The sequence below is a fragment of the Acetobacter estunensis genome, from assembly GCF_019083805.1.
Taxonomy (GTDB): Bacteria; Pseudomonadota; Alphaproteobacteria; order Acetobacterales; family Acetobacteraceae; genus Acetobacter; species Acetobacter estunensis_A.
Genome location: NZ_JAHRDV010000001.1, coordinates 1 through 226188, shown reverse-complemented (window position 1 = coordinate 226188; position 226188 = coordinate 1). Strand labels below are relative to the sequence as shown.

Annotated in this window: 232 protein-coding genes, 5 tRNA genes and 3 pseudogenes (1 of these 240 only partly in view); 104 read left to right on the top strand and 136 right to left on the bottom strand. The window is 58.9% G+C overall.

The features are described from left to right. The 4 genes from KUA11_RS01205 to KUA11_RS01190 form a co-directional block, all read left to right on the top strand. Positions 1-2534, top strand: the 3' portion of a protein-coding gene (locus KUA11_RS01205) for an efflux RND transporter permease subunit (protein ID WP_217408840.1). Its footprint begins 625 nt before the window's first position; only the last 2534 of its 3159 coding nucleotides appear in the window; its start codon lies beyond the left edge, outside the window; the stop codon is at positions 2532-2534. Next, the gene (locus tag KUA11_RS01200; RefSeq protein ID WP_254454599.1) at positions 2534-4045 is read left to right on the top strand and encodes an efflux transporter outer membrane subunit; all 1512 of its coding nucleotides are present in this window, start codon (positions 2534-2536) and stop codon (positions 4043-4045) included. Before KUA11_RS01205 ends, KUA11_RS01200 begins: the two co-directional genes overlap by 1 nt. 72 nt (positions 4046-4117) lie before the next feature. Next, positions 4118-4191, top strand: a tRNA-Gly gene (locus tag KUA11_RS01195). 133 nt (positions 4192-4324) lie between these two features. Beyond that, positions 4325-4744 (top strand): alcohol dehydrogenase, encoded by a 420-nt coding sequence (locus tag KUA11_RS01190; protein ID WP_217408839.1) that lies wholly within the window; start codon positions 4325-4327, stop codon positions 4742-4744. 75 nt (positions 4745-4819) lie between these two features. On the opposite strand, the gene KUA11_RS01185 is transcribed toward KUA11_RS01190, so the two are convergent. Next, a complete protein-coding gene (locus tag KUA11_RS01185) occupies positions 4820-5035 on the bottom strand; it encodes a DUF1653 domain-containing protein (RefSeq protein ID WP_254454598.1) in 216 nt (71 codons plus the stop codon). Between the two features lie 145 nt (positions 5036-5180). On the opposite strand from KUA11_RS01185, the gene KUA11_RS01180 reads away from it, so the two are divergent. Then, positions 5181-5756, top strand: coding sequence for a hypothetical protein (locus KUA11_RS01180; RefSeq protein ID WP_408744132.1), 576 nt, complete (start codon positions 5181-5183; stop codon positions 5754-5756). A 16-nt stretch (positions 5757-5772) separates the two neighbouring features. Here KUA11_RS01180 and KUA11_RS01175 read toward each other — a convergent pair whose 3' ends face one another. The 4 genes from KUA11_RS01175 to KUA11_RS01160 are packed head-to-tail and all read right to left on the bottom strand — an operon-like array spanning position 5773 to position 8797. Then, the gene (locus KUA11_RS01175; protein ID WP_254454596.1) at positions 5773-6732 is read right to left on the bottom strand and encodes an alpha/beta hydrolase; all 960 of its coding nucleotides are present in this window, start codon (positions 6730-6732) and stop codon (positions 5773-5775) included. A 32-nt stretch (positions 6733-6764) separates the two neighbouring features. Further along, entirely contained in the window at positions 6765-8027 is a 1263-nt protein-coding gene (gene murA / locus KUA11_RS01170; RefSeq protein WP_217408836.1) for a UDP-N-acetylglucosamine 1-carboxyvinyltransferase, read from the bottom strand. A gap of 3 nt (positions 8028-8030) precedes the next feature. Further along, positions 8031-8585, bottom strand: a complete 555-nt coding sequence (gene dcd / locus KUA11_RS01165) for a dCTP deaminase (RefSeq protein WP_217408835.1) — start codon at positions 8583-8585, stop codon at positions 8031-8033. Then, positions 8585-8797 (bottom strand): hypothetical protein, encoded by a 213-nt coding sequence (locus tag KUA11_RS01160; protein ID WP_166313391.1) that lies wholly within the window; start codon positions 8795-8797, stop codon positions 8585-8587. The genes dcd and KUA11_RS01160 overlap by 1 nt, the downstream gene beginning before the upstream one ends. A gap of 211 nt (positions 8798-9008) precedes the next feature. Between KUA11_RS01160 and KUA11_RS01155 the strand changes: the two genes are divergently transcribed. From KUA11_RS01155 to KUA11_RS01145, 3 genes are all read left to right on the top strand, one after another. Further along, entirely contained in the window at positions 9009-9209 is a 201-nt protein-coding gene (locus tag KUA11_RS01155) for an entericidin A/B family lipoprotein (RefSeq protein ID WP_254454595.1), read from the top strand. A gap of 50 nt (positions 9210-9259) precedes the next feature. Next, complete coding sequence (locus KUA11_RS01150; protein WP_217408834.1) at positions 9260-9652, top strand: hypothetical protein; 393 nt, start codon at positions 9260-9262, stop codon at positions 9650-9652. A 289-nt stretch (positions 9653-9941) separates the two neighbouring features. Beyond that, positions 9942-12542 carry a cation:proton antiporter gene (locus KUA11_RS01145; RefSeq protein WP_217408833.1) on the top strand — a complete coding sequence of 867 codons (2601 nt, stop codon included), beginning with the start codon at positions 9942-9944 and terminating at the stop codon, positions 12540-12542. Positions 12543-12886: 344 nt separating this feature from the next. On the opposite strand, the gene KUA11_RS01140 is transcribed toward KUA11_RS01145, so the two are convergent. After that, positions 12887-14542: a purine-cytosine permease family protein gene (locus KUA11_RS01140; protein ID WP_254454594.1), complete on the bottom strand. Its 1656-nt coding sequence runs from the start codon at positions 14540-14542 to the stop codon at positions 12887-12889. 195 nt (positions 14543-14737) lie between these two features. Here KUA11_RS01140 and KUA11_RS01135 point away from each other — a divergent pair, with 195 nt between their 5' ends. The 11 genes from KUA11_RS01135 (at position 14738) to KUA11_RS01080 (ending at position 23803) form a co-directional block, all read left to right on the top strand. Continuing rightward, the gene (locus tag KUA11_RS01135; RefSeq protein WP_217408832.1) at positions 14738-15658 is read left to right on the top strand and encodes a LysR family transcriptional regulator; all 921 of its coding nucleotides are present in this window, start codon (positions 14738-14740) and stop codon (positions 15656-15658) included. Positions 15659-15790: 132 nt separating this feature from the next. Further along, a complete protein-coding gene (gene speB / locus KUA11_RS01130; protein ID WP_217408831.1) occupies positions 15791-16858 on the top strand; it encodes an agmatinase in 1068 nt (355 codons plus the stop codon). A 72-nt stretch (positions 16859-16930) separates the two neighbouring features. Further along, positions 16931-17755 carry an urease accessory protein UreD gene (locus KUA11_RS01125; RefSeq protein WP_368040901.1) on the top strand — a complete coding sequence of 275 codons (825 nt, stop codon included), beginning with the start codon at positions 16931-16933 and terminating at the stop codon, positions 17753-17755. Positions 17756-17800: 45 nt separating this feature from the next. Continuing rightward, positions 17801-18103 carry an urease subunit gamma gene (locus tag KUA11_RS01120; RefSeq protein WP_166313397.1) on the top strand — a complete coding sequence of 101 codons (303 nt, stop codon included), beginning with the start codon at positions 17801-17803 and terminating at the stop codon, positions 18101-18103. After that, on the top strand, positions 18087-18431 hold the full coding sequence (locus tag KUA11_RS01115) for an urease subunit beta (protein WP_217408830.1): 345 nt from the start codon (positions 18087-18089) through the stop codon (positions 18429-18431). The genes KUA11_RS01120 and KUA11_RS01115 overlap by 17 nt, the downstream gene beginning before the upstream one ends. Continuing rightward, positions 18428-20134, top strand: a complete 1707-nt coding sequence (gene ureC / locus KUA11_RS01110) for an urease subunit alpha (RefSeq protein ID WP_217408829.1) — start codon at positions 18428-18430, stop codon at positions 20132-20134. The genes KUA11_RS01115 and ureC overlap by 4 nt, the downstream gene beginning before the upstream one ends. After that, on the top strand, positions 20134-20646 hold the full coding sequence (locus KUA11_RS01105) for an urease accessory protein UreE (RefSeq protein WP_217408828.1): 513 nt from the start codon (positions 20134-20136) through the stop codon (positions 20644-20646). The genes ureC and KUA11_RS01105 overlap by 1 nt, the downstream gene beginning before the upstream one ends. Beyond that, positions 20639-21334 carry an urease accessory protein UreF gene (locus KUA11_RS01100; protein WP_217408889.1) on the top strand — a complete coding sequence of 232 codons (696 nt, stop codon included), beginning with the start codon at positions 20639-20641 and terminating at the stop codon, positions 21332-21334. Before KUA11_RS01105 ends, KUA11_RS01100 begins: the two co-directional genes overlap by 8 nt. Continuing rightward, positions 21331-21945 (top strand): urease accessory protein UreG, encoded by a 615-nt coding sequence (ureG, locus tag KUA11_RS01095; RefSeq protein WP_217408827.1) that lies wholly within the window; start codon positions 21331-21333, stop codon positions 21943-21945. The genes KUA11_RS01100 and ureG overlap by 4 nt, the downstream gene beginning before the upstream one ends. A 147-nt stretch (positions 21946-22092) precedes the next feature. Beyond that, positions 22093-23295, top strand: coding sequence for a porin (locus tag KUA11_RS01085; protein ID WP_254454593.1), 1203 nt, complete (start codon positions 22093-22095; stop codon positions 23293-23295). Positions 23296-23362: 67 nt separating this feature from the next. Next, positions 23363-23803: a hypothetical protein gene (locus KUA11_RS01080; RefSeq protein WP_254454592.1), complete on the top strand. Its 441-nt coding sequence runs from the start codon at positions 23363-23365 to the stop codon at positions 23801-23803. On the opposite strand, the gene KUA11_RS01075 is transcribed toward KUA11_RS01080, so the two are convergent. Further along, positions 23804-24688 (bottom strand): response regulator transcription factor, encoded by an 885-nt coding sequence (locus KUA11_RS01075; protein ID WP_217408826.1) that lies wholly within the window; start codon positions 24686-24688, stop codon positions 23804-23806. After that, entirely contained in the window at positions 24685-27999 is a 3315-nt protein-coding gene (locus KUA11_RS01070) for a hybrid sensor histidine kinase/response regulator (protein WP_217408886.1), read from the bottom strand. The genes KUA11_RS01075 and KUA11_RS01070 overlap by 4 nt, the downstream gene beginning before the upstream one ends. 138 nt (positions 28000-28137) lie before the next feature. Here KUA11_RS01070 and urtA point away from each other — a divergent pair, with 138 nt between their 5' ends. The 5 genes from urtA to urtE are packed head-to-tail and all read left to right on the top strand — an operon-like array spanning position 28138 to position 33682. After that, positions 28138-29478 (top strand): urea ABC transporter substrate-binding protein, encoded by a 1341-nt coding sequence (urtA, locus tag KUA11_RS01065; RefSeq protein WP_217408825.1) that lies wholly within the window; start codon positions 28138-28140, stop codon positions 29476-29478. 22 nt (positions 29479-29500) lie between these two features. Beyond that, positions 29501-31078, top strand: coding sequence for an urea ABC transporter permease subunit UrtB (gene urtB, locus KUA11_RS01060; protein ID WP_408744131.1), 1578 nt, complete (start codon positions 29501-29503; stop codon positions 31076-31078). Beyond that, on the top strand, positions 31075-32214 hold the full coding sequence (urtC, locus tag KUA11_RS01055) for an urea ABC transporter permease subunit UrtC (protein WP_217408823.1): 1140 nt from the start codon (positions 31075-31077) through the stop codon (positions 32212-32214). Before urtB ends, urtC begins: the two co-directional genes overlap by 4 nt. Beyond that, on the top strand, positions 32211-32951 hold the full coding sequence (gene urtD, locus KUA11_RS01050; RefSeq protein WP_217408822.1) for an urea ABC transporter ATP-binding protein UrtD: 741 nt from the start codon (positions 32211-32213) through the stop codon (positions 32949-32951). The genes urtC and urtD overlap by 4 nt, the downstream gene beginning before the upstream one ends. Before the next feature lie 35 nt (positions 32952-32986). Further along, positions 32987-33682 (top strand): urea ABC transporter ATP-binding subunit UrtE, encoded by a 696-nt coding sequence (urtE, locus tag KUA11_RS01045; protein WP_217408821.1) that lies wholly within the window; start codon positions 32987-32989, stop codon positions 33680-33682. Between the two features lie 18 nt (positions 33683-33700). Here the strand turns inward: urtE and KUA11_RS01040 are convergent, their stop codons facing one another. The 9 genes from KUA11_RS01040 to KUA11_RS01000 all read right to left on the bottom strand — a co-directional run bounded on the left by KUA11_RS01040 (position 33701) and on the right by KUA11_RS01000 (position 49937). Beyond that, positions 33701-34669 carry a HoxN/HupN/NixA family nickel/cobalt transporter gene (locus tag KUA11_RS01040; RefSeq protein ID WP_217408820.1) on the bottom strand — a complete coding sequence of 323 codons (969 nt, stop codon included), beginning with the start codon at positions 34667-34669 and terminating at the stop codon, positions 33701-33703. Between the two features lie 167 nt (positions 34670-34836). Beyond that, complete coding sequence (gene pgm / locus KUA11_RS01035; RefSeq protein WP_217408819.1) at positions 34837-36489, bottom strand: phosphoglucomutase (alpha-D-glucose-1,6-bisphosphate-dependent); 1653 nt, start codon at positions 36487-36489, stop codon at positions 34837-34839. A gap of 97 nt (positions 36490-36586) precedes the next feature. Beyond that, complete coding sequence (gene treY, locus KUA11_RS01030) at positions 36587-39295, bottom strand: malto-oligosyltrehalose synthase (RefSeq protein ID WP_217408818.1); 2709 nt, start codon at positions 39293-39295, stop codon at positions 36587-36589. Between the two features lie 17 nt (positions 39296-39312). Beyond that, complete coding sequence (gene malQ, locus KUA11_RS01025; RefSeq protein WP_217408817.1) at positions 39313-41301, bottom strand: 4-alpha-glucanotransferase; 1989 nt, start codon at positions 41299-41301, stop codon at positions 39313-39315. Continuing rightward, positions 41294-43072: a malto-oligosyltrehalose trehalohydrolase gene (gene treZ, locus KUA11_RS01020; RefSeq protein WP_217408816.1), complete on the bottom strand. Its 1779-nt coding sequence runs from the start codon at positions 43070-43072 to the stop codon at positions 41294-41296. Before treZ ends, malQ begins: the two co-directional genes overlap by 8 nt. A 13-nt stretch (positions 43073-43085) precedes the next feature. Continuing rightward, on the bottom strand, positions 43086-45215 hold the full coding sequence (gene glgX / locus KUA11_RS01015; RefSeq protein ID WP_217408815.1) for a glycogen debranching protein GlgX: 2130 nt from the start codon (positions 45213-45215) through the stop codon (positions 43086-43088). Continuing rightward, complete coding sequence (gene glgB, locus KUA11_RS01010) at positions 45212-47440, bottom strand: 1,4-alpha-glucan branching protein GlgB (protein ID WP_217408814.1); 2229 nt, start codon at positions 47438-47440, stop codon at positions 45212-45214. Before glgB ends, glgX begins: the two co-directional genes overlap by 4 nt. A gap of 54 nt (positions 47441-47494) precedes the next feature. After that, the gene (gene glgA / locus KUA11_RS01005) at positions 47495-49144 is read right to left on the bottom strand and encodes a glycogen synthase GlgA (RefSeq protein ID WP_217408813.1); all 1650 of its coding nucleotides are present in this window, start codon (positions 49142-49144) and stop codon (positions 47495-47497) included. Between the two features lie 139 nt (positions 49145-49283). Further along, a complete protein-coding gene (locus KUA11_RS01000; RefSeq protein ID WP_217408812.1) occupies positions 49284-49937 on the bottom strand; it encodes an SOS response-associated peptidase in 654 nt (217 codons plus the stop codon). Between the two features lie 135 nt (positions 49938-50072). Here KUA11_RS01000 and hmuQ point away from each other — a divergent pair, with 135 nt between their 5' ends. Next, the gene (gene hmuQ, locus KUA11_RS00995; protein WP_166313417.1) at positions 50073-50387 is read left to right on the top strand and encodes a heme-degrading protein HmuQ; all 315 of its coding nucleotides are present in this window, start codon (positions 50073-50075) and stop codon (positions 50385-50387) included. 274 nt (positions 50388-50661) lie between these two features. Continuing rightward, positions 50662-51891, top strand: coding sequence for an autotransporter outer membrane beta-barrel domain-containing protein (locus tag KUA11_RS00990; protein WP_217408811.1), 1230 nt, complete (start codon positions 50662-50664; stop codon positions 51889-51891). Positions 51892-51943: 52 nt separating this feature from the next. Here KUA11_RS00990 and KUA11_RS00985 read toward each other — a convergent pair whose 3' ends face one another. Beyond that, positions 51944-52225 carry an Rdx family protein gene (locus KUA11_RS00985; RefSeq protein ID WP_217408810.1) on the bottom strand — a complete coding sequence of 94 codons (282 nt, stop codon included), beginning with the start codon at positions 52223-52225 and terminating at the stop codon, positions 51944-51946. A 26-nt stretch (positions 52226-52251) separates the two neighbouring features. Next, positions 52252-52998 (bottom strand): methylenetetrahydrofolate reductase, encoded by a 747-nt coding sequence (locus tag KUA11_RS00980; RefSeq protein ID WP_217408809.1) that lies wholly within the window; start codon positions 52996-52998, stop codon positions 52252-52254. Between the two features lie 178 nt (positions 52999-53176). Here KUA11_RS00980 and panS point away from each other — a divergent pair, with 178 nt between their 5' ends. Next, the gene (panS, locus tag KUA11_RS00975; protein ID WP_217408808.1) at positions 53177-54085 is read left to right on the top strand and encodes a ketopantoate/pantoate/pantothenate transporter PanS; all 909 of its coding nucleotides are present in this window, start codon (positions 53177-53179) and stop codon (positions 54083-54085) included. A gap of 2 nt (positions 54086-54087) precedes the next feature. Here the strand turns inward: panS and KUA11_RS00970 are convergent, their stop codons facing one another. Beyond that, a complete protein-coding gene (locus tag KUA11_RS00970) occupies positions 54088-54660 on the bottom strand; it encodes a DsbA family protein (protein ID WP_217408807.1) in 573 nt (190 codons plus the stop codon). Positions 54661-54926: 266 nt separating this feature from the next. On the opposite strand from KUA11_RS00970, the gene ffh reads away from it, so the two are divergent. From ffh to leuD, 7 genes are all read left to right on the top strand, one after another. Continuing rightward, positions 54927-56339 (top strand): signal recognition particle protein, encoded by a 1413-nt coding sequence (ffh, locus tag KUA11_RS00965; protein WP_217408806.1) that lies wholly within the window; start codon positions 54927-54929, stop codon positions 56337-56339. A 52-nt stretch (positions 56340-56391) separates the two neighbouring features. Continuing rightward, on the top strand, positions 56392-56745 hold the full coding sequence (gene rpsP, locus KUA11_RS00960) for a 30S ribosomal protein S16 (RefSeq protein WP_217408805.1): 354 nt from the start codon (positions 56392-56394) through the stop codon (positions 56743-56745). A 32-nt stretch (positions 56746-56777) separates the two neighbouring features. Next, a complete protein-coding gene (rimM, locus tag KUA11_RS00955) occupies positions 56778-57320 on the top strand; it encodes a ribosome maturation factor RimM (RefSeq protein ID WP_217408804.1) in 543 nt (180 codons plus the stop codon). After that, positions 57317-58045, top strand: coding sequence for a tRNA (guanosine(37)-N1)-methyltransferase TrmD (gene trmD / locus KUA11_RS00950; protein ID WP_217408803.1), 729 nt, complete (start codon positions 57317-57319; stop codon positions 58043-58045). Before rimM ends, trmD begins: the two co-directional genes overlap by 4 nt. Further along, positions 58042-58431 carry a 50S ribosomal protein L19 gene (gene rplS / locus KUA11_RS00945; RefSeq protein ID WP_166313426.1) on the top strand — a complete coding sequence of 130 codons (390 nt, stop codon included), beginning with the start codon at positions 58042-58044 and terminating at the stop codon, positions 58429-58431. Before trmD ends, rplS begins: the two co-directional genes overlap by 4 nt. Before the next feature lie 213 nt (positions 58432-58644). Next, positions 58645-60051 carry a 3-isopropylmalate dehydratase large subunit gene (gene leuC, locus KUA11_RS00940; RefSeq protein ID WP_217408802.1) on the top strand — a complete coding sequence of 469 codons (1407 nt, stop codon included), beginning with the start codon at positions 58645-58647 and terminating at the stop codon, positions 60049-60051. Between the two features lie 23 nt (positions 60052-60074). Further along, the gene (gene leuD, locus KUA11_RS00935; RefSeq protein WP_217408801.1) at positions 60075-60695 is read left to right on the top strand and encodes a 3-isopropylmalate dehydratase small subunit; all 621 of its coding nucleotides are present in this window, start codon (positions 60075-60077) and stop codon (positions 60693-60695) included. Between the two features lie 680 nt (positions 60696-61375). On the opposite strand, the gene KUA11_RS00930 is transcribed toward leuD, so the two are convergent. The 4 genes from KUA11_RS00930 to KUA11_RS00915 form a co-directional block, all read right to left on the bottom strand. After that, the gene (locus tag KUA11_RS00930) at positions 61376-62836 is read right to left on the bottom strand and encodes an NAD-dependent succinate-semialdehyde dehydrogenase (RefSeq protein ID WP_217408800.1); all 1461 of its coding nucleotides are present in this window, start codon (positions 62834-62836) and stop codon (positions 61376-61378) included. A gap of 27 nt (positions 62837-62863) precedes the next feature. Continuing rightward, on the bottom strand, positions 62864-63634 hold the full coding sequence (locus KUA11_RS00925) for an exodeoxyribonuclease III (RefSeq protein ID WP_217408799.1): 771 nt from the start codon (positions 63632-63634) through the stop codon (positions 62864-62866). 6 nt (positions 63635-63640) lie between these two features. Next, complete coding sequence (locus KUA11_RS00920; protein ID WP_217408798.1) at positions 63641-63985, bottom strand: HesB/IscA family protein; 345 nt, start codon at positions 63983-63985, stop codon at positions 63641-63643. Between the two features lie 122 nt (positions 63986-64107). Further along, on the bottom strand, positions 64108-64446 hold the full coding sequence (locus KUA11_RS00915; RefSeq protein ID WP_217408797.1) for a P-II family nitrogen regulator: 339 nt from the start codon (positions 64444-64446) through the stop codon (positions 64108-64110). 205 nt (positions 64447-64651) lie between these two features. On the opposite strand from KUA11_RS00915, the gene KUA11_RS00910 reads away from it, so the two are divergent. The 4 genes from KUA11_RS00910 to KUA11_RS00895 all read left to right on the top strand — a co-directional run bounded on the left by KUA11_RS00910 (position 64652) and on the right by KUA11_RS00895 (position 68792). Continuing rightward, positions 64652-65866, top strand: a complete 1215-nt coding sequence (locus KUA11_RS00910; protein WP_408744126.1) for a UbiH/UbiF/VisC/COQ6 family ubiquinone biosynthesis hydroxylase — start codon at positions 64652-64654, stop codon at positions 65864-65866. A gap of 378 nt (positions 65867-66244) precedes the next feature. Further along, positions 66245-67405, top strand: a complete 1161-nt coding sequence (locus KUA11_RS00905; protein WP_368040899.1) for an L-dopachrome tautomerase-related protein — start codon at positions 66245-66247, stop codon at positions 67403-67405. Positions 67406-67508: 103 nt separating this feature from the next. Next, positions 67509-67916 carry a cupin domain-containing protein gene (locus tag KUA11_RS00900; RefSeq protein ID WP_408744130.1) on the top strand — a complete coding sequence of 136 codons (408 nt, stop codon included), beginning with the start codon at positions 67509-67511 and terminating at the stop codon, positions 67914-67916. A 39-nt stretch (positions 67917-67955) separates the two neighbouring features. Next, on the top strand, positions 67956-68792 hold the full coding sequence (locus KUA11_RS00895; RefSeq protein ID WP_217408795.1) for an aldo/keto reductase: 837 nt from the start codon (positions 67956-67958) through the stop codon (positions 68790-68792). 146 nt (positions 68793-68938) lie between these two features. Here KUA11_RS00895 and KUA11_RS00890 read toward each other — a convergent pair whose 3' ends face one another. The 3 genes from KUA11_RS00890 to exbB are packed head-to-tail and all read right to left on the bottom strand — an operon-like array spanning position 68939 to position 70966. Further along, complete coding sequence (locus KUA11_RS00890) at positions 68939-69772, bottom strand: energy transducer TonB (protein WP_217408794.1); 834 nt, start codon at positions 69770-69772, stop codon at positions 68939-68941. Continuing rightward, positions 69769-70203: a TonB system transport protein ExbD gene (gene exbD, locus KUA11_RS00885; RefSeq protein ID WP_217408793.1), complete on the bottom strand. Its 435-nt coding sequence runs from the start codon at positions 70201-70203 to the stop codon at positions 69769-69771. The genes KUA11_RS00890 and exbD overlap by 4 nt, the downstream gene beginning before the upstream one ends. A gap of 10 nt (positions 70204-70213) precedes the next feature. Continuing rightward, positions 70214-70966: a tonB-system energizer ExbB gene (gene exbB / locus KUA11_RS00880; protein ID WP_217408792.1), complete on the bottom strand. Its 753-nt coding sequence runs from the start codon at positions 70964-70966 to the stop codon at positions 70214-70216. Between the two features lie 263 nt (positions 70967-71229). On the opposite strand from exbB, the gene KUA11_RS00875 reads away from it, so the two are divergent. The 3 genes from KUA11_RS00875 (at position 71230) to KUA11_RS00865 (ending at position 75026) form a co-directional block, all read left to right on the top strand. Further along, complete coding sequence (locus KUA11_RS00875; protein ID WP_217408791.1) at positions 71230-71913, top strand: Fe2+-dependent dioxygenase; 684 nt, start codon at positions 71230-71232, stop codon at positions 71911-71913. Between the two features lie 154 nt (positions 71914-72067). Continuing rightward, entirely contained in the window at positions 72068-74353 is a 2286-nt protein-coding gene (locus KUA11_RS00870; protein WP_217408790.1) for a TonB-dependent receptor, read from the top strand. Between the two features lie 16 nt (positions 74354-74369). Then, positions 74370-75026: a tetratricopeptide repeat protein gene (locus KUA11_RS00865; protein WP_254454591.1), complete on the top strand. Its 657-nt coding sequence runs from the start codon at positions 74370-74372 to the stop codon at positions 75024-75026. 206 nt (positions 75027-75232) lie between these two features. Here KUA11_RS00865 and bioB read toward each other — a convergent pair whose 3' ends face one another. Next, positions 75233-76237, bottom strand: coding sequence for a biotin synthase BioB (gene bioB, locus KUA11_RS00860; RefSeq protein WP_217408788.1), 1005 nt, complete (start codon positions 76235-76237; stop codon positions 75233-75235). A gap of 160 nt (positions 76238-76397) precedes the next feature. On the opposite strand from bioB, the gene KUA11_RS00855 reads away from it, so the two are divergent. From KUA11_RS00855 to KUA11_RS00800, 12 genes are all read left to right on the top strand, one after another. After that, positions 76398-78146 carry an EAL domain-containing protein gene (locus KUA11_RS00855; protein ID WP_217408787.1) on the top strand — a complete coding sequence of 583 codons (1749 nt, stop codon included), beginning with the start codon at positions 76398-76400 and terminating at the stop codon, positions 78144-78146. A 103-nt stretch (positions 78147-78249) separates the two neighbouring features. Then, entirely contained in the window at positions 78250-79080 is an 831-nt protein-coding gene (locus KUA11_RS00850) for a ferritin-like domain-containing protein (protein WP_217408786.1), read from the top strand. Between the two features lie 112 nt (positions 79081-79192). Further along, positions 79193-81271 carry a M13 family metallopeptidase gene (locus tag KUA11_RS00845; protein WP_217408883.1) on the top strand — a complete coding sequence of 693 codons (2079 nt, stop codon included), beginning with the start codon at positions 79193-79195 and terminating at the stop codon, positions 81269-81271. A 33-nt stretch (positions 81272-81304) separates the two neighbouring features. Beyond that, complete coding sequence (locus KUA11_RS00840; protein ID WP_166316845.1) at positions 81305-82063, top strand: glycine betaine ABC transporter substrate-binding protein; 759 nt, start codon at positions 81305-81307, stop codon at positions 82061-82063. A 5-nt stretch (positions 82064-82068) separates the two neighbouring features. Beyond that, complete coding sequence (locus tag KUA11_RS00835; RefSeq protein ID WP_254454590.1) at positions 82069-82389, top strand: hypothetical protein; 321 nt, start codon at positions 82069-82071, stop codon at positions 82387-82389. An 8-nt stretch (positions 82390-82397) separates the two neighbouring features. Beyond that, entirely contained in the window at positions 82398-82901 is a 504-nt protein-coding gene (locus KUA11_RS00830; protein ID WP_217408785.1) for a YdcF family protein, read from the top strand. 107 nt (positions 82902-83008) lie between these two features. After that, positions 83009-83980: an ACP S-malonyltransferase gene (fabD, locus tag KUA11_RS00825; RefSeq protein WP_217408784.1), complete on the top strand. Its 972-nt coding sequence runs from the start codon at positions 83009-83011 to the stop codon at positions 83978-83980. A gap of 34 nt (positions 83981-84014) precedes the next feature. Next, positions 84015-84758 carry a 3-oxoacyl-[acyl-carrier-protein] reductase gene (gene fabG / locus KUA11_RS00820; RefSeq protein WP_217408783.1) on the top strand — a complete coding sequence of 248 codons (744 nt, stop codon included), beginning with the start codon at positions 84015-84017 and terminating at the stop codon, positions 84756-84758. A gap of 273 nt (positions 84759-85031) precedes the next feature. Continuing rightward, positions 85032-85271, top strand: a complete 240-nt coding sequence (locus KUA11_RS00815) for an acyl carrier protein (RefSeq protein WP_166316854.1) — start codon at positions 85032-85034, stop codon at positions 85269-85271. 79 nt (positions 85272-85350) lie between these two features. Then, positions 85351-86637 carry a beta-ketoacyl-ACP synthase II gene (gene fabF, locus KUA11_RS00810; protein WP_217408782.1) on the top strand — a complete coding sequence of 429 codons (1287 nt, stop codon included), beginning with the start codon at positions 85351-85353 and terminating at the stop codon, positions 86635-86637. A gap of 66 nt (positions 86638-86703) precedes the next feature. After that, entirely contained in the window at positions 86704-86946 is a 243-nt protein-coding gene (locus KUA11_RS00805; protein ID WP_217408781.1) for a DUF3297 family protein, read from the top strand. Positions 86947-87182: 236 nt separating this feature from the next. After that, a complete protein-coding gene (locus KUA11_RS00800) occupies positions 87183-88448 on the top strand; it encodes an NAD(P)/FAD-dependent oxidoreductase (RefSeq protein WP_166316865.1) in 1266 nt (421 codons plus the stop codon). A 210-nt stretch (positions 88449-88658) separates the two neighbouring features. Here the strand turns inward: KUA11_RS00800 and pqqE are convergent, their stop codons facing one another. The 5 genes from pqqE to pqqA all read right to left on the bottom strand — a co-directional run bounded on the left by pqqE (position 88659) and on the right by pqqA (position 91831). After that, complete coding sequence (gene pqqE / locus KUA11_RS00795) at positions 88659-89750, bottom strand: pyrroloquinoline quinone biosynthesis protein PqqE (RefSeq protein WP_254454589.1); 1092 nt, start codon at positions 89748-89750, stop codon at positions 88659-88661. Then, complete coding sequence (gene pqqD / locus KUA11_RS00790) at positions 89738-90031, bottom strand: pyrroloquinoline quinone biosynthesis peptide chaperone PqqD (RefSeq protein WP_217408780.1); 294 nt, start codon at positions 90029-90031, stop codon at positions 89738-89740. Before pqqD ends, pqqE begins: the two co-directional genes overlap by 13 nt. After that, entirely contained in the window at positions 90028-90759 is a 732-nt protein-coding gene (gene pqqC, locus KUA11_RS00785; RefSeq protein WP_217408779.1) for a pyrroloquinoline-quinone synthase PqqC, read from the bottom strand. The genes pqqD and pqqC overlap by 4 nt, the downstream gene beginning before the upstream one ends. Continuing rightward, positions 90756-91679, bottom strand: coding sequence for a pyrroloquinoline quinone biosynthesis protein PqqB (pqqB, locus tag KUA11_RS00780; protein ID WP_217408778.1), 924 nt, complete (start codon positions 91677-91679; stop codon positions 90756-90758). The genes pqqC and pqqB overlap by 4 nt, the downstream gene beginning before the upstream one ends. Before the next feature lie 71 nt (positions 91680-91750). Beyond that, on the bottom strand, positions 91751-91831 hold the full coding sequence (gene pqqA / locus KUA11_RS00775) for a pyrroloquinoline quinone precursor peptide PqqA (RefSeq protein ID WP_010666882.1): 81 nt from the start codon (positions 91829-91831) through the stop codon (positions 91751-91753). A gap of 366 nt (positions 91832-92197) precedes the next feature. Between pqqA and KUA11_RS00770 the strand changes: the two genes are divergently transcribed. Continuing rightward, positions 92198-92273 (top strand) — tRNA-Thr (locus KUA11_RS00770). 930 nt (positions 92274-93203) lie between these two features. Here KUA11_RS00770 and KUA11_RS00765 read toward each other — a convergent pair. The 11 genes from KUA11_RS00765 to KUA11_RS00720 form a co-directional block, all read right to left on the bottom strand. Beyond that, positions 93204-93512 (bottom strand): helix-turn-helix domain-containing protein, encoded by a 309-nt coding sequence (locus KUA11_RS00765; protein ID WP_217408777.1) that lies wholly within the window; start codon positions 93510-93512, stop codon positions 93204-93206. Then, positions 93509-93889, bottom strand: coding sequence for a type II toxin-antitoxin system RelE/ParE family toxin (locus tag KUA11_RS00760; protein ID WP_217408776.1), 381 nt, complete (start codon positions 93887-93889; stop codon positions 93509-93511). Before KUA11_RS00760 ends, KUA11_RS00765 begins: the two co-directional genes overlap by 4 nt. A gap of 111 nt (positions 93890-94000) precedes the next feature. After that, positions 94001-95935: a DUF927 domain-containing protein gene (locus tag KUA11_RS00755; protein WP_217408775.1), complete on the bottom strand. Its 1935-nt coding sequence runs from the start codon at positions 95933-95935 to the stop codon at positions 94001-94003. After that, positions 95889-96950, bottom strand: coding sequence for a DUF7146 domain-containing protein (locus KUA11_RS00750; RefSeq protein WP_217408774.1), 1062 nt, complete (start codon positions 96948-96950; stop codon positions 95889-95891). Before KUA11_RS00750 ends, KUA11_RS00755 begins: the two co-directional genes overlap by 47 nt. After that, positions 96937-97452: a hypothetical protein gene (locus KUA11_RS00745; protein WP_217408773.1), complete on the bottom strand. Its 516-nt coding sequence runs from the start codon at positions 97450-97452 to the stop codon at positions 96937-96939. The genes KUA11_RS00750 and KUA11_RS00745 overlap by 14 nt, the downstream gene beginning before the upstream one ends. Continuing rightward, complete coding sequence (locus KUA11_RS00740; RefSeq protein WP_217408772.1) at positions 97449-98003, bottom strand: hypothetical protein; 555 nt, start codon at positions 98001-98003, stop codon at positions 97449-97451. Before KUA11_RS00740 ends, KUA11_RS00745 begins: the two co-directional genes overlap by 4 nt. Beyond that, a complete protein-coding gene (locus KUA11_RS00735) occupies positions 98000-98269 on the bottom strand; it encodes a helix-turn-helix transcriptional regulator (protein ID WP_217408771.1) in 270 nt (89 codons plus the stop codon). Before KUA11_RS00735 ends, KUA11_RS00740 begins: the two co-directional genes overlap by 4 nt. 66 nt (positions 98270-98335) lie before the next feature. Next, a complete protein-coding gene (locus tag KUA11_RS17790) occupies positions 98336-98404 on the bottom strand; it encodes a hypothetical protein (protein ID WP_368040904.1) in 69 nt (22 codons plus the stop codon). Between the two features lie 903 nt (positions 98405-99307). Further along, complete coding sequence (locus KUA11_RS17690; protein ID WP_264806307.1) at positions 99308-99439, bottom strand: hypothetical protein; 132 nt, start codon at positions 99437-99439, stop codon at positions 99308-99310. Continuing rightward, entirely contained in the window at positions 99436-100995 is a 1560-nt protein-coding gene (locus KUA11_RS00725) for a hypothetical protein (protein ID WP_217408770.1), read from the bottom strand. Before KUA11_RS00725 ends, KUA11_RS17690 begins: the two co-directional genes overlap by 4 nt. Next, positions 100992-101162, bottom strand: coding sequence for a hypothetical protein (locus tag KUA11_RS00720; protein ID WP_217408769.1), 171 nt, complete (start codon positions 101160-101162; stop codon positions 100992-100994). Before KUA11_RS00720 ends, KUA11_RS00725 begins: the two co-directional genes overlap by 4 nt. Before the next feature lie 165 nt (positions 101163-101327). On the opposite strand from KUA11_RS00720, the gene KUA11_RS00715 reads away from it, so the two are divergent. The 3 genes from KUA11_RS00715 to KUA11_RS17785 all read left to right on the top strand — a co-directional run bounded on the left by KUA11_RS00715 (position 101328) and on the right by KUA11_RS17785 (position 103896). Then, complete coding sequence (locus KUA11_RS00715; RefSeq protein WP_217408768.1) at positions 101328-101552, top strand: helix-turn-helix domain-containing protein; 225 nt, start codon at positions 101328-101330, stop codon at positions 101550-101552. Positions 101553-101645: 93 nt separating this feature from the next. After that, complete coding sequence (locus KUA11_RS00710) at positions 101646-103238, top strand: restriction endonuclease (RefSeq protein WP_217408767.1); 1593 nt, start codon at positions 101646-101648, stop codon at positions 103236-103238. A gap of 517 nt (positions 103239-103755) precedes the next feature. Then, positions 103756-103896, top strand: a complete 141-nt coding sequence (locus KUA11_RS17785; RefSeq protein WP_217408766.1) for a DUF3761 domain-containing protein — start codon at positions 103756-103758, stop codon at positions 103894-103896. Between the two features lie 5 nt (positions 103897-103901). Here the strand turns inward: KUA11_RS17785 and KUA11_RS00700 are convergent, their stop codons facing one another. The 4 genes from KUA11_RS00700 to KUA11_RS00685 form a co-directional block, all read right to left on the bottom strand. Continuing rightward, positions 103902-104852, bottom strand: coding sequence for an SGNH/GDSL hydrolase family protein (locus tag KUA11_RS00700; RefSeq protein WP_217408765.1), 951 nt, complete (start codon positions 104850-104852; stop codon positions 103902-103904). Between the two features lie 1796 nt (positions 104853-106648). Then, positions 106649-107539 (bottom strand): hypothetical protein, encoded by an 891-nt coding sequence (locus tag KUA11_RS00695; RefSeq protein WP_217408764.1) that lies wholly within the window; start codon positions 107537-107539, stop codon positions 106649-106651. A gap of 430 nt (positions 107540-107969) precedes the next feature. Then, positions 107970-108170 carry a helix-turn-helix domain-containing protein gene (locus KUA11_RS17685; protein ID WP_217408763.1) on the bottom strand — a complete coding sequence of 67 codons (201 nt, stop codon included), beginning with the start codon at positions 108168-108170 and terminating at the stop codon, positions 107970-107972. A gap of 173 nt (positions 108171-108343) precedes the next feature. Next, positions 108344-109651: a tyrosine-type recombinase/integrase gene (locus KUA11_RS00685; RefSeq protein ID WP_217408762.1), complete on the bottom strand. Its 1308-nt coding sequence runs from the start codon at positions 109649-109651 to the stop codon at positions 108344-108346. 512 nt (positions 109652-110163) lie between these two features. On the opposite strand from KUA11_RS00685, the gene KUA11_RS00680 reads away from it, so the two are divergent. From KUA11_RS00680 to KUA11_RS00670, 3 genes are read left to right on the top strand one after another with little or no spacing between them, the layout of a single operon-like run. After that, positions 110164-111651: a paraquat-inducible protein A gene (locus tag KUA11_RS00680; protein ID WP_217408761.1), complete on the top strand. Its 1488-nt coding sequence runs from the start codon at positions 110164-110166 to the stop codon at positions 111649-111651. Beyond that, positions 111648-113348, top strand: coding sequence for a PqiB family protein (locus KUA11_RS00675; RefSeq protein WP_217408760.1), 1701 nt, complete (start codon positions 111648-111650; stop codon positions 113346-113348). The genes KUA11_RS00680 and KUA11_RS00675 overlap by 4 nt, the downstream gene beginning before the upstream one ends. A gap of 3 nt (positions 113349-113351) precedes the next feature. Beyond that, positions 113352-114020, top strand: coding sequence for a PqiC family protein (locus tag KUA11_RS00670; protein ID WP_217408759.1), 669 nt, complete (start codon positions 113352-113354; stop codon positions 114018-114020). Positions 114021-114056: 36 nt separating this feature from the next. Here KUA11_RS00670 and KUA11_RS00665 read toward each other — a convergent pair whose 3' ends face one another. The 3 genes from KUA11_RS00665 to KUA11_RS00655 form a co-directional block, all read right to left on the bottom strand. Then, positions 114057-115076 (bottom strand): zinc-binding alcohol dehydrogenase family protein, encoded by a 1020-nt coding sequence (locus tag KUA11_RS00665; RefSeq protein ID WP_217408758.1) that lies wholly within the window; start codon positions 115074-115076, stop codon positions 114057-114059. Positions 115077-115215: 139 nt separating this feature from the next. Next, on the bottom strand, positions 115216-115884 hold the full coding sequence (locus KUA11_RS00660; protein WP_217408757.1) for a hypothetical protein: 669 nt from the start codon (positions 115882-115884) through the stop codon (positions 115216-115218). A 100-nt stretch (positions 115885-115984) separates the two neighbouring features. Beyond that, positions 115985-116473, bottom strand: coding sequence for a PACE efflux transporter (locus tag KUA11_RS00655; RefSeq protein ID WP_254454585.1), 489 nt, complete (start codon positions 116471-116473; stop codon positions 115985-115987). Positions 116474-116539: 66 nt separating this feature from the next. On the opposite strand from KUA11_RS00655, the gene KUA11_RS00650 reads away from it, so the two are divergent. Continuing rightward, positions 116540-117451: a LysR family transcriptional regulator gene (locus tag KUA11_RS00650; protein ID WP_217408756.1), complete on the top strand. Its 912-nt coding sequence runs from the start codon at positions 116540-116542 to the stop codon at positions 117449-117451. Here the strand turns inward: KUA11_RS00650 and KUA11_RS00645 are convergent. After that, complete coding sequence (locus KUA11_RS00645; protein WP_217408755.1) at positions 117444-119687, bottom strand: primosomal protein N'; 2244 nt, start codon at positions 119685-119687, stop codon at positions 117444-117446. The genes KUA11_RS00650 and KUA11_RS00645 overlap by 8 nt on opposite strands. A gap of 60 nt (positions 119688-119747) precedes the next feature. Between KUA11_RS00645 and KUA11_RS00640 the strand changes: the two genes are divergently transcribed. From KUA11_RS00640 to KUA11_RS00625, 4 genes are all read left to right on the top strand, one after another. Beyond that, a complete protein-coding gene (locus KUA11_RS00640; RefSeq protein WP_217408754.1) occupies positions 119748-120722 on the top strand; it encodes a tyrosine recombinase XerC in 975 nt (324 codons plus the stop codon). Beyond that, the gene (gene pip / locus KUA11_RS00635; protein WP_217408753.1) at positions 120719-121681 is read left to right on the top strand and encodes a prolyl aminopeptidase; all 963 of its coding nucleotides are present in this window, start codon (positions 120719-120721) and stop codon (positions 121679-121681) included. The genes KUA11_RS00640 and pip overlap by 4 nt, the downstream gene beginning before the upstream one ends. Further along, on the top strand, positions 121668-122663 hold the full coding sequence (locus KUA11_RS00630; protein ID WP_368040897.1) for a retropepsin-like aspartic protease: 996 nt from the start codon (positions 121668-121670) through the stop codon (positions 122661-122663). The genes pip and KUA11_RS00630 overlap by 14 nt, the downstream gene beginning before the upstream one ends. Before the next feature lie 108 nt (positions 122664-122771). Next, a complete protein-coding gene (locus tag KUA11_RS00625; RefSeq protein ID WP_217408752.1) occupies positions 122772-124160 on the top strand; it encodes an NAD(P)/FAD-dependent oxidoreductase in 1389 nt (462 codons plus the stop codon). A 24-nt stretch (positions 124161-124184) separates the two neighbouring features. Here the strand turns inward: KUA11_RS00625 and KUA11_RS00620 are convergent, their stop codons facing one another. Beyond that, positions 124185-125387 carry an MFS transporter gene (locus KUA11_RS00620; protein WP_217408751.1) on the bottom strand — a complete coding sequence of 401 codons (1203 nt, stop codon included), beginning with the start codon at positions 125385-125387 and terminating at the stop codon, positions 124185-124187. A gap of 132 nt (positions 125388-125519) precedes the next feature. On the opposite strand from KUA11_RS00620, the gene KUA11_RS00615 reads away from it, so the two are divergent. Further along, the gene (locus KUA11_RS00615) at positions 125520-126947 is read left to right on the top strand and encodes a DNA methyltransferase (RefSeq protein WP_217408750.1); all 1428 of its coding nucleotides are present in this window, start codon (positions 125520-125522) and stop codon (positions 126945-126947) included. Between the two features lie 18 nt (positions 126948-126965). Here the strand turns inward: KUA11_RS00615 and KUA11_RS00610 are convergent, their stop codons facing one another. From KUA11_RS00610 to KUA11_RS00575, 8 genes are all read right to left on the bottom strand, one after another. Next, positions 126966-127367 carry a hypothetical protein gene (locus tag KUA11_RS00610; RefSeq protein ID WP_217408749.1) on the bottom strand — a complete coding sequence of 134 codons (402 nt, stop codon included), beginning with the start codon at positions 127365-127367 and terminating at the stop codon, positions 126966-126968. 99 nt (positions 127368-127466) lie between these two features. Beyond that, positions 127467-127604, bottom strand: coding sequence for a hypothetical protein (locus tag KUA11_RS00605; RefSeq protein WP_217408748.1), 138 nt, complete (start codon positions 127602-127604; stop codon positions 127467-127469). A 385-nt stretch (positions 127605-127989) separates the two neighbouring features. Next, positions 127990-130584 (bottom strand): MMPL family transporter, encoded by a 2595-nt coding sequence (locus KUA11_RS00600; RefSeq protein WP_217408747.1) that lies wholly within the window; start codon positions 130582-130584, stop codon positions 127990-127992. A 147-nt stretch (positions 130585-130731) separates the two neighbouring features. Then, a complete protein-coding gene (gene truA, locus KUA11_RS00595) occupies positions 130732-131550 on the bottom strand; it encodes a tRNA pseudouridine(38-40) synthase TruA (protein ID WP_217408746.1) in 819 nt (272 codons plus the stop codon). After that, positions 131547-132464, bottom strand: coding sequence for a methionyl-tRNA formyltransferase (gene fmt, locus KUA11_RS00590; RefSeq protein WP_217408745.1), 918 nt, complete (start codon positions 132462-132464; stop codon positions 131547-131549). Before fmt ends, truA begins: the two co-directional genes overlap by 4 nt. 51 nt (positions 132465-132515) lie before the next feature. Beyond that, positions 132516-133067 carry a peptide deformylase gene (gene def / locus KUA11_RS00585; RefSeq protein WP_166317362.1) on the bottom strand — a complete coding sequence of 184 codons (552 nt, stop codon included), beginning with the start codon at positions 133065-133067 and terminating at the stop codon, positions 132516-132518. Positions 133068-133132: 65 nt separating this feature from the next. After that, positions 133133-133477, bottom strand: coding sequence for a hypothetical protein (locus KUA11_RS00580; RefSeq protein ID WP_217408744.1), 345 nt, complete (start codon positions 133475-133477; stop codon positions 133133-133135). 121 nt (positions 133478-133598) lie between these two features. Continuing rightward, positions 133599-134705: an AI-2E family transporter gene (locus KUA11_RS00575; protein ID WP_217408743.1), complete on the bottom strand. Its 1107-nt coding sequence runs from the start codon at positions 134703-134705 to the stop codon at positions 133599-133601. A gap of 64 nt (positions 134706-134769) precedes the next feature. Between KUA11_RS00575 and KUA11_RS00570 the strand changes: the two genes are divergently transcribed. Continuing rightward, the gene (locus tag KUA11_RS00570) at positions 134770-135246 is read left to right on the top strand and encodes a hypothetical protein (protein ID WP_254454584.1); all 477 of its coding nucleotides are present in this window, start codon (positions 134770-134772) and stop codon (positions 135244-135246) included. An 18-nt stretch (positions 135247-135264) separates the two neighbouring features. Next, entirely contained in the window at positions 135265-135825 is a 561-nt protein-coding gene (locus KUA11_RS00565) for a DUF4232 domain-containing protein (protein ID WP_217408742.1), read from the top strand. A gap of 73 nt (positions 135826-135898) precedes the next feature. Here KUA11_RS00565 and KUA11_RS00560 read toward each other — a convergent pair whose 3' ends face one another. From KUA11_RS00560 to KUA11_RS00530, 7 genes are all read right to left on the bottom strand, one after another. Beyond that, positions 135899-136894: a 2OG-Fe(II) oxygenase gene (locus KUA11_RS00560; protein WP_217408741.1), complete on the bottom strand. Its 996-nt coding sequence runs from the start codon at positions 136892-136894 to the stop codon at positions 135899-135901. 263 nt (positions 136895-137157) lie between these two features. Next, positions 137158-137778, bottom strand: a complete 621-nt coding sequence (locus KUA11_RS00555; RefSeq protein ID WP_217408740.1) for a LutC/YkgG family protein — start codon at positions 137776-137778, stop codon at positions 137158-137160. Next, on the bottom strand, positions 137775-139217 hold the full coding sequence (locus tag KUA11_RS00550; RefSeq protein ID WP_254454607.1) for a lactate utilization protein B: 1443 nt from the start codon (positions 139215-139217) through the stop codon (positions 137775-137777). The genes KUA11_RS00555 and KUA11_RS00550 overlap by 4 nt, the downstream gene beginning before the upstream one ends. A 95-nt stretch (positions 139218-139312) precedes the next feature. Further along, positions 139313-140056, bottom strand: coding sequence for a (Fe-S)-binding protein (locus tag KUA11_RS00545; RefSeq protein WP_166317382.1), 744 nt, complete (start codon positions 140054-140056; stop codon positions 139313-139315). A gap of 248 nt (positions 140057-140304) precedes the next feature. Then, complete coding sequence (locus KUA11_RS00540) at positions 140305-141987, bottom strand: alpha-keto acid decarboxylase family protein (protein ID WP_217408876.1); 1683 nt, start codon at positions 141985-141987, stop codon at positions 140305-140307. 170 nt (positions 141988-142157) lie between these two features. Then, positions 142158-143054: a fructose bisphosphate aldolase gene (locus KUA11_RS00535; RefSeq protein ID WP_217408739.1), complete on the bottom strand. Its 897-nt coding sequence runs from the start codon at positions 143052-143054 to the stop codon at positions 142158-142160. A 201-nt stretch (positions 143055-143255) separates the two neighbouring features. Continuing rightward, a complete protein-coding gene (locus KUA11_RS00530; RefSeq protein WP_217408738.1) occupies positions 143256-144710 on the bottom strand; it encodes an amino acid permease in 1455 nt (484 codons plus the stop codon). A 173-nt stretch (positions 144711-144883) separates the two neighbouring features. On the opposite strand from KUA11_RS00530, the gene KUA11_RS00525 reads away from it, so the two are divergent. Beyond that, positions 144884-144960, top strand: a tRNA-Arg gene (locus tag KUA11_RS00525). Positions 144961-145155: 195 nt separating this feature from the next. Here the strand turns inward: KUA11_RS00525 and KUA11_RS00520 are convergent. Next, on the bottom strand, positions 145156-146280 hold the full coding sequence (locus tag KUA11_RS00520) for an acyltransferase family protein (protein WP_217408737.1): 1125 nt from the start codon (positions 146278-146280) through the stop codon (positions 145156-145158). A gap of 437 nt (positions 146281-146717) precedes the next feature. On the opposite strand from KUA11_RS00520, the gene KUA11_RS00515 reads away from it, so the two are divergent. Beyond that, positions 146718-147389, top strand: a complete 672-nt coding sequence (locus KUA11_RS00515) for a hypothetical protein (protein WP_217408736.1) — start codon at positions 146718-146720, stop codon at positions 147387-147389. A gap of 52 nt (positions 147390-147441) precedes the next feature. Here KUA11_RS00515 and KUA11_RS00510 read toward each other — a convergent pair whose 3' ends face one another. Then, positions 147442-148455, bottom strand: a complete 1014-nt coding sequence (locus KUA11_RS00510) for a glycosyltransferase family 2 protein (RefSeq protein ID WP_217408735.1) — start codon at positions 148453-148455, stop codon at positions 147442-147444. A 63-nt stretch (positions 148456-148518) separates the two neighbouring features. Further along, entirely contained in the window at positions 148519-149628 is a 1110-nt protein-coding gene (locus KUA11_RS00505; RefSeq protein WP_217408734.1) for a glycosyltransferase family 2 protein, read from the bottom strand. Positions 149629-149789: 161 nt separating this feature from the next. Between KUA11_RS00505 and ruvC the strand changes: the two genes are divergently transcribed. The 13 genes from ruvC to folP all read left to right on the top strand — a co-directional run bounded on the left by ruvC (position 149790) and on the right by folP (position 162604). Next, entirely contained in the window at positions 149790-150329 is a 540-nt protein-coding gene (gene ruvC, locus KUA11_RS00500) for a crossover junction endodeoxyribonuclease RuvC (protein WP_217408733.1), read from the top strand. Further along, entirely contained in the window at positions 150329-150946 is a 618-nt protein-coding gene (gene ruvA / locus KUA11_RS00495) for a Holliday junction branch migration protein RuvA (protein ID WP_217408732.1), read from the top strand. The genes ruvC and ruvA overlap by 1 nt, the downstream gene beginning before the upstream one ends. Next, the gene (gene ruvB / locus KUA11_RS00490) at positions 150943-151986 is read left to right on the top strand and encodes a Holliday junction branch migration DNA helicase RuvB (protein ID WP_217408731.1); all 1044 of its coding nucleotides are present in this window, start codon (positions 150943-150945) and stop codon (positions 151984-151986) included. Before ruvA ends, ruvB begins: the two co-directional genes overlap by 4 nt. 17 nt (positions 151987-152003) lie before the next feature. Continuing rightward, positions 152004-152423: a tol-pal system-associated acyl-CoA thioesterase gene (gene ybgC / locus KUA11_RS00485; protein WP_166318003.1), complete on the top strand. Its 420-nt coding sequence runs from the start codon at positions 152004-152006 to the stop codon at positions 152421-152423. A 155-nt stretch (positions 152424-152578) separates the two neighbouring features. Then, on the top strand, positions 152579-153298 hold the full coding sequence (gene tolQ, locus KUA11_RS00480) for a protein TolQ (RefSeq protein WP_217408730.1): 720 nt from the start codon (positions 152579-152581) through the stop codon (positions 153296-153298). A gap of 3 nt (positions 153299-153301) precedes the next feature. Continuing rightward, positions 153302-153739 carry a protein TolR gene (gene tolR, locus KUA11_RS00475; RefSeq protein WP_166318009.1) on the top strand — a complete coding sequence of 146 codons (438 nt, stop codon included), beginning with the start codon at positions 153302-153304 and terminating at the stop codon, positions 153737-153739. 102 nt (positions 153740-153841) lie between these two features. After that, a complete protein-coding gene (locus tag KUA11_RS00470) occupies positions 153842-154885 on the top strand; it encodes an energy transducer TonB (RefSeq protein ID WP_217408729.1) in 1044 nt (347 codons plus the stop codon). Between the two features lie 26 nt (positions 154886-154911). Next, the gene (gene tolB, locus KUA11_RS00465) at positions 154912-156282 is read left to right on the top strand and encodes a Tol-Pal system protein TolB (protein WP_217408728.1); all 1371 of its coding nucleotides are present in this window, start codon (positions 154912-154914) and stop codon (positions 156280-156282) included. Between the two features lie 239 nt (positions 156283-156521). Further along, positions 156522-157001: a peptidoglycan-associated lipoprotein Pal gene (gene pal / locus KUA11_RS00460; protein WP_166318018.1), complete on the top strand. Its 480-nt coding sequence runs from the start codon at positions 156522-156524 to the stop codon at positions 156999-157001. A gap of 223 nt (positions 157002-157224) precedes the next feature. Next, on the top strand, positions 157225-158100 hold the full coding sequence (locus KUA11_RS00455) for a tol-pal system YbgF family protein (protein ID WP_254454583.1): 876 nt from the start codon (positions 157225-157227) through the stop codon (positions 158098-158100). 24 nt (positions 158101-158124) lie between these two features. Then, positions 158125-159366, top strand: a complete 1242-nt coding sequence (tilS, locus tag KUA11_RS00450; RefSeq protein ID WP_368040895.1) for a tRNA lysidine(34) synthetase TilS — start codon at positions 158125-158127, stop codon at positions 159364-159366. Positions 159367-159535: 169 nt separating this feature from the next. Continuing rightward, positions 159536-161470 carry an ATP-dependent zinc metalloprotease FtsH gene (gene ftsH / locus KUA11_RS00445; protein ID WP_217408874.1) on the top strand — a complete coding sequence of 645 codons (1935 nt, stop codon included), beginning with the start codon at positions 159536-159538 and terminating at the stop codon, positions 161468-161470. An 87-nt stretch (positions 161471-161557) separates the two neighbouring features. After that, a complete protein-coding gene (gene folP / locus KUA11_RS00440) occupies positions 161558-162604 on the top strand; it encodes a dihydropteroate synthase (protein ID WP_217408726.1) in 1047 nt (348 codons plus the stop codon). On the opposite strand, the gene cysE is transcribed toward folP, so the two are convergent. Then, positions 162592-163410: a serine O-acetyltransferase gene (gene cysE / locus KUA11_RS00435; protein WP_217408725.1), complete on the bottom strand. Its 819-nt coding sequence runs from the start codon at positions 163408-163410 to the stop codon at positions 162592-162594. The two genes, folP and cysE, sit on opposite strands and share 13 nt — an antisense overlap. A gap of 100 nt (positions 163411-163510) precedes the next feature. Next, positions 163511-164920, bottom strand: a complete 1410-nt coding sequence (locus tag KUA11_RS00430) for an MFS transporter (protein ID WP_217408724.1) — start codon at positions 164918-164920, stop codon at positions 163511-163513. Here KUA11_RS00430 and KUA11_RS00425 point away from each other — a divergent pair. Further along, complete coding sequence (locus tag KUA11_RS00425; RefSeq protein WP_217408723.1) at positions 164919-165110, top strand: hypothetical protein; 192 nt, start codon at positions 164919-164921, stop codon at positions 165108-165110. The genes KUA11_RS00430 and KUA11_RS00425 overlap by 2 nt on opposite strands. Positions 165111-165239: 129 nt before the next feature. Here KUA11_RS00425 and sodC read toward each other — a convergent pair whose 3' ends face one another. From sodC to KUA11_RS00405, 4 genes are all read right to left on the bottom strand, one after another. Next, positions 165240-165773 (bottom strand): superoxide dismutase[Cu-Zn], encoded by a 534-nt coding sequence (gene sodC, locus KUA11_RS00420; RefSeq protein WP_217408722.1) that lies wholly within the window; start codon positions 165771-165773, stop codon positions 165240-165242. A 269-nt stretch (positions 165774-166042) separates the two neighbouring features. Then, the gene (locus tag KUA11_RS00415; protein ID WP_217408721.1) at positions 166043-166180 is read right to left on the bottom strand and encodes a hypothetical protein; all 138 of its coding nucleotides are present in this window, start codon (positions 166178-166180) and stop codon (positions 166043-166045) included. 456 nt (positions 166181-166636) lie between these two features. After that, positions 166637-169333 carry a CotH kinase family protein gene (locus KUA11_RS00410; RefSeq protein WP_217408720.1) on the bottom strand — a complete coding sequence of 899 codons (2697 nt, stop codon included), beginning with the start codon at positions 169331-169333 and terminating at the stop codon, positions 166637-166639. Continuing rightward, the gene (locus tag KUA11_RS00405; RefSeq protein WP_217408719.1) at positions 169330-169617 is read right to left on the bottom strand and encodes a hypothetical protein; all 288 of its coding nucleotides are present in this window, start codon (positions 169615-169617) and stop codon (positions 169330-169332) included. The genes KUA11_RS00410 and KUA11_RS00405 overlap by 4 nt, the downstream gene beginning before the upstream one ends. A 124-nt stretch (positions 169618-169741) precedes the next feature. Here KUA11_RS00405 and KUA11_RS00400 point away from each other — a divergent pair. Further along, positions 169742-169955 (top strand): annotated as a pseudogene (locus KUA11_RS00400) (IS701 family transposase); the annotation flags it as partial. Between the two features lie 35 nt (positions 169956-169990). On the opposite strand, the pseudogene KUA11_RS17970 reads toward KUA11_RS00400, so the two are convergent. The 47 genes and pseudogenes from KUA11_RS17970 to KUA11_RS00165 form a co-directional block, all read right to left on the bottom strand. After that, positions 169991-171190: pseudogene (locus KUA11_RS17970) on the bottom strand (tyrosine-type recombinase/integrase). An 80-nt stretch (positions 171191-171270) separates the two neighbouring features. Continuing rightward, positions 171271-171335 (bottom strand) — tRNA-Glu (locus KUA11_RS00390). A 251-nt stretch (positions 171336-171586) separates the two neighbouring features. Next, complete coding sequence (locus KUA11_RS00385) at positions 171587-172021, bottom strand: hypothetical protein (RefSeq protein ID WP_254454582.1); 435 nt, start codon at positions 172019-172021, stop codon at positions 171587-171589. Further along, positions 172018-172167: a hypothetical protein gene (locus KUA11_RS00380; protein ID WP_217408718.1), complete on the bottom strand. Its 150-nt coding sequence runs from the start codon at positions 172165-172167 to the stop codon at positions 172018-172020. The genes KUA11_RS00385 and KUA11_RS00380 overlap by 4 nt, the downstream gene beginning before the upstream one ends. Beyond that, entirely contained in the window at positions 172160-172951 is a 792-nt protein-coding gene (locus KUA11_RS00375) for a hypothetical protein (RefSeq protein WP_217408717.1), read from the bottom strand. Before KUA11_RS00375 ends, KUA11_RS00380 begins: the two co-directional genes overlap by 8 nt. Next, the gene (locus KUA11_RS00370) at positions 172945-173856 is read right to left on the bottom strand and encodes a hypothetical protein (RefSeq protein WP_217408716.1); all 912 of its coding nucleotides are present in this window, start codon (positions 173854-173856) and stop codon (positions 172945-172947) included. The genes KUA11_RS00375 and KUA11_RS00370 overlap by 7 nt, the downstream gene beginning before the upstream one ends. Positions 173857-173932: 76 nt before the next feature. Then, positions 173933-174487, bottom strand: coding sequence for a twin-arginine translocation signal domain-containing protein (locus KUA11_RS00365; RefSeq protein ID WP_217408715.1), 555 nt, complete (start codon positions 174485-174487; stop codon positions 173933-173935). Positions 174488-174596: 109 nt separating this feature from the next. After that, on the bottom strand, positions 174597-174890 hold the full coding sequence (locus KUA11_RS00360) for a hypothetical protein (RefSeq protein WP_217408714.1): 294 nt from the start codon (positions 174888-174890) through the stop codon (positions 174597-174599). Positions 174891-175851: 961 nt separating this feature from the next. Further along, positions 175852-179661 carry a hypothetical protein gene (locus KUA11_RS00355; protein WP_217408713.1) on the bottom strand — a complete coding sequence of 1270 codons (3810 nt, stop codon included), beginning with the start codon at positions 179659-179661 and terminating at the stop codon, positions 175852-175854. Then, complete coding sequence (locus KUA11_RS00350; protein WP_217408712.1) at positions 179661-180284, bottom strand: phage fiber-tail adaptor protein; 624 nt, start codon at positions 180282-180284, stop codon at positions 179661-179663. The genes KUA11_RS00355 and KUA11_RS00350 overlap by 1 nt, the downstream gene beginning before the upstream one ends. Continuing rightward, positions 180271-180903, bottom strand: coding sequence for a glycosyl hydrolase 108 family protein (locus tag KUA11_RS00345; protein ID WP_217408711.1), 633 nt, complete (start codon positions 180901-180903; stop codon positions 180271-180273). Before KUA11_RS00345 ends, KUA11_RS00350 begins: the two co-directional genes overlap by 14 nt. Next, complete coding sequence (locus KUA11_RS00340) at positions 180900-181169, bottom strand: hypothetical protein (RefSeq protein ID WP_217408710.1); 270 nt, start codon at positions 181167-181169, stop codon at positions 180900-180902. The genes KUA11_RS00345 and KUA11_RS00340 overlap by 4 nt, the downstream gene beginning before the upstream one ends. Before the next feature lie 68 nt (positions 181170-181237). Further along, positions 181238-181435, bottom strand: coding sequence for a hypothetical protein (locus KUA11_RS00335; RefSeq protein ID WP_217408709.1), 198 nt, complete (start codon positions 181433-181435; stop codon positions 181238-181240). A gap of 7 nt (positions 181436-181442) precedes the next feature. Continuing rightward, the gene (locus KUA11_RS00330; protein ID WP_217408708.1) at positions 181443-182339 is read right to left on the bottom strand and encodes a hypothetical protein; all 897 of its coding nucleotides are present in this window, start codon (positions 182337-182339) and stop codon (positions 181443-181445) included. Between the two features lie 3 nt (positions 182340-182342). Continuing rightward, entirely contained in the window at positions 182343-182936 is a 594-nt protein-coding gene (locus tag KUA11_RS00325) for a YmfQ family protein (protein WP_217408707.1), read from the bottom strand. Next, positions 182933-184045, bottom strand: coding sequence for a baseplate J/gp47 family protein (locus KUA11_RS00320; protein ID WP_217408706.1), 1113 nt, complete (start codon positions 184043-184045; stop codon positions 182933-182935). The genes KUA11_RS00325 and KUA11_RS00320 overlap by 4 nt, the downstream gene beginning before the upstream one ends. Further along, positions 184045-184542, bottom strand: a complete 498-nt coding sequence (locus KUA11_RS00315) for a phage GP46 family protein (protein ID WP_217408705.1) — start codon at positions 184540-184542, stop codon at positions 184045-184047. Before KUA11_RS00315 ends, KUA11_RS00320 begins: the two co-directional genes overlap by 1 nt. 6 nt (positions 184543-184548) lie before the next feature. Continuing rightward, positions 184549-185061 (bottom strand): phage baseplate assembly protein, encoded by a 513-nt coding sequence (locus KUA11_RS00310; protein WP_217408704.1) that lies wholly within the window; start codon positions 185059-185061, stop codon positions 184549-184551. 6 nt (positions 185062-185067) lie between these two features. Next, positions 185068-186207, bottom strand: coding sequence for a phage baseplate assembly protein (locus KUA11_RS00305; RefSeq protein ID WP_217408703.1), 1140 nt, complete (start codon positions 186205-186207; stop codon positions 185068-185070). Next, positions 186204-187502 carry a DNA circularization protein gene (locus KUA11_RS00300; RefSeq protein ID WP_217408702.1) on the bottom strand — a complete coding sequence of 433 codons (1299 nt, stop codon included), beginning with the start codon at positions 187500-187502 and terminating at the stop codon, positions 186204-186206. Before KUA11_RS00300 ends, KUA11_RS00305 begins: the two co-directional genes overlap by 4 nt. Positions 187503-187508: 6 nt before the next feature. Further along, positions 187509-189569 (bottom strand): phage tail tape measure protein, encoded by a 2061-nt coding sequence (locus KUA11_RS00295; RefSeq protein WP_217408701.1) that lies wholly within the window; start codon positions 189567-189569, stop codon positions 187509-187511. A 15-nt stretch (positions 189570-189584) separates the two neighbouring features. Next, positions 189585-189758, bottom strand: coding sequence for a hypothetical protein (locus tag KUA11_RS00290; protein ID WP_217408700.1), 174 nt, complete (start codon positions 189756-189758; stop codon positions 189585-189587). After that, a complete protein-coding gene (locus KUA11_RS00285) occupies positions 189755-190393 on the bottom strand; it encodes a phage tail assembly protein (RefSeq protein ID WP_217408699.1) in 639 nt (212 codons plus the stop codon). The genes KUA11_RS00290 and KUA11_RS00285 overlap by 4 nt, the downstream gene beginning before the upstream one ends. Continuing rightward, positions 190390-190773, bottom strand: a complete 384-nt coding sequence (locus KUA11_RS00280) for a phage tail tube protein (RefSeq protein WP_217408698.1) — start codon at positions 190771-190773, stop codon at positions 190390-190392. Before KUA11_RS00280 ends, KUA11_RS00285 begins: the two co-directional genes overlap by 4 nt. A 9-nt stretch (positions 190774-190782) precedes the next feature. Beyond that, complete coding sequence (locus KUA11_RS00275; protein ID WP_217408697.1) at positions 190783-192264, bottom strand: phage tail sheath subtilisin-like domain-containing protein; 1482 nt, start codon at positions 192262-192264, stop codon at positions 190783-190785. Then, a complete protein-coding gene (locus KUA11_RS00270) occupies positions 192261-192452 on the bottom strand; it encodes a DUF2635 domain-containing protein (protein ID WP_254454581.1) in 192 nt (63 codons plus the stop codon). Before KUA11_RS00270 ends, KUA11_RS00275 begins: the two co-directional genes overlap by 4 nt. Then, positions 192452-192979, bottom strand: coding sequence for a hypothetical protein (locus KUA11_RS00265; protein ID WP_217408696.1), 528 nt, complete (start codon positions 192977-192979; stop codon positions 192452-192454). Before KUA11_RS00265 ends, KUA11_RS00270 begins: the two co-directional genes overlap by 1 nt. Continuing rightward, complete coding sequence (locus KUA11_RS00260) at positions 192960-193334, bottom strand: head-tail joining protein (protein ID WP_217408695.1); 375 nt, start codon at positions 193332-193334, stop codon at positions 192960-192962. The genes KUA11_RS00265 and KUA11_RS00260 overlap by 20 nt, the downstream gene beginning before the upstream one ends. After that, on the bottom strand, positions 193331-193621 hold the full coding sequence (locus KUA11_RS00255; RefSeq protein ID WP_217408694.1) for a hypothetical protein: 291 nt from the start codon (positions 193619-193621) through the stop codon (positions 193331-193333). The genes KUA11_RS00260 and KUA11_RS00255 overlap by 4 nt, the downstream gene beginning before the upstream one ends. Positions 193622-193628: 7 nt before the next feature. Further along, on the bottom strand, positions 193629-194741 hold the full coding sequence (locus KUA11_RS00250; RefSeq protein WP_254454580.1) for a major capsid protein: 1113 nt from the start codon (positions 194739-194741) through the stop codon (positions 193629-193631). Positions 194742-194748: 7 nt separating this feature from the next. Next, positions 194749-195156 carry a head decoration protein gene (locus KUA11_RS00245; RefSeq protein WP_217408693.1) on the bottom strand — a complete coding sequence of 136 codons (408 nt, stop codon included), beginning with the start codon at positions 195154-195156 and terminating at the stop codon, positions 194749-194751. Then, entirely contained in the window at positions 195156-195740 is a 585-nt protein-coding gene (locus KUA11_RS00240; RefSeq protein WP_217408692.1) for a hypothetical protein, read from the bottom strand. Before KUA11_RS00240 ends, KUA11_RS00245 begins: the two co-directional genes overlap by 1 nt. Before the next feature lie 23 nt (positions 195741-195763). Next, entirely contained in the window at positions 195764-196576 is an 813-nt protein-coding gene (locus KUA11_RS00235) for a S49 family peptidase (RefSeq protein ID WP_217408691.1), read from the bottom strand. Further along, a complete protein-coding gene (locus KUA11_RS00230; protein WP_217408690.1) occupies positions 196573-198255 on the bottom strand; it encodes a phage portal protein in 1683 nt (560 codons plus the stop codon). Before KUA11_RS00230 ends, KUA11_RS00235 begins: the two co-directional genes overlap by 4 nt. Continuing rightward, positions 198255-198539, bottom strand: a complete 285-nt coding sequence (gene gpW / locus KUA11_RS00225; RefSeq protein WP_368040891.1) for a gpW family head-tail joining protein — start codon at positions 198537-198539, stop codon at positions 198255-198257. The genes KUA11_RS00230 and gpW overlap by 1 nt, the downstream gene beginning before the upstream one ends. Then, positions 198536-199297 carry a hypothetical protein gene (locus KUA11_RS00220; RefSeq protein ID WP_217408689.1) on the bottom strand — a complete coding sequence of 254 codons (762 nt, stop codon included), beginning with the start codon at positions 199295-199297 and terminating at the stop codon, positions 198536-198538. Before KUA11_RS00220 ends, gpW begins: the two co-directional genes overlap by 4 nt. 12 nt (positions 199298-199309) lie before the next feature. After that, the gene (locus KUA11_RS00215; protein WP_217408688.1) at positions 199310-201463 is read right to left on the bottom strand and encodes a terminase gpA endonuclease subunit; all 2154 of its coding nucleotides are present in this window, start codon (positions 201461-201463) and stop codon (positions 199310-199312) included. After that, entirely contained in the window at positions 201438-202019 is a 582-nt protein-coding gene (locus tag KUA11_RS00210) for a terminase small subunit (RefSeq protein WP_217408687.1), read from the bottom strand. Before KUA11_RS00210 ends, KUA11_RS00215 begins: the two co-directional genes overlap by 26 nt. Positions 202020-202354: 335 nt before the next feature. Continuing rightward, the gene (locus KUA11_RS17400; protein WP_217408686.1) at positions 202355-202852 is read right to left on the bottom strand and encodes a DUF6362 family protein; all 498 of its coding nucleotides are present in this window, start codon (positions 202850-202852) and stop codon (positions 202355-202357) included. After that, the gene (locus tag KUA11_RS00200) at positions 202849-203760 is read right to left on the bottom strand and encodes a hypothetical protein (protein WP_217408685.1); all 912 of its coding nucleotides are present in this window, start codon (positions 203758-203760) and stop codon (positions 202849-202851) included. Before KUA11_RS00200 ends, KUA11_RS17400 begins: the two co-directional genes overlap by 4 nt. 34 nt (positions 203761-203794) lie before the next feature. Further along, complete coding sequence (locus tag KUA11_RS00195) at positions 203795-204082, bottom strand: hypothetical protein (RefSeq protein ID WP_217408684.1); 288 nt, start codon at positions 204080-204082, stop codon at positions 203795-203797. Next, positions 204079-205608 carry a replicative DNA helicase gene (locus KUA11_RS00190; protein ID WP_217408683.1) on the bottom strand — a complete coding sequence of 510 codons (1530 nt, stop codon included), beginning with the start codon at positions 205606-205608 and terminating at the stop codon, positions 204079-204081. The genes KUA11_RS00195 and KUA11_RS00190 overlap by 4 nt, the downstream gene beginning before the upstream one ends. Before the next feature lie 3 nt (positions 205609-205611). After that, on the bottom strand, positions 205612-206052 hold the full coding sequence (locus KUA11_RS00185) for a helix-turn-helix transcriptional regulator (protein ID WP_217408682.1): 441 nt from the start codon (positions 206050-206052) through the stop codon (positions 205612-205614). Then, entirely contained in the window at positions 206045-206245 is a 201-nt protein-coding gene (locus tag KUA11_RS00180; RefSeq protein WP_217408681.1) for a hypothetical protein, read from the bottom strand. Before KUA11_RS00180 ends, KUA11_RS00185 begins: the two co-directional genes overlap by 8 nt. Beyond that, positions 206238-206405: a helix-turn-helix domain-containing protein gene (locus tag KUA11_RS00175; protein ID WP_217408680.1), complete on the bottom strand. Its 168-nt coding sequence runs from the start codon at positions 206403-206405 to the stop codon at positions 206238-206240. The genes KUA11_RS00180 and KUA11_RS00175 overlap by 8 nt, the downstream gene beginning before the upstream one ends. Then, positions 206402-206581 (bottom strand): hypothetical protein, encoded by a 180-nt coding sequence (locus tag KUA11_RS00170; protein WP_217408679.1) that lies wholly within the window; start codon positions 206579-206581, stop codon positions 206402-206404. The genes KUA11_RS00175 and KUA11_RS00170 overlap by 4 nt, the downstream gene beginning before the upstream one ends. Then, positions 206578-206928, bottom strand: a complete 351-nt coding sequence (locus KUA11_RS00165; RefSeq protein ID WP_217408678.1) for a hypothetical protein — start codon at positions 206926-206928, stop codon at positions 206578-206580. The genes KUA11_RS00170 and KUA11_RS00165 overlap by 4 nt, the downstream gene beginning before the upstream one ends. A gap of 146 nt (positions 206929-207074) precedes the next feature. On the opposite strand from KUA11_RS00165, the gene KUA11_RS00160 reads away from it, so the two are divergent. Beyond that, the gene (locus KUA11_RS00160; protein WP_217408677.1) at positions 207075-207353 is read left to right on the top strand and encodes a hypothetical protein; all 279 of its coding nucleotides are present in this window, start codon (positions 207075-207077) and stop codon (positions 207351-207353) included. Continuing rightward, the gene (locus KUA11_RS00155) at positions 207298-207684 is read left to right on the top strand and encodes a hypothetical protein (RefSeq protein WP_217408676.1); all 387 of its coding nucleotides are present in this window, start codon (positions 207298-207300) and stop codon (positions 207682-207684) included. The genes KUA11_RS00160 and KUA11_RS00155 overlap by 56 nt, the downstream gene beginning before the upstream one ends. Here KUA11_RS00155 and KUA11_RS00150 read toward each other — a convergent pair. Continuing rightward, on the bottom strand, positions 207648-208142 hold the full coding sequence (locus KUA11_RS00150) for a hypothetical protein (RefSeq protein WP_217408675.1): 495 nt from the start codon (positions 208140-208142) through the stop codon (positions 207648-207650). The genes KUA11_RS00155 and KUA11_RS00150 overlap by 37 nt on opposite strands. A 335-nt stretch (positions 208143-208477) precedes the next feature. Between KUA11_RS00150 and KUA11_RS00140 the strand changes: the two genes are divergently transcribed. From KUA11_RS00140 to KUA11_RS00115, 6 genes are all read left to right on the top strand, one after another. Continuing rightward, positions 208478-208750: a helix-turn-helix domain-containing protein gene (locus tag KUA11_RS00140; protein ID WP_217408673.1), complete on the top strand. Its 273-nt coding sequence runs from the start codon at positions 208478-208480 to the stop codon at positions 208748-208750. A 1-nt stretch (position 208751) separates the two neighbouring features. Further along, a complete protein-coding gene (locus KUA11_RS00135; protein WP_217408672.1) occupies positions 208752-209111 on the top strand; it encodes a hypothetical protein in 360 nt (119 codons plus the stop codon). A gap of 195 nt (positions 209112-209306) precedes the next feature. Then, positions 209307-209678 (top strand): hypothetical protein, encoded by a 372-nt coding sequence (locus KUA11_RS00130; RefSeq protein ID WP_217408671.1) that lies wholly within the window; start codon positions 209307-209309, stop codon positions 209676-209678. Next, entirely contained in the window at positions 209675-210067 is a 393-nt protein-coding gene (locus KUA11_RS00125; protein ID WP_217408670.1) for a hypothetical protein, read from the top strand. The genes KUA11_RS00130 and KUA11_RS00125 overlap by 4 nt, the downstream gene beginning before the upstream one ends. Then, the gene (locus tag KUA11_RS00120; protein ID WP_217408669.1) at positions 210064-210282 is read left to right on the top strand and encodes a hypothetical protein; all 219 of its coding nucleotides are present in this window, start codon (positions 210064-210066) and stop codon (positions 210280-210282) included. Before KUA11_RS00125 ends, KUA11_RS00120 begins: the two co-directional genes overlap by 4 nt. A 141-nt stretch (positions 210283-210423) precedes the next feature. Further along, on the top strand, positions 210424-210972 hold the full coding sequence (locus tag KUA11_RS00115) for a hypothetical protein (RefSeq protein WP_217408668.1): 549 nt from the start codon (positions 210424-210426) through the stop codon (positions 210970-210972). Here the strand turns inward: KUA11_RS00115 and KUA11_RS00110 are convergent. Then, entirely contained in the window at positions 210953-211180 is a 228-nt protein-coding gene (locus tag KUA11_RS00110) for a hypothetical protein (RefSeq protein WP_217408667.1), read from the bottom strand. The two genes, KUA11_RS00115 and KUA11_RS00110, sit on opposite strands and share 20 nt — an antisense overlap. A gap of 87 nt (positions 211181-211267) precedes the next feature. Here KUA11_RS00110 and KUA11_RS00105 point away from each other — a divergent pair, with 87 nt between their 5' ends. The 8 genes and pseudogenes from KUA11_RS00105 to KUA11_RS00070 all read left to right on the top strand — a co-directional run bounded on the left by KUA11_RS00105 (position 211268) and on the right by KUA11_RS00070 (position 214260). After that, positions 211268-211504 carry a hypothetical protein gene (locus tag KUA11_RS00105; RefSeq protein ID WP_217408666.1) on the top strand — a complete coding sequence of 79 codons (237 nt, stop codon included), beginning with the start codon at positions 211268-211270 and terminating at the stop codon, positions 211502-211504. Between the two features lie 5 nt (positions 211505-211509). After that, a complete protein-coding gene (locus tag KUA11_RS00100; protein WP_217408665.1) occupies positions 211510-211800 on the top strand; it encodes a hypothetical protein in 291 nt (96 codons plus the stop codon). Continuing rightward, positions 211797-212024 carry a hypothetical protein gene (locus KUA11_RS00095; RefSeq protein ID WP_217408664.1) on the top strand — a complete coding sequence of 76 codons (228 nt, stop codon included), beginning with the start codon at positions 211797-211799 and terminating at the stop codon, positions 212022-212024. Before KUA11_RS00100 ends, KUA11_RS00095 begins: the two co-directional genes overlap by 4 nt. Next, complete coding sequence (locus tag KUA11_RS00090; protein WP_217408663.1) at positions 212021-212278, top strand: hypothetical protein; 258 nt, start codon at positions 212021-212023, stop codon at positions 212276-212278. Before KUA11_RS00095 ends, KUA11_RS00090 begins: the two co-directional genes overlap by 4 nt. Further along, complete coding sequence (locus tag KUA11_RS00085) at positions 212275-212706, top strand: hypothetical protein (protein WP_217408662.1); 432 nt, start codon at positions 212275-212277, stop codon at positions 212704-212706. Before KUA11_RS00090 ends, KUA11_RS00085 begins: the two co-directional genes overlap by 4 nt. Next, complete coding sequence (locus KUA11_RS00080; protein WP_217408661.1) at positions 212682-213026, top strand: hypothetical protein; 345 nt, start codon at positions 212682-212684, stop codon at positions 213024-213026. The genes KUA11_RS00085 and KUA11_RS00080 overlap by 25 nt, the downstream gene beginning before the upstream one ends. Continuing rightward, positions 212975-213199: pseudogene (locus tag KUA11_RS17765) on the top strand (helix-turn-helix domain-containing protein); the annotation flags it as partial. The gene KUA11_RS00080 and the pseudogene KUA11_RS17765, both read left to right, overlap by 52 nt. Positions 213200-213213: 14 nt before the next feature. Continuing rightward, complete coding sequence (locus KUA11_RS00070; protein WP_368040889.1) at positions 213214-214260, top strand: tyrosine-type recombinase/integrase; 1047 nt, start codon at positions 213214-213216, stop codon at positions 214258-214260. Between the two features lie 63 nt (positions 214261-214323). On the opposite strand, the gene KUA11_RS00065 is transcribed toward KUA11_RS00070, so the two are convergent. Together KUA11_RS00065 and KUA11_RS00060 are read right to left on the bottom strand one after the other, a co-directional pair. Next, a tRNA-Glu gene (locus tag KUA11_RS00065) sits at positions 214324-214399 on the bottom strand. Between the two features lie 80 nt (positions 214400-214479). Beyond that, positions 214480-215535 (bottom strand): OmpA family protein, encoded by a 1056-nt coding sequence (locus tag KUA11_RS00060; protein ID WP_217408658.1) that lies wholly within the window; start codon positions 215533-215535, stop codon positions 214480-214482. 142 nt (positions 215536-215677) lie between these two features. Here KUA11_RS00060 and KUA11_RS00055 point away from each other — a divergent pair, with 142 nt between their 5' ends. Both KUA11_RS00055 and KUA11_RS00050 read left to right on the top strand, forming a co-directional pair. Beyond that, on the top strand, positions 215678-216364 hold the full coding sequence (locus KUA11_RS00055) for an ATP-dependent Clp protease proteolytic subunit (RefSeq protein WP_194303362.1): 687 nt from the start codon (positions 215678-215680) through the stop codon (positions 216362-216364). Between the two features lie 103 nt (positions 216365-216467). Then, positions 216468-217487 carry a ferritin-like domain-containing protein gene (locus tag KUA11_RS00050; protein WP_217408657.1) on the top strand — a complete coding sequence of 340 codons (1020 nt, stop codon included), beginning with the start codon at positions 216468-216470 and terminating at the stop codon, positions 217485-217487. 79 nt (positions 217488-217566) lie between these two features. Here KUA11_RS00050 and KUA11_RS00045 read toward each other — a convergent pair whose 3' ends face one another. From KUA11_RS00045 to KUA11_RS00010, 8 genes are all read right to left on the bottom strand, one after another. Continuing rightward, complete coding sequence (locus KUA11_RS00045; RefSeq protein WP_217408656.1) at positions 217567-218730, bottom strand: serine hydrolase domain-containing protein; 1164 nt, start codon at positions 218728-218730, stop codon at positions 217567-217569. A gap of 17 nt (positions 218731-218747) precedes the next feature. Continuing rightward, positions 218748-219554 (bottom strand): NAD kinase, encoded by an 807-nt coding sequence (locus KUA11_RS00040; RefSeq protein ID WP_217408869.1) that lies wholly within the window; start codon positions 219552-219554, stop codon positions 218748-218750. Between the two features lie 94 nt (positions 219555-219648). Further along, on the bottom strand, positions 219649-220563 hold the full coding sequence (locus tag KUA11_RS00035; protein ID WP_254454579.1) for an AAA family ATPase: 915 nt from the start codon (positions 220561-220563) through the stop codon (positions 219649-219651). An 11-nt stretch (positions 220564-220574) separates the two neighbouring features. After that, complete coding sequence (locus KUA11_RS00030; RefSeq protein ID WP_217408655.1) at positions 220575-221702, bottom strand: flagellar biosynthesis protein FlhF; 1128 nt, start codon at positions 221700-221702, stop codon at positions 220575-220577. A gap of 43 nt (positions 221703-221745) precedes the next feature. Beyond that, entirely contained in the window at positions 221746-223902 is a 2157-nt protein-coding gene (gene flhA / locus KUA11_RS00025) for a flagellar biosynthesis protein FlhA (protein ID WP_217408654.1), read from the bottom strand. Next, positions 223899-225236 (bottom strand): sigma-54 dependent transcriptional regulator, encoded by a 1338-nt coding sequence (locus KUA11_RS00020; RefSeq protein ID WP_217408653.1) that lies wholly within the window; start codon positions 225234-225236, stop codon positions 223899-223901. Before KUA11_RS00020 ends, flhA begins: the two co-directional genes overlap by 4 nt. 12 nt (positions 225237-225248) lie before the next feature. Beyond that, positions 225249-225572, bottom strand: a complete 324-nt coding sequence (gene fliN / locus KUA11_RS00015) for a flagellar motor switch protein FliN (protein ID WP_217408652.1) — start codon at positions 225570-225572, stop codon at positions 225249-225251. Further along, positions 225569-226060 (bottom strand): FliH/SctL family protein, encoded by a 492-nt coding sequence (locus KUA11_RS00010; RefSeq protein WP_217408651.1) that lies wholly within the window; start codon positions 226058-226060, stop codon positions 225569-225571. Before KUA11_RS00010 ends, fliN begins: the two co-directional genes overlap by 4 nt. Between KUA11_RS00010 and KUA11_RS00005 the strand changes: the two genes are divergently transcribed. Further along, a partial coding sequence (locus KUA11_RS00005) for a FliG C-terminal domain-containing protein (RefSeq protein ID WP_368040903.1) occupies positions 226022-226188 on the top strand: 167 nt, incomplete at its 3' end. The two genes, KUA11_RS00010 and KUA11_RS00005, sit on opposite strands and share 39 nt — an antisense overlap.

Below are 226188 nucleotides of genomic sequence, written 5' to 3'. Positions count from 1 at the left end.
TCGAGGCGCAGAATCTTCAGGTGTCATCGGGTGAACTCGGTGGTCTACCAGCCAAGGCTGGAGCGCGTCTGGATGCGACCATTATCGGTCCCACACGTCTGACTTCGCCCGAGGAATTCGGCAATATCCTACTGAAAGTCATGCCCGATGGTGCGCAGGTGCGTGTGCGTGATGTCGGCAAGATCGAGTTCGGGGCGCAGAGCTACAACTTCAGCTCACTTTATAATGGTCAGCCAGCCGCGGGTATGGCGCTCAAACTGACGCCGGGCGCCAACCAGTTGACCACGGAAGCGGCGGTGCGCGCGGAAATCGCGCAGCTTGAGAAGTTCTACCCACCAGGGCTCAAGACGGTCTATCCGCTCGACACCAAGCCGTTCATCGTGCTGTCAATTGAGGAAGTGGTCATCACGCTGGCAGAGGCGATCGGTCTCGTCTTTCTCGTGATGCTGATCTTCCTGCAGAATTTTCGTGCAACACTCATTCCGACCATCGCCGTGCCGGTGGTTCTGTTGGGCACGTTCGGCATCCTTTCCGCACTCGGGTTCTCCATCAACACTTTGACCATGCTGGCCATGGTGCTGGCCGTGGGCCTTCTGGTCGATGACGCCATCGTGGTGGTGGAAAACGTCGAACGTGTGATGACGGAAAAGGGATTGTCTCCGCATGAAGCGGCGCGCGTCTCGATGGACGAGATATCGGGCGCACTGGTGGGGATCGTGCTGGTGCTGACCGCCGTGTTCCTGCCTATGGCAGCGTTCTCAGGCTCCACAGGCGTGATTTATCGCCAGTTCTCCATCACCATTGTCGCAGCCATGTGGCTATCGGTGCTGGTGGCCATGGTGATGACACCAGCGTTGTGCGCGACGATGCTCAAGCCGGGACAGCACGAAAAGACCAAGGGGCTGCCCGGATGGTTCAACCGGCAGTTCACACGCCTGACGAAAGGCTATCTGCATGGCGTGCAGTTCGTCATTGGCCACAGGCTCGTGTCATTGGTGGCGTTCGCCGCGCTGACAGGATGCGTGGTGTTCCTGTTCATGCGACTGCCGGGTGGATTTCTGCCCGATGAGGATCAGGGGCTGATCTTCGGTCAGGTGACGTTGCCGCCCGGATCGACGCAGGAGCAGACGGCGAAGGTCACGAAGAAGGTCTCCGACTACATTCTCAAGACCGAAGGCGACAACGTCGAGTCCGTCTATGTGATGAACGGGTTCAACTTCGCCGGGCAGGGACAGAGCGCGGGCGCGTTCTTCGTCAAGCTCAAGGATTGGGAGGTGCGTCCGAAGGCGAGTCAGGCGTCAACTGCCATTGCCAACCGCGTCATGATGCATTTCTGGGGAGACCCGGAGGCGCAGATTTTCGCCATCAATCCGCCCGCCGTGCTCGAACTGGGCAATGCCACGGGTTTCGATCTCGAACTGGAAGATCGCGGGCATGTCGGTCATGAGAAGCTACTTGCCGCGCGCAACATGGTTCTCGGTCTGGCCGCCAAGGACAAGCGCCTGATGGCGGTGCGTCCGAATGGCATGGAAGACGCGCCGCAATATCACCTCGATATCGACCGCGAAAAGGCCAATGCGCTGGGCGTGTCGGTGGCGGACATCAACACACTCGTCGAAGGGGCGCTTGGCTCGATTTATGTGAACCAGTTCATGCGCGACGACCGTGTAAAGCAGGTCTACATTCAGGGTGAGCCATCGGCGCGTATGCTGCCGATCGATCTCAACGCATGGTATCTGCGCAATACCAGCGGCACGATGGTGCCCTTCAACGCCATTGCGAGCGGTCACTGGATCACGGGTCCGCAGAAGGTGGAGGATTATAACGGCCTCAACGCCTTCGAGATCCTTGGACAGCCGTCCAGCGGTTACAGTTCGGGCGATTCCATCACAGCGATCGAGAGCATTCTGGCAAAACTGCCGGAGGGGATCGGGTATGAATGGACGGGTCTGTCCTTCGAACAGATGGCATCCGGTTCTTCAACCGGTCCGCTCTATGCGCTGGCAGCAACGGTCATTCTGCTCTGTCTCGCCGCTCTTTATGAAAGCTGGGCCATTCCCATTGCGGTGATTCTCGTCATTCCGTTGGGCGTCCTCGGTGCTATTGCCGCAACCCTGTGGCGCGACATGGACAACGACGTGTATTTCCAGGTCGGGCTGCTCACCACCGTGGGACTGGCGGTGAAAAACGCGATCCTGATCGTGGAGTTCGCCAAGGCCAATTTCGAGGGTGGACAATCGCTGGAAGAGGCAGTGCTCAATGCCGGTCGTGAGCGTCTGCGACCGATCCTCATGACGTCCATCGCCTTCGTGCTGGGTGTCTTTCCGCTCGCCATTGCCAGCGGCGCCGGATCGGCGGCGCGTGAAGCCATCGGCACGGCCGTTGTGGGCGGCATGCTCACGGCCACTTTTCTGGCCGTCTATTTCGTGCCGCTGTTCTTCGTGCTGGTGCTGCGCCTGTTCCGTGTGACGCGGATGTCGGAGCGTGGAGATGGTGGCGGACATCCGCCCGTTGCGGCCCCGGAGGCGAGTTGATGAACGTGGTCATGAAGAAGCACCGTCGTCCGGGATGCGGGGCGATGGTGGCGCTCGCGGGCGTCCTGCTGGCGGGTTGCACGATGGAGCCCACCTATCATCGTCCGGCACCACCGCTGGCAAAGACCTTTCCCAAGGCGCCCGACATGGGCACCAAGGATGCGAGCGCCAAGACAGACGCTGCGCTGCAGACGCCCGCTTCCGATATCGGCTGGCAGGATTTTTTCACGGATCCGCGCCTGAAGGCGTTGATTGGGATCGCGATGCGGGAGAACCGTGATCTGCGCTCGGCCGTCGCCAGTATCGCGCAGGCGGCTGGCCAGTACGATGTGCAACATGCCTCTCTGTTCCCCGCGATTGGGGCGACGGGAGCGGCGATGTACATGCAGCCATCGCAGACTGCCGGTTTCAGCTTTGCGCCGGGTGTCGGTGAAAACATCTCGACTTTCCGTTATTACACGGCCGGTATCGGTTTTTCGTCCTATGAGATCGATGTGTTCGGTCGCATCCGCAGTCTCTCGCATGCGTCTGCGGAAGCTGCTCTCAAGCAGGTGGCAACCGAGCGCGCGTTGCGGATCAGCATCGTCTCACAGGTGGCGAATGCCTATCTGGCGTGGCTGGGTGATCGGGAAGTGTTGCAGATCGCCAATGAGGCTGTAGCCAATCTTGAAGAAAATCTGCGCTTGATTCGTCTGCGTTACGACCATGGAGAAGAAAATCTCCTGACCGTGCAGCAGGCGCAGACTCAGGTGGATCAGGCTGCTCAACTCCGGGCGCAGCAGATGCGTTTGGTGGCGCAGGACGAAAACGCGATCACGCTGTTGATCGGCGCGCCCATTCCCGACACTCTCCCGCCACCGCGTCCGTTGGGTGAACAGACGCTGATGGCCGATGTGCCGGAAGGTCTTCCCTCCGATCTGTTGTATCGCAGGCCCGATATCATCGCGGCAGAACACGACCTGTTATCCGCCAATGCCAATATCGGTGCGGCGCGGGCGGCATTCTTTCCGAAATTCACGCTTACGGCAACCGATGGCCTGAGCAGTCTGATGTGGCATCGGCTGTTTACCGCGCCTGCGACCACATGGGGGCTTCAGCCCAACATCACGATCCCGATTTTCACTTGGGGACAAAACCGCGGGAATCTTGAAGTCGCGAAAGCCGAGCGTGACGTGAGGGTGGCGGCTTACGAAAAGGCCATTCAGACAGCGTTCAAGGAAGTGTCCGATACCTTGGTGGCGCGCCCGACCTATATGGAAGAAGCGCATCGCATGGACGATCTGGTTCATGCTTCCTCGGAGTCCTACCGACTTTCGCGGATGCGCTATGAGGCGGGAACGGATTCCTATCTCAATCAGCTCGTTGCGCAGAGGACGCTGCTTCAGGCGGAGCAATCCCGTGTCGCGGTGCTGGTGGCGCGCTATGAAAATCTTGTCACTTTCTATCGGGCACTCGGAGGCGGATGGAGCGAGAAAACCCTCCGCTCGCCTCGTGTTCCCGCGAAACTTTGAAGTTGAGGACGCACAGAAGGAGAGAGGGGGCCGATTGTCAGCTTGAGCCGGGAGGCTTATAAGCGAAGCCATGCGGGTGTAGTTCAATGGTAGAACGGCAGCTTCCCAAGCTGCATACAAGGGTTCGATTCCCTTCACCCGCTCCAGCGCCTTATTACGAAGTCCTCTCTAAATTGTGACCTCCTGTTCATCCCCTGTGGAATGGCTCCATGCCCTGCAGTGCGTTGCGTGGCGGGATTGCTTGGAGCAACATGCGGGCAAAGCAATCAGGAGCTTTCGATGATCCGTTTTTCCCTTCGCGCCCTTGCCGTTGCCACAGCGATTGCTGGTGCGTCGTCTTTCTCGTTCACGGCGGCCAATGCTGCCGAGCCGCCGGCTCCGACGGCTGGCAACCCGCCGTCGGCCGTGGCTTCGGCAAGTGATGTGGCGGCTGTCTCGCCCGCCAATCTGGCTGGTCTGCTGAATTACTGCATCATGACGGACCATATTTCGCATGAAGATGGCGATGCATTGCAGACGACGGTCAACGAGAAGACCAATGCCGTGCCCACCGACCAGCGTGGCAACATGGACTACGCTGTCGGCTCATCGGGGCAGTTCGAAATCAATGGCCAGCGCTCCACCATCACGTCACTTGAGCCCGACGCGCAGGGCCGTGTCTGTGGCGCCGTGCTGACACGCGCGAAGACGATCCAGTAAGTTCGGATTTCAATCTGTGTGAAAAGGCTCCGGAGCAGTCGTTCCGGGGCCTTTTTGTCTGGCCGGAAACTGCGGCTATTCGGCCACAGGGGCAAATCGCTGTTGGTCTCCGACGCTTTCCAGCCACATGGAAAGTGGGCGCACCCATAGCGTCTGATGGGTTTCGCTGCGATAAACGACCAGCCATTCTTCCGTCTCGCTGTGACGGGCCAGATGCAGGACCGTATACAGCCCGCCCTTGTAATGCCGGTACAGACCCGGTGGCAGGGCAGGGGGAGCATCGGATGTCATGGTGGTCCTTTCGCTGGATGGCGCGTTCTTTTCGCGCATTGGCCAATGAATGCACAGGAGTTTTCCGGTTTTGTCTCTGTCCCCGTTCATTTCCCGTTCTGCCGTCCTGCCGTCCACTCCGGTATCGCGTGCCGCCTGTGCCATCATGGGAATGCTCGGACTGGTGACATTCACGCTGCCGCCCGCGCAGGCCGCGACAGCGACCACGCATCATCGCGCCACGCATCGGCATGCGACGACGGCGGCTTCGGCGTCCGGTAATCCGGTGATCCTGACCTCCCAACCGGGCACGGAACTCGACAAGCAGGCGCGTCTGCTCAATGCCGAGGATATCGCGACGTCACGTCGTCACAAGGAAGAGCCGCTGGTCCTGATCGGCTCGGCCTCTCTTTCCACGCGCAAGGGGGAATCCGCTGCCCTGTTTGTGGAATTGCAGTCGGCAGCACTGTGCGGCTCGGCCGGTTGTTCGGCGGATGTCTATCTTCGCCAGAAGGGGGAGTGGGTGAAGATACTTGATTCCGTGAGTGGCGAGATTTCCGTGCTACCCACCAGTCATCGGGGCATGCATGACCTGATGATCGATGGCACGGACAAGTGGGTCTGGGACGGCTCGACCTATCAGGACACGATCGGGGCCGCGCCGATCGGCAATCTCCGCGGAGAGATCGAGCAGTTCCAGGAACAGAAGTCAGCTCATAAAAGTTCGACCAAAGGTCACTGAGCAGCACCGGCGTTCGTCAGGGATACATGGCCTGCCGCATCGCCTCGATGCGGCGGCTCATCGAGCGCTTGGTGATGGCCGCTCCGGTTTGAAGCTCGAAGGCGTGAAACGCGCCGGGAAAGACATCCAGTTCCACCGAAACGCGCGCCCGGATCAGCCGCAGCGCGTAATCGAGGTCTTCATCGAGGAACAGATCGAGCGTGCCCACACCGATATAGGCAGGCGGCAGATCGGCCAGACTGCTGGCGCGTGAAGGAGCGGCGAAAGGCGAGAGAGCCGTACCTCCCGGTTCCTGCCCAAGATAACAGCGCCACCCGAAATGGTTTTTCTCCCGTGTCCAGAGAAACTCGCCGGTCACGGGATTTGGGGAGGTGGCTGTGACCGTGCGGTCATCCAACATGGGGTATTGCAGGTTCTGGAAGGCCAGTGTTGGGCCGCCGCGCTGACGGACCAGAAGGGTCATCCCCGCAGCCAATCCACCGCCAGCACTTTCCCCGGCCACGCCAATGCGGGCGGGATCGATGCCAAGCGTCTCGGCGTTGTCTGCAGCCCATTTCAGGGCAGCATAGCAGTCATCCAGCGGCGCGGGAAAAGCGGCTTCAGGGGCAAGCCGGTAATCGACCGAGATCACCACGCAATCGAGTTCGTGTGCCCAGCGACGCAGCAAAGGCAGCATGGCCTCCGGCGTGCCCATGACAAAACCGCCACCATGAATGTGAAGGATGGCCGGTCGTGGAGAAAGCGCGGGGGGGGCGGTTGGGCGAGACACCAGCACGCGCACAGCCGGGTCATCGGCCAGTCCCGGAGCCTGCCGCACTTCGGTTGTGACGGAAAGAGTGTCCCGTTGCATGGGCGGCGGAACACGGCGGGCACGCGCGGCCTCAAGCGTGTCATCGTTCAGGATTTCCGGCGGGTCGAGCCGGTCCAGAAGCGGCAGAAGGTCCGGGTCCACGAGAGAGCGCGTGCTGATCGTCATGGAAGTCCTCCTGCCGTAATCTCGTGTGAAGCTCAGTCCTTCACACGTTCGATGTTCGCGCCACAGGCCGCAAGCTTCTTTTCGACGGCTTCATAACCACGGTCGAGGTGATAGACGCGGCTGAGGATCGTCTCGCCCCGGGCGGCAAGGCCTGCGAGAATGAGCGAGAAGGAGGCGCGCAGATCGGTCGCCATGACGGGGGCACCGGACAGAGTGTGCACACCACGAATGATGGCCGACGAGCCATGAACATTGATGCGTGCGCCCATGCGGTTGAGTTCCGGCACGTGCATGAAGCGGTTCTCGAAGATGGTCTCGGTGATCATCGACGCGCCTTCGGCCACGGCAAGAAGCGCCATGAACTGTGCCTGCATGTCGGTTGGGAAACCCGGATACGGCTCGGTCATGATGTCGATACCGCGCAGCGCACCCGTACGGCGCACACGCATGCCGTAGGATTCCTGCGTGACTTCCACGCCGGTTTCCTCCAGCGCGCGCACCACGGCGCCCAGATCGTCCACGCGGCCGCCGAGGAGTTTCAGGTCGCCCCCCGTGATGCCGGCGGCGCAGGCATAGGTGCCGCATTCGATGCGGTCCGGCATGATCCGGTGTTCCGCACCGTGCAGCGCTTCCACGCCATCGATGACGAGGGTACCGGTGCCCGAGCCTGTAATGCGTGCGCCCATGCTGTTGAGACACGCCACCAGATCACCGATTTCCGGTTCGCGGGCCGCGTTGACGATCTCGGTGCGCCCCTTGGCCAGTGTCGCGGCCATGAGCAGATTTTCAGTGGCGCCCACGGACGCGAATGGCAGGACAATGCGATCGCCTGTCAGCCCCTTGGGGGCTGTGGCGTTGATGTAGCCACCTTCCAGCCGGATTTTCGCTCCCAGAGCCTCCAGCCCCTTGAGGTGCATGTCCACCGGGCGCGTGCCGATGGCGCAGCCTCCGGGCAGCGAGACGCGAGCTTCTCCGCATCGGGCGAGCAAGGGGCCGAGGACGAGGATGGACGCACGCATCTTGGAGACGATGTCGTAGGGCGCCTCCGTACTGGTGATAGAGCCGCCAATGGCATAGGCGCTGCCGTCGCCGTTGAGGTCTTCCACGTTTATGCCGAGCTTGAGGAGCAGGGCCCGCATGGTGACAATGTCGGCAATGCGTGGGACGTTGGTCAGGATCAGGCGGTCATTGGTGAGCAGGCCCGCCACCATGAGCTTTAGGCCCGCGTTCTTCGCGCCGCCAATGGTGATCTCGCCGTGAAGGGGCTTTCCACCCCGAATGATGAAACGGTCCATGCGTCAGAGCCTCGGTGTCGTCACGCCGTGCTGGCGCATATATTTGCCCGCGCGGTCGGCGTAGCTGGTTTCGCAGGGCGATGCGCCCTGAAAGAAGAGGAACTGACAGATACCTTCATTTGCGTAAATGCGCGCGGGCAAAGGAGTGGTGTTGCTGATTTCGATCGTCACCTGTCCTTCCCATTCCGGCTCCAGCGGCGTCACGTTCACGATGATGCCGCAGCGGGCATAGGTGGACTTGCCAAGGCAGACGACCAGCGTATCGCGCGGAATGCGGAAATATTCGATGGTGTGTGCCAGTACGAAGCTGTTGGGTGGGATGACGCAGACATCGCCCTTGCGCGACACGAAGCTGTCGGGACTGAAGCATTTGGGGTCCACGATCGCGCCGTTGACGTCGGTGAAGATGCGGAAATCATCCGCCACGCGGGCGTCGTAGCCATAAGAAGACAGGCCATAGGAGATTACGCCGTCGCGTTTCTGGCACTCCACAAACGGTTCGATCATGTTGTCTTTGAGTGCTCTCTCACGGATCCATGTGTCAGGCATGATGGGCATCAGGGTGTCTCCGGGGCGTGAGAGGCTGGCGTAGGGGAAGGTGCTGTGTCGGCTTGACGCGCGCGGGCCTGTTCCTTGCGGCGTTTCAGGTTGGCCCGCAGAGCGGCGGCCTCATCCGCTCGTCTCTGTTGCAGTGCAGCTTCGGCCGCAGGCGTCAGGGAAGGCGAATGGGTGCGGTCTTGGGCTGTGCGGTCGTCACCGGCGGGCGGCATTCCAGATTCCCGTGTGAGAGGGCGGCGTTGGGAGAGCCGCTCCGAAACATGTCATCAGTGGAGGCGGTTCTTATAACACCCGCGGCAGGACTGCCAGCATGCTCGGCGCAATTGCTTCCTGAACGCGCGGCCAGAAGGGTGTGAGGCGTGAAACTCTGAACAGATACATGCGTTTGGACTGCGTATCGAGTTTGTAAAAGGTAAGAGTGACATGGGGAACGGTTCAGGTATGCGTGGCATCAAGCGGGTTGCAGGAGCGATGCTGGCATCCGCCATGATGCTGGGGTTGGCGGGCTGCAACACTGTCGCCGGAGCCGGACGGGATGTGAGTTCCGTCGGTCATAACGTGTCGCGTGGCGCAACGGCGACGCAGCAGGGTATTTCGAATGCCACAGGTAGTTCGACGCACTGAGGGGCTTAACGCTTCCGCTCAGCCATTTTTTGAATGAAGGAGTGGACGGTGTGGGAGAAAGTGGAATGCGCGGGTGGATCAAGAGCTTGATGCCAACTGTGGCGGTCTTGGGAGGCTTTTTTGTCCAGACGACCTCTGCACAGGCGGCTCCGCCGTTTTCGGTGCACACTGTTGCCGCTCAGGACGCAGAGGAAGCGGAAGTCGATCGTCTGAATACCGCCCAGATCGGCACTGCCTATAAGGGGCCGGTGTATTATCCGGGGCAGCCCATTCCTCCAGCTCATCCCGTGCAACTGGAAAATCAGGGGCAACCGGCTTCGATCGGCAGTCTGCCTGCGCAGTCACCCACAGTCGCTCCGAAACCGGTCGCTGGAAGCAATTCCTATCACGGGGCGCTGTATTATCCTTCTCAGGCTTATCCCGCTCTTCCTTCCGTCCGGTAAGCCATCGGATATGCAGCGAATGCTGTTTTTGCGGGACGTCGGTGCTGTCTGTTTTGTCGCATGGGGGTGACGTTCGGGCATTGGAGCGGTGAGGAGAGCGGTCACCCATTTCTGACTTTTGAGAATGGCATGAAAGCGGGGTTTTCCGGCTTTCCGGGCTGGTTTCTCAAAGGGGGAAATGCCACAAGACTGCCTGAATGAATCCATATCTTCAGAATGATATGCTCAAAGGCGGGCGTTGCGGTTTCGTAATGGCGAATCGCGGTGGGAGACGGAAAGGGGCGACCGAATGGAAGTGACGGGTCTGGCGGCAGTACTGCTTGCGACAGCGCTGCTGCTGGTGATCGTCAGTGCTGTCCAGCCGGTGGCCCGCCGGCTGGAGGTCTCGGAAACGGTTCTTCTGGCGCTTGTCGGCATCGTGATCGGCGGCGGCGCGGATCTTGTCATCCGCAGCACCTACACGGATCGGCTGGCCGGGGTGGCAGGCAGCGCAATCAACGGTGTAGCGGAGACGCTGCTCGATTTTCCTGTCAGCAGCGAAGTCTTCCTTCTGGTGTTCCTGCCTGTCCTTGTCTTTCAGGGGGCGCTGGTCATTGACGTGCGCCGTCTGGCGGATGAGGCGGCAACCGTGCTTCTGCTCGCAGTCGTGGCGGTCATTGTCTCGACCGCCACTATCGGGCTGGCGCTGCTGCCCTTTGCCCAGATGCCGCTGATCGTATGTCTGCTTCTCGGCTCCATCGTGGCGACGACCGATCCGTCCGCGGTGGCGGGCATCTTCCGCGATATCGGGGCGTCGGCTCGCCTGACCCGTCTGGTGGAAGGCGAAGCCCTTCTGAACGATGCCGCTGCCATTTCCATTTTCGCGGTGCTGCTGGATGCGGTGACATCGCACCAGACCATCCATGTCGGCAGCGTGGCGTTGTCTTTCGTCATTTCCTTCGTGGGTGCGATTCTGGTGGGCATCGCAGGCGCGCGGCTGATGCTCTACATGATCGCTGTGCTGGGAAATGCTCCCGCCGCCGAAACCACGCTGACAGTGGCGCTGCCCTACATTGTGTACATTCTCTGTGACGAGGTGATCGGCATTTCCGGCGTCGTGGCGACAGCAGCGGCCGGTCTGACGCTGTCTCTTTACGGCCCCTCCACGTTTCGGCCGCAAACATGGCGGTTCCTCAATGAACTGTGGCAGCAACTGGTGTTCTGGGCCGGGTCGCTGGTGTTCGTGTTGGCGTCGATGCTGATTCCGCGTCTGCTGGTGGGCATGACGCGCTGGGACATCGTGCTGATCTTGATCGCCAGCGTGGCCGGGCTTGTGGCGCGTGGCATGGTCGTGTTCGGCCTGCTTCCTATCCTCGCCATGACGCGGCTTGCCCCGCCGGTGCCCACGCCCTTCAAGGTGACAATGGTGTGGGGTGGTTTGCGCGGCGCGATCACGCTCGCTCTGGCTCTGGCCGTGACCGAGAACCAGCACGTTTCCACCCCGGTCGCGCACTTCATCGGCATCATCGCGACGGGATTCGTGCTCATCACGCTGCTGGTCAACGGCACGACGCTGCGCTCGGTGGTTCTGTTCTTCCGGCTCGACCAGCTTTCGCCCATGGATCAGGCCCAGCGTCATCAGATTCTCAGCATCGCGCTTGAGAAGGTGGCGGGAAAGGCGAAGGAAGCGGGTGAGGAACTCGGCTTTTCTGCGGATGCGACGCGCTCGGTGGTGGATGCGCTGGAAGTGCGCAGTCACGAGGAGCAGTCGGTCAACACCTTCGACACCGATCTGGGGGACCGCCAGCGCATCACGCTCGCGCTCATCACGATTGCCAATCAGGAGCGCTCGATCCTGCTGGATCTGTTCCGGATTCAGGGACTGTCGCGAGCGGTGATGGAAAACCTTCTGCGCACGGCGGATGCGATGGTAGATGGCGCGCGGCTGGAAGGGCGGTTCGGTTACACGAAGGCTTTGCGTCGCCGCCTTCAGCCGTCGCTGAAGTTCCGTATCGCGCAGGAAATCCACAATCGCTTCCATTACGACCGTCCGCTGATGAGTTGCATGGCGGAACGGTTCGAAATGCTGATGGTGGCGCATCTCGTGTCCATCTCGCTCAACCGTTTTCTGCAGGAACGGATGGAGCCGATGCTCGGTTCCCGTGTGAGCGAGATCGTGGTTGAGATTCTAGCTCGGCAGCGCAAGATGCTCAACGAGGCACTGTCCACCTTGCGTCTGCATTATCCGGGTTATGCCGAAGCGCTTGAGAACCGGATTTTTCGCCAGATTGTGCTGCGGCTGGAGAATCAGGAGTTCGACACGTTGCACTCGGAATCTCTCATCAGTGATGAGTTGTTCCGAGAACTGCATCGTGATGTGGAGCGTCGTCGTCAGCGGCTGGATCGCCCGATGACGTTCAATCTGCGCAACAATGTCGAGGCACGTCTTCGCCATGCTGCGGTTTTCGAGGGGCTGCCGACTGCGGCCCTGCACGATCTTGCGATGACCACCTCGTTGCGTTTTCCTTCGCCGGGGCAGGTCATTCTCAAACGCGGGCACAAAGTTCATTCGGTCTTTTTTGTGAGCGCCGGTCTGGCGGAGATGCATCTGCCCGAACAGGACATCCGATATGGGGCGGGCGATCTGATCGGTGCGACCGAGGCGATGGAAAATCGTCCCATGCCGGGGAGCGTGCGCGCTCTGCGTTTCAGCCATATGCTGGTGATCTCGGCGGCGCGCTTTGCCCGATTGATCGAGGATTATCCGGTTGTCCGCGCAAACCTGCAAAAGCTGCGTTTTCAGGCGGAGGAAAAGGAACCCGATCCGGAGAATATGGACGGGACCGATGAGGAGGCTGCGGATGCTTCCATCATGCTCGACAGCAACCTGTCACAGGTTGGGAGAGAGTAAGCTCCCTGTGTGGTGAGGGATGGGGGGATCATTTAGGTGAAAATGTCGCATCACTGGATTTCAGATTTTTCTGAAAATTTGTGAGCAGAGGGAAGATAATACGTCTTCCTTCATGACCATGTGCCGATGAAAAACATGAGGCCACGGGCGGAAGTGCAAGACGCGCTTCCAACCCGCAGGTGAGTAACGTGCCACGCATTGACGGTTAGTCGGAAAGAGATGGTGGGAGCGACCGACTGGTTGGCACAAGCCTCACCGAGCCACGCTGATTGTCTTAGACAAAAAGAAGCAAAGCATCTGTGACGCTCTTCATAAGGTAAAGCGCCACAGATCTCGTGTCCGGTTTACCCGACAGGTAGAGCCATCTCTTCGGGAAGAGCCTCGTGTAATGGCAGAGTGCGTAGATCGGCCTCACTTTGGACGATGGCAGTTTTCTCGGCTTGCAAGTCAATGGAGCGGCTCATCAGCGCATAGGCGGTGCCCGCCACGACCAGTCCGACCAGCCAGCCGATATCCACGTCCCCAAGGGCTTTGGCGATTGGACCTGTGTAGAGACCGGGCAGCACAAAGAACGGCACAGTGGCGAGAAAGCCGAGCACATAGGCCGCAATCCCGCGCCATTCCCAGTTTCCGTAAATGCCGCCGGGAATGAACAGGTTGGTGATGGCGTAATGCCCGCGACGGACCAGGAAATAGTCCACGAGATTCACGGCTGTCCACGGCACCAGCAGGTAGAGCATGATGGTCAGTGTGGCGAAGAGAAGGTCGATGGCATTGTCCGGACAGAGCAGCGAAATCCACGTCCATGCCACGGCAAGGATCACAAGGGTGACGATGCGCGCGCTGCGTGTGGGGCGCAGCGGGAAAAAGGCATCCACGCCCGTCAGCACGGTCAGCATGCAGCTATAGGCGTTCAGGCCCATCGTTGCGATCATTGCACTGATGGAGCCGAGCGCCATGAGTGCGCCAAAACCGGGCAGGATGGCGTTTCCGGCATCGTGCAGAGCCACCAGACCGTCGGACGCGCCCATGCGGGTGGCCAGCCAAGCGCCAAGAATGATGAGCCAGATGGCGGAACTGGAAGCGCCGAACATCACCGCCATGATGATGGAAGCAGGCCGTGTGTTGCGTGGGAGATAACGCGAATAGTCCGAAACATAGGGCGCGTAGGTGATGTTGTAGCTTGCACTGGCGGCGATCTGGCCGACGAACGCCACCCATGAAAATCCGCCCAGAGTGGGTGTCGTGCCGCCTGCGTGGCCGGTGAGGATGGCGATGGTAAGAATGGTGTAGAGCGGCAGACAGGCGATGAAGCAGAGCTTGAAGATCCGGTGCAGCCAGTCATGACCGTAGATGGCGAGAAGTGTGGCGGTCACGGTCAGGACAAGACCCACAACGGTTGCGTTCCATCCGAAAATGCCGTGCAGCCCGCCTGAAACGAGCACGACATCCACCACGTTGAAGCCAAGGAACGTGACGAGTGTGCCCAAAAGCACCAGCGTCACACCACGATAGCCGAACTGGGCGCGGGACTGGATCATCTGGGGCAGGCCGAGTTCCGCGCCCTGCGAGGCATGGAACGCCATGAACAGCGTGCCGAACAAAATGCCGATGACCGCCGCCAGTGCGGTGTAGCCCAGTGATAGGCCCATGCTGGGACCGACAAAACCGATGGCAATGGTGAAGAACTGAAAGTTGCCGAGAAACCAGAAAGGCCCCTGATCGGCGACACGACCATGCCGCTCGCTTTCGGGGACATAATCGATGGAGCGGGCTTCTATGCTGCTCAATCCGAGGGAAGCGCTGCGGTCACGCTCTGCGCTGGCGGTGGTCATACTAAGGGTCTCCGCGGTTGGCGCGTCATGAAAAAGGAACGGATCACCCGCATCGGGTGACAACGGATCGACCCGGATCGATGTTTCGGGGCGTGCGGGGGTGCCCAGGTTGCGCTGTGTCATGTGAAAAGCGAGCGGGCGGCCCATGGTCATCTCCCGTGTCATGACATGTCCGTGGAGAAAGCATCATGATGCCTCACCATATTGCGATGTCGCAACGACAAATCGGGCATACTGGCGCTGATGTGTCATAATCCGAGAACGTGTTCCTTGTGTCGTGCGACGGTAGGGGCTTCGCGTTGACAGAAAGAATGTCGAATCTATGATCCTTGCATTGATCTCAATCGATGTTGAAGGCCAATGCTGGGCGCTCTGAGCGATCTTGATCTGCGGCTGATCCGCGTTTTTCTGGCCATTGTGGACGCTGGTGGCATCTCCATGGCGCAAGGCACACTCAATGTTGGGCAATCCACAATCAGCACTCAGCTTGCCACGCTGGAAACACGGCTGGGATTCCGGTTGTGCGAGCGGGGGCGCAGCGGCTTTCGACTTACTGCCAAGGGGGAGCGGTTCGAGGCGCTGGCGCGGGATCTGATCGGTGCGGTGGAAGAGTTCGGGATGCAGGCCCGCAACATGGACCGCAAGCTGGTGGGCAATCTGCGCATCGGCATGATCGGGCACACGCCGTTCAGTGAAAACAGCCGCATCAGCCATGCCATCGCCCGTTTCCGCAAGCGCGATCAGGCTGTGCGGATGATCGTGACCGTGTGCTCACCCGGTGCGATGGAAGAGCAATTGATGAATGGCGAACTGGACATCGCCATCGGCTATTTCTGGAACCGGAGCGCCAATCTGCATTTCACGCCGCTGTTTTTGGAGCGGCAGGTGGCCTATTGCGGCAGTAAGCACCCACTGTTTGGGCGGGCAGACAGCGTGACAATGGACGAAGCGTGGGAGTGTGAGTGGGCCTGGCGCAGTTACCCATTGCCAGACTCATTGTTTTCCGCGCCTCCGCGTCACGTCACGGCGATTGCGGACAATATGGAGGCACTGGCGATGCTGGTGCTCTCAGGGCATCATCTTGCGTTCCTGCCTCAGCATTTCGCGCAGACCTATGTTCGGCAGGGATTGATGGCGCCTCTGGCACCTCGGCAGTTGCATTATGAAGTGACGTTTTCGGTGGTGACTCGTCAGAGGCGACATGTCAGCGAGATCGCGCGTGCCTTTCTGGATGATCTCGCCATGGTGCATCTAGAGACCCCACCTGTGGTTTCCGCCTGATACGTTGATCGGAATCGAACTGAACTTCCATACGTGCGGATTTTTCCCGATGTGTTGCTGTGGTGGAATGAATAAGAATGAGGGCGTTTCCCGACGCTCATCCGCTCACCTCTCATCTGGAGATACGGTGCTATGAACGAGACGAAACTTGCCGAACTGCGCAGGAAGTATGGTGGAGCGTCCGGTAGCCAGATCTTCGATCCCGAGTTCCGCGCCGTAGCGGAAGGGCAGTTCTCTGCTGGCCGCGGGCGCTCCAAGCCCTATTCCGGCGTGCAGACCTTTCTTGGGTTGCCTTATATGCCCAACGCTGCGTCCTCGCCGGACTTCGACGGGTTGGATGTGGCCGTGGTGGGTGTGCCGATGGATCTGGGCGTGACCAACCGTTCCGGTTCACGCTTCGGACCACGCGCTGTTCGCGATATCGAGCGGATCGGTCCGTACGAGCATGTGCTGCACCGCCAGCCTGCCGCGCTGTGCAAGGCGGCGGATATTGGCGATGTGCCATTCCGCAGCCGCTTCAGTCTGGAACAGTCCCATGAGGATATTCAGGCGTTCTATAAGCCGCTTGTGCAGGCGGGCGTCATTCCGCTGTCCGTCGGTGGCGATCATTCCATCAGCTATTCCATTCTCAGGGCTGTGGGCGCAGAGCGTCCGGTTGGCATGGTGCATTTCGATGCCCATTGCGACACGAGTGGAGATTACGAAGGCGCGAAATTCCATCATGGCGGCCCGTTCCGTCATGCCGTGCTGGAAGGTGTGCTGGATCCGGCGCGATGTGTGCAGATCGGCATACGCGGGTCTTCGGAATATCTATGGGAGTTTTCCAAAGATTCCGGCATGACCGTGATCCATGGCGAAGAGGTGCCGCATCTCGGGCCAAAGGCGATCATTGAGACGGTGCGTCGCGTGGTGGGCGAAGGGCCGGTCTATGTCACCTTCGATGTAGACTGTCTGGACCCCGCTTTCGCGCCCGGTACAGGCACGCCGGAAGTGGGCGGCCTCACCACCCGGGAGGCGCTGGAGCTTCTGCGCGGTCTGGATGGGCTGAACATTGTGGGTGGAGATGTGGTGGAAGTCGCACCGCAATACGACACCACAACGAACACAGCGCAGGCGGGCGCGCAGGTGCTGTTTGAACTCTTCAGCCTGGTTGCCGGACGTTTCCCGGCGGCCCGTAGGGATCACGCGCCCACTACGTGATTTTACGCAACGGTGGCAGCCGCTTCCGGTTGTAGGCTGGGTGCGGCCACCGCAGACAGGACATCTGAACCAGTGACGACAACACTCCAGCGCGCACGAGGACGGTTCGGGCTGGAGGTCAAGGCTGACGGCAGCCGTACGCGCATGGCCGATCTGGAGCAGAGAGGCTGCTGTCGCCTGCTGTTTCCGCGCATCACGGGCGCGGGCATGGAAGCCGCCACCGTCAACATTTCCGGCGGCATGGCGGCGGGGGATCGCATTGAAGGTCGTCTCATATGTGGTGAGGGGACGGACCTTCTGGTCACATCACAGGCAGCAGAGCGGATTTATCGCGCCCGCCCCGATGACGGGTCTTCGGAAGTTGAGGTTGCCTGTCGCATCGCGCCGGACGCGCGGCTGGAATGGCTGCCGCATGGTACCATCTTTTTCGATGGCAGCCAGTTGCACCGCCACATGACGGTGGAGATGGCGCCCTCTTCCTCATTCCTCTTTCTGGAAAGCCGCATTTTTGGTCGTACGGGTTCGGGTGAGCATCTCACGCGACTGTCGGTGCGTGACCGTCTTTCCGTGCGCAGAGATGGGCGGTTGATTCTTGAAGATACGCTCAAGCTGGAGAGTGATGATGTCACCGCGCTGCTGAAGCAGGCGGCGGTCGCGGGCGGTAATGTGGCCGTGGCGACGGTCGTGCTAATCGCGCCAGACGCCATGACGCTTCTTGATGCCGTACGCGCGCGACTTCGCGAACCGGAATGTGCCGGTTTCGCGGCCTCCGCCTGGAACGGGATGCTGGTGCTGCGCGGACTTGCGGCCGGTGGCTGGGCGTTGGACGTGGCGTTGCGTCATATTCTGCCGCTTTTGCGGGAAGGACGCGCCCCGCCTTCCACATGGCGGTCGTGAGGGTATAGGCACAATGAAACTGAGCGGAAGGGATTGTATCGGGTCATGAAGCTTACTCCCCGGGAAAAGGACAAGCTGCTTATCTCCATGGCGGCGATGGTGGCGCGTCGGAGACTGGAGCGCGGTGTCCGCCTGAACTACCCCGAAGCCGTGGCGCTCATCACCGATCATGTTGTGGAAGGTGCGCGTGACGGATTGAGCGTGGCGGAACTCATGGCCAGCGGTGGTCGTGTGCTGACACGCGAGCAGGTCATGGCCGGTGTGGCCGAGATGATTCACGATGTGCAGGTGGAAGCGACGTTTCCCGATGGCACAAAGCTGGTGACGGTGCATGACCCGATACGCTGATCCTCTTCCCGATGGCGCGGTGCCGGGGGAAATCCTCGTGGCAGAGGGCGATATCGCTCTCAACGAAGGCCAGCCACGCCGCACGTTGCGCGTGGTCAATTCGGGTGACCGGCCTGTGCAGGTGGGCAGCCACTATCATTTCGCCGAGGTGAATCCAGCGCTTCTGTTCGACCGTGAGCAGGCGCTGGGCTGGCGTCTGGATGTGCCCTCCGGTGGGGCCATTCGTTTCGAGCCGGGACAGGAACGTGAGGTCACGCTGGTGCCGTTCCGGGGCTTGCGGCGGGCGGTCGGCTTTCGGGGTGATGTCATGGGGAGTGTGGATAAATGACGCGGCTTTCCCGGCATGATTACGCAGGCCAGTTCGGCCCCACGACCGGAGATCGGGTGCGTCTGGCCGATACGGCGCTTCTGGTGGAGGTGGAGAAAGATTTCACCATTTATGGAGAAGAAGTGCGCTTTGGTGGCGGAAAGACCATCCGTGACGGCATGGGGCAATCGCAGGTCACGCGCGCGGATGGGGCGGCGGACACTGTCGTCACCAATGCGCTGATCATTGACCACTGGGGTATCGTCAAGGCGGACGTGGCGTTGCGGGACGGGCGGATCGCGGCCATTGGCAAGGCGGGCAATCCGGATATTCAGCCGGGTGTGGACATCATCATCGGGCCGGGCACGGAAATCATCGCGGGTGAGGGGAAGATCCTTACGGCGGGGGGTATCGACAGCCACATTCATTTCATCTGCCCTCAACAGATCGAGGAGGCGCTGGCTTCAGGCGTCACCACCATGCTGGGCGGCGGCACGGGGCCGGCCACCGGCACGGCGGCGACCACCTGCACGCCGGGCCCTTGGCATTTGGCGCGGATGTTGCAGGCAGTGGAGGCGTTTCCGGTCAATCTGGCGTTTGCGGGCAAGGGCAATGCTTCGCGCCCGGATGGGCTGGAGGAAATGGTGCGCGCGGGAGCGTGCTGCCTGAAACTGCATGAGGACTGGGGCTCGACCCCTGCGGCCATCGACAATTGTCTGAGCGTGGCGGATCGCATGGATGTGCAGGTGATGATCCACACCGACACGCTCAACGAGAGTGGCTTCGTGGAGGACACCATCGCCGCGTTCAAGGGGCGCACAATCCATGCGTTTCACACGGAGGGCGCGGGCGGTGGTCATGCGCCCGACATCATCCGTGTGGCGGGGCTACCGAACGTGCTGCCGTCCTCCACCAACCCGACGCGGCCCTATACGATCAACACGCTGGATGAGCATCTCGACATGCTCATGGTGTGTCATCATCTTGACCCACAGGTGCCTGAGGACATTGCGTTTGCGGAGAGCCGCATCCGGCGCGAGACCATCGCGGCGGAGGACATCTTTCACGACATGGGCGTGCTGTCGATGATGTCCTCAGACAGTCAGGCCATGGGGCGTGTGGGTGAGGTGCCGTTGCGAACGTGGCAGACGGCGCACAAGATGAAGCTTCAGCGCGGCGCGTTGCCGGGCGATGGCGCGGCGGATAACGCCCGCGTGAAACGCTACATCGCGAAATACACGATCAATCCGGCCATCTCGCATGGCCTGTCGCATGAGGTCGGTTCGATCGAAGTGGGCAAGCTTGCTGATCTTGTCTTGTGGGAACCCGCGTTTTTCGGTGTAAAGCCCGATCTGGTCATCAAGGGAGGGGCTATTGTCTATGCCATGATGGGCGATCCGAACGCCTCCATTCCGACGCCGCAGCCTGTGCATGGGCGCATGATGTTCGGGGGTTATGGCGGGGCGCTGACGCACACCAGTCTGACTTTTGTCTCACAGGCGGCACTTGAAGATGACATTGGGCAGAAGCTTGGGCTGAGAAAGCCTCTGTCGGCCGTGTCCAACGTGCGTGGCGGCATTGGCAAACGCAGCATGATCCACAACGACGCGATGCCGCATATCGAGGTCGATCCCGAGACGTACGAAGTCCGTGCGGACGGCGTGCTGCTGACCTGCGAACCTGCCGAAATCCTGCCCATGGCCCAGAGGTATTTCCTGTTTTGATGACCCGTGTGATCGAGATTCTACCAGCAGGAAGCTGGGATGTTGCGCAGGCGGTGGATGTGTTCGCCGCCGATTACGAAGGACGGCATCGTAGGCGCATGATGCTGGGTTTGCGTTCAGGCGAGAAGGTGCTGCTGGAGCTTGAACATGCGCGCCTGCTTCAGGCCGGTGACGGATTGAAGCTCGACGATGGACGCATCGTGCGGGTGGAAGCGTTGCCGGAAAAGCTGATGGAAGTGACGGCGCATGATCCGCTGCATCTGATGCGATTGGCATGGCATCTGGGAAACCGGCATCTTCCGGCGGCGATCTATGCGCATCGTATCCTCGTGCGGCAGGATCATGTGATCGCCGACATGATCCGTGGACTGGGTGGCCATGTGCATGAGGTCGAGGCGCCGTTCGATCCAGAAAGCGGGGCTTATACGGCGCGTGCGGCTTCCCACGATCACACTCATGGTGGAGAGCATTATCACCATCATGGGCACGGTCATTCGCATTCCCATGACTGACAGACATGGCGGGACCGGTTCGACGGACGGGGCGGATTTCCTGCGTCTTCTGTCATGGGTTTCTCCTGCTTTTCCCACAGGGGGGTATGCCTATAGCCATGGGCTGGAATGGGCGGTTGAGCAGGGCGATGTGCGCGATGTGGACACGCTGATTGCGTGGGTGAGTGCGCTGCTTCGGCATGGAAGTATCGGTAATGACCTGATTTTCCTGCGTGTGGCGTGGGAGGCGGCGCATGACATGACGGCGTTGCGTCCTATTGCCGATTTTGCCTGCGCCTGTGCGTCTTCGCGGGAACGCTATGAAGAGACGGTTTATCAGGGTGAGGCTTTTCTGAAGGCGTCGGATGTGTGGGACGTAGTCCCGACAAAAGCCGAACTTGCCGGTGTACGGTGGCCGTTGCCGGTCGTGCAGGGGCTCGTGTTTCGTCGTGGGGCGGTGGCGTGTAAGCAGGCGCTGCTGTCGGGTGGGTATGCCGCAGTGGCGGCCCTTGTTTCTGCCGCCGTGCGACTGGTGCCGCTGGGGCAGACGGATGGATTGCGCGCACTTGCGCGGTTGGAAGATGTGCTGCTGGAAGCGGCACAGGACGCGCTGACCCGGACATTGGAAGACGTGGGAAGCGCGTGCTTTTGTTCCGATCTCGCGGCCATGCATCATGAAACTCAGGAAACGAGGCTGTTCAGGACATGACAAAGGCAAAGCACGGTCCACTGCGTGTGGGTATTGGGGGACCAGTAGGCACCGGAAAGACGGCGCTGATGGATGCGCTGTGTCGCCGGTTCCGCGATGATTACAATATTGCGGCCATCACCAACGATATTTACACACGTGAGGACGCGGAGTTCCTCACACGCGCCGGGTCGCTGCCGCCCGAGCGCATCATGGGCATCGAGACGGGAGGATGTCCGCACACGGCGATCCGTGAGGATGCAAGCATCAACCTTGCGGGTATTGCGGAACTGACGGATCGGTTCGAGGGGCTGGATATCGTGCTGGTGGAGAGCGGCGGTGATAATCTTGCGGCCACTTTCAGCCCCGAACTTGCCGATCTAACCATTTATGTCATAGATGTTTCGGCAGGCGACAAAATCCCGCGCAAGGGTGGACCGGGGATTACGCGCAGCGATCTTCTGGTCATCAACAAGATCGATCTTGCGCCCTATGTCGGGGCCGATCTTGGCGTGATGGACCGTGACAGCCGCCGCATGCGTGGGGAGCGGCCCTTCGTGTTCTCCAACATCCGCGCAGGTGAGGGCGTGGAAGACATTGCCCAGTTCATCATTGAGCAAGGCGGGCTCTGAAACATTCGTTGGAGTGATGGGGTGTTTTCATCACGTCAGCGGAGAAATGTCCGTCTCTAAGTAATTTCACGCATCCCGCGATTACGATTCGTTTTCGTAATGTTTCTCCTGTCGCCAACTGGTGACTGCGGCCACGGGAGGATGTTCATGATTGCGCTTGCGTCGCGGTTCTCGATGAGCCGAAAAGAAAACCTGCTCAGGTGCGGAAGTATTCTGTCGATTTGTGCCGCGTTCAGCGCGTTGGCTCCCACAGAGTCACGCGCTGCTGTGACGGTCAATTTTGGCAAGGACCAGTTCTTCACACTGGGTGTCGGTGTGAGAGCCCAGTATCTCAGCAAGGATCCGGCCGCGACGCCGAGTAATTCGAGCGCTGCGAGCGCAAGCGATTTTCGTGTCTATATGGGTGCGCAGTTCCACAAATACGTCAAGGCGACGCTCAATCTCGAGCGGCTGCGCGATGGCAACTGGAACGTGCTCGACGGCATCCTTCAGGTCGAACCGTGGAAAGCTTTCAATGTCTGGGGCGGTCGGATGCTGACTCCGAGTGATCGCTCCAATCTCGACGGGCCATACTTTCTCAGCACCTATGCTTTTCCCATCGTGTCCCAGTATCCCGGCGCATGGTCCGGCCGTGACGATGGTCTTGCGGTGTGGGGCAAGCTGATGAAGGATCATTTTCGCTACGTTGCGGGTGTCTATCGGGGCCATAACTGGCAGCGCGATGCGTCCAACCGAGGCGAGCATCCTTTGTTTGCAGCCCGTCTGGAATACAATTTTCTCGATCCCGAACCGTCACCTGCCTATTACACGGCCAGCACCTATTACGGAAAAGCCGACATTCTTGCGATCGGTCTGGCCGGTCAGTACGAAACCGATGGCGTAGGTACGGCGCAGCAGAAGGGTGACTACAAAGCCTGGAACATCGACGGTCTGTTCGAGAAGAAAATCGGTCCTGACGCGCGCTACGGTGTCTATACTCTGGAAGGTGCGTATTACCAGTATTACACCGACGGCGTGAAAGACATCGCGGCGGGCCACGGGCAGCGTTCTCCCGATTATGGCAATGTCGGCGGCATTAACGACGGCACGGCGTTTCTGGCCAGTACGGCCTACCTGATCCCCTACAAGCTTGGCTGGGGGCGCATCCAGCCGCTGGTGCGTTATCAGCAGTTCCGTTTCAAGAAGGATATGTACGGGGCGGGGCATCCGAAAACCACACAGTTCGATGCCGGCGCGAACTATGTGATGGATGGTCACAATCTGCGCTTTACCTTCGATTACGTGCGCTACAAGCCGATGGGCACGCGGGCCTCGAACGCCTTTCTTCTGGGCATGCAGTTCCAGTACTGACGCCAACCGACCCGAGGACATCACTTGACAGGCGTGCTGATGCGGACAGCCGCCGGGAGACATTGGAATGTTGATCTTGAAGCCCCGGATCATGTGCGGACTGGTTTTTCTCACCTGCGGTGTCGCCGGAAGCGCGGCGCATGCGGTGGAACCTCCTCTCGACACTCTCGATTGCCGCCATCTGTTTGTCGAGGACGTGCGGTTATCCGATCAGTTGGACGTGGTAAAACGGAAAGAGGCGGCGGATGTGGCGGCCGGCACGGCTGAGGAAGATCAGGGATTTTACGTAAAGTTCGATCCCGTGCCGGGTGTCGGCATCATGAAGGGAATGACCCTCTCTCCAGCGGGCAAGCCCATCCGTCAGGATACCAACGAGATGGGACGCGACGCCCTGCAGGCGCGGTTGCTCTCGGTGCGCCATGTGGAGCAGAACAAGTTGTGCCCGGAAGTGGGCTCTCCTGCGGAGAAACGCACCACCATCCTCGACGATCAGGTGCGCGGGCAGTAATTACCTTTCTCCAAGCAGGCGCGAGGCCGTGGCCGCTGCTGCGGCCCGCGAGCTAAGACCGGTCTTGTTGTAGATTTGTTCGATGTGTTTATCGATCGTGCGCGGGCTGACGGTGAGGATGTCCGCGATGTCGCGGCTGGTCTTGCCCCGTGAGATCCACAGCAGCACTTCGGCTTCCCGCCCGCTCAGTCCCAGTCGCGCCTGAAGCAGTCGCTCCGGATGGAGGGAGTGACTGGCCAGACGCAGGAGCAGTTCGTCGTCATTAATGGCGCCGACAAAAGTGAGTGTCAGTTCGTCCTCGCTCGTGCTTTCGCGTAGCATTACCGAGCCGGGGGGCGGCAGGCTCGTTCCTCGCAGGAGGGCGGCAAGCGCTCCATCGGGGATTTTGTCCAAAAGCTGTGCGGCATGGGGCGTGGTCCACAGCATATCGCCCGCGCGGCTGACAGCGAGAAGAAAACGCCCCGCGCTGTCCAGAGCGCCATGGGCCGCACGGATGCGGGAGGCTGCTTCGATCCGCACGCCGATGCGCGCCAGAACTTCTTCCAGCCGCAGGGGTTTTGTGACGTAGTCCGCAGCCCCCAGCTCGAAAGCGCGGATCACGTGTTCGGTCTCGGTCAGGCCGGTCATGAAAATGATGGGCGTGTGGACCAGCCGTGTGTCGTGGCGCAGAGCCTCACACACGTCCCACCCTGTCATGCCGGGCATCAGCGCGTCCACCAGAACCAGATCGGGCACACATCGGGCCACAACTTCAAGCGCGGCCGGTCCCGACTGCGCGAGCAGCACGTCATAACCGCCATGGGTAAGATGTTCATCCATCAGGCCAAGAACAGCGGGGTCGTCATCAATGACAAGGACGGTCTTGCGAGTGGGAGCGTTTGTCATGGAAGGGGAGCCTCCAGATGGTGGCGCAGGGCTTCAAGTTGATAGGACGTGACCAGTTTCAGGAGCGGAGCAAGAGCCGGTTCCAGTTCCGGCCGGTTTTGCTGCATGGTCGCCAAGTGTTCGCGAAGCTGTTTGAGGTTGCCGCCATTCAGAGAGGAGAGAAGCGTCTTCCGTTCCGCAGCAGAAAGTTCGGCGGTGGATGGACTCACAGGTGTTGGGATGAGGGAAGGACTGACAGTCTCGGGAAAGACCCACTCCAACTTCAGTATACGCCCGATTTCTTCAATCAGAAGCGTCAGGTTCACCGGTTTTCCCAGAACCGGGCAGTCATCGAGCGAGGGCACATGTCGGTTTGCGCTTTCCACCAGATTTCCTGTGAGAAACATCAGCGGTAGATAAGCAAACGGTCCCTGTCGTATGCGCAAAGCAAGATCGCGCCCGTCCATGCCGGGCATTGAAAGATCGAGCAGCAGCAGGTCCGGCTGAACATGAGGTAGCGTGTCGAGACATGTTACGGCGTTTTCGGCTTCTTCGACGGTGAAGCTGCATCGTTCCAGAATCTCGCGCATGATCTGACGGTGCTGTCTGTCGTCGTCTACGACGAGGATTGTGCGATGTGGTCCCTCATATCCACAGGGAAAGGCGGGCAGACGCGGTAGGAGTTCCACCTGCCGGTCCGGCAGCATCAGCCTCACTCTAAAGCGAGAGCCTTGTCCGGGTGTGCTGGTAAATGTCAGTTCGCCGCCGAGGATTTCGGTGAGCAGTTTTGTAATGGTCAGTCCCAGTCCCGTTCCCGGCACGCTGGATGTGGCGGCGGCACGTTCGAACGGCTCGAAGATACGGTTGTGATCTTCCGGTGCGATCCCTGCACCAGTGTCCTCAATGACGAATTCGGCGATCTGTCCCTGCCAGCGTGCTGAGAAAGTCACGCTGCCGCGGGACGTGAACTTCACGGCATTGGAGAGCAGGTTGAGCAGGATCTGACGCAGGCGATGCTCGTCGCATGTGACGACGGCGGGCAGATGACCGGGTTTCCAGACGAAGCGTAGCCCTTTGGCCAATGCCTGCGGGCGGATCATCTGAGCGACGGATTCCAGAAAGATGGGCAGCGCTACGATGTCCGAATGCAGTTCGATCCGTCCCGCTTCGATGCGGGATATGTCGAGCAGACCGGAGAGAATGCTCGTGATGTGCTCACCACTTTCGCGCATGATGTCGAGAGCACGGTGTCGTTCGGACGGAACGCGCGGGTCGTGCTGGAGAAGCTGGATGTAGCCCATGATGGCATTCAGCGGAGAGCGGATTTCGTGGCTGATGCCGCTGATGTAGCGTGTCTTGGCAAGACTTGCGGCTTCAGCCTTCTCACGGGCGATTTTCAGCGCGCGGTCGGTGCGGCGGCGAGCGCGGATTTCGTTCATCAGTAGCCGGGTCTGGTGCAGCGTCTCGCGTGTGGCGGTCCGGCGCCCTTCCTGCGCCATCACCAGCAGCCACGCGCCCACCGCGCAGGCAAGGAACACTATCAGGAACAGACCGTTCCATGCGCGCCCCGTTTGCCATGACAGAACGGCCAGTACAACGGTGACACCCGTCATAATGAGCACAAAGCGGCCTCCGGGTGTGAGCAGAAGGCGGCGGATGCGTGTAGGCAATGCACGCAACGGCGTGGCGAGTTGAGACGCCATGCGCGTGGAAACGGGTTTGCAGCGATCCCGGCAGCGCCCGTCGAGAGAGCAGCACAGCGAGCAGATGGTGCCGCCATAGGCCGGGCATTCAGCCATGTCTTCGGCCTCGAAACTGTGTTCGCAGATTACGCATGCCATGGCGGGACGCGCATTCCATCCAGCGGGCTGCTGGCGGGCAAGATAGGTGCGTCCGCCTGTGATCCACGCAAGGATCGGGGCCGTCAAACAGGCCACTCCCAATGTCATGAAAGGCGCGAAGGCTGCGGTGTGTTCGCCAAGTGCGCCCCACAGTGCTGCAATGCCCAAGGTTGCGGCAAGCCCCCACGCGCCCAGTCCCACGATGTTGAGGTCTGGCAACAGGGCGCGTTTGAACTCCACGAAAGGGGGACTGAAGCCCAGCGGCTTGCAAAAGACGATGTCACCCAGAATGGCCCCGATCCATGCACAGGCCAGTACGGCATAGAGCGTCAGGCCCGTCTGGATCGTGCTGACCAGACCGGCTTCCATCAGTAAAAGTGCTATGGTGACATTGAAGATAACGTAGAACACACGTCCTGGATGCGTGTGTGTCAGGCGGGAAAAGAAGTTCGACCACGCTAAAGAGCCGGCATAGGCGTTGGTGATGTTGATCTTCACCTGTGCCAGCGCGACCAGCATGACGGTCAGAAAGGTTGCGACGGGTGTCGGTGCGAAGGTTCCCCACGCCAGCCAGTACATCAGTCCCGGTTGCACCGCCTGTGCCGGCGTGAATCCTGCGTTCAAGACCATCCACGCGAGAAAGGAGCCTGCCAGCAGCTTAAACGCATCGAACAGCACCCAGCCCGGGCCGCCAAGCACGAGGGCGGTCCACCATTGTCGTCGATTGGCCGCGGTGAGTGGAGGAAGAAAACGCAGAAAGTCGATCTGTTCCGCGCTCTGGCAGACCAGCACGACCATGACGGATGCGGCGCTTCCGATGGCGATGGGATCGATGTGCGGAAAAAGCGGCTCCAGACCCGGAAAATGCGTCCATGCAGGGAGAGCGTCCGGATGAAGGATCAGGAGCACGGCAAGGGGCACCAGATTGAGGAAGAGCCAGAGCGGCTGGGTCGCGATCTGGAAGCGGGCGATGAAGGTGATGCCCCACGTCACCAGCGGAATGATGATGGCGGCGCAGAGGAGATAGGCCAGCCAGAGCGGAACACCCAACAGAGCGTGGAGCGTGCCGGCCAATATGGCGGCTTCAAGTCCGAAGAAAATGAAAGTGAAGCTGGCGTAGAGCAGGGAGGTAATGGTTGAGCCGATATAGCCGAAACCCGTGCCCCGCGTAAGGAGGTCGATATCCAGTCCCGCGCGGGCTGCTGTGGCGGAGAGAGGAAGGCTCACGCAGAAAATGACGATGGTGACGAGAAGAATGGCCAGTGCCGTGTTGGTGAAACCGAAGGCGAGAGTCAGCGTGCCGCCCATCGCTTCGAGCGCCAGAAAAGAGATGGACCCCAGCGCGGTCAGGGCGGCCCGCATGGGGGTGACCGTACGGGCACGCCGTGCCGTGAAGCGCAGGGCGTAGTCTTCGAAGGTCTGGTCGGCGGCCCAGCGGCTGTAGGCCCGGCGGGTGCGCACGATGCGCAGACGGCTGGTGTCGGTCGGCAAGGTCACGTTTTCGGCTGTCCGGATGGCTGCAGACAGTATCGTAACCGAAAAGAACTCCGGCCCATACGCAGGATTGCGTATGGGAAGATGTTTTCTCTTCGGCCGAGAATAGGGGCAGCAGCAAAAGGACCGTTCATCATGCCCGTCACCCTGCCGAATCTTTCCCGTCGCGCGTTCGGACGTCTGGCTCTCGCTTCTTCGGTGGCGGCCGTGGGTGCCGCATGGAGCAGTGAGCGGTCCTACGCGGCGGCGCCCAAGGGCGAGCCGATTAAGGTGGGCATCCTGCATTCGCTTTCGGGCACGATGGCCATCAGCGAGACTACTCTTAAGGATGTCATGCTGATGCTGATTGCCGAGCAGAACCGCAAGGGCGGACTGCTCGGTCGTCCTCTGGAGGCAGTCGTGGTGGATCCAGCGTCCAACTGGCCGCTGTTTGCCGAGAAGGCGCGCCAGCTTCTCTCGGTGGACAAGGTGTCGGCTGTGTTCGGGTGCTGGACCAGCGTGTCGCGCAAATCGGTGCTGCCGGTGTTCGAGGAACTCAACGGCATTCTGTTCTATCCGGTGCAGTACGAAGCGCAGGAGTGCAGTCGCAATATCTTCTATACCGGTGCTGCTCCCAACCAGCAGGCTATTCCCGCCGTGGACTATCTTCTGAGCGAAGACGGCGGTGGCGCGAAACGGTTCGCGTTGGTGGGTACGGATTATGTCTATCCGCGCACGACCAACCAAATTCTCGCGAATTATCTCAAGTCAAAGGGGATCGCGGACGAGGACATTATGGTCAACTACACGCCGTTCGGACAGTCCGACTGGCAGACCATCGTGTCCCAGATCAAAGCTTTTGGCTCGGCGGGCAAGAAGACGGCGGTGGTCTCTACCATCAATGGCGATGCCAACGTGCCGTTTTACAAGGAACTCGGCAATCAGGGCATTTCCTCCACCGACATTCCGGTGATGGCCTTCAGCGTGGGTGAGGAAGAGCTGGCGGGCATGGACACCAAACCGCTGGTGGGTCAGCTCGCGGCGTGGAATTATTTCGAGAGCATCGATACGCCCGCGAACAAGGCGTTCATCAAACAGTGGCATGAGTTCACGAAAAATCCCAAGCGCACCACCAACGATCCGATGGAAGCGCATTATATCGGCTTCAACATGTGGGTTCAGGCTGTCACCAAGGCCGGCACGACCGACCATGACAAGGTGATCGACACCATGATCGGCATCCGTCAGCCCAATCTGACGGGTGGCGTGGCCGAGATGCTGCCCGACCATCATCTGACGAAGCCTGTCTATATCGGTGAGATTCAGGATGATGAACAGTTCTCGGTGGTGTGGAAGACGCCCTCGCTCGTGCCGGGGCAGGCGTGGTCGCCATGGGTGCCGGAAACCAAGGATCTGATCGGAGACTGGAGCCAGCCGATTGCGTGCGGCAACTACAACACCGTGACAAAGACCTGCATTGGCAAGAAGCATGCGTAAGGCCGGATGGCTTTCCGGTGTGATGGCGGCTCTCGTAATGGGAGCCGCCATCGTTTTCTCGCCTCTTGCGCGCGCAGATGAGTTCGATGCGCTTGCCAGCGGGCATTTCGAAGATGTGGCCGGGGCCATCGCCACGCTTGCCGCTTCCGGCAACCCGCAAGCGGCAGCGGTTCTGCATGCGCTGGAAGGACACCAGCTTTTTGCGTCCTCTCAGGGTGGTCTGTTCATCCGTCAGGGCGAGAATTATGTGGAGGCCCGCACAGGCCAGCCTGCCAGCGCGACACCACCTGACCTGCATCCCGTGCGGCTAAACAATCGTGTGCGTAAGGCACTGGCCGGTGCGCAGGCGGAGATGGAGTTGGTTGCGCCGCAGCGGGATGTGCGCCTGAAGGCCGCCACCGCGTTGTATGGACGGCACGATCCGGCTCTGCTTCCAGCGATCGATCATGCGTTGTCGGTGGAAAAGGATTCCGGCGTGCGTGTGAAGCTTGAGGAAGCGCGTGCGGCGACAATTCTTGGGCAGCCCGCAGGGGAGGATGCTCAGGGCCAGCGTCTGGAGGCGGTGCATACACTGGCCGGCGTGGGCGGATTGGAGGCGCGGAGCATTCTGGCTTCGGTCGCAGCATCATCCGTGGAAGCGCCGGATGTGCGCAAGGCGGCATCCGAAGGGGTATCCGCCATTGATTGGCATCTGCGTATGTGGAGCGTGTTCCAGAATGCGTTCTATGGTCTGAGTTATGGCTCCGTTCTGTTGCTGGCAGCCACGGGTCTGGCCATCACTTTCGGTGTGATGGGCGTGATCAATATGGCCCATGGCGAGATGATGATGATCGGGGCCTATACGACGTGGATGGTTCAGCAGGGTATTCGCGCAACGGCGCCCATGTTGGAGCCTGTGGCCATTCTTCTCGCCATTCCAGTGGCTTTTCTCGTGTGTGGCACGATTGGTGTAGTGATCGAGCGGGGACTGATCCGCTTTCTCTATGGTCGCCCGCTGGAAACCTTGCTGGCGACCTGGGGGCTTTCCCTCATTCTGCAGCAGGCCGTGCGCTCCATTTTCGGGCCAACCAATCTTGCGGTCGAGACACCCTCATGGCTATCGGGGTCGTTCGCGCTGGGAGGCATGGACATCACGCTCAATCGGCTTGCGATCTTCATTTTTTCCGGATTGGTGCTGGGCGGCCTCATGCTGGTGCTGCGCCGGACGCCGCTGGGTCTCCAGATGCGGGCGGTGACGCAGAACCGGCGCATGGCCGCGCTCATGGGCATCCGCACACCTCGGGTCGATGCGCTGGCTTTCGGATTGGGTGCGGGATTAGCTGGACTTGCCGGCGTGGCGGTTAGCCAGATCGACAATGTCAGCCCCAATCTTGGACAGTCTTACATCATCGACAGTTTCATGGTGGTGGTGTTCGGTGGCGTGGGTAACCTGTGGGGCACGCTGGCGGCGGCTATGGCGCTTGGTATGGGCGGCAAGATTCTGGAGCCGACTATTGGGGCCGTATCGGCCAAGATCGCCATTCTCGTGCTGGTCATTCTCTACATCCAGCGTCATCCGCGCGGCATGTTTCCCGTGCGCGGACGGGGAGTTGAATCATGAGCCTGCTCTCGAAGCCGGGCGCGCGGTCTTTTCCGGGCGCGGTCCGTATGGCGGCTGTGGTCGTGGTGGTGGCAATAGTGCTGGCAGGTGCGAGTATGCTGCCCGAAAGCAGCCCGCTGCATGTCTCGGCCTTTGTTGTGTCGCTGGCGGGGAAATATTTGGCCTATGCCATGCTGGCGCTTTCCGTCGATCTGGTGTGGGGGTTTGCAGGTATCCTGACGCTTGGTCATGCCGCCTTCTTCGCGCTGGGTGGTTACGCGATGGGCATGTATCTCATGCGTGAGATCGGCGCGCGGGGTGTGTATGGCAATTCGAACCTGCCAGATTTCATGATCTTCCTCTCATGGAAAAGCCTGCCGTGGTACTGGTGGGGCACGGATCATTTCGCATGGGCGATGCTGCTGGTTCTGGTGATTCCGGCCGCACTGGCGGGAGTGTTTGGTTGGCTGGCGTTCCGTTCGCGTGTGTCGGGAGTGTATCTCTCGATCATCACGCAGGCGCTGACTTATGCGCTAATGCTTGGATTTTTTCAGAACGGGCTCGGTTTTGGCGGTAACAACGGTCTGACGGATTTCAAGGACATTCTGGGTGCCGATTTGCATGCCCCCACGACCCGTGCGGTGTTGCTGGTCGTCACGGGCGTGATGCTGGCGCTGGCGCTTCTGGTCTCGCGCTTTGTGGTGGGAGGGCGTTTTGGTAATCTGCTGGTGGCGGTAAGGGATGCTGAAAGCCGCACGCGCTTTCTGGGCTATCGCCCCGATCAGGTGAAACTTCTGGTGTGGGTGTTTTCCGCCATGATCGCGGCGGTCGGCGGTGCGCTTTATGTCACGCAGGTCGGCATCATCAATCCGGGTGAATTTGCACCTGCCAATTCGATTGAATCTGTGATCTGGGTGGCCGTCGGCGGTCGTGGCACGCTTGCGGGCGCGGTGCTGGGCGCGGTGCTGGTCAATCTGGGCAAGACACTGTTCACGGCATGGCTGCCGGAGTTCTGGCTTTATGGCCTTGGGCTGCTGTTCCTCGTGACGACACTGTTCCTCCCGAACGGGCTGATGGGATTGTGGCGTCCCATGAAAAAGGCTGCACCGGAAGAGGTGACGCCGGAAGTGTCGGACACGCAGGGAGACGAGGCATGACGGACTCTCTTCTTCTGGACGTGCGCGATGTCAGCGTCACCTTCGATGGGTTCCGTGCCATCAACAATCTGAGCCTGGCGCTGAAACCGGGGGAAATGCGGGCCATTGTGGGGCCGAACGGCGCGGGCAAGACGACGATGATGGACATCATCACGGGCAAGACGCGCCCGGACACTGGCATCGTGCGTTTCAAGGGACGCGATCTGACAAAGCTGGATGAGCCGACCATTGCCCGTCTGGGTATTGGACGGAAGTTCCAGAAACCGACCGTGTTCGAGGCGCTGACGGTGACGGAAAACCTGATGCTGTCTCTCAAGGGCATCCGTTCTCCGTTCTCTGTTCTCATGGCGCGACCGACGGCAAGGGAGCGTGAAAGGATCGCGCATCTTTTGAAACTGACGCGGCTTGAAAAATACGCCGACCGTCAGGCTGGCGGCATGAGCCACGGCCAGAAACAGTGGCTGGAAATCGGCATGCTGATGGGGCAGGAGCCTGATCTGTTGCTGGTGGATGAGCCGGTGGCGGGGATGACGGATGCCGAGACGATGGCGACGGCGGATCTGCTGCGCGAGATCAACCGCACGCGAAGCGTGGTGGTGGTTGAGCATGACATGGATTTCGTGCGGGCGCTTGGCGTCACAGTGACGGTGCTGCACGAAGGTTCCGTTCTGGCGGAAGGCCCGCTGGATGAGGTGAGCGCCGATCCGCGCGTGATCGAGGTCTATCTTGGCCGCTAAGTGCCGTGCCGGGATTACGAAAGGAGACGGCTCTCATGCTCAGAGTTGAGGACGTTCATCTGCATTATGGTGCGGCGATTGCTCTGCGCGGTGTCTCGCTGGAGGCACGTGAAGGGGCCGTGACCTGCATTCTCGGACGCAATGGCGTGGGCAAGACCAGCCTGATACGGGCGGTGACGGGCATGCACGCTGTCAGTTCTGGGCGCATCGAGTGGGAAGGCGAAGATATTACAAAACTGGCGGCGTATGACCGCGCAAGCCGGGGCATTGCGACAGTGCCGCAGGGACGCGACATCTTTCCGCTTCTCACTGTGCGCGAAAATCTCGAAACCGGCTTTGGTCTGCTGTCGCGGGGGCAGCGCAAGGTGCCGGATGAGATTTTCGACCTTTTTCCCGTGTTGGCAAAAATGCTCGATCGTAGGGGCGGGGACCTCTCGGGGGGGCAGCAGCAGCAGCTTGCGATTGCTCGCGCTCTCGTGATCCGCCCAAGGCTGCTGGTTCTGGATGAACCGACAGAAGGCATCCAGCCGAGCATCATCAAGGATATAGGCACGATCATTGGCATGCTGCGCGATCGGGGCGATATGGCGATTGTGCTGGTGGAGCAGTATTTCGATTTTGCGTTCGAGTTGGCCGATACGGTGGCGGTTCTGGACCGTGGCAAAGTCGTGCTCAGCGGGCAGGTGGCGGAACTGGTAGCTGAAGAAGTACGCTCGCACATTGCTATCTGATGGTGCTGTGACGTCTCTTTAGGAGTTTTCTTGCCTTCTGGATGGTTTTTTCCATCCGGTCAGAGAAACGTAGCTCCATATCAGCAGGAATGTCGCCAGAATACCTGTGCCCAGAATCTGGAAATGATCGCTCAGAAAATCCGTCAGGCCGGTCAAGGGAAGGGGTAGATTCATGACACGGTTCACAAGAGGGATGCTCTCAATGATGGCGACGCCAAAAGCCGTTGCAGCGGATACAGAGGCAATCGCCAGAAGATAGTGTTTGCGGCGCTGAGAGGAAGGCGCGCTCCATCTCCACGCTTCCACCATCAGCACGGTATCGAGACTGTCCACCAGCATCATTCCGGCTGTGAACAGGAGGGGAAAGAGCAAAATCGTTGCGGGTGGCAGATCGGTTCGCGCCTGTGTGGTCGTCAGCCCAAGCAGACCGACTTCTGTAGCGGTGTCGAAGCCCAGTCCGAAGAGAAACCCCAGTGGGAACATCTGCCATTCCTTGCCGATAATCTTCATCAGGGGACGCAGAAGCCATGAAACAGGCCCGAAAGGCTGGGTTTGGGCGGAGGTGCTGGGCGCGCGGATCAGGGATCGCACAAGTGCTGCGTTGAGTATGCCCATGAGGAGAAGGAAGGAAACGGAGACGGAGGTTCCGATCAGATTTCCGGTCAGGTGCCAACGTTCCAGCCAGTCCGATACGGGCAACAGGATGAGCGCACAGGTGGCAAGAATGACGACGCTTGAGTGACCGAGTGAGAAAAACAGTCCTGTGCTATAGGGCTTTCGTCCCTGTGCCATGAGTTTGCGCGTGACGGTGTCGATGGCAGCGATATGATCCGCGTCCATTGCGTGACGCAGTCCAAAGGTCCATGCGAGAAATGCTGGAGCCAGCATCGCAGGATGTGTGGCACTCACGAGAAGGGCTACAGCCCAGCATGTGAGATTGACCAGAACGAGGCCGCCCATCAGGCGGAAGACAGGGTTCTGGTACATGCAAAGAGAGTCCGCTTTCTTCAACATCAGTTATCAGCAGGCGATGTTGGATAGCTCGCCCATATTTCGACAATGGATGCAGGGGAGCGAGGTAGAGGCAATACGTAATTTTGAGAAATCGGATGTTCCCGGTGAGGTGTTATAGCCTCACCGGGTAAAGTGTTGCTTCAGGAACCGGCGGACAGAACCTTGGAAATGACATCCTGTGCTTCGTTCTGGATTTCCTTGAGATGCTCCGGGCTTTTGAAACTTTCAGCGTAAATCTTGTAAACATCTTCTGTGCCGGAGGGACGGGCGGCGAACCAGCCGTCCTTCGTCGTGACCTTCAGTCCGCCGATGGAGGCGTTGTTTCCCGGCGCCTTGGTCAGTTTGGCTGTGATGGTCTCGCCCGCCAGTGTGTCGCCCGGATATTGTTCGGGTGAGAGGTTGGCCAGCCGTGCCTTCTGCTCCGGTGTGGCGGCAGCATCGATGCGTGCGTAATATGCCGTGCCCAGCCGCTTTGCGATGTCGTGATAATGCGCGCTTGGGTTCTTGCCGGTTTTCGCCGTGATCTCGGCAGCAAGAAGGCCAAGGATGATTCCATCCTTATCGGTCGTCCAGACCGTGCCGTCACGGCGGAGGAAGGAGGCTCCGGCACTTTCTTCTCCCCCGAAGCCGAGGCTTCCGTCCAGCAGCCCGGGGACGAACCACTTGAAGCCTACGGGCACTTCCACCAACTTACGCCCAAGCTCAGCCGCCACACGGTCGATCAATCCGCTGCTGACCAGCGTTTTGCCAATGCCGGTGTCAGCGCTCCACTGTGGGCGGTTGCGGTAAAGATAGGAAATGGCGACGGCCAGATAGTGGTTCGGGTTCATCAGCCCGTCAGGTTGGGCCACGATGCCATGCCGATCCGCATCCGTGTCGTTGGCGAAAGCGACGTCGAAAGTTTTTCCCATTTCGATCAGTCGGGCCATGGCGTAGGGAGAGGAGCAGTCCATGCGGATCTGACCGTCCCAGTCGGCGGTCATGAAGCCGAACTGTGGATCGACTTCTTCGCTCACGACCGTGGCGTTGAGGCCGTAACGCGCGATGATTGGCTGCCAGTAACGCACAGCCGCTCCACCGAGCGGATCTATGCCGATCTTCACGCCCGCGTCACGGATGGCGGCCATGTCGATGACAGAGCCCAGATCTTCCACATAGGGCGTCACGAAGTCATGGCGTGTGATGCACGGCTCGTTGATGGCGCGCTCGAATGTCAGGCGCTTCACCTCTTTGAGGCCATTGGCGAGGAAACCGTTTGCCATGTCCTGGATGGCTTTGGTGATGTCGGAATCGGCCGGACCACCATGCGGGGGGTTGTATTTGAAGCCGCCATCCGTGGGCGGGTTGTGCGAGGGCGTGACCACGATGCCGTCGGCCAGACCGCTTTTGCGTCCGCGATTATAGGTCAGGATCGCATGGGAGATGACAGGCGTGGGAGTGTAGCCATCGTCATGAGCGATGTGGACGGCAATGCCGTGGGCCGCTAGCACTTCGATGGCCGTGCGCTGGGCGGGGGCGGAGACGGCGTGGGTGTCGATGCCCATGAAAAGAGGGCCGTCGATGCCCTGTGCCTTTCGATAGCGGGCAATGCCTTCACAAATGGCGAGGATATGGTTCTCGTTGAAGCTGGTGTTCAGCGGTGCGCCACGATGACCGGAGGTGCCAAACGACACACGCTGCGTGGGGATGGAGGGATTGGGCTTGCGTTCGTAATAGGCGGCGATCACGGCCGGAATGTCGGGAAGATCGGATGCTGGCAGGCGTTTTCCGGCCAATGGGCTGATCTTTGCCATGAGTGGAACGGTCCTCGTTTCTCAGTTTTGCGATAACGCTCGCACGGTAACAAACAACCTTCGGGGCTGACGGTCCAGCCCTGAAGGGAATGTCTGTTCATGTCTCCCAAACAAGACAATCCAGTGGCACCATGCCAGTTTCGAACGGCCAGATGGGATGCGACCCGATGTCGAGCGAGCGTTCCCGCAGGAGGCTGCGCCATTGTCCGTGACATTTCACGGGCAGGGTGAAGGGGGCGGGCGGTTGAGTGAGAGCAAGAGTGGCCGGGTCAGGGGCGAGAGTATGAGTGTGACGAGGTGCCATTACCAGTAGCCGCTGGTTTCCGAGAGTGCGCAGGAAAGCGACGATATGCTGCGTGTTCAGGGAGATAGGGTGATAGGAGCCGTCCCGAAACAGGTTAGGGTGCTGAGCACGAAAGGTGAGCAGCCGTGCAATGAGCTGGAGTTTGATCGCGCCATCGGGCCATGTGGCGGCGGCGTGGTCGATGTCGGAAGCGGCTTGGAGCAGTTCCGACCGGCTTTTGAAATCGACAGGTCGCCGGTTGTCGGGATCGACCAGACTGAAATCCCATAACTCGCAGCCTTGATAAAGATCCGGCACGCCGGGAGCAGTAAGGCGCAGCAGAGTTTGGGACAGGCTGTTCAGGGCGGCCGCTGGCGCGATCTGTCGGACGAACCGGGTCATGTCGCGTTGGAAATCCAATGAGCTGGATGTGTCCAACAAGTGAGCAAGGTAGTCCTGGCACGCGCTTTCATACGACTCATTGGGGTCGAGCCAGCTTGTATGACGCTTTCCTTCGCGGAGCGCCTTGGTCAACCAATCCGCCATGCGGGGGCCGAACTCTTCATTGGGGTAATCCTGAACAGGCCATGCACCAAGGAGGCTTTGGTAGAGCATGAGTGCATCGACACGATCGGGGGCGTGGTTTGATGTGTGCTTCTCCAGCCAGGATGTAACGAGTGCGTGCCACTGTTCGGGCATTTCGCTAAGAATGGCAATCCGCATCCGACTGTCTTCGCCGCGCTTGTGATCATGTGTCGCGGTGGCGAGCAGGGAGTGGGGATGGGTCGCATGTCGCTTTTGGCAGGCTTCATGAAAAGCGGCGACCGGCAGCGCCAGTGTGTCGGGCGCACTGCCGACTTCGTTGCGTGAGGGCAGACGCACATTCCGATAGAATGCTGTGTCTTCAAGAGATTTTGCGGTGAGCGGGGCTGTGAGATGCTCGAAGGCGCGTTGAATGCGGCGCACTGCGGGGGAGGGACCGGTTTCAACAGGTGTAGTGAGCAACGCGCTCATGCGTTGAAGAAGAAGATGGTGGAAGGAAGGGATCTCCTTGCGCGCTGCGATTACAGCCTGTGACAAAGCCGCCCGGTCGGCGGTGTGATCCATGGGGAGATCGTCGGCATAATAACAGCGATAGCGCGGAAAGTGACGCAGGAGGACTGTCAGAACAGTCTTGATGGCGGAGGGTGTCGTTTCGCAGGAAAGTGACGCGAAGGACGCATGCAACAGACGGGTGAGCCGCTCACATTCGGCGGGGAATAAAACGTGCAGAATCTCGTCACGAGCCTGTCGTTCTGTTTCCTCCATGGTATTCGGCACGTCACTGCGCGTATCCTGCCACAGGGCATCCAGCACGTCTTTTCCGTTGGCATCGTGCAAAAGAAGAGAAACCTGTTCCATGAAATCGTAACCCGTCGTACCGTCCACGTCCCACTCGGCGGGCAGGTTTTCACCGGGAGCGAGGATTTTTTCCACATGGATCGATACAGGTCCACTCGAAGACTGTTCCGAGGGGAACATCCTCTGACGTAACCGTCGGCAATAGGCGGCGGGAGCGGCAAGGCCATCAATATGGTCGATCCGCAGCCCATCGATGATTCCTTCATCGAGGAGCGACAGCACATAATGGTGGGTGTCGGTGAAGACTTTCTCACGTTCGACGCAGATGGCGCCTAGGGATGTGTTGTCGAAGAAACGTCGCCAGTTGAGAAGTTCGGACGCTGTGCGCCACCATGCGCAGACCCAGTTCTGGCGGTCGATCAGATGGCGCAATTGCTCGCGTCCCGGCTGATGGGCGGGATTGAAGCGCATGGTCAGGGCGGACAGTACATCGGCACCGATTGCTGTGTTCAGCCATAGGGAAAGCGCCTTGAGTGTCTGGGCACAGTCCCTGTCCGGCGTGCTGCGTTCCGCCATGACCGTCAGGGCAGCGGACAGGGCGTGGGGGAGATCCATGCCTTTGAGCAGGCTGCTGTAATGAGCAGGAGAAATGGGGAAGCGGTGGTCGTGATGGTGGATGAAGAAGAGTCCACTTTCGCGATCATGCTTCAGGTTCAGAGCGCCTGAGACCAGCGCCGCCTCGAAAGGACGATCGAGAAAGGGAAGGAGCACACGTCCTGCAAGTTGAGGGTCGGGATCGTCCCAGGCGATATCGAAAAACTCGGCGTAGGGGCTGTTCTGACCCCATGCCAGAAGATTTTCCCACCAGATGTTTCCGGCACCTCCCACGGCCATGTGGTTGGGCACAATATCGAGGATCAGGCCCATATCGTGTTCGTGCAGCGTGTGGGCAAGGCGTCGCAGGGCGGCCTCACCACCTAGTGTCGGATCAATATGATGGCAGTCGAGAACGTCGTATCCATGGGGCGAGCCCGGTGTGGCCGTCAGGAGAGGTGAAGCATAGATATGGCTGATGCCCAACCGTGCGAAGTAAGGCACCAGTTCGACCGCGTGATCCAGCGTCAAGCCCTGCCGGAACTGAAGGCGGATGGTGGCGCGCAAAGCTGGTCGCAGGCAGGGCATAGCGCTTCTCGCAATAGTTAAGAACGAGGACGAGATGTTTTCAGAAGGGTCAGACGCTTCTTCGTGCCGCGTCGTGCCAGAAGCGTGCGAGCCGGGACTGGATAGCGTTGACGCCAGTTGGGGTGGCTGGTGGTGGTGCCAGGCACGTTGGGTTGTTCGTTTAACCCCGCGAGGTCTTCCAGTGGCACGATAGCGAGTGGGCAGGGTGTGTCCGCTACGAAACTGACGGCACGATCCACGAAAGTGGCAGCTCCTGTCGGACTGGAAGGAGGTTCGGGCACCGTTCGACCCGCCACGGCCGTCCATAAGGCGGTCCTTTCGGCACCGCGTTGTATCTGGGAGGAGACGTCAGTCGTGGCAAGATCAAGTCCCTGCCACCAGCGGGCCAATGGGGGTAAGTCATGGGTTGTCGTCATCGCCACGGCCGTTCGGGACCATTGCCTGCAAGGGAGAAAGGCACCCTCTGAATCACGTTGAAATGGAAGGACGTTCATGCCTGTCAGGCCATGGCGGATCATGTCCTTGCGGAATGCGGGTTCGACAGTGCCCAGAGCTTCCCCGATGAGGACAGCGTTGGCGCGAGAGGCTTCCAGTGTGGCCAGCCTCATGAGATCGGCACTGGGATAGGTGAGATAGGCGCCTTCTTCCGGACCTTCCCCCTTGGGGATGATCCAGAGCCGCCGTAGCCCCATGACATGATCGATGCGCAGACCGCCCACATGGGCGAGATTGGCGCGCAGCATGGCGATAAAGCCCTGATAGCCATTGGCATGCAGACCATGGGGGGAGAAGGTGGTCAGTCCCCAGTTTTGTCCGGCGCGGCTGAGGGCATCGGGAGGTGCGCCGATCGAGATTTCGGTGAGGTGTTCGCCCTGATGCGCCCAGCACTCGCTGCCGGCCGGATCGACGCCTACGGCGAGATCGGCGATCAGCCCGATCCGCATTCCGCTCTTGTGGGCGTTATCCTGTGCTGCGAGCAGACTGCGGGAAGCGATCCATTGTAGAAACCGATGAAAGTCGATCTCCCTCATCATCTCATGGGCGAAATGGGCCGTTTCGGGGGAGGTAGGATTGCGAACGGAGAGGGGCCAGAGCCGCCAGTCTCCACCCCGTGGTCCGCGTTGGGTGCTCTGCGTGTGCAGCGTTTCAAAAATGGCGTGTCGTTGAAGTTCAATTCCGCCGGTGTGGATGAACTCGGTAAAATCGGCGGGTGGAGCAGGAGCAATATGAAGATCATAGAGTGCACGGAGAAGCTTCAGGCGTAGATGTCCAGCGCGTGGCCAGTCGATGAGGGAGGCTGTTTCAAGTTGATGCAGTTCTTCGAGATTCAGGCGTGCGTGTTTGCGGGCGGCTTGTAGTGTGGCGGTGTCGAAGGTGCAACTTGGATCGGCCAGTAACACGTTGAAAAATTGCCGGCTGGATGGAGAATAGGGGCTGTACTGCGCGGGATTGCTGGCGAACATGGCATGGGTGGGGCTGAGCAGAAGTGCGTCGGCCTCCGCTGTTCCCGTGCGTTTCGCGAGGTCAGCGACAGCGCCAAGATGGCCGATACCGCCATCGCCCTGACTCCTGAGGCTGTAGACCTGAACGGCAAGGCCCCAGCCGCGTCCTACGATGGGAGGAGCCTGCCGGGGTGCTACTGCGAGGGTGAACTCCCGGTTCGCCACTGTCAGTGTGTGATATCCCGCGTCTATTATACGCGGCAGATGGAACTTGCCGTTACGGGCACGACGGAGCCGCCCCTCGATCCGGCGACCGTCTTCAAGAGCGACCGCGAAAGCAGGCGCGGCGTCCGTATTCTTTGTGCCATTGATGGGGATCGATGTGGAAGCACCTGTTTCGGTGACAAGCAGGGACGGTGTTCCGGAACCCGCTTTGGATTCAAGCAAGGGTACAAGACGGCGCAGAGTATCCACAGAGACCCGGCGCCTGTGTCCTTGAGCGTCCATCCAATTCACTTGCAACCCCAGACGCGTGGCCTGCCGGGTCAAGGTCTGGTCAGACATGATTGTCTCCCTCCAGCCATGCGAGAAGGCTTGCAGGCGGCAAGTCCGGGGATGAGAATGTCGTGCGCAGTCCGTAGAGAAAGGTTCCGTGGGGAGCGGAAGGGAGTTGAGTGAGCATTGTGCTCAGATTGAACGCGATGTTCAGAATGGAACCGTCTTCCATCGACCACCGGGCGAACAGCGCACAGCCTTGCTTCGTGAGATGCGTAACGTCCAGTCCACGGGCATTCTTCAGGCGCGGCACGATATATTGGTGCCGCAGACGCAGGAGTTCACGTGTGCGGTCCAGCCATTCCTTATGTTCCGGCTGTTCCATTTCTCGACGGTCAGGACGTGAATGTTCGAAAGTCCGCGGATCGTTCGGGTCCGGGATAAGTTCGCGACGATGGGGGTCATGAAAATGGCTGAAAGAGGCGAATTCCTGTCGCCGTCCATCGCGCACGATCCGGGCCAGTTCCGGGTTGTGGCTGGTGAAAAAGAAGAACGGCGTGCGTGTTCCCCACTCGTCTCCAAAAAAGATCATGGGGATCTGAGGGGAGAGTAGAAGAAGTGCGTAGGCTGTTTCCAGCATGTGCGGCTGCGCAAGAACTGTCAGTCGTTCTCCCATGGCGCGGTTGCCGGTCTGGTCGTGGTTTTGCAGAAAAAGGATGAATTTCTCAGCCGCCAGATCCGAAGATGGAGAACCCCGCGGTTTGCCCGTGACAGGCGATTTGTCCCCCTGAAACCGAAATCCCTCTTTGAGAACGCACGCAAGGTCCATTGTGGGGTTGGATGCGAAATTCCCATAATAGCCGTCTGTTTCACCAGTGAGGATGACGTGCAGGGCATTGTGTCCGTCATCGTTCCACTGGGCGGTAAAGCCCTCGCGCAGCAGACGGGCGTCGTTGTTTTCGTTCTCAAGGATCAAATGAACGTGGCGGTCCGGCTCCACGGTTTGTCTGACAGTTTCATGTAACTCCGTAAGCCAGTCCTGTTCTGTAATGGCCTGCACGGCGTCCAGCCGCAGACCGTCGAAGCGGAACTCCATGAGCCAGTAGAGTGCATTGTCGATGAAGAAATCACGTACTGCTCGTTGGGTGAAGTCGATGGCATGACCCCATGGGGTGCGGCGATCCTGGAGGAAAAAGGGGCGCGCATACTGTTCGATGAAGTTTCCATCCGGTCCGAAGTGATTATAGACAACATCGAGAAAAATCATGAGACCGAGTGTATGGGCGCGGTCGATCAGCGCCTTGAGTTCATCTGGTGTGCCGTAAGCGCTTTCGGGTGCAAAAGGCAGAACGCCGTCATATCCCCAGTTGCGACCGCCGGGAAATTCCGCAATCGGCATGAGTTCGATGGCAGTAATGCCAAATGCGGCGATGCGTGGAAGATCGGCAGCCAGCTTTGTATAGCCGCCCGCAAGTCCAATATGCACTTCGTAGATAACGGCTTTTTCCCAAGGTCTCCCTTGCCAACGTGGGTTCTGCCAACGATAGCTTTCGGGATCGGTCACCTCACTGGGGCCATGCACGTCTTCGGGCTGACGGGTGGAGGCTGGATCGGGGACCAGCAGATCGGGGGCCACGCGATAGCGATAACGTAGGCCAGCTCCCGTGGGTGTTTCGCATACGAACCCTCCGTGGTCGTCCGCTGTCATTGGGACGGGTGGATGATCTTCCGCTTCAAGTTGGACGGAGGAGCAGGAAGGCGCCCAAAGGTGAAAGCGCGTGCGGTGCGGTGAAAGGAGCACCGCACCTTGCTTGCGGAGGTAACGATCACTCTGGGACATGGCCTGCCTCCTTTCAGCCGTTTGTGGACTTTGTGGCCATGGTGGCGGGATCGAGTTGCAGAAGGAGGACCGAATGTGCGGCGACGATCACACTATGCAACCCGGCGGTGAGGCTTTCCGGTTCCGTATGGTGCAGTCGTGCGCTGTCGAGAAGCAGACGCCATGTGCCAGTAGGGGGCGGTAGGGCACAGGGTGCTTCTGCATCGCTAGGATTAAGGATCATGTAGGTGATGTCGAAGGATTCACCATCTTCAATGGCACGTCGCAGACCAAGAAGAGGTTGTCCTCTTTCATTCCAGTTATCGACCGACATGGGCTGTCCCGCGGCATTGAACCACGCGATGTCGGAGATATCCGGTAGGGGAGCATGACGGCCATGCATGTAGCGTTGTGCGCGCAGGGAAGGATGTTCACGCCGCAGGAGGATCAGTCGTGCTGTAAAATCCTGCATGTCCTGACCGCGAGGCGTTTGTGTCAGTGACCAGTCCAGCCAGGACAAATCATTGTCCTGACAATAAGCATTATTGTTTCCGTTCTGGGTTTGCCCGAATTCGTCGCCTGCGAGAATCATGGGTGTTCCATGGGCCAGAAGAAGTGTCGCCATCATGGCGCGACGAATATGATCGCGTTTTTCCACTATGGTCGCATCATCGGTCGGTCCTTCCACGCCCCAGTTGCGGCTGTGGTTGTCCTGTGCGCCGTCGTGATTGTTTTCCTTGTTGGCGTCATTGTGCCGTGTTTCGTAACTGACGGTGTCCATCAGGGTGAAGCCGTCATGAGCCGTCACGAAATTGACGCTGGTCCATGGGCGCCGTCCGCGATGGTCGAAAATGTCGCCTGAGCCGGAGAGACGGGCTGCCATATCCCCCTGCTGACATTCATCCTGCCGCCAGAAACGGCGTGTGGTGTCACGAAAACGGTCGTTCCATTCGTGAAATCCGGGCGGGAAGTTACCCACCTGATATCCACCCGGTCCCGGATCCCATGGCTCGGCGATCAGTTTGCGCGTGCGCAGAATTGGATCCTGCATGAGGGCGTCGAGAAATCCCGAGTTCTGGTCATAACCGTAGTTCTCGCGACCAAGAATGGTTGCGAGATCGAAGCGGAAACCGTCGATATTGAACGCGCTGGCCCAATGACGCAGGGAATCAAGCACCATCTGGAGCACGCGAGAATGAGAAAGATTGAGCGTGTTTCCGCAGCCGGTGTCGTTGATGTAATGACGCTCATCATCGGGCACGAGGCGGTAATAGCTGGCGTTGTCGAGTCCGCGATAACACAAGGTGGGACCAAGCTCGTTTCCTTCGCAGGTGTGGTTGTACACGACGTCCATCACCACTTCGATGCCGGCGGCATGCAAAGCGCGGATGGCGGCGCGGAAATCCTCGATTTCGCCACGTCCCATATAAGCGGGGTGCGGGGCGAAGAACGCGAGCGTGTTGTAGCCCCAGTAATTGGTGACACCGCGTTCGATCAGGAAACGATCGGTGACGAATGCCTGCACCGGCAGAAGTTCGAGTGTTGTGGTGCCGAGTTTTTGCAGATGCTCTACGATGCGGGGATGACTTAACGCTTGAAAGGTTCCGCGTATCGCTTGGGGCACATCGGGATGACGCATGGACAAACCCTTGAGATGGGCCTCCATCACGATCACGTCTTCCGGTGGAATGCTGGGCCGATGATCGTCAGGCCAATGCACATGAGGGGCAATCACACGGCATTTCGGCATGGCGCTGGCGCTGTCCCGCCGATCGAAGGAGAGATCCGCCCGTGGTGAGTTGAGCCTGTAGCCGAACAAGGCATCGGTCCAGCGGAGATCGCCTGTCAGTTCACGGGCATAGGGATCAACCAGAAGTTTGTGGGGATTGAAACGATGACCTTCATGCGGATCGTGCGGTCCGAAAGCGCGATATCCGTAGAGGAGGCCGGGTGAAGCACCGGGAAGATAACCATGCCAAACTTCATCGGTGTATTCAGGAAGCCGATGTCGCGCGACTTCACGACGACCTTTGCGATCGAACAGACACAGTTCGATGCGGGTGGCATTGGCGGAAAAGACGGCAAAATTGACGCCGCAACCATCGTAGGTGGCGCCCAGAGGGTAGGGAGCGCCGGATTCGAGAGTGTCGGAAGCGGCGTTCATCCTGCTTCCTCAAGGGCTGGAGAGAGGATGAGAGTGGCCAGCGGCGGCAGTATCAGTTCGACCGACCAGTCGCAGCCATGGGCGGCGACTGCCTGCGCGGTTACACGGCCGCCATTGCCGACATTACTGCCGCCATAAACACTGGCATCCGTATTGATGATCTCGTGCCAGTCTCCAGCATTTGGCACGCCCACGCGGTAAGCATGGCGGATAACGGGTGTTGCATTCCACACCACGACAACGGGAGGGGCAGAGAGCGCGAAACGCGCCCATGCAAACACCACGTTGGCATCGTCATCATTGATCAGCCAAGAAAAACCCGCCGGATCGATGTCGAGTTCATGCAGGGCAGGGTAGGATTGGAGGATGTGATTGAGATCGCGAACTAGCCTCTGCATGCCGAGTTTGGACGGCTCGGACAGTGAGCGCCAGTCAAGTTCTCCATCATGGTTCCATTCCTGTATTTGTGCGATTTCTCCTCCCATGAACAGGAGTTTCTTGCCCGGATGGGTCCACATGAAAGCAAAATAGGCTCGCAGATTGGCATGTTGCTGCCAGCTATCGCCCGGCATGCGGGCAAGCAGCGAGCCTTTGCCGTGCGTTACTTCGTCATGAGAGAGAGGGAGAGCGAAGCGTTCGGAAAATGCATAATGTGTGCCGAAAAGAATTTCGGAAAGATGGTGGCCGCGCCATAATGGGTCGCGCTGCATGAAATGCAGAGTATCATGCATCCATCCCATGTTCCATTTGAAGGAAAACCCAAGACCTCCATCGACCGTCGGGTGCGTGACACCGGGCCATGCCGTGGATTCTTCAGCGACGATCTGAACATCGGGCGCATGGCGTTGCAGCGTATCGGTCAGTTCCCGCAGGAACGACACGGCCTCGAGGTTTTCGCGTCCTCCGTGGATGTTGGGAAGCCAGTCTCCGCTCTGGCGGCTGTAGTCGCGATACAGCATGGAGGCGACCGCATCCACGCGAAGACCGTCGACGTGAAAATGCTCACACCACATCAAGGCGCTGGAAATGAGGAAGGCACGCACCTCGTGCCGTCCATAATTGTAAATCAGCGTGTTCCAGTCACGATGCATCCCCTCACGTGGATCTGCGTGTTCAAAGAGGGCAGTTCCATCGAAACAGGCCAGACCGTGCAGATCATTGGGAAAGTGAGCAGGCACCCAATCCAGAATGATACCGATCCCGGCCTCGTGGCAGGCGTTTACAAACGCAGCGAAATCTTCCGGACTGCCGTGGCGGGCGGTGGGAGCAAACAACGCGAGCGTTTGATAACCCCATGATCCACCGAAGGGATATTCCATGATGGGAAGAAGCTCTATGTGCGTAAAGCCGTTTTCCGCCACATAGGGAATGAGATCGCGTGTCAGATCCCGCCATGTGGCGATGCGGTCCGGATCTCCGTTGGGGCGACGCCATGAAAGAGTGTGAACTTCATAGATGGAGAGCGGTGCCTGCGGCGCGTGGCGTGCGGAGCGGGTTGCCATCCATGCATCATCTGTCCAGGGAAATGGATCATTTCGTGCCACGACGGAGGCTGTGGCGGGAGGCAGTTCGGTCCGACGTGCAAAGGGATCGGCCTTTTGTGGAAGAAGCGTGCCGTCCTGCGCCATGATCTCGAATTTATAGCGCTCTCCAGCTGTAAGACCGGGGATGAAGAGTTCCCACACGCCAGCTCTATGACGCAGTCGCATGGGATGACGGCGACCGTCCCAGATGTTGAAGTCTCCGATTACGGACACGCGACGGGCGTTAGGTGCCCAGACAGCAAAGCGCACACCCGTTACGCCGTGTAGTGTCACGAGATGTGCGCCCAAAAGGTGATGAACGTGAAAATGACGGCCTTCGGCAAAGGCATGCAATTCCTCTTCCGGCAGGATAGGGCCGAATGAATAGGGATCGCTGACCTCCTCTGTGGCATCTGCCCAGATTACGCGCAGACGATAAGACGCTCCTTTGCGGATGGTGCCGATGAACATGCCGGTATCGTCCACCGGACGCATGGCGCGCTCGATGGGGGGCGAGCGGGGACGCTCGACGAGCAGTCGGACTTTGGCGGCATGTGGGTAGAAGACACGCACGATATCGAGCGAGCCTGCATTGTGTCGACCGAGGATAGAAAAAGGATCGCCACAACGTCCGGCCAGAAGATCATCGGTGTTTTCGGGAACATGATAGAGGGCGCCATTTCGATCCTGTCTCGTTGGCATCCCTCAGGCTCCTTTGCTGTGTGATGATCTCGTGTGATTTATGGCTTTGAAAATTCAGGCGCTGTTGCGGTGTGTGGAAGGGGGAATGGGGGGTTTTCGAGCGATATGCCGTTTGCCGCTGAAAGCATGTCCTCGCATATTGTCCGACGCGTGCGCGGAGGAAAGCCGCACGATATTGGGTTCTTTCGGTTCAACGATTTCAACTCCCGCGAGTTTCGCAAAGAGTCTGACATATTGGATGGATTTTTCATGCCATGAGACATCTGTGGCGGCCCCGTTCTTCTGAAGCTGTGACCATGCTTTGCGGTTCTCTCGGAAAAGACGACGTGCCCGCTCAACCGTGACTGCGAGTGTCGCACCGTCGATGAGTGAAAACAGAAAACCTGTGCCAACGCCGCGTCCGATGGCCGCATCGTTGGCGTCAACTACTGTGTCGGCCAATCCTCCCACGCGCGAGACGATAGGAACGGCTCCGTAACGCAGAGCGCAAAGCTGAGTCAGGCCGCAAGGCTCGAAGCGTGATGGGACAAGTAGAGCATCGACAGCGGAGGGCAGGCGGTGACCGAGTTCTTCGCTGTAGCCGATATGGCAGGCGAAACTGCGGGGGAATCTTCTTTGCAAAGCGGAAAAAGCGCGGTGAAGAGGGCGTTCCCCTTCGCCCACGACGATTACTTGGGTGTTGGAGACAAGCAGCCGCTCCATGATCTCTGGCAGGAGATCGACGCCTTTTTGCCGTGTCAGACGACTGACGATGCCTATGAGAAAGGCATTGCGGTCCTGCGGCAGGCCGAATTCCGCCTGGAAGGCGAGTTTGTTGGACAGTCGCCCGATGGTGTCGCCTACGACGTAAGGAAAGCGCACGGCAGGGTCATGGGCGGGATTCCATACGTTGATATCCACGCCATTGAGAATGCCGGTGAGGTCGGAGGTGCGTGTACGCAGCAGACCGTCGAAGCCCATTCCCCATTCGCTACCTTGGATTTCCTGTGCATAGGTGGGCGAGACTGTGGTGATCCAGTCACTGAAAAACAGACCGGCCTTGAGGAAGCTGATGCGGCCGTGAAACTCGCAGCCGTCGATGAAAGCCGCTTGGGCTGGCAATTCCAAAATGGGCAGATCGGTGAGGGGAAAGCTGCCATGAAAGGCGAGATTATGGATCGTCTGGACGATACGGGGGCGCCGGCTCATGCCATTGGCGTGGAGGGGAGCTTCACCGTCATAGTGCAGATAGGCCGCCGTGAGGCCGGCCTGCCAGTCATGCAGTTGCACGATGTCGGGATGGTAACCTTCAAGTCCGCCCTGACCGATAGTGGCGGCAGCACGGGCCAGAGCCGCAAAACGTAGGCCGTTGTCAGGCCAGTCGCAGCCTTCTGATGTCACGTAGGGATTTCCGGGACGATCATAGAGAGCGGGAATATCGAGAACCAGTAACTCCTGCCCTCCAACTTGTCCGATCTTGAGATGTGCGGCGTGGCCCAGAATGAGACCGAACTCAACAGAACGGCAGGCCACTTTCTCCATCGCCGCTAGAACGGAAGGATAGCCCGGCAGGAGTGTGCGGGTTTGCACATCATAAGGCGTGAGGGCTGACGGAAGCGACGCCGTGACATCTCCAAGTCCACCTGTCTTCACGAACGGGAACATTTCCGAGGCTACGGACAGTAAATGTAATGGGCGGGAGAGGGTCAGCGCCGCAGGTGCCATCGTTTTGCCATCCTCGTGCTGCTTGATGCCGTTTTCGGCAGTCTGTTTTCGAATAAGGTCGTTCTTGTGAAAGGAACGATCCGAAGGCAGTGAGTATCAAGCATCACGGAAAAGTGATTCTGGCCGAGCGGTCGCGAAGTCAGATGGGGGCGAGCAGAGAGGCGCTGTTGTTTGCAGGTGTGTTGACGTTCCGACTGACAGGATAACATTCCAGAGCATCGTCAGGAGTGGGGTGGAGGAGAGAGCGGGCGCTGTCTGCCGCACCACCCAGCCATGTTGACCAGTCGTCCTCTTCAATTGTCACAGGCATCCGATCATGGATCGGATTCATGAGAGCGTTGGCGCGTGTGGTAAGGATGACGAATGTGCGCACCCACTCTCCATCGTGTTGCCAGTTCTCCCACAATCCGGCGATAGCCAGTGGTTGCCCGTTCTTGCGTCGGAACGCCCATGGCTGACGAGGCGATGAACCTTTCTGCCACTCGTAATAGGCGGTTGCCGGCACAAGTGCCCGGCGATTTTCAAAGGCCGAACGAAAGAGGGAAGAAGTGGCGGCGGTTTCAGCGCGTGCGTTGATGGGTTGCCGTCCGGCATCCTTGGCCCAGTGCGGAATGAAGCCCCAGCGGAGTAGATCGAGATGACGTTCTTCGGTTTCCGGTTTCAGGCGGACGACAGGAGCCTGCTGGGATGGGGCGATGTTCCATGATGGGGGCCAGTTCGGCACAGTGCCTGTGATTCCGAACACGGTCCGCATGAGATCGACTGTCAGATCGTTGGCGAAGCGTCCACACATGTCTGTTCCCCTTTTTCTCGCGAAAATATCGACAGAGACTACACAGTGAAGAAAGATCAATGCAGCAGAGAGCCGCGTGCAGGCTTTCAATGTGGCATGCTGGGTTTTGCAGCGATCTTTTCAAGGAGTGCTTTGATGTACATTGCGATGAATCGTTTCCGTGTCAGCCCTGAAAATGAGGAGGCGTTCCAGAAGCGTTGGCTCGACAGGGAGGTTTTTCTCAAGACGGTTCCCGGCTTTGTGAGTTTTCAGTTTCTACGCGGTCCGGTGCGGGAAGATCATGTGCTTTATGCTTCTCACACGGTTTGGGAGTCTCACGAGGCTTTTGTGGGTTGGACGCAGTCGGAGCAGTTTCGACAGGCGCACGCGAATGCCGGGCAGGGAAAGCCGCTGACCATGGGGCCGCCTGTGTTTGAAGGGTTCGAGGTTCTGCAGAACGTGGAGAAGTAAAGAAAAATGTATCGTGCGGCGGGGAAAGTCCCGCCGTCAGCATTCAGCTTGCTCTAGAATTAGATCACTTTTATGGCATCTTTTGGTTGTGTGTTGTATATATTTCATTCTTTAATCATATAAATAATAATTCTTTGGTTATTAATTCATTAATTTATTTTATTAACGGAAAACTTACTTAGGGAGAAATCAGGTCAACATTTAGGTTCTCTTCGGATTTCAGGAAACCCTGATCGGGAATTGCTGAAGTTCTAATGAATTTCAGGAGAGAACAATGGTTTCGACCACACATATCAACCTCACAGATGCTGATACGTCTGCTACACTGGTATCAGGTCAGACATATGTCGTGGGTAATACGGCTTCTTCCGCTGGTGATGTGACGGCCTGGTATGACAATAATCTCGTGATGACAGGGAAGGCTGATGTCACGGTAAACGGTTACGGCACTACAGTGGCGTTCACCGATACTGCTGCCGAAAGTTCTGTCACACTGAACGCTGGCGACAACACGATCAAGGACTTGCAGAACGGCAGTATAAATGGCGCCAGCGTAGCCGGAAATACGTTTCTTGATCTATCCAATATCCCGGGCGCAACCTCACTGATACAGGTGGGGGCGTATTCCACATTCGTCGATGGCCGTAACCTCAACATCATTGCGGGTGCGAAGTCCACGTTTGATGGATGCACGGGTGGTTCCATTACAACAGGCTCGGACTCCCATATCGACAAGTTTCTGCAGGGAACGATCACGGCCGGTATCAAGACGGTTGCGGGTGAGATTGATACCTCTTCCGTGGAACTCGGGCGCGACAGCACTGTCGGCAAGATGATTGACGATAAGCTGATCACCGATGGCACGGGTGTATCCGTGGGCATCCTCGAGAACTCATCCGTCAACACGGCGCAGGATGATGCGACCGGCGCTTACGCGAATGCGGGATATGGACAGTTTGTCGTTACGGATTCCCTGATCGGCACTAATCAGATCCATGCTCAGTCGGTCGACATCACCATGGGCAGTCGTGACTGGAATGCCGACCTTGAAGTCAATACATGGGGCGACAGTGGATCGAGCATTACGGGAGGTACGGGTAATCAGCACGCAACCGAAACAGGTGCGGGCAAGATGACTTTCATTAGCGCGGACAGCAATGTCCATGGCGCCTTTACGGCCGTCGGTGGTTCTGGTTCCGATCTTTTTGTTGCCAATAGCAGCATGAATATGACGGGCGGCACAGGGGGCGGCAATACGTTTGACATTATGAAGACGGCTGCTGGCGCGCGCGATGTCATCACTGACTTTACAGCGGCAAAGCACAACACGATCGATCTGACCGGTTTTGGTTTGACGCAGAGTGGTCTTGCCGATGTGCTCGACCATGCCACCGTCTCTTCAGCCGGTCTCGCGCTGCATCTTAACAGCAACACGACACTGACTGTGGCGGACGTGCATGACACGAACACCCTGACAGCCAGCAATTTCTCGCTGCTTTCCTGAAAAATGACCGGGCGGCTCGTTCGCTGCCCGGACTGGAACACCGTGGGCTGCTTTAGCGGTCCACGTGCCCCAGATCACGTTCGGGGGCGATGACGTCCCGCACGCGCTGCTTGAGTTCCTTGGGGCCGGGAAAGCCGTTGTCGCGCTTGCGTTCCCACACGATGACATCGTCCACGCTGATCTCAAACCGGCCACCCGTGTCTGGACACAGGGCCACTTCCGTCAGTTCGGTGCCGAACGTCTGGAGCAGTTCCTGCGCCATCCACGCGGAACGGAGGAGCCAGTTGCACTGGGTGCAATAGTGGATGCGGACCTTGTGAGAGGCTGCGGTCATGGTCGGCTCCATCGTGTGGAAAGGGTTCAGCCCTGCAGAACGCCTTCAAGCGGCCGGAGGTAGTTTGCGAGTTTTACGCGCAGCGGCATGAGATAGACCGAATCTCCGTCGTCGCGCACTTCACGAATGGCCTGTTCGGCAAAGGTGAGATTGGCTTCCATCGTGGGCTCAAAATCACGCGGAAAGACAATGTGGTTGGTCGTCTCCCAATAGGAGCGTGACTTGGGGCCGATCACAGGTGAGAAGCCCCAGAAAACTTGCTGATCGTGCAGCCAATCGCGGCAGAGATCGAGCATTTTCATGTCGAAGAGAGGTTGTGTGAAAAAACCACAGGCTCCGGCTTCGCGCTTGCGGGCCACATCTTCCAGTTCCTTGTAGGGCGCGCGGCGGTAAGGGTCGAAGGCAGCGTAAACCTTGAGGTGCGGCGCTTCACGTCGGTAACGGCGAATGACGGCGTCGGAGGTGTTGGGAAACACGCGACGGCTCAGATCTGCCGGTGGATCGCCTTTTACCACGAGGATCTCCGTCAGGTCCGGCACATCGAGACCTGGCAGCGGGCCGTTCGGGTCGATGTCGATGGCGCGGACATGCGGGATCACGGACCGAAAGTTCGGGCGCACGAGTGTGGCGGCCTCCCAGCTTCGCAGCGAAAAGCGCTGGATGTCGGGAATGTTGATGGTGTCCACAAAAGGGAGACATGCGCGAAGTTCGGCCACTTCGCGTTGGATGGTGTCCGCATCGCGCGGGACGAGTTCGATGGAGACACGGCTCATGAGAAGGGGTCTGCTTCAAAAAGGATCATGGATTCAGTGTAGCGGAGGGTGGCGTGGGGTGAAACTCCAGCCACACACGCCGTCATGATTGATCTGTATTGCCTCTTCCTTTCATAAGGCGCGCAGATGTCGCGAAAAGGGGGGATCGGATGGGTAAAAAGGCGGAAGATGTGCGCGCATGCTGACACGGCTGTTCCCGGTGTGGGCTGTGCTTGTTTCACTGATGGCCGTGCTACGGCCCGGCCCCTTTTTGGTCATTACCCCAGTCATTACGCCGCTGCTGGCGTTCATTATGTTCACCATGGGCGTGACGCTCACTGTGGCGGACTTCAGGCGTATCGCCCGCAAGCCCTATCCGGTGCTCGCGGGTGTGGCGCTGCATTATCTTGTGATGCCGCTGGCGGCGTGGGGAATTGCGAAGGCGCTTGCCATGCCCAACGATCTGACGACCGGCATGGTTCTGGTGGGATGTGTCGCCAGTGGCACCGCTTCCAACGTGATGATTTATCTGTTGCGTGGAGATGTGGCGCTCTCGGTCAGTATCAGCACTCTCTCCACGCTGGTGGGGATTGTGGCTACACCTCTGCTTACGAGGTTGTATGTGGCGGCGGATGTGGCCGTGGACAGTTGGGGGCTGTTCCGTAGCATTCTGACACTTGTGGCCGTTCCGGTTGTGGGAGGCGTGCTGGTCAACACCTTCTGTCATCGCGCCGTGCGTCGGATGGAGCCGGTGCTGCCACTTGTGGCCATGGTGGCGATCCTGACCATCATTTCCAGCATTGTCGCAGCGGCGGCACCCGCTTTGGGAGCGGTCGGGCCGCTCGTGCTGGTGGGCGTCATCCTTCACAACGCTGTCGGCCTGCTTGGCGGCTATTGGGGCGGACGATTACTGGGCTTCGATGAATCCGTGTGCCGGACACTGGCGCTGGAGGTCGGCATGCAGAATTCGGGCCTCGCCGCGACGTTGGGGCGGCTTTATTTTTCCCCACTCGCGGCCCTGCCGGGCGCAGTGTTCTCTATCTGGCACAACATCTCCGGTTCGGCTCTGGCGGCCATCTGGGCGTCACGGCCTCCCCGGAGAAACTGAGGTTAGTCTCGGGAAGGCAAAAGGCGCGCCACCCATGTTTCGACCGGATCGCCGCTGTTCATATCGGGTTGCACCAGTCCGTCGATCATGAAGGTGGGAGAGGCGTGGATGCCGTTCTGACGCGAGTATTTGCAGTGCCACTTGATTTCGCGATCCAGGTCCGGGATTGCGAAAGCTGGTTTGAGGGTGAGACCGCTATAGCGTTCCAGCCGTTCGATGATGTCATCGGGGGTGGCGTGTCGGTTCGGGCCTTCGCAATGATGTGCGAACTCAAACTCCTCGCGGTGATCGGCCACAGCCTGCATTGCGCGACGTGCCGCATCCTTCCCTTCCGGCAGCGTGGAGGCTGCGAGGATGCAGCGCACGACAACGCCGGAGAAAAGGTGCCATGGCTGTGATTGCATGCGCAGTTTCACGGTAATCCGGTCCTCTCCGGCCTGTTCCAGAAGGGCATCAAGCTTGTTGAACGCCTTCACGGAGAACGGGCAGGTCGGTTCGAGAAACATTTCCAGTAGGCGAGGTCCGTGTCCCCATGTGAGTGGCGCGGCATGCCATGAGGTGGGAGTGCCAGCCATTGGGTGTTCTCCATATATATTTCAGGGATGACATGGCAGGATGGGTTGTCGGACTGTTCGTCGCAAGTCTGAAGGACGCGTGCAGGCGGGTGCTGCTGTCCGTGTGAAGCGAGCCGGTGGATGCATCCACCTGTCTTTCCCTGAAGAGGCCGTTTGATTCCGTTTGACAGGGCGAATGGCCGGGGCGTAGACAGATCGCCATACATGAGTCCCGCCACATCGCGAGTGTTCGCGCAGTGGCGCGTATTGTTTTGGGGAAACGCCTCTTGTTCGAGTCTCTGTCAGACAGGTTCTCCGGGGTCATCGGTGATCTTGGCAAGCGCGGCACGCTGAGCGAGGCCGACGTTGCCGAGGCCATGCGTGAAGTCCGGCTAGCCATGCTGGAAGCGGATGTGGCGCTTCCAGTCGTCAAGGACTTCGTCAATAAGGTCAAGGAACGCTCGGTCGGCGCAGAAGTGCTGGAAAGCGTTTCTCCCGGTCAGGCCGTTGCCAAGATCGTCAACGACGCGCTGATCGACGCGCTCGGTGGTGCAGGCGCTGTTCCCCTCAACCTGAACGCAACGCCGCCTGTGCCGATCCTGATGGTCGGTCTTCAGGGTTCGGGCAAGACGACGACATCGGGCAAGATCGCCCTGCGTCTGGCGACGCGCGAGCGTAAGAGGGTGCTGCTGGCATCGCTCGATACGCAGCGTCCGGCGGCTCAGCTCCAGTTGCAGCAGTTGGCCGAGCGCGCGGGTGTCGCATCGCTGCCCATCATTGCTGGCCAGACGCCGGTGGAAATCGCGCAGCGGGCGATGGAGACGGGGCGTCGTGAGGGGTATGACGTCGTCATCCTCGACACTGCCGGACGGCTCTCCATCGACGAAGCGTTGATGAATGAGGTGCGTCAGATCCGTGACGTGACGCACCCTGCGGAAACGCTTCTGGTCGTCGATGCGATGACCGGTCAGGACGCGGTCAACACAGCCAAGTCTTTCAATGAGGCTGTGGGCGTGTCCGGTGTGGTCATGACCCGTATGGACGGTGACGCGCGCGGTGGTGCGGCGCTGTCCATGCGCGCGATCACGGGCGCGCCGATCAAGCTGACGGGTTCGGGCGAGAAGCTCGACGCGCTGGAGGAGTTCCATCCCGAGCGCGTTGCCGGACGCATTCTCGGTCTGGGCGACATTGCCGGGCTGGTCGAGAAAGCCGCCGATACGCTCGATCAGGAAGAAGGCGAGCGGCTGGCCAAGAAGATGATGGCCGGCAAGTTCGATCTGGACGACTATGTCGCGCAGCTCAAGCAGATCCAGAAGATGGGCTCGATCTCGGGTATTCTGGGGATGCTGCCCGGTATGGGCAAGCTCAAGGACATGGTGGCGGAGAAGAACCTCGACACCACCGTATTCAAGCGCCATCAGGCCATGATTTCGTCCATGACGAAGGCTGAGCGCAAAACGCCGGGCATCATCAAGGCGTCGCGCAAGAAGCGTATCGCTGCTGGGTCCGGCACAACAGTTCAGGAAGTCAACAAGCTGCTCAAGCAGTTCGATGACATGTCCACCATGATGAAGCGGGTCAACAAGCTCGGGCTCAAGGGCCTGATGCGGCAGGCTTCCGCGCTCATGTCCGGGGGCGGGATGCCGGGAGGGCCGGGTGGCCGTCCGGGTGGTCCCGGAGGTCGGCCGCCTTTCGGCTGATCCATCCCCGACCCGTTCCTTTTCTTTTCTGGCACTATCCGGAGTAGTCTGAATGAGCCTCAAGATCCGTCTCGCCCGCGCCGGTGCGAAGAAGCGTCCTTACTACCACATTGTTGTGGCTGACAGCCGTTCGCCGCGCGATGGTCGCTTCATTGAGCGCGTGGGTGCTTACAACCCGATGCTGCCGTCCGATCATGCTGACCGCGTGAAGCTGACGGAAGAGCGCATCAAGCATTGGCTGTCGCAGGGTGCCCTGCCGACGGACCGCGTGGCCCGTTTCCTCGGTCAGGCTGGTGTGATCGCGAAGCCGACATGGAACGAGCAGCCCAAGAAGTCCGCACCGAAGAAGAAGGCGCAGGAACGCGCGAAGGCGGCGGCTGACGCTGCGGCGGCTGCAGCGGCCTGAGGACAGAGTAGATCGAAAGACGCTTTCCAACCATGACGGACGGACGCATCCAGATCGGAGTTGTGGGGAGGCCGCACGGTGTGCGCGGGCTTGTGCATGTGCACAGCCTCGCGACCGATGCAGCGGCTCTCGCCTCCTATGGCGTGCTGACGGACGATCGGGGCGGCAAGTGGACGCTCAGTTGGCGTTCGGGCGATGTGGCGGAACTGCGTGATGCGCAGGGACAGCCGCTTGCCGATCGGACGGCGGCGCAGGTACTGGTCAATCGGAAGCTCTATGTCACGCGCGATCAGCTTCCCGAGCCAGAGGATGAAGAGTTCTATCACAGCGACCTACTTGGTCTGGCGGCTGTGGAAGATGGGCAGCCTCTGGGGCGGATTGTCACGGTCCACGATTATGGTGCGGGTGTGAGCCTTGAGCTCGACACGGGTCTGATCGTGCCGTTCACGAAAGCCTGCGTGCCGGAGGTCGATCTGACTTCTGGGCGCGTAAGCATTGTGCGGCCCGTGGAAGTGATCGGTGAGGAGGCGCAGGTTCCCAAGCGGGAGCGGGTTGCCTCGGACGATGTGGCATGAGCTGGACGGCTTCCATCCTCACCCTGTTTCCGGACATGTTTCCCGGTCCGCTCGGTCAGTCTCTGGCCGGTCGGGCGCTGGAAAACGGAACGTGGAACTGCGACGTGCGCGATCTGCGCGCGTTCGGGTTGGGGCGGCACAACGCTGTGGACGACACGCCGTTTGGAGGCGGGGCGGGCATGGTGATGCGGCCGGATGTGGTGGAGGCGGCGCTTGAGTCGGTGTCTCGCCATGATGGTGCGCCGTGTGTCTATCTGACGCCGCGCGGTCGTCCGCTCTCACAGGCGGATATCCGCCGTTATGTATCCGGACCGGGGGTAGCCCTCCTGTGCGGACGCTATGAAGGTGTGGATGAGCGGGTGCTTGAGGAACGGTCGATCGAGCAGGTCTCGATCGGCGATTACGTTCTCTCGGGTGGCGAAACGGCGGCACTGGTGCTGCTCGATGCCTGCGTGCGGCTTCTGCCGGGCGTCATGGGATCGGCGGAGAGCGGTGTCGAAGAAAGCTTTTCCGACGGTCTGCTTGAATATCCTCTCTATACCCGCCCGGCCAAGTGGAAGGGCCGGGCCGTGCCGGACATTCTCCTGTCCGGCAACCATGCCGCCATCGCCCGCTGGCGGCGCGAACAATCCGAGAAGGCTACGCGCGAGCGCAGGCCCGATCTGTGGACAGCTCATCTGTCTCACGCATCAAGACCATCCGTTCACGAAGGACATTCGTCATGAACATCATCCAGCAGTATGAGGCCGCCGAGATCGCGCGCCTGTCCGCCGCCCGCGCGGTTCCCGAGTTCCAGGCCGGCGACACGGTGCGCGTGTCCGTCCGCGTGAAGGAAGGCGAGCGTGAGCGTCTTCAGGCCTATGAAGGCGTTGTGATCGCCCGTTCCAACAAGGGCCTGAACAGCAATTTCACAGTGCGCAAGATTTCGAACGGCGAAGGTGTGGAGCGTGTGTTCCCGCTCTATGCGCCCACGATCGCGGAGATCAAGGTTGTGCGTCGCGGCAAGGTGCGTCGTGCGAAGCTGTATTATCTGCGTGGCCGTCGCGGCAAGTCCGCGCGTATTGCCGAGCGCGCCCGTGACACGGGACCGGCCGCCAAGGCCAGCGCGTAAGCTTCGCGCTTGGGAAGGCCGGTGCTCCGCAGGGGCACCGGCCTTTTTCTTTTGCGGGGAAGGGAGCCTGCTCGCCACTGGCGAAGCGGGTCGTTCATTCCTACGTGACCGGACAGGGATTTTGCCTGCACATAGGGCTTCGGCGTACTTGACGCCCCGCTCTTCAGGCAGGCAAAGCTCGTGTCATTGATTACAGGAAGTTCAGGAACCGCCATGTCGCCGCGCACGCTCTTCGACAAGATCTGGGCCAACCACGTTGTCGATACCCTCGAGGACGGCACGGCGATCCTCTATATCGACCGGCATCTTGTGCATGAGGTGACGAGCCCTCAGGCTTTCGAGGGGCTACGTCTGGCCGGGCGAAAGCTGCGGCATCCGGAAAACACTATTGCGGTTGTGGACCATAACGTGCCGACGTCCGATCGGACTAAGCCGATCGAGGAAGCAGACAGCCGCAATCAGATCGAGACGCTGGAGCGCAACGTCAAGGAATTCGGTGTTCCGTATTTTCCGCTGCTTTCGGCCAATCAGGGCATCGTGCATGTGGTCGGCCCCGAGCAGGGCATCTCGCTGCCGGGCATGACCATTGTGTGCGGTGACTCCCACACCTCCACCCATGGCGCGATGGGTGCTCTGGCATTCGGTATCGGTACGTCCGAGGTCGAGCATGTGATGGCGACGCAGACCATCCTGCAAAAGCCCGCCAAGAACATGAAGATCGCCGTAGACGGCACTCTTGCTCCGGGCGTGACGGCCAAGGATGTGGTACTGGCCATCATCGGCAAGATCGGCACGGCGGGTGGCACGGGGCATGTGATCGAGTTCACAGGTTCGGCCATTCGTGGGCTGGACATGGCCGGGCGCATGACCGTGTGTAACATGGCCATTGAGGCCGGTGCGCGCGCGGGCCTGATTGCACCGGACGAGACGACGTTTGAGTATGTGAGGGGACGCCGGTTCGCGCCCAAAGGTGCGGATTTCGACGCTGCTGTGGCGTATTGGAAGACGCTGGTGGCCGATGAGGGAGCAGTGTACGACACCGAAGTCACTCTGCGGGCCGAGGAGATCGAGCCTTGTCTGACATGGGGCACCAGCCCCGAGACGGTGCTGTCGATCAATGCCACGATCCCCGATCCTGCCGATGAGCCGGATGAGGCCAAGCGCGCGCAGTTGCAGCGGATGCTGGACTATATGGACCTCAAGGCGGGCGCGAAGATCGCGGGCACGCCGGTCGATGTAGTGTTCATCGGTTCCTGCACCAACAGCCGCATCGAAGATCTGCGCGCTGCTGCATCCATCGCTGCGGGTCGCAAGGTGGCAGACGGTGTGCGGGCGATGATCGTGCCGGGTTCAGGGCTGGTAAAGGCACAGGCGGAAGAGGAAGGGCTGGACCGCATCTTCCTCGATGCAGGCTTTGAATGGCGTGAGGCTGGCTGCTCCATGTGTCTGGGCATGAATCCGGACAAGCTGACGCCGGGTCAGCGCTGTGCGTCCACATCCAACCGCAATTTTGAGGGACGGCAAGGACCGGGTGGACGCACGCACCTGCTCTCACCTGCGATGGCCGCCGCCGCCGCTGTGACGGGTGTGCTGACCGACGCCCGCGAACTGAACGCCTGATCCCGGCAGAAGGACCGACCACGATGGAAAAGTTTACGACCCTCACGGCCATCGCAGCGCCTCTGCCTGAGGCTAATATCGACACGGACAAGATCATTCCCGCGCGTTTTCTCAAGACGACGAAGCGCACGGGACTGGGTGTCCATGCCTTTGACGGGATGCGTTACCGTCCGGATGGTTCTGAGAACCTGGACTTCGTGCTGAACAAGGAGCCGTATCGCAAGGCACAGATCCTCATCACGCATGAGAACTTCGGCTGCGGTTCATCGCGTGAGCACGCGCCTTGGGCGTTGCTGGATTTTGGTATTCGCTGTGTGATTGCGCCGACATTCGCCGACATTTTCTTCAACAACAGCTTCAAGAACGGCATCCTGCCGATCCGTCTGCCGCGTGAGGTCTGCGATGAACTGATGAAGGATGCGACGCAGGGAGCGAACAGTCGCATTACTGTCAATTTGGAAAGTCAGGTTGTGGTGCGTCCGGATGGAGAAGAGATTCCCTTCGAGATCGACCCGCTGCGCAAGCATCTGTTGCTGGAGGGGCTGGACGATATTGGCCAGACGCTTAAGCGGGAAGGGGCGATTGAGGCGTTTGAGGCGAAGCGGGCCAAGGACGAGCCTTGGTTTCCGAAGATTGCGGTGTGAAAAAGCGGGGCTTTTGCCCCGCTTTTTTTATGTCTGGATTGAGGGGAGAGCGGAATGTCTGCTTCTGGTGGCCATTTGATGGAATCTAACTGACAGCGTTTAACTAGTAGTCTTTGAAGATTATTTTTATTAAATAAATAAAAATAATAAATATAGCTGCATTTCCTATCGCAATAAATATAAAACCAATAATGCTTTGTTTTGTTGTTATATCTTGAGAAAAACTCGCTGATGAAAACATTAAAGTTGATATGGTGAGAAGTGATGTGATGTTAATTTTTACGTTGTCTTTTTCCAGCGTGAAGCAATTTAGGCAGTATAATCCTGTGTATAAACCAAGAATTATTGCTGTTGTTTTTGAGTAATTGCTTATTTGTTCAGATTGAATAAAAATACCTGCCGTTATGAATGATATGAAATTAAAAATTGTCCAAGACAATATAAAAACACACGCTAAAAAATTTAAGTAAATAGGATAGTTTCTTCTCATCCGGCGAACCGTTAATTTTAGAGCTATAATGTGAAGAAATCTAGCCGCTAAGAGCCTGTTTGGAAATACACGCTGGTCTGTGGTCCGACGTGCGTTTCCTGCGCTTCGGTAATCAAAAACAAACCGAGGTCGAGGAGGCTGCGCCTCCTCGTGGGGTTCGGGGCAAAGCCCCGAGACGCAAGCCGTCCCCTCAGAACTTCAGCCCCGCCATATGCAGCGCCTTGGTCTCAAGGAACTCTTCGATCCCTTCCGCGCCGCCTTCACGGCCAAGCCCGGACTGCTTCATGCCACCAAACGGCGCGCACTCCATCGACACGGAGCCGGTGTTCACGCCGACCATGCCGTATTCCAGCGCCTCGCCCACGCGCCATGCACGGCTCATGTCCTCGGTGTAGAAATAAGCGGCCAGACCGAACTCAGTGTCGTTAGCCATCCGCACGGCCTCGGCTTCGTCCGTGAACTTGAAGATTGGCATGACGGGGCCGAATGTTTCTTCACGGAAAATCCGCATGGCGGTCGTAACGCCTTCCAGCACGACGGGCGTGGCAAAGCAGCCATTGGTCTCCAGCGGAGCGCTGACATAGGACGCGCCTTTGGAGAGCGCGTCCTCCACATGATCGCGCACCTTTTTCACGGCAGCCTCGTTGATCAGCGGCCCCATGGTGTTGCCGTCTTCCAGGCCGTTACCGACCTTGAATTTGGCCACTTCCTCGCGGATGCGCGCTACGAAGCGATCATGGATGCCCGCCTGCACAAGGATACGGTTGGCGCACACGCAGGTCTGTCCGGCATTGCGGAACTTGGCGGCGATGGCGCCCGCCACGGCGGCGTCGAGATCGGCATCATCGAACACGAGGAAGGGCGCGTTGCCGCCGAGTTCAAGGCTCAGACGCTTGATGGTGTCGGCAGACTGTCGCATGAGCAGTGCTCCGACCTGCGTGGAGCCGGTGAAGGACAGCTTGCGCACGGTGTCGCTGCCTGTCAGCACGGGACCGATTTCCTTGGCTTCACCTGTCACCAATGACATCAAGCCCGCAGGCAGTCCGGCGCGCTCGGCCAGAACGGCCAGCGCAAGGGCGGAATAGGGCGTCAGTTCGGACGGCTTGAGCACCATGCTGCACCCGGCTGCGAAAGCAGGCCCGCATTTGCGGGTGATCATGGCGTTGGGGAAGTTCCACGGGGTGATGGCCGCCGTGGTGCCAACGGGCTGCTTGAGGGTGAGCACGCGGCGATCGGGCTGGTTGGGCGTGATGACCGCGCCGTTGATCCGACGGGCTTCCTCGGCGAACCACTTGAGGAAGGAGGCGCCGTATTTCACTTCGCCCTTGGCCTCAGCCAGCACCTTGCCCTGTTCGACGGTCATGATGCGGGCGAGATCATCCGCGTTGGCCATGATGAGGTCGTGCCACTTCATGAGGATGTCGGCGCGAGCCTCAGGGGCGCGGGTCTTCCACTCTTTCTGGGCGCGATCGGCGGCCTCGATGGCGCGCTGCGTCTCTTCAGCGGTGCAGGCCGGAATGGTGCCGATGGTCTCGCCGGTGGCCGGGTTGGTCACACTCATCGTCTTGCCCGATGACGAGTTGATCCATTCACCAGCGACAAGTGCCTGTTCGCGGAAAAGGGACGGGTCGTTAAGGCCGGTGATGGGCATGGGGAAGCTCCGTGTCAGGAAAATGGATCAGGAAAGGGTGATGACGACCGGCACATGGTCGGAGGGCTGCTCCATGCCGCGCTCATCACGGTCCACCTCGGCGGTGAGAAGCCGTTCGGCGATACGGGGTGAGAGCAGCATATGGTCGATGCGCAGGCCCATATCGCGGCGGAAGGCGCCCGCCTGATAATCCCAGAAGGTGTAGATCGTCTCTTGCGGATGCAGGGCGCGGACGGCGTCCGTCAAACCCAGCCAGAGAAGGCGCCGGAAGGCCGCGCGGCTTTCCGGGTGGACGAGGGCATCAGTGGGGGGCAGTGCGCCGGTTGCGAGATCCTTGTCCGTGGGACAGACGTTGTAATCGCCCGCGAGGATGAAGTCGGTTCCTTCGGCCAGCATGGCTTCGGCGTGGCGGGCAAGGGCGTCGAAGAACTCCATCTTGCGCGCAAAGCCTGCGGGGCCGCCGGAGTTGCCGTTGGGCAAATAGAGGTTGCCCACGGTCAGGGAGCCATTACGGATTTCGATGAACCGTGCGGGTGGTTCCTCCTCACTCAGGCCGGGGAGCTTGCGGGCAAGAACCTCGACAGGGGTGCGCGAGAGGGTGGCGACGCCGTTATACGACTTCTGGCCGACCACATGCGTCGTGTAGCCGATGGCCTCAAACGCTTCGGTCGGGAACTGATGCGCTTCGCATTTGATCTCCTGAAGAAGCAGGAGATCGGGCTCATTGCGCTTGAGCCAGTCCAGCACGAGATTCTGCCGCTGGCGAATGGAGTTGACGTTCCACGTCGCGATTTTCATCGCCGTTCAGCCGGATATGGAGAAGCTGGTGCCGCACCCGCAGCCCGAGGCGGCGTTGGGGTTGTTCACGGTGAAATGCGCGCCCATGAGCTTGTCCACATAGTCGAGTTCCCCGCCGTCCATCAGGTCGAGGCTGGCGGGATCCACCGCGACACGAATACCGTGGGCTTCCACTACGAGATCGTCGGGGGCGATTTCGGGGTCGAGCCGGAATTCATACTGGAAGCCATTGCAGCCACCCGCGGACACTGCCACACGCAGCGCAGGCGGTGGGCTGACCTCTCCCTTGGAGGCGATGATTTCGGCAATGCGCCGTGCGGCGGCGTCGGAGACGGAAAAGCTCTGGGTCATACCGGAGATAATGGGCGCGGGAGGCCCGGAATAAAAGAGGAAACGCGCCCTCCTGTGTGTGGAAGGAGGGCGCGTGTTTCACAAGAGCGGGAAGAGAGAGGTGAAGGGTGGGGTGATGCCGCTCAGAGCGCCTCGTCACCGCTTTCACGGGTGCGGATGCGGATGACGCGACTGAGGTCACTTACGAAGATCTTGCCGTCACCGATCTTGCCGGTATGGGCGGACTGGAGAATGGCCTCCACCACCTGATCGACCAGCGCATCGGACGTGGCGACCTCGATCTTGATCTTGGGCAGGAAGCTGACGTGATACTCCGCGCCGCGATAGATCTCGGTCTGTCCTTTCTGGCGCCCGAAGCCTTTGACCTCGGACACGGTCAGCCCCTGAATCCCGAGCGGCGAGAGCGCGTCGCGGACGTCGTCGAGTTTGAAGGGCTTGATAATAGCCGTGACGAGCTTCATCCCAGTTCCTCTTTGTTCATCCCGAATTTCACAACGATACCGTAATGGCTTTCGCACAAAAGCATATCGGGCGCTCCCTGTCACGCGCTTCGGGATGGTATGAACTCACAAAGCATGCAAAGAGTTTCATCGCTTGCCGTCGGGCGTGGTTCTGTTCTGTGCTCAATGGCGGAAAAGAGCCAATTTTTGCGAAGAGGTCGCCGGCATGAGCATGTCCGCACACACTGTCACCGAAGTCGATATCTGCATCATCGGTGCGGGTCCGGTCGGTGCCACGCTGGCCTGTCGTCTGGCGCGTGAAGGCGTACCCGTGGCCGTAGTGGATCGCGCGGCACTTCCGCCCATGGAAGATCCCGATTTTGACGGGCGGGCCTATGCGATTGCGGCAGGCTCCAAGAACCTTCTCGAAGAGGCGAGTGTGTGGGAGCGACTGCCGCAGATTCCATGCCCCATTGAGGACATTCTTGTGACCGATGGGCGTCCCGGCGAGCCGCCGTCACCGCTTTCACTGGAGTTCACTCGTGAGGACTCGAGCCAGCCGTTCGGCTGGATGGCCGAGGCCCGGGCGCTCCGCGTGGCTCTGAACGCGACATTGCACGATGCGCCTTCGGTCACACTGCTGGCGCCTGCGGAAGTTGTCATCACGCGAAGCAATGCGGGTGTGGTGGTGCGCGCAAAGGACGGGCGGGAGATCAGGGCGCGCCTGCTTGTGGCAGCCGATGGTCGAGGCAGCCGGACACGTTCGCAGGCAGGTATCCCCATTACGAAGCTGCCTTATGGTCAGAGCGGAATCGTTTGTGCGATTGCGCACGAACTGCCGCACGACAATGGTGCGCTGGAGCATTTCCTGCCGGGTGGTCCGTTTGCCCAGTTGCCCATGACCGGCACGGCGGAGCATCCGAACCTGTCAGCCATTGTGTGGAGTGAAAAGGACGCCATGGCCCAGCGTCTGGCGGCGCTGCCCGACGAGCTTTTCGTGCGGGAACTCAAGCGGCGCATCGGGGACCGGTTGGGTGACGTGAAGCCTGTCGGGCGCCGATGGGTCTATCCGCTTTCCGCTCAATATGCCCAGCGTTACACCGCCACGCGGATGGTGCTGGCGGGTGATGCCGCGCATGGCATCCACCCTATTGCCGGGCAAGGACTCAACTTGGGTTTCCGCGATGTGATCGCGCTGGCGGATCTGTTGATCGAAACGCACCGTAAGGGGGAGGATCCCGGTGCGCCGTCGGTTCTGGCGCGCTATCAACGTCGGTGCCGCCCCACCAACATGCTCATGTTCGTGGCGACCGATGCGCTGGATCGGCTGTTCAGTAATGACAATCCTGTGCTGCGACTGGCCCGTGATGTGGGGATTGCCGCCGTGCAACGTATGCCGCGTCTGCGTAAGGCGTTCGTGAAGCATGCGATGGGCGTGTGAGCGGGCCGTTTCTGTCGGTTTGTATGGGTTGCCTTGAGGTTGGGTTGAGGCGATTATCGAGAGCGTCTTGAGCGGTGGTTTGCTCGGTGGAATCTTTGACAGCAAAATAGTTGTTTGTTTTTCAGTACTTCTGGGAAGAGTGTTCCCCGCACACGCGGGGATGAACCGCAGATGATTCCGCCTGCAATCAGGCCGGGACGGTGTTCCTCGCCTATGCGAGGATGAACCATCCGTCATTCTGATGACGGTCCTGTGAACACCTTGGAACTGCGCCAAGGCTCTATCGTATACATATTACGACACACGTGACGGGGACGGTCCTCTCACAAGCAGGCACAGGGAGGGCGGGTTCTGTTCAGGCTATGCGGGAAGGAGAGGGTGGCGGGGGCCATTCTTCTTGGAGTGCTGATGCATGGGGTCGGGACAGCTTGGGCGCGCACCCCTCCTCCAATCACCGACAATCATGATCCCGGGTTTGGCACGCAAGGAAAGGTCGAGATCGTTGGCGTGTTACAGGCGCCCGACCCTTCTGGAATTGCCATAATTGACGGGCGGATGTTTCTCAGCTTCCCCAAGCACGATGGCGATCATGCGGGGCCAGTTCTGGCGGAGTGGAAAGATGGGCGCCTCGTGCCGTTTCCGGCAACGGCCGCGCCAATAGATGCACCGCCCTCTTCTCGACTACTTTCCGTGCATGGTCTGACGACCGACACGCAGGGACGACTATGGGGCATTGATGACGGCAAGATAAAAGGGCAGCCAATCCCACCGGGCGGAGCCAAAGTTGTCGGCTTCGATGTGCGCTCGGGCAAGCAGATTGCGGCCGTCGTGCTGAAAGAGGCGTTGTTGCCCGGCAGTCATATGAACGATCTGCGCATTGATCTGACTCATGGGGCGGCTGGCACGGTGTATGTGACCGACAGTTCCTTCGATGGTCATCCCGCACTCGTGGTGGTGGATATTGCGACGGGGCGACAGCGTCGTGTGCTGGAGCATGACCGCTCCACGCAGCCGGACCCTGGTTATCAGACTGTTCTGGACGGTCGGGTTCTGAAAGTTGACCGTGAACATCCGACATTTCCCGGCGGAGGTGCTGACGGAATCACGCTTTCTCGCGCGTCGGATCGGCTTTATTACGCACCGCTTTCCAGCCGTCGTCTTTACAGTCTCCCGACGGCCCTTTTGGCGGATTTTTCGAAATCCGATGCTGAACTTGCAGCGGCTGTGAGCGATGAGGGCGAGAAGGGAGCGGCGGACGGACTGGCGAGCGATGCGTGGGGGCGGATTTACACGACTGCCGCCGATCATGACGCGGTCTTTCGTCGCAATCTGGATGGTTCGTTCGATCTTATCGCATCCGACCCACGCTTTGTCTGGCCGGACGGTATCTTTGCCGATGATCGGGCTGTTTATGTCGTGGCCGGTCAATGGTCGCGTCTGCCCCGTTTCCATGATGGAAAAGACCTGCGCCATCCACCTTACCTGATTGCGCGGATTGGTATTGCGGCGCCGTCCGAAAAGACACAGTCCGGAAAATGAAGTGTGATGGCTCCTGATCGGGATTGAACGGGATCAGGAGCGCTGGAGAGGAGCGAAAAAGATGCATGCTGCGAGGTTTCTATCTGCAGCCACCGTTGTTGGCATGATGATCGCCGCAGGCACTTTGCATGCCCAGAATGTGGCTACGGCGCATAAGGACGTCCTGCTGCAAAGCGATCATTCATGGAACGGCGTGGCGTACAAACCGTATTCATCAGGGCAGCCGCAGCTGACGATGATCCGTCTGACCATTCCGGCGCATACGGCGTTGCCGTGGCATACACATCCCTGTCCCAATGCGGGCTATGTGCTGGAAGGGCAGTTGACGATCACGGATCGTGAAAGCGGTAAGCAGCACACTTTCCACAAGGGAGAGGCGTTTGCGGAATCCGTGGATGACATTCATCGGGGCCAGTCGGGCGATACGCAGACAGTGCTGCTGCTGACCTATGCGGGGGAAGTGGGGCAACCCACTTCGGTGCCGGTAAAGGGTGAGAAGCCCGAATACTGACGTACTGCTCCCTGACATCGAGACCAAGGAGATCATTTCATGACCATGCCGCAGATTACGCTCAATGACGGGACGAAGATTCCAGCCATTGTATTCGGCACCTACAAGCTCAACGGCGCTTCGGGCGTGGAGGCGATGAAGGGGGCTATCGACGTCGGCTATACAGGTCTCGACAGCGCCTTCAACTATGAAAATGAGGGCGCGCTTGGCAAGGCGCTGCGTGAGAGCGGCCACAAGCGAGAGAGCATCCGTATCGCGTCCAAGCTGCCCGGCCGTCACCACGCCTATGATGAGGCTCTGGCCACGATCGAGGAATCTCTCTACCGGACCGGCGTTGATTATTACGATGTGTATTTCATCCACTGGCCCAATCCGAAGGTTGGGAAATATGTGGAGGCTTGGAAAGCACTGATTGAGGCGAAGAAGCGCGGATATGTGCAGTCGATTGCGGTGTGCAATTTCCTGCCTGAGCATCTCCAACGTCTTTTGGACGAAACGGGCGTTCTCCCTTGCATCAATCAGATTGAGCTGCATCCTTATTTTCCGCAGGACGAGGCGCGTGCGTGGCACAAGCAGCATAATATCGTCACGCAATCGTGGAGCCCGCTTGGGCGCGGCAACGATATTCTCACCAATCCGGTCTTGGAAGGAATTGCCAAACGGGTGGAGCGTTCGGTGTCACAGGTGATCCTGCGTTGGCATCACCAGCTTGGGTGTGTGCCGTTGCCCAAGGCATCGAGCCGCAAACATCAGATCGAGAATATGTCGATCTTTGATTTTGCGCTTACGGATGAGGACATGAAGGCGATTGCCACCTTGGCGCGTCCCGGTGGTCGTACGGCCAATCAGGATCCGGCGGTGTACGAAGAGTTCTGAATACGGGGAATGACCTGTTCTGCTCGTTTACTTTGCAGAGTGAGAGATGGCGTGCCGCCCCATTGGGGCGGTATTTTTTATGAAATGAGATTGTCAGAGAACACGGACTATTCCTCTCGTTGTGGGATGCTGTGTATTCGTCCTTCCTACTCAACGTAGAATTCAATGGGAACGGTCAGGGTGATCGTGTCTCCCGGTACACTGTCTGGTGGTTCGGGCAGTGGTTCGGCGCGCCGAACAAGAGCCAGTGTTTCCTGATCGAGCAAGGTATAACCGGATGGTTTTGTGAGGCGAGCGGACAGCACACGTCCCTTGCGATTCATGGTGAAGGTCAGGAGCGGGGTGCCTTCCTCCCGATGGCGTTGCGCCTCCGTTGGGTAGCGTTTGAAGCGTTCCAGCCTCGCCACGAGATCGCTCTGCCATGAAGCCGGAGCACGCGATGCGTGCGAAGAGGACGCTCCCGGTGAAGGGGACGCCTGTGTAACGGCAGGAGGAGCTTCGGTGGAAGGAGGCGCTGTGGTGCGTTCCGCTGACGCTTCTTTGAGCGGAAGTGGTTTTTCCTTATGCGAAACGGGTTTGACGACGGTCTTTTTCACGACCTTGCGCGTCTCGGTTTTCGGCACGGGAACAGGAGGATGCGGCGTAGGAGAGGGCGGTGCTGCTATTTTAGGTGGCTCTTCCGGCGTGGGGTCCGGCTGGGCCTGTGTCTGTTTTGGGCCTTTCGGCACGTCTTGCGGAGGCGTGGGGGTAGCTGTTGGAAGAGGGGCAAGATCGATGGCAATGGCGGCTGGGGGTGGCAGGGAGACTGCGGGTGGGGAGCGCGGAATGAGCGTGCTCAGGGCCACGCTGGCTGTTATGAAAATCACTACTGCTGTTAGCGCTGTTCCCCAGAGGCGTCGTTCCCGTTGCCGCTCGTGTTGCAGCGCCTGATGACGCCGGTCGCGGAACGAGGTGGAAGACGGGAAAACAGCGCTGCTCATTGCTCTGCTCCTTCCTCCTGCCCCTGAAGATTGACCAGCGCGACCTTGAGAAAACCGGCTGCGCGCAGTTTGTCCATCACGCCCATAAGAGTGCCGTAATCCACGGTCTTGTCAGCCCGCAGAAAGATGCGTTCGTCCTTGTTGCCCTTGCTGGCTTTCTCCATGGCGCCAGCCAGAGCGTCGGGTGCGATATCCTCTTCGCCCAGCGCCAGACCATGATCGGCCTTGATGGTGAGAAACAGCGGGTCATCGGGTCGTGGTGTGGGTTTTTCGATGGAAGAGGGTAGATCCACCGGCACGTTCACCGTGGTCAATGGCGCGGTCACCATGAAGATGATGAGCAGCACCAGCATGACGTCGATGAAGGGGGTGACATTGATCTCGTGCGCTTCGTGCAGGTCGTCGGAACTGTGACGGATGCGAATGGCCATGGCGTGTTTCTCATTCCGCCGGAATGCGCTGCTCGCGCGAGGCGAAAGGAATGACCTGCGCGCGAGAGAGGGTGGGGCGGAGACGCCCGAGATCACGGGACACGAGGCGCATCACGGAGGCTGTCAGGTCGGCCACGCCTTCACGGCAGGCGGCGCATTGGCGTCCGAGGTGATTGTAGATCACCACGGCAGGAATGGCCGCGACCAGTCCAAGCGCTGTGGCCAGAAGGGCCTCGGCGATGCCGGGCGCCACAACGGCAAGGCTCGTGGCTTTGGTGGCCGCGATGCCGGTGAAGGAGGTCATGATGCCCCATACCGTGCCGAACAGGCCCACGAACGGCGCGGTTGCGCCGATGGTTGCCAGCAACCCCGTACCCCGCATGAGGCGCCGGGCTTCACTGGCTTCGATACGCTCCAGATGAAGAACGATGCGCTCCTTCAGCCCTTCGCCGTCCTCAGGAATGTCGTGTGAACGGGTGCGTTCGTCTTCGGCTGCCAGAACTAGAGTGTGTGCGACACGGCACTTGCGTGTCAGGTCCTCCGCGCCATCAAGGGAGGGCGCATCGTCCAGAAGAATGTCGGCTGCCATCAGTCTGGCGCGCAACCGTCTGAGTTCGATGGATTTCGCGATGAAGATCGTCCACGTGGCGATGCTGGCAAGAGCCAGAAGGATCATCACGGCCCGGACGACAGGCCCCGCTCCGAGGAACATGTCCCACGGAGAGAAAGTGAGAGGAACCGAAGCAGGCGTATCGACGGGCATGACGCAGCGGAGCCTTTCAGTGAGAACGGGTTTCCTCCTTTTCCGCCGTTGCATGGGGAAGATGAGCGGAGAAAACGCCACTGGATTACGGGTGTTCGTATGTTCGGAGTCATCATCCGTAACATCGCGAAACTTCCTGTTGGTTCTATGACGGGGCTTGGTTATGAGTGCAACTGATAATCGGTTGCATAATATGACTGACGCGCCATGTGGCGGGGAGTGTGACTGGTTTTGTTGGTGGATCGACAGGACGGGAGTGTCACATGCTTATTCATGTGCCGGAGGTGCTCAACGCCGAGGAACTGGCGCGGTGCCTTCATGTATTGGAAGACATTCAATGGGTGGACGGTCGGGTTACGGCGGGAGACCAGTCAGCCAAAGCCAAAAAAAACCTCCAGGTTCCCGGAGATTCCTCGGCCGGTCAGGAATTATCCGAGCTTGTTTTGCGCGCATTGGGACGCAATCCGATTTTTAACAGTGCGGCTCTTCCGCTGCGTGTGTTTCCACCGCTTTTCAATCGTTACGATGCGGGGATGCACTTTCACGCGCATGTGGACAACGCGATCCGTCCCTTGCCGGGCACGGGATTTCGCATTCGCACGGATGTATCCTGCACGCTCTTTCTAACCGATCCGCGAGATTATGACGGAGGAGAACTGGTTGTGCAGGACACGTATGGAGCACACAGCGTCAAGCTGCCTGCGGGCGATATGGTGCTTTATCCCTCAAGCAGTCTGCATAGCGTCACGCCCGTGACGAGAGGCAGTCGCTGGGCGTCCTTCTTCTGGACGCAGTCGATGGTGCGAGACGACACAAAGCGAACGCTGCTCTACGAGTTTGACCGTTCGATCATTGCCACCCGCACAGCCTTGCCGGATGAACATCCGGGAGTGCTTGGCCTGACCTCGACCTATCATAATCTTCTTCGCCAGTGGGCGGAGTTATGAGGTGATACTCAAAAGCCACAATCATGTTTTGACACAGTGCGTTCACGACTCATTTGTTGCGAATCATTCTCGTTAGCATGTAGCGCAGCGTCATGTTTCGCTTCGGATGTGTAACGGCCGAAGCAGACGAAAGATTTCGTAGTAGGAGACGGGAATGAGCAGGTCTGACAGGTCGGTGGTGCGGAGCGTCCATGTGCCACTGGCCATGATTTTTGGTGTGTCGGCCGGGTTGGGGGTGCTCGGCGGCGAAGCCGAGGCGCAGGAAGCGGCTCCCAACAACTCGGAGACGGAGAGTTCTTCCATTCGTCTGCCATCGGTAAAAGTGCGTGGTACGGAAGACCCCGGTGTGGCGGCGGGCAATACCAATAGTCAGGTTCTGGGCATTTCACGTATGCCAACCTCGGTGCGCGAGACGCCGCAGGCCATTACGGTCATTCCCAAGGAAATCCTCAAGGAGCAGCGAGCCTATACGCTGGATCAGGCGCTTGCGAATGTGCCCGGGATCACGCTTTCTACGGGAGAGGGGAATGGCGGCCTGAATGGCGATCAGTTTCGTATCCGCGGTCTTCAGGCCCGACAGGATATGTACACGGATGGCCTGAAAGATTTCGGTACCTATACACGCGACATGTTCAACATGGACAGCGTGCAAGTCATCAAGGGTGCGACAGGCGAATACTTTGGCGCGGGCAATGTCGGCGGTGTGATCAACCAGAGCATGAAGCATGCTCATGCGGGTGACAGCTACAATTACGATCAGGCTTTTGGTAGCGCGTCCCTTTTCCGGGGAGCGGGCGATATCAATTATCAGATCGATGACAACATGGCCTTGCGTGTCAACGGCATGTACAATCGGTCCGATGTGGCGGACCGGGATCATGTGACATCAAACCGTTATGGCACGGCAGTCGATTTCGGGGTGGGTCTGCGCAGCAAGACCTCATGGCATCTGACGTGGCAATGGCTGAACAGTGACAGCACACCGGATTACGGCGTGCCGATGATCCAGATGAGCGATGGCATCTATCGTCCCATTACCAGTCACGGTCTTGCGCGAAACACCAGCTATGTGCGCGATTTCGACCGCGACAAGTCTGACGTACATTCCCTGACATCGGCTCTAAAGTCCGAAATCACACGCTGGTTCACGCTGACGAATGACACGCGCTGGACCAAATATGACCGTCAGTACACCGCCACAACCCCTGGTCCGTGCTCGGGAACATGCGCGTCTCAGTTTCTCGCGGGGGGCAATCCCACCTTGCCGTATGGAGCAGGGGGTGGTGCGGCCTATGACCAGCATGGATGGGGCGCTCAAAATGTCCTGATGGGGCAGTTTCGTTTCAAGACCGGCTTTGTGCATCATGACATCAAGGCCGGTGTGGATGTGAATTATGTCAATGACGATCGTTATTACGGAAGCTGGAGCGGCCGCTCCAACACACAGACAATCCGTGACCCATATTACCACACTTCAGGAACCAGCCTGACATTTCCCAGGTCTGGATATCGTAATGCGGATGCCACGGATGTGGGGCTGTTCTTTTCCGATCATATCCAGTTGACCAAGCAGTTGGCACTTTTTGGCGCGGCTCGATGGGATACGTTCCGAAGCAGCTATGTCGCCCAGAAAGGCGGAGACCGCGCGACCCAGAAATCTGATCGCTGGAGCCCCTCTGGAAGTATTGTTTATACGCCGCTCGAAATGGTGTCGTTCTATTTCACTTTTGCGCGTTCGTATAAGCCGGTTGGTACGGATGTGGCTTCAATGGTCACGCTCAGTGGTAACACAGGGGAAACACCGGCAACGGGTAAGGACTTTTCTCCGCAACGCAGCGATCTCTTCGAATTTGGCAGCAAGGCGGACTTTTTCGACAAACGTTTGGGTGCTACACTGGCATTCTTCCAAATCAATGAAAGCAATTCCCATTATTACAATGACAATGGCGACCTGATTACGGGATTTGCCGATCAGGGCAGCGGGCGTCGCATCCGAGGCGTGGAGTTAAGCCTTACGGGAAAGATCACGAAGAACTGGGATATTTACGGATCCTATTCCTACATGGACGGTAAGGTCACGCAAAGCACGACGTCCAATGGGAATGAAGCTCCTCAAGTGCCGCACAACAATTTCTCAGTGTGGACATCGTACGATCTCTCCAGTCGTATTCTCAATCCTGGCTGGGGGCAGCTTAAGGTTGCGGGAGGCGCGCAGTATTCATCGGGGTATTGGGCCGGACCGGATATTACCAACACAGCCCGTATGCCCTACAATTTTTCGCTTAATGGCATGGTGGCGTGGGAGCTGAAGCACTACCGTGTGTCCTTTAATGCGAACAACATCACTGATCACCTGAACTACGGATCGTCATTTTCGACGGGACGTGCCGTTCCGACGTCAGGTCGCACGTTCCTGGGCAATATCGGTGTTACTTTCTGATTGCTTGATGCTTCAGATGAAAACTCAGGATGATGTTTCTGGCCTGTCCCTTTCGGTGGAGAGTTTTCTCGCTCTGGGACAGATCAGTTTGAATCAAGGTAATCTTGGCCAAGCATTTATTATGTTTGAGGCGGCGGCTCGCAGCGGAGATGTGCGGGCCGTCAACATGCTTGGTCGGGCATTTGCCATGGGGTGGGGCACGGTCAGAAATCCTGTCATGGCAGCGCAATGTTTTCAGGTGGCGGCTCGGGCGGGCTATGGATGGGCGATGTTCAATCTTGCCGATCTGTACATGCAGCAATCAGCACTTGAACGAAATATCCATCGGGCGGCCGAACTTTATTTTTCTGCGGCTCGTCTTGGTGTGACCAAAGCTTTGAACATGCTGGGACTTCTGTATGAAGAAGGACTGGAGGGCACGCCAGACACTGCGATGGCATTCAGATTGTTTCAGATGGCGGCTGAGGTAGGAGATTGCTGGGGATGTCTCAATCTTGGGCGCCTGTATCTTGAAAGAAAACAGTTCGAACAAGCGGCCTTCTGGCTCGATCACGCGATCTCCATGGGCTTTGATGATGTGTATAGAGGTGTTGCCCTGCTTGTGGGCGAGGCTTCCTGTCATGTCGCATTGAAAAAAGTATTAGAGCGGGTGCAATGTCTTCTTTGTGAATGAACCCAAGACCGTCTGATTTGACGACCGCCATCATCTTTCGACTGCGTTACTCTGGCTACCCAACCGGACGTTCGTGCCCATCAGCAGAGTTGCAGGAGCCCGTAAAAAGGGAGCGGTCGCTGACCCCTGTCTTTGGCCCGGTTCAAGAGTCGGCCTGCTCGCTGTGGATATGCTCAGAACGGCCTCGCAACTTGAAAACCGACGTCTCAAGCAGATGTCGCCACCGTGGTGCGCAGGCCAAGCCGGTCCAGCAATTGCCGGTCCCGCGTTGCGGCGGGATTGGGCGTGGTCAGCAAACGCTCACCGTAGAAAATCGAATTCGCTCCCGCCAGAAAACACAGCGCCTGAGTCTCGTCACTCATGTTTTCGCGGCCAGCCGCCAGTCGCACATGGCTTGCGGGCATTGTCACGCGAGCGACGGCAATCATGCGCACGAAATCGAGTGGATCGACCTCTTCAGCCGAGGCAAGTGGCGTTCCTGCGACTTTCACCAACAGGTTGATGGGCACGCTTTCAGGGTGCTTGGGCATGGAAGCCAAGGCCGCAATCATTCCAGCCCGGTCCGATTCGCCTTCACCCATGCCGACGATACCGCCGCAGCAGACATTGATCCCGGCGTCACGGACATTGGCCAATGTATCGAGGCGCTCCTGATAGGTGCGCGTCGAAATGATCTCACCGTAGAACTCGGGCGACGTGTCGATGTTGTGGTTGTAATAATCCAGCCCGGCGTCCTTCAGACGATGCGCCTGCGCGTCATCGAGCATTCCCAGAGTCACGCATGTTTCCAGTCCGAGAGTCTTTACGCCCTTGATCATGGAGCACACTGTTTCAAGGTCATGATCCTTGGGTGAGCGCCATGCCGCTCCCATGCAGAAACGTGCGGCGCCCGCCTCTTTCGCACGGCGGGCTTCCGCCACAACCTTCTCCACGGCCATGAGCTTCTCGGCCTGCACGCGCTCTTCATGACGGGAGCTTTGCGGGCAATAGGCGCAGTCTTCGGGGCAACCGCCGGTCTTGATCGAGAGCAGGGTTGAAATCTGGATCTCGGTGGGATCGAAAAACATGCGGTGCAGTGTCTGCGCCCGGTACAGAAGCTCCGGGAAGGGAAGGTCAAGCAGAGCCTGAACATCTGCGCGCGTCCAGTCGTGGCGCAACACTGACGAGACGGGCGTGGAGGTGGCGGAGTGAATCTGGCTGCCATCGGCCATGTTGCGGAACCATCCTCTGATCGAAGCGCGGAGTGAAGCCTTTCCTTGGCATGGAACGACGACGCTTTACAACGCAGTTGCGATTTCGCGACGATTTTAAGTTCTCCTTATTCTCTTTCCCGCACTCTGGGGCGTCGAAAGTGGAAATGTGCGGAGACCCATGGCCCCCCACAAAGAGAATAAGGCCGGGGCTTCGGCGGACCGTCGGCTTGAACAACTGGCGGCGCTGGCGTTTGCGGCGGCTGACGTGTTGTTCGAGGTGGATCGGGTTTTCCGCATTCGTCATGTGGGCGGAGCCATCGCGAAGCTGGTCGGACACCCACCGACGGCAGTGCGTGGCCTCTCCCTGTTCGATCTCATAGCGCCGCAGGATCGCATTTTTCTCCGCCGTGTCATGGAGGCCTTCGATCGTGAGCAGCCGGTCGGGCGGCTGGCGATGCGTTTCCTGCATGCAGGCACCCCCGAACTTGTCACTGCTATTGTGGGCATGAGTCCGATGCCCGGCGTGAAGGGGGAGCGTCTGGTCACGGCGACCATCCTCGATCGCACATTTGTCGCGGATGCTGGTAGTGACGGGTTTCTCGACCGCACCTCTTTCATCGATCTGGCGCGAAGGCTTGTGCCTTCAGCAGAGGAAAAACCCCGATTCGAGGTGGTCATGCTGGCGCTGCCGCCTCTGATGAAGGACTCGAAACTGCGCTCAAGTAAGTTGGGGATGGCTTTTGCCGCAGAGGCCGAAGCTATCCTTCGTCTGAACAGCGAGGGAGGCGCCGTGACGCGACTGGGGGAAGACAGTTTTGCCTTCATCCAGAAGGCCGGCGAAGACCCATCCGTTGTGGAGCAAAAAATTATCGAGGCCACGGATGTTTTGTTGGCCCATCCACGCAGTCAGACCCTGCCGCTTGACGCCTCCCTGATGGAACAGGAAGAAGTGGAGGCGGCCCTTGAGCACGCCCTTGCGACCTTTGCGAGACATTCCGCCGATTGTGCACCCGTCACGAACCTGCCTGACTGTCTGGCGGCATCTGCCCGTCAGGACCGGGAACTTGTGGCGTCCTGTCGCAGCATCATTGAGGATGCGACGTTCTTTCAGGTTCTTCAGCCGATCTTGACGCTCAAGACCGGGATCATTCAGCATTACGAAGTGCTTACGCGGTTCGCTCAGGGCGTTGCACGAGGTATTTCCAACACATCCGAGTTCATTCAGATCGCCGAACAGGTTGGTATGATCAACACATTCGATCTCGTGAACTGCGTGAAGACGATCAAGCTGCTTCAGAAACTGCCCGCCAGCGTCCGTCTGGCGTTGAATGTTTCGGGACGGTCGGTGCAGTCAGCGGAATTTGCCGAGCGTCTGCGGGGGGTGCTCGAAGGAAGCGACACACAAGTTGCGCCTTCCCGACTTCTGATCGAAATCACCGAAACGCGTGGAATCACCGAATTCGAACAGCCATGTGCTCTGTTGCAATATCTTTTCCAACGCGGTCATCGCATCTGCCTCGATGATTTCGGCGCAGGCGCCATGAGCTTCGAGTATCTGCGGCGTTTTCCTGTAAGCTATGTGAAGATCGACGGTCCGTTTTTCCGTAATGCCATGATAAGCGGGCGTGATCGTATCCTTGTGCGCACCATCGCACGCTGTGCGTTCGAACTGGGATGCCGGACCGTGGCGGAGATGATTGAAACCGAAGCGGAATCTGCGCTGGCGCGGGAGTTGGGCATCGAATGCGGGCAGGGGTGGCTGTTCGGTAAGCCGGTCACCGCCGACGTTCTCATGGCGACATTTAGCGATCATCCGCCACGACAGCCGGCACCCTCACGTATGGTCAGTCCGGCTCCAACGCCTCCTCCTGCCCGTCGCGTGGCGGCAATGCGGAGTGGCGGAGTGGTGTTTCCGGCCGCAGGATAAAGCCGCCGCCGACAGGCAGCCTTTCTTGACGTCAGGTGTTTTTGAGGGCAGGCGAGGGCGAAGCAGGCGCGGCGCTCCACGCGCGTTCAGGAACGGGGATGGCATGAAGCACTGGCATATCGATCAACTGGACTGGGGCAGTTTCGAGCCGTCGCGTGTGGATCCCGATATTATTGCCGTCGTGAAGGCGGCCGCCGTTGTCGAACGCAACGGCGTCGATTACGCAGTCTATCTTAACCATGTTTTCTCGGACGATGCCGATTTCAGGGCCGCTGCGGACAATTGGGCCATCGAAGAGGTTCAGCACGGTGACGCGCTTGGTCGCTGGGCGATGCTGGCCGATCCGTCATGGGACTATCCTGCCGCTTTTGAACGGTATCGTTCGACCTTTCACATCGATCTGGACACCACGACCTCCGTACGCGGTTCACGAACGGGCGAACTGATCGCTCGCTGCATGGTGGAAACCGGCACATCGTCTTTCTATTCCGCGCTTGCGGATGCCACGGACGAACCGCTTCTGCGCCAGATATGCAAACTGATCGCAGCGGATGAGTACCGCCATTTCAAGCTCTTCTATGACCATATGCGGCGTTATCTCGATCGGGAAAAATTGAGCGGATGGGCGCGCGCGCGTATCGCTCTGGGGCGCATCACGGAAAGCGAGGACGACGAACTGGCGTCCGCCTACTACACGACCAATGAACCCGAGAGCGTGCCGTATGATCGCAAACGGTGCATTGCCGGTTACATGTCGCGTGCGCTCATGTCCTATCGCCAGAAGCATATCGACCGTGTGACCGGCATGGTTTTCAAAACCATAGGCTTCAAGCCTCATAGCCGCCTGCATGCTTGGGCGGCCCGTGGGGTCTATGCCCTGATCCGTCAGCGTCAGCGCAGTTTTGCAAAGATTGCAGCCTCTACAGGAACTTGAGGACGCGGTTCTTTACCCGTGTTCGCTGTCCGGCCTACCATGGCGCCGAACAATTCATCGCAAGGAAAGGCCGACCGTGCGCGCTTTCCGCAAGGCAGGTAGTGCATCCGGTATGTCGCGTTCCAGCAAGATCGTCCGTCCGTCTTTCGCCGCAGCTCTGATGCTGGCGGGTAGCTTCACCACGGTTTCCGGAGCCGTTGCGGCCTCTGCTCCCGAAGCGACGGCGAGCATCGCTCCATGGGGGTTCGACCTTGCCGGTCGCGAGACGACCATCATGCCCGGCGATGATTTTTTCGATTATGCCAACGGTCGCGCCGTCCGCTCTCTGGTCATTCCGCCGGACCGCACCTCGTTTGGGGCATTCGATCAACTGCGCGAACTTTCACGTCAGCGCGTGCGCGACATCCTTGTGGAACTTTCGCAGCGTCCTGCCGCCATTCCGGTCACGACAGTGGAAAAGCTGGGAACATATTACGCCGCGCTGATGGACGAAAAGACCATCGAGACGCTGAGTGCGTCGCCGTTGACGGCCGATCTTACGGCCATTCGCACCGTAGCCAATCCGGCTGATCTGGCCCGTGTGATTGGCAGCGGGCAGACCACCTTCCAGTATTCTGCCTTTGCGCTGTCTATCCAGCCCGATGCGAAAGATCCGACGCGATTTACCCTGACACTGGATCAGGGTGGGTTGGGGATGCCCGACCGGGATTATTATCTCAAGCCAGAGTTTGCCGCGAAGAAAACCGCCTATCAGGCCTATGTCGCGAAAATGCTTTCTCTCGTGGGATGGCCGGAGGCAAGCCGTCGTGCGGCCGATATCGTGGCGTTGGAAAGTCAGATCGCAAAGGCGCATTGGGCGCGCGCCGACATGCGCGATCCGGAGAAGACCTACAATCCTCGGACCGTGGCCGAATTGATCGCGGAAGCGCCGGGTTTTGACTGGATCGCGTGGCTGAAAGGGGCGGGCATCACGCCGCCACAGGCGGACAAGGCCCGTATCGTCGTGGGGGAGCCTTCCGCGATTGTGGGTGAGGCCGCTGCGCTCGGAGCAGCGTCAATGCCTGTGCTCAAGGCGTGGCTGGCTTTTCATCTGGCCAACAATGCAGCGCCGGTTCTGTCCTCGTCCTTTGTGAACGCCTCTTATGCCTTCAATCGCAAGACCATTGCCGGTCAGCCGCAATTGGCGGAACGCTGGAAGCGGATGACCGACGCGACAGATGACGCGATGGGCTGGGCGATTGGCCGGATTTATGTGGAGCGCTTTTTCCCAGTCGAAAGCAAGGCCGCCATGGAGCAGCTTACGGCGCGTCTGAAAGCGGCTTTTCGCGTCCGTCTGCAGAACAATGACTGGATGGCCGCCGAGACCAAGAAGCAGGCGCTGGTCAAACTGGATCACTTCGACATTCAGGTGGGGTATCCCAAAAAGTGGCGGGATTACGAGAGCCTCACCATCCGGGCGGGGGATGCGTATGGCAACGCAGAGCGTGCCGTCGCGTTCGAGTGGCGTTACTGGCTCGCGCATCTCGGCAAGCCAGTGGACCGCGATGAGTGGGACATGACTCCACAGACGGTCAACGCATACAACAATCCCGTCTTCAACGAGGTGGTCTTTCCGGCCTCCATCCTTCAGCCGCCGTTCTTTGATCCCAAAGCCGATCCCGCCGTTAACTATGGTGGCATTGGCGGTGTCATCGGCCATGAGATGACGCATGGTTTCGACGATGAGGGACGTAAGTTCGATGAGCAGGGCCGGCTGCGCGACTGGTGGACGAAGGAGGACGCCGAGCGGTTCGAGCAGCGTGGCGCGCGTCTCGGAGCGCAGTACGATGCGTTTCAGGTGCTGCCGGGCGTCCATCTCAATGGCAAACTCACCATGGGCGAGAATATCGCTGATCTGGGTGGCCTGACCCTTGGCCTCGATGCCTATCGGGCGTCTCTCGAGGGCAAGGAGGCTCCCGTTCTGGATGGCCTGACCGGAGAGCAGCGTGTATTTCTCGGCTGGGCGCAGGTCTGGCGGATGAAAGTGCGCGACGAACGGGCGCGCCAGCTTGCCGTCATCGACCCGCATTCAGCGCCTGCCGCGCGGGTTAATCTGCCTGCTCATAATATCGATGCCTGGTATCGGGCTTGGAATGTCCAGCCCGGCCAGAAGCTTTATCTTGCTCCGGATGACCGTGTGAAAATCTGGTAAGACCGGATTCCCCAAGGAAAGAACTGTTTCATCATGACCACCACACCAACGCTCGCCTACCGTAACACTCCCCTGCATGCCGCAGTGGCCGCCGCGGTTGCACGCGTTCTGGAAGCCTATGATCTTGAACCGGATTATCTCACGGGTGACGGTCCCTCGCTGGCGCAGATGATGGGGCAGGGCGAGATCGATATTTTTGCCACGGTCTGGCTGCCGGGAGAGGATGAGAAATTTCTCTCGGCTGCCGTGGAGCCTCTGGGGTGCCTCTATCGCCCTGCCTTCGCTTTTTTTGTGGCTGAACGGGCGGATAGCCCTTTGAACGGTTTGACCTCTGTGGCCGATGTGGCGGCGTCCGGAGCGGCGCGTCATCTCATCACCCCCGAAAGCCTGCTTTCGCATGTGCGTCAGATGGTGGCGGCTTATGGCCTGACCGAAGCAGGGTTCACCATTGAGACCCAGCCGGACGAGCAGGCGTTTTCAGCCATTGCGGCCGCCGTAAAGAGTGGTGAACCCGTCATTGCTCCGCTGTTCTCGCCCTGCCATCTGATCCATTCGTTGCCCCTGCGTCCGTTGGACGATCCGAAAAAGGCGGGTGGTAACGAGTTGGAAGCGCGACTGCTCATAAGTCAGGCGTTCAGGGAGACTGCAGATCAGGATCTGGTCGATGAATTGGATGAGCTGACGCTGGGCAACAAGGTCGTCAGTGCATTGGATGAAGCCGTGCGTCATCTGGATATGTCACCGGACGAGGCCGCCGAGGAATGGCAGCGCGGCAAACTTCTGCCTCGTTGATCCCAATGAACGTGCCGCCCGATCCGATGCAGCCCGATATCGTGCCCCATCTACGGGGCGTTGACGGCGTCCGTCTGGCAATGGCCATGACGGATACGCATCAACTCACCATTGGAGAGGGGAGGCAGGCCGTGGTGGTGCAACTGCCGCCACAGGCGCGTGGTATTTTCCCACTTATAGATGGGCGCAATACCGTAGCGAATCTGGCCGCCAGACTTGCCACGCGCGGAGTCGAGGCACGCCAGTTCGAAGACGTATGGCGCAAGACCGTGACAGCTCTTGCACCGTTTGGAGTGCTCGAATTGTCGGCTCCGACCACCGGCTGAACGCGCCCATGCTTCCCGTCATCGTCTTTGGTGCGGCACTCGAGCCGGACGGCACGCCCCGTCCTGTGCTGCGTGCGCGTCTGGATGCCGCTCTGCGATTCGGTCGTGAGCGGGCGGACACTGTTTATCTCCTGACAGGCGGTGTTCCCTGTGCCGGACGCACGGAAGCGGCTGTGATGGCAGATATCCTTCGCGAACAGGGTGTACCGAAAGATGCCCTCCTGCTGGAGGCGCGTTCACGCGATACCTGCGAGTCCACCATCGCCTGCACTCGTCTGCTTTGGAAGAAAGGCTATGCAGGGCCGGTGGTGCTCGTTACCAGCGATTTCCACATGATGCGTTGCACCGCAATGATGCGGGCGCTGGGATGGAAGACGCAGGCCGTTCCGGCTCCCGCCTGTCTGGGACGCTCGCGGTCATGGCGGGCGTGGGTCTGGTTGCGCGAGTTTCCGGCCATGCTGTGGGATGTGTTTCTCGTCGCTCGCTGGAGGCTGTGTCAGCGCGGGGTGTGAGTCCGTGCAGGTCGCCCTGTCATTGACTTTCTGCCGTGATTTCCTTTCATCAGGCCGCTCATGCGCGCGCATCGTGTGCTGATGTCATGTCTGTCGAGGAGAGGCCCATGCCTGTTTACGCCTTCGTTTTCCCCGGACAGGGAAGTCAGTCCCCCGGCATGGGACAGGATCTTGCCGACGCCTTTTCCTCTGCCCGCGAAGTCTTTCAGGAAGTCGATGACGCGCTGGGCGAGCATCTCTCGAAAATCATTTTCGAAGGACCGGCCGAATCCCTGACCAGCACGGAGAATGCCCAGCCGGCGTTGATGGCAGTTTCCATGGCGGTCGTGCGCGTGTTGGAACGTGAAGGTGGAATAGACTTTAGCCAGCGCGCCACGCTCATGGCAGGGCATTCGCTGGGTGAATATTCCGCACTCGCGGCCGCCCGGTCCTTCGGCATCGCCCAGGCAGCGCGTCTGCTGCGTCTGCGTGGACAGGCCATGCAACGGGCCGTCCCGGCCGGGGAAGGTGGCATGGCGGCGCTGATCGGCGTGACGCCGGAGCAGGCCCGTGAAGTGTGTGCGGAAGCGGCCATTGTGAAGGTTGAGGGCGAACCGGAGCGGCATGAAATCATCGAGATCGCCAATGACAATGGAGGCGGTCAGATCGTGGTGTCGGGTCAGATCGGAGCCATTGACCGCGCTATCGTTATTGCCAAGGAAAAAGGCATCAAGCGTGCGGTGAAGTTGCCTGTGTCTGCGGCGTTTCACAGTTCGCTCATGCGTCCGGCCGCCGAGGAAATGGCGGAGGCGCTTGCGCAGGCGGATATCCGTGCTCCCATCGTGCCGATTGTCGCCAACGTCACGGCGGAAAAGGTGACATCGCCGGATACGATCCGCGACCTTCTGGTGAAGCAGGTGACGGGCACCGTGCGCTGGCGTGAGAGCGTGGACGCCATGGTCGGCATGGGCATCGATCATTTCGTGGAGCTTGGCGCGGGAAAGGTGCTGTCGGGCCTCATCCGGCGCATTGCCCCGGATGCCAAGACACAGTCCGTCGGCAGTGTGACCGACATCGACAGTTTTCTTCAGAGCTTCTGAAGTTTCCTCAACCATGAGCACACAGGACATTTCCATGTTCAATCTTACCGGCAAGGTCGCTCTTGTCACCGGCGCTTCCGGCGGAATCGGCGCGGCCATTGCCCGGACTCTTCACAAGCAGGGAGCGACGGTCGTGCTCTCGGGCACACGGGAGGCCGTTCTTGCCGAGAGGGCCGCGGAACTGGGTGGCGAGCGTGTCCATATCGTGACGGCCGATCTGTCCGATCCAGCGGCGGCGGATCAGCTTGTCGCGCGTGCGGAAGAGATGGCGGGTGCACCGTTGGACATTCTCGTCAACAATGCGGGCCTCACACGTGACACACTGGCCATCCGCATGAAGGACGAGGACTGGAACAAGGTGCTGGAGGTCGATTTGGCTTCCCCCTTCCGTCTGTGTCGTGCGGCACTCAAGGGCATGCTTCGCAGGCGTGCGGGCCGTATCATCAACATCGCCTCCGTGGTTGGGGCGACGGGCAACGCCGGGCAGGCGAACTATTCGGCCGCCAAGGCCGGTATGGTGGGCATGACCAAGTCTCTGGCGCAGGAAGCGGGGTCACGTGGCGTGACGCTCAATGTCGTGGCGCCCGGCTTTATCGCGACGGCCATGACCGATGTGCTGCCGGAGGCCCAGAAGGAAAAACTGGTCGGGTCCATCCCGCTCGGTCGCATGGGCACGCCGGACGATGTCGCATCAGCCGTGGTCTATCTGGCGTCTGACGAGGCGGCATGGGTTACGGGGGCCACCTTGCACGTCAACGGCGGCATGGCGATGATCTGAGGAGATTTTCCTCGTAACATGTTGGAAAACCATTTGGTTTTTTATTGGTGCAGAGACGGGGCGGCCGAGTTTTGGGGATGTGGACACAGATGAAACAATCGGTGTTTTACGCATCCGCTTGGCGAGCGGAAGATTTCCGTGCTAATCGCCCCGGCAGCCTCGTCGGGCATACCCCGGTTGCCCTGTACGAATGTCCTGGTCTGGCGGATGTCCGGACAGGGCGTGAGCAACTCATTCGCCCGTAGTGCCTGGGCAGACAGGAAGCAGAGACAGATGAGCGAAATCGCTGATAAGGTTAAGAAGATCGTTGTCGAGCACCTCGGTGTGGAAGAGAGCAAGGTGACACCGGAAGCGTCGTTCATCGACGATCTGGGCGCTGACAGCCTCGACACGGTTGAGCTGGTGATGGCGTTCGAAGAGGCGTTCAACGTCGAAATCCCCGAGGACGCGGCTGAGAAGATCGCCACCGTCAAGGACGCGATCGACTACATCGAAGCTCAGAAGGCCGCCTGAGGTCTTTTTCGCGTCCGGGCGAGCGCGGCTTTCGGGCGGCGCCGTCTTTTTGTTTTGACGAACTGAGGAGCAGGCGAGCTTGCTGCAGTCGGCCGCATCTGATTTGGGTCGGAGACGCGTTGTCGTCACCGGCATGGGGATGGTAACCCCGCTCGGGCTCGGCACCGAGAATGTCTGGAAGCGTCTTGTCGCGGGTGAAAGCGGCATTGATCGCATCCAGGCTTTCGATCCGAGCGAACTTGCCGCCCATATCGGTGGAGAGGTTCCCGATGGGCCGACAGCGGAGGGAAAGCTCACCATCTCCGACTGGATTCCTGTCAAGGACCAGAAGAAGATGGATCGGTTCATCCAGCTTGGGATGATCGCGGCGATCGAAGCCGTGGAAGATTCCGGCTGGAAGCCCGAGTCTGAAGAAGACCGGTGTGCGACAGGTGTGCAGATCGGATCGGGGATCGGTGGTCTTCAGACCATCTACGATGCGTCGATCACGGTTTACGAGGGGCGGGCCAAGCGTCTTTCTCCTTTCTTCATCCCTTCTGCGCTGGGCAATCTCGTCTCGGGGAATGTCTCCATTCGCTACGGCTTCAAGGGGCCGAATCATTCGGCTGTGACGGCGTGTGCGACAGGTGTGCATGCCATCGGTGACGCCGCTCGTACCATCATGTTCGGCGATGCCGATGTGATGGTGGCCGGCGGAGCTGAGGCGACGGTCTGCAAACTCGGCATTGCCGGATTCTGCTCGGCGCGCGCTCTGTCAACCGGTTTCAATGACCGACCCAAGCAGGCGTCGCGTCCCTGGGACCGTGACCGTGATGGATTCGTCATGGGCGAGGGGGCCGGTATCGTGGTGCTTGAGGAATACGAGCACGCGAAGAAGCGTGGTGCCAAGATCTATGGTGAGGTCATCGGTTACGGAATGTCGGGCGATGCTTACCACATTACGGCACCCGCCGAAGGCCATGATGGTGCTTATCGGGCCATGTTCGCGGCTGTCCGCAGTGCGGGAATCACACCGGGCGATATCGGCTACGTGAACGCGCACGGCACCTCCACTATGGCAGACGATCTTGAACTTTCTGCCGTGGAGCGCCTGTTCGGCGATGACGGTCGCAAGGTTGCCATGTCGTCCACCAAATCCGCCATCGGGCACCTTCTTGGAGCGGCGGGCGCGGTTGAAGCCATGTTCTCCATGCTGGCGATCCGCGATGGTGTGGTGCCGCCGACGCTCAACCTCGACAATCCTTCCCGCGAGAGCATCATCGACCGCGTGCCGCATCAGGCACAGGAGCGGAAGGTGAACATCGCGCTGTCCAACAGTTTCGGATTTGGCGGAACCAATGCCAGTGTGATTGTGCGGGGCGTCTGATCGTGCCCATAGGGCCGCCTTCGGGCGGCCCTTTTTATATCCGAAGCCAGCTTTCAGGTGTTTCTTATGAGCGATTCCCTTCCCGACCGTCTTTCTGCTGATCCGGAAAGCCCATTTTTCAATGAAGCCCTTCTTGCGCGTGGTGTAGGTGTGCGTTTCAAGGGCGTGGAAAAGACCAACATCGAAGAATACTGCGTCAGCGAAGGCTGGGTGCGGGTGGCTGTCAGCAAGACGCTCGATCGGCGTGGGCGCCCCATGACAATGAAGCTTCAGGGGCCGGTCGAAGTCTGGGTCAAGGACGAGGCCTGACGGCGTAGCGCGGCGCATGCGCCTTTGCTCGCTTGAGCGTGCCATTTCTTTTTGCCAGTGAACCTCTGTCCGCCAGTGGTGTTCTTTGCTTCGAAAGCAAAGGATTCCAGCCTGACGAATGGAATCCTGTTATGCGCAAACGACAGCCATGGAGTGCTTGCTCCCCACTTTCAGGAAGCGCAGGCTGACATTCATGTGAATGACATCGTCTTTCAGACAGTAGGGAGTGGCGCGACATGAGTGAAACAACGCCAGCGCAACAGCCGGACAAGCAATTCACCATTTTGATCGTGGGTGGCGGTGCGGCCGGTATTGCCGTAGCTGCCCGTCTGCGCCGCGAGCGGCCTTCGCTTTCAGTCGGTGTCATTGATCCGTCCACCACACATGCCTATCAACCCGGCTGGACGCTGGTGGGGGCAGGCGTGATGACTCTACGGGAGACGCTGCGTCAGGAAGGCGGATTGATCCCCAATGGCGTGACATGGCTTCGTGCTTCCGCCCAATCCTTTCAGCCTGATGAACATGTCGTGACGCTCGATGATGGGCAGCGCATCGGGTATCGGCGTCTCATCCTTTGCCCTGGATTGCAGCTTGACTGGGACAAGATTGAGGGGCTGAGCGAGACGCTTGGTTCCAACGGCGTGTGCAGCAATTATTCCATGCAGCATGTGGAATACACATGGACCTGTATCCAGACACTTAACGGCGGGAAAGCACTGTTCACACAGCCCCCCATGCCCATTAAGTGTGCCGGCGCTCCGCAGAAAATTGTCTATCTGGCCTCGGATTACTGGCGCAAAGAAGGCACGCTCAACCGCACGGAAGTCAATTTCTTCCTAGCTGGAGACGCTCTCTTTGGTGTGGCGTATTTCCGACCGTCCTTGCAGTATGCCGTCGATTATTACGGCGTAAATCTGAACTACAAGCACAATCTCGTGGCTGTTGACGGACCGGCACGTCTGGCGACATTTGAAGTGACGGCGGGCGACGGGACAAAAACCCGCGAAACGCATCCTTTCGACATGCTTCATGTGACGCCTCCACAGAGTGCGCCGAATTTCATCAAGGCCAGCCCGTTCGCGGATGAAAATGGGTGGGTGAATGTCGATCCGTCCACTCTGCAGCATAAGACATTCGACACGGTGTTCGGACTTGGTGACGTGATCGGCACCAGCAATGCCAAGACGGCAGCGGCCGTCCGGGCTCAGACGCCGGTCGTTGTGGGGAACGTGCTGGCTTCGCTGGAAGGTAAACCTCTCCAGATGCGCTACGATGGCTACGGTGCCTGTCCGCTGACGGTGAGCTACGGCAAGGTCGTGCTGGCGGAGTTCCTTTATGGTGGCAAGCCGGCCCCCAGCTTTCCCTATGACCAACGCAAGCCAAGCCGCTTTGCATGGTTCCTCAAGACGCAAGTTTTCCCGCGCGTTTACTGGGACATGATGCTCACGGGGCGGGACATTAACGTGCCGCATCATCCGGATTGGGTAAAAAACGCCGGTTGATAGGAGGCGGCTCGGCTTGGCTTGGCTGATTTCAGCCAGCCGAGCCGCTTGTCGCTCTAAGCAGAGCGCGGCTCAGAGCGTAATGTAGAGTTGCCATGGAATGTGCGGTGACGGTTTTCTAAGGCCGCCAGTCTCATAAGATCAAAGCTGGCGGCCAATAGAGAGGCTTCTTCTCTTCTTTTCCAGTTCTATCTCCGACGGAAAAAGCACTCAGTCGCCATAGCGCCGATAGACAAAGGTTTCCGTCGCAGTTGCCGCCTCTGTAATGGCGGCATCCACGAGTTTACGGTCTGCGGAACGCTGGCAGACCGGATCGGCGGATTCGGCATGGCCGGTCAGAGCCAGCGCCTGACAGCGACAACCACCCCAGTCTATCTCGCGTCGGTCACAACCTCGGCAGGGTTCAGGCATCCAATCTGTGCCGCGGAATAGGCCGAACAGTTCGGATTTTTCCCAGATATCCCCTAGTGAGGCGTCGTGAACGGTGGGAAACGTTACATCCGGAATCGTCTCGGCGGCATGACAGGGCAATACCCGGCCGGATGGTGTCACGTTGAGAAAGCGTTGGCCCCAGCCGCCCATGCAGGGTTTGGGCTCATCGGCGTAATAATCCGGTGTCACGAAGTCGATAGCCATGCGGTTGCCAAACCGGGTCCGAGCGGCCGTGACGGCGCGTTCGGTGTCTTCGAGTTGCTGACGTGTGGGGAGAAGGGCGGAGCGGTTTTTGAGGCCCCATCCATAATATTGCGTGTGCGCGATTTCCACGCGGCGCGCTCCCAGTTCCTCGGCCAGATCGAACATGGCGGGCACACGTTCGGCGTTGAGGCGATGGATCACGAAGTTCAGGGTCAGCGGCATGCCATCTTCGGCGATCAGTCGCGCGGCCGCGATCTTGCGACTTTGGGCACCTTTCATCCCACCTATGATTTCGGCCTGCTGTGGATCAACATCCTGAAAGGAGAGCTGGACATGATCCAGCCCGGCATCCGTCAGCCTTTCAAGGGAATCCCGATCCAGCAATACACCTGAGGTGATGAGATTGGTGTAGAGACCAGCGCGTGACGCCTGTCGCACGAGGTCGGGCAGATCCTTGCGCGCCATCGGCTCGCCGCCCGAGAAATGGGCCTGAAGCACGCCAAGAACGGCAGCCTCGTCCAGCACGCGCTGCCAGTCCTCGGTAGAGAGTTCGTGGGCTTTTGGTTCCAGCGCCAGCGGGTTGGAGCAATAGGGACACTGAAGCGGGCAGCGATGTGTCAGCTCGGCCAACAGGCTCATCGGGGGAGGAGGGGTCACGCCTTCCATGTCAGCACCTGCCGCTCGGCCAGATCCTGCACCATTGCCTGCACATCGCGCGCAATCAGGTCGCGTGGGGCGGTAAAGGCAGTGGCAAGATCGTCGATGATGGCCCGTAACGTGGTGTGCCCATCGACCCGGCGCAATATCTCGGCCGCGATTGGATCGGCCAGAAAGGCTTTTTCTGGAGCCTGCACCACCCACTGATCCCGCACTCGGTCATGTTGCAGGCGTGTGCCGCGGACAAAGGTGGGAATCCGCTCTTCAGTGAGGAGAGAAGCGTCCGTCATGCCGGGCGGAAACAGCCAGGTGGGATGCGGCCCGGTGTTACATAGGCATAATCCAGCGCATCGAGCATCGACCAGAGCACGCCGCATTTGAACTTCAGTGCCCGGAGCACGGCCTGCTGCTGCTCGACTGTACTGGCGTGTTCTTTCACATAGGCCAGTGCAAAATCGGAATCGCGGGGAGCCTGTGTCAGACGCGGTGTGAAATAGGCCAGCGTATCCTCGGTGATGAAGCTGTAATTGCGGAGCATTCCCGCCACGCGCTCGGAGATGATGGTGGGGGAGAACAGTTCTGTCAGCGAGGAGGCAATGGCTTCCAGAATCGATTTCTCACCCACGAAATGCACATAAGCATCCACGGCAAAAAGCGTGCCGGGAAGCAGCCCTTCGAGCGATTCCACATAATTCCGGTCGAGCCCAAGCCCATCCGTCAGATGCAGCCAGCGGGCGATGCCACCTGTACCCGGAGCATCGCCGTCATGATCCTCGATACGCCGCCGCCATTCGCGCCGCAGTTCGGCTGTGGGCAGACGGGCGAGAAGAGTGGCGTCCTTCGCGGGGATGCGGGCCTGATAGTAGTAGCGGTTCAGCGCCCAGGCCTGCACCTGAGCTTTGCTCAGCTTGCCGTCATGTAGCGCCCGGTGGAACGGGTGACGATTGTGGTAGCGTTCGGCGCCGATGGCGCGCAATGCGGATTCGAGTTCATCGGGTGTCAGAAGCTTGTCACTCATAATGTGATCCTCATGCCGTCATGGGACACTTCCCATCCAGCGGCTTCGGCTTCAGCCCGTTCGGGCGAATCCTCCAGCAGGATGGGGTTGGAATTGTTGATGTGGATAAAGACCTTGCGCTTCACGCCAAGATCGCGGAACGCGGCAATGGTGCCATCTGGGTCATTGACGGACATATGGCCCATCCGTTTGCCGGTTTTCTCACCCAGCCCGGCGCGAAGCATTTCATCGTCCGTCCAGAGCGTGCCGTCGAACAGGACAAGATCCGCGCCGCGCAGACGGTCACGCAGGCGATCCGTCATGCGGGCACAGCCGGGAATGAAGACGATCCGTGCGCGACCGTCCGTAACCTCAAGACCGACCGTTTCGCCGTTTTCAACAATCGCTGCGGGGTCCGGCCCTTTTTCCGCATAAAGCGGCACTTTTCCGGGCACGGCGAACAGCTTCATCGACAGACCGGTTGGCCGGCTCTCCAGTGTGGTGAGCGTATGGGGCTCGTCGAGCTTGACTTCGCTGCGTGTGACGACCGCACGATTCAGAGCCTCAAAAATCGGGTTGGCATCCAGTTGATCCAGCACTTGCCGGGTCGCGAGAATCTCGAAGGGTTGCCGTTCGCGAAGAGTGAGAAGGCCCGTGATGGTGTCCACTTCCGCGCCCGTGAGGACAACGCCGGTGATGGGAGTCGAGCGCAGGTCCGTCTTGGGATGCAGGACGGGCGTCTGGTTGATCTGTTGACGCAGATCGGGAGACGCATTGATCACAAACCAGTGTTCACCATCGCCGCTGAGGGCAATGGACGCCTGTGTGCGGGAAGGAGCGAGAGGGTCGCCGGAGCGTGCCCGTTGGCACCCCGGGGCGTTGGAGTTCCATTGTGGGAAGCCTCCACCAGCGGCGGCGCCCAGAACGACAAGATCAATCATGACTCAAGCCCAATAAACGCAAAACGCCGCCAGCGCGAGGCGGGCGGCGTTTTCAGCGGATCTGCGGATCCTTATTTCTTCTGACCGCAGACGTAGCTGTTGATCTCGGCACCCAAGGGCACCTCAGTGATCTTCGGCGTATTCCAAGCCATATCTCGTCTCCTTCTTTGAAGCGGTGAGTGCCGTCACGATACCGATGAATGGAACGGACGACCAGCATGAGGATGCATGGCAGAGCATCATCTATGGTCTGTGAATAAACACAGGATTTCTTCGAGTTGTTTTTTGAAATGCTATTTTGAGAAAAGGAATTTTTTATATGTTGTGTGCGCCATTGAGGCGTGAAAAACAGGCACGTGGCGTTATCCTCACATTCTTGTGAATATTCTGTGAGAGTTGTTAACTTCTGTGGGTGATTTCCTCGGTCTTGCGGATTTCGGTTGGCTTGGGAAAAAGAGACGAAGAAGAGGCTTGCGCGGGTTTTATACCTGCGCTAGAAGCCTGCCACCGCAAGGCGGGCCGGTTTAGCTCAGTTGGTAGAGCACGTCATTCGTAATGATGGGGCCAGGGGTTCGAATCCTCTAACCGGCACCACTAGCCTCGCGGTTTTCCAAGACAATTTGTTTTCATGTTGAGGCGGGCAGGCGAGGGCCTTTCTCCCCGGACTCAATCCGGACTCATTGGCCACTGATCGCGCCATCAGGTCACGTCGGCGCGGGCAGGTGTCCAGTTGCTGGGCGATTCTCTTCATGCCCCGGATCCTGCTGCTTGCTCTTCCTGGACGCCTCTGTGATGCTCTCTCGGATCGCTTCATGCCGGCACGTCGCCGCGATCGATCATGGATCACTCATCAGACCCGTCAGTCGGACGACAACAACAACAACACCAAGTGGTTTTTTCTTTGCTCAAAGGGTGCCTCTAACCGGGGCGCGAATAACCCCCGGAGCACGACCCTCCCAGGAAGGACCCGTAGAAAATGCATAGGGTGGTCTCCATCCATGCGTATCACGCATGGTTTTCCATTCTGCCAAGCTATGCGTCTATCGCATGACATTCCGCATTTTCTCCCTCTCACTTTCCGTCCTCTTTCTCTCCCTTGTTCTCAAAACGGTGTAACAGGTGTAACGGTGTAACAAGTGCAAATAAGATACGGATTTCATTGTATAAAAACGTGTTACACCTTTTTGGGTGCCCTGTTACACCTTCAAAAAATGTGTAACACCACCCGGCACTGATTGGCTGTTTTCCGCCATTTTGCGCGTTGTGCTCCAATGAGCAAAGTATATTATCCACAGGCAGGCCGATCATTTTGCGCTGCGATAGGCATGCGTTTTTCGCATGAATAGAGGTGCAATTCAGGCGGTCAGAGCAAAAAACGGGAAGAAAGCCACCGCGCTGCCCGCGCGCCCCGACGCTCATCCTGATGACAAGAAAGGATGCTCATGGAGTATTGCTGACGACGAAAAAAGGGCCGGAACATCGTTCCGACCCCCAGTTTTGTCTTCGCATGTTTCCGAAGGATTTTTAGGCCGCCGCTTTCTGCAGGGTAATGTGTGCCCGTAAACCTGCTCGCGTCGCCATGGCGAGCAGGCTATCCAGAGAAAACCGGTCGAACTTACGTCGCATGAGGTCGGACACCCGCGGCTGTGTCACGCCAAAAGCTGCCGCCGCACGCACCTGCGTAAGGCCGTTATCCTTCACGAATCGTTCTAATGCCGCCATGACCTCAGTGCGAAGCTTCATGTTCTCAGCTTCTTCGGTCGTGTCGCAGATTGCATCCCACACGCTATCGAAGCACTGCGGAGCCGCGAACTTCTCTGCTTGTTTGGTCATCCCTGCTTCCCTTTCTGCACTGGCGCCTTCTTCGTGGCTTTTCGAAGACCGCTACAGACTGTCCCCAATCGCTTTGAAGCCAAATCGATATCCCGTTGGGGAGTTTTTTGGCTTTTCTTCTGGAAACAGTGCAAAACGTAGACCTTGTCCCCGAAGTTCGCCACGTACAGAGAACGATAGATACCGTCCTCACCGCTGACGCGAATCTCTTTCACTCCTGGGCCGACAATAGCCATTGGCTTCCAATCGGATGGGTCACATCCTTCTTGCACCAAGGCTAATTCGTAACCCATTTCTCTCATGATTTCGGGAGGAAATTCCCGCAGATCTGCAAGAGCTGTGCCTACGAATTCAATCGGCTTTCGGGTCGACGCCATGACTCTATATATACACCTACTTATATATCGTTAAACCCATCAAGACGCACATAAACGTGTAAAACCGCACCGAAGCCCCTCATCACTGCGAAAGTGACCGTGCAAAATGGTTCATCCTGCCGCATCCCCAGCATCCGAACCAAGGATGGATGGCTTTACCTGGTAGGCTCGTGTTGGTGGCAATCCGGGCGGTCGTATGACGGTTGCGGCCTTGCCACTCTTGCCTGGCACTAGAAATCCACGCTCGATCAGAACACGCTGGGCATCGCCCCGGTTCAGGCCCACGAGCGCTTCCTTCATGCCGGCTGGCGTCAGGTAGAACATCCAACCGTCACGTCCGTCTTCCAGTTTTTCCCAGCGCTTCCAGCCGGCACGCATCTGGGTGCGGAATCGCTCGCCGGGTGGCTCGGCCTGCTCACCGCTCTGAGGCAATTCATCTGCCTTGGGTTCAATCCATCGCTCAAACCGGCCTTCGCCGTTCTTGGAAATGAAGTCGCGCAGCTGCTCGACAGCCTGCTCATCCTCGCGCCGTCCCGAAGTGCCACGCATCTTCAGCCAGTCATTAAAGCAGACGCGTACTAACTCACGCGCCGTGTCCTCGGCCCAGCCCGTCAGTTTGAAATCCGTTGCTAGTTCTCCACCCAGCGCGACCATGGCAAACCGTCGCGCGACCGATCGGACCTGTCCGGACGCTTCAGGCCAGTTCTGAAGATAATAGTCCGTCAGTTCGACGATGCGTGCTCGCAGGACCTCGCGCAACATGAGCAGTCCTTCATCGGAGATCCGGTCGGACAGTCCGGCCAGAAAGGCGCGAAAAGGCGTGCCATAAAGTCGGCCGGTTTCTGCCCGCAGGTATTCCGCCAGTTCTCCGGCCGCATCGACATGGTGAAGAGTCTCGAACAGACCGAACGGGCCGCCAGCGTCCGCGGGGACGTCCACAAAGCGCACTTCCTGTCCTGCTTTGGTTGCGCGTCCAGCTTCCGCATTCATGTCTGCTAAGCCGCGCTCGCCGCTGGAGAGGAACAGCACGCGCCAGCGCGCCACGGCTCTGGCACCGCCTGTACGGCTGGCCCGCGCCTTACCGGTGCCGTTGGCCAGCATATAGGAGATGTCGCCCGCCTCTTTTGGATCGAGTTGCCCGAGTTCATCCAAGACCAAAAGAGCATCGCACGCGGAGAGGGCCACGCTTTCCAGAGCGTTGCCCGTGGCACGCCAGCTGCGGACGAACCCTTCGGCGCCGAGTTGCAGCGTTCCGCCGCAAACTGAGGCAGCGACGCGCAAAGCGGTCGATTTGCCCAGGCGCGATGCCCCCAGAAGGTTGAAACCGCCGCCATCCTCGCCGAGCAGAGTGAGAAGAGGTGAGGCGAATGCCGTTGCGGCCGCCAGCACGAGACGCGAGTTGCCACGGCACAGGTAACCGATGCGCTCACGCCACTCATCGACCGTGCCAGCCATGTTGAACAGATCCGGCTCGACTGTTTCCTGCTGCAACACCACTCGTTCATACGTATGGCCAAAGGTTTCGGTCGGCAGCACGTAGACCGGACCGTCGCGGAAAGTGTGCCAGCCAATCCGGCTCACGCTTCGTGCCCGCTGATCGGTTGAAATCGTGGCCAGCCATTCGGAAAAGCCATTCTTGGCGGCTGGTCCGCTGGCCAATGTGAGACCGCCACTGGCGAGACGGCTCCGTAACTCGCCGCAGTCGCCGGAAAACAGGGCGCGAGCAAACGCCTCTTCATGTCGCACGCCGTCACGGTCGGTCCAGCCGAGCAGCAGGCCCCAACCGTTTCCTTCCGCATCCCGCGTTTCGGCCAGGCACTCGATTGGTCCGCAGATAAAAGTATTTGGCTTGTCTGGATCGCCGGAATTCCGAAACAGGCCTTCCGCCTGCATCACAAACCGACGTGACACGCCTGGTGGCGGTCTACTGAACTCAGTTTGCTGCGATGATACCGGCAGTTTCACGACCTTGGCGTCCTCGAGCGCCGCTCGCACACGATTACGTCCGCGCCCCGTCTTTTGGTCCATTTTCTTCCCGGATGACATCGTTCCAGTCCCGGCCTTTCGTTTCCGGCATGGCCACACGCACAATGCGGCCCTGCTCGATGAATTTCTGACAGGCAGCGTCCAAGGCTTTCCGGGCACTTTCGTTGCCGGCGTCATTGTCCGCTGCGATGATGATGTCCGTGATGGCTTCAGGCAGTTCGAGACGGCCCATGTTGGAGAGGCTCACGGCGCAAAGGGTGCGGTATTCCGGACAGGCGAGCGCAACAGACAGACCGGTTTCGATCCCTTCCGCCACAATCACGCTTTCTCCGGGTTCGGCCATGCCCAGACTCTTGCCGGTCGCCCCGCGCCATAGGCGGATCGAACCACCTGCAAAACTTCCCAGAACTTTCTTGCTTGCCCGCAGATCCGCCTTGGTCCACATGCCCGACGCTGTCTGCACCAGCCATGTCCGGTGGACGGCTACCTGTTTGCCATTGGCACCGCAGATGGCGGCCAGCATGGCTGGCAACGGACGTTCGACCTCAGCGCACCAGACGGCGGGATTGAATCGCAGCGAGCCCGGCGCGCGTCCCATTTCGCGCAGATCGATGCCACGACCGCGCAGATACAGCTCGACCGGCGTATCCGCGATGCCTGCTGGCGTCTGGTGCCACAGCTCGCGGGCTTTGGCGCGCCGCCTTTGCTCATCGCGGTCCAGTTCCTGGTTATTCGTTTTTTCGGAAATCTGCTGTCGCGTCGGTTGCGGCACTGGGCCATCACCTATGCCGAGCCAATTCTTCGCCCAGGCCATGGCGTCACGGCGGCTGCCTGCAAACAGAACGGCCGCCACCAGATCCAGAGCATCTCCTTTTTGGCCGCCGCTGAAATCGCACCACACTCCCCGGCGTGGGCCGGTCAGCCGTACGGCCAGAGACTGACCTTTCTCGCCTGCCAAGGATCCGCAGCGCCATTCGCAGCCTTCCCGATGGCCGGCACGCAGCAACTCGGGGGCGAGCGCGACGATGCGCTCCGCCAGAAGGTGCGAAAGGGTTCTGGCGTCAGGCCCGCGCACAGTCCGTATCCTTGGCAAAGATCACGCCGCTTTCATCCAGCAAAGCGCGACCGGCACAGAACTCTTGCACGGCATGATCCATGCGCCGGGCGTCCGACAGGATCTCGGACCATGGAAGAGTGTCCAGCCATTCCAGTGTCGCCTCAGATCCCGCATCGCTCTGGAGCACACGGCGGAACTGGATTAAGCCGCCTTCCACGGACCACAATGGATCTTTCAGCACTTCACAGCTCAGGAAATCGACCACGGAATCATAACCGGTCAGGAACTCCCTTAGTGCGGTTTCGCGCCGCGCGAGACCTGCAAGTTCGCTCACTCCAGGAGCAGGGGTGAAAGCGCGTGCCGCAGCCATCATCGCCTCAAAGGCCGCGGTATCATGCCCCGATCCGAGGTAATCTCGAGAGCGCAGCATCAGGTCCAGGAGGTGATTGAGCGGCGTGTGGTTGCCGAACTGCGAGAAACCACCCCACAGCAGGCCCTGCGGCGTCTCGATCGCACTCATGCTACGGCCCCCGCGCTTTCGATCTGCATTGCTGTTACAGCATCAGAGGCAGATTCCTCCTTGTGGACGCGGATGCATCCAGCCGTCCGATCAATGACCGCACATTCTTCCTGGATGGATCGGATGGCCATGTCGCGCCACGAAGCGTTCCACAACAATTCGACCATCAAGGGACGGTGCAGCCAGTTCCGCAGGGCTTTGGAACTTGCCTGCTCGCACACGCGCCACCACCATTCCACAAAAAGCGGATAAAGCTCTGGCATCTCTCCAAACGTCCCAGAGGCAATGCCTGCCGCAAAAGCTTTTTGCAGATCCGCTATCGCTTGCTGTCCGGCTGTGTAGCGCATGAGACCGATCAGCACGGGTGGGCTGGCTCCCAGCCGCTTTCCCGCACGTTGGCGCTCCTCGGTCAGGGGTTTGCCCACTTCGGACTGTTCACCAAAGAGGCTCAACACGGTTTCGAGAAGTGAGGGCATGCCGCGCCAGTCCGCAAAACGATAGAGCGCACCATCCTTGTCCGCGAAAAATGCATAAGTTTCTGCGGCGCTCATGCTTTTGCTCCCAGACGCATCGTGGCATCGGCCGTGGAACGGACAGCGTGTGCTTCGACCCAGGCATCAAGATCGCATTGCCTGTAAGCGATACGTCGACCAAGCTTGATAAATGTAGGGCCAGAACCATCCTGTCGGCCCTTTTGCAAAGTGCGCGTGTGCAGGCCGAGATAATTGGCGGCGCTTCTTTCGTTCAGAAGCGCGGACTGGACGGGAGTGTGGGCCGCTCGAACAACCTTCGGGCGGACGAAAGCAACGGGATTCATTTCGTTTCTCCGCGATTAGAGGCGAATTAGTTCATCTCTATGTGCGGCTCTCTATTGGTGCGTTTTTTATGCAAGAGACAACAGCAAAAAATCAGGCGTTTTTTGTTGTCTCTCTCCAGCGCTGCACTTCGGCACGCAGAAAATTCGTGCAGTCTTTTTTCCATTGGTAGGCGACTGACACCGGTAACTCTTCCGGGATTATATCACTGAAGGCTTCGAAAAAGGCATTATCACGTATTGCGTTCCGCTTAGCCTCTTTTCTTCTTCGATATTCATCTATTGAGTTTTCATATATTTCCAATGTTTTGGCAATTAGTCCAAATGTATTTGTTTTGCATCTTTTTTGGAAATTTAAGCGAGAATCAATTATTTTTAATTCCTTCGATATATATGAATACAAGTCTCTTGCGCTGCAATCACGGCGGATATGGTTTTCATGGATTGCCAAACTAAGTTCAATTTTCGTCAGGAGATCAGGCATTGAAAGACGCTCTTTCAGTTCGGCAACTGTCAGCAATTCCGCCTCAGCTTCACGCTTTCTGACTGTCTTCCTAAGAGCGCTTTCTAATGCTCTGATGCGGCCCTGACGTTCGTTTTCATGAATTGCCTTGTCAGCAGAAATGACTTGTTCAGCTATTTTTTTGAAAGAGGCATTTTCGGAAAGCAGCCAAAGGCGATACCCTTCGGCGATCCAGTCCTCATGTAGTTTTTTGGGTGGTGCACCTCGTTTTGCGCCGACCGAGACGTAGGCCCGCGCTATGCGTGTAAACGCACTCTCGCCGATGTCCTGCAAAAGACGTTCCGCAGTGCGCCGGTCAACCGGTTGTAAACTGTCCAGCCAGTTCTTTTTGTCGGAATCCGCCATAGAAGCCCCACGCCAGCCATCCCCACGCGCAAGAGTTGATGGCGCGGCCGGCCAGACGTGGGGTTCCGGCGTTCGGCGGCCAAACCTAGCCGCGCCGTCCAGCAGCATCGGATGCAAACCGGGAACAGGCAACGTCTGGTGTACTGTCCCCACCATGGGGCAAGTGAAGATCATCATGACAACTCTCCTGTCAGAGCCCGTGCGCCAGCGCGCATCGCCTGCTCGTCACTGAAGAAAATGGGGTCAATCGCCCGTGTCAGGTCACGTCCTGCGACCCGAAACGGCATCTTGATACTGTTGATCATGCTGTCCGTTCTCCAAGGTATTTCACCACATCGTGAGCTAGACTGATAGCAATCTGAATATCTGGATTGGTCTTTTCAGATTCAAATACGTGTAGATACTCAGGTAGACGCTCCATTACGATTAGAGATTTTGCCACGAGATCATCAGATGTATTTCCCGATATTTCACCAAGACGACCGAGAAGGAGATATTTCTGATCTAAAAGATCATTAAATTCCCGGTCTGAGCAGGCAGGAAGACGTTCGAGGGCCTTGGATACTTCATGATATGCATGGGAAAGCCCGATAAAGCTGGTATCGGCTATGGCTTTCGCTCCAGCTCGTGCGTAAGCGCATATGGTTACCGCATCGGGTGAGCCTATCTCGCGTATAGGCTGGTCGCGCCGGACGCTCCATCGTTTCTCTGGTTGATAACTCATCGGATCTCCTGTCAGGGCCTGTGCGCCAGCGCGCATTGCCTGCTCGTCACTGAAGAAAATGGGGTCAATCGCCCGTGTCAGGTCACGTCCTGCGACCCGAACAAGCGTCGGGAGAGTGCTTGCAAGCGCCAGATAGGCCGCTCGGATGCTCGCTGGATCCGTCTCTTCCAAGGAGATTGCTTCGTCGAGTAATTCCAGAGCGATACCAACCTGGGCGCCTACATCCGAAAGCGTCTCGCACCTTGTAAACGGAGCCAGCTTGATGAGAGCGGCCGCCAAGTCGGCCGCGACATCGGCTTGTCGATTGGCTTCAATCTTGCCCATTCCGCTCGCTGTCCGTGCGCGTCCCTGAGCGGCGTCCACGTCCTCAAAAGCAGCGCGGCGTCGGCAGGCCAGTTCGTAAGCGTGAAACGCACCGGCAGGTCCCAGACGGCTTGGTGGATAATCTTCGCTTACTTCTTGGTTATCCGGTGCTGCAGCTTCCGTGCTCTCAGCCAGTGAGCGCACCAGCGTCTCCACCAGTTCGGACATGTACAGGCGCCGAGGGTTCTTCGGCAGACTACCGTCCGTGTCTTCAATCAGCCGTGCCAGGGCGCGTGCGCCGTCGATGGTCATCGCCCGTCGCGCACGGATACGCTTCACCTCATCCCAGAAGCGGTCCGCGTAGCGCTCAGCTTCATCGTCCGGGATGGTGTGATCGTCTTCCTTCTGTCGCAGTTCCGCTGCCTGCTGGCAGATGTCGATCAGCTCGGCATCCGCCAGTGGCGGGGGATTGGCCAGCATGGTCATGGCATCACGGCCAGAGGCAAATTCGGCCCATTCAGATGCGGAATCCGCGCATGGCTTGCTCGCTCCGGTCCATACTGAAAAGGCGACCTGCCGGGCGAACCAGCCATCCCATGTGGCCGGCTTGATATCCGCCATGGCGCGTATGCCATCCGTTGTCTCGGCAAAGAGCGGATCCGCTTCAGTGTCATCCACCGTTGCCCGTGCTCTCAGTTCTTTGGCCGTGACGTCGCGGGCCTGTTGGATCAGCCCGTGGTCCGCCGCGTTCAGCGCGTGCGTGCGGATAGGGAATGCCTGGGCGAGATCGGCCGTGCTTTCGTGAGCCGGGACCGTGCCGGTTTCACCATTCATCGGATAGCCTCCACCGCATAGGCGCGGCCAGACGTGACTGGATCGGGCGAGCCGAGCCCGAATACAGACAGGGCGATCAGGAAGGAGACAAAGAGGGCCACCGCGATATTGGCGCGTGACTCCGCTGCCCGCACGGATGCGGGTGTGCTATGGGCATTCTCAGCCATTGCCGAACCTCAGCTTCGGTTGTGGTTAGGTCGGGCAAAGGACTCTCACCTCCTACGCCCGGCCGCCTTGTCACCACGTGACAAGGTAGGCTCAATGTGTCACTCTTTGGGCAGAAGTCAATAACTTTGTCACAGGGTAACACTTTGAACGCCGCTCAATGCCGAATGGCACGTGCAGCCTTGCAGCTTGGAGTACGCGAGCTGGCGGCTGCGGCTGACGTTTCACCGACGACTGTCACCCGCTTTGAGCGAGGCGAAGCGCTTTATCCTCGGACTGTGAACGCCATCCGCGTCGCCCTAGAAGCCGCAGGCGTGGAGTTCATCGCAGAGAACGGCGGAGGTGCCGGAGTACGGCTGAAGAAACTGCAAGCGGAAAGAATTGAGCAATAAAGGTGGACCTCGGTTGATCACTCTCGCCGATACGATTTGGGATTTTTATTAAAGGGGGCCATTGTGGGCCAGAGAAGTTCGAAACCATTCTGGATGCGAGATTATAAAAAAGCCGCATACAACCGCCGTTATTATCGACGCAAGAAGGCGGAAAAACAGGCGGGATCACTTCTCGGCGGAGCGGTAATGCTTGGCATTGCGGTAGCAATATTTGGCCATTCCACCAGTAGTCCTAAAAAAGCAGCGGCCCAGCCTCTCGCATCCAATGCAGTCATCAACACGGCTGCACCCCATATCGTCTCTTACCATCCCGATTTTGACTGCTCGCGTGTCAGTCAAAGTGACACTATTGCCGTCATGCTGTGCCAGAACAGTGATGCAGCCAAGCACGAACTGATGTTCGATCAGACCTATTACGCCCTACGCCAAGTTGTAGGAAAATCAGGGTGGAAATCCCTCAAGCGTGAGGCGATTGCTGACCAAGAATTCGCAGATTGTCTGAATAACGTCGGGCAAGTAAATGTCAGCCAGCCTACGGCAGACCCGGCTTGCTATATCGAGAAAATAGACTCAATTACGGCAAAATACCAAAAACGCTTGCACGGTGGGGCTCTCGAAGAGGCGCAAAGGCCAATCGACGAACATATATTCCTCCAACAACGCCTTGTTGATCTTCACTATCTTCCTGCGGGAACCGTCGCAGACGGCGTCTACGGGGAGGCAACGCGCAAAGCTATCATTGCGTGGGAGCAGGATCACAATATCTCGCCGGCCGATGGCTTTCTTTCGAACGCTGCCGCTGCTCTTTTGATCACGGGAGTCCCAGCTACAGATAATGCATCGACATTTCCCCCAGCGCCTTCGCCCATTGACGGGGCAGCCTCTCCTTTGTCGACGACCTACAATTCTACTACATCGGCATCAGACACGAGTGGTGGCGGCTTTATATTGCTTATTTTTATTATTGTCTGCGCCTGCATTGGAGGACTATTCTTCTGGATCAAAACAAAAAACACGAAAATGGCGTGGAATTTTGTTTCCAGTGAAATCAACTCACAGAAGAAGAATCTTCAAATACAATACGCTCAGAAAACACTACCTGATAGGTATGGTACGATCAGTTATGATGCTTGGTCAAAGGAAGTCGCTTTTTTCGCATCAACGCGACTTATGCCTATTCTGGATAACCGAGGCCTTTCAAAATATTGGAAGTCGATTGCAAGTCGTGCAGTCACCCTCATAAATCAGCTAGCACGAGAGCCGCTGCCCATATCTGCAGTGCAGGACACTTATGTTAGCGATCCAAGCATATACGATCCCCGTATGGATCCATTCGACTACGAGCAATACTGCGCCCTGCTTCTTCGGGCGGATGGATGGGAGGCACACGCCACCCAAAAGAGCGGCGATCAAGGCGCAGATGTCATCGCCACAAAGGAAGGATGCAAGATTGTCGTACAGTGCAAGCTGTATTCAAAATCAGTCGGCAATGACGCTGTCCAGCAAGCCTTTACGGCACGCACACACACCGGATCAGCCGCTGCTATCGTCGCCACAAATTCGACCTTCACAAAAGCTGCATATGAAGCCTCTGCAACAACGGGTGTGTTCCTGATTCACCACGCCCAGCTTGTAGAAACGTGTGATCGGATTTTGTCACATTACAAAATGCAGCACGTATCATGAAAGCACCAAGGACCGTTCCATGCCGTCGCCGAAACGGTATTCGACGAATATGACATCGACGGATGTTTCCCCGAACAAGGCGATGATGCTGGCCGATATAGGGATCCCATTATGGCGACGCGCTTTGCCAAGTCGCGGCACGCTATCCCCCCATGACCAACCAATGGAGAGCATCGCCTTCACGCGGCAAAGGTCAAAGCTACGAACAGACGAGCATTGTGTTCGGGACGCATGGGTGCGATGTGCGTCCCGCGAGCGTAGAGTTCGTTGCTGAGAATGAAAACCGAAATGAGGCGAGAATGAAACGGGCTCCGATACTGGCTGCAATGACGATGCTCGCCTCTTTCCGTGTCATGGTCGCGCTCTGTGTGGCACTGGTTCTCGCGCCTCTCCCTGCCACGGCACGTGGGCCATAACCTCCCGCTCTCCCGCCGACAAGTGAGACTACCCCTTATGTCGAGCCGGACGAAGGTCAGCTTCTGGAGCATAGGCACTACACGAACCGCGCGATGGCCGAGTGATTCATTCTCCTGCTCACACGCGCAACGGAGCATCGCCTCCGGGCGCGTCCGCCAAGTGTGGCGACGGGTCGTTCAGCTTCAGTCAGCATCACCGCGGCACATGCTCACGGCACGGTGGGGTAGATCAGTGGCTCTAGGTGGATCAGTGCGCGGAAGCACTCTCCCGCACCACATCCAGTATCTGCTGCGCAACGAGAGCATGAGCACGTCGTGTCGGATGATATTCGTCCCACCAGAGATGGGCGTCTGGATCGCCGCAAACCTTGCCGGGTGCAGGAAGCGTGGGCTGACATGGATGGACAACATCTGACAGACGTTCTGGCTGGGTATTTGCGAGAAGCTTCTCGGTCGCGTTGCTCCATGAGAACCAGATGATGCGTGATCCCGCAGATGCTGTGATCGGCTCGATAGCGGTCTGCGCACGCCGATCGTATTCGGCCTGAAAAGCGCGCGCTTCCGCCGCAGCATGAGGGTCTTTCGCAACCGCCGGCACGCGGTCGAGACTGTAGGCACCGAAGATCAGGAAATGCCGCGCCCCGTGCTGCTGGAGAAGTTCGATAGCTCCCTTCATCTCCTGGGCGCATTGCTCAGCGATTGCCGGGAGCGGCTGCGGCGTAGCCATATCTTCGTGGAGAAAGATATCGTTGGCGGAGGCGCCGAGAACGTACAGGGCGGCTGGATCAAGACGGGGTCTGGCGTAAATGAATGACAACACCTGCCCCCGTAGACCGGTGTCCCGCCAGCCGTCCAGCCATGTGTAATAATTCCCGCTACCACATCGTGCACCACCGACCGCTACATTCTCGATGGGAGTCCCCATCTTGTTGGCCAAGTCCTCAACCGCAGTCGGGCCATTGCTCCACCGTCCTCTCCAATAGAGCCCCGTTTTATCATCCGCAGGGAGCATCACCGCCTGGGGAATCTTGGCATTAACGGCTTCATTGGAAACGGTGCGTGAGGCGCCACTGTCGCTATAGCTGTCACCGAAAACATAGAGCCGACTGAATGGGGTTTCGGCCGCACTAGTTGGCATCGCCAGTATCGTTGAAACCATGGCCGAGACCGCACTGAAGAGAGCAAGACTGCGACGCATGACGGTGGCTCCATACCGGTTCTATTTTACCAGGACAGGCTGGGCTCATTGCCGCTGCTGGAGATAGAACAAAAACGTCATCCAACGATGGTGACTGAGGTTATTCACGTCGCAATATCGTCTCCAAAAATCGTACCGTTTTCGGTCCGGACGATGGCGAATAAATCGCTCACATTGTGGAACGAGAGGGACGTGTCAAAACCCACTTGAGACCTGTCCCGAGAGAGACGTCAGAGGAGACTTGCACCACTGTGCGCCATTCACTTGAGACATGCTCCGAGAGGGGCTGTTTCAACCGATGCGCCATTTTGCGCCATCCACTTGAGACATGATCTGGACGGGTCGTTTTCGACGTTGCGCCATTTTGCGCCATCCACTTGAGACATGGTCTGGACGGGTCGTTTTCGACGTTGCGCCAAATTGCGCCATCCACTTGAGACATAGATCTGTCGGCTCTTTAGCCACGCCAGAAAGCTGGAGAAGAGGCGGTGATTCAGGGAGCGATTACGCCTCAAAATGTCGGGTCAAGCCAGGACATTGATTTTTATATGTAATTTCTCGCGAGAGACATTTGTCTTGCTGTCGTCAAGCGTAACCACTTTGCGATATTTCTGTGAAATGTCAGCCAGTTAGGTGGAGACAGTAGAGGGCGCCATTTCCGAAAAAGTGCAACGCTTGCGAACAGTATCAATGACGGGAGAATATCGCGCACAAGCTCGCATTTATGGCTGTTTCAGAGCCAGCTAGATCCGTAACACCCACTTGCGCCAAGCGTAACATTTTGTCGGAAGTTATGGGGGGAGTGCTCCAAGCACGCAATTGAGGTCGCCTGCTGCAGGCTCCTCTAGTGTGAGGGGTGACCCCGAAAACCGTGTCACCCCTGATGCTCGGGGGTCGCGAGGCAGAAATACGGAGAGCACTCCGACCGAGAGCGAACAAACGGCCGCATTGGGTAGACCTTGTCCGATATGTGCCCAGGCGAAGAACGGTGCGGCCGCGTCAAGACTGGATGCTCATCCGCGAAAGACGCCTCAGTTGTGCGACGTCACCTTGGACGCTTTGGTGCTGCCTGTAGGTAGACGTGGCAGCATTTTGCTTCGACGGCCAATTCCTGAGGGGGGGAGCTTTAGCAGGGCGTCCCGCACTCTCGGACAATAGGCGATACACTCGGTACCAATGGTCCACGACATCAGTGAGGCCAAGCTGGTGTGCTCGCTCCAGCCGGTCAGCAGCCACACTTCGGGCAGACAAGCCATGTAGTCCGACGAGACGGCCGGCTTCATCTTCTGGCGAGAGATTTTCCTTTTTCGAGTCTTTCATCTTCACCTCCAAAACCAATCGTGCGGAGTGATGGTGAATGAAGGGTTAATTGTGTGTGCGTCTCACAGTCCGTTTACCGATGTTGGTTATCGCTTATTTCGATGTTCGTTAAACGCGATCACGTGAGGATTTCCGGCAGAGCGGCATTGCATGCCGTCCCTTCCGTGATTTTCACAAGGGCGGTCAAAGTCGAGTTGGATCAACCATTTTCTCTCGCGCAGTGAAGTGTTCTGGCGGTAACGCTGCCACCATCTGCACATCATTTTCCGCTATCAAAGATTTGAGGCGCATCAGGATTGCTGCGTCAGCTGTTCAAAGCGTCCAGAAACTCTTGGGTGCTGAACTGTTTTTGCTCGCACACCCAAGATCCGCTCAATCTGACTTAACAGTTCCAGACACTCATGACGCCGTAATCTATTGGACAAATAGGCGAGATGCGGGTCTGGGGGAATTTCCCAAGACTTCGTAGGGAGAGTTCAGGCAGCAGAAGAGATGTCCGGCAGATCCCGACATAGATCGCTGCAATCCGCACAAGCATCATCCCTCAGGCGCTTGATAACCTGATGCCATTTCTCTTGATCGGCGGCCAAACGGCCAAGATGCTGACTCGCAATTATTCCCATATCGAGCTGGAAGCCCTGCGAAGCCGCCAAGACGTGATTCGAGACGGTTAGATTTTTCTCAGCGTAGACTGGCTTCTCTGAAATAGAGGAAGCAGCGTAATCACATTGGTGGAACTGCTGGCGTGTCAGAGCCAATAAAGACACCGCGGCTTCGACGTACTGTGCAAATATATTTCGGATGCGGGAAGCTTCAATTTCCGCGACATAGGACATCACTCGTTGAAGTGCATCCTCTCGGCTTTGCGCCAATCCTTCCAACTCATGACGCACAGCACGAGCCTCTTCGCGTCGTCGCTCAGCACAGCTTTCTGCCACGATAATCTGGCGCTCTAGCCCATCCAATTCACGCTTGCGAGTTGCTAGATGTTCCGGGAGTTCAGAGAGTGCCGTATGCCCGTCAGTGGTAAGGCTGGCTTCAATCTCCTGCTGGTAGAACGCATCGATCTCATCGTTCACGCCAGAGAGGGCTCCCCGACGTTCCTTGAGATCGGCGGCAATACGCTCAGCCTTGTCCGCAGTTTCCTGCTTGGCATGGTAGTCCGCCAGTAGCCCTGCACGCGCGTCCTGAAGGTGCTTCAGTGCGATCCGCTTTTCCGTAAGCGGATCGGAAGCCGTCCCAGTCTGCAACTCGGACTTCATGGGGACGATAGAGGGCAACTCCTCGCCAAACTGACGCGGCTCAGCGGTTTGCGACTCATCTTGCTTCCCGCGTAGCAGGGATGGAAGACCGGAAATCTTGATCATATTGAGGCTCCATGAGGAGGGTTTTTGCCGCGCAGGGACAAACCCCATCGGTGAGAGTGGCGAAGTGCTGAATTTCAGGATCCGTGGCGGCGCTTGGCCAAGGCGAGCATTCGTTCGCCAGGTGAGGCAGCGGCTAACTGGGAGCGTCCAGAGCATTCCTTTGCCTCAGCTTGGCGCACATGAGCAGCGACAAGCCGGTGGCCTGGCGAATGATCATTTTTCGTCACGACCGTAGATATTGCTGGCGCTTCTCGTGCCTGATCCCGGATCGGTCTTGCGGCTTCATGGGCAGCGACAAGCCGCGCACCGGCGGACGGCTGTCTTTCGTTCAGGTGCAGGAAGCGACTGCTGAAGCCTTTATTGTCGGCAGCAGCTTGATGCTTTCGGGCCGCAGTCGCCTTACGCTTCCGCAAGTAGGAAAATGGACTGTTCATGCGTGGATGGTTCCGGTCTGCGGAACGACGCTACGGCGAAGCCAAGCACGGAAGTGATCTTCGCGGATGAACACGCGGCCCCCAATGCGCGTCATGTCCGGTCCGATATTGTCCGCCAGGTAACGACGCATTGTGCGGGGATGAACCCGTGCAAGACGCGCCGTTTCATCGACCGAAAGCAGGCTTGGGTTCTTCACCGAAATCGCTCCCTTGTGTGGTGGTGAAAGCGATATTCGATGGGCGCAGAATGATGACAAGAGAGGGCGAAACGGGGCGTTTCTGGTTAGAAATGCACCGAAACGCATGGCGACGAATCAAGCCGCATGGTGCCGCATTGCCGCTTTAGATTAAGTTTTTGTAATCAATCGAATCAGCGCCGCAGCGGAACGACTTTGCCATCCGAAGGCTCATTCCCATGTTTTTCCGCCACATTCAGCACGTGCCGAGCCCATGTATCCAGCGCCACTGCCCGTTCCGTCAGAAACTCGTGACGCTGATAAACGGCAGCGACGCCTTTGATGGCTCCCTGGACATGGTTTAGCACCCGATCGGCGACATGATGCCCGATCCCGAGCCGTGCCATGACTGTTACGCCGGTGCGCCGAAGATCATGGAGCCGCCAGTCTGTGGTGGCCAAGGACGAAGCATTTTTTCTGAGTGAACGAGCGGCTTCCGTCATCAGCTCTTCCAGCTTGGTTTTGGTCTTGGAAAACCCCGAGATGGGCGTGCGACCATTGCTGGTGAAGACGAAAGGCGAGGGGCCGTTGCTCTCCGGATCCAGCTGCCTGGGCAGATTGGTGAGGATCTGTCGGGTCGGCTCGGAAAGGTGGACGATATGCGCGCGTCCATTTTTTGCTCTCTCAGCTGGAATCGTCCAGTGAGTCATCTCCGCATCCAACTCCGCCCATTTCATGCCGGCCACCTCGTCCCGCCGTTGTAGCGTCAGGGTAAGCAACTGGATGAAGGGGCCGAACGGATAAGCAAGCCGACCGGCTGCGGTCCAAAGCTCGCGAAGCTCGACATCTGTCAGCACGCGATCTCGCGAGGTATCGCGACCCTCCATGGTAACCGAGGTGAAGGGGTTGGTCGGAACGAGATTGCGCTTTTCAGCCCAGCCGAACATGGCGCGTCCGAGCGCATGAAGCCGTCGTGCTGCCACGGGATGGCGGGAAGTCAGATCATCGAGTTGCACCTGTAGCTCGGTCGTAGAGATGGAGCGGGCTGGACGCTCCAATAGGACAGACAGGCCGGAGCGCAGGCGAGCAGGAGCTTCCTTACGATAGGAGGGGCTTCGATCAGACAGAGGGCCGGTCTGCCACCGATCGATCAGCACATCCAGCGTCAGGGCGTCGGCAGCAGCTTCCGCCGTACGTCGCACCATTTCGGCCTGGGCGGCCAGCGCGCGGGCTTTTCTTTCCCCGAGCGGATCACCGCCAGCCAGCACTCGTCCACGAGCCTCCTCGGCCAGTCTACGAGCTTGAGCAGGTGTCAGGTCGCCATAAGGCCCCAGAACCAGTCGTCGCACGCGACCGGCAAAGCGATATTGAAACAGGAACACCTTGCTCCCTGCCTCGGTCACTCGGATCCCGAAGCCTCGAAGTTCCTCATCCATGAACATGGCGTCCCGCTTCCCTGGCGGGCAGGCGAGAGCGTCTATTTCCCGTTTTGTGAGCTTCATCGGCAAGCCGTCGTTACACCTGTTACACCTTCGAAAACGCAAGGTGTAACGCTGTGGGTGACAAAAAACACAATAAAATCAATATAATATATATGTGTGTTACACAAGTTACACAGTTACACCTACATTAGTGTAACTCCCTGAATTTTCCCATGCTCCGGGCTTATCTTGGAGCATGTCATTGGATTTTCCGGACTCAATCCGGACTCATCTGAAAGTGCAATCGGGGCGTTTCTGTGCGGCTGGGTTCGTAACCGCGACATTCACTGTCCACCGTAACCATTTGATATTGCGACTGTATGCGGTTCGGTGCGTTTCAGTGTGTATTTAGAGCACGAGTTTCGTAATGATGGGGCCAGGGGTTCGAATCCTCTAACCGGCACCATTAACCTCGCGGTTTTCCTGTAAAATCAAATCTCCTTCAAAAGGTCGACACAAGCCGACACTCTTTGGCATGGCTGAAATATCTCCATCGCCTTTCGGGAATGTGAGCTTCGCGGTAAGATGACATCATGCCGTCGTCTCTTCCTTTGCGTCTGTATCGTGGCGCCATCCAACTGGCCCGCAGGCCGAGGCGTCAGGCATCGCATGTGACGGTCGTTGACGGTCTGGTCGAGTGTCCCTGTTGTGGGGAGTTTCAAGAACTTGACAGGGTACAGCCCGGAACAGCCGCCCGCTGCGTAAGGTGCGGGCAAGTGCTTGAGCGCCGTAATAAAACGGCCCCGTTGGCCGCTCCGCTAGCGTTTTGCATCACCTCGGCCGCTCTCTATCTCGCCACGCTGGCTTCATCCTTGATGACGCTCGATCTCTATGGTCGGGAGCGTACGGTCAATCTGCTGACCGGACCGATGGAGCTTTTGCACGAGGGATGGGGAGAGGTCGGGATGCTTGTGGGCATTGTGACCGTTCTCGCACCCGGCATCGTCATCGCCATCATGGGATTGATCCTCACCGCCGGGTTCTTCGAAGAACTGCCGGACTGGGCGCCCAATCTGATGGCCTGGTACGACAAGCTGCGTCCATGGTCGATGATGGAGGTGTACATCCTCGGGATTTTCGTGGCTTACACGAAGCTCGTGGATCTGGCGCATGTGGAGGTTGGGACGGCGTGCTATCTCATCGCGGCGCTGATGATCAGCATGGCGGCAACCGACCAGACGTTGGATCAGGAGTGGATCTGGCAGCGACGCCGGGTTGAGGGGACATTGCAGCTTCCCGATGGACGGCGGATGAAGGTCGATCGGGTTTCTGTGCATGATCTCGACGGTCTGCCGCCCCATGAAAACATGTTGTCGTGTCATTCCTGCGGTCTTGTCGGCGTTTTCCCGCAGCCGGTTCCCCAGACGGATTCGGTCGGGGTGTGTCCACGTTGCGGCCACGATCTGCGACGTCGCAAGGTGAACAGTATCTCGCGGACCGTCGCCCTTCTTCTTTCAGCCTTTATTTTCTATTTTCCCGCCAATCTCTTTCCGGTCATGACCGTCATCAAGGTGGGAAACGGAACGGGCCACACCATTATCGAAGGCGCAATCGAGTTGTGGGAAGATGGGATGATCCCGCTGTCCCTGCTGGTTCTGTTCGCAAGTGTGACGGTGCCGGTCGCCAAGATCGTGGGGCTGACTTACATGATCTGGACAACGAAACGCCGCTCAGCAAAGAAACTGCTCTTTCGTTCCAAGCTTTTCCGGATGATCGATATTATCGGTCGTTGGTCCATGATCGACGTGTTCATGATTTCCATTCTCGTGGCCGTCGTGCGGTTCAGTTCCCTTGCCAATATTCGTGCCAATGCGGGCGTGGTGTCGTTTGCTGCGGTTGTGGTGCTGACCATTTTCGCTGCCCATTGCTTCGATCCCCGTCTGATGTGGGATGCGGCGGGGCGTAATGGGAAACTGCGGGCGGATGCCCCTCCGCGCAGTGACAACACAATGGGTCAGTCGTGCCTTGCGCACGAGGACGAGGCCCTCGAACGGGGCGACATGGAGCCGGTGCAAGCGTGACTTCGGATCAGAATTCTTCTCCCCCGCGTGGTCAGGACGACGATGACGACGCGCTGCCGGTGGCGACTGTCAACAAGACCCGCTTCTCCATCATCTGGATCATCCCGATCCTCTCGGTGCTGATTGCCGTCTTTTTGTTGTGGCGCAGCCTGTATGATCGTGGCCCCGAGATTCTCATCAGTTTCGACACCGCCGATGGTCTGACCAGCGGTCAGACACAGGTGAAGAACAAGGCTGTGACACTGGGCACCGTCGACTCCATCACGCTGTCCAAGGACAAGCACCACGTTGATGTGCGGGTGCAGATGACCGCCAGCGCGTCCGGATTGCTGACGGACAAGTCACGCTTCTGGGTGGTGCGTCCGCGCATCAATGGCGCGAGCGTGACAGGTTTGGAGACGCTGCTCTCAGGTGCGTATATCGCCTTCGATCCCGGGCCGCCGGGTGGACAGCGCACTACGGTGTTCACGGGACTTGAATCGCCCCCCGGCATCCAGTCCGATCAGCCGGGCCGGACCTATACTCTCGTGGCACCGGCCATCGGTTCCATCGGACCGGGCGCGCCCGTGTTCTTCCGTGACGTGGATGTGGGAGAAGTGCTTGGTTATACGCTGCCGCCCGGCGGCGTGGGGCCCGTGCTGATCCAGTTCTTTGTGCGCGAGCCATACGATCATTATCTGCGCACCAACACGCGCTTTTGGAATGTCTCCGGTGTGAAAGTCGGGTTCGGAGCGGGCGGCCTGAAGGTGCAGATGCAGTCCATTCAGGCGCTGTTCTCGGGTGGTGTGGCGTTCTCCCTCAATCGCTCCGCCAACTCTGTCGAAGAGGCAGAAGAAGCGCCCGCCAATACGATTTTCCAGCTCTACGATGACAAGGATACGGCGGATGACGCCGGATATCATGAGCGTCTGCCCGTCGTGACCTATCTTTCGTCTTCTGTTGCCGGTCTGACCTCGGGAAGTTCTGTCACCATGTTTGGCATCCAGATCGGCTCGGTGACGGATGTGAAATTGCAGCTTGATCAGAAAACCGGTCATGCACGGGTTCGCGTTGCCATGGATGTGCAGCCCGAGCGCATTCTGCCGCCCTCCCAGATCCGTCACGATGGCATGTTGCAGACCATGCAGGCGCTTGTGGACAACGGAATGCGCGCTTCCGCCAGCAGCCTGAGTATGCTGACGGGCGAGACCAACATTTCCTTCGACTTCGTGAAGAAAGCGACCCCTGCCAAGACATGGATGGAAGGCGATGCGCTGGTCATCCCGAGTCAGGCGGGTGGCATGAGTGGCATCATGCAGTCGCTCTCCACCGTGTCCGATAAGCTGGCGGCCATGCCGTTCGAGCAGATTGGTGACAACGCCAACAACCTTCTCGCTCACGCGGATCAGCGCGTGAACAGCTCGGAAGTGAAGGAGGCTCTTGTCCAGTTGCGTGATTCGCTGCGCAGTCTGCATCGTCTGGCCGACAACGCCGACAAGGGCATGCAGCCACTCATGAAGCGTCTGCCGGAAATGAGCGATCAGCTCGACCAGACGCTGAAGAACGCCAATAAGCTGCTGGGAAGCTATGGCGGTGACACGGACTTCCACAGAAGCCTGCAAGCCATGGTCGTGCAACTGGGAGAGACGGCGCGTTCGCTGCGTTTCATGACCGATTTCCTGACCAATCATCCCTCGTCGATCGTTACGGGACGCTAAGCCATGGCTCACTTTCTTCCGATTTCCTCTGCCGTTCGCGTGCGCCGTGCCGTTCTCGGAACCCTCCTGCTGGGCGTGACAGGTGTGACACTGGCGGCGTGCAGTTCTTCAACGCCAAGCCTGTATTCGTTGCAGCCATCAGTTGCGCGTGCTGGCGGCGCAACGGGATATGGTCTTACTTCGACGACCGTTCCGACTTTGGTGGAAGTCCGCAAGCCGACCATTCCCGAGACGCTGGATCGCGATCGGATCGTGCTGGATGACAGCGGTTACAAGCTCGATGTTGCGACAACGGACGCATGGAGCGCGCCACTTTCCGCCCAGATTCCGCATGTAGTGGTGGCGGATCTGCGCCAGCGCCTGCCGGGCACGACATTCTTTGTGCAGGACGATGCGACGGCCAGCGATCCCCAGGCTTTTGTCGAACTGGTCGTGACCCGTTTCTCGCGTGAGGGTGCTGGTGGCCCAGCCGTGCTGGATATGCAGGTGGTGGTGCATCGCGCCGACAGCGATACGGCGCGGGTCGCGCAGTCGCTGCATCTGACGGCTCCAGCGGCGACGGGGACGGAAGCGCTGGTGGGGGCGCTGAGCACATTGCTCGGGCAGGCGTCCGATCAGATTGCCGCGGCGTTGCGTTCTTTGCCGCCTGAGCCGTCGTCTTCCACGCCCTAAATCCTGAAGGCCGAGCTTCAATCCCGGCCTACCGTTTCAGATTCCGAAGCCTTCAAGAGCGATTTTGCCCTTGACCGTGCCGCTTTCCAGCAGGGCATGGGCACGCCGCAGGTTAGCGGCGTTGATCGGGCCGAGCACGTCGGTCAGGGTGGTGCGCAGTACGCCCGCATCCACGAGATTTGACGCCTCTTCCAATATCTCTGCCTGACGGATCATGTCGCTCGTCCCGAAGGTGGTGCGGGTGAACATCAACTCCCAATGGGTGGACACGCTCTTGGCCTTGAAAGTCATGACATCGAGCGATGGCGGATCGTCGATAAGCCCGAAACGACCTTGCGGTGCGATCAGCTTCACGACATCGGGGAAATGCTGGTCGGTGCGTGTGGTGGAAAATACGAAGCCCGGAGCGCCAAGTCCCAAAGCTTCAATCTGAGGGGCGAGCGGGCTTGCGTGATCGATGACATGATTCGCGCCAAGAGCGCGCGCCCACTCCGTCGTTTCGGGACGTGATGCCGTGCCGATGACGAGGACGTTTCCGGGTCGTTTGGCAAGCTGGACCGCCATCGAACCGACACCTCCGCCTGCTCCGATGATGAGCAGGGCAGAGGCTACGCCCGGAATGGGGCGGCTGATGTCGAGCCGGTCGAACAACATCTCCCATGCGGTGATGGTTGTCAGCGGCATGGCGGCGGCTTGTGCCCAGTTCAGCGATTTCGGCTTGTGGCCGACGATGCGTTCATCGACCAGATGAAACTGACTGTTGGTGCCGGGACGGGTTACGGCTCCGGAATACCAGACCTCGTCACCGGGGCGAAACCGTGTCACGCCGGGACCGGTCTGTCGCACGATGCCGGCGGCGTCCCAGCCCAGTATTTTCCATTCACCCGGAGGAGGTTCGGCCCGCTTGCGGACCTTGGTGTCAATCGGATTGACCGACACGGCTTTGATCTCGACCAGCAGATCGCGCCCCGTAGCCTGAGGCGTGGGAAGATCGATATCGACGAGCGCATTCTCGTCCGTGATGGGAAGCGACTTCTGATAGCCGACGGCGCGCATGGCCTGTCTCCGTTTCTGCAAGGAGGGACGAAGGAGAAGGCCCGCAGCAGAGACCGAACGGCGACGGGATGCAAGCATCCGTCGTTCATGTCAGATGGATGCGTGCCGTCGTAATTTCATGAAGTTCAGATGAGAGCGATCAGTAATATTGCAGGCCGCTCAGTTCGATCTCGGGATTGAGGTAATAGGGAATGTAGAAAGTGGGAAGTGGCTGGGCACCTTGGCCGCGCGCCACACCTGACGGGGTGAGCATGGGCTTGAAGTGATGTGCCGAGAGGCAGCTATAGAGGGTGGAACGCAGCGCGCCGTCTTCCAGTCCCGTGGTGTGCGTCTGGTGAAAGAGGTCTTCGGCGTAGGGTTTGCACTGCGTCGGTGTGCGGGCAATCTTTTCGCTGATCTGTCGCTCTTTGAAGGCGCTCATGCGTTCATCCGACAGCCATGCGCGCATGTAGTCGGGTGAGGCAGGGTCAAGCCACAGATCGCGCCAGCCCGTATTGCCGTCCTTGCGGCTGGCAACGGCGATGCCTTTTTCCTGCGTGCCATCGGCACGGGTCAGTGTGCCCTGACAGGCGAGAACCTGATAATGCGAGCCGAACAGCGAGTCCCGTATGATCCCGTTCGTGAATGTCGTGGCAGCGCTTGAGGCGGGCGGATTGGTGATGTCTGGCAGTGGTGAGGGCGCATTGGCCGTCTTCACGATAGCGGCGGCGATGTCCGGCTCCGCGCAGTAGTTCTTGAGCGGATCGATCGTGTAGGAACAACCGGTAGCGGCAAGGAGGACAAGAAGAGCCGGAAGGCGCGTGTTCATCGGGTGGGGCTCACTGCAATTGCGCCCGATCGGGGTGGTCGGACAATGTTTCGGCTCCACACATCGCACATCGGGAAAAACAGTAAAAGCCGCAGGTGATTCAGGCTTCCTGATGAGAGGCTGTTTTGAGGGTGCGCTTTGACGTGTTTGCCCCGACCGGAAACAGCGTGTCGTACGCCATGTTGAAGAAAAACGCATACACCAGATAGAACAGCGCGATGCTCATGCTCATGGAAAAAGCCTGCATGAGCGAGACACCGAGATACAGCGCAATGGCGGGCAGAAGCACGACCTGAAGTCCGGCCTCGAACAGCACTGTGTGGAGCACGCGCACGGCGATGGTCTTGTGGGTAGAGCCGGTCAGGCGTCCCATGAACCGATCGAACAGCACGTTGTAGACATAATTCCAGATAGTCGCGGTGATGGCACTTCCGACGCCAATCGCTCCCATGTGGGAGGTAGGCACGCCAAACAGCACGCTGCCGGAAGGGATGACGAGAGCCAGCGCGAGGCACTCGAAAAGAAGTGCCTGACGCAGTCGGTCGAGGCCGTTCCGCATGGCGGGGGAGGATTGGGTTTCGGTTGACATGCGCGGCAACCTATCTCCCTTTTGTCGAATATAAAGTTGGCATCCATCTAAAAAGGAGATGGGTCTGTGGAGGTGTCTTTCGATCAGCTTCAGGCCTTCGTGGCCGCCGTGGAGGCAGGATCGTTTTCGGCTGCCGGGCGGCAGCTTGGTCGCGCTCAATCAGCAATCAGTACGCAGATCGGCAATCTTGAAGCCGATCTGGGACTGACACTGTTCTCACGGGATGGACGCGAAGCGGTCCTGACAGCGGAGGGGCAGCGCCTGCTGGAAGAAGCGCGCGTGGTGCTCGAGCGCCGTGACCACATGATCGGTGTCGCGCGTTCTCTCGAGGAAGGGGTGGAAAACCGTCTCGTCGTGGCGATTGACGAGCTTTATCCAGAGCGCGCGATGGCGCATGTCTTCGCGGAATTTGCTGCGCGGTTCCCACATGTGGAACTGGAGATCCTGTTGCCACTGATGGAAGACGTGGGGACGCTGGTGCAGAGCGGTGCTGCCGATATCGGGGTGATGTATCAGCAGGATGTGCCGCCGACCTCCCTTGCGTTTCACAGCATCGGGCATGTGCTGTTGCGTCTGGTCTGCGGTCGTGACCATCCGCTCGCCGATAAGCCGGTGGCGTGGGAAGACCTCAAACGCTACCGTCAGATTCTCGTGGCTACCCGGGACCGAACGCGTGAACGCAAGCAATTACGTGTGGCGTCCGATGTCTGGTGGGTGGAGAGCAACTGGGTCATTCTTGAACTGGTCGGGGCGGGAGTGGGATGGGCCTTTGTTTGTGACCATGTGTTGGCGTCGTCCACGGTTTCACCCCGTATTGTCACGCCGGAATTGTTGTTTGACCCATCTCCCAGACAAGCACCTCTGGCCGTTGTGTGGAGCAAGACCCGGCCGCATGGTCCGGCTGCGCGATGGTTGCGGCAGCGGCTGGGCGAAGAAAAAGGACATTTCATTCTTGCGGGTGCTGATGCTCTCACATGAACGAAACCGGGTCCACGTCCACATCCACACGTACGCTGCTTGTCAGGGGCACCTGAGCCAGCCAGCGGCGCAGGATCGGTTGCACGGCAATGTTGCGATGCGTGCGAAGCAGCAATCTGCGTCGATGTCGTCCCCGTAGAACGGCCAGTGGCGCAGGAACGGGGCCAAGCACTTCAACGCCTTCTCCATGAGGGGCGGCGGCTCCAAGATCGCGGGCGGCGTGATCGGCGGCGTCCGCGTATTCCGAACTGACGATCAGTGCGGCCAGTCGGCCAAAAGGCGGCCAGAATCCGGGTCGTCGCTGCTCGGCTTCCTCTGTCATGAACGCGGCGAAATCGCCTGATACCAGCGCCTGCATGACCGGATGCAGTGGCGAGAAACTCTGCAACAAAACCTCGCCCGGAGCTTCGGCGCGTCCCGCGCGTCCGGCCACCTGATGCAGGAGTTGCATCGTCCGTTCGCCCGCCCGCAGATCGGCGCCGCCAAGGCCAAGATCCGCATCGACCACCCCCACCAATGTGAGGTGAGGGAAATGCCAGCCTTTGGCGACAATCTGCGTGCCGATGATGAGATCCACCTCGCGACGACTGATTTTCTCCACTGCTTCGGCCGTGGCGCTCGGACCACTGATTGTGTCACTGGCCATGACGAGGATACGGGCGTCGGGAAATTCGCTGCGAGCTTCTTCGGTGATCCGTTCGATGCCGGGACCGATGGCGGTCAGGCTGTCGGTTTCACCGCAACTCGGGCAGGCCTGTGGAACGGGTTCCACATGTTCGCAATAATGACAGGCCAGTACATGTTTGCGGCGATGTTCCACCAGCCATGACGTGCAGTGCGGGCATTCCATTCGGTGTCCGCATGTGCGGCACAGGGTCAGAGGCGCGTAACCACGGCGGTTGAGAAACAGCATGGCCTGTTCGCCACGCTCCAGCCGCGCCTTGATGCCGTCCACGAGAACGGGCGAGAGAAACAGTCCACGGGGCGGCGGTGTTTCGCGCATGTCGATCACGCGCGTGTCCGGCATGGAGGCGCCCCCGTGCCGTGCTACGAGCACCAGATGGCGATAACGCCCGGTTTCTACATTGTTGAGCGTTTCCAGACTGGGCGTGGCGGAGGCCAGAATGACGGGACTGCCCGCGAGACGCGCCCGTACGATGGCCATGTCGCGGGCGTTGTAGGTGACGCCGTCTTCCTGCTTGAACGTGCCTTCGTGCTCTTCGTCCACGATCACGAGGCCCAGATCGGAAAAAGGCAGGAACAGAGCCGATCTTGCGCCAACCACGACCTTCGCCGTGCCGTCTTCGCAGGCGGCCCATGTCAAGCGGCGCGCTTTTTGTCCGATCTCGGAATGCCACACGGCCGGTCGCACACCGAAGCGCCGGGTGAAACGGTCCATCCATTGAGCGGATAACGAGATTTCGGGAAGCAGGACCAACGCCTGTCGGCCCATCTGTACACATTCCGCCACGGCTTCGAGATAGATCTCGGTTTTGCCGGAACCCGTGACACCTTCGAGCAATGTTACGGAAAAGGCGCGTTCCTGCACGCGATTACGCAATTCGCTTGCAGCAATCGCCTGTGCGTCTTCGAGAACCGGAAGCCTGTGCAGAGGATCGGGCAGCGCAAAAGGCGGTGGCGGCGGCATCACCACACTTCGCAGCACACCTGCATCTGCCAGTCCGCGCACCACGGACGCGCCGACATCGGCCTTTTCTGCAAGTTCTGTCGTGGTGAGAGGCTCTGCACCCGCGGGTAGGGCTTCCAGCACGGCTTTTCGCGCGGGGGTCAGGCGCAGGCCTGTGGGGAGATCGCCCTGTCGTACCCAGCCTGCAGCGGGGGCGCTTCCTTGTATGCTGCGAAGGTGAGAGCGCAGGCACATGGCCAGAACCATGCCGGGAGGTGCCAGTGTATAGGCCGCCACCCAGTCGATGAAGCGGCGCAATTCGCGTGACAGCGGCGGCAGGTCCAGCCGTTCACGAATGGGGCGCAGGCGGGACGCCGCCACTTCCGGTGACACTGGAAAGGCAAGGTCGGTGGGCAGAGGGGTTGGCTCCCACACCACGCCGGTTTCCCGGCGCCCTCCCAGCGGCACGGCCACCACGTCTCCGGGTGAAAGATGCTCGGCCAGAGCCTCTGGCACGGCGTAATCGAGCGGGCCGGGAAAAGGCAGAGGCAGCAGCACGGAGACGCGCTTTCGCGGGGCGATCGGTTCCAGTAAGCTGCTCTGCACCATGACGGCTCTCTCTACCCCCATCGTCCGGTTCTGTCTCGCTTCATCGGGGAGACGCGCGACGTGACGGCCGAGGACGCGTTGCGTCAGTTTCTGGCGTGGATGGTGGCCGAGAAAGGGGCGTCGCTGCACACCATCGACGCCTATCGAGGCGATCTGACGCGTTTCCTCGCTTTTCTCACCCGCCATCATGGAGGCGAGCCATCCCTCGACACATTGCGCACGACCGCTCTTGCGGATTTGCGCGCATGGCTCGCTCACGAGCAGACCGAGGCTCTCGCACCACGGATCGGCGGCCGTCCCACCACACGCGACAAGGCCGCTCGCACGCGAGCGCGGCGTGTCTCGGCGTTGCGCTCGTTCTACCGCTTTCTTGCCCGTCATCTTGGCGTCGAAAACCCGGCTCCAAGCCTGCTGACTACGCCCCGCACCAAACGCCCGCTGCCCCGCCCGCTGCCCGTGGAAGCGGCGATGGAGGTGGGAGAGGAAGTCGCCGCGCATGAGAGCGACGCCATGGCGCAGGAACGTGACCGGGCACTGTTCCTGCTTTTGTATGGCTGTGGCCTGCGTATTTCCGAGGCGCTTTCACTCGACGTGGGCGATCTGGACATCGCACTAGGGAGTGGCGCACTGCTTATTCGCGGCAAAGGCGGCAAGGAGCGTCTGACTCCTCTTGTGCCGCGGGTGGAGGAAGCGCTGCGGCGCTGGCGTGGCTTTCACCCATCACCGGCAAAAGACGAGCCGCTTTTTGTGGGAATCCGGGGTGGGCGGTTGAACGCGGCCATCGCCCAACGCGCTATGCGGACATGGCGCAAGGGAGAGGGGTTGCCGGATCATGCGACACCGCATGCCCTGCGTCATTCCTTCGCGACCCACATGATGGAAGGTGGCGCGGATCTTCGGGCCATTCAGGAACTTCTGGGCCATGCCAGCCTCTCCACAACCCAGCGCTATACGCTGGCGGACGAAGCCCGACTTCTGGAAGTCTGGCAAAAGGCGCATCCTCGGGCCACAAAGGGAGCAGGAGACAAACCATGACCGAGACAGCCCGCACGCTCTATCCACCCATCGAACCCTATGCCCACGGTCATCTCGACACGGACGACGGGCACCTTGTCTATTGGGAGCGATGCGGCACACCCGGCGGCCTGCCCGTAGTGTTCCTGCACGGAGGACCGGGGGGCGGCTGCTCGCCCATGCAGCGCCGCATGTTCGATCCGGCACGCTATGACATCCTGCTGTTCGATCAGCGTGGCTGCGGGCGCTCGTTGCCCCACGCTTCGCTTGAGAACAACACGACATGGCATCTCGTGGCGGACATCGAACGGTTGCGTGAAATGGTGGGTGTGGACCGATGGGTCGTGTTCGGTGGCTCATGGGGATCCACGTTGGCGCTGGCTTATGCCGAGACGCATCCCGAGCGGACGGCGGGACTGGTTCTGCGCGGCATTTTCACGCTGAGACGCGAGGAGCTGCTGTGGTACTATCAGGGCGGTGGAGCGTGGCTGTTTCCCGACAAGTGGGAGGCATTTCTTGCTCCCATTCCCGAGGCAGAGCGCGGTGACCTCATGGCGGCCTATAATCGTCGCCTGACAGGCGACGATGCGGCGGAACGTGAGCGCGCGGCCATTGCGTGGTCCGTGTGGGAAGGGTCCACGCTCACGCTGCTTCCTTCGCCGGGAATGGTAAAGCAGCATGAAGACCCGACCTATGCACTGGCGTTCTCGCGCATCGAAAACCACTATTTTGTACATGGCGGCTGGCTGGCGGAAGGTCAGCTTATCCGCGACGTGGATCGTATCCGCCATATTCCGGCATTCATCGTGCAGGGACGCTACGACATCGCCACGCCTGTTCGCACGGCATGGGATCTGCACCGGGCATGGCCGGAGGCCGAGTTTCGGCTGATCGACGATGCCGGACACGCCATGTCGGAGCCGGGCATTCTCTCCGCTCTCATCGAGGCCACGGATCGGTTTGCCCGTGACCTTGGCTGAAAAAGGGGACAGGCACAGCCACGCCTTTTTCTCTATGGCAAAGTTGGGCGCAGCGTGTGTCGCTGTCCTGCTGGGTGCATCCATTGCACAGGCGGCGCCGCGTCCGTCCTGCGCCATGACCCATCTCGCGGACGTGCCTCTTCGGAACGATATGGGGTTCCTGTCCACTCCCGGCACCATTCATGGACACACGGCCAGCTTCATTGTGGACACAGGTTCGCAAGGGAGTCTGCTGTCGCCGTGGTTCGCGCGGTTTCTGCAACTGTCCGCCGATTCCGGTGCCCAGACGCATGTCAGCGGCACCGGGGGATCGGGCGGAATCGTGCCCAATGTGATCGTCCCCCAGCTTCGTCTGGGCGATCTGAGTTTCGGCCCGTTGTCCATGCCCTTGGGTATTTTGCCCAGCCGCCCAAACATTCATCCGCCCATTGAGGGGCTTCTGGGGGGAGATGTTGTGGGGCAGGACGTCCTGGAGTTCGATGCCCCGGATGGACGGCTGGGTTTCTGGATGTCCTCGGCGCGTGAAAGCGCCGCCTGCGATCTGGCGCCGCCGGCTGTCAAAGGACTGCGCTGGCAGGAAATACGTGGCGAAATGCAGGCGCATCGTATCCTGCTTCATGTGCAACTGGACGGTCATGAACTTGTAGCGTTGCTGGATAGTGGGGCACGCTCGCGCATCATCTCGCGTCGGGCGGCCGAGGCAATCGGTGTGACGGAATCGGACCTCGCCACGGACCCGGGAGGCACCTCAACCGGTGTGGACGGGCGCGAGTCTGTCTATCGCTGGCACCGCTTCCATACGCTGACCATCGGCGGTGAGACCGAGACCAATCCCGTTCTGACCGTGGCACCCATTGCCGAACCCGTGGATATGCTTCTGGGATCGGACTGGTTTGCGACGCACCGCGTCTGGGTGTTTTACCGGCAGGGCCGTATCTTTGCGGCCAGAGTGCAGCCGACAGGAAAACATTCCGGCGGATGAACGCCAGATGCCGATGCACATGTCCATAAGGAAAATTTATTACCGATCTGGAGAGAGCGGTTCGTAGCATTGGCTGGTCCATGCTTTGCTTGTCGAGGACCGTAGTGCATGTCTGACCGCTCACAATGGCTCACTGATATTAACGGCGAACGGCCGCAGTTCGGTTCTCTCGACCATGATGTTTCGACGGATATCGCCATCATCGGAGGCGGATTTGTCGGGCTTTGGACTGCCATTGCCCTGAAAACGCTCGAATCGGCCCGACGGGTGACGCTGCTCGAAGCCGAGGAATGTGGGGGCGGGGCATCGGGCCTTAACGGTGGCTTCGTGATGTCATGGTGGCCCAAGATCGCCAGTCTCATGCGGGTCTGTGGCACGGACGACGCCGTCTGGCTTGCCGACGAGACGACGCGGGCAGCGGGGGAATTGGGCGACTATCTCGCCGCGCATGGGGTTGATGCTGAATATCGCGGTGCCGGCTGGCTCTGGACCGCCACTGCTCCAGCGCATGTTGGAAGCTGGCTGCCTGTGGTGGAAGCGGCCGAAAGGCTTGGACGAAGCGATATTTTTTGCGCTGTTACCCGCGAAGAACTGGCTAAGCGTACCGGTTCCTCCTCTCACATCGCAGGGGTGTGCGAGACGATCAACGGAACTGTCCATCCGGGACGTCTGGGCGTGGCCCTCACTCGAATCGCTAAAAAGCTCGGTGTGGAGATTTATGAGCACACCCGGGTCATGGCGCTGGAACGAACCCGTCCGGCGGTGCTCAGGACAAAGCGCGGCAGCGTCACGGCGGATCGTGTGGTGATTGCCACAAACGCATGGGCCGCCAGCGTGCCGGAGTTGCGGCGTGAATTTGTCTGCGTTGGCAGCGCGATTGTGGCGACGCCGCCTATTCCTGATCGTCTTGCGGACATCGGCTGGACCGGAGGGGAAAGCATCACGGATTCACAGGCGACCGTTACGTATTACCGTACGACGCGAGACGGACGCATCATCTTCGGGAAGGGCGGAGGTCGGCTTTATTACACGGGAGAGCCGTCTGAATCTGTGTTCCACGATCCTGTGGGCATTCGGGAGGCGACGGCGGATTTCCGCAGGGTCTACCCCATGCTGGCAGATGTGCCGTTGGCCAGAACGTGGTCCGGTCCGATCGATCGTACTTATGACAGCCTGCCGTTGCTGGGGACGATGCCGGATGCGCCGCATATCATTTACGGCATCGGCTGGAGTGGAAACGGTGTCAGTCCCAGTCGGATTGGCGGGCGTATTCTCGCCGGACTTGCGCTTGGGCGGCGTGAGCGATGGACGGAGAACGGTCTCGTAAACCGTCATGCCCGACGCTTCCCACCTGAGCCCTTGCGTTATTTGGGTGGCTCACTCGTGCGGGCTGCCATGATGCGCAAGGATCGGAGCGAAATTGCCAACCGTCCGACGTCCTGGGTGGATCGTGGGCTTGCCAGCCTTGCTCCGGCCGGGCTGGAAGACAAGAAATAGCAGGGCGTTTTCAAGGCGCGGTGTTCAGCCTGAATGTGCGGTGTCTTCCTTGTGGAGCGTCCGTGGAAATGCGGCCGGACTGCACATGGCCAGCACAACGCCTGTAAGTGTGATGCATACGGCTGCTGGCACAAGCACGTTGAATCCGCAGGACGTGAGCAGTTGTCCCCCGACGGCGGAACCGAGCAGGATGCCCACATTGCTGCCGCCATTGATGGCCGCTCCCGCCACATCGGCGCTCGTGGCGCGGGCACGAATGGCACCCGACATCAGGAAGGGGATGATCCCGGCATAGCCCGCGCACCAGAGACCGACCGCTCCAACGCTGGGCCAGCCGGGGAGAAACTGCCCATACAGCAGTCCCATGCCCAGCAGCATGGCCAGTCCACCCCCGACCAGTCCCGCAGAAGGTTTGTGATCGACGACCTGGCCGGCACACCATAGCCCTACAATGCTCATGCCTCCGGTGATGACTAGAGCGATGCTCAGATATTTCTCTGGCAGACCATGATGCAGCAGGAGCGGAGAGACATAGGTGTAGAGCAGGTTGTGCGCGAAAAAGAGCACGATGTTGACCGCCACGACCACGCCGAGGATATGCAATGCACGCCGGGAGCGGAGCGAGGGCAGGGTAGGTGTGCCACCGACGGGAGCCTGCACGCGAGGCAGATAGAGTGCGATAAAGAGGGTGAGCAGAAGCGCCAGCCCTGCCATCACGTAAAGTGCCGCGCGCCAGCCCAGACTCAGCCCGATGGCTGCGGCGCCCGGAACACCCAGCACGGAGCCGAGCGATGTGCCGCCCCACACAAAGGAGATGGCGCGGCCTGTCATTTTTTCAGGGACGAGATAGGCGGCATACGCTGCGGCGATGGACATGAGCAGCGCGTGCGCCGCGCCGCCGATGGCGCGACCGAAGCACACGAGGGCAAAGGTTGGCGCCATGGCGGAGATGAGATTGGACAGCACATAGGCCGCAAGCGACAGCAGCATCAGCAGCTTGCGGTCCATACGCGCGGTGATGATGGTCAGCGGCACCGCTCCCAGCGCCACCAGCAAGGCATAGGCGCTGACGGCAAGACCGGCATGGCCTTCACTGATTCCAAAGGTGTGGGCTACATCGATCAGAAGGCCAACGGGCGCCACTTCAGTCGTGACGGCAATGAAGGTCGAGGCAAACAGGGCGCACAGGCCCGCAACGGACGCGCCGGGGAGTGATCTGAACAGCATGGACTTCCTGACTGACTCGACGATCCGAATAAGCGATGACTGTGACACGATTGGACATGAAACGGGAGGCCGCCCCTCACGGTTCCGCACACAAAACGCGATGACAGGTTTCTGTTTTGTGAATGTGACGTCATGAACACCTCCGCACAGGACGAAATGGTCCGTCAGGGTATCGCGGCACTGACTTCTCCGAAGCCGCATGGCGGCCTTTACAGCTTCCATCGTTACTGGGGGAAAAAGCCCGCCGAACCGGTGCGTTTCCTGATTGAACTGTTGAGCGAACCGGGAGATGTGGTGTGCGATCCCTTCCTCGGCTCGGGTGTGACCGCGCGGGAGGCGACCTCCCTGGGGCGACGGTTCGTTGGCGGTGATCTCAATCCGTTTTCCGTAAAACTCTCATCGTTTCTTGTAAGCCCCTGTGCGCGGGAGGCTTATCGTGCGGAACTGGCGCAGATGGAGGCGCGTCTGCGCCCGGTCATCGAGGCGTCTTATGGCGTGACACCGAAAGGCGCGGTGAGTCATCTGTTGTGGGAAGACGGGATGCTTTCCCGCATATGGATGCGCCCCGCTAGCACGGTCCGTCGGGTTGAGCGTGTGCTCGTGGCGGAGGATGTTCTGCTGGCAGTTCGCTATGAGGGTGTGACCGATCCCGGTGCGCGCACGCTCCGTATGTTCGATAATGCCCGCATCAACGCCCATTCTTCTCTGCAATGGTCCGATCTGTTCACGGGACGTGCTCTTCACAATATCCGTCTGCTGCGTGAAGCCGTCGCTGACATAGCTCCGCCGCTGCGCGAAGCGTTCGAACTGACACTGACGGCCGCCATCGGTCAGATGTCGCGTATGGTGTTCGCCATCAGTGGGCGGAAGGGCACGACTGGCAAAACCCCTGATCGGCTGGAGGTGGGAAGCTGGACTGTGGGCTACTGGCGGCCACGGCGGCATTTCGAGATCAATGTCTGGAACTGTTTTGCTTCCCGCGCCGCGCGGTTGCTGCGGGTGCTTCCGCACAAGGTGGAACCGGTCGTGGAAGCGCCTCTCATCCGGCAGACCGATGCGCTTGATCTGATGAAAGCTCTGCCGCACAGCAGTATCGATCTTTTGATCACCGATCCACCGCATGGGGATCGCATCCCCTATTTCGAGCTTTCGGAATTGTGGAACGCAACGCTCGGGCTGGAAGCCGAGATGGAGCGAGAAATCGTGGTGTCCAATGCCAGAACACGCGGCAAGACCACGGCGGCCTATGTGACGGATATGAGTGCCGTTCTGGAGACGGCGGCAGGCCGCCTGAAACCGGGCGGCGCTATGGTGTTGTTTTTCAATTCGCTCAAAAAAGCGGAGTGGGAGTTTCTCCATAGGATATGCGCGCACACCTCACTGAACTTCGTCGGTATCTGTCCCATGCGTTATTCTGCAGGTTCTCTTGCGCAGGACAGTCGGGCCGGGAGCATGAAAGGCGATCAGGTTCTCATTCTTTCGCGTGGTCCGCTTCGGGCAAACAAGGTGGCCTGCCTTCAAGTCATGCCCGGGTGGCGAGACGGTCAGCCGCCGGAATGAAGACGGCCTGCCCATGGATCAGAACGCGTAGACCGCTCCAAGATGCAGCGTGAGGCCGTTTGTCCAACTGCTCGCTATGTACATCGAATTCCGACCGCCATCTCTTGGACTAAATCGACTGCGGCCCAAAGAGGAGTGGGTATAGAGAGCGCCTCCGATCAAATGGATCTGGCGTGTCAGGCGGTAATCCAGATCGAGACCACCTTCCCATAAAGGACGATCAGCCTGATGAAAGGTGGCGTAGGGCGCTTGCATTTCCGAACCAAGCAGTTCCGCCCACCCCAGACGACCTCTCAGCACAAGATCATCTGTCACGGCGTAATCCAAATGCAGTTTCACGCCGACCATGAACTGATGATAGGCCTCAAATTTTTCGCGGGTCCATGTGTGATAGCCACCCTGAATAGCGGGCGTGACCATGAATCGATCGGTCAAAAGAAAGCCTTTGCCGAATTCGATCCGTGTATCGGTGGTTAGTCTTTTTGACTGTGTGGTGTAAGATGCGGCTCCACCGGGAAACTATGGACCGTAGAAATGGGCATGGTCCTCGACGTTTCCATCGCCAAAGGAAAAGTGCAGGGCGACGAGGAGATGACGGATGTTCTGGATATGGAACATGGTCGAGGCATCCATCTGGAAGCGCGGAGTCCAGCCCATTTCCTTGTCTTTCCACATCGTACTATCGAGAGGTTTTGCCTTATAGTGGCTCCATGAGCAGGTGACAGAGAGACCGATCTCCCGATAGACCTACACAACGGCAGGGATCGTCTTGTCTTGCTGTTCGAATGAGGAGAGCGAGGTCTGTGTCGCCGCCTCGGCCAATGGTGTGGCAGCAAGACACAAGCCGATAAACAGAACTCCCTTCAAGGTCAGAGAAAGGCCCAAGGAAGCTCGAGGCGTCATGAAGGTCTCCGAAACGATACGTTTCGTTACTCCATAGCGCTTTCTGTTACGTTGAGTATCACGGAAACGTAACTACACACGAAAAACGCGGGAGCCATCTGGCTTCCGCGTTTTCTATCGCTCGCCCAAAAGGGGGAAACTACGCCTCGTCGATGGGACGTTTCGGCAAAAGTGCGGGCACGAACACCAGTGTAGCCACCAGCGTACAGCCCAGCGAGAGCAGCAGCAGCCGTCCCATGCTGGCGGTTCCGGGGTGGTGCGACAGAGCCAGCGAACCAAAAGCCGTGCCGGTTGTCAGGGCCGAGAACAGAACCGCCCGCGCGGTGGGGGAAGCGAGTGGGAATTTCACACCGGCCCGCCAGTTCATCACGAAATAGATGTTGAACGAGACGCCCACACCCAGAAGCAGCGGCAGGGCAATGATGTTGGCGAAGTTCAATGTCTCGGGCACGCACACGATCAGGATCACGGTCATCAGCGCTGACATCAGCAACGGCGCGAGGACCAGCCCCATGTCCAGCACCTTGCGCAGGGCCACAAGGAGAATGATGGCGATCATCACGATGGCTGACAGTGCCGCCGTAGTGAAAGCATGCACGATGGTCCGGCCGCTCTCCACGATGTCCACCGCAGAACCCGCCATATCGGGCGATAGCGGCTGGACCGTCTTTACGAACCGATGCAGCGCATCATTGTTCGACATCAGTCCGGAGGGATGGATCTCCACGAGCGCCCGCCCATCGGGAAGCAGATAGTCGCGCCGGATGATGTCGGGCACTTCCTTGATGGAGACAGGTGTGGCCGAAAGAACTGTCTTGAGGGTGTCGAGCTGCATCGGCAGGAAGCGGACCAGTGCCGTATTCGTATTCAGAACCACATCATCGGATGCGGTGGCCAGACGGCTCAGGGCCGCCTGAATACGGCGCAGAGGATCTTTCGCATCCAGGCCTGTGAGCACACTGCCCAGAGCCGTCGCCGTGGCCGAAGCCGAGGCCTTGATGGCAGCGGCGTCAGGCGCGGGCTTTACGGACGGGACGATGAGAGTGGGCAGCAGGATCTGGGCGGCGTCCTGAATCAGGGCGAGCTTGGTGTCCTGATCGGTCGGCACGTAGGAGCCAAGCCACATTGCGTCATGCACGCCCGGAAGCTTGGCGGCCTTGTCCGCCATGACTTTCGCCGCATCGAGATTGGGGGCCAGATATTCCGCGCTGTAAGGCGAGGAGACCGGATTAGCCATCAGCAGATGCAGCGTCCGCATGCCTTCGGATTTGGGATCCTTGGTGTGCAGCGGATCTCCATCGAATTTCAGACTGGGAATGAGAGCCATGCCTGCGATGGCGATCAGTGCGAACAGGCCGAGCAGCGGCTTGCGCCAACGGCGAATGGTCTGATCCACTGGCTTCATGAACAGATAGCCCGTGCGAGGGTGATCGACCGCAGGGCGGAAAATCCGAAGCAGGGCAGGGAGCAGGGCAATGGTGCAGACGAACGCCACCATCATGCCAATGCCCGCGATTTCACCCAGTTCGGCCACGCCGAGGAAGGCCGTTGGCGTGAAGGCCAGAAAGCCCGCGGCTGTGGCGAGAGCCGCGACCAGAATCTGATGGCCCGTCTCTTCTCCCGTCTGGAAGAGAGCCTCTTCCAGTCCGGCCTCACCGATTTGCGTGGGATGCTGGCCGAGAAAGCGGACCGAGAACTGGATGGCGAAATCCACGGCAATGCCAACGAACAGAATGGCAAACGCAACCGAGATGAGGTTGAGCGTACCCACCGCAATGGCGGCGAAGCCCGTGGTGAACAGCAGGCCGGTGACGAGCGTGATCACGATGGGAATAATAACGCGCCACGTGTGGACGGCCAGCGTCAGCCAGACCGTCACAAGAACCAGAGAGCCCAGAAGGCCCGTCACCATGCCATCGGCAACGGTGGCGAACTCTTCGTCAGCGATCTTGACTTCACCCGTCAGGTAGACGTGCGCGTTGCCGGATTTCACGAATTCCAGATCTTTTGACGCGGCCTGCATCGCGCTCGTGGCCGCGCCACCCGGCTGGAAAGAGCCGTAATCCAGCTTGGGCTGCGTCATGACATACTGGTAGCGCCCGGCGAGGTCCGTCAGGCTGCCGGCCAGAAGCCGCTGCCATGAAAGAGGTGTCGGGTGCCCGTTGGCCGCTGCTTCCAGATTATCGGCAAAACCGTTCAGGGCTGTCTGAAAACCGCTCAGATTGGCCTGACCGTGCTGGATCCCCTGAGCAATCAATCCCAGTGAATCGAACAGTCCGCGCGCGGATGGGTCCGCCGCCAGTGCGCCGAGGAAAGGCTGGGCGGCCACCGTGTCATCGAGCACCTTGGCCAGCAGCTTCGGATCGAGGAACATCAATCCATTGCGGTTGAGATAAGGGTCATCATCGGGGAGGCGGACGTAGTTGAAATGTTCGTGATCGGCTGAGAGCTTGGCCGCCAGAGCACGGGCGGTCGCGCGGCCTTCCTCAGGCAGGTCCGCCTCGATCACGGCCACGAGAAGGTTGTCCTTCTGCGGAAAAAGCCGCCCCATCATGTCGGAGCGCTGCTTCCAGGCCAGCTTGTCGGACAGCATCTTGTCTGTGTCCGTGGTCACGCCAAGATGCGTCGAACTTACCCATACGGCGGCGGCGGCCAGAGTCATGAAAATGGCAACAACCAGCCACGCGCGCTTGGCGCACAGGACGATGAACCGACCGATGATCGTGGAAATCATGAGAGAATCTTCAGACCCCTGCCGTTGGCGGCATCAGGAGCGACGGGTCCGTCAGTGCGGGCATTTCCCGTCGCTCGGAAGGAAAGGCTCGGTTTGGCGCAAGCCGCCTTTTGGCGCAAGAGCGCGAACGGGTTGAGATCCTCCAGATCAGAGGCGTTCGAAGGGATCGGGGTCATAATCCACTCCCACAAGATACAGCCCTTCGGCGGGTGCCGTGGGACCTCCCGCGCGCCGGTCTCGCGCTTCAAGGGCCGCTTGCACCTGTTCGGGTGTCCATCGGCCGCATCCCACGAGTTGAAGCGTTCCCACGAGGTTGCGCACCTGATGGTGCAGGAAGGAGCGGGCTTCCACCTCGACATGGATCAGTTCTCCCTCGCGCACCAGTTCCAGCCGGTCCAGTGTGCGAATGGGGCTGTTTGCCTGACATGCGGCCGCGCGGAAGGTTGAAAAATCGTGCTGTCCCAGCAGCAGGCGGGCCGCTTCGTTCATGGCTGCGATATCCAGCGGATACCGGACATGCCAGACCCGATCGGCCTCCAGACCTGGGCGGCTGGCGCGATTCAGAATGCGATAGCGGTAACGGCGACGCACGGCGGAGAAACGCGCGCTCCATGTGGGGGCGACGGGCGCGGCCGAAAGCACCACCACGGGATGCGGTTTGAGGTGATAGCCTAGACCGTCGCGGACAGAACGCCCGTTCAGCGGCATGTCCGCCGGAAAATCGAGATGAGCGACCTGTCCGGTAGCATGCACGCGGGCATCCGTGCGTCCCGCCGTGATACTGGGCACTTTCCGCCCACCTGCAAGGCGTTGGGCCGCGTCTTCGAGCAGTTCCTGAACCGAGAGACCGTTTTTCTGGCGTTGCCAGCCGACCAGGCCGCGCCCGTCATATTCGATCTTTACCGCCCAACGCTGCCGGTCCTCGGCCGCGTGGCTGTCGGCATGCCACGGATAAGCCTCGCTCATGATCCCAGACGAGTGCCCGGCGCAATGGGCTGACCGCGCAGGAAAGCGTTCGTGTCCATCATGCCGCGTCCGGGACGCTGGAGTCGGGTGATCCGCAGCGCTGAGCCGCTTCCACAGGCAATGGTCAAAGCATCGTCCAGCACCTGTCCGGGCGTGCCGGAGAGTTCACTGGCCACGATCTCGACGCCGCCAATCTTGAGTGTCACGCCATCCAGTGTCGTGAAGGTGCCGGGCCACGGTGTGAGCGCGCGGACCTGCCGGTCTATGTGGTTCGCTGGCTGGCTCCAGTCGATGTGGCCATCCTCTTTCGTCAGGCGTTCGGCATAGGTGACCCCGGTTTCCGGTTGCGGCACCGCAGGCGGCCGCTGTTCCAGCACGTCCACGATCATTTTTGCACCCAAAGCTGCAAGTTCGTCATGAAGGGTGCTGGCCGTGGTGACGGGCGTGATGGGAATGTTGACGGATGCCAGCATCGCACCGGTGTCCAGCCCCACATCCATCTGCATGATGGTTACGCCGCTTTCCGTATCACCGGCCAGAATGGCGCTCTGGATAGGAGACGCGCCACGCCAGCGGGGAAGAAGGCTGGCGTGAATGTTCAGGCATCCCATGCGCGGGGCTTCCAGCATGGGGGCGGGCAGGATCAGCCCATAAGCCGCGACTACGGCCGCATCGAGATCGAGTGCGCGGAAGGCCGCCTGTTCTTGCGCGTTGTTGCGCAGTTTGATGGGACAGCGGACCTCGATTCCCAGAGATTCGGCCGCCTGCTGGACGGCGGAAGGGCGCACGGCCTTGCCGCGTCCGGCGGGACGAGGCGGTTGCGTATAGACAGCCACAATCTCGTGGCCCGCTTCGTGCAGGGCGAAGAGGGCCGGCACGGCGAAATCGGGCGTCCCCATGAAGGCTAGGCGCATAGGTCCGGCTCTCCGGCAGATCAGAATACGGACAGGCAGAAAAGACCGGGCTTAATGCCGTTTCAGTTTCTGCTCTTTCGCAAGACGGCGCATGATCATATTGCGCCGCAATGTGGAGAGATGATCCACGAACAGAATGCCGTCCAGATGGTCGATCTCGTGCTGGATGCAGGTGGCGAGTAGCCCATCGACCTCCCGTTCACAGGTTTCACCCGTTACACTGGTGTAGCGCACGCGCACGGCTTCGGGGCGCACCACTTCCGCATACTGGTTGGGCAGCGACAGGCAACCTTCCTCACGCGGGGTCAGCACTTCGCTTTCCGTGAGGATTTCGGGGTTGATGAGCACCATGGGCTGGCGCTCCTCTTCCTCACCCAGATCGACCAGAACATAGCGCTGGCTGATGCCCACCTGCGGCGCGGCCAGACCGATGCCGGGCGCCTGATACATGGCCGCGAACATGCCGGGCAGGGTGGCCTGAAGCGCCTTCATGTCCTCGGGCTTTACGAGCCGTGCCGTCTGGCGAAGCACCGGCTGCGGAGCGATCACGATCGGAGTGGGGGCGGCCTCAGCCGAGGCGCGGGAATAGTCGAGGTCGTTCATAGGGGAGCATTTAGCGTTCACGATCGGGTTTTGCCAGTGTTGCGAGGGCTCGGTGATGACACATTTCACCAGTTGCGCGGATCATGGGTCCGCGCATCGTCGGCATCCTGCACAAGACTCGTGCGGTTCATGCCCGATCCGGCATAGCGGCAGACCGCTTCTGTCGTGGTGATGGTGGGTGTGCCGGTTGGGGAGGAGGCTGACACAAGTTTGGGCACTGGCATGCAGAGATACCACACGCGGCCATGCGCGCCGCCCGGTTCGCTCACGGCGAAGGCCGCATTGGCTTCGACGGGAATTGTGCCGTCTCCTCGGGGCGGCAGATAGTGCAGATGCACCTTTCCACTGGCGTCAGCGTAGTTTGTCAGGCCACATTGCGCCATGAAATCGGCCATGTCCGACTGGCGCAAAAGATATGGATCTGGCGTTCTGCGCGCACACATTCGCTTCTCGGCCTTATTGTAAAAAGAACAGCCGGAAAGAACGGACAGAGCAGCGAGCAGGCAGGCCCACCGCTTGCGGGTGCGCGATTTAGATACGTTCATCATCATCCAGTTTCGGGGTCAGGCGGTCTCCCACGGCAAGCAGCATGGCTGTGAGCGGAGATGCAAGGATCAGCCCCGGCGCACCGAAGATGCCGCCGAAGAACGTCTGGGAGAGGACGGTCACACCCGGCGGCATGGACACGGCCTTGCGCTGGATGAGGGGAGCCATGACGTTGCCCTCGAAGAACTGCACCACTGTGTAGAGGGCCGCCACCATCGCGGTTTCGCGCAATCCTAGTGAGAGTGCCAGAAGACATGCGGGAATGGCTCCGAGAATGGCGCCGATATAGGGAATGAAATTGCAGAGCGCGGCAAGGAAGCCGAGCGAAAGCGCGAGCGGCACACCGATGATCCACAGGCCCACGCCCGAGAGGATGCCGACCACGGCCATATCCAAAGCCTGTCCCACGACCCATGCCCAGAGCGTATCGGCGGCCACCAGCATCACTTCACGCCCTTTGCCCCGCCATTTGTGCGGGACGAGGCGAAGCATGCCGTTGGCGTAAAGCGCCGGGGAAGCCGCAAAATACAGCCCCGCGATCAGTACCACGGCCATGGTGCCCAGCACGCCGAAGGCCGAACCAAGGAATCCGGTCATGGACCCCGCAATGCGTGAACCCAGTGACATCAGCCCGCCGCTGTTGCTCGAACCGCCGCCATTTCCACCGAGGGAAGCGGGCAGGTAGTCCAGCAGGATTTTCCCCTGTGGCCATGCTTCGAGCTGGTTGCGCAGGGCTATGACCTGTGTCGTCAGCGCATCCTTCAGGCGGGCGGCCTGCGCTACGATGTCCGATCCACTCGTCCAACTGATGCCCACCACGATGGCGACCAGAAGCACGCAGACGATGACCAGCGCGATGCCGTTGGAAATGCCGGTGCGACGGTGAACCGCCCGTGCCATGCCATGCAGGATGACGGCGAACAGGGCGGCGGCAAACACGACCATGATGACATCGCCGATCAGCCAGATCGACAGCATGGTGATGGCAACGAGAAGCGTAAGGCGAAGAAGGCGGGCAATACTGCCGATGGAGGAGTCGGTGGTCTCCGCTGTTGCAGGGAGGATTACACGGGGAACGCGTTCTGACGACATGCGGGGGTCCGGACGAAAGGGCAAAAGAGGTGGAACATCGTTCCATGAAGAAAGAACGCATCCGATGGTCTTTCGTCGTAGGACGGGTCCGTTTTTTTTCCAAGTGGGACGGTGGGTTGGCAGCGCTCTCATCTTCGCGAAGGATTTACCGGATTGTGCAATCTGTTTGGAGAAGATGAGACGAACGAAAATATTGGGTCTTATGGCGCTGACGGTCACGCTGGTCTGGCTGGCGCCCTCTCCTGGTCAGGCTCAGTCTGCGGTTAATCTGGAAAGGCTGCATGTTCCTTTCGATGGACCATGTGAAAACGTCGCTCGTGCCCTTAAGGATTATCCTCCGAGCACTTTTGAAGCGGCACTTGCCAACCAACGCTGGTGGAATGGGCTAATGGCGGCGGGAGATATTCCTCCGTTTCATATCCAGTACGACCATTACCCGATCATCGATGAATTTTTCGAAGGATGTGACGCAGCGCCGCATACGAAAAGCAGCGACATCATGCACGCCATCGGTCTCACGCATCGCTGGATCGTGCCATGAGCCAGGAAGCTTCTCACGATGCAACTGCTCTGCCGGCTCAACCGTTTCCTGCACAGGCACAGCAAGGAGACAGCCAACATGCGGGGAGGAAAGCTCCTGACAGGCTTACTTCTGGCTGTGGCTTTTGTTCGGCCGGTCTGGGCCGCAACACAGGACAAGACTTGCCGCCCGGCCGATCTTTCCCTGCACCTCAATGGGGGACAAGGGGAATTCGACGGCATGTCACACAGTGGAACATGGCTTGTTTTTACCAATCATGGAGACGCACCGTGTTCCTTGCTCCGTTATCCCGTCATCCGTCTTGAGGACGCGCAAGGGCGCTTGCTTGCCAAGGGAGAGCGTAAGGCCCGCGTCGATCTTTCCCAGACTGTCGTGATGGCTCCGCATTCCACATGGCGAGCTTCGCTTTACTGGGTTTCCGGTGATGTTTACGGGCGCGGTCGATGCGTCTCACCGTCGCGGGCGGTTGTGGGCTGGGGGCAGAGCCGCCTGCGTGTGGGGTTTGATGGGCATACGCTCTGCGGGCCGGCTCAGGAAATGGTTTCGTTTGAGGAAGGTGGTCTGGAGTTGAGCCCATAAATACGATGGGACAAACATCTTGAGTCTTTTGTGGCCACGATGACTGTCGTCTTGTCGTTGTCCATGGAATGACTCAATGGAAGAACGTCAGAAGGCAGTAACGGCTCCCCCGTGTAACCGGCGTTGCTTCATGCAGAAGGGATGCCGAGAATATAATGGCTGCTCCGGTCTGTGGTTTATAATAATGATCGTTATATTCAGGGAATGTCAGGGATCCTCCATCGTATTCAGATGTATTGAGATTCAATGAGAGGGCAAACTTCCTGAACATGACCGCTGGCGCCAGATTGTCACGATGGCGGAGGAAATGGCCGCCGGGAGCGTCATAACGCGCCAACACGAGACGATCGACATGCTGTGCCTCGAACTGAAAGGCCTTTTTGATTTCCGGCACACAGGAGGCATCGAGACGTTCAAGGATTTGCCCCGCCAGATCGCTATCGGGTGGCACGAGGAAATCGGTGCGTTTCTTCTTGTTCTCATCGATACGATGTACCGGTTTGCCATCCATTCCGGTACTGGCCATTCCGCCTTGTGTGTGCGGTGAGCGTTCGAAAATATCGATCAGATCACGGCAGAAAGCCGTATCGAATACATGCGGGACCAGAAGAAGAGGGGCAGGGAGTCCGACTTCACGTCGCTCTTCACTGATAAGCGCGGCCAATACATTCTCAGCATGGGTGACGCATGTTGCTGGGGACGTCATATCGAGTGCGGTGATGATTCTCCCTGCACGGTCCATCACGAAAGATTCGGGCATATCATTGGAGAAACCATAATGCGCGAAGAACTCTTCCATACAGAAAACAGTCGTGACACCAAGGAAGCTTAGAGCAAGAAATTCCGGAACATGCGGACTTGTGCTCCCAACGAGCAGCACGATGTCGGTGTCATGCCGAGCAAACAGGGAAGAGGCATCGGAGAATGCTTCGCAGAACGGAGTGATCGTGCTGGCCGAGAGGTGGCCTGCAAGGAGGACGACCGCATTGCGTCCCGCTTGGGCATCGAAGGAATAAAAACTGTTGTCCTGAGCCATCCCATAACAGAATGGTGCATGGCGTCCTGTCATCAGTCGCATTTCTCCACAGTTGGCAATAATCCATCGTGCTGAGTGGATGCCATGTGGGGGTTTATGGAGCGTGAAGGCCTCGGTGTCGCGCGGGGTTCTGGTCCGCGATACGGTCCGGGTTTATTGGTGGCGATGGGTATTGATGTCGTTTTCTCTTATCCCATCCCGCATCAGGTCTGTGCCATAAACTTCGTGTTTGCAAAGAGCGTGGAGCCATAAAAAAGGAGGCCGAAGCCTCCTTTTTTGCGCAAGGTAAAGGGCGTTCAGCCTGCTTGTGGTGCGCAGAATAGCACACGCAATGAACGCACGCCCTGTGCGCCGTGAATCAGCACACCTTCAATATCCGCCGTGGCAGACGGGCCGGTCTGGAACACAGCGTAGTTGTGTTCGCGGAACTCCGGTTGACGATACGCGTGATGGAGATTCGGCACGATGCGGGCGGGATCGAGCAGAACGATCAGGTGCTGTGGCAGATAGCCCAGCGTATTCACCTGAAGTTCCGTGTCCGTCAGGCAGACGGAGCCGGTTTCCGCCACGCCGAACGCCGCGCGGACAACGCCAATCTCCACATCCGCCAGAGAATGTGGATCCATGTCGGGCAAAACCTGCCGGATCTGGAGCGAAGGATCGCCGTGTAGTTCCGGCACCGCTGTAGCGATGATGCCCTTATTGGCAACGGCGGCGCGCAGAGCGTTGATCGGATCCTGCCCCTGCGGATCCAGCACGGAGCCGCCCATCTTGCCCAGCATGTCGGAGAAGGCTGCCGCCAGATCGGCGGGAGCCTTGGCGTCAAAAAGCGGTACGTCCGGCAGGGGCGGCTGAATATTGGGCCGGTTGGCGCGGATGGCGGCGAAGATGGCCGCGCGGCTGTCTGTGCTGCTCATGACTTCTTCTTTCCGTCCTTGCCACGGGTTCGCTTGAACCATTGGTGGAAGGTTTCTTTTGGCACCGACGGCATCTCGCGTCCGCGCGTCCACGTGTTCATGCGGTTGTAGAGCATGAAGCGCGGAATATGACGCAGCGCGCTGTCGGCCATGGGCAGGCTCGCCCGATAGAGGCGCGGGGACGCCAGCAGCGCACCGGCCGCCTTCATCATGGATTTCTTGAAGGCCGGGATCTCGTGATTTTCGGCCAGAACCTGACGCCAGTCCGCAATCTGCTCATGGATGTTGATCTTCACCGGACAAACATTCGTGCAGCTTCCATTCATCGTGGAGGAGAACGGAAGTGTCGAATATTTGTGACGATTGAAGGTCGGATCGATAATCAGTCCGATCGGCCCGGCATAGGTCGCGCCGTAGCTCAGACCGCCCGAGCGGCGGAACACCGGGCAGGTGTTCATACATGCGCCGCAACGAATGCATTTGAGCGAGGTCCAGAACTTTTCTAGCCCCAGACGGTCAGTGCGTCCGTTATCCACGATGATGATGTGCATTTCCGCCCCGCGACGAGGACCACGGAAATGCGAGGTGTACTGTGTAATGGGTGAGCCGAGCGCACTGCGCGAAAGCATCCGCACGAACACGGCCAGCGAGTTCAGATTGGGGATGATCTTCTCGATACCCATCGAGACGATGTGCAGTCCCGTCGTGTTGGCCGACAGATCCGCGTTGCCCTCATTGGTGCAGACTACAACCGAGCCGGTCTCAGCCACGGCGAAGTTGCAGCCGGTCATGCCCGCATCCGCCGTCAGGATGAGCGGGCGCGTGTGCTCACGCTGCTGCTCCGTCAGGTAGCTGACATCGGAATCGTTGGGGTCGGAGCCAAGAGTGCGGGCGAAGACTTCCGCGACGTCCGTGCGCAGCTTGTGAACGGCTGGCACGACGACGTGGCTTGGTGCTTCGTCATCCAACTGCTGGATGCGCTCACCAAGGTCGGTTTCCACGACCTCGATACCCTGATCGCCCGCATATTCACGGAAGCCACATTCCTCCGTAAGCATGGATTTGCTCTTGATAAGGCGCTTGGCGTTCTTGGACTTCAGAATATCGACGGCAATGCGGTTATGCTCATCAGCATCCTTGGCCCAATGGACGATCACGCCATTGGCTTTTGCATTGCGCTCGAACTGCTCGAGATAGGTGTCGAGATGCGTGAGCGTGTGCGTCTTTATATCGGACGCGAGCTGACGCAGGTCTTCCCATTCCTCGATCGTGTCTTTCTGCTTGTCGCGCTTCTGGCGCAGATCCCACAAGCGCTGGTCATGCATGGCCAGATGCTGGGGCGCTGCCATGAAGCGGCGGGCGGCTTCCTGCTGGTCGATCGGGTGATTGCCACGAATGATCGCGCCACGCGGCTGCGGCTCGGGACCGCGCGGTGGCATGGTAACGGATGCGCCCGCGCCGTGGGTGAGATTGGCCGGAGCGCCGTCGCTGGTGCGACCGGCGGGCGTCGTGGGCGGCGCCTGATTCTCGATGCTCATGCCCGTGCCCCATTCAGGATCTGTGCAATGTGGATGTATTTTGTCGGAAGTCCGAGACGCCGTGCGCAGCCTTCCTGATGCATCATGCATGAACTGTCGGAAGACGTGACGTATTCCGCGCCCGACTTGGCCTGATCGCGGGCCTTGTCCTGCCCCATGCGGGCGGAGGTGGCTTCCTCGAACACCGAGAATGTGCCGCCGAAGCCGCAACATTCATCTGGGCGCGTAATGTCCACCAGTTCCAGTCCTTTTACCTTGGACAGCAGGTCGCGCGGCTTGGAGAATTTCTTCTCACGCAGTTCGGTCATGCTGGCGATATTGAGGCCGCGCAGGGCGTTGCAGTTGTTGTGCAGTGTGACCTTGTGCGGGAACTCGGCCCACGGAAAGGCGTCCACTTTCAGCACGTCATGCAGGAACTCCACCAGTTCGTAGGTGTGTTCGCGCACATGCTTGACTTCGTCCGTCTGCTCCACGGCATCGAAGTTGTTGCGGACATGATTCACGCAGCTTCCCGATGGTCCGACGATGTAGTCAAAATCCTTGAAGTTGCGGACGAAAAGCTCTTCCGTCGCTTTCGACTCCTTGTGGCAGCCCGTGTTGGTCATGGGCTGACCGCAGCAGGTCTGATCGAACGGGTAGTCCACGTCGCAGCCGAAACGTTCCAGCAACTCAAGCGTCGCCTGTCCGACCTCGGGGTGGAACGCATCGACGTAACACGGAACAAACAACCCTACGCGCATGAACATTTCCTCATTGTGGGCGCGAGTCGACCTCGGAGGGACCCATCGCCGTCGTCTGACGCCGGAATTGCCCGCGTCTCGATATCTTGTCGAGTATGGGCGCGGCTGGCATCGGCCGCCATGTCCCTGATCATAGAACGAATCATGTTCATGTGACCTGAAGGACACATGTGGGTGAAACACATCATTTCATACGACACCGCCCCGGCAATGGCCGGGGCGGGCGCAAACACGAAGTCTGAGAAATCTCAGTTCTTCTGCGGCGGGCGGCTGTTGGCCGCGGCCACTTTCTTGCCCCACTGGACGAGCGTGTCGGTGCAGTCCTCGGTGGCGATATGACACTCGATGAAGGTCGGGCCTTTCTTGTTGGCCTTGGCCTTCTCGATGGCATCGGCCAGTTCCGCACCCGTGCGAGCATGGAGGCCCAGACCCTGACCGTCCTCGGCGTTGAACGCCTTGATGAGACCAGCGTAGTCCCAGTTCTTGATGTAGTTGTAATTGCCGTCGTGAATCTTGATCTCGATGACATAACCACGGTTGTTCACAAGGAACACGATGACCGGCACTTCGTAGCGGATCATCTGGCCGACTTCCTGAGCCGTCAGCTGGAAGGAGCCATCACCCACCATGAGGATGTGCTGGCGATCCGGTGAGCCAATGGCATTGCCCAAGGCCGCCGGCACGGACCAGCCGATGGAACCCCACTGCATTTCCGTCTCGACGCGCGCGCCTTCGGGCAGATGCATGCGGATGGCGTTGAACCAGCTGTCGCCCGTCTCGGCCGTGATTGTGGTCTTGCCATCGACCAGCGCATTGATCTGACGTGCCATTTCATCGTTGGTCAGCGGCACGCCCGGTGCGGAGGAGGGAATGGCAACCGGCGTGTATTTCGTGTTTTCGACCGTGGCCGGACGGCTCGGAGCCTTCTCGGACAGCGCGGCGAGGAACGCACCAAGATGGAACCCGGCGAAGCTTTTGCCATCGACCGTGACCTCGGCCAGATCGGCGATCAGGGCCTGTGACGCAGGCGGCTTGGACTGCCAGCCGACCGTTGCGTAGTCATTGAAGATCGGGGCAAGACAGATCACGCCATCGGCCTTCTCGACCAGTTCCTGTGCGCCCGGAGAGCTGACTTCGCCCCAGTAAACGCCGCGGAATGCCTTGTGCGTCTCGGGGAAGAAGCTCTTGGCGGCACCCATCACGGTCACGGCGCAACCGATGCGATCAGCAAGAGCCACGATCGGCTCCAGCGAACCCAGTGTGCGCACGCGGCTACCAACGAGAATGACAAGGTTTTTGCGGGTCTCAATGAAGTCGCATGCAGCTTTGACAGCGGCATCGAGGCTGACCTTGTCGGGGGTCGTCTCAGCCAGAAGGCTGCCCACAGGACCGGGACGCACACACTCGGCGCCGGCAAGGTTGCAGGGGATCTCGATGTAGCAGGGCTTGCGGGTGCGCAGCGCCGTGCGGATGGCGTTGTCGATCTGGGCCGGAGCGTTCTCTGCGGACAGGATCACTTCCGTGGCGCACGTGACGTGGCGGAACATCTCGGCCTGATAGCCGTAGTTCGAGTTGCCGATCGTGTGGTGCAGGATGTGGCCGGAGCCCTGATCGTTGGTGTTGGGACCGCCGGAGACGAAAATCACCGGCAGGCTCTCGGCATAGGCGGAGCCGATGGCGTTGATGGCCGACAGCGCACCGACGTTGAACGTCACGATCATGGCCGCAGCGCCATTGGCACGGGCATAGCCTTCAGCCGTGTAGCCGCAGTTCAGTTCGTTGCAGCTATAAAGCTGCTTGGTGGAGCCTTCTTCAAGAAGCTGGTCAAGCAGGACGAGGTTAAAGTCGCCCGCGACAGCGAAATGATCTTTCAAACCAATCTGACCCAGACGTTCGGACAGGTAATGACCGACAGTGTAGGTCTTGGGCATTTTGTAATCGAATGTCTTGAGCATATGCAGTTCCTCCAGAGAGTAGGGCCGACACGATCAGCCGACTCTGTGCGTGGAGGGAGTGTGACGCCTGCCCGTTGCGATAACCACTATATGGAAACACACCGATCCATATCTTGTCGATATGGATCGGTGTGCTGTCGTTGCGTTCAGATTTTGTTGACGGAAGCGTCGTAGATCTTGTCGATGGTCTTGGAGAGGGTCGCATCGAACTCCGCGTCCGACATGCCGTGCTGAAGGCCGCCAAGCAGCGCACGTGAGAAGCTGGCGATCATGCCATGGTTCTTCTTCAGGCGCTCACACGCCTCATCCAGTGGATAACCGCCTGAGAGAGCCACAACACGCTCGACACGCGGGTGTTTCACGAGATCGGCGTAAAGATCGGCCTGCTCAGGAATCGTGACCTTGAGCATGATCTTGTAATCGCCCGGCATGGCGTTGGTCGCCTTGACGAGTTCGTCATGCAGGATGGCTTCGGCGCCCTTTTTGTCCGGGCTTTTTACCAGCACTTCCGGTTCGATGATGGGCACAAGTCCGTGGGAAGCGACCTGATGGGCGAGTTCATACTGCTGTTTCACAACGGCGGCGATGCCCTCGCGATCCGGCAGGTTGATGACGGAGCGTTCCTTCGTACCATAGACGCCCAGCTTCACCGCACGGGCCAGCAGCGTGTCCAGTCCCGGAATCGGCTTCATCAGGCGCACGCCTTTCGCCTCGTCCTCAAGGCCCTTGTCGATCTTGAGGAAGGGCACCACGCCACGCTCTTCCCACAGATAGGTGGGGACGGGTTTGCCGTTGGCCTCTCCATCCATCGTGCGTTCGAACAGAATCGCGCCGATGACCTTCTCGCCCGTAAAGCTGGGGGCCGTAATAATGCGCACGCGCATCTCATGGATGAGGCGGAACATTTCCTCATCGTTGGAATAGGCCGTCTCGGGAATACCATAGGCCTTGAGCGCGCCGGGAGTGGATCCACCGCTCTGGTCGAGGGCGGCGATGAACCCCGCTTTCGTGGACATCTGGCTTTTCATCCGGTCGTTGGACATTCTTCTCGATCCCTTTTTTCTCAACACGTGATGCGTGCCTGGGACTGCACGCTAAGCCGATCCCCAACCATGCTCCCGTGCCCCGAGCGAAGCGCACTGGTCTGTCTGGTCCGGTTCAAGCCGCGACACAATTACACGACCGAAGGCGCTTCGCCACCTCTGTCCTGCATCCGGGATATGAAAACTATAAGGCGATTTTTCTCATTTGGAGGAGGCAGTCCGTGACGGAAGCACCCGGTCCGTCAGTTCGGCCGAAGGGACCGTTTCGGGCATGAGCATGGGGGGCTTTTTGGGGATACGATACCAGCCGATGACCAGCAGCAGCATGATGACGGGTGTGGCGCCGACGGTCCATGTGCCCGCTGGATAGTCAAAGGCCATCAGGACGACCACGCCCGCGAGGAAGGCCAATGTCAGCCACGATGTGAAGGGCGCGCCCGGCATACGGAACGTCGGAGGCGGTAGTTCGCCGCGACCGACTGCGCGGCGATACGCTATCTGACTGAGCAGGATCATGCTCCAGGTGACGATGATGCCGATGGCGGCGAAGCTGATTCCAATTTCGAAGACTTGCTGTGGCACGACGTAGTTGAGGGCAACGCCAACAAGATAGAGCGAGACGGTCAGCAATATTCCGCCATAGGGCACGGACTGCCGATTCATGGCGGCCAGAAAGGAGGGGGCGGCGCCCCCCAGCGCCATGGCCCGCATGACACGACTGGTGGAATAAAGACCGGAGTTGAGGCTGGAGAGAGCAGCGGTCAACACAACCAGATTCATCACGCTGTCGGCGTAAGGCACGCCAAGCGCGTTGAAGAATGTGACGAAGGGGCTGGTGCCCGCATGATAGGCTTTCCATGGCAGAAGACACACCAGAAGGACGACAGAGCCGACATAGAAGATGGCAATACGCCAGATGACGCTGTTGATGGCGCGTGGAATGACGGTCCGGGCATCTGCACATTCGCCTGCGGCGGTTCCTATGAGCTCGATGCCTGAATAGGCGAAGACCACGCCCTGTGTCAGTGCAAGCGCTGCAAATAGTCCATGAGGAAAAAAGCCACCGTTCTCCGTAATGAGATGAAAGCCGGTGTCATGACCGCCCACAGGCATGCCTGAAGCCAGAATAATGGTGCCGACGACAAGAAACAGAACGAGCGCTACGACTTTGATGAGGGAGAACCAGAACTCCATTTCGCCGAAATATTTCACACCCAGCAGGTTCATGCCGGTGACGAGACACAGGGCGAGCAAGGCGAAAACCCACTGTGGAACAGATGAGAAACTGCTCCAGAACTGCATGTAGAGGGCGACGGCCGTAATGTCAGCGATGCCGGTCATCACCCAGTTGAGGAATGAGGTCCAGCCCGCGACATAAGCGGCTTTTTCTCCGAGAAACTCCTGAGCGTAAGACACAAAGCTGCCGCTGCTGGGGCGGTGCATAACCAGTTCACCCAGCGCGCGGAGGATGAGGAAGCCGAAAAAGCCGCAGACGGCGTAAACGAGAGCGAGTGAAGGGCCGCCGCTCTCCAGTCGGCTTCCGGCTCCAAGGAAAAGACCCGTTCCGATGGCACCTCCGACGGCGATCATCTGGATCTGGCGACGGCCAAGATTCTTTTTGTAGCCTTCGGAAGACAGGGAGGGGGAGTTGGTCATAGACGGTTCGACCTATTTGGTTCGATGGAGATCATTCTGGAGGAAGAGAATGAAACGATACCGAAACGGTGTCGAGTGGCAGCTAGGTAAAGGTTTATTCGTGAACTTTTTTCATTGGCCGACCAAGGCACCCTTGGCAGGGGAATGGCTCTGGGTTACATAGACAATGGTATGGACCCGTAGCTCAGCTGGATAGAGCGTCGCCCTCCGAAGGCGAAGGTCGAAGGTTCGAATCCTTTCGGGTCCGCCAGTATTATCGAGAAATCGCAGAATAACGCCGTTCTCGCCGGCTATTAGACAGCCAGCGTAATTTATCGATCCCTGATTTCGTCTCTGGCGGCACTATGTGCTGTAGCTATCTATCTTAGTTGCGGTTTTGCCATTGTGATGAATAGCTTTGTGGGTGCAGCCAAATCGTAGTTACTTTTTGGTGCGGCTGCGTCCATTAATTTGAGAGAGAAATCTTGGTTGCGACGGGTGCGGTGTTCTTCGAGGTCGTGAGACGGCTTTCGAAGCGACGGAGTTGTCGCCGCCCCGGAACCTCAATCAATCGATGACAAAGCCATGCTGCCCCGAGCAAGGCGCACCAGAATAGGATTTCGGATGCGATCTGTGCCGATGCAGGCATGAACGATGGCTGCAGCCGCGCCAGAAGGGCGTCATGCAATGGCATAAGCAGTTTATGGCACAGATAGACTGCAAACGAGACTTCCCCGAGAAACAGGAGTGGAGAAGAACTGAGCATGCGCGCAGCGAAACGGTCCTGCGAGAGAAGAGTAAGGAGGAATGGCGGGATAAACAGGACAAATGCGATATCGGTACCTGTCATGAAGGACAGGATCACAAGAGCCGCCAGAACGGCAAAAGCCGGTAGTGGCTGGCTGAAAAATGGACGCAGTCGAAGTGCGGATCGGCATGTGATCAGGCCGAGCGTAAACTCCGCAAGGCACCGAATGGCTGGCCAGAGGGAGCCGACCCAATATACATCCAGCGGACCGCTTTTAGGGAAAGACGTGGGGTAATAGGCAGCCGCAATAAGCGCGCTGGCAGCAAGAATAACCGACAGCATGACACGTCGTTTTTCCAGCGTCAGCCATAGCAGGAGCGGGAAGACGAGATAGGCGGCAAACTCGGCGCCAATAGACCATGATGTGTCGACAATGCGCTCTCCGATTCCCAGTCCGTGTACTGGAAAAAGGTTTATGGGTAATTTTGTCTGCAGCCAGCCAATATCTTGATGGTGCTGAAGGTTATGACGGACCTCCTGAATGGTCGCCAATATCAGTACAAAAAAATAGAGAGGATAAATGCGGGCCATTCGTCGCAGAAGAAAGACAGCGTATGCTTCCTGTAGCGGCCGTTTTGTGAATAGATGGGTGGAGGATAACCCCATCACAAAGCCGCTCAACACAAAGAATACATCGACAGAGAGATAGCCGCGAGCAACGACAGGACCAATCAATGGCAGAGTGGGCAATGATCCCGCTTCGACCTGATGGTAGAGAACCACCAGACAGGCGGCCAGTCCTCGAAGACCGGTCAGAGCACGTATTTCTTGGCCAGATTGCATGACATCTCGACGTAGTTCACTTTTGTTAAAATCTCATATCGTTAAATTTACGTCAAAGGGGAACTTTTTAAGTTTTTGGCTTTCGTTATTTATTTCAAAATATGTCAGAGGCCAAAAAAGAAAAGCATCCATTCAATGCATTGCTGAAGTGGGGGCCGTTATTCTCTTTATATAGAATGACGAGGATGTAGTTGGAGCGTCCAAAAAATGAGCCGACGTGATAATTTAGTTATAGAGAAATGGGCCGATTGCTGCTGTATTCATCAACAGGAGCCTGGATTTTCGGCCAGGACTCTTCGACTACAGGTAATGTTCAAACAGGTTGGAAGGGTCCTTGCATGGATCGGGAAACTCGCCTGCGAGAAACAAGAATGGCGCTTATGTGGTGGAGGCTGTAACGTCCCGCCATCTGTACCACGATGAGTTTGACGGAAACCATGAAGATCAGAAGTTCGTTCCGGCGGATGGCGCCTGCGTCTAGTTCCCTGTTTGTCTTCCTGGCGCTTGCCGGAATGACGCCGCTTCCCATTATGGAGGATGCGCGGGCTCAAGGTGTGATTACGACCACCGAAACCACGACAGCGACCGTTGAGACCATCGATGCCAGCAATGGAGAGGTGCTGTTGCGCGATGTCGACGGCGATCTGTTTACAATCGACGTCCCCCGCAAGGCGCATGCGCTACCTCATCTTCAGCCGGGGGATCGTGTGCGCATGCATGTTGTGAAAACATTGGATGCGGCACTGGCGGCTCCGGGGTCTGAAGCGCCTGAATCGACGGTTTCAACCGCGCGTAGCTATGTCAATCGTCATCCTCGCGGGATGCTCGTTTCGTTCCGACGCAAGCGCGACCGCGTCGTGGCTGTGGATCTTCCCCACAATAGGGTGACGGTTCAGGATCCATCTGGAACGACACGGGATGTTGTTGTGCATCGGCAGGTTTTTCTGCCTCTGCTGGCTCAGCTCAAGCCGAACGACAACGTGGATGTCACCACGATGGAGGCCGTATCGTTCATTGTCCTGAACCGGGAAGCTACGCCGTCAGTGGTGGTTCATGATGGTGCTGCGGGCAGTGGTGTTCCTTCATCGCCAGCAACACCTGCTCCCTGATGACAGGAGGGAAGGGAAGTAGCGCTTCCCTTCCTTTGACGCACGAGAAAGTTCATGTCCCTAGAAGACCGTTTTTCTGATGTTTCCAGAGCGGTTTAGAGAATAAAGACGAAAACCCCTGTCTGCATGAGCGGAATTTCAGGCAGGCTTTGAATGTATCCGGTGAGTCCGGATGGTTTTGTCGCCATTTCTGCGGATCGAAAATCTCTTCGTGGATATATCCATTGGAACCAATATCAAGCAGGTGAACTGTATCTCCTGAATGGGAAGCGGGTTTGTCGCATCCAAAATAGGCAGACCGAATTCCAAGCGCCTGCATGTGCGTAATGAACGACGGAATGCCGAAAAGGTGCTCCTTCCTGAGCTTCTCCTGCCATGTTTGTTCATCTGTCAGGAGGTAGGGAGCGAGATGGTGGCCTGGTCCACGATATGTGCTCAGAGCCTTATGATCTGTTACGTCAACATAATAGGCCAGTTTACGTCGCGCATGTTCGCAGAGCAGCGCAAAAGGCTTGTTGTGCATGTGTATGTAGACAAAATCGGTTTCCCGCCAGCCGGTCTCTGCGTGTGAAGTGGCGGCATGAAAACCATGATCGAGTGTCTGCAAGGTTCGTGCTGCGACAAAAGTCTTGGTGAAATGACATGCGCGAAACCCGGCGGGAATATCGGGTATATTGAAAAGGCAGGGAGATATTTTCAACGCGCGACGCTCTCCCAGCAAAGCATTGAAATGTGCGTGAATAGCTGACCGGGAAAAGCTTGCGCCGGTCTTTGTGCAAACGCCCAAGAATTCATCGCAGTCCAATGGAAGAACAAAGTCGTAATCTCCTCGAGCGTCCCAATTGGAAATCACATTGCGGAAATGATCGTTTTTTCCGTGAAAGTCTTCAATCCGGTTGTGTTCCCGCAGAACGGAAACCCCAGCGGTTTCATACTGTGTGAGAGTATCCAGAACAGCCGGATCGGTGGAGCCATTGTCGAATATCAGGAGATTTTCAAATCCGAACAGATAGGCATAGTGACGAACCCATGCGTCGAGGAGAAGATGCTCATCGCGCTGCATCATGATGCATCTGACACGCGCCATAGATACCGGCTCTATCTTTCCTATTGTTGAGTTGCTCCCGCCTTAGTTCTTAGCGCGTGTTTTCAAGGTATTGCGTAGCTTGCGAGCTGGCTTGGGCTGGGTGCTTGACTGAAGTTCTGCGGAAACAAGTGGGGTGAAGGTTTCTTCGTCTTCCGCTGTCCGTACTCGGCGTCCTTCAGCATGTCCGTGACTGAGATAATGACGCAGAGGAGGCGTGCCGACAGCCGCAACATCAGGATTATGCTCTGTGTAGATGTTTCCATCGAAGGGCGTGAACCGGTCTTTTCGGCGTGGAGCCACTTGCCACAAACCGAATGTGGACTCTGTAGGGAGTGCCGCATCGCCCACCAGAAAAGGCGTGGTAATTCCGAGTGCGCGAAGCTGGGCGACAAAAGCAGGGAACTGGACAAACACGCCCTTTGAAAAAGCGGCAAGCTGACGAGCAGCCGTCATCGTGAGATGCCGGTTTTCACGTGCATAAGGATCGAGTTGGGCAAGCGTGCGACGGGAATCGGCAGGCGCTTTTTCGGCCACTCCAAGGCGTTGACGTGCCTGTTCGGCTCTTGCTTCGATGGGCCGGTTGCTCATGTGCAGGCAGGTGAAGGGCGTATCACACCATTCTTCGGATTTGCCCGACATTGTGCCAGCCAGTCCCTGATCGATGTGCCCCAGCGTTCCTGCGGCAATAAAATTCCTGCGGCGATCCTCCAGCATGAAACAACCTGGTCGTTCCGGAACGTTCATCAGACTTGTCGGCATGACAAGAGTGCTCTTTTCGCCAAGAAAAGCGTCGAATGCCTTGTCGATGGCGCTGCGTGCGCAGGAAAGGCCCGCATCTGTGAACGTTGCGAGAAAATCATCGCAATTGAGCATCAGGGCGAAATCGTAATCTCCCTCGGCATCCCAATGACGGATCACATTTTCGAAGTGCTGGGCCCGGCCAATGAAATCATCAGGGCGATCATGACCACGGTGGATTGTCGCGCCTGCGCGCTCATAGGTGTCGAGAATGCCCGGAATCGCGGGATCGATGGACCCGTTGTCGAAAACAGTCAGATTCTCGAAACCGAACAGATAGCCGTGATGACGGAACCATGCTTCCAGCAGCAGGGGTTCGTCGCGCTGCATCATCAGACATCGGACACGTGCCATAGGTCTGTCGGTCTCCTGTTTTCGCGGACATGAAGAATACGCGTTTCGAGAGCCTCTAGCACGATTGGGTTAAAGTGATCTTTCGGAGTTCGGGCTGCGGATAGTGTGGGTGCGGGCCCACGCCTCTGGCGCTTCCAACATCCAGCAGGTAAGAACGAAACATGATCGAACGCACCCGCCTGATTGGTATCGACCCTGGCCTTCGCTTTACTGGCTGGGGGGTCATCGACGTAGAGGGAAATCGTCTGATGCATGTGGCGGACGGCGTGATTGCGACCGATGGAGACGAGCCGGTTCCCGCTCGTCTGTGCGCTTTGTACGATGCGCTGACGGCTCTCATCCAGACTCACAAGCCTACGGAGGCCGCTGTTGAGGAGACCTATGTAAACCGCAACGGCTCTTCCACGCTGAAACTGGGATATGCCCGTGGCGTGGCTTTGCTTGCTCCCGCGTTGGAAAACCTCACCGTCGCGGAATATGGCGCGATGGCTGTCAAACGCGCGGTCGTGGGAACGGGAGCGGCCACGAAAGATCAGGTCGAGATGATGGTCCGTCGTCTGCTGCCCACCGCGACAATCTCTCGAGCGGACGCTTCCGATGCGCTGGCGGTTGTCATCTGCCATGCCCATCACCGCGCCAGCACGCTTCGCGTGGCGCAGGGGCAGCGTAGCGCTTCCGCTCGTGCACGGGGAGGGCGCTGATGATTGCCTCTCTTGCCGGGTTGCTGGCGCAGGTCGAGGCGGATCGCTGCGTCATCGACGTGAATGGCGTGGGATATCTGGTTCAGGCTTCCACACGCACGCTTTCCGCATTGCCGCAGCCACCGGAGCTTGCGCGCGTTCTCGTGGAAACCGTGGTGCGCGAGGACGCAATTCTCCTTTACGGCTTTGCGGATGGAGCCGAGCGGGAATGGTTTCGGGTGCTCACTTCCATTCAGGGCGTTGGGGCGAAAGTGGCTCTTGGCTTACTGTCCACCTTGTCGCCTGGAGAGTTGATCGCGGCAGTCGCAAGTGGAGACAAGGCGAGTCTTACGCGTGCGCCCGGTGTGGGGGCGCGGCTGGCCGACCGGTTGTTGACCGAACTGCGCGACAGGGCCGCAAAAATGCCGGGCGGAGGGAGTGGCACGGCTGCTGCGGCTATCATTGCCTCGGCTGATTCGGCAGGATCCATCGAGGGGGATGCTCTTCTGGCGCTTGCCGGGTTGGGGTTCCGGCGCGCGGAGGCTTGGCCTGTGGTGTCGCGTCTGATCGCTGATGCGGGGAAGGCAGCTTCTCTTGATGTCATCATCCGCGATGCGCTGAAGGAATTGGCCCAATGACGGAGCGTGGGGCGCTCGATCCTGCCCGCATGGAGGAGGATCTTGGCGAAGGTGCGTTGCGGCCGCAGACTCTTGCCGATTTCACAGGTCAGAAGACCAGTCGTGAGAATCTTTCCATTTTCATTGAAGCCGCCCGCAATCGTGACGAGGCTCTGGATCATGTCCTGCTGCATGGGCCACCGGGTTTGGGCAAGACCACGTTGGCGCAGATTGTGGCACGTGAACTGGGGGTGGGGTTTCGGGCGACGTCTGGTCCGGTCATCCAGCGCGCCGGTGATCTCGCGGCCATTCTGACCAATCTTCAGCCGCGTGATGTGCTGTTCATCGATGAGATTCATCGCCTTCAGCCGGCCATTGAGGAAATTCTCTATCCGGCCATGGAGGATTTCCAGCTCGATCTTATTATAGGAGAAGGGCCGGCGGCCCGTTCCGTGCGGATCGATCTCGCGCCGTTTACCCTTGTCGCTGCCACCACGCGCGCTGGTCTGCTCGCCACACCTTTGCGGGATCGTTTCGGGATTCCGCTGAGACTCGTTTTCTACACGCCGGAGGAACTTCAGCTCATTGTCGCACGCGGCGCGCGCAAGCTGGGTTTCGCTCTTACGGATGCCGGAGCTGGAGAAATCGCGCGGCGTTCGCGCGGCACTCCCCGTATCGCTGGGCGTCTTTTGCGACGGGTGCGGGATTTTGCGTCAGTAGGCAATCCAGACAGCGCACCTGTTGGAGCCGAACTGGCGGATGCGGCTTTGACCCGTCTGGAAGTGGACAGTCTGGGACTGGATGCAATGGATCGCCGCTATCTGCGACGGATTGCGGAGTTTCACAATGGTGGGCCGGTCGGTGTCGAGACACTTGCGGCCGCCTTGGCCGAGGCACGCGATACGCTTGAAGACGTGATCGAGCCGTATCTCATTCAGGAAGGACTGGTTCTGCGCACCAGCCGGGGGCGTGTTCTCGGGGAGCGAGGTTGGCGTCACCTCGGGCTTGTGCCACCACCATCAGCACAGGGTGGGCAGTACGATCTGCTTGCCGAGGACTGAGGCAGGAGGGCAGGGCGATGATCACGCACAGCATCGATTTCCGGGTGTATTACGAGGATACCGATGCTGGAGGAGTGGTTTATCACGCTCGTTACCTCGCGTTCGCCGAGCGCGCCCGGACGGAGGCCATCCGCAGTCAGGGCATGGCTCCCATCGAATTGCTCAACGATCATGGGTTGGCCTTTGTCGTGCGGCAGGCGTCGATGGATTTCCATGTGCCGGCCCGGCTTGACGATATTCTGACCGTGCGCACGCACCTTGCTGAGCAGGGCGGGGCAAGCTGTCGGCTGGTGCAGGATATTTTTCGAGGTGAGACGCTGTGCGTGCATGTCGATGTGCGACTGGCCTGCATCCGTGTGACGGATGGACGTCCTGCCCGATTTCCGCCTTTGTGGCGTGCTCTTCTCGATCGGCTCGCGGTTAACCGGTTGTCGTGATCTCAAGGCATCTTCTGCTTTGGTCGGGAAGTCATTAAGGATCGCGGCGTGATTCGATGATGGATCGAGTCGGGATCGTTGCTGTCCTCCATTGCGGTGGATGAGGGTCCCGCTGGGACGAGACATAAGTACGTCCGCAAGGACAGGAGGCATTTTTGGATCATGCGGTAGACGCGGCAAATCTCGGCGCGGCGGCGGCCGGGAATTTGTCCCTATGGGGTCTGTTCGTGCAGGCGTCCCTGGTCGTCAAGCTGGTGATGCTTGGCCTGATCGGGTGCAGCATCTGGGTGTGGGCGATCATCTTCGACAAGATTGTGACTCTTCGCCGCGTGGAGCGTCAGGCAACGGCTTTTGAAGACCGTTTCTGGTCCGGTGGGAGTCTTGACGATCTATATGAAAGCGAAGGTGCCAAGCCCACTCATCCGATGGCAGCCATTTTTGGCGCAGCTATGGGCGAATGGCGCCGGTCTTCGCGGATTCCGGGCGTGGATCTCGTGCATGGCGGCGTGCAGGAGCGCGTTGACAGGGCCATGTCGATCACCATCACCCGCGAGATGGACCGTCTGGAACGCTGGATGATCTTTCTGGCCACCATTGGTCCGGTTGCGCCGTTCATCGGTCTCTTCGGCACCGTGTGGGGTATCATGCATTCGTTCAGCTCGATTGCCGCAATGCACAACACCAATCTCAGTGTTGTGGCGCCGGGCATTTCAGAAGCGCTGTTCGCGACCGCCATCGGTCTCGTGACCGCCATTCCCGCTGTGATTGGCTATAACGTCATCAGTAATTCGCTGGCGCATTTTCAGGACCGCCTGGAAGGTTTCGGCACCGAGTTTGCCGCGATCCTGTCACGTCAGTCCGAGGAAAGGGCGTAAGTCATGGGCGTGTCGCTCGGAGGAGGGAGAGGTCCGCGCAGGCGTCGTCGGCCGATGTCGGACATCAACGTCACGCCGTTGGTAGACGTGATGCTCGTCCTGCTCATCATCTTCATGGTCACATCGCCCATGATGACGAGCGGCGTGAATGTCGATCTGCCCAAGACCGATGCCAAGCCGGTGAACACCGACACCAAGCCGATCACCGTCTCCATCAAGGCGGACGGTTCGATCTATCTTGGGGACAATCCGGTTTCGTCCGATCAACTGGTGGAGCAGCTCAAGGCTGCGGCCCAGAACGATTCGGAGCATCGCATCTTCGTGCGCGGCGATGCTCATATCGACTACGGCAAGGTGATGCAGGTGATGGGGCAGATCACGGCCGGTGGCTTTACGCATGTTGCGCTTCTGGCGCAGCAGCCCGCTGCTTCGGGGCAGTGAGTCCGCCCCGATGATCCGCTTTTTCACTTCTTTCCTGTTCCAGCGCTCCGGCAGTCGCATGGCGGCTGGCCGGAGTGCTGGCTGACGTCGGGAATCTTTCGCATGGTACGGCCTCGCCGTTCCGAAACAATTCTCATGCGGCGCTCGACCATAGCGTCTGCCATGCTGCATTTTCTTGGGCTGGCGGCGTTCCTGATCGTCATTCCTCAGCCGAAACCGCCTGAGGAGCCGAAAGAACCCCCTCCGGTCGAGATGGAGTTCGAAGAGGCGTCAGGGGAGACTGGCTCACCCGCCAAAGCCGACAAGGCTGCGAGCGAACCTGCGCCCGCAGCCCCGGAGAAGTCTGAGGCTCCGCCAACGCCGGAACCGCCCAAGCCGTTGCCGCCTGAGGAGACGCCTCCACCACCTCCACCGCCACCACCCGTGCCACCTCCGCCCGCGCAGGAAGCGCCTCCGCTGCCTGACACGCCGATTCCGCCCAAAGTGGAAGAGCCGTCACCGGATGCGGAAAAGACCCCGCCCACGCCACCGGTGAAGGCGCAGCCGAGTCACGCTGAAGTGCCTCCGTCGCTCTCCAAGCCGTTGGAAACGTCGCATGTTGTGGCACCTCCGACGCCGTCACCGCAGCCGACGGACACACTGCCGGACCTGCCTGTGCCCTCGCACATCACGCAGCCCAATCCGGCAAAGAAGACGCAGGCGGATTCGCATTCGCTTCTGGAAACCTTGGATTCGTTCCGGGCTGACACGAAGCAGACGCATGCCCCCAAGTCTGAGGCGAGTGCCCATTCCGGAGGATCTCCCAAGGGCGGTGGCACCCCGAACGGCGACATTACGGGCAAGATGAGTTCGGGGGAGCAGAAGGCCATCGGGGCTTCCGTGCGTCGCTGCTACACCGAGGACACAGCGGCCAAGGATTACGCCAGTTTCGTCGCTCATTTGATTGTCACGGTGGACGCGACTGGCGAGGCCCGCATGGTCAGCTTCGCGCCGGAGACGCAGGCACGGATGAATTCCGATGCGTCCTATCGCGCCCTTGCCGAACGCGCGCGGGCAGCGGTGCTCAGTCCCACCTGCGCCAAGCTGCCGATTCCGAAAAACCTGCTGGGTCAGACCCATCAGTTAAAATTCATCTTCCGGCCATAGGCCACACAACCGAGAGGACAGGAACCATGGTTTCGACTCATGAGCATTACATCGGAGACCGTGCGGCGGAAGCGCTCGCAGAGGCCTACGTTCCGCGTCGTCTCAACCGTCGCGCCTTGCTGGAAGGCGGCGTGGTGGCTGGTGCCGGACTGGTGGGCGGTCTGTCGGTGGCGCCACTTGCCGCACGGGCGGCCGATGCTCCCGCAGCCGAAATTACGGTCGATCAGGCGCGCACGGCTCCGATCCCCATAGCCATCCCGTCCTTTGGCGGCGGTGTGGGGCAGAACATCACCCAAGTCCTGACCAACGATCTGTCGGGCACCGGTCTGTTCAAGGTGTTGCCGGGTTCTTCCATGTCGGGCACGCCCGATTTTGCGCCTTACAAGGCGATGGGCGCACATGCGGCTGTGACGGGCACGGCTTCGGGGAGTGGCACCATCCGGCTGGAATTCCGTTTGTGGGATGTTCTGGCGGGCAAGCAGATTCAGGGTACGGCTTACACCACCAGTGAAGCCAACTGGCGCCGCATCGCGCATATCATCGGCGACGTGATCTACCAGCGGATGTTGGGTGAGAAGGGCTATTTCGACACGCGCATCGGGTTTATTTCCCGTTCCGGCTCGGTTCACCAGCCGCGCATGCGTCTGGCGGTCATGGATCAGGATGGGGCGAACTGCCGCATTCTGAGCAGCAGCCAGACGAAGCTGCCAGCGTTCAGTCCGGTGCGCGATCAGATCGCGTTCCTGTCTTACAGCTCAACCGTGCCGCGTATTTATGTGTTCGATCTTGCTACGGGTCGTCAGCATATTATCAGCGATTTCAACGGCGTGCCGCTTGGTCCGCATTATTCGCCGGATGGAAACACATTGCTGGTGCCGGTCGCGCGTGGCAGCGGGTCTGAACTCTACAGCGTCAATATCGCTTCCGGCGCCAAGCGGCAGCTTACCTCCAGCGGTGGGGCCATTAACGTCAGTCCGAGCTTCAGCCCGGATGGATCGCAGATCGTCTTCAACTCTGATCGCGGCGGTGCTCCGGAACTTTATATCATGAGCGCAGGCGGCGGGAACGCACGGCGTCTGTCCTACGGCAGTGGGCATTATGGAGATTCGGTCTGGTCGCCGCGCGGTGACCTGATCGGGTTCACCCGTATCTCGGGTGGCGCGTTCTCGCTGGGTGTCATGAATCCGGATGGCACCGGCGAGCGGATCATGACGCAGGGCTACACTGTCGAGTCGCCCAGTTTTTGTCCGAACGGTCGCGTGCTGGCCTTCTGCCGTAGCGCCAGTGGTGGGGCTGCCTATGGAATCCGGACCATCGATATCACCGGGTTCCATGAGCGCGGAATCCCCACGCCTGAAGGCGGTTCCAGCCCGACATGGTCACCGCTGAACGTCTGATTGCAGTCTGTCGCGATCCTGCAACAGTGCAGGTTTGCAATGTTGTGATTGGAAAAACACTTCTGCCGAAGGGAGGGCGCTTGACCTTCTTTCGGCGTTATGGCTTACGAGATGGTAACCTCTGGTTGCCGGACGCTACCTCGTCCAGTCGCCGGAAGTGGTGAAAAACCGGCCTGTTTTCCGCGTATCATTCACTTTTCAGTGTTCCGCACAGCGGGACTGATCTCAGGATCAAGACAATGCGACTGAAGCTTCTCGGTGCACTCGGCGTAGCAGCCCTTCTGGCTGGCTGTGCCAACGATCATCCCAATACAGGCATCGCGACAGGCGAAGGTGCAGCGGTGCAGCCGAGCGGTCCGGTTCCGGGCAGTGAGGCAGATCTGGTTGCCAATGTTGGCGATCGCGTCTTTTTTGCTCTGAACCAGAGCGGCCTGACGAGCGATGCGAAAGCGACTCTGGACAAGCAGTCTGACTGGCTTGCCAAGTATCCGCAGGTTTCCGTTCAGATCGCCGGTAACTGCGATGATCGTGGCACGGAAGAATACAACCTTGCACTCGGCCAGCGTCGTGCGAATGCGGCTCGCGATTATCTCGCAGCCAAAGGCACGACCAGCTCGCGCATGACCACGATCTCTTATGGCAAGGATCGTCCGACGGCGACGGGTGAAGGCGAAGATGTCTGGGCCCAGAACCGTAACGCGATCACGTCGGTTCAGTAATTTTTTCGGGACGGCTTGTTTCATCAGGTTGATGGCCGGACGGATGCGAAAGCGTCCGTCCGGCCTTTCCTTTTTGTGGGATGGCGTTCATCCCTCACATGTTTGACGCCTTTGCTGGATGGGCTAAACCCGAGAGATCGCAGATGGATGCAGTTCAATGCTGACATCCTGTTGGCCGGAACAATGCCAGAGGAGACGGCTTAAAGGCCGCACAATGCTCGTGATGACAGCACTCGTTCAGTCTTTTTGTCGTTTCCGCCGCATGTCCGGTCTGTTGGCCGCTACAGCCCTTCTCGGGTTGCTTCCTCTGACGGCACACGCCCAGATGACGAGCCGCGAAGGGATCGAACTGCAGAATCAGATCATGGATCTGAAGCAGCAGCTTTCTCAGGTCCAGAGCGGGGGAGGCTCGTCTTCGGTTCTGGCGCCTCCCGTGGCGCAGGGTGCGTCCCAGACAAGTGGTGCGAGTGGTGATCTGGTCGCTCAGCTTGTGGATCGTGTGAATACGCTGGAGGAGCAGCAGCGTGAAATGCGGGGACAGATTGAAGATCTGACCAATCAGCTCAAGGAAAAGAGCGCGTCTCTTTCCAAGCAAATGAGCGACATGCAGTTCGCGGCACAGAATGGCGGTGGTGCTGTCGCTGGAGGCGCTGCTGCTGCGGCAGCTTCTTCACACGCGGCGTCTTCTTCGTCGTCTCATGATGAAGCGGCTGCCAGCACGCCTGCGAATTATCTCAAGGCCGGCCACGATGCGCTGCTCAAGCGCGATTACGCTGGCGCGCAGGAGAATGCGGAATCCGCGATTGCGCATGGCAAGGGAGCCACGAAAGTCGAAGGTCAGTATCTGCTGGGACAGTCCCTTGCGGGCCAGAAGCAGTATCGGCAGTCCGCTGTTGCTTATTACGATGCCTATCGCTCCTCTCCCAAAGGCAGCAAGGCACCGTTCGCGCTGCTTGGCGTGAGCGCTTCTCTGATATCGCTTGGCGACAAGAAAGCAGCCTGTCAGGCGCTGGACAAGCTGAAGACGGAGTTTCCGTCGGCCAGCGAGCAGGTGTCTCATTCAGCCAGCGTCTTTCGCAAGAAGGCGTCCTGTTCCTGATATGTGTGGGAGATGTGTGACGGGGTGACAGAGCAACCTGTTACTCCCGAACAGTTTCGTGATGTCATGCGCGGCCTTGGGCCGTGGCTTCCCGACACGTCGGATGCGCCTCCCGTTGCTCTCGCCGTGTCCGGTGGAAGCGATTCCCTCGCGATGGCATGGTTGGCCAGCCATTGGCGCAGGCATTTGCTTGCGCTGGTGGTGGATCATGGCCTGCGTGAAGAATCGGCTCGTGAAGCTGAAATTGCGCGTCAGACGCTTGAAGGATTCGGGATTACGACATGCGTCTTGCAACTGACAGACCTGCAAGCTGGCCCCGGAATCGCGAAGCGGGCGCGGGATGCACGATATGAGGCTCTGATCGCGGCGTGCCGGAAAGCAGGGTGCGTCGATCTTCTCGTTGCGCATCAGGAAGACGACCAGGCTGAAACGGTTGTCATGCGGCAAAGACGCGGCGAGGGACTGGGACTGGCGGGTATGGCCCGCATTACGGAACTGGCGGATATTCGGCTGGTGCGCCCGTTGCTGGGAGTCTCTCGCATGGCTCTACGTGCTACATTGAGGCGTGCCGGGGTCAACTGGTGCGAGGATCCTTCGAACGCCAACCGCAAGGCCGAGCGAGTAAGGGTAAGGCAGAATCTGACGGAGCAGGCACGGACTGAGGCCATCGGACTTTCCAGAAAAATCGCGATCAGACGGATGCAGCAGGCCGGAGAGAGTGCGGCATGGCTTGCTGCAACTGGGTGTTTGCCGTTCCCCGGATGGGTGGCGCTTGGGGAGATCTTGCCGTCTTTTTCTACGCTGGCGGCCCTTATCCGCACGATCGGGGCGCGTCCCTATGCGCCTTCCCGTGCGTCGGTGGAGGCTGCGATTGCTGCAAACCGACCGGTAACCCTAGCGGGGATAAGATTGCTCCGCGCACGTCCTCTGCCGGGATTGGAGGAGGAATGGCTTATGGTGCGCGAAGAGGCCGCCATGGAGGCTGCTCTACCTGCCCGGGATGGTGTTTGCTGGGATCGGCGGTTTACGTTGCGCGCAGGGGCCATACCGTCAGATCTATTTGTGGCGGCAGCAGGATGGGGACTGCCTCGGTCGTTGCGTAGGGGGTGGCCCGCAGTGGCCTGTGCGACGCTTCCGGCATTATGGCGGGAGGGGCGGCGCGTGTGTGTGCCGCATCTGGGGGTGTGCGAGGAGGAGAGTCTGAAAAACGTGACATTCGACCTCGTTCCGCCTGTGCCAGTGACCGTGACAACGCGCTGGGATTGATGGCGGACAAGGGCGCATGAACACATATTTAATACCCGCGCCACTTCCATGCAGGACGTGCGCCCCCAATCTCTAAGGCACGGGATTGCAATCGCCGCCCGAAACCGGTCTGATAAAGGCTTTCAGGGGCGTTCTCCTCACGCAGGAACAATATGGAACGGACAAAGTGATCAACAATTTCGGACGCAATCTCGCCCTGTGGGTGTGCATCATCGTTCTCCTGCTGTTCCTGTTCAACATGTTCCAGCCGGGCAACGTTCAGCATGCGGCTCAGCAACTTGCCTATTCCGACTTCGTAGCGGACGTGGATCATGGACGTGTGCGTTCCGTGACCATTCAGGAGCACAACATTTCCGGCACGTTGTCTGACGGCACGTCGTTCGACACCTATGCTCCGCAGGATCCGGGTCTCGTGTCCCGTCTGACGGGCAAGGGCGTGGAGGTTGTGGCCAAACCGCTGGAGGCCGAGGGCAATCCTTTCCTGCGCTATGCACTGAACTGGTTCCCGTTCATCCTCATCGGTGCGGTGTGGATCTTCATGATGCGGCAGATGCAGTCGGGTGGCGGCCGAGCCATGGGCTTTGGCAAATCCCGTGCCCGTATGCTGACCGAGAAGCAGGGACGTGTGACCTTCGCCGATGTTGCGGGCATTGATGAAGCCAAGGGCGAACTCGAAGAAATCGTTGAGTTCCTCAAGGATCCGCAGAAATTCACCCGTCTGGGCGGCAAGATTCCCAAGGGCGTGCTGCTCGTCGGTCCTCCCGGTACCGGTAAGACGCTGCTTGCGCGTGCCATTGCAGGTGAGGCGAACGTCCCGTTCTTCACTATTTCCGGTTCGGATTTTGTTGAGATGTTCGTTGGTGTGGGTGCGTCCCGTGTCCGCGACATGTTTGAGCAGGGCAAGAAGGCTGCGCCATGCATCATTTTCATTGACGAGATCGACGCGGTGGGCCGCCATCGTGGCGCCGGCCTGGGTGGTGGCAACGATGAGCGTGAGCAGACGCTCAACCAGATGCTGGTGGAGATGGACGGCTTCGAGAGCAATGAAGGCGTGATCCTTATTGCCGCGACCAACCGTCCTGACGTGCTCGATCCTGCTTTGCTGCGTCCGGGTCGTTTCGATCGTCAGGTCGTGGTGCCGAACCCGGATGTGAATGGGCGTGAGCAGATTCTGCGTGTCCACATGCGCAAGGTGCCGTTGGCGTCTGATGTTGATCCGAAGGTGATTGCGCGCGGCACACCGGGTTTCTCGGGTGCGGATCTGGCCAACCTCGTCAATGAGGCCGCTTTGCTGGCGGCGCGTGCAGGCAAGCGTACGGTGGCCATGAGCGAGTTCGAGAACGCCAAGGACAAGGTGCTGATGGGCACCGAGCGTCGCTCACTGGTGATGAGCGATTCCGAGAAGAAGATGACCGCTTATCACGAAGGCGGTCATGCGCTGGTCTCGATCCTGACGCACGGCACGGACCCGGTCCATAAGGCCACGATCATTCCGCGCGGTCGTGCGCTGGGTATGGTGATGAGCCTGCCGGAAGGGGACCGTTACTCCAAGAGTCGTGCCAAATGCGTGGCCGAACTTGATCTCGCCATGGGCGGTCGCGCCGCGGAAGAAATCATCTTTGGCCCTGACAATGTAACCAGTGGTGCTTCCGGCGACATCAAGATGGCGACCGATCAGGCCCGCCGGATGGTGACGGAATGGGGCATGAGCGAGAAGATGGGCATGATCGCCTATGGCGATAATGGTCAGGAAGTGTTCCTTGGACATTCGGTCACGCAGAACAAGAACATCTCGGAAGAGACGGCGCGAGAGATCGATGCCGAGGTCAAGAAGTTGATCGACGCCGCCTATGATCGGGCACGTAATCTGTTGATTGAGCATATTGAGGAATTGCACCGCCTGGCGGAAGCACTCCTTGAATACGAGACGCTGAGCGGCGAGGAAATCCGTCAGATTCTGCGTGGCGAGGCGATCGAGCGTGTCGAGGTGGATGACACCATGCCGGAAAATCGGCGCGCTTCGGTGCCGCCGGTTATCAATCAGCCGGGAGCGGGCGGTGCGCCTCCGGCTTCGGTCGGGGATGCATCTCCCCAGCCGGGTTAAAGGGGCAGTTTCTGAAAAGGCCGGAGTGGGATGTGTCCCGTTCCGGCCTTTTTTCGTTTCCGTGTCGCTTGGTTGGGATGAACAGGAATGAACGATCTGCGTCTGGTGGAACCGGCTGGGCTGCTAAGGGGGACGGAGGCGGCCGAGGCAATCACCGCAGGTGTGGCCTTACCGCTGGCGGGTGGAAAGACAGCTTTCTCGCTGGTGTCCCTGATCGAGCGGGATGGAACAAAAAGCGCACCGAGGCCGGTGGACCGGATTCCCGCTTCGTGGTTGCCGGAACTGGAGATCGTAACAGCGCCTCCTTCGCAGGCGGGATTGCCTTCAGGGGCGATGGTGATGGGGATCCTTAATGTCACGCCGGACAGTTTCAGCGATGGAGATCAGCATCGCACTCCGGAACGGGCCGTAGCACGGGCGCAGCAGATGCAGCAGGCCGGTGTGGCCATTCTCGATGTGGGGGCGGAAAGCACACGGCCGGGCGCTGTGGTCGTGTCTCCCTCCGAAGAATGGTCGCGGCTGGAACCTGTGCTGGCCGAACTGGTCGGTAAAGGGATTCTTGTTTCAGTGGACACCCGTAACGCCCGCACCATGGAAGCGGCGCTGGATATGGGGGTGATGCTTATCAACGATGTGAGTGCGTTGGCTCATGATCCCGAGGCGTTGCCGCTGTTGGCGCGACGCACCTGCCCGGTCGTGCTGATGCATATGCGGGGTACTCCGGAGACGATGAAGGCGCTGACGGACTACAGGGACGTAGCCGTAGATGTGGTACGGGAACTGCGCGATCGAATTGCACAGGCGGAGCAGGCAGGAATTGAGCGCTCCCGTATCCTGATCGACCCGGGGATCGGGTTTGCCAAGACGGCCGAGCAGAATGCGGAGCTTCTGCGGCGGTTGCCTATCCTTGCCAATCTTGGCTGTCGCGTCGTTCTGGGTACCTCACGCAAGCGCATGATCGGCACTTGGGCTGGCGTGGCTGAGCCGATGGCGCGCGATCCGGGCACCATCGTTACATCTTTGCCCGGGCTTGATCTGCCCGGGACGCTGCTCCGGGTCCATGACGGAGCGGGGATGGTGCAGGCCATGCGTGTGTGGGAAGCAATGGCTGGTGGTGCTGTTCAGATGATGTAGTCGATCGGTGGGAGCGTCTGATCCATTGTCAGCGACGGCATGCCTTTCAGGCGGGTGCCGACCTTGCGGGCAGGATTGCCGACCACGGTGGTATAAGGAGGCACCGCTTCCAAAACGATCGAACCTGCGCCGATCTTCGCGCCTTCACCCACCTCGATTGCCCCAAGTACCTTGGCGCCAGCTCCAATCAGCACCCCGCGGCGGATCTTCGGATGACGGTCTCCGGCATGTTTGCCAGTTCCACCAAGGGTCACGCCCTGAAGCAGGGAGACGTCGTTCTCAATGATGCTTGTTTCGCCCACGACGATTCCGGTTCCGTGATCGAACAGCAGACGTCGGCCGAGGCAGGCGGCGGGGTGGATGTCCACGGCAAACAGTTCTGAGGCCCGGCTTTGGAGATGGAGAGCCAGATGGCGACGGTCGCAGTTCCAGAGCCAATGCGCCACCCGATAGCACTGGATGGAAAGAAAGCCTTTGAAAAACAGGAACGGCGTCACGTAGTCGGGGCAGGCGGGATCGCGCTCGCGAATGGCGACGAGATCGGCCGCACCTGCTGCGAGGGCATCGGGTGTATCCGCATAACAGGCCAGCACCAGATCGGTGAGATTTTGTGACGACACGTAATGATCGCCCAGCTTGCGTCCGATCAGTGCGGAGAGCGCATCAGCGAAACTGGCGTGATTGGAAATTCCGGTGGCCAGCAGCCCCATGACCAGCGGATCGCAGCAAACGCGAGCCTCGACGATCATCCGTTCCCAAAGAGTGGTCAGATTCACGGCTGACGTGGTGAGGTCAGGCTGTGTCATGCGGGCGTGTTTCCTGGCGATGAGGACAAAAACCCCATCCGCGGGGTAGGTGGGGTAATCAACAAATGTGTGTCTAGATCGTTTCTCTGAAAGAGCGCAATTACCGGTTCGGATTGGGTGCCGTCCGGATGTTGCGTGGGTTTCCTTCGTTTCCGTGTGTCAGACGGGATGCACTGAGGGCCGCCGCAAAGGCTGCGCAGAGAGCGGCGATGTTGAGGCAATCCTGTGTTCCGTTGGCGGTGAGACGCAACGTAAGGGCGGTTCCGATACCCCCGAGCGTCTGCCCCCCCTGCCGCGAGACCTGCACCATTCCGCTCGCTCCCCCTTCGCGTCCGGCTGCGGCTGAAAGCAGCATGGCCCGATTGTTGGGAACCTGAAAAATGCCGAACCCCAGTCCGGCCAATCCCACTCTCCAGAGAACGTCGAACGCGCTTGGTGTGTCGGGCAGCAGGCGCAGCAGGATGAAACCGGTCATCGTGCACAACAGACCAAGGGAAGAGAGAATGCCGGCTGGAATGCGATCGGCGAGAGGGCGTGTGACCGAGGCTGAAGCGATCAGGCCAAACGCCCATGGCAGCATCATGAGGCCAATGGTTGTGGCGCTCCAATTGTAGTGATCGTGCAGCGCGAAAGGGAAGGAAATGATGAAAAAGTTGGAACTGACATAGCCGCACAGGCCGACGAGAAAAGCCGTGCGGAAACTGCGCCCGCGAAGAAGATCGACAGGGAGGATCGGGAGTGCGCGGCCATGTTCACGGCGGATAAGCATCAGCAGCGTGAAGAGCCCCCCAACAAGAAAGGCTATCGTGAGGGTGATGCCATCGGCATGAGCCACACCATTGCCGGCCAGCCCCAGTCCGAAGAATGACAGCATGCATAACAGGGCGCCCCACGGATCGGGCATGTCGCCCTGTCGCGGAGTACGCGGCAGCGACGTGGCGGCAAGGAACAGGGTAAGCAGTCCAAGCGGCAGGTTGATCCAGAAGAGCCATGGCCAGTCCGCTACGGCCAGAATGAGCCCTGCCACCGTGGGACCGAGCGCCATTCCCAATCCTACGATCAGTGTGTTGAGGGCGACGCCTTTTCCGAGTTCCTTGCGGGGGTAAATAAAGCGGATCAAGGCTGAGGTGACCCCCAGCATGCAGGCGGCACCGAAGCCCTGGAAGGCGCGAGCGCAGGTCAGGACCGGCAGAGAAGGGGCAAGAGCACAGCCGCACGACGCGAGCATGAAGATTACGACGCCGCCCATGCAGACGCGTTCATAACCGAGCCATGCGCCGGCTGCGGCGAGCGGCAGGATGGAGGACAGACTGGCAAGTTGGTAGGCGTTGACGATCCAGACAGTATCGGACGCGGAGGCGTGAAGATCGGTTCCCATTGCCGGGAGGGCGACATTTGCAATGGCGTAGTCGATCTGAGCGAGGAGAACGGCCAGGCATACGGCGATAATAGCCCTCTGACGGCCGGGCTTCGGCATGCCGTCAGTAGGTTCGGAAGAAATGGCGCTCATGCTTGTCATATCTCCGGCCATGTCTCGGGATGACGTGGATTCACCCGGACAGGCACGGGAGAGGAAAGATGAGGAACGATCAGGGCTGCGTTCGAACGCTTTTCAGGCCGTCCTTGTAGCCCAGCGTTTCCCACTGTTCCTTTTGACTGAGATGCCGGTTGGCGGTGGTAGTGTCATCGCCGAACCATGAGCATCCGGCGAGAGAAAATCCGCAGAGAACGACCCAGGCAACGCGCTTCATGTCCGATTCAGGCCTCCGAGTGATAATTGGAGAGACCATGCCCCAGAAAGCGGTTGCAGGCGAGTGGGGGTATGAAGATCAGTGAATGACACCGCAGGCAATGCGGTCGCCTGCTCCGCCGATTGGCTGGGTGGTGTAGTCATCTGGTTTGGCATGAATAACCAGAGACGATCCGTCCGCATCAAGGAGGGCAGGGCGGTTATCTTTCCCATGCAGCGAGACAAGAGTTGTGTGGAGTTCGACGGTGGCCGTTCCATCGGATGCCACGAACAGATTGGGGAGATCGCCATCGTCGTTTGCTGTGGGGTTCAGTAATCCGTGCACCACTGGCGAAGCTGCGTGAACGTGTGAACCGGCGCTTGTGAATTTCGGTGGTGTGCAGACACCTTTTTCATGGAAATGCAGGCCATGCCACCCCGCCGGAAGATGCGTGGCTTCGATGCGCAGGAGGACGCCGGTCGGCGTTTCCGTTAGATGTGCGGTTCCATGATTAGCGCCATCTGTTCCGATGAGAGAAGCGGAAGCTTCGTCCGCGGCGTGAGCAAACGGTCCGAGGACCGTCAGGCCGAGGGTGAAGGCGGCAAGCAAAAAAGAGGGACGGAACAGGGTCATTCGGAGCGTCCTTACTGACGATGATTTCAGCGGACAGAAGAATGGCGTAATCTAGAACGAGTCGCAATACGATGATGTGGTGCTATCTCGGCTTCGTGATAAACGGAAGATATTTACTACAGAGGGTGTAAAGTGCAAAAAAAACGCGCTTTGAAATGGATAACCCTACCAGTAAATATTGAACAAATAGAATTTCTTAATGTAATAATCTTTTTATATTAATAGAGTATGCTACAAGATGATGCAACTCTATAGACGGAAATAATCACTTAAGGTAATTGGGTCACGTTGACGAAATATCTGATCCAGAGCCTTACGGCGGTGAGATTGAGGAAGCTCATGAAGGACAAGACGGTCTTGTCGTAGAGGGTTGCGATAAGGCGCATCTGCTTGAGGCGGTTGAACATATGGCTTCGGTCCTAGTAGCGTCTTCAATCTGTTTGCTGAGGAACACTGTGGCCTGTGCATGATGGAATGACCGGCAGGATCCCATGAATCAGCAGACTCTGGCGGAAACTGTCGCTGTCATACTCCGCTCGGCCAGCATGACTCCGGCGTTTGGGACAAACAATTCCATCAGGGCACCCACAGTCTTGTAGTCCGAAACCTGTCATCCGGTGAAAATAAAACCAAAAGGACGTCCCTGATTGTCACATCGGACATGGACCTTGTTCGTAAAGCCGCTGCGTGATCGACCCAAAGCCTCCGAATAAATCCCCCTTTGTGTCCGTGGTCTGTGAAAGGGGTACGAACCACGGTGCTGTCGACCTTGAGGTTTGAGATTACGCGCACTGGATTTTCTCCGTAAAAAAAGCCGCTCCAAAATGGAGCGGCTTTCGGTCAAATGAACGAGGATATGGTGATCAACTCACCGTATTGGGCGATGCGACAGTCCATGTGAACGACTGCACATCATCGGGGAAGGTCGTGGCACCTGTCGGACCATTTCCAAAGTTGACCCCCATGAGTTCCTTGCCAGTGCCGTCGAGCATCTTGGCGGAGAACAGATTGACCACCTGTGTCGCAGGATTGGTCTTGACGCTGTTTGCCACCACGACGTCATTGGCGATGTTATCTGCCACTGAACTGCTGGAAAGCGTCACGGGTGTGCCGATAATGGCGTCTTTCGTGCCGTCATTCGAGAAGAAAGTGGCCGTTCCTGCGGGATAGGTCAGGCCGTTCGCTCCCGTAACGGCTGCTGTGCCGTTATTGAGGAATACACCACCACGAAAACGACCGTTTACAAGCAGGTTATCCGTTACTGCTCCGCTGGAAGTCCACGCAGACTGCGTTTTCGAACCATCGCCGTAGGATACGCCGAACGCTCCTCCTTGGCCGTAGATTAAAGAAACGCCACGTCCCACCGATGCATTGGTATTCCATGCTTTGTTGGATCCAAACAGGACAACATTCGAGCCTGTCTTATCGCTCCAACTCAGTGTGGAAACTGCCATATCCACGCGGATTTCTGTTCCCGTAGTGATCCCTAATGGGCCTGGCGTTTGTCCCCAGGCTGATCCCGAATTGCCGTTTCCGACAAGAGCATGTTCAGGAATGGTATCGGCTTTCGGTGTTGCCGACTGTTCGGTGGCCCATGTAGTGCCCACCGAATTAGTCGCTCCTACCTTTACGAAAATCGCCGTTCCATTGGTTCCAGTGATCTGCACCGATCCAGGTGCAGTGATTGCTGGAGAGAATGTCGCAGTCTCACCACCTGACGTGGCACCGTACGTGATCGGATGTTCAGTAATCGCGGCGCCACCATTGTCACTGGGAGCGGAGACATCGACCTGGACATATCCGTCGCCCGCTGTCAGCGTGAATGTCGGTGCTCCCGGAGCCTGAGCTGTAGCAGTGGCGATCACGTTGGTGGAGGACGGGTCATTCAGACCATCATCATTGGTTGACGTGATCTGCGCCGTTCCTTCCGCAGATGGCGTAAACGTTGTCTCCACGGCGTTTCCCGAACCTGCGCTCAGGACAACCGGATTTTGAGAGAACACTCCCGCAAGACTACTCGTAAGCATGATATTCACGTCTTTGGCTGGGGGATGATCCGGTGCCACCGTGAGCGTTACCGCGCTGTTGACAAGAACCGTCTGACTGTCTGCCGAGACCGTGTAGGTGGTCGCTGTAGTGGCCGCCATCACCGTATCGCCGTATGTCAGACGACCGTCGAACCATTCAATCAGATAAGGAATGGTCGAGATGGAGTTTGTTCCCCATGCAGACTGGTCTGCAGCGATGGCAGCGGGCCGCATGGACTTGAGATATCTGCTGACAATTTTGCGAAAATTGTCCGTTGTCAGCACGCTGTTCTTACGCAGTTCCAGCCAGCGCGCACCAATCTGCGGCGCAAAATATGTCCAGAATGACTGAAAGACAGCATCCTGTGCGAAAGGATTGCCTTCCTGCGTTGGAGACTGGCCCGTCGTGTCCCAGTAAACGCCAAGACTTTCATCCAGATCGTAAGCATACAGTGACCATATGCCCGTGGTAGCGGTGGCGTTATGCGAGCCCAGCATGACATTGTTGGAGACGCTATCGAAAGATCCAACAGCCCAGCAGAAAATCGCATAGTCGATCCATGAGTTCAGATCGATATACTGCGCATAACTAGCCCAGTTTGACGATGTCGTCTTGCAGGAGGCTAACCACGTCAGAAGTCGCGCCGGAACTGCATTGTTTGGTGACGATGGCGAGGAGTATTCCCAATACTTTGAAAAATAGCTGCTGGAGCCATTTGACCACAGATCGGTAGGACCATGCTGCGGCTGCAGCAGATAATGCGCCGCGTTGCTGTCATCCATAAGATAGGTGTCGTTCGAATTGTTCGAGCGCCACATATACTGACCGAGGAATGTAGGAGCCGTCGCGGCGTCAGTGGTCCAGTAGAGTTCAACAGGAATTTCGTCACATGAAAACAGAGGATTACCGAAATTGGTCGTGGACGCATCCTCGTATGCGCTTTCAGGCGCAATGAGATTTTCTGGATAATCGTAGGCACGTCGGATTTGACGCCACAGTTCGAGGCAGACTGCTTCGCGGATCATTGTGCGATCCATTGCGGTGCCGCCACCTGTGTCACCGTTGGGGATTGTCCCGTAGGCCTTGAGATCAATGGACGTGCTATCTGGCCAATCACCAAAACGGATTGACACTTTGGAACCAGCCGGATTTTTCGGTTTGAATTTCCAGTTGTGCTTGGTGGCGTTTGCCGAGGTCTGGCCCTGTACGGACATGTTGGTCAAACCGGTTCCTTGATCCGCATAGAGCACCGAATTACCATCAAGGATTGCCAGCGTTACCTGTTCATCCGTTCCCACAGTCGGTAGAGCAGAGCCAATTGCCACAAAACGAAGACAGCCCGATTTGGGGCGGCCAACAGGCACTGTAGTTTCAGTGGACAAAAGAGAAGACACGAACGAAGGAATGCCCGCATTTGCGATATCTTCGCCATCATAATGCATCAATACAGACAGGCCATCCACATTTCGTACGACGGGAATTAAGTCGCCGCTTTGCGGTACTGTCACATCAGTCTCGCTAATTTCTGTCATGGTGTGATCTTTTCTTGATTTACTGTTACGTTCTCTCCGTTCACCTGGAGAGCGTCAGTATCAGTATCAGTATCAGTATCAGTATCAGTATCTGTCCCTGCGCCCGTTGCGACATTATTCAGACGAAAAATCGCGAAGGTGCCGTAGCCCTCGGCCATCGGGTTGCCCTCAATGTCGAAACTGGCTTTCCCCTTCTGGTTCTTTCTATCTGTGTTGATTGTGCCGTTGCGCAGGGCGGTATTGGTGAAGACTGAGGTGGAACCCGTTGCCTTGATCGTCGGCATGGAAGATCTGATCGCCTGCATTCGAGATGTAGGGGACGAACAGATCCAGATTAGCCGCGTCGTTGCGGATACGCACTAGCTCTACAGTTGCGTTTTATGGTGAGTTCTGAATCTATGGATCACCATGATTCAGGATATAATGACTGGTGGAGCGTCAGTTGAAGAGACGCTGGAATTGTGGGTGTTCGCGCTTCTGGCAGCAAAGGAGCGGATCACGCCGCTGTTTACGCAGAATCGTGTTGCGTCTTTTGCATGTGCCTTTCTTGATGTCCTGATTGGCAACGAACCGCGCAAGACGGGATGGATGCGTGCGGAAGCTGCAAGGAGATCCTAGTCCTAGGCTCACATATGTATTGTATCCTGTGGCCCGGATCTACTTGGCCGCGCTTTCATCGCTGTCATAAATGAAGCCAAGCACACGAGCGCGCTCTTCCGCATTCTCCGCAAGGGGCGTCAGCACGGGCTGGTAGTAGCGGTTCAGGCTTTTGAGGTCGCGGTGGCCGGTCACGCGGCATAAATCGAGCGGATTTGGAAACAGATGGGCCAGTCGCGAGGTCGCTTCGTGCCTCAGGTCGTGAAGACCGGCCCGCTTCACCATCCGGCCGTCCCTTACTGAAAAAGCACGTTCGTCGCCAACATCGAAAATCAGATCCTCGGGTGATGGCGGAGCGTCGAACGAAACGAGTTTCTCACGAAGCAAAGCCTACGCGCCGGGCATCAGGCGCCGGATTTCGGATCCTCGCTCTTCCGCGAGATGGATGGTCTTGGTGTGAGCCAGACTGATGGTTCTTGCTGTGAGGTCGACGTCACACCAACGCAAGGAAGCCGCTTGACTCAGGCGAGTGGCCTGCTCGACGGACCACCTGACGAGCCACACATCATCAGGATGGGTGTCTGATCTCACAGCGTCCAGCAGACGCTCATACTCTCCGGCAGGCTCGCGCTCCTCTGGCGAGACACTCCCTACGGGACAGGCTGTCTCTTCCAGCCTGCGATTGCGCTTCCGGTCGGCTCCGGCCGGTCGTTTGATCAAACGTCCTGAAGCTGGATTTTACGGCAGCGGCACGTCCCACTCAGACATTGCATGTTGCAGAATAGATGCGAGAAGGTTGAGGCGTTTCACAACGGTCGCGGGGGGCATATCTTTCGCCTGCCTGTCCCGGAAACCTCTGACAGCCGCGATCGTCAGACGGGAGAGTTTCAGGCCAGCGATCGTGTCGCGGAGCAGCGAAGGGATATGATCAGTGCGATCGCGCTCGCGATGAGCTCTGCACTCATCTCAATATCGCTCGATCAGCGTTCACAGCACGACACCGTCCAGAGCCCGAACGTCGATATTGCGGCCCTCGCGAACCTTGACCGAGGTCTCTTCAAGCCATGCACGGGCGAAACGGGCTGTATCGAATGTTCTGACGATCCGCTGGCCATTGACCAGTTTGCGTGCCCGATACTGCTTTGGCCCCCGGCAACTCACGCCATCGGGCCGCGGACGTCCTGTCGCAGGATCGTTGACATTCTCGGCGGATTTTGTACGGGCCATGAGACGAACTCCGAAGGAGGACGGAATCGCCATTGGTCCAGAATCGCCACTTAATTTTTGGGTGGGATAGAGCGCTTTGCCTGTAAGCTGCTGATAGCATTGCCAAATAAAATTGGCGTCCCGTACGGGATTCGAACCCGTGTTGCCGCCGTGAAAGGGCACAACCTATCTTTGAGTTTCAATGAGTTGTGCGATCCATGCGCGGAAAGCGTGATATCTAAAAGCGCGGTTAGACACGGGATGCAGGTCCATTGATGGTCATATGAACATCAACGTTTTTGCGAACGAATGACTATTCGGCGATAGGTTGCTTAGAGCCAATCACCCGCAGCTTAGAAGGACCGTGGTTTATATTGCAAAACAAAGATATAGTTTGCATGTGATGAGCGAAAATAGACGCGGAATTTCCTCATCGATGCAAACTGTATTTTAGACGCATCCTCTCACAACTGGCCCACACGCGGCATTTGGCCCTTCGAGGGTAGCACTAGGGCCAGAATAGGCGATCCGCGTCACTACTCCGTCCTGCACCGTGGCTGTGACATGGCACGTTCCGTGACCGCCTAATGACAGCTCAAACGAAAACGGCGTTTTCAGATCCAGAGGCCCCTGAACCGGCTGATCCTGCCGCCAGACCAGAACCTCCTGTCCATCGCGGATCTCGTCCTGGTCTGGCACACCGGCGCATGAGACAAGGTCTGCCCGCGTGTGGCCGATCAGATCATGCCGGGCACGAGAGGGCAGGGAAGAGCAACCCGCCTGTAAACCGAGAAGCGCCGACATCACGCATAATCGGCCGATCTGACAAGCAGACCGACCGTTTCGTAAACCTGCCAACTTGCGTAAAGGCGCAAGTTTCCTCATCGCCCCGTATCCTTTGTGCTGTCGGCGGCGAACGGATCCGCCCGCCGCTTCGCCCGCAGCATGGCCAGCGCCATCCCGAACGACGCGGCAATCGAAGCCACACCGGTCCCGATCCAGAACCACCAGTGCGTGAACAGTTCAGGCATTGGCGAGATACGCCGCGTTCTCCGCGCGCAACGTCTCCCAATCCTGCCCGTTGAGCATTCCTGACGCTGGCTTGAGCTGCGGCCACGCGATCGCATGCACTTCATCCATCCGCGAGCGTACCCATCGCCATGTGGCCTTCTGGATCGTGCCCCATGTGAGGATGGAGACCAGATCCGTGTCGCCGGTGCCGGTGTAATCCCACAGCAGCGCACAATGGCCGCCCGCGCTGCCCGGCGTCGTGTCGCCCCGGCCTGCAGGCACGTCCGTGTCCCAGACCGAGGCAAGCGCCCCGAGTTCCGTGGTCCACATATCGGATTCCGACAGCAGGAAGCCGCAATAGACCGGTCCGAACGCGGCCATGCAGAGGCGAGCGGCGTTCAGATCCGCCACCTCCATCGTCCCCCAGAGCGGGAACAGGGTCTGCGTGGCCAGCGCATAGCCATCGCGAGCAGCCGTCGCCAGAACATCCAGTTCCACACCGCCCTGATCGGTCGAAGGATTGTCCGGCACATAGCCGGTGCTGAGCGAGTAGAACGCGACCGCTTCGTCCGTGGTCACGTCCACCTGAAAACCGCCGCAGGCCGACTGGGCACGGAACGAGTTGGCCAGGCCAACAGACGTGCAATCGCCGATCGTTCCGTTGCCCAGGAGCAGCGGCGCTGGATCAATGTGGTCACGGATCAGGCGAAGCGGCGCAGCTCGCTGCATGAACGATAGGCGTGTGAGCTTGGGCGCGCGCGGATCGTGCCGCGCAGGGCGTTTGCCAAGGGCGCGGGTCACCATACGTTGGCATCCTCGTTGCGGGCACGGAAATAGCGCTCCATCTCGCGCTTCAGTCGCGGCTTGTTTCCGGCCAGTTCCCATGCCTGCCAGACGTTGCGCTTCAGATCCTCATCAGGATCGAAATCGTTGCTCGTCAGGATGTCCCATCGGCTCTGATAGGCGCGGTTTGTCTTGGAGCCGTGGAAATGATGTTCGATCGTGCCGTAGAGTGCGCCGATATTGCCATTGATCGACGCCAGTGCGCGGTTCTGCCAGCGCAACACGTGCCGCTTGTAGCTTTCCGAGACATTCCCCGGATAACTCTCCGCTGCCCGACCGATTAGGCCAAGCGCCATATGGTGATCGCCCGATCCCAGCGCGCCGATATCGAGTAGGCCGCCGACGCTTTCCATGGCACGACGGGTAGCGGCCCAGGCGTAGCCCGGGTGAGAGAACTTGTACGGACCGGCCTGCCGGATCGGCTCGTCGTCCATCCACATGCGGCAGAACGAACGATGCAACTGCATGTGCTCGCCATTCGGCCCAAGGTCATAGCAATCCGACCAGGGTTGGATCACATCGAAGAGCTGAAGCGCCTCGACCGTTTCACGCGCCCAATCGGCGCGGCGGAAGAAGATGTCGCTGTCGATCCAGGCCGCGTACTGCCAGTCCTGAGGCAGACGCGAAATGCCGATATTGAGGCAGCGTTCCTTCTCCCATACGAGAGAGTTTGCGCGAACCCCGACATGATTAACACCAGGAATGTCGCACACGAACGGACGGTCGCCGTACTGACATTCAACGACCGTGAGGCGTGCCCCACTGTCCATGACGTGTTCGGCCCAGCGACGATAGATCTGGTCAGGAACCTGCCAACGCAGAGGGTTGGCACGGGCGGTAATGACGTGAAGCTGATGGGCGTGCATTAAAGATACCAAGCTCGAAGGGGAATGGAGATCAGCCAGAAGGCGATGAGGACGGCCGCAATGCCGATGATGAGGGTCATGAGACCCCCAGCACGGCCAGCGCCTGCGCCTCGGTCATGCTCGGCGTCGCGCGCGCAGCCGACGACACGCCGAGCAGCCCACGGAACACGGAGATGATGGTGTCGAGCGCGCTGGACGCGGTTTTGGCATCGGCCAGAACAGACGCGGAGAGCGACGTGCCGGCCCCGCTGATCGCGGCCTCGATGCTGTTCCCGACCTGTTCGATGTCCGCGAGGATACTGTCCACGCGGGTCTTCCAGTTCGTGTCGTTGTAGCTGATCGTCAGCGTGGATCCGGCGGCATCGGAGAACGCGGTCAGGGCGCCGGACAGGGCGGTATCCGCCACGGTGATCGCGGCCATGTAGAGCGAGAGCGCGGGATAGGCAGAGAGGAATGAGGCCACCGTCGCGGCGGCATTGAGCCCGGCCTGTCCGTAGTCTTTCACCTTCGTGACGTTGAGCGTGATCGTGGTCACGCCGTTCGTGGTGCTGGACGTGCAGGCCGCCAGACCGATCGCGCCGACGCCGAGCGCGGAAGAGCGGAGGAAATTGCGGCGGGAGAGATTTTTCATGGGATTGCTCCGGGCATAAAAAAAGCCGCCCGGTTGGGGCGGCTGTCAGATTACGTGTCTTCACGGGGCCGGTGGCTATCCGGCAGGACGTGGGGAGTGGCGCGAGCGGTTACTTCTTCTGCCGCATCATCATGCCGGCATTGATTGCCTGCCCCCAGTTGGCGCCGAGGTAATTCAGCACGCGATACAGGGGCCACAGCTTCGATCCCTGAGGAGGGGCGGGGATCTGTGTGGCGACAATGCCGACAATGCCGACGCCAATCAGCGCAGAGCCGAGCCATCCTGCGTAGGGTGGAGGAAGTTGGGTGATTCCGACGAGGAGCGCTCCACCAAGGGAAGCCGCTTTCGTCGTCTGCACGACCGCCTGCCGTGCACTTGGCGGCGCACTGTTTGAGGGGTCCATTTCTGGCTCCTGTTTTGTTTATTGTTTGTTGTCTCAATATTAAATGCATAGTTTTTGAGACAATTTGGTAAGCTCAGCCTATGTCTTGGCTTCGCAAACTTTATGGCCGTCTTCATCGCGCCCTATTCCCGCGAAAGCGTGCCACTCAACGTCCCACTCAACCCGAGCTTGCTGCGGCGTGGGATGAGGGCTGGAAAGAATGGGATTTTAAAGCGGACGAAGAAGGCCCTCGCTGGCCTCCAGACGTCCGCGATGCATGGCGGAGCGGATGGCAGGCCCGCGAGGATATGGAGCGGGGCAATTGGTAGAAGTGCCTCGGTGCCCAGAGGTTAAGGCCGTCCCGGTGTAGGAGCAGTCTATTGGGTGGGAGCGGTTAGGCGGAAGCATTCCATCCAATTGCCCCAGATAGAGAACGAAAAATTATAGCCAAAAAACTTTTATTTATGCTGCTATAACACGTATGAAATTTACCGTATTCTTATAGTGAATCGCTCAAATACATAGTGCCTTCTTGAATGGATTTACTGATCTTTTTTAGTTCAAGCTTAACAGCACTAGGAACGCAAGCGTAATTATCGGCAGTAACATTTAAATCCAAGTCAAAATTATAATCTTTATGCACGGTAAAGGTCACTTTAACAGAAAAGCACCTCGAGCATGTATTTCCGTCTCCTTTTTTTTCGTGAATGCTCTTTATGGAGAATATTGCAGGTGTTATGTTAGTCATAAGTTTCAACCTCATATTACACTAGAACGACCCTTCACAACATCAAGCGTATGAAGGCTAAGAACGCATTATTTCCCATGGTTGAGGAATAGCGCGCTCTTAGCCAATCGTAAGACAGCAGCAGCCACCTAGCCAAGAGGGACTATGTCCTGTCGCGCATCTGTTTTTGACGGGAACAATCACTGTTCCGGTCAACTCCAAGACGCTGCGCGATGAGGGCCGAAGCCCGTCCCATCAAATGATCACGTTCGGAGAGGCAATCGTCCAAGTCGTGCCAGACAACACCTCGTCTGCAAACGTGGTCTGCCCAGCGGACGTAGCGGTCGTGAAATCGACACCGCAGAGTTCCTTGCCTGTGCCGTCGAAGAGCTTCCCAGACCGCATTTTTGCCCCAGTATTGGCGCTGCCGTTCGTCCCGGCGGCGATGGCATTGGACGCCGCCACGTCGGAGATTGTGGTTATCGTCGTCGAGACGAAATTGATCAGAACGTCAGTTGTCCCGTTGTTGTAGAAGAAACTGGCACCGCCCGTCGCGCAGGATAGACCGCCTGTCGTAGTGATCGCTGCACCTGAGAGGTTCAGCAGCCCCCCGCCAACAAACCGTCCGCCGATAATCGCGGTATCCGACAAGCTTTTCGCCGCCATCCAGCACGATTGTGCCGCACCATTTCCCCACGCAAACCCGAATGCGCCGCCTTGCCCCCAAACCAGTGATGCGCCCGCTTTGGTGGTCATGGAATTAGCGCCGTTCGAATTGCCGCCCGAATTGCAGCCGAACAGGATCACGTTGTTCGACGTAGAGGAGTCTGTGTAGGTCAGCGTCGGAACATCCATATCAACACGAATCTCAACAGCGTTGGTGATCCCCAACGGTGCTGGGGCATTTGTCCACGCCGACCCGGAGCCGCCTTCGATTTCCATTTCGTGCAGAGTGGACGCTGCCTCTGGTGTGGCGCTCGCGTCTGTCGCATAGGTGGTGCCGACACTGTTGGTCGCGCCGACTTTGACAGTCGTGGCCGTTCCGTTGGTCAATCCGGTGATCACATAGTTCCCCGGTGCCGTCAGTGTCGTCACGGGGCTGGACGCATCGTTGACTACAATCGGGTATCCCGTGATCGTGGCCCCGCCGTTATTGGAGGGAGCCACGACAGAGACAGTGATCTGTCCGTCGCCCGCCGTCAGCGTGAACGTCGGTGCGGACGACACTGTAGCGGACGCGGCTGGTGTGGTGCTCGCAGGGGAACACTGCGCGCCCTCACCAACGCTGTTCGTTGCCGTTGCCGCGAAATAGACCAGCGTTCCATTCGGCTCCGGCGACTGCACATAGGACACCGCTGATGAACCGTTGGCCGCCACAGTGCCAACTTTCGACAACGCCGATGCGCTTGTGCCGGAATAGATCGTATAGGACGTGACCGTCTGACCGCCATTATTTGCTGGCGGCGTGATATCAATCGTTACCTGCGCGTCTCCCGGCGTGAGTGAGATCGACGGGGCATCTGGGACTGTGCTGGAGAGTGGCGTCACTGTGACCGGATCAGACTGCGCCCCCGATGTGCCGTCCGCATCGATGGGGGTGGCGGCGATATAATAGAGCGTGCCAGCAGTCAGCCCCGTTGCAGCGTAGGTCACAGCGGATGTCCCGTTCGCAGCCACGTCGCCGATTTTTGTCATCGTAGCCGCTGTTGCTCCGGCGTAAACGTCGAACGACGCAGCGGCTGTTCCAGCGCTCGACGGCGTCACCGTGATCGACGCGCCACCGACTGTTGCGACCGCCGAGACTGTGGGGGCGTCGGCAGCAGGCTCGGTGACAACAACGGAGACCTGCGCAGAGGTCGGTCCATCACCACCGACACTGAACGGCGTGAACGTGAGATACACCGTCTCTCCGACACTGAAACCCTCGGGGATGTAGCTGGTCGCATTTCCGGGGATCACGGCAGAGAACGACGTATCTGACGCTGATGTGCCGCCCGTGACGCGGATGCCAGCAATATCGCTGGTCGCGGTCGAGGGGAGCACCCATGAGAAAACAGGATTTCCGTTCGTTGAGACAGCAGCCAGATTGGTCAGCGTGCTCGGCGTCGTGAATGTGCCCGGCGTCGTCACGATGTCAGCCGCAGACCACTCCAGCGTTCCGAACTCGTAGGGCGCGAGCGATACCTGACGGGCCGTCCCGGTAATACCGTCACGCACTACAGCTGTATCCGACACCGTCTGATTATTGAATAGGGCAACAACAATCGACCCATCAGGGCGCATCCCGCAGATATTCTGGATTCCCGCGTAATTGATGCCGTAGCCGGGGCAGGTTGATTTGATGATCCGTGTCCCCGGCGGAAATTTCTCCGCGATGTGCGTGAGGTAATAGTATTCCGGAGTTTCGGTGACGGCCAATGTGGACCGGTTGAAGTTCAGCACACCGTCAAATGTGTTCCCCTTCGTCAGGCTCGCCTGCCACGGGCCGCCGATATCATCAAGCAGCATGTTCCACAGCGTGATGCTGCAACCCCAAGCCCATGCGTTGCCGATGAACATCTCAGGGATCATCATCTGCGCGCGCAGCACAGCCGTGTAGCGTTTGTCCGCGCAGTATTCCGTCATATGGGCGCGGACTGGTTTGTCCGTATATCCGGCCAGTAGGCCGATCTGCTCAGAAACGCTCCCCTCATAGTTGTGAAATGCGTAGTCCTGCACCCACGCAGCGCTGTTCAGCAGCGTCTGTGTGAACCGGTTCTGTTTGGAGCCATCCAGTGCATAGCCCCACGAAACGTCTCCTCCCATAACACGCGTATCGAGACCGGATGCGAGAAGCTGAGCGCCAAGGATGGGAGCAAACGCAGCAAGATTTGCAGCAGACAGGTAAGTGGACGGCCAACTACCGCTGCCAAAATTATTCTCGTTGCCCATTGTGACGGCCCAGATCGGGACACCGTGCGCCTGATAGGCAAGGCAGAATTTGGAGATATAGAGGGCGTAGGCCGCGTAAACCTGAGAGGTCCCAATCAGAGAACCGGCGTCCCATGACGGCCCTTTTCCGGAGTAGGACGTCTTAAACATCAAAGGCGGAGTCCATGCGGAGCCGATGACTTTTACGTTCGGATTTACTTCAAAAACCTCACGAATTACTTTCAATTTAAACAGTTCATCACGACCGAGAGCAAACGTGCTGCATGTCCAGTCGTCGGTTACGTCGTCTGCGATATAGGGAGGCCAATCAACAGCGCGGTAATCGCACGGACCAATCTCCGTCCGCATCGTATTCTGTCCGCCAGCGCCCCAAATTTTGTCATAGAGCGCGAGGCGGTCGGACTTGTTGGGAAAATACGTGAGCAGATTATAGGCCACACTGTCCGTGATAGCGCAGCCAACGCCGATCCACTCCTGAAGTAATGTGCGGGGGTCAACAACGATTTGATTCGAGCCGCCATTGTTCTCGGGGACAGAAAACGCACCGATTTCCTGTTCCGCAATCGGTGCCGTCAGCCCCAAATCCGTTGTTGTGAGTGTCGGCTGAATAACCATGCCGTGCGTAATTTCCGACGATCCGCCTGAGCCACCCGCTCCAACCGCGCCCGGGGGAGCCTGAAACGTGAATGGGGCCAGCGCGGTCCCGTCAGACAAGGACGGGGTAGCCGTCACAGTGCTAGGCTGGCCAGCGACAACAGCACCCTGAGTCACAGAAATCGCGCCAACAGATAGGCCATCCTTTCCCGGAGTTCCGGGATCGGCTGCGGGCAGAGCCAGCGTCAGATTGGTCGCGTCGAACGTAGCACCGGACATAAACGCCGTGGCCACGACATACCCGGTGCCCTCATAGGTCACGTAGTCGCCGACAGCGTAGGCCGTGTTCGCGGCCCATGCACCGCGCGGGTTCCATGCGCCGGATTTAGACGCGTCCTGCAGTCCCTGCAGAACGTCGAGTTCTTTGCCGTCGGCGCCCAGAATGGACAGCTGGTCGATCGTGCCGGTAGCGGCGTCCACGCTTTCGAAAGAAGGCGTGCAGGTACGCATCTTGTTCGTCGAAGATGTGGTTCCAGACATTACGCGCTCGCTGAAATAAGGATCCCACCGTTGCTCTTTGAGCCGGCGGGCGGATTATCGGGATTGGTGGTGTAGGCGATGCCGCCGTTGCTGCCCGTGCCGTAGGGAAGACTGGTGGCGCCCACCTGGAAGACCCCGTTATTGAGGGTCCAGTCAGAAGGAATGGCGTTGGTCGGCGGATCCGTGGCGGCACCCGCGTCGCCGATGCGGATCCACACCACAAAACTCTCTGTGCGGCCTTGGAGCGTCGTCACAGTGACCAGAACACGTTGCCGGTAGCCCGGACTCCCTGATGCCAGCATCAGGACGACCTGCGTCCCCTGATAGACTTTGGCCCAGAGAGAGGTGAGGTCATACGAATACCCCTGAGCGTCCGGGAAAGAAGCAACTGCGGATTTCAGCTGATCGCCTGTTCCCAATAACCAAAGACGAAGGTTCAGAGTGTAGTCCAGCTGAGCCGCTGAGCTTTTCTCCGGCCAGACCGGTCCATCCGGTTCATGGTCGATCAGCGGCCCAATCCACAGGCCGCGCTCTCCTATGCGGGGAGGACGCCTGGATGCTTCCAGCGGATCAATGGTGACCATTCGCCCAGGCCACGGCGACAGGCCGTCAGGAAGAGACATGAGCCGCCTCCATCATGCCAATCGCGGTCTTCGTCCGACGATCCAGCCTGTTGAGCCAGCCTATTCCGAATGTGGGGAAGGCGCCGCAGCTTCGGTAATAGACTTCCTGCAGATCCGCCACATAGAGAATGGCGGCAGAAGCCTGCCCCACGAGGCTGACGTTCAGGACGGCTTTCGTGAGGGGGCCGATGATTCCGTCGACCCTGACGCCGAGTATCCCCTGGAGGATTTCCGCACGCGCTTTTGTAAGTCGCGTCGCTTTAAGGCCCACGCCAACTGCCTGAGCAGAAGCAAGCGTTTCGCGAGAGCGCTCGGCACCGACCAGTATTCCATGATCAAACCCCATCAGATCAAGGCCCGGGTTCAGGCCGTCACCTCCCACAACGTCCCAGTATTTGGCGCGGTAGATGGCAAAAGTTGTCTGGCGTGCCAGATGGAGCATGTCATCGACGGTCACGTCGCGACCCAGCCAGCGTGCCAGCATCCAGGGGGTGATTCCCATATTGGTGCCGATCAACTGGCCATTGGCCCAGTTGCCGGGATCGTTTGGGTTGGCCTGATATCCGCGTTCCTCATTCACGGTGAATGCGGCGCAAGCGTTCCAGTTTGCGGCGGTCATGGCATCATCCAGTGCAATACGTACACGACGCCGGCGGCGATCCCGCCGCCAAGACCCGATGCGCCGGCAATGATCATCTCGCGACGACTGCCCAGCGCATTCAGCTTGTTGAGGATAGCGTCCTGCGTTTTCTCAATTCCAGTGAGGGAGGTCTGCTGGACGCTCTGCAATGTTCGGATTTCCACCACATCGGCCTCAACGCGCTTGACGTCGCCACGCAGCGCATCGAATTCGGGCCGGGTGACGACTGTGTTGGTCTCAGGCATTCAGTGTTCCAGATACGAAAAACCCCGCACGCGGCGGGGCAGGGAAGGTGGTGCTGAAGAACGGAAGATCAGCTGCTCGCAGCAGGCGGAGAATAGATACTCCCTATCGGATATTTTCCGTCTGGATCGGCAATGAGGGCAAGACCATCTCCCGGAGAGTAGGGCGATGATCCATCCCAGTTGATGCGATTCACAACAGACCCAACCGCTTCGGAATCTGCCGCCACAGTTCGATAGACAGCGTATGTGGAAATGGATGCGGTCATGACGTCCTCACGAGTATTCGTAAACAATGACGAGGCCAGGCGCCCCTTTTCCACCGGTCAAGGCTTCGCCACCTTCGGGTGAATAGGTGCCGCTGCCGCCGGATCCGTATCCGGTGCCATCATCACCATTCACGTTTGGCGCGCCGTTTCCACCGCCCGCGCCAAACCGTGAGTTACCGCCGTTCGCCCCAAAGCCAATTGTCTGTGACAACGCGACACCCTCACCTCCGGTGAAATCCCTGATAATTTCGAGCGGCACGACCGATGCAGAATATGTTGGTGCCAGATAGGAGTGACCTCCCGTGGCAGACGGGGCGCTCACCTGATTTAAGCCGGTTCCCGCCGCACCGCCTGGACAGGTAATATAGGAACCGAACGACGAAGAATTACCGACTATACTTGTCCCGTTATAGCCATTCCCGGTTTGGGCTCCGATCGTTACCTCGCAGGAAACGGGGGATGTAATCTTGCCCTTCAGATAGCTTCCTGCGTTTCCGCCTGATCCAACCGAGCATGTTCCTGTCCCGGCCTGCCCGGTGCAACCATAACCCGAACCACCGCCGCCCTGGACTTCAACGATGATGGTATTGGTGCCAGCGGTCGGCGTGTACGTGCCCGATGAGGTGAAAGTCTGGACATTCAGCAGCCGTCCCGGTGCAGCTTTCACCAAGGACTGTACGGCCTGAGCAACCTGTGTCCAGTCGCCTGCTGACGGCGTAATGCCGGATTTTTCAACCAGATTATACAATTCTCCCATGACCATGTTGTAGTGGTACGCAGGGAAAGTGGTGGCACCGACGCCGGCAGCAGCATTGCCATCGGTCGCCCATTGCGCCGTCCCCGACGCAGGCGCGGTATCGCGGTCTGCAATGGCAACTGAATTGGATGCTATCAAAAGATCCATGGGTCAGCTCTCGTAATTGAAAAGAAGGACGGTATGCGCGGGCTTGACGCGCGTGAGTTCGCATTGGAGGACCGTGTCACCCCACGAGGCGAATGGCTTTCCGAACTGGTCGCCAAACGTCAGGCGTGTGATTGAAAAGTTCGGAACATTGACCTGCCAGGTGTAGGCTAGGTCATCACCTCCAAAGGTCATGCCGAACTTGTTCCCGAAGCGAGACGGCGTGAACTCCGTAATGGTGATCGCGTATCCCAGCGACGCCGCAAATGCGACAAAGTAGGGGATCGAGCAGCCTCCCGTATTCGTCAGACGTGACACGATCTGCAGGCGCTGCTGGGCCAGCGTGGGGTTGTCACCCGCACAGGGATCCGGAAGCCCCAGAGTTTCCTGCCATTCGGTCAGCAGTTCCGTCGTGGTGGCCGGGAAGGCATCGACGAGAAGATTGGCTGCGCGATCGCTCTGCCGCTCATAGGTGGGCGCCCAGACCGAGGCGATCTGGGACGGTATCCCGTCCGGCTCGCGGGACCATACCCGCCCTCTCGGCAACAGCGTCAGAAGCGCACGACGAAAAGCGTCCGCTGAGAATGATGGCAGGCTCATGCGGAAAAACTCACCGTGCCGAGAATAGGCATTGATCCGACATTATCGGCGACCACTGGCGCGGAAGGGCTGGTGACGTTGAAGGTGGACAACCCGATCGCCGCCAGTGCCTCGTTCCAGTAATTTGGGTGGATCGTGCCGCCTGGCGCCGAAAGGCGGCGGAACATATCGGTCAGAGCGTCAGTGATGGCCGCCTGATTGTCAGACGTGTTGTCATCTCCCAGATCGGCAATCACAAAACTGACGGGCTGGGCAATTGGCGAACACACAACGACCAGGGCTGTTACGGGGCGCACGTCATAGAGGGCATTGGCCACAAGCAACTGATCGCCAGCCGCAGTGGTGTAGCGCATCTCGGCCGTCGCGGCTCCGTCTGCTCCCTGGGGGAAACCACCATCTGCTGCCCGAACCGTATCGAACATGACGTAGACAACAACGGATCCGGCGCCTGCGCCTAACGGGTTGACCCAGGCGCGGGTAACGCCGGCCACGTCTTCAGCCCAGCCGATGTAATCGGCCTCATCGCCGCTCTCACCGCCTTTGGCGTAGGCCGCCATGATACGCGTCCGCAGATCCTCGTCCGCCTCTTCGTCAGCCCCGCCCGTAAAGGCGACAGTGACCGTTCCAGAGGTCTGCACGCCCGGCACAGGACTGGATAGCGTGGCGATAGCTCCTGCCGCAATATTGCCATTCGCCCCAGCGCTCTGGGCAGCGCAGCTGACGGTCGCAATACCATTCGAGATCACGCTGTCAGAGGTCGTCACGACTGCGACGCCATCGGCGACGATCTCCGTGCCCACAGGAATGTCCGCATTTCCTGAGACCGGAAACGCGATCTGTCCCGAAGATGTGGTCGCGGCTTTGCGATAGACACTCTTCAGAGCGCCCCAGGCTTCCAGCCATTCGTCGGTGGCTGTCCACGGGACCGCCTGTTTCGCGATCCAGTCGAGGTAACCGTAGGTCAGGTGGGTGAGGCCTGCGAGCACCATGGACAGAACGTAGAGCACGGAGAAGCGCAGCAGTTTCGTCACGCCTGGAATGCCGCCATTCTGGACATCCTGCAGCGCTTGTTGGCGCAATTCGGTCAGCGTCGGTCGTGCGTAGGCCATTACAGGCCCTCCCATGCCCATGAGAAAAGAAAGGTCTGAGGCTGGGCCGCTCCGGGCTCCAGCAGAGACACGGCAAACTCGGCCGTTGATGCACTTGTCGCGCTCCAGGCCGTCGTCACAGTGATGGTGTCCACGATCCCGTCATCGATGAGCCACTGGAGCGATTCACGCACGATCTGCTCGAGCTCGAGGAGCACGGCCGTCTCGCCAGCCTTGATGGCCCGTCGCAACTGCCACAAACGTGACCCAATCGGACGGTCAGCGTAAGCATCCCCCCACCAACCCCGGCGATCGGACATCGCACTTGTCGCCGCGTTGCCGGGCGCCTGGATGCCGACGGCGGCGTCCTGTGCCGATGGCTGGTCCGGCGCCACCCGATCAGTGAAAAGGCTGACCATCACGGCTGAGCGCAACGGATTATCCAGCCCCAGATCGCCGCTCACGATGGGCCAATCGCCGCGAGCCTGCGCGACGTTCCAGACGATTGCGATATCCATGGTACCTCAGGAAACGGGTGCGCCGGACGTGTCGGATCCGCTTTTCACGCCGCTATGTTTGTGGGTGTCGAGCGATACGCCATTGGCGACGACATCACCGGTTGCGGTGATCTTTCCCGAGACTGCGATGTCGGCAGCGATCGTGAGCTTTTTGTTGGCGGGCGAAATCGCAACGGATCCGTCCGCCTTAAGATCGATGCGGCTTCCAGTGCGGGGATGATAAACAGTCACCTCTCCCGGCTGGAGATCCGTGGGCCGTCCTCTTTGGTCTCCGGCCGCGACGGCGACGCCGCGGGTTCGGTCGCCGGAGAGAAACGCCACTACGATGTCGCTACCCGGCACCGGCCGGCTGGCAAACCCGTAGAGCTGCATCAGCGGCACGTCTGAGCGTATCTCTCCGCCCGGCAACGCGACCTGCAGCGTCGGCGTGGCTTTTGTTTCGTCTGTGTCGGCAGTCTGGCGCGCAAGACCGAAGGCCATGGCGACCCGACGTGCGAGCCGCGAGAAAGGAGTGGCCATGTCGCCTCAGCTGTTAATGGCCTGCACGGCCTCATTCGATTGTGCCGGCAAGAGAATAGGTTCCGGCTGGAAGGCAGCTGGCGGCATGAGCACCACGTCGGCACGTGTCCCCTCGGAGCCTTTACGGAAGGTAATTTCGCCGATCACATAATCGATCGATGAGCCAGCCTCATCGGTGAAGGGTGCGAGCGTGTTCGGGCACCAGATCTTGCCCTCGCTGTCCACCCAGCTATCGCAGGTCACGGTAATGGGCCTGCTACGCCCCCAGCGACGTGCCGCCTCCCAGAGAACCCGCTGTTGAGCCACCGCGGCGTTGGCGTCTCCCAACTCGACCGGAATCAGGAGCGGTCGGTTGCGGGTGATCGTCACATCCGTTGCCTTGGCTGGACTGGAAATCGCCTCCATCTGCCCAACGTAATCGGCCTCGTTCGGACTGGTGAATAGCATGACGGTGTTCTGAAGCACGGCCGTGATCGTGGAGTATCGTCCCGCCATTGAGCGCGCCCGAGTGCAGTGCTCAACATTCCCACCCATCACGAAACCGGACGCCATACGCGTCGATCCAACGCGAGACATCGTCACATTTCCATCTGGTCGATCGTAGAAAAGCACGCCCGCCAGCCGCGCGAGCCGTTCGATCACTTCGTAGGCGGTTTCCGTCAGGATAACGGAGAACTGCTGGATATCGGTATTACCTGCGTCGCCTACGGCAATGACGTTAATCCCGGCAAAAGCAGCCACCCGCTGGGCAACTGCCAGCGCGTTCGTGCTGTTCATCTGATAGGTCGAGAACTCAGCCGAGCAATCGACCAGATCCATGCTTTTGCTGGCGATCTGCAGGCGGACCTCGTGACTGTCCGGCCCTTTGCTGTCCACCACACCAACGACATAGCCGGTGATCAACGGTGTCGTGCCGATATAGATCTGTGCCGTGTCTCCCTCATTCACTTTGAGCGGCAGGCCACCCTGTGGCTGCCGATACGTAATCCCGAGATCGGCTGTCCACGGCATGATCTCCACGCCCACTCGGATTGTGGCCTCTGTCCAGCCGGTAACAATCTGGCTGCCAATCACGGCCACAACCTGCGCGGCACTTTGCACCCCGTAGCCCAGAATGGAGGCGATCTGGGAAATGACGCCACTCATGCTGAAAGCGCTTCGAATTCAGTGGGCATGAACGCCGGATGGACAGGATCGGCCCACTGGATCAATTCGTCGGCGCGCGTAGCATCGGCGTAGAGCTGCTGCCCAAGAACGAGGGCGGGGAGGCAGGCATTGCGCGTCACTGTGATGACGTCAGGCAGTCGCGCTGCCCGATCCGTGAGATCCTGCGCCACCTGACAACGCAGATCGTGGAGAGCCTCGTAACTGGCATCATCTCCCGCATCCCCCGCAATCTCCTCTTCGGCCGCGATCAGAGCGACGATACGGGCTGCCATTGTCTGCGCCTCTGTCGAAGACGATGCACTCCACTCCGAGGAGGCTTCAGCAATGGAAGCCAGAGCCGCACGCCGGCAAAGGGCTGCGGTCTCGGTCTGAACTGTTGCAATGGCAGCGCCAATGGGCGCCTCGGACGGAACAATCTCTGGTTCACAAGATGCCAGAGGCCACAGAAGAGCAATCTGCGTTCCCGGATCCGAGATATTGCTTCGCAGCGTTTCGGTGAGCGTCTGGGCGGCTGTCGCGATATCCGACGCGCCAGTTAAAGCAGAGAAGCTGGCCACAGCCGAGGAAACCGCTGCCCGTCCAGTTGTCAGGCTCGCAAGGACGCTTTCGACCGTTGCGGAACTATCGGTCTCGGCACCATTTCCGCCGACAAACCGTCCATACGAGCCGTCCAGAACGGAGATGGCGGCAGTCTGGGCGCGGGGAGACCGCATAGCGGTTACGGCGCCAGCAGCCCATGAAGAGGCTGTCGAGCGCGCCGCGTTTTCGACGGACGAGCCCTGGTCAAAGGCAGACGCCGTGCGGGATTGGTAACTCGAACTCGACGCGGCGCTCAGCGCGATGGCGGATGCCGCCACCGCAGCATGCAGAGCCGTGACAATCAGTGTGGAAAGCAGATCCACATCTTCGACAAACAGAAATTCGACGGAGACGATATTTCCGCGTCCATCCGGCTCCTGCCATTCGAATTGCATGCAGTAGGCTTCGACCAGACCGATGCTTGGATGCATCAGCAGCCCTGATCCCGCTTGCTCTGCAGCTTGGGAAAGCAGATCTCGCTGAGTGTAGGCCAGGGCTCCGATTGTAAAGCCGCGAATGCGCCATGAACGTGCCGCGCGGCCCAGATCTTCGACCCAGACGCCGTCCTTACCTGGATAATCATGGGCAGCCTGTTTGCGCCCATTGGTGCCACCACTTCCGACCACCACGAACGGAACGCCCCGAAAGGAGCACTGCAGATATTCCGCAGCCGTTGTAATCAGCGTTCCGCTCATGTGAGGTCAGTTTCCCGTCGAGGTGTTGGCAGGGTCCATCGCGCGGACCTGCTGGGTTGTGTGAACCGCAAGCTGCGGCGATCCGCTTTTGACGCTCACCCGAGATCCGGGTGGCGCATTGCGATGGTCGATATCGATGGCCAGTCGAAGTTTGCCGATCGTGGCTGCCAGACCGTCTGTGTCGGCGGATGGCCGCGTTGGCACGCTTAGGGGCGGACCGCCAGCGGACAGGTTGGAGGTGATGGTATCGGTGTAGAGCGCGGCTGATGTGCCATTGCTGTCTCGGCGAGCAGGGCCACCGTGCTCCAGCCAGTTGGCGGCAGCGCCCATGCCCGCATTGTGTGCGTATCCAAGATAAGCCAAGCGCTGCCCCGGATTTGAATTTCGGTAAACAGCGCTGTGTGCCATCAGATACCGGTGCTCAAGGTCGGAATACGCCTCGAAGAACCGATCTTGCATGTTGGGGTTGCTAAGGAACTGGGCCTGCGTCGGGGCAGTTACGCCCAGATATCTTGCTGTTTCTGCAATTGCAGTCGGTGACATTTGGTAGCGACCGGCCATTCGACCGCGCCAGCCGCCCATTTTCGAATAATCATTTCCTTCAATTCCAGCGATGGAATTCCGGAAAATGTCGAATTGCCCCTGATTTGCCCCGGTATCGCGCAGCAGCATTCCGGCGTTGTAAGGCGCGCCAGTCTCGACGCGGGCCTGCTCGGCATAGGAGCGTCCCAGTCCTACGTGTGACGCCAGATTGTCGAGATAGGATGCGCCCGGAACATTCCGATCCATCCAGCTTCCCGTGCGGTCATTTGGGTCGCCCGCATTCAGCCCGGCGTTAGCGGCATATCCCGCAGCCCCCGCAAGACCGGCACGCCCCAGAAACGAGAGTGCTCCAGAAGCGCTTCCAGCGTTGACCGCGACATTGGCCGCCGCTGCATTGCGAGCAACGGATGCGAATGCCGCTCCCAGCGCCAACACGCCGCCAGTCAGAGACATGACACCCGCAATGACAGGCGCCGCGTAGATTGCCGCGATGGCACCGAGCGCTATTTCTCCGGTTCGTTTCCAGCCGCCGAGGCCGTCCACGACCCGCAGGACTTCATCGTACACCCCACGAATGTCTGTCTTGATGGTGTCCCATCCGCCCGTTCGCAGCCATGTCACGAATTGCCCGACATAGCGGGCGATATCCTGTGAAATCCACTCCCGGTTTGCTGCGATCCAGTCGCGCATCTGGGCAATGACCGGCGTGATCACTGGTTCCAGTGACTGAGCGACAGAATACCCGAAACCCTCCACAGCTTCCTGCAACCCGACCTGAGCCTGCTGAAGCCGAGCAGCTGCATCGGCGCCCTGCTTGTTGATCAGCCCGAGCCGTTCGGCCTGTCGGATATTCTGTCGAAACGCTTCATCTGTCTGCTGGAAGATCGGCAGAAGGCCTGCCGCTGCGCCCCCGAAGATCTTCGTCGCGGCAATGGTGCGAGCAGCTGGATCTCGGATCGCGCGCAGTCGCTTTGCAACGCGCTCAAACAACGCGTCCGGTGAGAGTTTTTGCAGCTCTTCAAGGCTGACCCCGAGCGCCTTGAATTGGACGACGGCCTCGGGCGCAAAGCCATGGGCAGCCTCCCAGCCCGTATTGGCGAGATTTCCCAATGCATCGGTCATGGCATTGGCGGATCCGCCAGACAGGCGCGCAGCGTTCTGCATGGCCATAAGCCGAGCTGGCGCCATACCCATGGAGCGGGCTGTCGTCCGCAGCTGCGTGCCCATCTGCGCCCAGGCGCTGGTCAGTCGATAGATACCGGCAACCGTCGTCGCGCCCGTGATCGTCCCCAGAACTGGCACGATCTGACCCAGTGAGCGAAACGCGCCCGTTGCCACGCGCCGGACCCCATCGAGGCCGGTGCGCAGATAACGCAGACCCGTGACGCTGGCGAAGCGCCCGAAGGCAGCCTGCAGGCGCCGAACGGGTGCCTGGATCGCTGCGATCCGCGCATTGATCCGCTCGAGCGTCATCGAAGCGCGATCGACCGCGCTGATCGTGACCTTTACGCCGCTATTGGCCATGGTTTTCCTTTGACGTCAGCAGCGCTGCGCCTGACGTGCCTTTTCAGCTTCTCGTTTTTGATGTGCCGAGATGCGATTGGCGTCTTCTGTCACCTGGATGAGTTCCGAACCTGTCAGCCCCTCGAGTTCGGTGCGCGTCCAGCCGGTGTAGAACTGGCTCAGGTCAGCAGGGAGGGTTTCCCAATTCACTGGCCATCGATGAAAAAACCCGTCAGATAATCCGCCGCCTTCGCAAACTGACTGATCGGCATGCGAAGCACGGCCGCGCGGGTCCATTCGCTCACGTCTTCAACGAGACGGATCTCTGCACGAAAGATGGCTTCGGGCGATCCAAGGCTTTCCCCGGCTTTGTAGCGGCGCCGTTCTTCTACGCGTGGCTCACGAAGCGTCATGAGCGTAAACGAGCGACCGCCGCCCTTGATCGGCTCCTTGAACGAGATCTCACATGAAGGCGAGAGATCCAGGCCGTCGATCAGTTGATCAGGGCGTCGTCTCGCGTTTGCTTCGAAAGCCGTAATGAAACTGACCGCTCGGTCCAGCTTACGGGTAGGAACTTTCCGCAGAAGTTCTGTGCTGCAACCCGCCACCTTTGCCACCAGTTCGATCTGGGAGTCATAGATGCTTTCGACAGTCGGTCGATACCCCATGACCCGCGCGGCCTCAAGGACCTGAAAGACACTGGGCTCTTTCAGTTCGAGACGTTCGACATCATGAACGGGAGGATCCAGCCGGATCACGCCCTGCGCCTCATCCACTGCCGATGCAGGTGCGTCATCAACGCCCCCCATCAGTTCGTCGAGATATTCGTCCGTGGGGTCATTCATGACACGGTATCCACATGCACGCTTGCACTCTCGACCTTGAGTTCCCAGGTGCCTTCCTGCGTGTTGACGACAATGGTTTCGACCTGCCAGCCATCATCGACCGTGATCACCTTGCCATTGGCCTGCTCGACCACGACGGTGAGACCACTGGACCCCTGATAATCAAGAGGGTTGAGATCCCGCCGGTCCCGCAATGTCATCTGGACATAGCCCTCGACGGGCATCGTGGTGAAACCCTCGACAGCAGACTGGCCCTTGGCGGTTTCGTTCTGCGTGCCAGCGGCCTGATACTGGCACTCACCCACGACGTTCCAGGCGACGCCATTGATGGTGGCCGTCGCGGTACCTCCAAGAGGTCCGCGATAGACTGTTCCGGACATGCGTCCCCCTTACGATTTCACGAACTGGGCATTGCCCGCGATGACCCACAACTGGTTTGCGAAGTCGTAGGGCATCAGCAGCTTCACGACGCCGCCACCGATGTTCTCGGCCACGATGTTGGCCGCGAAGGTATCGGCGTTCTGACACCACAACTGTGTGCACTGATAACGGTAACGTGACGCACAGGCCTTTCCGATCAGAGCGGCCGTAGTGGCTTTCATGCCAGCGCCGATCTTCGTGCCATCAGCGACCAGGATCGAACCGGTGAACTGCGAACCAAGGAAGATCCGCATATCCTGCAGGCAGATCTCGGCCGTGAGCAGTGTCTCGATGTCGAGGTAGCTGTTGTCCGGAAGACCTGCGGAATCTGTCTGGTATGTGGTCACCAGACGCTCAAGGGTCACCGTGCCGCTGTCATCGACCGTAAAGGTCGACATGCCGTCATAGAGAAGGCTGTTGCGCTCAGTGAGCGTAAAGCGGTTGGCATCCGTGGGCGGCAGGACCGTGAGCGAAACACCCGTCACCGGAAGCGCCGGATTGGTCCGCATGCTTACGGCCACCTGGGCACCGATCTGGGCTGCCCAGATCAGCGGAGACGACGGACTGTCGGCGATCGGCATGATCGTCGCGTGCTCATCGTTGAGCGTGATCCCAAAGGCCGTGGCCTGCCCAAACGTGCCGCGATAGGCGGTGATCGCATGCCCGTAGAGCTGCACCATGGCAGCCCAGCGCCCCGTCGATGTGCTGAGCCATTCTTTCAGCGCGGTGAGAGAACCCGTATCCGTGTAGGGATGGAGGATCAGATCGTAGATGCGCTCGCCCTGATCGGCGAGGACATCCGCGATATTCGTCGGGTTTGTCGTGCCGCCGGCAAAGGCATTTGTCGTGACCGTGAGGCCTGCCGGAACTGACTGGCCACCGGCCGGTCCGAGAAGAGCCACGCCCAGCAGGACATCATTGCCCGCCATGCCCTTGTTCTTGGCCGTGAGCAGAAGATTGCTCGACGGGCCGGCACTTGCGTTGACTGGGATGCCCGCGACATTCCCCACAGCCGTGACAGCGGATGCGATGACCGTGGCTGCCGTATCGCCTGCCGAAACACCAACCGAGACAAGCTGATCTCCAATGTAGAGCGGCAGGGTGCCTGCCTCAGTTGCGGTGCCCGAAATAACGAACCCGCCGGTCGCAGGTTGTGCGGATGTGTCGTCGGAGAGGGGCAGCACCCACACTTCGCCCGTTGTATCGATCGAGCGGTAGGCCTTGACCATGGCAGCGCACTGGGAGCCCGCGCCATATTTGGCGACCGCATCCGAGTAGCCGGCTGAGATCGTCGCAACGCCGGGTGTTCCGGTCCCTGAGATCATCTGCGCCATGATCAGCACACGGCGCGTGACGGTTGCGGTGTTCGCCTTCGAATTATCGAGAGAGAAGTAGAAGCCCGGAACGCGGTTGCTGTCCGAATAGCCGGGAACAGTGATGGATCCGCTCATTCCGCATGAGTCTCCTCGGTTGCAGGCGGCAACTGCGGGGCAGCATCCGCCACTTTCACGACGTCTCCACTCCGCAGGCGGCGCCGCCAGAAATCGGTCTCAGGCACGTTCTCACCATCGGTAGCGAGCAGCCGACGGCTGTCCGGCCAGCGCACTGCGCGACCCTCAGCCGGTTTCACACGCATCATCAGCTTGTTTCCTGAAGTGTGTTCACCGAAAAATCGGCGAAATCACTATTGCCATTGGCACTCATCGTGCCGTCGATTTCCACGAGAGGCGTTCCGGCAGCCGGAAACTCCTCGATATATTCAAGACCGAGCAGCATCTGCAGTTCACCGACGTGATCGGCGCCTTCACTCGACACAGTGATCGATGTGCGTATTTCGGTGACCTGTGTGATCGCACTTTGGAGTGCGACGTCCGTCATGAGCGCCAGCTCAATCTGTTCCGCAAAAGCCTCAAGTTGCAGCTGGCATTTCCCCGGCGTTCCGGGTGCCACGATCCCGCGCAAGGCCAAGGTCGCCACGCGGGTGAAGTCCGGAGCATTACGCCCGTTACTGGTAGCCTGATCGTCAGGAACCTGTAGATACACGACCGGAAGCTCAGGTTTCGTGGTCGGCCAGCTGCGGGCCGTAAAGACCTTTTCGCCGGCGAACGTGCGCCCGACGAGTGCCTGCGCTGCCAACTCCCGCAGTTCAGCGCGGTAGAGGGTCATTTTCGCTGTCCGCCTTATTGAGGATGAGAGAGGCGGCGCCGTGGCTGTCCGGGCGCATATCCTGCAACCGGTACCAGAGGCCCCGGATCTGGAAGAGATCGCCTTGGACCGGATCGGTCGCGAAATCCGCTAGTCGAATTCCGAGAACTGGAGAGGACGTCGTCACATGGACGGGCGTGACGCCGTCATCCGCCCCAAAGGTATCGATCGCGCGAAAGCCTTCATCGAAGATTCCCCGGATCTGCACGTCACCATTGGAAGACTGCCCACGCCAGACGACGGTCTCGCCGAACGTGTCCTGACACGGCCCCAGCACGAGACCGCTCCAGTCGAACGGCCCCGTGCTGCCGCTCATGCGCCAGCGCCGGCGTTCGGCCCGTTCTGCTCGGGAGGCGGCGTCATCTCGGGCGCCTTGGGAGGCGGAGCCGTTTTCACACCATCGGCTCCCGCCGCCTTAACCACCGCCACCGCCTCATTTTCACTGGCGACGCGAGCAATACCACGCCCCTCCCACCAAGTGGCCAGCGCCTTGGAAACCTCCAGGCGCGTACCGATGGGATGCGGCGCAGCGCCTGCGGTGGGGTAGATCAGCCGCTTCGTAATGACGGCGACCTTCTCGTCTGTTTTCTCATTGGCTGCCATGATGACCTCAGATGCCGGGAGCGGGAACGTCAGAGCCGGCGGCCATGACGGTGGCGGCGAACGATGCGTTCACTCGCGAGGGAATGACGATCGGTGCGGACTGCATCAGCAGATTGATCGCCGCCGGGTTCTTGGAGAACCAGAGCTTCGGCGCATAGGCGAGGCTCTGATAATTGAACTCGGGATCGAAGATCAGACCAAAGGCCCGTGTTCCCTCAAGGGCAGGCGAGGTCATGATGACCGTGCCATCCGGGATCATCGGACTTTCTTCATCGGTGTCCGGATCGACGTACCAGTCATTGTAGAGCCAGAGGCGGAACTGCCCCCAGCGGCCCATTTCGATGGCGCCCTGCTTCATGGCGCCACCGAGATTGGCACTGCTGTCGCCTGAGCGGTCCATCCAGATTGCGTTGAGCACCTTGATGTCGTTCTTGAACGCGTTCCAGGTGCTGTTCGTGAAGATGATATCCGTCGGGGCTGCGCCGGATTTCTGCAGCATCGTCGCCGCCCAAGAGGTGAGGTAGTCAGACGGATAGATGCCCGTCTGACCCCACTGAGCACTGCCGGAGAGTGCAATGGTCAGGGCGCTGTCGCGCTGGAAATCCACCAGGATCGGCTCGGGAAAACCTTCACCCGTGATCGTGACAGATCCGTTGACGAGTGCCTGTGCCGCCATCCACTCAAGGCGGCGTTGGATCATGTCGATCTGGTCCGCCATTTCCCAGGCGAGATTGGCTTCCAGCCGTTCCTGCGGGCTCATGGCGCCCATCAGCCGCTCGCCGATATTACGACGCACCGGCTTGAGGAGATCCGGATTGCGGAAGTCCTTGATGTAGGCAGGCTTGAACAGGTTGGTCTGCCAGCGCCGACTTTCCACCGGCTTGCCTTCGACCAGAGGCGAGCAGAACGGCGCCATGCGACGCTTACCGACATCGACGTCGATCGCCACTTCCGGCGCGTCGGACTCGACGATGTTGGGAAAAAAGCTGTCCAGAAGAAAGGTCTGGGCAAGCTTGAGGTTGCGGACGAAGTAGACCAGCTCAGCAGTCGTGTAGACGCTGAGCGCAGCGCCCAATGTTCCGATCTCGCCCTGCATGGGCGCAGCGGTGGTAGCAGGCATGAGGACCTCAGACGATATCGTTAGAGAGGGCGGTCTTGACGAAGACCGGGGGAGCCATGGCGGCCGCGAGCGTCTGAGCGGTCCAGCTGGAATCGAAGGTGAGATAGTTCGAGTTGAACTCGCCCATCTTGTAAATCGACCCGCTTCCCGTCGCGCTGGCGCTGGTCGTCACAGCGTCAACCATCACGGCCACAGGCGTCTGGCTGCCGTCCGTCGCTGTGGCGACCGACAGGATGTAGACGCCGGTCGCCGTCACCTTGCCCATGGCTGAGCCGCGCACCAGCGTCTGATTTTCGCCAATGGTGACATCGGCCGTCACGAGCTTGAGATTGCCCGCAATCAGCTGATCCGGGACGAAGGTGTCCTGCTGGGCCGAAGGGTAGAACCCGTAAGCGTTGCCGTTGCTTCCCGACATCAGTTTGTTCCTCCACGTCGGCCACTGATTGCAGCCGCCAGCCGCGAACCGGGCCGATTTTCAGTCTGGGCGCCAGGAGCAGGCACAGCCTGTCGCCCTTCGGTGGCCATGCGGTCCCGCAGGGCAGGCGCCCGGCGAGGCTGTTCCTGCGCCACAGCGGGAGCCGCTGCCGGCATCGCGCTCAGCAGCCGAACAGCGGCAGAACGGCCGAGGGTGGTGTTGAAGGCAATCTCGGCGGCCGCAGCTGGATTGCGACCAGCCCCTTCGGACGCGAAGATCGCGGCGCAACGCCCACGCTCACGGGCGCGTGCCTTGGCCTTGTCATCGTCCTTTTCGTCCTCGGCGTCGGTATCGTCGTCACCATCTTCGTCAGGATCACCGCCGGTATCGTCGGCCTTCCGGGCTTTCTTGCCCTTCTTGCCGTCTTTCGGATCGGTTTCGTCGTCCTCAGGATCGGGATCGCCGTCTGCTCCTGTGGCGTCGCCGTCGTTCTTCGGATCCTTGTTATCGTCAGGATCTTCGGCACGGACACCATTGAGATGCGCGAACGGGCTCTTCGCCGCCGCGGTGCGCGGTGCGCTCATACTTTTCTCCATTTCGGAAAATGTCAGTTCAGATTGGCCTGCAGATCCAGCAGCGCCGCATCGGGGCTCATCACGGCATCAGCCAGACCGAGCTTGACGCCGTCTTCACCAAGGAATGTCTCCGCTTTCATGTCGCGGATTTTCTGGGGATCGAGACCTCGGTTACGCGCGACCAGTTCGACGAACATCTCACCGAGCCGGTCGATCGTGTCCTGCGCACGGGTCTTCGCGCCATCGGTAAGAGGCTCGACCTCGAGCATTTCCGCCTTGTGTTCGCCATAGCGGAACACGGTGACGTTGATGCCGGCCTCATCTAGCATCCTGCTGACGTCCGTATGGAGCATCAGGACGCCGATGGATCCGGTGCCGCCTGTGCGGGGCACCGTGATCGTCTGCGCCGAACTCGCCAGCGCGTAGGCTGCCGAATAGGCCTCATCGGCCAGAATGGCGACGATCGGCTTGATTGCCCGCGCCTGGTAGATCCTGTCGGCGATATCGAACAGGCCCGAGACCATACCGCCTGGGCTGTCGATATAGAGGACGATCGCCTGGACGGATTGATCGTTGAGCGCTTCCTCAAGCCGCTCCGCGATATCTCCGTAGCCGGTCACGTAGGGATAGCCCCAGCCGACCTTGCCGGCGATCAGCATGCCCCCGATCCCGATGACGGCAATCCCGCCCTCATTCCAGAGCGGTGCGCCCGACCAGAAGTCCCCATCGTCGTCGAACAGGGCTGTCACACCCGCCGTCCGCAGCATGTGCTGCAGAACGGCTGCGCGCGCGTCGGACAACGCCAGAGGGCGGTTCAGAACCGCGTCTGCCTGGACACGCCTCATTTTTCCTCCGGTTTCGTTGCGGTTTGTGATGCAGGCTCAGCCCCACTCCACTCGGGGAGCGGGATGTTGCGTTCGTTGAACGCCGCGATTTCGATCGCGCGCTGGTCGAGGTGCTCTTCCCAATCCGCGCCCTCATTGACCGCGCATTCGGTTTCCAGGGTGGAGAGACCGGCGTCCATCCCGAGTATCGCACCCTGCTTTTCAGCGACCGGGTCGATCCAACCACGACCAGGCGCAAGCCATTTGCAGCGGGAATAAGCATATTTGGCCTCCACGAAGTCCGGTGCGTTGCGGGGAAGAGGAAGGTCATCGACCTCCATCATCTCTTCGATGACCGCGGCCCTGACGGGTGATGCGAACCCGATTTGGAAATCCTCCCGTCGCCGGGCAAGCGTCTTCCAGGCCTCCAACAGGGCGCCGCGCGCTGACGAATAGTTCACGTCGGACCAGTCGTTGCTCAGCTGGAAGGAGGCCATGCCGGCTCCTGTCGCGACGTTCCCCAACACCGCCTTTTCAAAATCACGGAAATTGCTGGTGGGACGTGCTGCGCTGACGGTTCCGATCTTTTCGCCTGGGAACAGCATCGGAATGCGCGATCCCTGAATGCTCAGGTTCCGCCCATGATTCCAGGCAAGCTGCTGCTCCCATCGCGCATTGAACATGCCTTCGTTCGGCATGCCCGGATCGAGGGCTTCGGCCGTCATCTGGTGGTCGAAAGGACTCTCGACATACGCCGCGAAGACGCTGTTGATGATTGCGGCATCCAGTTCGGTCCCATCATACTTGATCAGCATCTTCAGGCGCTGGACCACAGGAGCGAGCATACCCGCTCCGCCCCGGTGCTGCGCCGCCCGATGGTGTTCGAACATGTGAACGACCTGTCGGCGTCCCCAGCTGGTCTCGCGCGGAATACGCTCCCACTCGACGCTCTGCGCCGCGCTATACCAGTCCGACTGATGCGCTCGACGGATATGATAGGCGATCGGACGGCCGCGATCGTCGATCTCGACCCCGCCACGCATCAGCCGCAGATCCATCATCATCTGTGGATTGCTCAGACGATCCGGATCGATGATCTGGACCGTAGTCGCGTAGCGCGCGCGGCCATAACCGACCGCGTCTTCGTCCCAGGGCAGAATGGCCAGAGCATCTCCATCGATGAGCAGGTGTCGAAAGGCGAGGTGCATCTGCTGACCGAAGGTCTGCATGCGTTCCGCGTCGTTCCAGTTGTCCGGACAGTTCGCCCATAGCCGCCACCGGGCATCGATAGCCGCGCCGAACTCGCGTGCCCAATGAGCGTCGAAGGCATTGTTGCCGCTGATCTGAGCAAGTGCTCGGTAGTCAGGCTTGGCAACCGGACGCAGATTGACGCCGACAGCGTTGTCCAGGGTGCGGGTGATGGCGCCCGAGGCCCAGCCATCATTGCGCACCAGATCGCGGATACGGCTGACGATCGTGTCGCGATACGGATTGATCTCCGTATCGGCGGAATACAGGATCGGCTGCCAAGTCGAGAGATGCTGCCCCCAGTAATCCGCCGCATCGTAGGGAATACCCATGGGCGCATTGAGCGCATGAGCGCGCCGAGGATCCGGGGCCTTCGGCTCAGTGCGCGCCACTCCCGTTCCGGGCGAGTCACCGCGAACGACCGAGGCGATCCGAGAAAGAAATCCTGCCATCAGAAGAACGGCCTCAGGGCACGCCGGCGACCGATACCCAACTGGCGCTGGATCTGCATGATCAGGGCGGTGAGCGACGGAATGCTGGCGGCCGTGTAGGTCACCGAACGTGATCCATCGCCCTGAGCATACGAAACACTGACGGGCTTACCGCCTGTGGTCAGCTGCATCAGAGCATTCTGGGCTGACGCGAGGGCAGCCTGCAGCTGATCGCGGCTCATCCCGGCGAGAATGCTGGTGTCCGGATTGTAGAGCTTCCCGACGGGGAAGACTGGATATGTCACTTCAACCCCCTGCGTCGGAACGCTTTGATGACTTCTTCCTGCACGATCCGGTCCTGCCGGCGCGCAATGGTCTGTTCGACAATCTGCTCAACAGGCAGAATTGCTTTGTAAGTTGGAATTCTCGGGGTGAAGCGAATGATTTGTGCCACTTTTCCAGGGCCAACCAACTTATAAATGCCCGTTGGGAGACCACCTCCACGCTCACGCGCGATAAAGTATTCACTTCGTTGGCCGGCTGCATTTTTCCTTTGCTTTTGAAGGCGACGTGCAGTTCGGTCGCCCATGTTCATGTAAGCGGACGTGCCCGACATCAAATTAAAACGGCTGAGTATCTGGAGCAGAACACTTCTCGGAATGTTTCCGTGGCGATCCAGCGGTGCATCTTTGCCTGGAACTGCGTATTGGCCTTGTGACAATGGAGCTAAATCACGCTCGAATTTCTTCATATCCCGTCGCCCTCCGTGAATTTCAGGGCCAAGATATTTAACGGCGGCAGTTCCTTTGGGAGCCATGTCTTTCGTCATGACAGCAGCTTCCAAATTTTTTGGCGTTGCTGTTTGAATCCAGAAACTATTCAGCGTGAAGGTCTTGGGTCGATCGAATACTTCTTCCATTCGATCCCGGATTTTCAGTCGGGCTCCAATTGCCAGACGATTGAGCGCGCTCGCGGCAGCCCTCGGTATCTCCTTCTCCGACAGGGCGCTCAGATCTCGCATTAGCTTCTTCGCATCGAGGCCGACCTTGAGATCGAGCGCCATGTCCGTTCTCCTCTAACCGTTCGACCCATACTTTCGGGCAAGTTCCGCCATTCGCTCAGCCGTGCTCTTGGCCTGTGGAGCGGCAACAGGGAGAGCCGCAGGACGGCTGTCCGTTGTCTGGTTCGGCTTGGGCACCTCGGCGTCCGCAATGATCTGCTTCACCAGCACGTTTTGATCCCACGGTGCTGCCCAGGCGGGCGGTCGTGTCCAGTCGATCCGACGCAGCCCATGTAGGCTGGCCATCACGTCGGTCATGACCAGAAGGTCGAGGACCTCGTTACGTGAGGACGACGTCAGTTTCTCCCATCGACCATCGTCCCGCCGGCGCTCCGAGACGATCTGCTCGAAGAAGGGATGCGGCGGCTCCGCAGCCCGAAGCGCATACGGGAAATGCACGCACCAGGGACCGGCATCTGCCCGCTGCAACTGCGTGACCGCATCATCCTTGAACCGGTTCGGATTGAAGGATCCGAGCGGAATTTCGCCCCGTGCGGCCGCGTTGCGATCCTTGCGCTGCGTGTTCGGGTAGGACACCGACAGCGATGCCGCATTCAGATTGGACGCGCCCTTGAGCGGAAGGATCGTCCAGGCCTCACGCCCTTCGATCTGTCCGATCATCCGTGCTCGCATCGCCCGTCGCGCACGCTTCCACGCACCGTAGGCCTGCAGGGTGACACCCTCGGATCCGCCTGAGTCGTAGCCTATGGCAAGCACCCGCATGCCGCGTCGACTGCCGTCTGCCAGCGGATAAAGCGTTTCCGACAAATCGGTGAGCAGGCGATCCCAATCCTCGGGGCTGGTAGCGGGATCCGCGGCGACACGGCGGTGCTCGATGATCCAGCTTTCGCCGTCCACGCCCCAGCCGCGCGTCAGCAGTTCGAAGCGATTGGCCTGAATATCCACGCCCACGGTGAGGAATCGCACGCCTTCGGGCACGAAGCCCAACTGCAGGCCGGGTTCGGCCCGGTCCGCCAGCGCGGCCGCATCCAGCGACCCGATCCGACGTGGCGACTGGTAGGGCACGCCCAACCGCTTGACGGTGACTTCGCGGAGATCCTTGTCGTCGCCCGTGGTCGCGTAATCCCGCTGGGCTTTGGCGGCCTCACGCGCCAGGGTGCCGATACCGCCTGTCACGAAGGGCGACATCAGGCCGGTGATCCAGAAGCCCGCGATGTCGCTGCGAAGCAGTTCGCCCGTGACCTCGCCCTCGACCGAGATTTCTTGGCCAGCGCCAACCCAGACACCGTCCAGGTTCATCGTGCGCCGCCACCGGTCCTCGATCAGAGAGCCGCAGCATGGACACTGGAGCGCCGCCGCCTCGCGGATCTCATCAAGCGGGGCATCCTCGGGCCAGTGCAGCGTCATCTGGCGCACTGCTCCGGGCGTCGGGCTGGAGAAGCCGTTGCAATGCGGGCACGGCCACCACCAGGTGCGGCGGTCGCTGTCCGCGTAGAGCTTCATGATCCCGTCAGTCCACTGGGATGGCTCTGCTCCCTGCGCGCGGTCAGGATGGCTCTCGACGTAGACCATGCTCTCGGTGCCGAAGCTGTCGCGCCGGATGGAGAACAACTTGTAGGCGTCCCCCAGATCCTTGGGGAACGCATCCAGTTCGGTCGCGATGATGCGCGGTGCCGACTTGGAGATCATGTTCGAATAGGTGGCCGATAGAAACTCGACCCACATTCCCTGGAACCGCTTGAACTTCATCGAGCGATCTTTGGGCAACGTCCCCAGCCGCTCCTTCATAACGGGGTGGCTGTCGATCATCGGCTCGATTTCGCGCTTTACGTAGCTCTCCAACGCGTCCTCGGTCTGGGCATAGACCAGCATATCGGCCGGATCGATCTCGACCGATTGCCCGATCCAGTTCTGACCACAAGCCGTCTTGCCCGAGCGCGCCGGCCCTACAACGGCCGTGGTGAGATGCGTGCGGCTGGTGAGCGACTGCATAGGGCCAACGAGGTAAGGCGCCTCGTCATGTGACCACCGACCAACATACCCGCCGCCCCTATTGTCCAGGAAACGGTTGCGCTCGGCCCATTCGGCCACGTCCATCTTCTCGGCCGGGAGATAGGCCTTCAGGGCGTTGCGAACGATCTGTCGCGGATCCGCGAACTGGACGTCGCCCGGCATCAGATCGTCAGGTGAGGTTGAGCTGTCGCTCATCGGCATCCGGTTCCTCATCGAGGAGAGCTAAGGCATCGCGCACTGACTGGCGCTGCATGTCCGCGAAGCGCGCCTCGATGGAGCGCATCTGGGCGTCCGACCAGCGTTCCTGCTGACCGAGGCGTCGGATGAAGCTGGTCGCATCACGGTTGAGCCGCGCCAGCGCCGCCTGGAACAGCTGCTCCACCTCGGCGGCGATCACGAGCTGCCCGGACCGCTCAGCCTCCTTTCGCTTGAGGTCGCGCAGCTTCCACAGGTCGATCTCTTCCTTGGTGGAGAGCCGCCGCCGGTTGTCCGACACGGGATCCGGGGCAGGGAAGAGATCGCCGAAGCTCAGCTGAAGCGCCATCAGCTGCTCGTCGCGTCCGGCCTTCTGTTGCGCCTCTTCCTCGCGCCGCTCGGAGAGGAACGCGAAGACCGCCTCGACATCGAACCGATAACTGGAGCCGTTGGTGCCACGCTGCGCGACCGGAAATTCCGGCCACCGCTCCATCCAGGCCGTTAGCGTGGGGAGGGAGACCTTCAGCCGCCGCGAAAGCTCACGCTTGTTGAGCATGGGAGTGGCGTCGGCAGGCCGAGCAGCAGATGCAGCGGTGCCAGACGACAACAACAACAACAGAAACCCTTATTTTGTTTGGTCAAAAAGTCTGTCTGACCGGGGCGCGAATAACCCCCGGAGCGTGACCCTCCCAGGAAGGACCCACGCGAAATGCATAGGAGGGGGCCGGGCGATGCGCCGGGCGCATGACTCACGTCTTCATGAGTTGAGCGCATGCCTTCGCATCCGCGACGCATGGCTCTAACGAAAAACGGCGCGCACCCCGCTGGATGCACGCCGCCTCATCATGTCATCCCAGATAGTGCATTCTGGGGAATTTGGGGAGAGGAAAATTACAGATGGCGAATTTTTTTTCCGATGAGCTCACAGGCGCGTCTATGCCAAGCCTTGGCCGTCTTATGGTCTATTCCAAGCAGACGTCCCAGCTTCCGCCATTCCCAGTGGAACTTTCCCGAGATCGGGTTCACGATCAGGCGCTTGTTCACCACGGTCCGCAGGCGCTGGTCATCGAGCAGGCTCACCCATTCAAGTGCTACGTCCATGCGGGCGATTGCATCCGCAGATGGTGGCGGCAGAACATCGTCGCTGTCCCGCAACCAGCACAGATCGTCCACGTCGACCACCACGTCGGGCCAATGCGTCTTCATGCCGGCAGGACGCAGGCCTTTCATTCGAATGGTGGCCAGCGTCAGCCCGGCTTCGTTCAGCCATTCCTCGACCTGATCGACAACAGGACGGTCTGACGAGAACTCGGTCGGGCGGCGCTTGCGGATCGCGATCCCCGAGAGATCGACGTACTCGCCGTCAGCGCCTTGGATGGTCGCACTCACGCCGCCCGTGCCTTGGCAAAGTCCTCCAGGCGCGGCCGCTCATCCTTGGCGCCATTGCGCAGCCAGTCCTTCATCGCGGCTTCCCAGTCCTTTTCGGCCAGGTGATCGGCAACCGTCAGCGGCGCGCTGGCATCTGCCGCTTCGATCGCCTTGGCCACGCCCTTCTGGAAATAGCCGAAGCCATTGATGCGCCGCCCCGCCTTGGTTTCACGCTCGACGATACGCTCGATCTCGTCGAGAACCACGCGCTCAATCCGCTCGGCGCTCAGGCCGCGCTTGAGCCCGTCGCCAGCCCACTGGCGAGCGCAGAGGTAGTTTCCCAGGTCTTTCGCCAGATCGTAGCCCGCAGCCTCGAACGCCTTCGGCCCAATGCGCTTGTAGACCGCATCGATCTGATCCTTGGTGGGTTCCAAGCTAGCTGTAGCTTTAGAGATATCTGTACCAGCTAGCTTAGCTATAGGCGCGCGCGAACCCGGTTGGGTTTCGGTTTGGGTTTCCGTCATCGCTGATTTTCCTCCTGAGATGGCCATAGGCGGCAGGTAACGCTGAGCAGGATCGGTGCGCTCATTGATCCGCTTTTTTGGCGGTCGACCGCCCTTTGCGCCGTTGATCCGGTTCGCGATCGTGCGCCGGTCGGGCTGCAGTTCACGCGGAAACCCGAGCGTGCCGGTTTCTGCATCCCATACGATGAGTTCGGTTTTGGATTGGGTTTCCATCTGGGTTTTGAATTCGGTTTCCGTCATGCGAAACCGAAGGCGCGCAACATCCGCGATGTGCGGCATGCGACCTGCGCCAAACACGGCACGCCCATCCGCACCACATTCGATTATGAGCCACATTAATTTGACCCAGAACCAACTTGCCGCATCGTCCATCGCTAGGAGGCGTAGGTCGGTTGTCGCCATCAAGCGCACTATCTCATTAGGGTTTTTTCTGGCCATGTCAGTACGCTTTCAACCGGAAACCATCGAAGGCCGGTTCCATGATCTGGCGCTCGACGAGATGCGTGAGCGCCAGTTCGAATTCGGATGGATCAGCCGCCAGCAGGCGGCACAGATCGGCTATAGACACAGCACGGCCTGCGGGCGGTTGCCGCAATTCCGGCATCGCGTCGGCAATGTCGGCGATCTGGAGCCACGCGGCGCGTGCGGCAAGCGGGAGCAATTGCCACCTCTGATCGGTCATGATGACGCGGGCATGGCGTCCGGGGCGTTGGCGCAGCGGTCTCATGGCAATTCATCCTCGCGCTGGACGCTCCACGCCGGGCCGCGATCATCCTCGAATGTGTCGCGGAACCATGTGGAGTAATCGGTGAATTTCAGATGGCACGTGCCGGTCGGCCCCTGACGGTTCTTTGCGATCAGGACTTCCGCCTTGCCTTCAGATCCGGCAACGCGCGCGGCGAGAGCGCTGCATCGGTTTGCATAGTCCTCGTTGCTCTCACGGTCTTTCCGCTGCAGACCGCCATCCGCGAGCTTCTTCAGGTAGTAATGCTCGCGATGCAGGAACATCACCATGTCCGCATCCTGCTCGATCGCGCCGGAATCGCGTAGGTCGGCCAGCTGGGGACGCTTGTCCTCGCGCCGTTCGTTCTCGCGGTTGAGCTGCGCCAGCACGATGATCGGCACCTTCAACTCGGTGGCGAGTTGCTTGAGCTGACGTGACACCAGCGTCGTGCGCTCATAGGGTTTCATGTCGGCCTGTTCTGATCCAGACGACATAAGCGAGATGTAATCCACCACGATCAGGTGCAGGCCGCGCTTGCTGCGAGCCATTCGACGCGCACGTGACCGAAGCTTTGCAACGGTGATGGCCGGTTGGCTGTCGATCTCCAGTGACAGTGCCGCCGCGGCGCGCTCGCCGTCTTCGAGGTCGCGCCATTGCCAGCTTGTCAGTTCCTCGCGCTCGCCCGTCTCAAGATCTTCGGGGACATCGTAGCGACGTCCGGTGAAGACCGACTGTGTGGAGAGATGCGCCCACGCAGCGCCGGCACGGGCACCGAGTTGAGGCGGCGTCATCTCACCCGACCAGAACAGCACGCTCTCGCCTGCGGCGGCCGCGCGGATCGCGACGCCGAAACCGAGCGAGGTTTTGCCCATGGCGGGCCGCGCGCCGAGCACATAGATGCCTGTCGGCAGCATGCCACCTGTCATGCGATCAAGTGCCCGATAACCCCACGTCGTGCCAGCCAGACCGCTACCGCGCTTTGAGGCTTCCAGTGCCTGCTGGCGGGCCTGCTCCATTGAGTCGGCGAGCGTGACGGTCAATTGCTCCTCACCCATGCCACGCGCCAAGGCCAGCAGTCGTGTTTCGATCGTGTCCACGATGTCGCCGGCAAGGGCATCTCCCGGACGACAACAGAGGTCGAGTGTTTCCGTGCAGGCGGTAAACAGGCGGCGGCGCACCCACGCATCCTTGATCGTCAGGGCGTAATCCCGCGCGTTCATGATGCCGACGGTTGCGATCAGCAGCGCCTTGAGAACATCGGGCGCCGTGGTGCGGCCGAGCAACGGATCACCCTCGATATGCGCCCTGACCGTAATCGGATTTGCATCCGTGCCAGCGTTGATCAGGTTGCGGCAGACCTCATAGATCCGACCATGGATCGGCACGGCGAACTGGACGGGTTCAGTGATGTCATCAACGCGTGCGAACGCCTTGTTATTGGTCAGGATCGCGCCAAGAAGCGCCTGCTCCGCATCCACGTTCGCCGGTGGCTCACGCAGAGCGTTCGTGAAGAGACCGCCATCAGCCACGGTTTATTCTCCAGCAATTTGATTTTTGGTGGGGGCGGTTTTCATGAAACGGGTGACCGGTCCGCCAAATCCGAGGCCGGCAAGCACACTGTCGAGCCCGCGACGCCCGTTGAGAATATTGTTCAGCGTCTGACGTGACACGCCAAGTTGCTTGGCCGCCTCGACCTGCGTCGGAAAATTCCGCTCGAATGTATTCAGTTTTTCGTAAACCTGCCGCTGCGAGACGTAGGCGCCGCGCTGGCCCGTGACCGGATACATGGTGACCGGACGAAGACCGACAGCATAGGCCGCCGCCGCGTGCATGCGCTCAGCATTGCGGGTCTCGTAAACACGACGCTCATTCAGCCCGTGAAGCCGCGCGAACTTTGCCACACCACCCGCGTCGCGGATCGCTGTATTCAGTTTCCCGTAAAAATCAGCGAGCCCAACCGAGACTTCACACATACCAAAGCCCCCAGCACCACTTCATGAGCGAGGGATCCACGCGGGTCATTCCGCCCGATACACGCACCTGATGGTCCAGATCGGCCGGGACGTGGCCTTTCTTCAGCGCTGAAAGATCGAGCGGCCGGCGAGGAATACTGTATGGGCGCTTGCGCGGTGCGGCGCCGAATTTGCGCGGCTGGACCTTAGCCATTCTGGGCCACCATCGCGCCATCAAGCTGATCGGCTGCAAGTTTGCGCAGCTGCTTCACGCGGCGCTCGGACAGCCCGATCACGCGCGCAATCGCGCGAATGCTGAAGCCCCTTTCGGAAAGGGCGCGAACGGACGCCGCGATGCGGTCCGATGACATCATGCCGGGGGAATCCTTCCTGAGACGAACCGCTCAAGGCGACGCAGCCGCCTGAGACGGCGCCGGATCACGCGCGTTTCACGCCGGATCCAAAGCTGGGTGAGTTCGAGCCGGTACCGGAAGGCAATGCCTGCCGACATGCCGGCGACGAGCACGAGCGCAAGCAGCTGTTCCTTCATCGGAACCCCGCATCATGCGTCGCGAATTCTTCCTCGAGCGCGGCCAGTTCCGCCGCGATATGCTCTTGCCGGGCGCGCAGGGACGCGAGGCGTCGTGTGCGCACCGCCTCCCATTCTTCCGCTCGCACGCTCCGCAGTTCCCGGTTCCAGGCAGCCCGCACACGGCGTTCCGTCAGACCGAAAATACGCGCGACCTCACGAAACGCGCCCTTGAGACCGGACGCGCGACGCTCCGCCACCTCCTCGCGGACCATGTCCTGGAACTGATCGGTGAGGGTGCTACCGGACATCGTCTGCACCGGCGTCTTGGGTGAAATACCCACGTTCTTGGGTGAGATACCCAACATCTTGGGTGTCCTTCCTGCCATTGTTGCCTGCGGGGACAGGAGCAACTGGAGAAGGGGAAGCGAATGACCGCATCACGACCGGAGCCTTGGCGCTCCGGTCGTGGCGGCCCACCATGGGGTCGCCAAACACAACCATGGAGGATTCTATGAACCGAACGGATCGCGAACTTTTGGAAGCACGCATCGACACGCTTGAATATCGCGTCCAGACGCTGTCACGAATGGTGGCCATGCTGCTCGCCCACGATGACAACGGCCTATTTGATGAGGCGCGTGATCTCATGAGCGAAACGTCTTCCCAGTCATTCCGCCAGATGAACACCAACCTGCGTTCGGCTGGGCATGACCATATGCTCGGCACTCTTGCAGATGATCTTGAAGATGCAATTTATCGGCGTCGCCGATCGGGAACGCATGGACAGTGATTACACTTCCTTTTTTGATCACCCGGCGCTTATCGAGCGTTTTTCGACCGTTTACCCGAACTCGACCCTCGGAAACGAACCGTTCGGCACCGGCAGTCGAGGAGACATCGGGAGAGTCTCCAAGAACTTCACGGATCTCGCCAGAATAGGGTGCCCACCATTTCACCATAACTTTGTTTTCGGCGCGGCGAGCCTCCCGCAATTTGTCGAGTATGCGTGCTTGCTCGCGATTTCTTTGACGCTCTCGCTCCGCCACCGCCGCAAGTTCCTGTTGCACAGTGCGTCGTTGATCGCTCATGCCGCGGCGTCTCCTGTTGCACACCGCTCCTGAAAGACCTCAACCTCAAGCGCTCTCTCTGTGAGGCTATCTTTCCAGTCGCGAACTTCGTCATCAGCGACAGCCGTCAGAGAGACGTCACTATTTGGAGTGCCATTCGATGACTGATCAGCTTCCATCCATGACGCTAAAACTTCTGTCCGTACGTCGCGAAGGCGAAGGCATCTCAGACGGGCAAGCAGAAGTAAAAATACGTCTGACTGGATGCGATGGACGCATTCCGTGGTCAGGAACTCTGAAAGTCCAAGTTCCTGAAACGCTGATTGCACAACATCTTCCACAGGGAGTGCCTGGGCTTGCTTCGAAAGTCTTTGAAGCAGTTGCTGCGAGCTATCTGATCCTAAGGCAAGCAGGCCAGCGTCCTCAGGACGAGTGATCAGAAAGCCAAGCTCCACAGCCGTCGAGCGCAGAACCTCAAGCGCCAGCTCGGGGGGCAGTTCATGATCGATCATGCCGCGGCTCCCTCGGGTTGTCCGGGTGTGATGGCTGGAGGTTCAGCGGATGGAGAGGGACCGAAGATGTCGGGGCGAACGTCTTCCGGGGTAATTCCAAAAATCGCACAAACATCGGCGACCCGGCCCACTGAAACTTTCCTTTTCCCACAGCGCCACAGTCGTACGGTTTCAAGCGAAACGTTTAGGCGCCTTGCCGCATCCTGTGGGACAACGCTTCCCTGGGAAATTCTACGATTAATCGCGTTCATGAGAGTGGTATCCAACAAAACGTTGGATTTTGCAACGACATAATGTCCCGTGAAATTAGCATGCAACTAGGCACACACTTCAGCATGGCAAGAGCGACGAAGATTCCTGCATCCGATGTGCGTGCTCAGTTTTCTGCGAGGCTGAGAATGTTGCGGCATGCCTTTGGTCAGGAAACCGGAAATCCCGGTATCACTCAAAAAGAATTTGCCGAACTGCTTGGCATTGAACCGGAAAGATATGGGACTTATGAAAGAGGCATTCGTGAGCCGCCTTTAAGTGTTTTGGCGTCTATTCGGCGTGTAACAGGTGTAAATCTCAACGGACTTATTGCAGGCGATATAGACAAGGCGGCATAAAATGATATTCGCAAAAGATTGTGGCGTTGTATTTAATACACATACAGAAGATTTTGTTGTTGACCTTAAAGAAAACCTGCCTGTTGACTGTGATAAATATCCAAGTTCATTGTTTTTTTCACCAGATGATCCGTTTGAAAAAGATCCTGATGCATATGCAGCACTTAAAGCACAGAGTGTGGCTCTTCATCTGATTATAAGTTATGATTTTGATAAAAGAAAAGTACATGACGCGTTTATGAAAATCGCCGAATACGCGTATTTTTCTCGCGTTGATGACGGGCATATTTATACGGAAGAATTTAATAGCATACGGAATGAGGCCGCCGAGCGCAAAAGTAAATTTTGGCAACATATGTAGTTACCGACGCCACTTCGTTTCTTGCGGTGTTCGGTGTTGTCATGGCGCGGAATCGTGTCGTCATGCAGCCAAAGTGAGTGCAGGTCATACAACCAAAATGAACACATGTAGAACGCAATCCAACGTTTTGGTGTTTACATACCCAACAAAATGTTGGATGTGTTCCTCCATCACCCCACGTGATGGAGACCCAACGTGCTCAACAAAAGCTCAGACACCCCGTCGCAGCACCCGAACGACGAACAGGCCGCTCTGGTCGCCGCAGTTCATACACTTATCGCCAGCGGCGATAGGCTCGTTGACTGCATCGAGCTGCTGCGAGCCGCTAACGAGTGGCTCACCAAAGAAAACACCGACCTGAAAGCCCAGCTTGCCAAACTTTCGGCAAAGCCTTCGCACGAATGGAAATTCGGAGACTGGGTTCCGACCCCTGGTCTCGGCGTGGTGTTTGTAACGGGCGAACATGATCGGGACGGCCGAAGGTTTGTCCGTGATCGGTCTGGCGAGTGCTTTCATGTTCGCACTGAGACGCTCACCTACATCTCCAGTCTGGAGTATCCGGTATGAGCGCCAAGCCGCGTTACACGCTGGCCTACGGGATAGTCTTCTGCGAATTCCGCGACAACGATCCACCGTTCCCGATGGCGCAGGCCGTCCTCTCGCTTGCGTCTACCGTCGCTCGCCGCGCTGAGGAGATTGCTACCGAGGCGAGCGGTGCTCAGACCGCGCATGACGGCCCTAACCATGGGGAGAGCCAGGTCCGTGAGGGGATAAACTTCGCGCAGAGCATGTTCGAGGATATCGCCCTCAACATCGGCACTCGATCTCCCTACGAGATGCCGACCGACCGTCTGTTGCGCCTGCGCTTCGTCGCGGACGAACTCATCGCTCATCGCGTCGCGCTTGAGATCGTCGCAGGCAATGTCGAGATCGATCGCCCAGGACCGGCATCATGACCACTCCAACACCCGAAACAGTCCGGACACTGAAAGCGTCAATGCATCGACTGCAGGCGCAGGCAGCGTTGTTGGAAGTAATGGCCCAGCTTCTGCGAGCCGGCCGTTACGACGAAAATGCGCGATGCCAGATCCTGATCGCGTCCGGTTCGTGCGTGAACGCCATACGGGACGAAGAAGAGGCTGTCGCACTCCAGCAGGGAGGGGCGGTGTGAGCGCAACTGATACAGACATGAGGATTGCCGATGTCCAAGCGACCAATGCGCCCGGCTCGACGGTCCATAGCACCCACAATTCCGAGGGGCCGTGCTACAAACGCTCATCCGTACGCTCCAGAAAATCAGAAGTCTTCACGCATGACCGACCCAGCTGCCCCACCATTAGAAATAGACGTCGGAGCGTGTGGGGAAGATTTTCCGCTATGGGCAACGCGAGAGGCGGTGAAATCTGCCGAAGCCTGTCTCGCGGAAACGCAATCATCTCGCGAAAGTCTCGTAAAAACAGTCACATCGGTTATTGGTTGGTGCCTGCCAATATCAGTGGTTTTGGTGAGCGCACCTCTTTCTTCTTTGTTGTCAGTTCCCATGAAAACTGCGGCAATTATCGGTCTGGCTGGCTGCGTCTCGTCCATGTGTGTGGGTGTTTATGTAATCTGCGTCAGAACGTGGGCGCATGCGGGCATACTTCCGGCAGATTGGGAAGTGTTAATTACGGACTATTCTGGGCGTTTTACAGAGATTTCGGTTCTTACTGGACGCTTGAAGTCGCTGGAACAGGGAATAGCCGACAACAAGCGGCATCTCCGAAAAATGGGGAAATGCAGCCGGCTGTCGGTCTGTATTCTGATCACAACACCGGTTGTGGCGGTGCTGGGTGGCTTTATGGTCAAAATTTTCGGCCGGTAAGTCCTCGTAGGGTGCCTGAGATCTGGCGCGCTAATTTAGTCGCCTCACGGACGCTTTCAGAAGAAGGATTGACGACGTCGCCAATCGTTAACGGCGGTATGTTGGCGCCCTTATCGGATGTATCTTGCCGAAAAAGCGGGATTTCACCGAAATTTGGCGGTCTTCTTTCCGAAGCTGGTTTTTCGTTTTGGTTTTTCTCGTCAGACATAGGTTTCCTCATTGCTGGAGTTCACACCGCAATGATGGAAGCGGCCGGGGCGGCTGACAATTGTCGCTCCGGCATGCGGGGTGCGTCATGAGCCCGCTTGAAGCAATTCGACGCTGCCCGTGCCCGGACCAGGCTTTGGTCAATCTGACGGGACAGTTTTTATCCCTTGCAGATGCCTTTGAAGAGGCCGCGCAGGACTGTCGAACACGTAATTTCATTCCGGCGTCTGAGGCTTGGCTGAATGTTGCGCGGTGCTTCCGCGATCAGGCCGCCATCCTCAAACGCCACATCAGCCCCGTCGATGTCGACGTGTGGGCGGAGTAACACACATGCAGATTTCTCCTGGTTTTACGTTCGCTTCTCATACGCGCATCGAGAAGCGCAATCGTCCCGTGACAGTTCGCGATCCATCTGGGCGCCGGCAGGCTTTTGCGGAACCGATGGCAGGCCGTGAAGTCGCCATCAAGACGATCTCGGGTCGCACGATTGAGCATGTCATCATGCTGGATAGTGGCATGGAACTGACATGCCCGCCGACATGGGTCAGTGCGGCTCCGCATGTGCCGGTTCCGAGCCGGGCGTGGCATCCTTACTGCATTACGGGAGGCGCTGCGTCATGAGATCGCCTCATCTGACGCCAAGATCCGGAATTGATCCGCTCCTGGTTGGCGTGTGGGCCTCGATTTTGCTTCTGAGCGCGATGGTCTGGGGACTTGCCTTTGAGATGGGCCGGGATCTGGGCGCTGTTATCTGGAGCTATGTGCTCGGGCTGCATTTCAACGCGATCGTCGTCGTCCTGATGGCGCTGATGGTTCTGGTACTGGTCGAGAAGGGGCGGTCATGAGCAAGAGAGATTGCGACACCCTCGCGTTACAGATCCAAACGCTGATGGCGGGGCACAACGTGGTAAATGGCATCGCGGCGCTAACACACTGTCTGAATCTGGCGCTCGCCACCGCTAGTCCAGATCTTGGAAGTATGCACGCCAACATCAATGCTATTCCAGGAACCATGCATAGAGATGCGAAGGAAGTCTTCGATTATATCAAGTGCATGCGTGCAGAGCGGGGCGCCGCGCTCCCGATGAGGAACGCATGACCCCGACGCCAGAAATGATCGAGGCGGCGGCGATCGCAATGGCCAACTTCGATGCTTCATTGGTTGGAGTTCCAACACTTCAATCGGTGACTGATTTTCGGTTTGATAAAGACCGTGGTGAATACACAAGAAGAGCGGAATCTGCCCTAAAATCCGCCTTTGGCGCGATGTGGCGGCCGATCCGTGACGCACCGAAAACCGGAACTCGGATTCTCGTGTGGTGTGGGGATTTCTATTCTGTCGCATGGTGGGATTCTGCGCATGAAACGGACGACGGCCGGCGAGGGATTTGGACTGACGGTGGCGTAGCCAGTTGGGGATACGAAGAAATCCGCGAGATACATCTAGTTTGTTTTGCCCACCTGACTGGGTTCGATGGATCGACCGCGGGAGAGAGGTTGCAATGCCCCGCTACCACCTCTCCCTAACGCCGATCGACAATGGGCTTTACAGCGCGATGCTCATGGACACGGCCATGAGATGGCCAATTGGCTTCCGCAGTTGTCGTCGCACACGCATCGAGGGCCGAGCTGCCATCGTCGGGTCCAGCACGGATGGATTGCCGGGCTGGGAACTGACGGTGAGGTCGGCAGGCGAAGGAATGTTCCAAGCCGATGCAACGGACGGCCGCGACTGGACGATCCGGTTCCCGGAATGCGTTCTCGAGCAGGATGACGCCGGCAAGCGAATCGAGGGATGGGCGGAAGAGGCCGAGATCATCGAAGAGAAGAAAGGAGAGGCAGCGTGAAGGGAAGTATAGATGGCCCGATTTCTGATCGACTTCTGACAGTTGATCGGGCGGCAGAAATGATGAGTCTTCATCCTCAGACTTTGCGCAAATATGCGCGATGCGGTGCAATTGCTTCCTATCGCCTTGGGCGACGCAGTATCCGCTTTCGCGCCAGTGATATCACCGCTTTTATTGAGAAACACCTGTGCCCCGCAAAAGACCAGAATATCCGTTCCTCGAACTTTATCGCGGCAAGTGGTGTATCGTCTGGTACGAAGGCGAACAGCGCAAGAGAAGCTCTACGGGACATTCGGATGAAAAACGCGCTCGCCGGGATCTAGCCGACTTCGAGCGCGCAATGCTTTCCTGCCGGCAGGAATACACGGTAGGTGAAGCACTTGAGCGCTACATCAAGGTTAGAATGGGCAAGGTGGAAGCGCTTACACGATTACAGGAAGCTTCAATCCCTCTCCATGAAGGCCTTGGCCATCTTCGTGTCGATCAGGTTGGACAGGATCGTTGGGATGAATATGCCGCGACACGCTATCGCAAAAGGAATCCGCGCAGCGCACCGGATAAGCCGCATGAGCTGGTGCGCGTGGCAGACGGAACACTGCGGCGAGAGTTCAACGTGCTGCGTGCGGCCCTTAGGCAGGCTTGGAAAGATGGCCGGCTGGCAAAGCCTCCAGCACTTACGGCACCACGAGACAGCGCACCCCGCGATCGCTATCTGACGAAAGGTGAGGCGAGGAAATTGCTGGAGGCCGCGGAAACACCGCATGTGAAGGTTTTCGTGGCCGTGGCCATGTTCACCGGAGCGCGAAAAGGATCAATCCTTTCGTTGACCTGGGACCGGGTCAATTTTCAGACCGGCATGATAGACTTTCAAGAGCCTGGACGACATCTGACAGCTAAGCGTCGATCAATCGTTCCCATGACAAATCGCCTCAGAGAAATTCTGGAGGAAGCATTTCGGATGCGTGAGTGCGATTATGTCATCCAGTTCAACGGACGGCCCGTGCCGTGCGGTCTGCGCTGGTCGTTTAAGAAACTCTGCGAGCGCGCAGGTCTATCGTGGACACCGACCCCGCATCATCTGAAACATTCGATCGCGTCGTGGTTCGCGATGGACAAGGTTCCGATTGACCAAGCGGCCGACTGGCTGGCCACAGATCCGCAGACCCTCAGAAAGGTCTACCGCAAGTTCGATCCTGAATATCTGAAAGGCGTCGCGTCCTCTCTGAATTTCTGACGGTAGATGTTCAGCTGAACATCAAAGAAACTCAGAGGAAAAGCCAAAAGCCATTAAAATCAATGGCGTCCCGTACGGGATTCGAACCCGTGTTGCCGCCGTGAAAGGGCGGTGTCCTAGGCCTCTAGACGAACGGGACAGAGGCGAGGCGGTGATTACCCCGAGGGGATAGGAGCGTCAAGGGCCAGAAATAAAAAACTTTTCTTCAGCAAATTTTTCTTAGCCCTTGGTGCTCACGCGCGCGCCCGGTCCAAAAGCCGAGCTGCTGATGTGCAGTATTGAAGCCGGCACACCGCGCTGTGTCAGCGCAGCAGAAAGCGTGCGGGCACGAAGTAGGCCAAGTTGCACAGCCTGCGCTTGGTCGGCCGGATCCATCGAAGTCGTCTCGCCACTACAGTGCAGATAGAAGAGGGCGTTGCCACGAGATTGTACGAGTTTGTCGAGAGCAGCATCCTGTCCGGGGGCGAGTTGATCCGACTGAGGCAGGAAAGTGATGATGGTCCCCTCGGGAGTAGAAAGATCGTAATCAGGTTTTACAGGATCTTTCAGATTGGCATCCGAGGGGACAGCAAAGCCTGCAATGGAAGGAGCGGCGGGTGGCGCACTCGGAACGTCTGGCAAAGGCCCTTCTACTTCCGTTGCGACCTTGGGCGCATTGCCTCGAAATTCTGGCATCGCAATTTCGGGTTCGTCCGGTGTTTTAGAAGACTTGGAACCTGTAGGCGCAACGACAGGGGACGGTGGGGAGGCCGCTACAGGTGATGGACTTGTGGAAGAAGAGGTTGGTTCGGGCGAATCCGCAGCGTCGAGGACTGCCCCCATCGCTCCGTCAGGCAAGGGCGAAGCGGGCTGGCCGTTTTCTCCGGGTTTCCCTGGCGTTGCAGGAGTGGCCGTCTTGGCTTGCACTGGCGGAGGAGGGATGTCCGGCGTGAGTGTGCCGTTTCGGACGGCCATCCGCTGCGCAAAATTACGCGATTGTAGCAGGTTGTTGGTGATGTCCTGCCGCAACTCGGGTGAGGGCAGTTCGGGCGCTGTCGTGGGTGTCAGACCCACACGTGGGTAAGGCCCGTTCACTCCGGGTGGTGGCGGGCGCTGCGTGGCGATGAGGCCGCCTTCCTGCCGGTGGTACCAGTCCACGGTTGAATCGATGATGTCATGGTGATTCTGACAGCCGGTCAGGAGCAGCACAGGCAAGGTGAGCGCACCCAAACGTAGTCTTGATCCCCAGAGAATGAGGACGGATCGGATATCAGGGTGTGAGGCGGAGACGGTCATTTCTTGGTTCTTACCGGGGCGTAGGTTTTCTGGCGAGAGTTCCTATATATCCTTCATCATTAAACCCCCTCTTGGCATCGGAAGCCCGGCAGCGCAGGATGGGGTGTGAAATTGTACAACCTAAAGTAAGGAGGCTCGCCTCATGGGCGCCACCCGCATCATGGACGATGTCACCGCCGGGCAGATCCGATTCGATGACGAGCCGGATACCCCTGACATTCCGGCCCCTGAAGGTCCGGAGCAGGAAGAGCCGGATGAGAATAAAACCCTCTCCTCGCCAATCGGTGAGCTTGAGAAGCGCCTGTTCGATCAGCGCAAGGTGCTGATTTTCGGTGGCATCAATGACAAGATCGCGCGTGATGTGACGGGACGTCTGCTGGCGCTGGCAGGCACGTCCGACAAGCCGATCGATGTTTATGTCAACTCCCCCGGTGGTCATGTGGAGAGTGGAGACACGATCCACGATATGATCCGCTTTGTGGATTCCATTGCTCCGATCAACATGATCGGCACGGGGTGGGTCGCCTCCGCCGGTGCGCTTATCTTTGCGGCCGGACATAAGGATCGCCGTTTCTGTCTGCCCAATACGCGGTTCCTGCTCCATCAACCGATGGGCGGCGTGCGTGGGCCGGCGACGGATATCGACATCGAGGCACGTGAAATCGTCAAGATGCGGGAGCGTCTTAACCGTCTTTTCGCGCGTGAGACGGGGCAGTCCTACGAAAAGATTTGCAAGGACACGGACCGCAACTACTGGATGTCGGCCGAGGAAGGGATTTCTTACGGCCTTGTGACACGGATCATTTCGCGCCCCTCCGACATCCACTAACGCGGAGGTTGTCCATGCCTGTGACTGGTATGGAGCCGATCCATCCTCTGGATGCGGGCCGCTTTTCCGCGGGCCCGCGTCTCCAACATGGGTTACGTGGAATATGACCGCGCTTGCCGATATCTACACGAAGCTTCCCGATAGCATTGACGACCTTCCGCCGCCGCCAAGCGAAGAAGCCGTCAAGGAAGCCGATTACCGCTCCCGCCACTGGAGTTCGTCCATTCCGGGACCGCTGCGTCCTGGGTCTCCCGAGCACAAGCAGGCCGTGGCGGCGATGTTCCGGGAGACGTTCAATCCTTATCGTCCATCCGTCATCAACTGGCCCAAACTGCCGCCCGATGTTCTCAAACGTGTAACGTCTCTGCCGATCTGGGACATTGCCGTGCAGACGGAAGGGAAGGCACGTCTGCGCATGGCGGCCTATGCCCGGCTGGTGCAGGATCCTGACATGAAGGACGCCATCTCGCGCAATGCGTGGGAGGAAAACCGTCACAAGGAGGTTCTGAGCAAGCTCGTCGAGGCGTATGGGATTCCGATGGCGCCGGAGCCTCCCTACGTCGAGCCCAAGGATGTCGAGTGGGCCTATCTGGTCACCGGTTTCTCGGAATGTGTGGACAGCTTCTTCGCGTTTGGCATGTTCAAAGTTGCACAGACGTCGGGTTTCTTCCCAGCCGAACTGATCGAGACATTCGAACCCGTGATGCAGGAAGAATGTCGGCACATCCTTCTCTTCGCCAACTGGCTGGCCTGGTATCGTGCGGTGATGCCAGCGTGGAAACGTCCGTGGTTTGAACTGAAGGTGCTCGCTGTCTGGGCATTCCTCATTTACGAGCGTCTGGGGCTTGCCGTGTCGGTGGACGCTGATGGGCAGGAACACACGCAGGACAACAATTTCACAGTCAATGGCACCAAAGAGATGACCAATCAGGACATCACTTTGGCTGACTTCATGCAGATATGTGAGATGGAAAACGCCAAGCGCTTTGCTGGGTATGATGCTCGTCTTGTGCGTCCAAAGCTTGCCCCCAATATCGCGCGCTTCATTTTGTGGGCGCTACGTCTGGTGGGACGCAAGCCGCGTCTGGCGTCCGAGATTGAGGCTATTCCCTCAGTCGCCTGATTTGATGTGTTGTGATGGCTCCCGGCAGGACCTTGCGTCTGCCGGGATGTTTTTTGTTATGGCTAACGAGTTACAGAAATCAGGTCGATAAAAGAGCCCGTGCCGCCGCAGTCGCGATGTCCCGGCGTAACTGGACAATGGCTTTGCCATGAATATCCAGCGGGTGCACGCGGTTGGTGAGGATCAGCACGAAGCTGTCGCTTGTCGGGTCCATCCAGAGTGATGTGCCGGTATAGCCTGTGTGTCCAAAGGAGCCGATGGGAAAGACATCGCCTCGGGGTGTTGAGTAATGAGTGGCAATATCCCATCCCAGCCCGCGAACATCGCGTGAGTCCACCGGTGATTGGGGTGAGGTCATGAGGCGTACTGTATCCGACCTGAGCGGGTAGAGACTTGGTCTATTGGCTCGACGCGCCAGCAGATTGGCGGCATAACCAGTCATATCGTCCGCCGTTGAAAACAATCCGGCATGTCCGGCCACGCCGCCCATTCTACGGGCTGTCGGATCGTGTACGACGCCACGCAACGGCACATGGTGTTCGTCATACTGAGTAGGGGCGATCAGGGCGCGCAGGGTAGGCGAGGGCATGAAGCCGGATTGCGACATGCCGAGCGGGGTCAGGATATGCTCTTGCGCATAGCCGTCCAGCGATTGATTGCTGAATGCTTCCACTAACAGCCCAAGCACAATGTAATTGATGTCACTGTATACGAAGCGCGTTCCCGGAGTTTGCGTAGGCGTGCTTGTCATGGCGCGTTGGATGGCGCTTTCCTTGCCATTCCAAGGCGTGGAAAGATCCAGATCCGGCGGAAGACCGGAAAAATGTGTGAGCAATTGCCGAATGGTGATGGCTTCCTTGCCACGACAGCCAAAGGCAGGAAGATAGCGCGCCACCGGGTCGTCCAGTTGGAACAGTCCTTTTTCCCAGAATTGCATGAGAGCAGGTGCAGTGATGGTGGCCTTTGTCAGTGAGGCCATGTCGAAATGCGTGTCCCATGTCATGGGTTCCACATTGGGTTCTATTGCGCGGTGGCCAGCCACAAAGCGATGAACGATTTTCCCTTCATGTCCGATTGCGACCACGGCACCCGGTATGTCCTTCCGAGCGATAGCCTCGTCAACCAAACGATCTACAGCCATGAACGAAGAGATGCGTATGGAGGGTGTTGCGCAGGCGGCCAGCCCCGAGAAGCTGCAGAGAAGCGTCCCTTGAAGGCGGTTTAGAAGGGTCCGGCGATACATGAATGCGTATCCTGCGATCAGGCTGAGAACTGTTCGGTGATGATGCGTTCTGACAACGTTTGTCCTTGATCGAACAGCACCATGACAGAGCGCTCGCGATTTTCCTGCACAGTCACTTCCACTACATCGCGGATTTCGGTAGAATCCGCCACAGCAGCTACAGGGCGCTTTTCTTTCTCAAGGATCGTGAAGGTCACGATGGCTGTGGAAGGAAGGAGAGCGCCACGCCAGCGGCGCGGACGAAAGGCGCTGATGGGCGTGAGGGGAAGCAAATTACCGGACAGCGGCACGATGGGACCGTGAGCTGAAAGGTTGTAGGCCGTGGAGCCAGCGGGAGTAGCAATAAGAACGCCATCGCAGATCAGTTCCGGCATGCGTTCACGTCTGTCGATATCGATGCGAATCTTGGCTGCCTGACGGGTCTGTCGAAAAAGGAAAACGTCATTGAGCGCATCTTCCTCATGAATCGAACCATCTTCGCAGGTCGCTCGCATGTGGAGCGGATGAAGGATGGCGCTTTGGCTTTGTTTCAGGCGTTTTTGCAGACCGTCCTCGTCGAAAGGATTCATGAGAAATCCGACAGACCCGCAATTGAGGCCATAAACCGGCACGTCATGATCCATCATGCTTCTGAGCGTCTCAAGCATGAAGCCATCTCCGCCTAGGCAGACGACCACTTCGGCGTCGGCTGGAGCGCAATTGCCGTACCGACTGACCAGACGTTCCAGCCCTGTTCGGGCAGTAGGTGTAGGAGCCGCTACAAATGCCAGTTTGCTGGGCGGTCCGGAATCGATCCATGGGGAGTCGGAGATGTCGCTGCTCATCCTATCGCCTGTATCGTTGACGCCGTTGTTACGCCAGAGTTCATGAATGGGCAGCGAGCGATAATCCTGCACGGTTCGTGCTGGTGGAGACGTATCAGTTCACGAGTGCGGGGAAGGTATCGGCGACAAGTTGGTGAGCGACACGAAGAACATCGGTTGCCGTATTGGAGGTGGGCAAAGTGCCGAGGAAGGAGCTTTGACGGCGAATCATTTCCGACACACGTCGATCTTTTCGCACGACGCCAGCCAGATGGGGCGAAAAGCTCAGGAAGCGTTTGCAGGACTGGTTCAATATATCGAAAGTCGCTTGCCCCGAACGATTTCCCGAGGCCTGATTGATAACGATCCAGGCATTTGGGATCGTGTGTCCATCCTGCCGCCGATCGCGAACTGCCAGTTTGAGCACAGCGTAGGCATCGGTGAGGGCGGTCGGTTCCTCGGTGGTCACAACCAGAAGCGTATCGGCGGCGGCGGCAATCATTCGCGAACTCCAGTCTATGCCTGCGCATAAATCCAGAAGAATCACATCATAACCGCTAAGGTCACGAATCTGCTCCAGCAGGGACCGTAGGGAGTCGGGTTGCAGAAGCCTCAGGGTGGAAGACCCTGAATGGCCGGGCAATACATCTATGCAGTTTGTCGAATGGGCACCATCATTGTGAAGTTTGACAGGAACGATGGCTTCTTCGATCGGGATTTCGCGTCGCAGCACATGTGTAAGGTCGTATTTGTGGTGAAGTCCGAGTTGGACATCCACATTTCCCAGCCCGAAATCGCAATCGACGATCAGGACGCGCTGTTGTGTGTCGTTGGAAGCGAGCGCGTGAGCAAGGGTGATGGAAAACCACGTTTTGCCCACGCCGCCTTTTCCTGAGGCAATCGCTACAACATGTGGAGTCGAAACCTGTTTGGGAGCGGAAGCCGTAGTCAGTGGCGTCGGAACTTGATGTCGCTGCATAAGAGCGCGTGTATAGGGCCGGGGAACCGAGGGAAAAGTCGCCTTGTTCATGGAATCTTCTTTCATGTCACAGGCATTGCTTTTGATTCGGCCACGTTCGCTCGTGCAATCGTTGTGGCAAAGGATGGAAAGGTGTCTGTTCGGGGAGGATGCGTAACAGAGGTGAGCTTCTGAACCGGAGAAGGTGGTCGTGATGAGGAAGACGAAGCGAGAGAAGTCTCTATTGAGACAGGAGTGGCGTTATCCGAGGTGGATCCTGTACTGTTGTCGGGGAAGGCTAAGCGACAAGACAGACGCTGTGCCAGCCGTTGCGGAGTAAGGCGTACCAGACCACCGGCGACTGCATCGCTGATACCGGCTTCTGTTAAAACAAGTCCGCAGGCTGCAGCAGTGAGAATGTTTCCGATACGTCGGGCCTGATCCAGACGGGTGGCAATCATCATGTGCGTGTTTGCCTTGCAGAATACTTCTGCAATGTCCGCCGTTTCCTCTGTGTCGTGCGCTGCGGGCAATGTAAGACATAACTGGGCACGGGTTGCGGCCACAAGTTCCAGAAGAACAGCATGGGTTTCCGGATCGTAAGGATCGACCGCGGCTGTATCGATCAGGACCGGTTGACCGTTTTGCCGCTGGCTAAGCGCTCTTTTGAGGGTGCGGGTATCGTGAGCCGCGATGAGAGGAATGCCGAGACGGCGCGTATGGACCGCCAGTTGTTCGATCCCGCCTCCCTTTTCACGATCAGTGGTAATGACAAGTGGTGTTATGCCTGAGAGCACCAGGCGGCTGGCAAGCCGGGCGACTGAGAGGGTTTTGCCTGATCCGGCAGGCCCTACCAGCGCGAGAGGGGATTTGCCCGGAGCGAATGAAAAGGAGCCAAAACGCACCAATCGGGAAAGGGCAACGCTACATGGATCCGCCAGCAGTTCATCAATGAGTACGTCCGGAATGCGGTGCCACACCAATGTTTCTCGGTCGAACATGCCTTCGGTAAGGGGGCGTTCGACAATTGATGAAGAGGCTTTTTGGGGGGGGACTGTTTGCTGAGCATTGGAAGGATCCGCTGCCGCAATTAATTCCACGCCCGTTGGCGTAACACGTTCTGAAAGAATGAGAGCTGCTTCCCCCAGTGCGGCGCGAACCTGGCGGACGGCATCCTGAATGGAAGGACCAGTGAAAGTTCTCAGTTTCATGACTTTTTCCGAAAATACGTCGTGTGATTATCCTTCCTGAAACTTACTGAATGGTTGCAACGGTACGAATTCGGGCGCGCGGAGCGATTTCGCTCTGGGCCAAAACAGGGGTGGCTGGACGAAGCCGTTCCATAATGGCGTGCATCGCACCCCGGATGCTGCCGTTTACAACAAGGACAGGAGACTCACCCTGTGAGGAGACCTGATCCAGAACGGCCCGCAGGCGTGTAATGAAATCGTTGAGTTTGCTGGGAGCCATGGCCAACTGGCGATCTTCCGGCGGCCCGACCATACTGTCCATGAATACGGCTTCCCAGTTTGGTCCGAGCGCCACAATGGGAATGTAGCCTTCGGGGCCGGTCAATGAGGCGCTGATCTGACGGCAAAGGCGTGTGCGTACATGGGCGACAATCTGTGGGACCGCGCGCAGGCCCTGACCGCAGCCTTCCTGTATGCCTTCGAGAATTGTCGGCAAATCACGGATCGATACCCGTTCAGCAAGGAGGGCCTGCAGAACGCGCTGCACTGCTCCGAGCGATATTTGGGATGGGATGAGATCGGACGCCAGTTTTTGCTGGTCACGAGGCATTTCATCGAGGAGTTTCTGTGTTTCAGCATAAGTCAGTAATTCAGAAAGATTTTCGCGGACCAGTTCGCTCAGATGAGTAACCATCACACTGGCCGGATCGACCACCGTATAGTTCGCAAACGTGGCTTTTTCCCGCAGGCTGGTGTCCACCCACATAGCTTGAAGTCCGAAGGCTGGCTCTTTGGTAACTTCGCCTTCAAGAATAGGAAGACCGCCTTGGGGATTCATGACCAGAAGATGATTGGGCCGCACCTCGCCTGAGCCGACTTCGATTTCCTTGATGCGCACTGAATACTGATCCGGTTTGAGCTGCAGATTGTCCTGTATTCGTACGGGGGGAAGGATAAAGCCCATTTCACTGGCAATTGTGCGACGCAGGATGCGGATCTGTTCGGTAAGTTGAGGAGACTCTCCGCTGGCGAGCCCCAGCAGACTAAAGCCGAGTTCCAGACGGATCATGTCGATGCGCAATGAATCCGTTATCGGCGGTTCGGAATTGGTTGGCGCTGCGACGGTGGTCGTCGCCTCTTCCTCTTCATCATTGGAAAGGGGGCGTTCGTGTCGTGCCCATGCTGCGGCCCCTGCCAGTCCCGCCAGTCCAAGAAAAGGAAGTGCGGGTAGTCCCGGCATAAGAGCCATAACAGCGGCGATCCCGGCTGCCAGTGAAAGAGGTTTCGGACTTCCTCCCAATTGGCGGATCAACGTGGCGTCTGCGGCTCCTTCCGTTCCGCCTTTTGTCACGACAATGCCGGCAGCCGTGGAGACGAGGAGCGCCGGAATCTGAGAAACAAGACCGTCACCGATGGTGAGTGTCGTGAAGGCTGAGGCCGCATCGGCCAGAGGCATGCCATGCCGAACAACACCGATCGTCAGGCCACCGATAATGTTGATCGCTGTGATGATGATACTCGCGATGGCATCTCCACGCACGAATTTCGCAGCGCCGTCCATGGAGCCATAGAAGCCGCTTTCCTCTTCCAGTTCCCGCCGTCTGCGTCGGGCAATCTTGTCCGAAATGGCGCCGGAAGCCAGTTCGGCGTCAATGGCCATCTGTTTTCCCGGCATGGCGTCCAGAGAGAAACGGGCAGCAACTTCTGCTATACGTCCAGAACCTTTTGTGATGACCATGAAGTTCACGACGAGCAGAATGGAAAAAAGAATGCCGCCGATGACGACATCTCCTCCCATCAGAAAACCACCGAACGCTGCGACCACATGTCCTGCTGCGTAAACACCTTCATTGCCATGGCCGAGAATGAGCCGTGTCGTGGCGACTTCGAGAGAGAGGCGTAGAAGGGTCGTGAGAAGCAACAGTGTGGGAAAAGAGGTGAAATCAAGAGGGCGCTGGAGGAACAGAGCTACCATCAGGATTAGAACAGATGCCGTGATGGAAAGAGCCAATCCGACATCCAACACCATGGTTGGAAGAGGGAGAACAAGAATGGACAGAAGGACGGCAACGCCCATCGCCAGTCCCACATCGGAGCCCGGTAGAAACTGACGCCAACCGCCATGTCGCAGAGAGCGAATATCGAAAGATTTCAGGGACGCGATGCGGCGCGCGAAAGAGTTACGCGTGGCATTCACCGGTGACTTGGCTGTTTCACTCATTGCGGCGTGGCCAGTCCATGCGTGGGAGGCGGCACGGTTACGCCCCGATCGGTATAATCTCTCAGCTTGTTGCGCAAGGTGCGTATGGAAATGCCAAGAAGAGAGGCGGCATGGGTCCGGTTGCCCTCAGTGTGGCTAAGAGTGTCAAGAATCAGGGCCTGTTCAACCTCTTCCATCTTATGTCCTACCCATGGAGAGCGTTCGGCTGTTTCTGTGGAGGCAGAAGAATCTGGAATGGTCGCAAGTGGAAGATCGAAAGCTTCGATACTGATCTCCGATCCTGTAGCCATTACGACAGCACGATGAACCGCATTTTCCAGTTCGCGAACATTTCCACGCCATCTGCAATGTTCAAGATTTTGCATGGCGTCATTGGAAATGGGACGTTGAGGAAGGCCATTGATGATGCTGTAGTGACGGGCAAAATGGGTGGCGAGGAATGGGATGTCCTGCGGTCTGTTGCGTAGCGGCGGCAGAAGTAGAGACACGACGTTTAACCGGAAATAAAGATCTTCTCGGAAGCGACCCGCTTCTACTTCCATCGGCAAATCGCGATTGGAGGTGGCAATGAGTCGGACATTTACCGGAACAGGGGTATTGCCGCCGAGACGATCGATTTCTCGCTCCTGAATGGCTCTGAGAAGTTTGGCCTGTAGCCGAATATCCATCTCGCTGATTTCATCGAGCAGGAGCGTGCCCCCATTTGCAGCTTCGAAACGTCCGATCCGTCGGGCTGTAGCGCCGCTGAAGGCGCCACGCTCGTGACCGAACAGTTCGGATTCTACAAGTGTTTCCGGTAAGGCAGCACAATTTAGTGCCACGAAAGGACCATTGGCACGCTGAGATGTTTCGTGAATATGTCGAGCCATTACTTCCTTACCTGTTCCTGATTCCCCAGTGATCAGGACGGATGCATCGGATGAGGCAATACGCTCGGCTTTTGCGACAATATTTCTCATCGCCGGATCAACAGCACAAAGAGGTGATGTGTCGTCGCTGGCGTTTTGGATGAAAGCGGCAATGATGTCAGGGTCTGGCGGTAATGGAATGTAGTCCTCAGCTCCGCTCTCAATGGCTTTGGCTGCCAGAACAGGGTCTTCCGGACCGCAGGCGAGAACTGAAATCGCAATACGTTCGCGTCGCAAGGACGCTACCAGCGATGCGATATTCGTTTCGGGGCTACAAATTATGAGTTTGTGATCTCCCTGCTCGCATACGCGTACGATGGCCTGCGCGTCTGTTTCGACGTGATCGACGCGCGCGCCACGTTCCAGCACGATAGAGGCAGCTTTTCCCAACTCACCGGACAGGGTGCCGACAATCAGAACCCGCATTGTATGTGTGCCTTAAACTGCTTTTTCTGATTTGATGATTTCTGTCATTGTCACGCCAAGGCGGCTTTCATCGACCATCACGACTTCGCCACGTGCGATCAGACGATTATTGACATAAATATCAATTGGTTCCCCGACCTTCCGGTCAAGTTCGACAACAGCACCACGTCCTAGTTTCAGCAGTTGACTGACCTGCATGGTGCTACGTCCCAGAACCGCACTCACCGTGACCGGTATATCGTAAACAGCTTCAATCCCATGGAGAGGAGCAGCGTTTGATGGTTCGGCGGCGTCTTCGAACTGGTTGAGATCGTCAACGGTTGCTTGAGTGCTCATGAGGCGGATCCTGTTGAGAGACTGGTAGTGGTATTTGTGGAGAGTGCCATAAGAATGGTTTCAGAAAGATCGCCAAGATTGCGTTTAAGTTCTCCATCGGGCCATTTCATTTCGAAATCGCTCTTTTGCACTGCGGTATCTGGTTCGATAATAAGCCAGGATCTGTCGACGGAACTCTGTGAGGAAAGTTCTTCCTCCAGAATTTCGACGTTGTGCGGATGTAGACGGAGCACGACACGGAAATCGCCTGTAAATAAAGGAAGTATTTCCTGAAGCAATGTGGCAGAGCAAAACGTATTATCATGTTCTGGCCATTGTGGAAAAGCCGATACTGCTGTCGAAATCAGGGTTGAAGCGAGGGTTTCGGCATAATTTTTTAGTCGCGCCCCCATTTGTGTGCGGATATCGCTAAGAGCTTCATTTATTATCCGCAGTAGATCGGTTTTTTCTTGTTCTGCTTGCTCTTTCTTTTCCTGTTCAACCTGCATTCGCGTGCGGGAAAAATCCTTCAGGATGAGATCACATCACTGGGCCCCGTAAGAATCAAGGACGTAGACGCAGCGCAGGCAGAAATCGTATCCACTATCAAGGAATTAGCCAATCAGGGCGAGATCGA

Coding starts and splice junctions, on each gene's coding strand:
- KUA11_RS01200 (WP_254454599.1), top strand. CDS start 2,534: ATGAACGTGGTCATGAAGAAGCACCGTCGTCCGGGATGCGGGGCGATG.
- KUA11_RS01190 (WP_217408839.1), top strand. CDS start 4,325: ATGATCCGTTTTTCCCTTCGCGCCCTTGCCGTTGCCACAGCGATTGCT.
- KUA11_RS01185 (WP_254454598.1), bottom strand. CDS start 5,035: ATGACATCCGATGCTCCCCCTGCCCTGCCACCGGGTCTGTACCGGCAT.
- KUA11_RS01180 (WP_408744132.1), top strand. CDS start 5,181: ATGGGAATGCTCGGACTGGTGACATTCACGCTGCCGCCCGCGCAGGCC.
- KUA11_RS01175 (WP_254454596.1), bottom strand. CDS start 6,732: ATGACGATCAGCACGCGCTCTCTCGTGGACCCGGACCTTCTGCCGCTT.
- murA (WP_217408836.1), bottom strand. CDS start 8,027: ATGGACCGTTTCATCATTCGGGGTGGAAAGCCCCTTCACGGCGAGATC.
- dcd (WP_217408835.1), bottom strand. CDS start 8,585: ATGCCCATCATGCCTGACACATGGATCCGTGAGAGAGCACTCAAAGAC.
- KUA11_RS01160 (WP_166313391.1), bottom strand. CDS start 8,797: ATGCCGCCCGCCGGTGACGACCGCACAGCCCAAGACCGCACCCATTCG.
- KUA11_RS01155 (WP_254454595.1), top strand. CDS start 9,009: ATGGGGAACGGTTCAGGTATGCGTGGCATCAAGCGGGTTGCAGGAGCG.
- KUA11_RS01145 (WP_217408833.1), top strand. CDS start 9,942: ATGGAAGTGACGGGTCTGGCGGCAGTACTGCTTGCGACAGCGCTGCTG.
- KUA11_RS01140 (WP_254454594.1), bottom strand. CDS start 14,542: ATGACACGGGAGATGACCATGGGCCGCCCGCTCGCTTTTCACATGACA.
- KUA11_RS01135 (WP_217408832.1), top strand. CDS start 14,738: ATGCTGGGCGCTCTGAGCGATCTTGATCTGCGGCTGATCCGCGTTTTT.
- speB (WP_217408831.1), top strand. CDS start 15,791: ATGAACGAGACGAAACTTGCCGAACTGCGCAGGAAGTATGGTGGAGCG.
- KUA11_RS01120 (WP_166313397.1), top strand. CDS start 17,801: ATGAAGCTTACTCCCCGGGAAAAGGACAAGCTGCTTATCTCCATGGCG.
- KUA11_RS01115 (WP_217408830.1), top strand. CDS start 18,087: ATGACCCGATACGCTGATCCTCTTCCCGATGGCGCGGTGCCGGGGGAA.
- ureC (WP_217408829.1), top strand. CDS start 18,428: ATGACGCGGCTTTCCCGGCATGATTACGCAGGCCAGTTCGGCCCCACG.
- KUA11_RS01105 (WP_217408828.1), top strand. CDS start 20,134: ATGACCCGTGTGATCGAGATTCTACCAGCAGGAAGCTGGGATGTTGCG.
- KUA11_RS01100 (WP_217408889.1), top strand. CDS start 20,639: ATGACTGACAGACATGGCGGGACCGGTTCGACGGACGGGGCGGATTTC.
- ureG (WP_217408827.1), top strand. CDS start 21,331: ATGACAAAGGCAAAGCACGGTCCACTGCGTGTGGGTATTGGGGGACCA.
- KUA11_RS01085 (WP_254454593.1), top strand. CDS start 22,093: ATGATTGCGCTTGCGTCGCGGTTCTCGATGAGCCGAAAAGAAAACCTG.
- KUA11_RS01080 (WP_254454592.1), top strand. CDS start 23,363: ATGTTGATCTTGAAGCCCCGGATCATGTGCGGACTGGTTTTTCTCACC.
- KUA11_RS01075 (WP_217408826.1), bottom strand. CDS start 24,688: ATGACAAACGCTCCCACTCGCAAGACCGTCCTTGTCATTGATGACGAC.
- urtA (WP_217408825.1), top strand. CDS start 28,138: ATGCCCGTCACCCTGCCGAATCTTTCCCGTCGCGCGTTCGGACGTCTG.
- urtB (WP_408744131.1), top strand. CDS start 29,501: ATGGCGGCTCTCGTAATGGGAGCCGCCATCGTTTTCTCGCCTCTTGCG.
- urtC (WP_217408823.1), top strand. CDS start 31,075: ATGAGCCTGCTCTCGAAGCCGGGCGCGCGGTCTTTTCCGGGCGCGGTC.
- urtD (WP_217408822.1), top strand. CDS start 32,211: ATGACGGACTCTCTTCTTCTGGACGTGCGCGATGTCAGCGTCACCTTC.
- urtE (WP_217408821.1), top strand. CDS start 32,987: ATGCTCAGAGTTGAGGACGTTCATCTGCATTATGGTGCGGCGATTGCT.
- KUA11_RS01040 (WP_217408820.1), bottom strand. CDS start 34,669: ATGTACCAGAACCCTGTCTTCCGCCTGATGGGCGGCCTCGTTCTGGTC.
- pgm (WP_217408819.1), bottom strand. CDS start 36,489: ATGGCAAAGATCAGCCCATTGGCCGGAAAACGCCTGCCAGCATCCGAT.
- treY (WP_217408818.1), bottom strand. CDS start 39,295: ATGCCCTGCCTGCGACCAGCTTTGCGCGCCACCATCCGCCTTCAGTTC.
- malQ (WP_217408817.1), bottom strand. CDS start 41,301: ATGTCTGACCAGACCTTGACCCGGCAGGCCACGCGTCTGGGGTTGCAA.
- treZ (WP_217408816.1), bottom strand. CDS start 43,072: ATGTCCCAGAGTGATCGTTACCTCCGCAAGCAAGGTGCGGTGCTCCTT.
- glgX (WP_217408815.1), bottom strand. CDS start 45,215: ATGAACGCCGCTTCCGACACTCTCGAATCCGGCGCTCCCTACCCTCTG.
- glgB (WP_217408814.1), bottom strand. CDS start 47,440: ATGCCAACGAGACAGGATCGAAATGGCGCCCTCTATCATGTTCCCGAA.
- glgA (WP_217408813.1), bottom strand. CDS start 49,144: ATGGCACCTGCGGCGCTGACCCTCTCCCGCCCATTACATTTACTGTCC.
- KUA11_RS01000 (WP_217408812.1), bottom strand. CDS start 49,937: ATGTGTGGACGCTTCGCCAACGATCTGACAGTCGATCTCATGCGGACC.
- hmuQ (WP_166313417.1), top strand. CDS start 50,073: ATGTACATTGCGATGAATCGTTTCCGTGTCAGCCCTGAAAATGAGGAG.
- KUA11_RS00990 (WP_217408811.1), top strand. CDS start 50,662: ATGGTTTCGACCACACATATCAACCTCACAGATGCTGATACGTCTGCT.
- KUA11_RS00985 (WP_217408810.1), bottom strand. CDS start 52,225: ATGACCGCAGCCTCTCACAAGGTCCGCATCCACTATTGCACCCAGTGC.
- KUA11_RS00980 (WP_217408809.1), bottom strand. CDS start 52,998: ATGAGCCGTGTCTCCATCGAACTCGTCCCGCGCGATGCGGACACCATC.
- panS (WP_217408808.1), top strand. CDS start 53,177: ATGCTGACACGGCTGTTCCCGGTGTGGGCTGTGCTTGTTTCACTGATG.
- KUA11_RS00970 (WP_217408807.1), bottom strand. CDS start 54,660: ATGGCTGGCACTCCCACCTCATGGCATGCCGCGCCACTCACATGGGGA.
- rpsP (WP_217408805.1), top strand. CDS start 56,392: ATGAGCCTCAAGATCCGTCTCGCCCGCGCCGGTGCGAAGAAGCGTCCT.
- rimM (WP_217408804.1), top strand. CDS start 56,778: ATGACGGACGGACGCATCCAGATCGGAGTTGTGGGGAGGCCGCACGGT.
- trmD (WP_217408803.1), top strand. CDS start 57,317: ATGAGCTGGACGGCTTCCATCCTCACCCTGTTTCCGGACATGTTTCCC.
- rplS (WP_166313426.1), top strand. CDS start 58,042: ATGAACATCATCCAGCAGTATGAGGCCGCCGAGATCGCGCGCCTGTCC.
- leuC (WP_217408802.1), top strand. CDS start 58,645: ATGTCGCCGCGCACGCTCTTCGACAAGATCTGGGCCAACCACGTTGTC.
- leuD (WP_217408801.1), top strand. CDS start 60,075: ATGGAAAAGTTTACGACCCTCACGGCCATCGCAGCGCCTCTGCCTGAG.
- KUA11_RS00930 (WP_217408800.1), bottom strand. CDS start 62,836: ATGCCCATCACCGGCCTTAACGACCCGTCCCTTTTCCGCGAACAGGCA.
- KUA11_RS00925 (WP_217408799.1), bottom strand. CDS start 63,634: ATGAAAATCGCGACGTGGAACGTCAACTCCATTCGCCAGCGGCAGAAT.
- KUA11_RS00920 (WP_217408798.1), bottom strand. CDS start 63,985: ATGACCCAGAGCTTTTCCGTCTCCGACGCCGCCGCACGGCGCATTGCC.
- KUA11_RS00915 (WP_217408797.1), bottom strand. CDS start 64,446: ATGAAGCTCGTCACGGCTATTATCAAGCCCTTCAAACTCGACGACGTC.
- KUA11_RS00910 (WP_408744126.1), top strand. CDS start 64,652: ATGAGCATGTCCGCACACACTGTCACCGAAGTCGATATCTGCATCATC.
- KUA11_RS00900 (WP_408744130.1), top strand. CDS start 67,509: ATGATGATCGCCGCAGGCACTTTGCATGCCCAGAATGTGGCTACGGCG.
- KUA11_RS00895 (WP_217408795.1), top strand. CDS start 67,956: ATGACCATGCCGCAGATTACGCTCAATGACGGGACGAAGATTCCAGCC.
- KUA11_RS00890 (WP_217408794.1), bottom strand. CDS start 69,772: ATGAGCAGCGCTGTTTTCCCGTCTTCCACCTCGTTCCGCGACCGGCGT.
- exbD (WP_217408793.1), bottom strand. CDS start 70,203: ATGGCCATTCGCATCCGTCACAGTTCCGACGACCTGCACGAAGCGCAC.
- exbB (WP_217408792.1), bottom strand. CDS start 70,966: ATGCCCGTCGATACGCCTGCTTCGGTTCCTCTCACTTTCTCTCCGTGG.
- KUA11_RS00875 (WP_217408791.1), top strand. CDS start 71,230: ATGCTTATTCATGTGCCGGAGGTGCTCAACGCCGAGGAACTGGCGCGG.
- KUA11_RS00870 (WP_217408790.1), top strand. CDS start 72,068: ATGAGCAGGTCTGACAGGTCGGTGGTGCGGAGCGTCCATGTGCCACTG.
- KUA11_RS00865 (WP_254454591.1), top strand. CDS start 74,370: ATGAAAACTCAGGATGATGTTTCTGGCCTGTCCCTTTCGGTGGAGAGT.
- bioB (WP_217408788.1), bottom strand. CDS start 76,237: ATGGCCGATGGCAGCCAGATTCACTCCGCCACCTCCACGCCCGTCTCG.
- KUA11_RS00855 (WP_217408787.1), top strand. CDS start 76,398: ATGGCCCCCCACAAAGAGAATAAGGCCGGGGCTTCGGCGGACCGTCGG.
- KUA11_RS00850 (WP_217408786.1), top strand. CDS start 78,250: ATGAAGCACTGGCATATCGATCAACTGGACTGGGGCAGTTTCGAGCCG.
- KUA11_RS00845 (WP_217408883.1), top strand. CDS start 79,193: ATGTCGCGTTCCAGCAAGATCGTCCGTCCGTCTTTCGCCGCAGCTCTG.
- KUA11_RS00840 (WP_166316845.1), top strand. CDS start 81,305: ATGACCACCACACCAACGCTCGCCTACCGTAACACTCCCCTGCATGCC.
- KUA11_RS00835 (WP_254454590.1), top strand. CDS start 82,069: ATGAACGTGCCGCCCGATCCGATGCAGCCCGATATCGTGCCCCATCTA.
- KUA11_RS00830 (WP_217408785.1), top strand. CDS start 82,398: ATGCTTCCCGTCATCGTCTTTGGTGCGGCACTCGAGCCGGACGGCACG.
- fabD (WP_217408784.1), top strand. CDS start 83,009: ATGCCTGTTTACGCCTTCGTTTTCCCCGGACAGGGAAGTCAGTCCCCC.
- fabG (WP_217408783.1), top strand. CDS start 84,015: ATGTTCAATCTTACCGGCAAGGTCGCTCTTGTCACCGGCGCTTCCGGC.
- KUA11_RS00815 (WP_166316854.1), top strand. CDS start 85,032: ATGAGCGAAATCGCTGATAAGGTTAAGAAGATCGTTGTCGAGCACCTC.
- KUA11_RS00805 (WP_217408781.1), top strand. CDS start 86,704: ATGAGCGATTCCCTTCCCGACCGTCTTTCTGCTGATCCGGAAAGCCCA.
- KUA11_RS00800 (WP_166316865.1), top strand. CDS start 87,183: ATGAGTGAAACAACGCCAGCGCAACAGCCGGACAAGCAATTCACCATT.
- pqqE (WP_254454589.1), bottom strand. CDS start 89,750: ATGGAAGGCGTGACCCCTCCTCCCCCGATGAGCCTGTTGGCCGAGCTG.
- pqqD (WP_217408780.1), bottom strand. CDS start 90,031: ATGACGGACGCTTCTCTCCTCACTGAAGAGCGGATTCCCACCTTTGTC.
- pqqC (WP_217408779.1), bottom strand. CDS start 90,759: ATGAGTGACAAGCTTCTGACACCCGATGAACTCGAATCCGCATTGCGC.
- pqqB (WP_217408778.1), bottom strand. CDS start 91,679: ATGATTGATCTTGTCGTTCTGGGCGCCGCCGCTGGTGGAGGCTTCCCA.
- pqqA (WP_010666882.1), bottom strand. CDS start 91,831: ATGGCTTGGAATACGCCGAAGATCACTGAGGTGCCCTTGGGTGCCGAG.
- KUA11_RS00765 (WP_217408777.1), bottom strand. CDS start 93,512: ATGACCAAACAAGCAGAGAAGTTCGCGGCTCCGCAGTGCTTCGATAGC.
- KUA11_RS00760 (WP_217408776.1), bottom strand. CDS start 93,889: ATGGCGTCGACCCGAAAGCCGATTGAATTCGTAGGCACAGCTCTTGCA.
- KUA11_RS00755 (WP_217408775.1), bottom strand. CDS start 95,935: ATGTCATCCGGGAAGAAAATGGACCAAAAGACGGGGCGCGGACGTAAT.
- KUA11_RS00745 (WP_217408773.1), bottom strand. CDS start 97,452: ATGAGTGCGATCGAGACGCCGCAGGGCCTGCTGTGGGGTGGTTTCTCG.
- KUA11_RS00740 (WP_217408772.1), bottom strand. CDS start 98,003: ATGAGCGCCGCAGAAACTTATGCATTTTTCGCGGACAAGGATGGTGCG.
- KUA11_RS00735 (WP_217408771.1), bottom strand. CDS start 98,269: ATGAATCCCGTTGCTTTCGTCCGCCCGAAGGTTGTTCGAGCGGCCCAC.
- KUA11_RS17690 (WP_264806307.1), bottom strand. CDS start 99,439: ATGATCAACAGTATCAAGATGCCGTTTCGGGTCGCAGGACGTGACCTG.
- KUA11_RS00725 (WP_217408770.1), bottom strand. CDS start 100,995: ATGAATGGTGAAACCGGCACGGTCCCGGCTCACGAAAGCACGGCCGAT.
- KUA11_RS00720 (WP_217408769.1), bottom strand. CDS start 101,162: ATGGCTGAGAATGCCCATAGCACACCCGCATCCGTGCGGGCAGCGGAG.
- KUA11_RS00715 (WP_217408768.1), top strand. CDS start 101,328: ATGGCACGTGCAGCCTTGCAGCTTGGAGTACGCGAGCTGGCGGCTGCG.
- KUA11_RS00710 (WP_217408767.1), top strand. CDS start 101,646: ATGCGAGATTATAAAAAAGCCGCATACAACCGCCGTTATTATCGACGC.
- KUA11_RS00700 (WP_217408765.1), bottom strand. CDS start 104,852: ATGCGTCGCAGTCTTGCTCTCTTCAGTGCGGTCTCGGCCATGGTTTCA.
- KUA11_RS00695 (WP_217408764.1), bottom strand. CDS start 107,539: ATGATCAAGATTTCCGGTCTTCCATCCCTGCTACGCGGGAAGCAAGAT.
- KUA11_RS00685 (WP_217408762.1), bottom strand. CDS start 109,651: ATGAAGCTCACAAAACGGGAAATAGACGCTCTCGCCTGCCCGCCAGGG.
- KUA11_RS00680 (WP_217408761.1), top strand. CDS start 110,164: ATGCCGTCGTCTCTTCCTTTGCGTCTGTATCGTGGCGCCATCCAACTG.
- KUA11_RS00670 (WP_217408759.1), top strand. CDS start 113,352: ATGGCTCACTTTCTTCCGATTTCCTCTGCCGTTCGCGTGCGCCGTGCC.
- KUA11_RS00665 (WP_217408758.1), bottom strand. CDS start 115,076: ATGCGCGCCGTCGGCTATCAGAAGTCGCTTCCCATCACGGACGAGAAT.
- KUA11_RS00660 (WP_217408757.1), bottom strand. CDS start 115,884: ATGAACACGCGCCTTCCGGCTCTTCTTGTCCTCCTTGCCGCTACCGGT.
- KUA11_RS00655 (WP_254454585.1), bottom strand. CDS start 116,473: ATGTCAACCGAAACCCAATCCTCCCCCGCCATGCGGAACGGCCTCGAC.
- KUA11_RS00645 (WP_217408755.1), bottom strand. CDS start 119,687: ATGGTGCAGAGCAGCTTACTGGAACCGATCGCCCCGCGAAAGCGCGTC.
- pip (WP_217408753.1), top strand. CDS start 120,719: ATGACCGAGACAGCCCGCACGCTCTATCCACCCATCGAACCCTATGCC.
- KUA11_RS00625 (WP_217408752.1), top strand. CDS start 122,772: ATGTCTGACCGCTCACAATGGCTCACTGATATTAACGGCGAACGGCCG.
- KUA11_RS00620 (WP_217408751.1), bottom strand. CDS start 125,387: ATGCTGTTCAGATCACTCCCCGGCGCGTCCGTTGCGGGCCTGTGCGCC.
- KUA11_RS00615 (WP_217408750.1), top strand. CDS start 125,520: ATGAACACCTCCGCACAGGACGAAATGGTCCGTCAGGGTATCGCGGCA.
- KUA11_RS00610 (WP_217408749.1), bottom strand. CDS start 127,367: ATGGTCACGCCCGCTATTCAGGGTGGCTATCACACATGGACCCGCGAA.
- KUA11_RS00605 (WP_217408748.1), bottom strand. CDS start 127,604: ATGGGCTGGACTCCGCGCTTCCAGATGGATGCCTCGACCATGTTCCAT.
- KUA11_RS00600 (WP_217408747.1), bottom strand. CDS start 130,584: ATGATTTCCACGATCATCGGTCGGTTCATCGTCCTGTGCGCCAAGCGC.
- truA (WP_217408746.1), bottom strand. CDS start 131,550: ATGAGCGAGGCTTATCCGTGGCATGCCGACAGCCACGCGGCCGAGGAC.
- fmt (WP_217408745.1), bottom strand. CDS start 132,464: ATGCGCCTAGCCTTCATGGGGACGCCCGATTTCGCCGTGCCGGCCCTC.
- def (WP_166317362.1), bottom strand. CDS start 133,067: ATGAACGACCTCGACTATTCCCGCGCCTCGGCTGAGGCCGCCCCCACT.
- KUA11_RS00575 (WP_217408743.1), bottom strand. CDS start 134,705: ATGTCGTCAGAACGCGTTCCCCGTGTAATCCTCCCTGCAACAGCGGAG.
- KUA11_RS00570 (WP_254454584.1), top strand. CDS start 134,770: ATGGTCTTTCGTCGTAGGACGGGTCCGTTTTTTTTCCAAGTGGGACGG.
- KUA11_RS00565 (WP_217408742.1), top strand. CDS start 135,265: ATGCAACTGCTCTGCCGGCTCAACCGTTTCCTGCACAGGCACAGCAAG.
- KUA11_RS00560 (WP_217408741.1), bottom strand. CDS start 136,894: ATGACAGGACGCCATGCACCATTCTGTTATGGGATGGCTCAGGACAAC.
- KUA11_RS00555 (WP_217408740.1), bottom strand. CDS start 137,778: ATGAGCAGCACAGACAGCCGCGCGGCCATCTTCGCCGCCATCCGCGCC.
- KUA11_RS00550 (WP_254454607.1), bottom strand. CDS start 139,217: ATGCCACCGCGCGGTCCCGAGCCGCAGCCGCGTGGCGCGATCATTCGT.
- KUA11_RS00545 (WP_166317382.1), bottom strand. CDS start 140,056: ATGCGCGTAGGGTTGTTTGTTCCGTGTTACGTCGATGCGTTCCACCCC.
- KUA11_RS00540 (WP_217408876.1), bottom strand. CDS start 141,987: ATGCCCAAGACCTACACTGTCGGTCATTACCTGTCCGAACGTCTGGGT.
- KUA11_RS00535 (WP_217408739.1), bottom strand. CDS start 143,054: ATGTCCAACGACCGGATGAAAAGCCAGATGTCCACGAAAGCGGGGTTC.
- KUA11_RS00530 (WP_217408738.1), bottom strand. CDS start 144,710: ATGACCAACTCCCCCTCCCTGTCTTCCGAAGGCTACAAAAAGAATCTT.
- KUA11_RS00520 (WP_217408737.1), bottom strand. CDS start 146,280: ATGCAATCTGGCCAAGAAATACGTGCTCTGACCGGTCTTCGAGGACTG.
- KUA11_RS00515 (WP_217408736.1), top strand. CDS start 146,718: ATGAAGATCAGAAGTTCGTTCCGGCGGATGGCGCCTGCGTCTAGTTCC.
- KUA11_RS00510 (WP_217408735.1), bottom strand. CDS start 148,455: ATGATGCAGCGCGATGAGCATCTTCTCCTCGACGCATGGGTTCGTCAC.
- KUA11_RS00505 (WP_217408734.1), bottom strand. CDS start 149,628: ATGGCACGTGTCCGATGTCTGATGATGCAGCGCGACGAACCCCTGCTG.
- ruvC (WP_217408733.1), top strand. CDS start 149,790: ATGATCGAACGCACCCGCCTGATTGGTATCGACCCTGGCCTTCGCTTT.
- ruvA (WP_217408732.1), top strand. CDS start 150,329: ATGATTGCCTCTCTTGCCGGGTTGCTGGCGCAGGTCGAGGCGGATCGC.
- ruvB (WP_217408731.1), top strand. CDS start 150,943: ATGACGGAGCGTGGGGCGCTCGATCCTGCCCGCATGGAGGAGGATCTT.
- ybgC (WP_166318003.1), top strand. CDS start 152,004: ATGATCACGCACAGCATCGATTTCCGGGTGTATTACGAGGATACCGAT.
- tolR (WP_166318009.1), top strand. CDS start 153,302: ATGGGCGTGTCGCTCGGAGGAGGGAGAGGTCCGCGCAGGCGTCGTCGG.
- KUA11_RS00470 (WP_217408729.1), top strand. CDS start 153,842: ATGGTACGGCCTCGCCGTTCCGAAACAATTCTCATGCGGCGCTCGACC.
- tolB (WP_217408728.1), top strand. CDS start 154,912: ATGGTTTCGACTCATGAGCATTACATCGGAGACCGTGCGGCGGAAGCG.
- pal (WP_166318018.1), top strand. CDS start 156,522: ATGCGACTGAAGCTTCTCGGTGCACTCGGCGTAGCAGCCCTTCTGGCT.
- KUA11_RS00455 (WP_254454583.1), top strand. CDS start 157,225: ATGACAGCACTCGTTCAGTCTTTTTGTCGTTTCCGCCGCATGTCCGGT.
- folP (WP_217408726.1), top strand. CDS start 161,558: ATGAACGATCTGCGTCTGGTGGAACCGGCTGGGCTGCTAAGGGGGACG.
- cysE (WP_217408725.1), bottom strand. CDS start 163,410: ATGACACAGCCTGACCTCACCACGTCAGCCGTGAATCTGACCACTCTT.
- KUA11_RS00425 (WP_217408723.1), top strand. CDS start 164,919: ATGCTTGTCATATCTCCGGCCATGTCTCGGGATGACGTGGATTCACCC.
- KUA11_RS00430 (WP_217408724.1), bottom strand. CDS start 164,920: ATGAGCGCCATTTCTTCCGAACCTACTGACGGCATGCCGAAGCCCGGC.
- sodC (WP_217408722.1), bottom strand. CDS start 165,773: ATGACCCTGTTCCGTCCCTCTTTTTTGCTTGCCGCCTTCACCCTCGGC.
- KUA11_RS00415 (WP_217408721.1), bottom strand. CDS start 166,180: ATGTTCAACCGCCTCAAGCAGATGCGCCTTATCGCAACCCTCTACGAC.
- KUA11_RS00410 (WP_217408720.1), bottom strand. CDS start 169,333: ATGACAGAAATTAGCGAGACTGATGTGACAGTACCGCAAAGCGGCGAC.
- KUA11_RS00405 (WP_217408719.1), bottom strand. CDS start 169,617: ATGCCGACGATCAAGGCAACGGGTTCCACCTCAGTCTTCACCAATACC.
- KUA11_RS00385 (WP_254454582.1), bottom strand. CDS start 172,021: ATGAGGAAACTTGCGCCTTTACGCAAGTTGGCAGGTTTACGAAACGGT.
- KUA11_RS00380 (WP_217408718.1), bottom strand. CDS start 172,167: ATGCCTGAACTGTTCACGCACTGGTGGTTCTGGATCGGGACCGGTGTG.
- KUA11_RS00375 (WP_217408717.1), bottom strand. CDS start 172,951: ATGGTGACCCGCGCCCTTGGCAAACGCCCTGCGCGGCACGATCCGCGC.
- KUA11_RS00370 (WP_217408716.1), bottom strand. CDS start 173,856: ATGCACGCCCATCAGCTTCACGTCATTACCGCCCGTGCCAACCCTCTG.
- KUA11_RS00365 (WP_217408715.1), bottom strand. CDS start 174,487: ATGAAAAATCTCTCCCGCCGCAATTTCCTCCGCTCTTCCGCGCTCGGC.
- KUA11_RS00360 (WP_217408714.1), bottom strand. CDS start 174,890: ATGGACCCCTCAAACAGTGCGCCGCCAAGTGCACGGCAGGCGGTCGTG.
- KUA11_RS00355 (WP_217408713.1), bottom strand. CDS start 179,661: ATGTCTGGAACCACATCTTCGACGAACAAGATGCGTACCTGCACGCCT.
- KUA11_RS00350 (WP_217408712.1), bottom strand. CDS start 180,284: ATGTCTCTTCCTGACGGCCTGTCGCCGTGGCCTGGGCGAATGGTCACC.
- KUA11_RS00345 (WP_217408711.1), bottom strand. CDS start 180,903: ATGACCGCCGCAAACTGGAACGCTTGCGCCGCATTCACCGTGAATGAG.
- KUA11_RS00340 (WP_217408710.1), bottom strand. CDS start 181,169: ATGCCTGAGACCAACACAGTCGTCACCCGGCCCGAATTCGATGCGCTG.
- KUA11_RS00335 (WP_217408709.1), bottom strand. CDS start 181,435: ATGACCGCATCCATTTCCACATACGCTGTCTATCGAACTGTGGCGGCA.
- KUA11_RS00330 (WP_217408708.1), bottom strand. CDS start 182,339: ATGGATCTTTTGATAGCATCCAATTCAGTTGCCATTGCAGACCGCGAT.
- KUA11_RS00325 (WP_217408707.1), bottom strand. CDS start 182,936: ATGAGCCTGCCATCATTCTCAGCGGACGCTTTTCGTCGTGCGCTTCTG.
- KUA11_RS00320 (WP_217408706.1), bottom strand. CDS start 184,045: ATGGCCTACGCACGACCGACGCTGACCGAATTGCGCCAACAAGCGCTG.
- KUA11_RS00315 (WP_217408705.1), bottom strand. CDS start 184,542: ATGGATATCGCAATCGTCTGGAACGTCGCGCAGGCTCGCGGCGATTGG.
- KUA11_RS00310 (WP_217408704.1), bottom strand. CDS start 185,061: ATGGCCACTCCTTTCTCGCGGCTCGCACGTCGGGTCGCCATGGCCTTC.
- KUA11_RS00305 (WP_217408703.1), bottom strand. CDS start 186,207: ATGAGTGGCGTCATTTCCCAGATCGCCTCCATTCTGGGCTACGGGGTG.
- KUA11_RS00300 (WP_217408702.1), bottom strand. CDS start 187,502: ATGAGCGGAACGCTGATTACAACGGCTGCGGAATATCTGCAGTGCTCC.
- KUA11_RS00295 (WP_217408701.1), bottom strand. CDS start 189,569: ATGGCCAATAGCGGCGTAAAGGTCACGATCAGCGCGGTCGATCGCGCT.
- KUA11_RS00285 (WP_217408699.1), bottom strand. CDS start 190,393: ATGAATGACCCCACGGACGAATATCTCGACGAACTGATGGGGGGCGTT.
- KUA11_RS00280 (WP_217408698.1), bottom strand. CDS start 190,773: ATGTCCGGAACAGTCTATCGCGGACCTCTTGGAGGTACCGCGACGGCC.
- KUA11_RS00275 (WP_217408697.1), bottom strand. CDS start 192,264: ATGAGCGGATCCATCACTGTTCCCGGCTATTCGGACAGCAACCGCGTT.
- KUA11_RS00270 (WP_254454581.1), bottom strand. CDS start 192,452: ATGATGCGTGTGAAACCGGCTGAGGGTCGCGCAGTGCGCTGGCCGGAC.
- KUA11_RS00265 (WP_217408696.1), bottom strand. CDS start 192,979: ATGACCCTCTACCGCGCTGAACTGCGGGAGTTGGCAGCGCAGGCACTC.
- KUA11_RS00260 (WP_217408695.1), bottom strand. CDS start 193,334: ATGAGCGGCAGCACGGGGCCGTTCGACTGGAGCGGTCTCGTGCTGGGG.
- KUA11_RS00255 (WP_217408694.1), bottom strand. CDS start 193,621: ATGGCAGCCAATGAGAAAACAGACGAGAAGGTCGCCGTCATTACGAAG.
- KUA11_RS00250 (WP_254454580.1), bottom strand. CDS start 194,741: ATGCCTGCTACCACCGCTGCGCCCATGCAGGGCGAGATCGGAACATTG.
- KUA11_RS00245 (WP_217408693.1), bottom strand. CDS start 195,156: ATGTCGGGAAGCAACGGCAACGCTTACGGGTTCTACCCTTCGGCCCAG.
- KUA11_RS00240 (WP_217408692.1), bottom strand. CDS start 195,740: ATGAGCGCACCGCGCACCGCGGCGGCGAAGAGCCCGTTCGCGCATCTC.
- KUA11_RS00235 (WP_217408691.1), bottom strand. CDS start 196,576: ATGAGGCGTGTCCAGGCAGACGCGGTTCTGAACCGCCCTCTGGCGTTG.
- KUA11_RS00230 (WP_217408690.1), bottom strand. CDS start 198,255: ATGGCAGGATTTCTTTCTCGGATCGCCTCGGTCGTTCGCGGTGACTCG.
- KUA11_RS00220 (WP_217408689.1), bottom strand. CDS start 199,297: ATGGCGCTCGATCTCAAGGTCGGCCTCGATGCGAAGAAGCTAATGCGA.
- KUA11_RS00215 (WP_217408688.1), bottom strand. CDS start 201,463: ATGAGCGACAGCTCAACCTCACCTGACGATCTGATGCCGGGCGACGTC.
- KUA11_RS00210 (WP_217408687.1), bottom strand. CDS start 202,019: ATGCTCAACAAGCGTGAGCTTTCGCGGCGGCTGAAGGTCTCCCTCCCC.
- KUA11_RS00195 (WP_217408684.1), bottom strand. CDS start 204,082: ATGAGACCGCTGCGCCAACGCCCCGGACGCCATGCCCGCGTCATCATG.
- KUA11_RS00185 (WP_217408682.1), bottom strand. CDS start 206,052: ATGTGTGAAGTCTCGGTTGGGCTCGCTGATTTTTACGGGAAACTGAAT.
- KUA11_RS00180 (WP_217408681.1), bottom strand. CDS start 206,245: ATGGCTAAGGTCCAGCCGCGCAAATTCGGCGCCGCACCGCGCAAGCGC.
- KUA11_RS00175 (WP_217408680.1), bottom strand. CDS start 206,405: ATGATGTCATCGGACCGCATCGCGGCGTCCGTTCGCGCCCTTTCCGAA.
- KUA11_RS00170 (WP_217408679.1), bottom strand. CDS start 206,581: ATGAAGGAACAGCTGCTTGCGCTCGTGCTCGTCGCCGGCATGTCGGCA.
- KUA11_RS00165 (WP_217408678.1), bottom strand. CDS start 206,928: ATGTTGGGTATCTCACCCAAGAACGTGGGTATTTCACCCAAGACGCCG.
- KUA11_RS00160 (WP_217408677.1), top strand. CDS start 207,075: ATGAACCGAACGGATCGCGAACTTTTGGAAGCACGCATCGACACGCTT.
- KUA11_RS00155 (WP_217408676.1), top strand. CDS start 207,298: ATGATCTTGAAGATGCAATTTATCGGCGTCGCCGATCGGGAACGCATG.
- KUA11_RS00150 (WP_217408675.1), bottom strand. CDS start 208,142: ATGATCGATCATGAACTGCCCCCCGAGCTGGCGCTTGAGGTTCTGCGC.
- KUA11_RS00140 (WP_217408673.1), top strand. CDS start 208,478: ATGGCAAGAGCGACGAAGATTCCTGCATCCGATGTGCGTGCTCAGTTT.
- KUA11_RS00135 (WP_217408672.1), top strand. CDS start 208,752: ATGATATTCGCAAAAGATTGTGGCGTTGTATTTAATACACATACAGAA.
- KUA11_RS00125 (WP_217408670.1), top strand. CDS start 209,675: ATGAGCGCCAAGCCGCGTTACACGCTGGCCTACGGGATAGTCTTCTGC.
- KUA11_RS00120 (WP_217408669.1), top strand. CDS start 210,064: ATGACCACTCCAACACCCGAAACAGTCCGGACACTGAAAGCGTCAATG.
- KUA11_RS00115 (WP_217408668.1), top strand. CDS start 210,424: ATGACCGACCCAGCTGCCCCACCATTAGAAATAGACGTCGGAGCGTGT.
- KUA11_RS00110 (WP_217408667.1), bottom strand. CDS start 211,180: ATGTCTGACGAGAAAAACCAAAACGAAAAACCAGCTTCGGAAAGAAGA.
- KUA11_RS00105 (WP_217408666.1), top strand. CDS start 211,268: ATGAGCCCGCTTGAAGCAATTCGACGCTGCCCGTGCCCGGACCAGGCT.
- KUA11_RS00100 (WP_217408665.1), top strand. CDS start 211,510: ATGCAGATTTCTCCTGGTTTTACGTTCGCTTCTCATACGCGCATCGAG.
- KUA11_RS00095 (WP_217408664.1), top strand. CDS start 211,797: ATGAGATCGCCTCATCTGACGCCAAGATCCGGAATTGATCCGCTCCTG.
- KUA11_RS00090 (WP_217408663.1), top strand. CDS start 212,021: ATGAGCAAGAGAGATTGCGACACCCTCGCGTTACAGATCCAAACGCTG.
- KUA11_RS00085 (WP_217408662.1), top strand. CDS start 212,275: ATGACCCCGACGCCAGAAATGATCGAGGCGGCGGCGATCGCAATGGCC.
- KUA11_RS00080 (WP_217408661.1), top strand. CDS start 212,682: ATGCCCCGCTACCACCTCTCCCTAACGCCGATCGACAATGGGCTTTAC.
- KUA11_RS00060 (WP_217408658.1), bottom strand. CDS start 215,535: ATGACCGTCTCCGCCTCACACCCTGATATCCGATCCGTCCTCATTCTC.
- KUA11_RS00055 (WP_194303362.1), top strand. CDS start 215,678: ATGGGCGCCACCCGCATCATGGACGATGTCACCGCCGGGCAGATCCGA.
- KUA11_RS00050 (WP_217408657.1), top strand. CDS start 216,468: ATGACCGCGCTTGCCGATATCTACACGAAGCTTCCCGATAGCATTGAC.
- KUA11_RS00045 (WP_217408656.1), bottom strand. CDS start 218,730: ATGTATCGCCGGACCCTTCTAAACCGCCTTCAAGGGACGCTTCTCTGC.
- KUA11_RS00040 (WP_217408869.1), bottom strand. CDS start 219,554: ATGAGCAGCGACATCTCCGACTCCCCATGGATCGATTCCGGACCGCCC.
- KUA11_RS00035 (WP_254454579.1), bottom strand. CDS start 220,563: ATGAACAAGGCGACTTTTCCCTCGGTTCCCCGGCCCTATACACGCGCT.
- KUA11_RS00030 (WP_217408655.1), bottom strand. CDS start 221,702: ATGAAACTGAGAACTTTCACTGGTCCTTCCATTCAGGATGCCGTCCGC.
- flhA (WP_217408654.1), bottom strand. CDS start 223,902: ATGAGTGAAACAGCCAAGTCACCGGTGAATGCCACGCGTAACTCTTTC.
- KUA11_RS00020 (WP_217408653.1), bottom strand. CDS start 225,236: ATGCGGGTTCTGATTGTCGGCACCCTGTCCGGTGAGTTGGGAAAAGCT.
- fliN (WP_217408652.1), bottom strand. CDS start 225,572: ATGAGCACTCAAGCAACCGTTGACGATCTCAACCAGTTCGAAGACGCC.
- KUA11_RS00010 (WP_217408651.1), bottom strand. CDS start 226,060: ATGCAGGTTGAACAGGAAAAGAAAGAGCAAGCAGAACAAGAAAAAACC.